Here is a 230,686-nt window from a genome sequence, read left to right as displayed (position 1 = left end):
AAGCTGATCCCCATACTTGCGGCGCCGATGGCGGCACTCAAGAGCAGGGTTTTCGGATATTTATTGTTGTTGAACATATCCAACCTCGTTCGTCTTGTTTTGGTTTGTGCGAAACGCGACTGCTGACTGCGTTCCGGTTTTCCCTGTATAGCGTTTTCGTCGCTATTCCTGAATGGGAACCGAACCGGCATGTTCGATTCCGATCATAAAACAAAAAATAGTTCGTTATAGAAACTTTTACAACTGTTTTTTGGCCAAATTCTGAAAGTTTTTTGCCGCCATCCCTGGCAAACGAAAATCCAGATCCTTACCCCCACCGCAATAACACAGCAAGCCAGGCTACTGAAACTGCCAGGGCCACCCAGAGCGTGATATCCGACACTGCGAGAAACGCCAGGTGAATGTACGCTGCCGACAACAGACCGATGAACAGCCTGTCCCCACGGGTGGTCGCGATCGGCAGGAAACCCTTTCGTTCGGTGCAGGGTGAAACAATTTCGTAAACGGTCATTACCATCAGTATTCCAGCAATTACCGCGAAGAAAATGGCAACGGTTGGTGTCCAGTTCATCCACGCAATCATGTTAATTCTCCTTATACCCGACCCAGTGCAAAGCCTTTGGCAATGTGGTTACGAACAAACCAGACCACCAGCACGCCAGGAATAATGGTCAGCACACCGGCTGCAGCCAGAACGCCCCAGTCGATACCACTGGCCCCGATCGTTCGCGTCATGATCGCGCCTATAGGTTGCGCGTCCACGGATGTCAGCGTTCTTGCCAACAGCAGCTCCACCCACGAGAACATGAAGGCGAAGAAGGCGGCCACACCAATCCCGGACCGGATCATCGGAAGAAAAATTTTCACGAAGAATTTCGGAAAGCTATAGCCATCAATATAGGCCATTTCATCGTACTCGCGCGGTACACCGGACATGAAACCTTCCAGTATCCACACCGCCAGCGGCACGTTGAACAGGCAGTGCGCAAGCGCCACGGCAATGTGCGTATCAAACAGCCCGATGGATGAATAGAGCTGGAAGAACGGCAGCAGGAATACTGCAGGCGGCGCCATACGGTTACTGAGCAACCAGAAGAACAGATGCTTGTCACCTACGAACTTGTAGCGGCTGAACGCATAAGCTGCGGGCAGCGCAACCAGCAACGTGATGGTCATGTTCATGGATACATAGATCATCGAGTTGATGTAACCCGAATACCAGCTGGAGTCCGTGAAGATCACCGCGTAGTTCTGCAACGTAAAGTCCTGGGGCCAGAAGGTAAGCCCCCCGAGAATTTCACGGTTGGTCTTGAACGACATGTTCAAAAGCCAGTAGATAGGGGTCAACAGGAGGATGATAAACAGTGTCATCCCGATGCCCTTGGAACGTGAATAGTTCATCACTCTCTCCTTATTTTTCTTTGTCGAGGTGAGTTATGGCGGTAAAGAACAGCCAGGACACCAGCAGCACGACCAGGAAGTAGATCAGCGAGAATGCAGCTGCACGGCCGATATCGAATTGGCCAATCGCCATGGTGGTCAGAGTCTGACTCAGGAAGGTGGTAGAACTGCCTGGCCCACCGCCGGTCAGCACGAAGGGCTCGGTGTAGATCATAAAGCTGTCCATGAACCGCAACAGGACGGCAATTACCAGGACACTCTTCAGACGCGGCAGTTGGATGTAGCGGAAAACCGCCCACCTGGATGCCCGGTCAATTTCCGCGGCCTGGTAGAAGGCCTCAGGAATTGCACGAAGGCCGGAATAGCACAGCAGCGCCACCAGTGGTGTCCAGTGCCATACGTCCATCAACAGCACTGTCAACCAGGCATCCACCGTGTCGCCGGTATAGTTGTAGTCAACACCCAGGCTGTTCAGTCCCCAGCCAAACAGTCCGATGTCACCCCGACCAAAGATCTGCCAGATAGTGCCCACGACGTTCCAGGGAATCAGAAGCGGGATGGCAAGCAGGATCAGGCACAGGGAGGCCTTGATACCGGACTTGGGCATCATCAGGGCAACGCTTATGCCCAGGGGTATCTGGATCGCAAGAACAGCTCCGGAAAACGCAAACTGTCTCAAAAGCGAGTCCTGCAAACGCTCATTACCAAGGATCTCTTTGAACCATTCAGTACCGACCCAGTAGCCCTGGCCGGGGCCAAAAATATCCTGGACGGAATAATTCACTACCGTCATCAGCGGTATGAGCGCGGAAAACGCCACCAGGATGAAGACTGGCAGTACGAGCCACCAGGCACGATTATTGGGAACCTTGTTCATTGGTCCTTCTCCTCTACCAGGAACTCGTCGACATAAAGCTTCAGCCATTTCTCGGGGAAACTGAGCTGGACATGGTTGCCAATTTCGAAATGCTGGTCCTCTGTCAGGCGAACTTTCAGGGTCTCGAAATCAAGCTTTATCGTCATGATCTTGTAGGTACCCAGATCTTCGACGTCCCTGACCTCGGCTTCAAAAGTGTCATCTGCGGAAACATCCGACGCCTGGATAAACTCCGGCCGGATACCAATCTTGATGTTGTTGGAGTGGACCCGTTGCAGCACCTCAACCTGTTGGGCGCTCAATGGTATAACCGTGCTGCCAAAACACACCCCACGGGGGCAGCGCTGCACCTCAATCAGGTTCATGCCGGGGCTGCCAATGAAGTAGCCCACAAACGTATGGTTCGGTTGCTCGAAGAGTTCCGTTGGCGTCCCGAACTGCACAATCTGCCCGCCGTACATCACCGCTATCTTGTCTGCGAACGTTGAGGCTTCCAGCTGATCGTGAGTGACATACACCATGGTGATGTCGAATTGCTCATGGATTTGCTTGAGCTTGCGCCGCAGCTTCCATTTGAGCTGGGGATCGATCACCGTCAACGGCTCGTCGAAGAGGATGGCGGAAACATCGCCACGTACCAGGCCACGCCCCATGGACACTTTCTGCTTCTGGTCGGCGGAAAGGTTCTTCGCCTTCTTATGCAGTTCACCTTCAATTTCCAGGATCTCGGCGATTTCGTGCACCTTGGCGTTGATCTGGGACGAAGGCACGCCGGTGTTCTTGAGGGGAAACGCGAGATTCTGGAACACCGTCATTGAGTCATAAATGACGGGAAACTGGAAAACCTGGGCAATGTTCCGGTCCCTGGGAGACAATTCATTGACCCGCTTGCCGTCGAACAGCACGTCGCCTTCAGAGGGTTGAAGCAGGCCCGATATGATATTCAGCATGGTGCTCTTGCCACAACCGGAAGGGCCCAGCAATGCATAGGCGCCGCCCTTTTCCCAGACATGGTCAAGGTGGCGAATGGCATAGTCATCGGGTCCGGAGGGGTTTTCACTGTAACTGTGAGCCAGGGACTTCAAATGAATTTCAGCCATCAGATCGACCCTCCTGTTAACTGCGACGGCGTGTGCACCAGGTTTTCGTCTTTGTCGAAGACAAACAGCTTGTCGATGGGCAGGTAGATCTTGATGGGGGCCTCAGTATGATACTGATGAACCCCCATCAACTGCATGACCATCTCGAAGTGCCGGTTACGAACGTGCATGAAGGTTTCGGAGCCGCTTATTTCACTCAGCTCCACTTCCATGGACATTTCCAGGTCGTCTTCACCGGTGGGGACCAGCCCAATGTGGCTGGGCCGTACACCAAACCAGTAATCACCCGGTTCAAGTCTTGCGAGTTCCTGGGTCAATGCATGATGTGAATACTCATCAAAGGTCACTTCCGTGTCGGTGACACGCCCCTTGATAAGATTCATGGGTGGCTCACTGAACAGTTGTGCTGCCAGGGTGTTCACCGGGTTGCGGTAAACCTCCATCACTGGCCCGGACTGGACAATCCGTCCTTCATTCAGCAGCGTTGTGACACCGCCAAGCGCCAACGCCTCGTTGGCTTCTGTGGTGGCATATACGGCGATGCACTGGCGCTCGCGGAACAGCTCCCGCAACTCTGCCCGCAGCTCTTCCCGCAACTTGTAGTCCAGGTTCACCAGGGGTTCGTCGAACAGAATGAGCGTGGCATCCTTTACCAAGGCGCGAGCCATCGCTGTCCGCTGCTGTTGACCGCCCGAGAGCTCCAGCGGATACCGTTTCAACAGCGGGTCGATCTGCAGCATGTTGGCAGTTTCCTTCACCCGCCGATCAATCTCGCTTTCCTTCATCTTGGCCAGACGCAGGGGCGAGGCGATATTTTCGTATACCGTCAGATTGGGATAATTGATGAACTGCTGATAGATCATCGAGACGTTGCGTTGCTGAACGCTCTGCCCGGTCACATCATTGCCGTTATAGATGAGACGCCCCTCGTCGGGCTTGTCGAGCCCGGCCATGATTCTCATAAGGGAAGTCTTCCCGGCAAGTGTGCGCCCGAGCAGGACGTTGAACGAACCAGCCTCAAACGTGATATTCGCGTCCCGGATGTAATCCACACCATCCACGACACGGGAGAGGTTCTCCAGTGTTAAGGACATAGGCCTTCCTTTGTTGTTGTTGTGGCAACATTACTCACCAATACCTCTGGGCACCGGCGAAAATTCGATTTCGAATACTCAAAGGCAATGAGCATACCAATATAGGTAAAAACCACAGACATACATTCAAGCCGTTGATTTATAAAGGCCTATATTTTTACGGAATTTCTTAAGGGAAAATTATAATGTTCGATATCAAACTTTTTGTTCAATTTGAACATTGACCTGAACAACGATTGCGCACATTATTGAACAGCCATATGAACAGAAGGACGCCACAGAAACTCTGCTGGGTGGCTATAAAAACAAAACGAAACTGTAGATTCACGGAGGATCCTGGTGAAGCGGCAACACGAACAACCCGAATACCGGGCCGTCATTGCAGACTCCTGGAACCGCTGTATCGGTTATGGACTTCATCACGATCATGAGCCGGAGCCCGCCAATCTCGAGGAGGCGGCCGTTTCGAGGCTTGAGAGGGAATACGCAGGATTGCTGAGTACCACGGAAACCGAAGTACTCCCCTATTACAACAACATCATGTCAAACAGCCGCTGCCTTATACTGCTCGCGGATTCGGGTGCACGGGTACTGAAAGGCTGGGGGGACCGTCGTATCACCGAAAGCCATCTGCGCCCCTATTTCTGTGCCGGCGCAAGCTGGCACGAACGCCACGCCGGCACCAACGCCATCGGCACCTCCATTGCCACCAGCTCTCCGATCCAGGTCCAGAGAAACGAACATTTTCTGAAACTGAACCGCAGTATCATTGGTTCTGCCGCTCCCATTTTTGATACTGACCGGACCCTGGTGGGCGTTCTCAGCGCCTTCAGTGACGCTTATCTGCCCCAGGCTCATACGCTGGGCATGGTCCGGCTTCTGTCCCAGTCTGTGGAGAACCGGCTTATTGTCAGGAAACTGGGGAGCGACCATTTCATTCTGACCCTCAACGCCACGGCCGATAATATCGATAGCCCCTGGTCTGGCCTGATCGCCTTTGATCAGACCGGGCGGATCATCGCTTCCAACCAGCGTGCCGATCAGCTTCTTGGTGCACCTTTGTCGGGCCGGAATCTGAGCTCACTGTTCATGGAGAGCAGGAATCTGATCCTGAATCACTCGGAAACCTCCTCCATCCAGTTGACCACCACCCACCGGGTTAGGCTGTCGGGGCTTCTCAAGCGGCCAGCCCAGGTGAACACATTACCGTCGAAACCGTCGGCCCGCCCTGTCGAACGCACCAGTAACAAGGGCCGGCAACAAACCAGCATATCGCTTGACGACGTAGAGCATGGTGAACCCGTGGTCCGTCGATGTGTCGATCAGGCCGGCAAGGTACTGGAGCGCGGTGTCCCGATCCTGATTTGCGGGGAAACAGGGGTGGGCAAGGAAGTACTGGTAAAAGCCCTGCACGGCAACAGTGGCAGGCATAACCAGCCGCTGGTCTCGGTGAATTGCGCAGCCATACCGCCGGAACTGGTGGAGTCGGAGCTGTTCGGTTATGAAGCGGGAGCCTTCACCGGGGCCCGCGCCCAGGGCTCACTCGGTCTTATCAGGAAAGCGGATAAAGGCATATTGTTTCTTGACGAGATTGGCGAAATGCCGCTGGCTGCTCAGTCCAGACTTCTGCGGGTATTGCAGGAGCGTGAAGTGACTCCTGTAGGGTCCACCGAACGCATCGCGGTTGACATATTGCTGGTCTCTGCAACCAACCGCCCCCTCTCTGATCGCGTCAACAGTGGCGAATTCAGGGCTGACCTTTATTACCGTATCAATGGCTTATGCGTGGAACTTCCCCCACTGCGGGAGCGCCTGGACAAACGCCAGCTGATCCACCGTATCTATCAGGAGCAGCGCGATGATAGCCAGTCGGAGACGCTGAACCCGGAAGTCATGGCCGCCCTGGAAAATCACCCCTGGCCCGGAAATATCCGCCAGCTGGTTAACATCCTTCGTGTCGCAGTCGCCATAGCCGACGGCGACGATGTCGAACTCTGGCACCTGCCAGAAGAGTTTGTTGCGGAATACGAGGCCCGGAAAACCTTCGCCCAGAAGGCGGTGTTCGATCCATCTTCCTTCAGCGAGGCCCCCCAGGCCAATGACAACTCCCAGACCGACACAATGAAACAGACTCTGGTGGTCTACCAGCAATGTATGGGAAACGTCTCCCGGGCAGCCCGGGAACTTGCCGTCAGCCGCAACACTTTATACAAGCGGCTGCGGGATCTGGGGGTTCGGTAGCCACTCTTTCTGCCGCAAACCGATTCGTCAGAGTTTGCTGATGGCCTTGATCCAGCCCTCATACAGACTGTCACGCTGTACCTTCGTCATGACCGGATCAAAGCTCCTGTCGCACCGCCACATGTCACTCAGATCCTCCAGGGATTTGTATACGCCGGCCTGCAGCCCGGCAAGGTAAGCGGCCCCGAGCGCCGTGGTCTCCACCAGTGCGGGTCGGTCGACCCGCGCTCCGAGAATATCCGCAAGGAACTGCAGCACCCAGTTATTGGCAACCATACCGCCATCCACGCGCAGGGTAATGGGCCTCAGTCCATCCTTTTCCATGGCCTTCTGCAGGTCCTTGGTCTGGTAACATACCGACTGCAGGCCGGCGGTAACGATTTCCTTGATGCCGGTATCCCTGGTCAACCCGAAAATGGCACCCCGGGCGTTGGGGTCCCAGTAGGGCGCACCCAGGCCGGTGAATGCCGGAACCAGGTAAACCCCGTGATCCACAGGCGTCCCCTCCGCCAGCGGCTCCGTTTCACAGGCATTCCTGATCAGTTGCAGGCCATCCCGCAGCCATTGAATGGCAGCCCCGGCGATAAAGATACTGCCCTCCAGCGCATAGGCCGGCTTGCCATTGAGTCGGTAGGCAACGGTGGTCAACAGCCGGTGCTCCGAGGTCAGGGCCTTGTCACCGGTATTCAGCATCAGGAAACATCCGGTGCCGTAGGTGCTTTTGGCCATACCCGTCTCAAAACAGGTCTGTCCGAACAATGCAGCTTGCTGATCACCGGCAATGCCCATCACCGAAGCCCCCTCAAGACGCCCATTACCCACGATCTGTCCGAAGTCCGCCGCTGAATCCATCACTTCGGGCAGCAGGGATTCCGGAACGCCGAAAAGATCCAGCAGTTCCTGGTCCCACTCCTGTTTATGGATATTGAACAGCATGGTGCGACTGGCATTGGTGGCATCGGTACGGTGAACCTTGCCACCGGTCAAGCGCCAGAGCAGGAAACTGTCGATAGTGCCAAATGCCAGCTCACCCTTATCGGCCCGCTGCCTGGCTCCGGGAACATTATCCAGTACCCAGCGGATTTTCGTGGCCGAAAAGTAGGGATCGATCAACAGTCCGGTCTTGTTGTTCACTGACGGTTCGAGACTCTGTTTCTTCAGTGATTCACACCAGTCAGCGGTTCTGCGATCCTGCCACACAATAGCCGGGTAAACCGCCTCACCGGTTGCACGATCCCATAGCACAGTGGTCTCTCTCTGGTTGGTGATTCCAACGGCGACCACTTCATTCGTTCCTGAACACCCCTTTTCCATGACGTCATCGCAGACTTCTCTGACGGTGCGCCATATATCTTCGGGGTCGTGCTCTACCCAACCGCTGGCCGGGAAATGCTGAGGAAATTCCTGCTGGCTGCTGGCGTGTATATTTCCATCCAGAGTGAAAAGAATCGCGCGGGAACTGGTGGTCCCCTGATCGATGGATAGAATGTACTGAGTCATATTTTTTGCCTCGGGTGTTCTTATTTTTTCGTATTTTTACTTTTTTGAAAACAAAAGCCAACCCTTTTCACCACCGAGAAATCGATCGAACTCTACAACTCCCTAAAAAGGCTGCACAAAGCCCAAAAACACTCTAGACTGAACACGGATATGAAATCGCTATTTCGTTCGTAACAGAAAAACCGGGCACCGGAGGGAGTTGAATGGCACAGCGACGCAGGCAGGATCTGATCATGGAGCTGATCCAGCAAAACGGCTTCGTGACTACAGAACAGCTGGTTGACCAGTTTAAAGTCACACCGCAGACCATTCGCCGGGATCTGAACGAGCTGGCCAGCCAGAAAAAACTCCGTCGCCACCATGGCGGTGCAGGCATTGACTCCAGCACCGTAAACACCGCATACCAGGCTCGCAAGATCATGGATCTGGAAGCGAAAGAGCGTATTGCCGAGGCTCTGGTGGAGATGATTCCGGACAACTCCTCCATGTTCATCAACATCGGTACCACCACAGAAACGATTGCCAAGGCTCTGCTGGAGAAGAACAACCTCCAGGTGGTGACCAACAACCTGCACGTAGCCTCCATACTTTCCGCAAAGGAAGACTTCCATATCATCATTGCCGGTGGCGAAGTCCGCAATCGTGATGGCGGCATTGTTGGTGAAGCCACCCGGGACTTTATCAATCAATTCAAGATGGACTTCGGCATCATAGGCATCAGCGGCATCCACACCGACGGTTCATTGCTTGACTTCGATTACCGTGAAGTTCGCGTTGCCCAGGCCATCATCGAAAATTCCGGCCAGGTATTACTGGCTGCCGACCATTCCAAGTTTGGCCGTAATGCCATGGTTCGCCTCGGCAGTATCGCCCAGGCAGATCACGTATTTACCGACGAACAGCCGCCGGTCGAGATCCGTCAGCTGCTTCGTGAGAACAACGTGGAACTCCACCTGGTCTGACCCTCCCGTCATAACCCCACCCACCGCCTGATGGTCATTCAGCGAGCACTCTCCTCATTCGCGCATGTTTTTTCGTTTTTTTTCTGTATTTTCCTTTACGAATATATTTTGCTTTCGCATAATATAAACATACGTTTCAGTAAAAACCGGAAAGAACGCCCGGAAGCGTACTTTCATTGGCGTCAGGAGATGGCACAAGATGACCGAGGAGAACAATAAATTTGACGTTGTCGTTGTTGGCGGCGGCGTTAACGGAACGGGGATCGCGATGGATGCGGCGGGCCGGGGTCTGAAAGTGTTGTTGTGCGAAATGAATGACCTCGCCTCGGCGACCTCGTCCAACAGCAGTAAGCTGATCCATGGCGGCCTGCGTTACCTGGAGCATTACGAGTTCCGGCTGGTACGTGAGGCTCTGGCAGAGCGGGAGTCGCTATTAAGAAACTCGCCTCATATCATGTGGCCCATGCGTTTCCGGTTACCTCACCGCCCTCACCTGCGCCCGGCCTGGATGATCCGAACGGGACTGTTCCTTTACGATCATCTTGCCAAAAGGGAAGTCCTGCCCGGATCACGGTCCATCAGGTTTGATGAGAAAGATCCGCTGAAGTCCGACATAACCAGGGGCTTTGAATATTCCGATGGCTGGGTGGACGACGCCAGGCTGGTTGTGCTGACCGCCAAGAAGGCCCAGGAGTGTGGCGCCACCATTCTGACCAGAACCAAATGCATCAATGCCGAACGTGGCGAGAACTCCTGGGATGTGTCACTTCAGGACATGAACGACGACAGCGTACACCATGTGTCTGCCAAGGTTATTGTCAACGCCTCCGGCCCCTGGGTAAGCCGCCTGTTCAGCGAAAGCCTGGCCATGAAAGCGCCAAAAAACATTCGCATGGTCAAGGGAAGCCACATCGTTGTCCCTCGGCTGAACCGGGAGACTGAGGCGTACATCCTGCAGAATGAGGACGAGCGCATTGTGTTCGTGATTCCATACGAAGACGAATTCTCGCTGGTGGGCACTACCGATGTGGATTACGAGGGCGATCCGAAGAAAGCAAAGATTTCACCGGAAGAAACCGAGTACCTGCTGGATATCGTCAACTCCCACTTCAAACGCCAGCTGACAGAGAACGATGTCGTCTGGTCGTATTCCGGCGTTCGCCCGCTAATGGATGACGAAGAAGGCGATGCGAAGAAAGCCTCCCGCGACTATTCCTTTGAAGTCAGCAAGGAAAAGGGTAAAGCGCCGGTGATTTCGGTATTTGGAGGCAAGATCACCACCTACCGCAAGCTGGCAGAAGCCGCTACCGACAAGTTGTGCCAGTTCTTTCCTCACGCCCAGGGGCCCTGGACCAAAAAGGGAATCCTTCCGGGCGGCGATTTTGAGAATCATGCCACCCTGGAAGCGCGCATGTCGGCCGATTATCCCTGGCTACCCGAGGCCATCAGCAGCCGTTATGTACGTACATACGGAACCAGGGCCTACGACATTCTGAACGATTCAAAATCCGTTCAGGATCTTGGCTACCGGTTTGCCGGTACCCTCTATGAACGGGAAGTGGAATATCTGATCAAGCACGAGTGGGCGATGACGTCGGAGGATATTCTCTGGCGCCGCACCAAGCAGGGGCTATACGCCACGAAAGAAGATGTTCGTGAGCTGGACAGGTACCTGTCGGCTCAGGCAACCCCGCAACCACAGACGGTTGCTCTCCACCACAGCGCCTGAATCACTCTCTCAGGCATTTGCTCCGGTCGGTTCTATCGCCCGGAGCTTTTTTATGGGTGTGACCTGAAATGCCTGTAGCTGGGCCAGGCTTCAGGGGCTGGTCACGGGGTGGGGGTACCTTTTCTTATGGGAAAAGAACTCGCTTCGCTCAGACACCTTTTCCCGTCAGAAAAGGTACCCCCACCCCATGCCCGGTCTGACTATGCGGGTTCGATAAAGGGAAGCCGAGATTCAATACAAAAAGCCGGTTGTCTTTCGACATCCGGCTTTTCGGGTGACGCCTTCCTCCCGTGGGGGAGGAAGGTATCAATGCCTCTTAGAAAGTAAGCTGTGAGCCTACGATGAAGGCATCGTATTCGCCCTGGCCACCTTCTGTGCCCAGAGTGGTGTACTCGGCCATCAGGGTCAGTGCATCCGTCGCAGCATAACGGGCAAAGATCATGGTGAGATCTGTGTCGTTATCGCTTGAGTTGATGTCATCCTCACCCTCACCATAGCTGGCACCCAGAGTGGTTCGGTTGATTTTGTAGGTGGTCTCGACGTACCACTGGCTGGCGTCTTCCTCATTCGGGTCCAGACGCGCAGCAAATACGCCGTTACCAGTACCTGACGTCACAGAGTAGTTGCCCCGGACATTCAGGTCACCCACCGATATGGAACCACCGAAATCGATGCCGGACATGGTGTAGTCGTCAAATGTTCCTGTTTTTGAATCCACGTCCTGGGTAAAGGCACTGGACCACAGGGAGAACATATCCGCAGAGTAGACCACGTTGCCCTCGATACGCGGGGTTGTGTACTCGGCATCAGCTACACCGTCAACCTTGGACGGACTGAACACACCCACTTTGAACTGCAAACCGCCCAGGTTGTTGGATGTATACATCACACGGGGCGTGAAGTTGGCGTAGAAGTAACCGTTACCGATGCGGCCGGCGGTTGCTGCTACCTGGTCCGGACCTCCAATCAGGCCAACGCCCAGGCCACTGCCGTTGTCGCCGATAGCCGGGACACCGAAGATACCGAACCCCTTACCGATGTTTACCTTGCCGAAGTCACCAGCAACCGCAATTTCGGACACCCGGCTACGGAAGTTCGCGTTGGCATCACCCGGAGCAATGTCGGCGTTCATCTGGAAATGGCCAGACACTTCGAGACCACTCTGGGTCGGGGCGTAGATGTTGGTTTGCAAGGTGGCAGGATTGAAGCCGGTGGTGATGGTAAAAGAATCCTCATCGGTCGGATCGTCGTAGTTGCCAAGCACAGCGAAGATCGGAATGTGACCATTAAAGCCCGCTCTCCAGCCGCTGTCCGACTCGAATGAAGTCTCAGCGGAAGCCGGCGCGGCGAATGCCCCGGCAACCATTGCAACACTCACGGCCAGCGCAGACAGCTTGAAGGACTTTGCGTTCGAACATTTGTTGTTTTCGATCATGATAGCTTCCTATTATTGTTTGAGACTCTGCGGCCCATCTTTTCTGACTCTCGTTGTCAGCCGGATTACGATTTTTATCAATGTGTTAAGTCGTTCCTCCGGTTCGACAGGCACTGTCGTCCCGAACATTCATTACGGCCAAAGGACCGTTTTCAGTTTTCGAGACACAACAAATTTAGCGCGAGAGAAAAAAAATAGAAAGTTTTAGAACATAAATTTTTCGATTAAGTTACAAAACAATTCCACCTATTTTAAGGAACAAATCCCAAGATACTGTATTACATGACATTATTGGCGTTACACGCCCGATCACAAATTTTCGTTGACGAACTACAAATCGAACATTAGGCTCGTTTATGTAGTTAAACAAACAAAAAAACGGGTGTCACATGAAGAATTGGCCGGTTGTCGCTGGAATTTTCTATCTGTTTTTCTTCAACGCTGTCAGTCACGGATCCGACACTTTCAATGCGCTGCCGGAAGCGCGCCAACAGGTAATCGAACGGTGGGTTTCAGAACATTTTCAGGCATCCACCCTGTCGCCCCGTGCGCAGGCCGATGAGCTCGCATGGTTCTCAAAGGCGGCTGAACCACTTGAAGGCCTGGAAATCTCTGTGTTGTCCGAGAACCTGGCCACCCACCGTTATGAATCCGACGTTCTCGCACGGGCGTTTTCAGAGATAACCGGCATCAAGGTTACCCATGATCTGAAGCCGGAAGGCGAGGTAATCCGTCAGGTCAACCTGCAACGGATCATGGCGGCAAAAGGCCGGTACGATGCCTTCGTCAATGATTCAGATCTGATTGGCACGCACTCCCGCACCGGCTGGGCGCTGGCCCTGAGTGATTACATGGAAGGAGCAGGCAAGGCTTTCACCCTTCCGACCCTGGACCTGGGTGACTTTATCGGACTCAGTTTCGTAACCGGGCCCGACGGCAAGATTTACCAACTTCCTGATCAGCAGTTCGCCAACCTTTACTGGTTCCGGTATGACTGGTTCCAGCGCCCCGAACTGCGTGCAAAATTCCTCGAACGCTACGGCTATGAGTTGGGCGTGCCACTGAACTGGTCTGCCTACGAAGACATTGCCGAGTTCTTTACAGTTCATGTGAAGGAAATTGATGGCGAACGCGTGTACGGGCACATGGATTATGGAAAACGTGATCCCTCGCTGGGATGGCGCTTCACCGATGCGTGGTTATCCATGGCGGGCGCAGGAGACCCAGGCCTGCCCAATGGCCTGCCGGTGGACGAATGGGGCATCCGGATGGAGGAATGCCACCCCGTGGGGTCCTCTGTTGAAAGAGGCGGAGCCACGAACGGGCCCGCGGCAGTCTACGCCCTGCAAAAGTACATAGACTGGCTCAAAAGCTATGCTCCGCCAGAAGCCCCAGGGATGAACTTCTCGGAAGCAGGGCCGGTACCAGCACAGGGGCAGATAGCGCAGCAGATCTTCTGGTACACCGCCTTTACGTCCGAGATGACCAAACCCGGGTTGCCCGTGGTTAACGAGGACGGCACCCCGAAATGGCGGATGGCCCCCTCCCCCTACGGCGCCTATTGGTCTGAGGGTATGAAGCTGGGCTACCAGGACGTAGGCGCCTGGACCATTCCGCGGGTGATGAGCGAACGCCGGCAAAAAGCCGCTTGGCTCTACGCCCAGTTCACAGTTTCCAAGTCCGTGTCGCTGCAGAAAACCCTGACAGGACTGACTCCCATTCGGGAATCCGATCTTGATTCACCGGAAATGCAGCAGAAAAGTGCCGAACTCGGCGGACTTGTGGAATTCTATCGCAGCCCAGCGCGGGAGGCCTGGACGCCGACGGGTGTAAACATAGCCGATTACCCCAAACTGGCCAAACTGTGGTGGCCGAACATTGCCGATGCCATGTCCGGGGAGCGTACTGCACAGCAAGCCATGGACAAGCTGGCCGAGAGCCAGGACAGAGCGATGGCCGTCATGGAGCGAAACTTTACCGTCAACGACTGCGCGCCCCGCATAGCTCCGGACAACGAGGCGAAAGGGCGCGACTGGTGGCTGGCGCAGCCCGGGGCCCCGAAACCAAAACTGCAAAACGAGAAACCACCTGGAAAGACCATCCGCTACGAAGACCTGCTCGCCCGGTGGGAGAAAGCCCGCTGAGCCATTCCGGGCGGTAACCCGGCTTACGGCCCGAGAATGTCCGCGACCCGTTGACGCAACTCCGGGATCACTTCTTCTTCAAACCAGGGGTTGCGACGTAACCATAGATTGTTTCGCGGGCTGGGGTGAGGCAGCGGCAGCAACTCCGGCCATTCCTCCCGCCAACGCTTTACCCGCTCGGTGACCGACGCTTTCCCCCCGGGCAGATGCCAGGCATGGGCGTACTGGCCGATAGCCAGGGTCAGCTCTATGTGCTCCAGCCGCTCCAGCAAGAGGTCTCGCCAGGCGGGCGCACATTCCGGTCGTGGCGGCATGTCACCGGATTTCCCGGTACCGGGATAACAGAACCCCATGGGCAAAATGGCCAGTTGCTCTTCGTCGTAGAAGGTTTCCCGGCTTATACCCATCCAGTTCCGCAGCCGATCACCACTGGGATCATTAAAAGGCAGGCCGGTCTCATGGACGCGGCGACCCGGCGCCTGCCCCACGACCAGAATGCGGGCAGCACGGGAAATCTGGATAACCGGTCGAGGCCCCAGGGGAAGTTGCGACTCGCATATCGTGCACTGGCGCACCTGCGCCACCAACTCCTCGAAAGGTAGCCGGGATTCAATACTGGTCATTTTTGCCACTCACTCCTGAAGAAAAAGCCATTGCATAAACAGAGGGCTACCGTAACCTTAAAGCCTGTTTTCCTCACCCACAAACAACACCCACAAATAAGCCATTCCAACTCTGGCGACAGGGAGTGCCCGACATGAATGTGAAATCAGAAATCGCGCCGAACCCCACCCTTAATGAATTCCGTAAAGTGGTGCGTAGCCGGCGCTCGGTCCGCAGGTTTACCGATGAAGCGGTGCCGGACTATGTGCTGGACGACTGCCTGGAACTGGCCATGCTGGCCCCCAACTCCAGCAATTTGCAGCCCTGGGAGTTTTTTGTGGTGAGCACACCGGACCTGAAAAACAGGCTGGCCGATGCCTGCCTGGGACAGAATGCCGCAAAAACCGCACCGGTGCTGATCGTGGTGATTGCCAGAACGGATACCTGGCGAGAACACTCGCGCATGGCACTGGAACAGTGGCCGGAAGAAAATCTGCCCGGGATAGTGCAGAAATACTATTCAAAAATTGCCCCACTCCATTACAACCAGGGCCCTTTCGGGCTATTCGGAGTCGCCAAAAAAGCGGCGGGATTGATTGTGGGGCTCACACGACCGGTGCCCAGAGGCCCCTACTCCCCCAATGAAATGAAAATCTGGGCCACCAAGTCTACCGCCTTGGCGGCGGAGAACCTGATGCTGGCACTCAGGGCCCACGGCTTCGATTCCTGCCCTATGGAAGGCTTCGATGAATGCCGGGTACGGCGGTTGCTGAAACTGCCGAAAAACGGCCTGGTAACCATGGTACTGGCAGCCGGAAAACGTTCTGAAAAAGGGGTTTATAACCGCCAGTACCGTTTCGATAAAGAGGAGCTGGTCCACTACCTGTAAGCCACCGCTGCCGTTCCCGCAAGAACAGCAACGGCGGTAGCAATCTATACTTCGGGGTTGGTCAGCGCTTCCGCTGCACCCAACAGCCCGGTATAGCCTTCCATCACAACAAAAACCGGGGTTGATTCAAGCAGTGGCCGCATCCGGCCCTTGTCTTCGAAGCCTTTCTGGAAGGAGCTTTCCAGAAAGAAATCGATAAATCGCGGGAGAATGCCTCCGCACAGGTAAACGCCGCCAGTGCCGCCGAGCGTTAACACCCCATTGCCGGCGACACGTCCGAGAATCTCGCAAAAATGCCGGAGGGTCAGACGAGCCAGAGGATCGGAGTTATCCAGTGCTGCGCCGGTTATTTTCTCCGGTGCATCCAGAGGCGCGGCCACGTCCTGTATCTCGGCATGGGCCTGGTAGAGGTTCAGCAGGCCCTGGCCGCAGAGAATCCGCTCGACAGATACGCGGCCAAACCTGGCCTTGAGAATCTGCAGCACAGCCATCTCGGTATCATCCGTGGGCGCAAAATCCACATGACCGCCCTCTGTCATCAGGGGAACCCAGCCATTCTGTAACGGGACCAGGCCCGAAACACCCAGGCCGGTTCCCGGGCCAATCACCAGTCTGGGCCGGCGGGCATTGCCCGGCCCTCCGCAAACATGAATCAGTTTTTCGGCGGCCACGTGGGGCACACCTAATGCCATGGCCGTGAAGTCATTGATAACCTTGAACGCCCTCCAGCCGAACTGACGACGCACTTCCTCACTGTCAAAACGCCAGTGGTTGTTGGTCATCCGCACCTGGGTGCCCGAAACCGGGGACGCTACAGCAAGGCAAACATCCTGTACTTCCCCGACCCCGGACCGCTGGAGGTAATCGGCAATGGCAGAATCGAGGTTGTCATAATTGCTGCAGGCCAGAACCTCAACGGCTTCTGGCGTGACTTCTCCGGTACGTACGAGGGCAAACCGGGCGTTGGTGCCCCCGATATCCCCTACCAGCGAGTAGTTGGTTGTCGTCATGCGTCATGATTCCAGAAAAAGCTGGCACCTTCTTCCGGGGTACTGGCGGCTTTACGCATCCACCCAAACAGTTCCCGGCCCAGGCCATGATGATAACTGCTCAGGTCGGCCTTTTCCGACTCCCGGGCGGTAAATTTATCCGCCGACACATCAATCTCCAGGGTACCTTTTACCGCGTCCAGGGTAATGACATCGCCAGTGTGTACCCGGGAGAGAGGGCCGCCATTGGCTGCCTCGGGATAAACATGAATGGCAGCGGGCACTTTGCCGGACGCGCCGGACATGCGGCCGTCAGTGACCAGGCCGACCTTGAAGCCACGGTCCTGCAGTACACCGAGATAGGGAGTCAGTTTGTGCAACTCCGGCATGCCATTGGCTTTCGGACCCTGGAAGCGGACCACAACAATACAATCTTTATCGAGATCACCAGCTTCGAAGGCTGCCTTGAGTTCGTTCTGATCATTGAAGACCACCGCCGGCGCCTTGACGGTACGGTGCTCCTCGGCAACAGCAGACACCTTGATAACACCCCGGCCAAGGTTGCCTTCCAGAACCCTGAGTCCGCCGTCAGGGGCGAAGGGCTCTTTCGCGGTGCTCAGCACGTCCGGCTTGGCACTTTTCTCCAGGGCGGGTTTCCAGACCAGTTTGTCACCCTCCATTTCGGGCATGCGGGCATACTGTTCCAGACCGTGACCGATTACCGTTTCAACATCGTTGTGCAGGAACCCGGCACTCAGCAGCTCCCGGATCAGGAAAGGCGTACCTCCGGCTTCGTGGAAGGCGTTTATATCTTCCTGACCGTTGGGGTAGATGCGGGTCATGGAGGGCACCACCGACGACAGTTCGGAATAGTCGTTCCAGTCGATGATAATGCCAGCGGCCCGGGCAATGGCGATCCAGTGAATGGTGTGGTTCGTGGAGCCACCGGTGACAAGCAGCGCCACCAGCGCGTTGACGATGCTTTTCTCATCTATCATGTCGCCCAGGCCGAGCGTACCGCCGTGAGGCTTGGAAAGCCGGATCACCTGTTCAGTGGCGGCACGGGTCAATTCGTCCCGCAACGGTGTACCCGGATTAACGAACGCCGCACCCGGCAGATGCAGGCCCATTACTTCTACCAGAAGCTGATTGCTGTTGGCGGTGCCATAGAAGGTGCAGGTACCCGGGCTGTGGTAAGACTTTGACTCTGCCTCAAGCAACTCGTCTCTGCCGATCTTGCCTTCAGCATACAACTGGCGGATGCGCTGTTTTTCCTTGTTGGGCAGCCCGGATGGCATCGGCCCCGCCGGTATCAGCATCGTTGGCAGGTAACCGAAACTCAGGGAACCGATCAGCAACCCGGGCACGATCTTGTCGCAGATACCCAGTAACACAGTGGCATCAAACATGTTGTGGCTGAGCGCAACGGACGTGCTCATGGCAATGGTGTCGCGGGAAAACAGACTCAATTCCATTCCCGGCTGCCCCTGGGTGACACCGTCACACATGGCCGGGGTGCCACCGGCAAACTGGGCGACCGAACCCATGCCGTGCGCAGCCTGACGGATCACATCCGGAAAGTCGTGATAAGGCTGATGGGCAGACAACATATCGTTGTATGCCGAGACGATGGCCACATTGGCCTTGTTCATCAGCTTCAGGGTGTCCTTGTCTGACTGGTTACAGGCGGCGAACCCGTGCGCCAGGTTACCGCAGGAAAGCGTGCTGCGCTGGGGCGATTGCGCCTTGAGCTCTGCCATCCGGCCCAGGTAATCCTCGCGAGTAGGACGACTGCGCTCGATGATACGCCGGGTAACCGCGTCTACGGTCGGGTGCATAGTGGGTCTCCTGAAATGTCTTTATTGGATTGCTTTTCTAATTCCCGTAAGTTTACTGTCTTTTTTTACCGCTTTCACCCGAAAATCATTCAATTCTCCAATTTTTGTTGTTATATTTACTACATCGCCAGCAGATATGAACAATAAACAACCAGATTTGGAGCCCGAACATGACTATTCGCATCGCAATTAACGGCTTCGGACGCATTGGCCGCAATGTTCTCCGCGCACTTTATGAAAACGACTACCGCAACCAGATGCAGGTTGTTGCCATCAACGATCTGGGCGATGCCGAAACCAATGCCCACCTGCTTAAATACGATAGCGTGCACGGTCGCTTCAATGGCATTGTCAGCCACGACGCCGAGTCTCTTTCTGTCAATGGCGATCGTATCGCCATTACCGCCCTCCGTAACCCGGAAGAGCTGCCCTGGAAAGACTACCATGTGGATGTAGTGTTCGAGTGCACCGGCCTGTTCACCTCCCGCGACAAGGCCGAAGGACACCTCAAGGCCGGCGCCAGGAAAGTGATCATCTCGGCGCCCTCCCCGGATGCCGACGCCATGGTCGTTTACGGGGTCAACGATGACATGCTGACGGCGGACCATCACATTATCTCCAACGCCTCATGCACCACCAATTGTCTGGCCCCGGTGGTTGAGGCGCTGCACAGGACAATTGGTATAGAGAGCGGCCTGATGACTACCATCCACTCTTACACCAATGACCAGAAGCTGAGCGACGTTTACCACTCTGACCTGTACCGCGCACGGTCCGCCACCCAATCCATGATTCCCACCAAGACCGGCGCAGCCGCCGCCATTGGCAAGGTGATACCGGAACTCGCCGGAAAACTTGACGGACTGGCGGTGCGGGTTCCTACTATTAACGTTTCCCTGGTGGATTTCGGTTTTATAGCCAGCCGCGACACCACGGTAGAAGAAATCAACGCAGCCGTCAGGGCCGCGGCCGAAAACAGCCCGGTACTGGGTTACAATTCGGAAAAACTGGTCAGCGTGGACTTCAACCATAACGCCCTGTCCAGCATTTTCGACGCCAATCACACACGGGCCATGGGCCGTCATGCAAAAGTCATGGCCTGGTACGATAATGAATGGGGCTTCTCCAACCGGATGCTCGATAATGCCGCCGCACTGATGGAAAAGGCGAGCCAGTAACACTGGCCGCCCACCAGGCATTCATCGGCAACCACCGGAAAGCTCCCCTGAAAAATAAAAGGAAACCGCAACCATGCTAAGGCGCACCAAGATCGTCGCCACCCTCGGCCCCGCCACCGACTCGCCGGAATCACTGTCGGCCATTATCGCCGCAGGCGTAGATGTAACCCGGCTGAACTTCTCTCACGGCAGCGCGGAAGATCACATGGAACGCGCCCGCCGGGTGCGGGAATGCGCCGCCGCCAATGGCCGTTTTGTGGCCCTGCTGGCCGACCTGCAAGGCCCCAAGCTGCGCATTGCACGCTTCTCCGAGAACAAGGTGACACTCAAGGCCGGCCAGCAGTTCGTCCTGGACGCTGCCATGGACAAAGAGGCCGGCAATGAGGAGCGGGTTGGCATTGATTACGAGCAGCTCATCGAGGACGTAAAACCGGGTGATATTCTGGTGCTGGACGATGGCCGCATCGAAATGGAAGTCGAAACCGTCAACGGCACCAGCATCTCTTCCCGCGTTCTTATCGGTGGCCCCCTATCCAACAACAAGGGCCTGAACAAGCGCGGCGGCGGCCTGTCTGCCGAAGCGCTGACCGAGAAAGACAAACAGGACATCAAAACCGCCGCCCGCCTTGGCGCAGACTACGTGGCCGTATCTTTCGTTCGCACCGCAGAAGACATGCATGTTGCCCGTCGCCTGCTCAGGGAAGCCGGCTCAGAGGCTCGCCTGGTTGCCAAGATCGAACGTGCAGAACTGGCCCATGACAACGCAGCACTGGATGCGGTTATCGATGCATCCGATGCAGTCATGGTGGCCAGGGGCGACCTGGCTGTGGAAATCGGCGACGCCGAACTGGTGGGTGTTCAGAAGCACATCATTAACCGCGCCCGCGCCCTCAATACGGTGGTCATTACCGCCACCCAGATGATGGAGTCCATGATCGAGAATCCTATGCCTACCCGGGCAGAGGTTTCGGACGTGGCGAATGCGGTAATGGACTACACGGACGCTGTCATGCTGTCTGCCGAAACAGCCGTTGGCGACTATCCGACGGAAGCGGTGGAGGCGATGGTGCGTATCTGTATCGGTGCGGAAAAGCAGCCTTCGATGCACCAGTCCAAGCACCGCATTCACGAAAGCATGGAGCATGTGGACGAGGCTATTGCCCTGTCGGCCATGTATGCCGCCAATCACCTGGAGGGTGTCACGTCGATCATCTGCATGTCGGAAACCGGCGCCACGCCCCTGCTGATGTCCCGTATCAAATCGAGCCTGCCGATTTTCACCTTCTCCCGCCATCATTCCACTCAACATCGGGTGACGCTGTTCCGTGGTGTACAGACAGTGCCGTTTGATTCAGCGGCGATTCCGCCGGAGCAGACGAACTCCCGCGCGGTGGCTGAACTGGTCCGGATGGGTGTAGTCAAGGAGGGTGACCTGGTTGTTATCACCAAAGGTGACTATGTGAATGCCCAGGGTGGGACGAACACCATGAAGATTGTTCGTGTTGGAGCGGATATTCGCTGACCTGTTAGCTTGGGAGCTTCGTCTTCGGTAGCCTGCTGGTTTGGTGACTGGAGACTGCGGGGCGGGGCTTCCCAAAAACGCTACAAGCACATCCATGTGCGCTTGGGCTCCGCCATCCATGGCTCCGCACATTTTGGGAAGCCCCGCCCCGCAGCCTCTGTTTTAACCAATCGGATATCGCCATATAGCACGGTTTTCGTAGGTCGGATTACGCTTCGCTAATCCGACCTACATTTATTGGTGACGCACCAAAGGCGTTATCACTGGGGTCAGAACAAGCGGTTGGTGGTAGGGTCGTTCGGGAATGTAATTGGCCATGGATGGCCAATTCCAAGCGCACATGGATGTGCTCGTAGCGTTTCCCGAACGACCCTACCACCAACCGCGAATGCCCCAATATCTCAGGCTACAGACCGAGAACAGAACTCACAGGTCAGCAAGACTCCCCCGAACAATCTCCGAAATCTGATCCCAGTCGCCGGCAGAAACTGCATCACCGGGCGTTAACCAGGTACCACCAACGGCTGAGACGTTATCGAGGGCCAAATAGTCCTTGGCAGTATTGCGTCGGATGCCGCCGGTCGGGCAAAAGGTGACGTCCGGGAAGGGGCCAGAGAAGGCCTTCAGGGCCGGGATGCCGCCGGAAACTTCAGCTGGGAAGAACTTGAATTCGCGATAGCCAAGGTTGTAGCCCACCATCAACTCGGAGATGGTCGAGATGCCCGGCAACAGAGGGGCTTCGGAGGTGACGCCGAATTCAAGGATGGCCTCGGTAACGCCCGGTGTGATCACGAACTGGGCGCCGGCGGCTTCTACCTGGCGGTACTGGGCTATGCTGGTTACCGTACCGGCACCCACCCAGGCGTCCGGGATGGCTTTTCTTACCTGTTCGATGGCTTTCACGCCATGAGGCGTGCGCAGGGTAATTTCCAGAACGCGAATACCGCCTTCAACCAATGCCCGACACAAAGGCAACGCCTGGTCTGGATGGTTGATGGTGATCACCGGAATCAGGGGGGAAGCGCTCAGCACCGAACGAACCCGCTCGCGGTGAAAGTCAGACAGTTGGTTCATAATCTTCTCCGGTAAAAACAATTCAATAGCCATCAGCGCTCAGGCGCTCCAGAAAATCTTTAGGCCGGGCCTGAGGACAGCGCGAATTGGCATCTCTCTTACTTGTTCGAGGTCACTGCAGGCCGTCTGCAAGGTTTTCAGCTTGTCATCGCCCTTCAGGTGCAACGCTGTAAAGCCGGCCTGGATCAATGCCCGCAATGTCAGCGTGATCCGCTCCTGAGGCTGGGAAGGTGGTGTCATCGGCGAAACGATGGCGGCCGAGTCGGTGTCCAGCGCCTCGTCCAGCTCAGGCGCATCCGGAAACAGCGAGGCGGTATGGCCGTCGTTGCCCATACCCAGAATCAGCACATCCAATGGTAGATGAAGGTCAGCAAGCGCCGCTTCCACCGCCGCCAGGCCTTCAGCCGGGGTTTTGCCGGGCTGCTTCAGAGGCATGTATCTGGCTTCAGAAGCGGGGCCCTGCAGCAGGTTCTCTCTCACCAGCCGGGTATTGCTGGCCTCGTTGTCTTCCGGTACCCAGCGTTCGTCCGCCAGCAGCACATCAATTCTTGCCCAGTCCAGGGGCTTCTCCCGCAACGCCTCGAAAAACGGCAAGGGCGTTGAGCCACCGGAAACCACAAGGCTGGCCCTTGGCGCAATCAACAGCCGCTCCGCAAGATGATTGGCAACCGCCTCCGCCAGAGCAACCGCGGCATTCTCGGGGGTATCGAAAAAATACGCGTCCACCGCTTCCGGCAGGTTCAGGTCATGCATCTTCATACCAGCTCCTCCCATCCCGGGTTATCATGGCGATCGAAGCTACCGGCCCCCAGGTTCCCGCAGCGTAACGCTTTGGCGGTATACCGCTGTCCTCCCAGTTGCGCATGATCTGGTCGACCCACTGCCAGGCGTGCTCAACTTCATCGCGGCGCACAAACAGGTACTGGTTGCCCTTCATCACCTCCCACAACAGACGCTCATAGGCGTCGGGGATGCGATCGGTCTCGAAGGTTTCCGAGAAGGTCAGCTCCAGCGGCCCCTGGCGCAGCCGCATACCCTTGTCCAGCCCCTGATCCTTGGTGAGGATTTGCAGAGACATACCTTCGTCAGGCTGCAAACGTATGATGAGCTTGTTGTTCGCAAGGTGTTTCTGGTCCGGGTCGAAGATGTAGTGCGGTGCGGGCTTGAAGTGGATAATAATCTGAGACAGCTTCTCCGGAAGTCGCTTGCCGGTACGGATATAGAACGGCACTCCGGACCAGCGCCAGTTATCAATTTCGGCTTTCAGGGCAACGAAGGTTTCGGTCTTGCTCCCCTTGATCGCTCCCTCTTCTTCCAGGTAACCCGGCACCGGCTTGCCACAACTGGTACCCGCGGTGTACTGGCCGCGCACCACGTGCGTATCCATCAGGTCCGGCGTTATCCGGCGCATGGCCTTCAGCACTTTCACCTTCTCGTTGCGGATACTGTCAGCAGAAAGGTCCGAAGGCGGATCCATGGCGATGAGGCATAACAGCTGCAGGAGGTGATTCTGGACCATGTCACGAACCTGACCTGCCTTGTCGAAATAGCCCCACCGGCCCTCGATACCCACACTCTCGGCCACTGAGATTTCCACATGGGAAATGTGGTTCTGGTCCCACTGGGAGGCGAACAGGTTATTGGCAAAACGCAGGGCAATCAGATTCTGTACCGTTTCCTTGCCCAGGTAATGATCAATACGGAACAGCTGGTTTTCGTTATAGACTTCACCAAGCTCGTCGTTGATAACCTTGGAAGATTCAAGGTCATGGCCGATAGGCTTTTCAACCACCACGCGCGTGTCCTGATCACAACAGCCGTTCTTCCGCAAATTACGGGCAATCACACCGTACATGGAGGGCGGCGTAGCCATATAGACAATCAGATTGCTGACCTCGGTGCTGCGCCAGTCATTCAGAGCGCTGTAGCCATCGGGGTTGGTAAAATCGAGGAACTGGTAGTCAACGCGCTGGAGAAATCTTTCCGCCACATCAGCATCGAACTCACTCTTCTTTACATGCTCACGGAGCTTATCAAGAAGGATTCCACGAACCTCCCCGGTGTCCGCCTTGTTTCTTGCGATGGCAAGAATCCGGCTGCCTTTGTGCAGCAGCCCGGCACGCTCAAGCTGGTACAGTGCAGGAAACAACTTGCGTTGCGCCAGGTCGCCCAGCGCTCCAAACATCATCAGGTCACAGCGGGTATTTATCGGGTCAGCCATCGGTTCCTTCTCTCTGTGTTTTCGTGCTGCACTGCTCAGCCAGCACGAATCGAGGCATCAATGTAGTAATTTTATGCAAATAATGACACCTGAAATGAAATTTTCCAAGGATATTTTCCAATTAATGATACTTTTACTACCACAAATTGCTACAAAACGCGCTATAATCAGCGCGGATTTTGACAAGAAAGCCGATAAATCAGGGAGTATTCTCAATGGCTGCCAATCAGGCGCAACGCGACGACAATCTGCTCGAAGATATCCAGTTGAGGCTGGACACTCTTAACAAATCCGAGCGCAAGGTTGCCGAGGCAATTCTTCGCGACCCCAGCGCCGCGACGCGATACAGCATTGCCGCACTGGCAAGGGCGGCTGACGTCAGCGAACCTACCGTCAACCGGTTCTGCCGTGGGTTTTCCGCCACCGGCTTCCCTGATTTCAAAATACGTCTTGCCCAGAGTATAGCCACTGGCACACCTTACATCGGCCAGAACGTAGAGCCTGATGACACGGTGGCAGAGTTTGCCGACAAAATCATGTTGACGACCATTGCCAGTCTCGACAAGGCACGGCAGGCACTTGACCCCAAAGCACTGTCTGCGGCCATCGATTACCTGATCCAGGCCAAGCAGATCAACTTCTTTGGCATGGGAGGCTCCGCTCCCGTCGCCATGGATGCCCAGCACAAGTTCTTCCGCTTTAACATCCCGGTGATGTCATACGACGATGCGCTGATGCAGCGGATGGTTGCCGCCGGCTGCAGCACCGGCGATGTCATCGTTCTTATTTCTTACACCGGCCGTACCCGGGAAACGGTAGAGATCGCCCAGCAGGCCAGGAACAATGGCGCCACGGTTATCGGAATAACCATGCCCGGATCACCGCTTGCCGAGGCCTGCACCGTGGTTATCGAAGTTACTGCGCCGGAGGACACCGAAGTCTACATGCCGATGTCATCACGCATCATTCACCTTACCGTGATCGATATTCTGGCCACAGGCGTCACACTCAAGCGTGGCGCAGACTTCCTGGGGCACCTGAAAAAAATCAAGGAAAGCCTGAAACCGACCCGGTTTCCGGTGTAGCTAATACGCCTGTTGGTTCCCGGAAGCCACTGATTTCCTGACTCCTCCCTCTACGCCCCTCCTCCCCCTGAAAACTCACCCCCCTTTTTCTTCAGGGCGGAGGATGTACTCATCTGCCGGTTACAGGACTATGAAATCCGGTTTCCCAATGTCCGATTGGCAGAAGCTGCAATCACGGGAACCGGAGACTTGAACCGGAACCAGCTGTCCCCTGACAGAATGCCCGGAACTCCGCTTCCCTGACATTCAAAAAAGACAAAAAGCACAGGACACTGATGATGCAGAACAATAAGCGCTATTTCCCGAATAAACTCCCGCTTGCTGCCGCAGTAGCAGCAGCTATCATGGCCACTCCGGCCATCGCCGTTGATTTTCATGGCTACTCCCGCGCTGGTGTGTCAACCAATGTTGGCAGTGGAGGCGAGCAAACCTGTTTTGGCAGCGGCGCTACCGGTCATTACGTTGGCCGCCTCGCTGATGAATGCGACACCTACGCAGAGCTGGGCCTGGGTGACGAGCTTTTCAGCCAGGACGGCAAGACCTTCCGCGTTGACTCCATGCTGGCCTACAGCGCTGACAACCAGGGCAACGACTATCAGGCCCTGAACGGCGCCAACAATATCAGCAACATCGATTTCGCCAACAACGAAGCCGACCGCAACAGTTCTGATCCCTACGGCGGTGGCGACATTGCTCTTCGTCAGCTCTACGTGTCTGCCAACAACGTGATCGAATCCCTCCCCGGCGCCACACTCTGGGCTGGCAAGCGTTTCTATAAGCGGAAGGATATCCATCAGCTTGACCTGTTCTACCTCAGCAACTCCGGCTACGGTGCGGGCATCGAAAACATTCAGGCTGGCCCGGGGCAGTTGTCTGTCGCCTACACCAACTCTGACACCAGCGATGGCGACGGTCTTGTCCAGAACAACAAGGTCGATGTGAGGTATGGCTTTCCGGTTGCAGGCGGTCACAATCTCGAGCTGATTGGTATCTATGCGATGGCCGACCTGACCGACGCCCAGGAAGATGCCGGCATCGAAGACGAAGATGGCTATTTCGTCATGGCAGAGATCTCATCCGGTGTGATGGGTGGCTTCAACAAGTTTGCCGTCCAGTACGGCGTGGACTCCATGGGCTTCAGCAATGCCGAGAATGGCACTGGCGGCCGGGTGGATAACGCCAACGTCGCGGGCTACTTCGAATCCAGCTGGCGTATCCTGAACCACGGCGTGATCAAGCTCGGTGGTGACTGGGAACTGGGCCACTCGGTGGTCTATGAGGAAGCCGAGTCACACGACCCGGCAGCCAAAGATGGCGAGCGCCTCAGCGTCGTGGCACGCCCGACCTATAACTGGTCGCCTGTAATGAGCACCGCTATTGAAGTGGGCTACAGTGACACGGATCGCCCCTGGTTTGACGAATCCCAGGATCTGGGCAAATTCGCAGTAGCTCAGCAGTGGCAGGCCGGGCCTGGTTACTGGGCGCGCCCGGTGATTCGAGCGTACGCCGCGACTTTCTTCGGTGACGAAGCGGAGAATGCCCGTGGTGGCGAAGGCATCGATGGCGACATTCAGATCGGTGCCCAGATCGAAGCCTGGTGGTAAGGCTCTAAACTCCACACACTCTCTCGTTGGACCTCTTTGGGCCGGCTCTCAAGCCGGCCCTTTTTTGTGGCTACTTTTCTGGCTACTTTTTTGGCTACCCCCTCTTTTCTACTCCCTTTCCGCCCCACGAACTACGCCTGCAAAAGTCTGCTGCCGAAGGATGTGCCCTGCCCGCGATCGCGCAACCATGAAACTGTGACGTTTCTGCGCTGGCCGTGCCAGTGAGCACGTTATCTTTCAAACAAAAACAATGGAAAAAGGATATCCGTTATGCCTGACCATAAACTGGTTGCAGGCGGCTGGGCCCTGGCGATTTCGCTGGCCCTGGTCGGTTGCAACTCTGGTAGCAGCAACTCCTCTTCGGATGCCGACGATTCCGGCGGCGATACAAACGCCTTGCTGGAGCCCGGCGAGAACGAAGCAATCCTCTACTATAAACGCCCGCAAGGTGATTACGACGGTTGGGGCCTCCACCTCTGGAATGACCCGGCCTCCGGGTGCGATGGCCTGGCGGAGGATGTGTCAACCGAATGGAGCGAGCCTCGCCCCCACGATGGTGTTAACGATACTTACGGCGCCTATTACATCATCCCCATGCGCGATGGCGGAGACTGCATGAACTTCATCATGCATAAGGGCGATGAAAAAGACCTGGGTGGGAACGACCACCGCTGGCACTTCGGAGCCCTGGGCAACCGTATATTTACGCTCAGCGGCAGCGAACTGCTGTCCTCCGAGCCGATCGAAGCCGAAGGCCTGACCATCGATGGCGCCAAAGCACACTGGCTGGATGCCAACACTCTGGTGTTCGCGGACACCGAAAATGCCGCGCGGGTGGAACTCCGCTACGATGCCAACGCGGGGATCACGGTTGATGAAGCGAACGACGCCCTCGCGGGCGGAAACTCTATCGAACTGAGTGCCACCACCCTGGCGCCGGAACTGAAAGAAGCATTTCCGCACCTGGCGAACTGGCCTGCCTATTCCGTGGCGACTGACGCGCAGACCCGGACAGAAGCTCTGCGTGGCCAGCTGGTCGCTGCCGCCTACAACAGTAATGACGAAGTGATCTCCGCTACCCGCCTGCAGATTCCCGGTGTGCTGGATGATCTTTATGCCTATGCCGGAACCCTGGGGGCCAGGGTGAATGGCGCCAGTACAGACTTCACCGTGTGGGCACCAACAGCGCAAACCATGCGCCTCCATGTATTCAATACAGACGGCACCATGGTCAGTGGGTATCCGGTCGATATGGCACGCGAAGGGGGTGTCTGGACGCATGCGGGTAACACCGCTGATGTCGACCGCAAGTACTATCAGTATGAAGTGACGGTTTACCATCCGCGCACCGATGCGATCGAAACCACCATGACGTCGGACCCGTACGCGCTCAGCCTCTCAAAAAATGGTGTGTACGCCCAGGTCGTCAACCTTGACGACAGCGACCTGAAACCCGTCGACTGGGACAGCCTGAGCACACCGCCCATGCACGCACCGGAAGACGTGGTGGTGTACGAAACCCATATCCGGGATTTCAGTGCCACCGATGAAACCGTACCGGTGGAAAAGCGTGGCAAGTACCGAGCGTTCACGGAAACCTTGAGCGATGGCATGGCTCACCTTAAGGCCATGGCCAATGCCGGGGTCACTCACCTCCACCTGCTGCCAGCGTTCGACATTGCCACCGTTAACGAGGACCCCGCGAACGTTGTAAACATAGACGCCGATTTCAGCAGACTTTGTGATCTGTCCGAGGAAGCGGCGGAAAACTATGCCAGCCATTGCAACAGCGGGAACACTATCCGAGCGGTACTGGCGTCGTTCGACCCCACCACTGGTGACGCCCAGGCGCTGTACGGGACGTTCCGTGGCCTGGACAGCTTCAACTGGGGTTACGACCCGGTCCATTACACAGTTCCGGAAGGCAGCTATGCCTCCGAAGCTGATGGTGTAGCCCGGCTTCTGGAGTTCCGCCAGATGGTTCAGGCGGCTACCAATATGGGCCTGAACGTGGTTCTGGACGTGGTTTACAACCACACCAATGCCTCTGGTCTTGCCGACAAGTCGGTTCTGGACAAGCTGGTGCCAGGCTACTATCACCGCCAGAACCCACAAACGGGCATGGTTGAGCAGTCTACCTGTTGCGAAAACACAGCATCCGAACACCGGATGATGGAAAAGCTCATGGTTGATTCGCTGGTGATCTGGGCGTCGCACTACAGCATCTCCGGTTTCCGCTTTGACCTGATGGGCCACCATATGCTACCCAACATGGAAAAAGCGCTGGAGGCAGTAAAGGCCGCTGACCCCGACACCTACTTCTATGGCGAAGCCTGGAACTTTGGCGAAGTAGCCAACAACGCCCGCGGAACCAATGCCATCCAGGCCAATATGGCGGGCTCCGGCATAGGCTCGTTCAACGACCGTCTGCGGGACGCCGTGCGCGGAGGAGGCCCTTTCGACGGCGGTGACGCCTTGAGGGCCAATCAGGGCTTCGCCAACGGCCTGTTCAACATTCCCAACGACCGCAACAGCGGCAGTGAAACCGAAAAGGAACGCCTGCTGCAAATCAGTGACTGGATCCGGATTGGCATCGCCGGCAGCCTGAGCGACTACGCCTTTGTGACTGCTGACGGCAACACCCGAACCGGAGCAGAGATCGACTACAACGGCCAGAACGCCGGCTATACCAGCGATCCCCAGGAAGTCGTCAACTACGTGTCCAAACACGACAACCAGACGCTCTGGGATAACAACCAGTACAAGGCGGATTTTGCCACCACGCGCCAGGAACGGGCCCAGATGCAGGTCGTTGGCCTCTCGGTGCCACTTCTCAGCCAGGGAGTTCCGTTCATCCACATGGGGTCGGAACTGCTGCGCTCCAAATCCATGGAACGGGACAGCTACGACTCCGGAGACTGGTTCAACGAAGTGGATTTCAGCTACCAGGACACCGCCTGGAACCGTGGCCTGCCCCGGCAGGACAAGGATGGCGCCAACTGGGAGCTGATTACCGAAATAATCGGCCAGTTTGAAGCCGGCCCTGGTGCCAGCGAAATCAACTACACCCGGGAGCAGGTCGAAAAACTACTGGCGGTTCGTAGCCAGAGCGAGCTGTTCCGGCTGCAGACAGCCGAAGATATCAGCCAGCGGCTGACCTTCCATAACACCGGGGCTGATCAGCTACCGGGGGTGATCCTTTTTAGCCTGGACGACGGCCCGGACAACGGACTGGCCGACCTGGACAGCGATGTCGACCAGATTGTGGTGGTCATCAACAGCGCAGGTTCAGAGCGATCCGTGGACACAAGCCTGAGTGACACCTTCACCGTCATCGCTGATACCTCGCCAACCCAGAGTGCAGCGGCCGCGGACGGTACCTTCACAGTACCCGGCCTGTCCGTCGCTGTGTTCAGCAGATAGTCGCGCTATTGCGACAACAAAGGAGAAAACCATGAACAAGAAACTCACAACCCTGGCAATGGCTTCAATACTGGCAATCACCGCTGGTTGCGCCACATCGGGTGGCCGGGATTACAGCGATTCGTTGTACCTGCGGGGCCAGTTTGCCTGGTGGGATGCCCTGCCGGAATACAAGGTAAAGCAGGTGGAGAGTGGCCTGTATCGAACGGAAGTCGAGCTCAAGGCTGACGGCCAGCCTTACGAATTCAAGTTCGGTGATGCCAACTGGTCATCCGGCACCAACTGCGGCTACCTTTCGGAGGAAGATAAAGAGGTGGAACTGAACAAACCGATGAAGGCCAACTGCTCCGCCGTGTTCGAAAATTTCCGCTTCACGCCCCCGGAGACAGCCACCTACGGGTTTTACTTTGACGTTCGTGGCGAAACACCGGAAATCTATATTGAAGAGGCAAACTGAAAAGCCCGGGGGTAACCCCGGGCCCGATTCAGCGTAATACCGAGGCACCCCTGACAGGGTGCCTTTTTGTTTACTGGCGCTCTACTTCCGCACTGTCACGGAGGTATTGCTGGTAGGCCTGATACTCTCGCTGGCCTTCCAATGAGGCCAGGAAATCACGGAGCTGGCCGAACTCATCCCCGTCGCGGTTTACATCCCCTTCATTGACGCTTTCAAGGGCAATAATTGCCACGCCATCGCCGTACATTACCGAACCGTACGCTACCTCGTCATCCCCGGGACGCTGGAGAGAAAATACACCGCCCATGACATCCCTGCTCACAACAGGATTGTTGCGCGGCTGATCATCATAGGACTGCCATTCCCCGATGCCGAATTCCCCAAGCTCCTTGCCGGACTCCAGCTCCGTTATAATGGTTTCGGCGCGCTGGCTCAGGGCTTCGCGGGTCTTCTGGCGTGTCAGTTCCGCACGGATCTGGTCCGACACTTCATCCAGGGGTTGCTGCTGGGCTTCATGGTACTGAGCCACTCTGGCAACCACAGACATATTATCACCCACATCAATCAGCTCCGTATTGAAGCCATCCTTCAGCACATCCTCCGAGAACAACTGACGAACAAGCCCCTCATGGTCAAACGGCGCTTCGCCACCTTCACGCGTGACACTGTCTTTCTCCCGCACTTCCAGACCAAGCTCCTGTGCCGGGCCTGCCAGATCGTCAGCTGCATAGGCCAGATCGGCAAGTTCCGTGCGAACCTCGGCAAATCGCCCTTCGGCCTTGCTGCGCGCAAGTTCTCTGCGAAGCTCATCCTCCAGCTCCTCCAGTGGAGGCACGTCGGCCTTCTGCACATCCAGCAATTTGATCAGGTGGATACCGAAGGTTGTTGAAACCGGCTCCGAGACTTCGCCTTTATCAAGCTGAAACAGGGTTTCCTCGAACGCTTCGTCGTAAACGCCTCTACCCGCAAAGCCCAGGTCGCCGCCTTCCTCTGCAGAAACGGTGTCTACAGAATACTCTTTAGCCAGTTCGGAAAAATCTTCGCCTTCGTCCAGCCGCTCCTGAATAGTCGCCATGGTTTCTTGAGCGTCTTCGCCATCCTCAATCAGAATGTGGGCCGCACGACGCTCTTCCCTGGCAAGATCTGATGAGCGCTCCTCGTAATATTCGCGAAGCTCGTCATCACCGACCTCAACCGTGTCAGCGAGCGCTTCCTGTGACAGGGCAATGTACCGGGCATCGACTCTTTCAGGCTGCTGGAACGCCTCCTGGTTATCCTGATAGTAGGCTTCGATCTCGGCCTCTGTAACTTCAACCTGGTCACTGACAACATCCTCAGAGAGCGTCACCAGCCGGAAATCGCGTGTCTGGTTCTGAATGCGCAGCAACTGGGCCACGTTCTCCCTGGCCGCCATACCACTCTGGGCGATGCCGGCACGAATCTGATTTACTACATACTGCTTGCGCATGGTGTCCCGGAACTCGCCGACGCCCATGCCCATATTTCTGACCGTCGCGACAAACCGGTCACGGTTGAACGAACCATCAACCTGAAACTGGGGCATCTGGGTGATCAGTGAATCGATGTCCTGATCCGACAATTCCAGGCCCTGGTTCTCGGCATCCTGGGTCATGACCTTTTCCTGGATCAGCGACTCCAGCACGTCACGACGGACCTGGTCTTCATCAAGCAGGGAGGGATCCGGATTATCCATTTCCGACAGACGTCGCTGGCTTTCGATCTGAACGACGCGCAGGTACTCCCGCTCGGTAATCTCATCGCCGTTGACCGTAGCAACCTCGGGCTCGCCGGAAAATCCGCCGACAATCGCGTCCATTCCCCAGATTGAGAGTGAAACAATCAGTAGGCCAATAATGATTTTGGCAATGGTGCCCTGGGCATTTTCCCGAATATCTTGAAGCATGTTTCTCCCGGATCCCTGATCAATGTCTTTAAGGGTCTCTTAACGTAAAAAGGCGCATTCATTCAGGAATGCGCCTTGAATTCATCGGAGCTGGCTGACTGCGGTATTGCCACCGGGCCAACCGCTCCGGCAACACCCTCGTTCCGGGCGCTGCCAAATGAAAGCTACCGTTATTTAACGGCGTCTTTCAGGGCCTTGCCTGCCTTGAACCCAGGCACTTTGGAGGCCGGGATCTTGATCTCGGCACCAGTTTGCGGGTTACGGCCAGTACGCGCGGCACGCTCTTTAACGGAGAAAGTACCAAAACCAATCAGCGTTACCTGATCGCCTTTTTTCAGGGCGCCGGTAATGGAGGTGGTCATGGCATCCAGAGCGCGGCCAGCGGCGGCTTTGGAGATATCTGCGGATTCTGCAATTGCATCGATCAGTTCGGACTTGTTCACACTAAACCCCTTCGATTTCAGGTTGAAGATGTTATAGGTTGGTTTGTTGTTTCCTGGATGTTCCCGACTATCGCATAAGCGGTCAGAGAATTCCATTCTTCACTATTTTTATTCCTTTCGGTTACTAACCGGTGTTCGGAATAGGCATTAACTGCGCGGGAGCCCTTGATATTGGCTGCTTCACGGCGAAACAGTTATACCAATGGGCTCTCTCGCATGTCAACAACAGGCCGCGTGTTTAATGTGTATTTATGCGCTCTGCCGCTTCACCATCGTCATCCCTGGGCGTGCCTGACGCCTTTTTCGACGATGAATCTTCGGTGAGAGGTTCAGGGGGATAAGCCAGCGCGATGTCCAGCACTTCGTCGATCCACTTGACCGGGCGAATCTCCAGGGATTCCTTGATATTATCCGGTATCTCTTTGAGATCACGGGCATTTTCATCAGGGATAATCACCGTTTTGATACCGCCTCGGTGGGCCGCCAATAGCTTTTCCTTGAGCCCTCCAATGGGCAGTACGCGCCCCCGAAGAGTGATCTCACCGGTCATCGCCACGTCGGCGCGAACCGGAATCTGGGTCAACGCAGAAACCAGTGCCGTGCACATGCCCACGCCGGCGCTGGGACCATCTTTTGGTGTTGCACCTTCCGGAACGTGCACGTGAAGATCGTGCTTTTCATGAAAATCATCACTGATACCCAGGCCGAGTGCCCGGCTCCTGACCACTGTCAAGGCGGCCTGAATGGACTCCTGCATGACATCACCCAGGGAGCCGGTCTTGATGACCCTGCCCTTGCCCTTGGTCAGTGCACATTCGAGTGTCAGCAGTTCACCGCCAACCTGGGTCCAGGCCAGACCGGTTACCTGCCCCACCTGGTTCTTTTCCTCGGCCAGACCATACTTGAACTTCTTCACACCCGAGTAGTCTTCGAGCAACTCCGGCGTGAGGACCACAGAGGACTTCTCACCGCTCTCTACATGATCACGCACCACCTTGCGGCAGAGTTTGGCAATCTCCCGCTCCAGGCCACGTACGCCTGCCTCACGGGTGTAGTAGCGAATCAGATCACGAAGCGTTTCCTGGGGGATTTCCAGTTCGTTCTTGCGCAGACCATTGGCCTTGATCTGTTTCGGTAACAGGTACTTGAGCGCAATATTGACCTTCTCGTCTTCGGTATACCCCGGAATACGGATGATTTCCATGCGGTCCAGCAGGGCCGGCGGAATGTCCATGGAGTTCGACGTACACACGAACATCACGTCCGAGAGATCGTAGTCCACCTCCAGGTAATGGTCGTTGAAGGTGTGATTCTGCTCCGGATCCAGTACCTCCAGAAGGGCAGATGCGGGGTCGCCACGATGATCCATACCCATCTTGTCGATTTCATCGAACAGGAACAGAGGGTTTTTCACGCCCACCTTGGACAGCTTCTGCAACAGTTTGCCTGGCAATGCCCCAATGTAGGTTTTGCGGTGGCCGCGAATTTCCGCTTCATCGCGTACGCCGCCAAGCGCCATGCGGGTGTACTTGCGGTTAGTGGCGCGGGCAATGGACTGCCCGAGGGAGGTTTTACCCACACCAGGCGGGCCCACCAGGCACAAGACAGGGCCCTTTACCTTTTTGACCCGGCTCTGGACCGCCAGATACTCGAGAATACGCTTTTTGACCTCATCCAGGCCGTAATGATCTTCGTCCAGAATTTCGCGGGCCTTTTCGATGTCGTGGCGAACACGGCTGCGCTTCTTCCAGGGAATGGCCAGCATCCAGTCAATATAGCCACGAACCACCGTCGCCTCAGCTGACATGGGGGACATCATCTTGAGCTTGTTAAGCTCCGCCTCGGTCTTCTTGCGGGCCTCCTCTGGCAGACCGGCTTCTTCCAGCTTCTGCTCAAGCTCTTCGAAATCGTTGTTGCCCTCGCCCAGGCTTCCCATTTCCTTCTGAATGGCTTTCATCTGCTCGTTGAGGTAATACTCTCGCTGGCTGCGCTCCATCTGTTTCTTGACGCGACCGCGAATGCGCTTCTCAACTTCGATGAGGTCGATTTCGCCATCGAGTTTGCCGAGTAGCAGATCCACGCGCTGGCGGATTTCGAGCGCTTCCAGCAGCTCCTGCTTCTCGGGAATCTTCAGTTCAAGGTGAGCCGCCATGGTATCGGCCAGGCGCTCAAGTTCGGTGATACCGGTGAGTGCATTGGATACTTCCGAGGGCACCTTCCTGGACAGTTTGACGTACTTCTCGAACTCGTCCATCAGGGTTTTGACCAGCACTTCCTCTTCCCGTGCCGGCAGGGAATCTTCGTCCATCAGCATGGCCTTACCGGCCAGGTATTCACCGTCGGCGATGTTGGTAATAGTTGCACGGGCATTGCCTTCCACCAGTACCTTTACGGTTCCATCCGGCAGCCGCAGCATTTGCAATACCGTAGCCACCGTACCCATGGCAAATACGTCATCGGGGCCAGGCTCATCCGTGGACGCATCTCGCTGGGCAACCAGCAGGATTTCCTTATTGCCCTCCATGGCCGCTTCCAACGCCTGTATGGACTTTTCACGGCCCACAAACAGCGGCACCACCATGTGCGGGAACACCACCACGTCTCTGAGCGGCAACAGCGGGTATTCTTGCACAGATTCTTCAGGTATCAGGGTCATAGAAAATCCTCTGACGATGTTTGTTTCAGCATATCACCCTTCATTGGGGCGACAGCAAAAATTGCAATCTTTTTACAGTTCCGATGCGGCGCCGGGCCATGTACTCGGGGCATAAAAAAAGGGCGTCGCCGCCCTTTTTTACACTAACAGCCCGGACGCTCAGTCCTCCGGCACTGCCTTGGCGTGGTCGCTGCTGTCATAGATTTTGAACGGCTCGGATTGCCCGTTTATCACGCTCTCGTCAATAACCACTTTGGAAACGTCATGCTCCGATGGAATCTGATACATCGTATCCAGCAGCGTGGCCTCCATGATGGAGCGCAAACCCCGCGCGCCGGTTTTCCGCGCCATTGCCTTGCGGGCAACAGCACGCAGTGCGTCTTCACGGAAGTCCAGCTCGACACCTTCCATATCAAACAGTTTCTGATACTGCTTGGTAAGGGCGTTTTTGGGCTCTGTCAGGATCTGGACAAGCGCTTCTTCATCCAGCTCCGTCAGAGTCGCCACAACCGGCAGGCGGCCGACGAATTCGGGGATCAGGCCGTACTTGACCAGATCTTCCGTTTCCACATCCTTGATGATGTCACCGGTGTTCTTGGTGTCGTCCGGGCTCTTGACCGTAGCCGAAAAACCGATGCTGCTGCGCTCGGAGCGCTCCTGGATCACCTTGTCCAGGCCCGCAAAGGCACCACCGCAAATGAACAGCATGTTGCCCGTATCCACCTGCAGGAACTCCTGCTGCGGATGCTTGCGACCACCCTGGGGGGGTACCGAAGCCACCGTGCCTTCAATCAGCTTGAGCAGCGCCTGCTGGACACCTTCACCGGATACATCCCGGGTAATCGACGGGTTGTCGGACTTGCGGGATATCTTGTCAATTTCATCGATATAGACAATACCGCGCTGGGCTTTATCCACATCGTAATCGCATTTCTGCAGCAGCTTCTGGATGATGTTCTCAACATCCTCACCCACGTAGCCCGCTTCCGTCAGCGTGGTAGCATCGGCAATGGTAAAGGGAACGTTGAGCATCCGCGCCAGCGTTTCAGCAAGCAGCGTCTTACCGCTACCGGTGGGGCCGATCAGCAGGATGTTACTCTTGCCAAGCTCCACTTCGGCCTTGCCTTCGCCGTAGCGCAAACGCTTGTAGTGGTTATACACGGCTACAGAAAGCACCACTTTGGCGCGGTCCTGGCCGATGACGTACTCGTTCAGCGTATCGCGGATTTCGGCGGGTGTCGGAAGACGATCGCTTGCCTCTTCCTGCGCATTCTCCTGGATTTCTTCCCGGATAATATCGTTGCACAGGTCGACGCACTCGTCGCAGATGAACACCGAGGGCCCTGCAATGAGCTTACGGACTTCATGCTGGCTCTTTCCACAAAACGAGCAGTACAGCAACTTGCCGTTATCGTCGCCTCTGCCGTTTCTTTCATCTGCCATTGAAATACCTCTGAGCTTGGTTTACCGGCGTAATTACCTAAATACGCCGGCAGGGAATGTTGCGATTACCATCAGTATTATTTATTCGGTACACGCTTATCAAGTATAGAATCGATCAGGCCATAGTCCTTCGCCTGCTGCGGGTCCATAAAATTATCGCGGTCCGTGTCCTTGGCGATGGTCTCCAGCTTCTGCCCGGTATGGTGGGCAAGGATGGAATTCAGGGTGTGACGTATCTTCAGAATCTCGCGGGTGTGGATCTCGATATCCGTTGCCTGGCCCTGATAGCCACCCAGCGGCTGGTGGATCATCACCCGGGAATTCGGAAGACAGGCCCGCTTTCCCTCAGCCCCGCCTGCCAACAGAAACGCACCCATGCTGGCGGCCTGGCCTACACAGAGTGTAGACACGTCCGGCTTGATAAATTGCATGGTGTCGTAGATGGACATACCGGCGGTGACAGAGCCGCCCGGGCTGTTGATGTACAGATGGATGTCCTTGTCAGGATTCTCGGATTCGAGGAACAGCAACTGGGCCACAATCAGATTGGCCATGTGATCCTCAACCGGGCCCACCAGAAAGATAACCCGTTCCTTGAGCAGACGGGAAAATATATCAAAAGAACGTTCGCCTCGTGCGGTCTGCTCGATAACGATTGGCACCAGGCCGGAATTGGTAACCATTGCGGGACCATCAATTGGTTTCTGCGTCATGATGCGCGTGAACTCCTTCTGGACAATGAAATGGCGTTCGTTTGCCACAGCTTTATATATCGCTACGCCTCGTACTGTTCGGTGCCTACTCTGCCAGCACCGGGCCAAGATGAAAACAGCCGGACGTGCCGGCTGTTTTCCCTGTCAGGCGTGCGGGGACCGTCAAAGCGCCCCCGTACTCTTTAGCCTTGCTGCTGCTGGCCAGCCTGAATGGCTTCTTCGTACTTGAGCTTCTTTTCCTTGACCTGGGCTTTATCCAGAACCAGATCAACCACCGCATCTTCAAGAACAGACGACTCGATCTGCTGCTTCTGTTCGGGATTGCCGTTGAAATGCGCAACAACCTCTTCCGGTTGTTCATACGTTGACGCAATTTCCTGGATCTTTTCATCCACTTTAGCAGGATCTGCTTTCAAGTCATTCTGTTTGACCACTTCCTGGAACAGCAGGCCGGTTTTCACGCGACGGCGGGCCTGCTCCTCAAAAATTTCCTTGGGCAGCTGCTGGAAGTCAACCTGGCCACCGAAACGCTGTACCGCGTCCTGGCGCAAACGGTCAATTTCCTGATCAACCAGGGCTGTAGGCACTTCAAGATCCGTGCTTTCCAGCAGCCCTTCAACAACGTCATTCTTGACCTTGTTGGAGATAGCCTGCTTGAGCTCACGCTCCATGTTTTTCTGAACTTCTTCGCGGAAAGCCGCTTCGTCTTCCGCGTCGATACCGAATTTCTTGAAAAACTCGGTATCCAGTTCAGGCAGCTGCGGCTCCTGAACCTCGTGAATCTTGATTTCGAACTTCGCCGGCTTGCCTGCGAGTTCTTCGTTCTGGTAATCCTCGGGGAAGGTTACCTCAATTTCCAGCTCTTCACCGGCTTTGCCACCGACTATGCCCTTCTCAAAGCCGGGAATCATCTGCCCTGAACCCAGAGTCAGCTTGTGGTTCTCAGCAGCGCCACCTTCGAACTCTTCACCGTCAACAAAACCCTTGAAATCAATCAGCACAACGTCCTTGTTCTTGGACTTGCGCTTGACAGATTTCATGGTGGCCTGCTGGCGACGCAGATTGTCGATCATGGTATCGACGTCTTTATCGGTTATCTCGGCCTTCGGCTTTTCAACAGAGATCTTGCTGAAATCCCCCAGCTCGACTTCCGGCAGTACTTCAAAAATCGCCACGAACTCGAGGTCTTTGCCCTCTTCCATGGTTTTCGGCTCGAACTTGGGCCAGCCCGCCGGGTTGATATCCTGCTCCTGAAGCGCCTTGATGTAGTTGTCACGCATGACTTCGCCCACGATTTCCTGGCGGACGCTGTCACCGAAACGACGCTTCACCACACTCATGGGCACCTTGCCCGGACGGAAACCGTTCATTTTTACTGTGCGTGCGGTTTCCTGCAGGCGTTTCTGGACCGCCTGGTCAATTTCCTGGGCGGGCACACCAATCGTCATCCGACGTTCGATGTTGGAGGTCGTTTCAACAGACACTTGCATGGAAGATCCTCAAATTACAGGTTCGGTATGTGAATGAAAATAAAACCAAAAATCCTGATCAGGGCGAATTCCCGGAAAAGGACGCAAATTTAAAAGCGGGTAGTTTATCACGGTTTGCCATGCCGAGAGAATCACCCGGTACAGGCTCTTTTGCGGGAACAGGTCACAGACAGCCAAGGGAAAGAAATCAGATAAGAATGGTGCGAGCGGAGAGACTCGAACTCTCACGGGTTGCCCCACTGGAACCTAAATCCAGCGCGTCTACCAGTTCCGCCACGCTCGCACACGATTTGTGAACTCACTCCTGCAAGAGCAAGGATAGAATTCAGCAACTGCGGAAATAAACCAGGAATCACTGAGGAGAAAATTGGGGTGGACGAAGGGGATCGAACCCTCGACCGCAGGAGTCACAATCCTGAGCTCTACCAACTGAGCTACGTCCACCACATCCAGACTACCGCCGGGACAACCCCAACAGGTATTCCAAACTAACTTTGCTGATTCGGTGTCTCCGGGACGGTTCAGACCGTCTGCGGTATGGCGCGCCCGGCAGGACTCGAACCTGCGACCACCGGCTTAGAAGGCCGATGCTCTATCCAGCTGAGCTACGGGCGCATATGACCGTTCGCCCACCTGACTGTCCAATGCCACTCCGGGCTAACCAGAAAGTGGTCGGGGTAGAGAGATTCGAACTCCCGACATCCTGCTCCCAAAGCAGGCGCGCTACCAGACTGCGCTATACCCCGTCTGAACTGAACAACAGATACCTCAGCAAAGTTGGCGCGCATATTACCGGCGCCGGGCCGGTCCGTCAACACGCATTTGGGCTTTTTCCTCGCCGATTGGCGGCAAGCCCCAAGCATGAGACAATGCGACGCCTTTATTTTCGCACAACCGACAAGACAAAGACATGAGCGCCAAACTGATTAACGGAAAAGAAATTGCCGCCACGGTTCGACAGCAGGTAGCGGCAGGAACAGAAGCCCGGAAACAACAGGGGCTTCGCCCCCCGGGACTGGCTGTTGTGCTGGTGGGCAACGACCCGGCCTCACACGTATACGTAGGCAACAAACGCAAGGCCTGCGATGAAGCCGGCATCATGTCGCTTTCCTATGACCTGCCGGAAGATACCTCACAGGAGGCGCTGGAGGCGCTGATTGACGAGCTTAACGAAAACCCGGATGTAGACGGCATACTGGTACAACTGCCGCTGCCCACCCATATGGACGCAGACCCCATTCTGCTGAAAATCCGGCCAGACAAGGATGTGGATGGCTTCCACCCATTCAATATTGGCCGCCTGATGCAGCGCAAACCCGCCCTGAGGCCCTGCACACCCGCCGGCGTCATCACCCTGCTGGACAGCATTGACACCCCTTACAAGGGCCAGCACGCCGTTATAGTGGGCGCTTCCAACATCGTCGGTCGACCCATGACCATGGAACTGCTGCTTAAAGGCGCCACTGTTACCGTGTGCCACCGTTTTACCGACAACCTGGAAAAGTTTGTCAGTGAAGCTGACATTCTGATCGCTGCCGTTGGCAAGCCGGGGCTGATCAAAGGTGAATGGGTCAAGCCAGGAGCAACCGTGATTGATGTCGGCATCAACCGGATGGACGATGGCAAGCTACGCGGGGATGTTGATTTCGCGGCTGCGTCAGAGCGGGCAGCCTATATTACGCCGGTTCCCGGCGGTGTGGGGCCGATGACGATTGCCACTTTGCTGCAGAATACGTTGTATGCGGCAAATGAGTTACACAAGAACTGAGCGAAAGCCGGGTTGTCGGATTCCTCTAAAAGCTCCACCCACAAAAAACCCCGCAAATGCGGGGTTTTTTGATGGCCGGGTGTTTACTGCCCGTACTTCTCTTTCGCCTTCAGGCGATAGGCGTGCAGAAGCGGCTCGGTGTAGCCGTTTGGCTGCTCGCGGCCCTTGAGCACCAGATCCATGGCGGCCTGGAAGGCGATGCTGCCATCGAACTCCGGCGCCATGTCACGGTAGGACGGGTCTTTGGCATTCTGGCGGTCTACAACCGCAGCCATGCGCTTCATGGTCTCCTGGATCTGCTCTTCGGTGCAGACGCCGTGATAGAGCCAATTGGCGAGAAGCTGAGAGGCAATGCGCAGCGTGGCCCGGTCTTCCATCAGGCCCACGTCATTGATGTCAGGCACCTTGGAACAGCCCACACCACTGTCGATCCAGCGCACCACATAACCGAGGATGCCCTGGGCGTTGTTGTCCAGCTCCTGCTGGATCTCTTCCGCCGACAGAGACTTGGGGTCGTCCATAACGGGAACCGTCAGAATATCGTCCAGGTTGGCGCGGGTGCGGCTTTCCAGCTCTTTCTGGATATCAGCAACGTTGACCTGGTGATAATGGGTGGCGTGCAGTGTGGCCGCCGTTGGGGAGGGCACCCAGGCAGTATTGGCACCCGCCTTCGGGTGGCCGATCTTGGCTTCGAGCATGCCGGCCATCAGGTCAGGCATGGCCCACATGCCCTTGCCGATCTGGGCAACACCACGGAAACCGGTTTCCAGGCCAATATCCACGTTCCACTGCTCGTATGCCTGGATCCACGCAGCCTGTTTCATCGGCCCCTTGCGGATAAACGGCCCCAGCTCCATGGAGGTATGGATTTCGTCGCCGGTGCGGTCGAGGAAGCCGGTGTTGATAAACACCGCGCGTTCTTTGGCAGCATGGATACAGGACTTGAGGTTTACCGTTGTGCGGCGCTCCTCATCCATAATGCCCACTTTCAGAGTGAACGCGGGCAGGCCAAGCGCGTCTTCCACACGGCCGAAGAACTCGTTGGTGAATGCCACTTCTTCCGGGCCATGCATCTTCGGCTTGACGATGTAAACCGAACCCTTGGTGCTGTTCTGCAGCTTCCCAGTGCCCTTCAGATCGTGAATCGCGATCAGTGACGTCAGCAGGCCATCCATCAGCCCCTCAGGCACTTCACTGCCGTCTTTCAGCAGGATGGCCGGGTTAGTCATCAGGTGGCCTACGTTGCGCACGAACATCAGGCTGCGGCCTTTCAATACCAATTCGCCACCCTCGGGGGTGGAATAGGTACGGTCTTCGTGCATCTTGCGGGTCATCTGCTGCCCGCCTTTCTCGAAGGTCTCCTCCAGGTCGCCCTTCATCAGGCCGAGCCAGTTGCGATAGGCCAGCGCCTTGTCGTCTGCATCAACGGCGGCAACGGAGTCTTCACAGTCCATGATGGTGGTCAGGGCCGACTCCATCAGCACGTCTTTGACGTGAGCACCGTCGTCCTTGCCAATCGGATGGCTGGCATCGATCTGGATTTCGAAATGCATGCCGTTCTTGACCAGCAACACGCCCGTGGGCGTATCCGCTGCACCGGTATAACCAACAAAACCGGACTCGTCTTTCAGGCCAGTGGATTCGCCATTCTGCAGCTTGACCACAAGCTTGCCACCCTCAACACGGTAATGCGCTGCGTCCTTGTGACTACCTGAAGCCAGTGGTGCAGAGCTGTCCAGAAGATTGCGGGCAAACTCGATAACCTTGGCGCCACGAACCGGATTGTAACCACGGCCCTTTTCGGCGCCGTCGTCCTCGGAAATCGCATCGGTGCCATAGAGAGCGTCGTAAAGGCTGCCCCAACGTGCGTTGGCGGCGTTCAGGGCGAAACGGGCGTTCATCACCGGAACCACGAGCTGGGGGCCAGCCATGGTGGCTACTTCCGGGTCAACGTTGGAGGTGGAAATTTTAAAATCACCCGGCTCGTCAACCAGGTAGCTGATGTCCTTCAGGAACGACTTGTACTCGGCCATGTCCAGCTTCTGGCCCTTGTGCTCACGATTCCAGGTGTCCATCTTTTCCTGGATGGCATCGCGCTTGGCGAGCAGCTCTTTGTTGCGGGGCGCCAGTTCGTGAACAATCTTGTCGAACTCGCCCCAGAACTTGTCAGCATCGACACCGGTGCCCGGAATCGCTTCATTGTTAACGAAATCGAACAGGTTCTTTGCGACCTGAAGGCCGCCGACTTGTACGCGTTCTGTCATCGTTGTTTGCCTCAGTGGGTTACTGTATTCCCTGCCCTTTCAGCGGGTTTTCCCGGAAGAGCCGTTATAATTCGAGGGCCGTATTGTACGGGAATTTCCCTACAACGTCATTCCCGCGCCTACAACCCGACCTTTGGTGGAGCTTATCCCCGGCGCCAACTGGTACCTTCACGGCTGTCGTCCAGAACGATGCCCTTGTGCGCCAGCTCGTCCCGGATACGGTCTGCCTCGGCGAAGTTCTTCTGCGTCCGCGCGTCGGCCCGGGCCTGGATCAGGGCCTCGATATCCTCTGCACTGAGCTCACTGCCGGTATCGGCCTGGAAGAAGGCTTCAGGGTCCTGTTGCAGCAAGCCGAGGATACCGCCGAGCCGTACCAGCACAGCAGCCTGTTCGTTGGCCTCCGCATCGCGACCTTCCCGGCGGTGCTGATTGATCTCATTGGCTACGGCGTGCAGCACAGCGATGGCACCAGCGGTATTGAAGTCGTCATCCATGGCCTCGGCGAAGCGCCTGTCATGCTCGGTTTCCGGCACGTCCTTGGCGGGCACCAGCCCCCGCAAGGCATGATACAACCTGGTAAGGGTGCGCCCCGCTTCCGCCAGATTATCTTCCGAGTAATCTACCTGACTGCGGTAATGGCTGGAAACCAGGAAGTAACGCACCACTTCCGGCGCATACTTTTCAAAGATCTCGCGAATGGTAAAGAAATTGCCCAGGGACTTGGACATCTTTTCCTTGTTTACCCGAATGGCACCCGCGTGCATCCAGGTGTTAACAAAGGTATGGCCGTTGGCGCACTCGGACTGGGCGATTTCGTTCTCATGGTGCGGAAACAGCAGGTCCGGCCCGCCACCGTGAATATCGAAGGTCTCCCCCAGGCACCGGTTCGACATGGCGGAACATTCGATGTGCCAGCCCGGGCGACCATCGCCCCAGGGCGAAGGCCAGCTTACCTCACCGGGTTTTGCCGCCTTCCACAGCACAAAGTCCGCCGGGCTGCGCTTGGCCTCCTGAACATCCACGCGGGCACCAGCCACCAGATCCTCAAGCTTTTTCTTGCTGAGCTTGCCGTAGTCCGGATATGACTCGACAGAAAAGTACACGTCACCGTTATCTGCAGCATAGGCATGGCCGCTGGTGACGAGCTTGTGGATCATGGCAACGATTTCGTTGATGTACTCGGTAGCGCATGGCTCTTCCGTTGGCGACAGAACACCAAGCTTGGCCTCGTCCTCGTGCATGGCCTTGATCATGCGCTTGGTGAGATCGCTATAAACTTCGCCGTTTTCATCGGCACGGCGCAGTATTTTATCGTCGATATCAGTAATGTTGCGCACATAGTGAACATCGTACCCCCTATGTCGCAAATACCGCGTAATCACATCAAATGCCACCAACACCCTCGCATGCCCCAGATGACAGTAGTCATAAACCGTCATGCCACACACGTACATGCGAACCTTCCTGGGTTCTATAGGTTTGAACTCTTCCTTCTGCTGACTAAGGGTGTTGTAGATTCTGATCACGCTGCGCTCGTTAATAGATTGAATGAATGTATCACCGAAATTCGACGGACCAGGCGGGCAGGGACGTATTCACGGCGTGTCCCGGCAGGCCCTGCCCGACTGGTCCCTGGTCCCTGCACCCCGGCCTGACCTTATTTACCCTTTGCCCAGGAATCCCGGAGGGTCACGGTACGGTTGAAGACCGGGCGGCCTGAAGCGGCTGTCAACTCTTCATCACAGAAGAAGTAGCCTTCCCGCTCGAACTGGTATGGTAGGTCTGTCCTGGGAGTAGCAAGGCTTTTTTCGACTCTTGCGCCCTTAAGAACGACCAGAGACTCCGGGTTGATAGATTCAACAAAATCTGTCTCTTTATCGCCGTCCGGGGACTCATTGTTGAATAGCCGGTCATACTGGTTAATGTCCGTCTCAACACTGTCAGAGGCCGACACCCAGTGAACCACACCGTTCGGTTTATAACCTTCGGGATTCACACCCAGAGTATTGGGGTCGTACTCGCACTTCAGCTCGACAATCTCGCCACTGTCATCGCGGATAACCTCGCGACAGGTCATTACATAACCACCGCGCAGGCGAACCGCCTGATTCGGCGCCAGGCGCTTCCACTTCCGTGGCGGCTCCTCAGCGAAGTCTTCCCGGTCGATATACAGGGTCTGGCTCCAGGTTACTTCCCGCTCGCCCATGTCCGGGTTCTGGGGATGAACTGGCAGTACCAAAGTTTCCGTTTTGTCTTCCGGATAGTTGGTCAGGGTCACCTTCAGCGGGCGCATGACGCACATGGCCCGGGGTGCCCGGGTGTTCAGGTCTTCGCGGATGGCGTGTTCCAGCATGCCCATATCAACGGTACCGCCGGCCTTGTTGACGCCGATCATGTCGCAGAAGATGCGGATGGATTCCGGGGTATAACCGCGGCGGCGCAGGCCCGAGATGGTGGGCATGCGCGGATCGTTCCAGCCATCCACGAACCCTTCATCCACCAGACGTTTGAGCTTGCGCTTGCTGGTAATGGTGTAGTTCAGGTTCAGCCGGGCGAATTCGATCTGGCGCGGCTGACAGGGAGCGGAGATATTTTCCAGCACCCAGTCATAAAGCGGGCGATGATCCTCGAATTCCAACGTGCACAGGGAGTGGGTAATCCCCTCCATGGCGTCGGAAATCGGATGGGTGAAATCGTACATCGGGTAGATGCACCACTTGTCGCCGGTCTGGTGGTGGTCAGCGTAGCGAATCCGATAAAGGATCGGGTCCCGCATATTGATATTCGGGGATGCCATGTCAATTTTGGCACGCAGTACCAGCTCGCCGTTCTGGTATTTGCCGGCGCGCATGTCCCGGAACAGCTGCAGGTTTTCTTCCACCGGACGATCACGGTACGGGCTGTTCTGGCCCGGCTCTTTCAGGGTGCCCCGGTATTCGGCCATCTGGTCGGCAGTAAGGGCGCACACATAGGCCTTGCCCTTTTCAATCAGCTCAACGGCAAAGTCGTAGATAGCATCAAAATAATCCGAGGCGTAACGCACCTCCCCTGCCCATTCGTAGCCCAGCCAGTGAACATCCTGCTTGATGGCGTCGATGTACTCCTGGGATTCCTTCTCCGGGTTGGTATCGTCAAACCGCAGAGTGCATACACCGTCAAACGTTTCGGCAATACCGAAGTTCAGGCAGATCGACTTGGCGTGACCGATGTGCAGGTATCCGTTGGGCTCCGGCGGAAACCGCGTGACCACCTTGCCTGTGTGCTCGCCTTTGGCAACTGCGTCTTCAATCAGGCTCTGGATGAAGTTATGGGCTTTCTTGGACTCGGCGCTCATACAATCTCAATCATAGGGTGTGGGTCTGAAACCGCGTATTATACTCACAAATCCTTGCCTAACTCATGCACGCATACAAACTCTTCAGTACAATACCCGCAACGTTGCTTTTTATACCCATTCGAACAGGAAAGCCTGATGATTCTGCTGAAAACTTCTCACGGTGATATCAAACTGGAACTGGATTACGAGAACGCCCCGGAGACCGCAAAAAACTTCGAACAGTACGTTCGCGACGGCTTCTACGACGGCCTGATTTTCCACCGGGTGATCAGTAACTTCATGATTCAGGGTGGTGGCTTCGAACCGGGAATGACGCCGCGCAAGACCCGCGAGCCTATCAAGAACGAGGCCAACAACGGTCTGAGCAACATGCAGGGCACGGTTGCCATGGCCCGCACCATGGACCCCCACTCCGCAACCGCGCAGTTCTTCATTAACGTCGAGAACAACGGTTTCCTCGACCATACGGCCGAAAACGCCGAAGGCTGGGGCTACTGTGTTTTCGGTAAGGTTGTGGACGGCATGGACACCGTCAACGCAATTCGCGCCGTGCGCACCACCCTACGCTCCGGCCACCAGGACGTTCCCGCTGAAGATGTGGTGATTGAAAAAGCCGACGTTGTAGAGGATGGAGGCGCAGCGTGACCACGCTGTTCATTTCTGATCTTCATCTCGAAGAGTCCCGGCCCGACATAACCAATGCGTTCCTGGCTTTCCTTGAGGAAAAGGCCCTGGGGATAGAGCAACTCTATATCCTCGGCGATTTTTTCGAGGCCTGGATTGGCGACGATGAGCGCACGCCATTACAGGAAAAGGTAGCGGAGGCCCTGCGCGAAGTGAGCGCTTCCGGTACGCAACTGTTCCTGATGCACGGAAACCGGGATTTCCTGATCGGCGAGGAATACTGCAGCCGAATTGGCGCCACCCTGCTCGACGATCCGACCGTGGTGGATTTGTACGGCACGCCCACCCTGCTGATGCACGGCGACAGCCTGTGCACCGCCGACGTGGAATACCAGAAGTTCCGGGCCAACATGCGCAACCCGCAATGGCAGCAGATGATCCTCCAGCGGCCTTTGGCGGAGCGTCAGCAGATGGCCCGCCAACTGCGTGAAATCAGTATGGCCAAGAACAAGGGCAAGGAAGAGTTCATCATGGACGTCACCCCTGATGAGGTGGTGAAGGAATTGGAAGCCCATAACGTGCAGCTTATCATCCACGGCCACACCCACCGCCCCGCAGTTCATGAGCTTGAAGCCAACGGTAAGCCTGCAGCACGTATCGTACTGGGGGACTGGGATGAGAACGTCTGGTGGCTGGAAGTCACTCCAGACCAACCCCCAACCCTTAAAAAGCACCGCCTATAAGCAAAGGGCTTCTGCCCCATAGCTGGAACTCGGCTATGGGGCGGGGTGCCTTTTCTGCCGGGAACAAAGGTGTCTGAGCGCAGCGAGTTCTTTTTCCCAGAAGAAAAGGCACCCCGCCCCATGGCCAGCCACCACCCCCAGCCCCGAGTTAATGCTGAAGAATCTGCTCCAGGAACTTCTGGGTTCTTGGCTCCCGGGGATTGCTGAAAAACTCCTGGGGTGGCGCTTGCTCCACGATCTCACCGCCATCCATAAAGATTACGCGGTCTGCCACAGTTTTCGCAAAGCCCATCTCGTGGGTAACGCAGATCATGGTCATGCCACTGCCTGCCAGTTCGATCATGACATCCAGCACTTCCTTGATCATTTCCGGGTCCAATGCCGAGGTGGGCTCATCAAACAGCATGATCTTCGGCTTCATACACAGCGCGCGCGCAATGGCCACCCGCTGTTGCTGACCACCGGATAACTGCCCGGGAAACTTGTTGGCCTGATCCGGAATCTTGACCCGGGTGAGATACTCCATGGCAGCCTCTTCCGCCTCTTTTCTCGGGGTCTTCCGGACCCAGATGGGCGAGAGACAGCAGTTCTCCAACACCGTCAGGTGCGGGAACAGGTTGAAGTGCTGGAACACCATCCCGACTTCACGGCGCACCGTATCTATATGGCGGATATCGTCGGTCAGCTCGATGTTATCGACAATGATCTTGCCTTTCTGGTGCTCCTCCAACCGGTTTATGCACCTTATAAACGTCGACTTTCCCGACCCGGAGGGACCACAGATAACAATGCGCTCGCCGTGGCGGACATCGAGGTTCAGATCCTTGAGTACGTGGAAATCTCCGTACCATTTGTTCATCCCCTCCACCCGTATGATGGCGGAGCTCTCGTCTTTCTGACTCGGAACAGAGTTCAGTGACTCTGGTGCCTGGGTTTGTTCAGTCATAGTGTTACCCATCAGGTCTTGTGACCGGTGTCTAGTTTACGTTCAAGATTCTGGCTATACCGGGAAATACCAAAGCAGAAGATCCAGAAACAGAAAGCCACAAACACGTAACCTTCTATCGCAACGCTCCGCCAGGCCGGGTCCGTAATCGTGGACTGCACGGTACCGAGAATGTCGAACAGGCCGATTATCAGTACCAGCGTGGTGTCCTTGAAAAGCGATATAAAGGTATTGACGATGCCCGGAATCACCATTTTGAGCGCCTGAGGCAGAATGATCAGCCCGGTTTTCTTCCAGTAGCCCAGCCCAAGGGCATCAGCCGCTTCATACTGCCCTCTCGGAATCGCCTGCAGGCCACCACGGATCACTTCCGCCATATAGGCAGACTGCCAGAGCGTGATGCCAATCAGCGCCCGCATCAGCTTTTCGAAGTTCACCCCGTCCGGTAGAAACAGCGGCAGCATTACTGAGGCCATGAACAGCACCGTAATCAACGGAACTGCTCGCCAGACTTCAATGAACACTACACAGATACCCCGGATAATCGGCATTTCTGAACGCCGCCCCAGCGCCAGCACTATGCCGATGGGCAGCGACGCGATGATCCCGATGTACGCCAGGATCAGAGTCAGCATCAGACCGCCCCATTTGCTGCTTTCCACAACTTCCAGGCCAAAATAGCCGCCGGGCACCAGAAAGTAGCCCACAACCGGCAGGCCGGTCAGACCGAACAGGCCAAACCATTTGCGGCCGGGAAAACCTTCTATGAACTGCGGAATAAAGGACAGGGCCAGCAGCCCGAACATCACATCCACTCGCCACTGGAGATCATCCGGGTAAAACCCGTAGATAAAGAAATTCAGTCGCTCACTGATAAAAAGCCAGCAGGCCCCAGTGCCCGTGCAATCACTCGGCTCGTCGCCCAGGAATGTGGCATCAAAAAACAGCCAGTTAAAAAGCGGCCCCACACTGGTCACCACCAGGTACCCGACCACCAGCGTGAGCAGGCTGTTGTACCAGCTCGAGAACAGGTTCTGGCGTATCCAGACGACGGGGCTGGTCGCAATTTTCGGTGGCTTCATCATTGGCTCAGTCATCATCGCTCCTTAATCGCCGCAGCCCTGTTATAGATGTTCATAAACAGGGAAATTGACAGACTGATGGTGAGATATACCGCCATGGTAATAGCGACCACTTCCACCGCCTGGCCGGTCTGGTTCAAGGTTGTACCCATGAACACAGCCACCAGATCGGGATATCCGATAGCCGTTGCCAGCGATGAGTTCTTTGCCAGGTTCAGGTATTGGCTCGTAAGCGGGGGAATAATGACCCGCATTGCCTGGGGAATAACCACCAGGCGCAACGTCAGGCTGTTAGGGATACCGAGTGCCTTGGCTGCCTCGGTCTGCCCTTTGCTGACGGACAGAATGCCGGATCTGACAATCTCGGCAATAAAACTGGCGGTGTAGAGGGATAACGCAATCCACAGGGCCGCCAGCTCAGGAATAATGGTGATGCCGCCACCGAAATTGAACCCTTTCAGTGCGGGTAAATCCCACTCCAGGGGCGCACCGGCCGCCAGGTAAGCCACCGCAGGCACAATCACCAGAATGGCGACTCCCACCTTGAAAGTGGGAAATATCCGGCCGGTAGCAAGCTGACGCTTCTTCGCCCAGGCGCGCAGGCCGAGGACCGCTACTATAGCTGCGAGGACAGCACCCCAGACCAGGCCAAAGCCCTCCTGGGTGATTGGCTCCGGCAGATAGAGCCCCCGATTATTCAGGAAAAAGCTGCCACCAACCTCGACGCTCTGGCGGGGTGAAGGCAGACTGCCGAGCACCGCGAAGTACCAGAAAAAGATCTGCAAAAGCAATGGGATATTTCGAATAACTTCGATGTACACGAGCGCGAGCTTGGCCACGAGCCAGTTACTGGACAGCCGTGCCACGCCAACAATAAAACCGATAATGGTGGCTGTTACAATGCCCATTGCCGAAACCAGCAATGTATTCATGAGGCCAACAACGAACGTGCGGCCGTACGTCATGGTGGAGTCATAAGGCACCAGCGACATGATAATGCCGAAGCCCGCTGTCTCTTTGAGGAACCCGAAGCCGGTACTTATGCCACGGCTTTCCATATTCGAGAGGGTGTTATCGATTAGTGTCCAGCCGCCCCAGAAAACAAGGGCAATGGCAATGAACTGAAAAAAGATGGAACGTATTCTGGGGTCGTACCAGGGCTTCGGCCCTGCCGGCCTTGAGTCAACAGTCTGTTTTGTCATGGAGTTTCCCGGAAAGCTGAACCGCGATGAAACAAATCACGAAAACAGCGGGCGGGCGGAGAACCCGCACCACCCGCTGTCCGCTTTCGGGTTTTAACGGAGCGGTGGCGCGTAAAGAATACCGCCTTCCGTCCACAACGCATTCAGGCCGCGATCCAGCCCAAGCGGAGTGTCCGGGCCGACATTGCGGTCATACATTTCACCGTAGTTACCCACCTGTTTGACCACTTTCTGACCGAAATCATCCGGCAGACCCAGTTTGGCGCCCATATCGCCGTCGGTGCCCAGCAAGCGCTGGATGTTGGGGTTGTCTGACTTCAGCATCTCTTCAACGTTGTCGCTGGTAATGCCCAGCTCTTCGGCGTTGATCTGGGCAAACAGCACCCATTTGACGATGTTGAACCACTGGTCGTCACCCTGACGGACCACGGGGCCCAAAGGCTCCTTGGAGATGGTATTCGGCAGGATCTCCGCGGAGCTTGGATCGTTCAGCTTGGAGCGCAGTGCTGCCAGTTGCGAACGGTCAGAGGTCAGCACGTCACAACGGCCTGCAGCAAAACCCTGGACCGTCTGCTCGGAGGTATCAAAAACAATCGGTTCGTATTCCATGCCTTCGGAGCGGAAATAATCGGACAGGTTCAACTCCGTAGTGGTGCCGGCCTGAATACAGATGGTCGCACCGTTCAGTTCGGTTGCATCTTTGACACCAAGCTCCTTGTTGATCAGAAAGCCCTGCCCGTCGTAATAATTGGTGCCGGTGAAGTTCAGGCCCAGAGACGCGTCACGGGTGAGCGTCCAGGTGGTGTTACGGGAGAGCACGTCGATCTCGCCCGACTGCAGAGCAGTCAAACGCTCTTTCGCAGTCAGCGGAGTAAATTCAACGGCTTGTGCATCACCGAAGACGGCGGCAGCGATGGCGCGGCAGGTATCAACATCGATACCTGTCCAGTTACCCTTATCGTCTGGCTGGGAAAAACCGGGGAGACCACTTGTCACACCGCACTGTAAATGTCCTTTTTCTTTAACGCTTTCAAGCGTTGTTGCCGCGGAAACGACCGAAGCAGAAAACAGGCCGCAAAGCATGACTGCGCCGACGGCAATCGACTTGGAATTATTCATTCTGAGTTCTCCGAAATTCCGTTGGTTAGAGGAGCATCTGGCTTTTAGCAATTTACAAGCCATGCAAACTAACCCATTGATTTATAGTATTTGTTTTTTCATGAGCATTTCTCAATAACACCAACAGGCCACAACACTGTGCGGTCAACGCTTCGATTCGGGGCACTGGGCCGCCAGAGACTCCTGAGCCGGCATTTCTGAACGCTCATGTATAAAATAGAAGCAGTTATGGAAATCGACCAGTTTTCCGGTGATTTTCTGCATCGGTGCCTTTTCAACCGCTTAGCCCGGCTCACGATAGGTATCGATCCTTGCCAGCCAGCCAGGCAGCCATCTCTCGCGCTCTATGGCTTTCGGGGCAAGCTCTGCCCGGCGAGTGAGCGTGTTTTTTGCCGCCACCCGAAATCTATGAAGAACGGAGCCATCTTTCTCAGGCATGGCGAGAAGCACCTGCAGCAACCCCCAGCCCTGGCCCTGGTAGGTTTCCTGTGCTGACAGCCCCTCACCCTTGAAATTGACGTAATCAATAACCGCGTACGCTCCGCCGGGAGTCGCTATCAGTTCCTGCAAATGCTCCCGAAGCTTGGCCTGACGGGGCTCCGGTGCGGCGGACACAACTGTCTCAAGCGCCTGTCGCGCACGCCGTACAATGAAATCCGCCTGTACACCGCGAGTGGCCCATAAAAACTCTCTCAGCGAAGCCACCCTTTCATCACGTTCTTCATTAGCCTCTGCATCGTCTTCGGCCTGCCTGAAGGCATTACGATCCGGCCATGGTGCGTCAAACGGTTCCAGCTCATTCAACCAACGGGGAAGTGTTACGGATTGCTCCCGCATGAAACCGACCAGTTCCGGAAAGCTCTCAACGAATTGCCCATCCACCTCAGCCGGATACCAGATAAAATGCCCGATCCCCAGGGATGGGAAGGCTTCTCCCTCATTCCAGTGGACCAGACAGGTTTTCCGGCCGGCACACTCATTAAGGAAAATCTGCTCACCAATCCAGGTCAGCTCATCGGGCGCGAGCTCGATGTCCAGATCCGGGGCTTCGCTGGTGTGCAGACACCCGGTCAGAAAGAGCACGAGCCCGATTAACAGCGATTCATATTTAACGTGCGACATTGCCAGCCTCCAGCCGGTGGGGATACCCTGTTTTACAGGAATGTTGCCCCGCACCAAAACATTGGCAGCCGGAACCCTTGGCAAGCATCGGAATTCACTATGACATTTTTCTCAGCGCTCACCTCACGGCACTTTGCGCAGACAGTGCTGTTAGCGCTTTGCTGGCTGCTGATCGTAAGGGCGAGCCACATACTACAGAGCGGTCTCTGGCCCAACCCCGTGGGCATGCTAGCGAGCGATCTTGCCGGTGCACTGGTTCTGGCCGTGTTATTAAGCATTACGGCAGGTGTCTTCAGAATGCTGCTGATCGTTCTGCTTGGCGTTGCCGCTTTTGTTGCCGGTATGCACCTTACCGTCCACGGCACGCTTTTCCAGTTAGCCCTGATCGGCAAAGGAGTGGATCCGACCTTTATTACCGGCAGCCTGATCAACAGGCATTCCTTGCTGCTGCCTGTCTACCTTCTGTTTGCCTGGCTATTGCACCGGCTGCATCGAGGGTGGGTGCCCACCCCCGTAGCTGACGGCAAGCGCCTGGTTGTATTCGCCACGCTGGTGGTTGCTGTCTATGGTGGCTCCGTTCAGAGTCTTACAACACCCACCAATAATCTTGTGGCCAGTTTCTTCTCACAGATTCCCGTTGCCCTTGTCAGCCCCTTTACATCTTCAGAAAGCTCGGAAAGTGAACAAGCGGAAAACGCCCAGGCAATGCCCGGCGACACCAACTTTTTTCATCAGCAGGTAGCCGCTCCCGACGTGGAGAACCCGCCCAACGTTTTGCTCATCATGATTGAAGGCTTGTCAGCAGGCTATTTCCCCACAGTGAGCGAGTATCACAACCTCGATCCCTCCGTGAGACTGAGCAGCCTTGAGGAGAACCTGACCCGACACGGGTTCCGCATTTACAGGAACGCGCTGAGTATGGAGCGCCAGACCGACCGCGGAACCTTTACCATCCTCTGCGGTGAGTATCCCGACTTCCGCAGGCAATCCAGAAAAATGGTCGACGTGGCCGAAGAACGGGCCAGCGCAGACTGCATGCCGTCAAGACTGCTCGAAAGTGGTTACACCACTGCGTACTGGCAGGCAGCCCCGCTGGACTATATGCAAAAAGGCGAGTTTATGCCGCGGGTTGGTTTCGAGGATGTGAGCGGAGCGGAAGTTTTCATCCGTGAAGGAGAAGAAGTGAATGGCTGGGGGCCGCCGGACCCAGTTTATTTTGACAGTATCGACAAACGCCTCCGCCGGCTTGACGCGACCTCGGCACCCTGGATGGTAACCCTGCTCAACGTAGGGACCCATCATCCGTTCAATACCGGCGAAGAAGAATCGGACGACGACTTTGACACCGAAGATCTTCAAGAGCTGGCTGACACCGAGCCACAGCAAGCCCGTCGAAAGGCCATGAAAACCATGGAAGAAGCCCTGAATCGTTTTCTGGATGGCCTCGCCTCAGACGGTCTTCTTGACGAGACCCTGGTGATTCTCACCTCTGACGAATCCGGGGGTTTTATCAGACAGGATCCGGAGGCCGTGCCCCTCAACAATAACGTCGGAATACTGGCCGTCAGACCGCCCAAGGAAGATTCCCTGGCCCGCTACGCCCCCGAGAACCAGATCGTCGCTCAGATAGACATACCCCCGACAATACTCGACATTACCGGGCTGGGGAGAAAAACCGGCAACATGATTGGCCGCAGCCTGCTGGTGCAGCAGCAGAACACCACGCGAGACCTGTTGCTCGCCGACACCTACACAGGGCTGAAATACTTCCTCCGGGAATCCGGCCAGTTGCTGAGTTGCAGTGAACTGATGACCAAATGCAACACATGGCAGTTCGATCCCAAACGACTGTTCGGCACTTTGAAACAGACGGATACCGACCCGTTTCTGACCTTTGAGGAACGTACCGCGCTGTTCAACAACGCCTCCTATATGCAACCTATTGAGAATCCATGAAGCGGAAACTTCAAACCGGGAGACCCTTACCTGAATGAAGATTCTTGCGCTGCACACTCTGGCGTTTCTGCACATACACCGTCGGAGCTTACTGACATTTTACCTGTTCTTTACTGGCCTGACCCTCGCGGCCCTGACCCCCCTGTTGTCCGGTGCAATGGCAGCCCTTCGGCCGATCACGGGGCAAGCTGCGATCAGTACCGGCGGCCTGGTGCAATTCATGGTTTCGCCCGGGGGCTTACTTTGGCTTGTCGCCACCGCTACCATCGCGACGCTTCTGGTGATTCTTCAGCAGGCCGGCATGACCTGGATAGCTGCTTCGAGTGGGCACAGAGAGTACCGGATCGCTGTGTCGGCGCTGTGGGCCCTCGCCCGTCACTTCAGAAAGCTTTCTGCACTGGCGGTGTTACAGGTTACAGGCCACCTTCTGGTCGCGATGCCGTTCCTCCTTACAGTGGTGCTCGCCTACCAGTTTCTTCTCTCCCCCCACGACCTCTACTACCTGAAACTGGAACGCCCACCAGTTGTATGGTGGTTCATGGGCATCTCCGCCGTTGCCGCGCTCGGTATCGCCGTCTGTAATGGCTGGCTTTACCTGAGATGGATACTCTCTGTTCCCCTGGTTCTGCTGGAGGGCCATGGCGCCAGGCTGGCGCTCAAGCTAAGCAACCATCATGTTCACGGCCAGCGTTTCCCCGCTACCGGTGCCCTACTCGCTGGCCTTGCAGGGCTGGTGATACTCCCGATTCTGGTCACTCTTGGGTTCCAGGGCATTGGCAGCTATCTGCTGCCCAGATTACCGGAGCAAATGGATCTGCTCATGCCCGTCACCCTGACCTTTGTGGCGCTTTATATTCTCTTCACCATAACGCTGGCCTTTGCAGGTATTGCCGCCTACAGCATGCTTATTTACAGCGTTTACCGCCAGGCAACCGGCCGCCACCCCCATGTATCCACAAAAGATTTGCCCAAACAGGCGGGCCCCCTGGCCTGGAGCGCTGAAGCCCTCGTCATCGTGCTGGCAATCACCCAGGCCTGGTTCGTTCTGCAGTCCTTCGAACAACAGGACGAAGTTTCCATAACTGCCCACAGGGGCAGTGCTTTCAAGGCACCTGAAAACACGTTGACTGCCATTGAGCAAGCCATTACAGACGGGGCGGACTACATTGAGATTGACGTTCGTATGACGGCCGACGGCGTGCCCGTGCTCTGGCATGATGCGGATATGAGGCGAGTATTCGGCCTGGGTGGCAAAATCTCTGATATTACTCTGCAAGAGGCCCGCGAGCGGGATGCCGGGTCGTGGTTTGGCGCCCGCTTCAGTAATGAACGTATTGCCACACTGGAGGAAGTTATCGCCACGACCCGTGGCAGGGCCGGTTTGTACGTTGATATAAAACCTGACCCCGACACCCCCGGGCTGACACGGGAAGTGATTCGTCTGCTGGAAAAGATGGAGGCCATTGAAGGCACCGTGATTGCGGCGGCTGAGTGGTCCGTCCTGGCCGAAGTACGGCAACTGGCCCCTGAACTGAAAACCACGCTGCTGGCTCAATTCATTGTCGGTCCGCTTTGGGAACAGAGCTTCGACATTCTGGGCCTGCGCCAGAACAGGGTGACGCCTGCGACCGTTGCCCAAACCCGCCAGTCCGGCAAGGAACTGCATGTGTGGACTGTAAACAATCCCGCTGCCATGTCCCGCTTTATAGACATGGGGGTGGACAATATCATTACCGACCGGCCAGATATGCTGGCCGAGCTCCTTGAGCGCCGCGAAAAACTCACTGACGCCGAGGTGCTGGTGATCAAGCTGCGCAACTGGCTACGGTAACCGCTGATTACCTGAAGGAACTCGTCTAATCTTGAACGTGACTTTACCATCTACCGCAAGGAGCGCGCCGACGTGAACCGCCCAAGCCCAAGCTCATGCCGCTGGTTCCGCTCACTCTTTCTGAAATGGGCAATAGTACTGGTCTGTGCCGCCGCGCCTGCCTACGCCGAACAGCCCAGCGAAGGTGGCGGTGAGAAGACTGAAAAGGAAGGCGCCGAGACGGCTGACAAAGAAGAAAAAGAGGAGCCCGAAGAAGCAAGGCCCGCTGTCCAGCCCGAACTGGAAGCAGAGGCGGAAGCGCCCCCACAGATCCAGCTTCCCGACACCGAGACCGCGGATATCCGGCAACAGATACAAGCTCTGAGAACCTCTCTCGACCAACGCCTGGGGGCGGTTGAGTCTACCCGAAGCCGGCTCACCTACGCAGAATCGCTTCTCAACCGGCTCAACGACGAATACGAGAGTTTTGAACTCCGGCTGGAAAAAGCCGGCCTCAACCTGACCGGTGACTACGCGAACCTGCTCAAGCAGCGACTTGAACGCCTGAAGCGTCAAGGCATCGCGAGTGACCTGATTGTGGACATCGAAGACCAGCTATCGACAGCACGGGAGGAGCAGCTTCGACTGGAGGAGTTTGAAGCCATTATCGACCCGGGCGACGATGCCCGCGACCAACTAAGGAGCCAGCGAGCCAGCCTGATTCGCCAGTTGCACAAGACGGTTACCGAACACATCCAGGTTCTGAACGACTACTACAGTACGGTATCGGCCCTCAAGGATCGCGTAGAGGCCTATCAGATTCTGTTGCACCAGCGCCTGTTCTGGCTGCCCAGCGCGCCGGTGGTGGGAGCGACCACCCTGACTGAACTGGTGAACGCAGTCACCTGGTTTGCCGGGCAGTTACGGGTTGACCCGCTCAGCGATGCCATTAATAAATCGGTCAAGGAGCGCGGTGGCCGCACAGTGATTCTCGTTGCCCTTCTGGCGTTGCTGCTGATCAAGCGGCGAACCATCAAGCGTAATCTGGACGTCAATGGCCAGTACGTTGGCAATGTTGGCCATGACCGTATTGAATTTACTCTGTATGCGTTTGCCAACAGCGTGTTACTGGCCTTGCCCGGCGTGCTGGTGTTTGCCGTCGGGGCGCTTTTGCTGATGGAAGGCAACGATTTTTACGCCGCGCTCTCAAAGGGCCTGGCCACGGCGGCCCTTGTCACCCTCCTGCTGGCCTTCATCAAGAACGTAGCACGCCGCGGCGGGCTGGGAGACGCCCATTTCCACTGGCATATCGACTCGCTACGCGCCATTCGGCGGGAACTCCCGTTCCTTCTTGCGGTGATCATTCCTATCACCGTTATATTGCCAACCACTGCCACACCCGGCGGCTCCGAATTTGAAGGCAGCCTGGGACGTCTGCTTTTTACCGCGGTATCCATAGCCCTGTCAGTGTTCGCGCAGCGTATTATGAGCGCAGTCCGGTCCGACCGGCCCGAGAACAGGTTCCTGCTGGCCCTGCATGTACTGGCGGTTGCAACACCTCTGTTACTGGTGGTGGCATCACTGGTCGGGTACCACTACACGGCCCTGGAACTGGAACGAAACCTGTTCATCAGCATATGCTGGATAGCCTTCAACGCTATGGTGTTCTATGTAGGGCTGCGGGCACTTTCGGTCAGGGAGCGTCGTCTGACCCTAGAGCGGTTGCGGGAGCACCGAGAGGCAGAACGGAAAGTCGCCGACACCAAGGAAGCGGCGGAGTCCTCGGGCGAAGGGGTGCCCCAAACCCTGGATATGCCGGAAATGGACCTCAAGGATATCAGTCAGCAAAGCACTGCACTTTTGCGCATCCTGGTTTCCGCGCTGGTCATTTCCGGCCTCTGGCTGTTCTGGGCCGGCCTGATACCGGCCCTTCAGCTGTTCGATAACATCACACTCTGGACCATCGCTACCGATCTTGAAGGCGGTGATCCATTACCCATTACCCTCGGTGACCTGCTGCTAGCGCTGTTGGTCGGCGTGGGAACTGTGCTCGCTGTCAAAAACCTGCCCGGCACCCTGGAAGTCATGGTGCTCAGCCGGATGAAGCTTGAGCCCGGAACCGGCTATGCCATCACCACGCTCACCACCTATACCCTGGTGTTAATTGGCGTGGTGGTCTTCCTTGGGGTGATCGGGGTGCAATGGTCCAAACTGCAGTGGCTGGTAGCCGCACTCGGGGTGGGCCTGGGGTTTGGTCTGCAGGAGATCGTCGCTAACTTTGTGTCCGGCATCATCCTGCTGTTTGAGCGCCCGATCCGCGTCGGAGATACCGTCACCATCGGAGGCATTACGGGTACGGTGTCGCGGATTCGCATTCGTGCAACAACACTGGTTGACTGGGACCGCAAGGAACAGATCATTCCCAACAAAACCTTCGTAACCCAGGATCTCACGAACTGGACACTCTCCGACTCAATCACGCGTGTAATACTGCACGTCGGCGTTGCCTACGGCTCTGATGTCGACCGGGTTCAGGACCTGCTGACCGAGGTAGCACAAAACAACGAGCGGGTGGTGGATGACCCTGCGGCGGCAGTATTCTGCGTCGGCCTCGGCGAGAGCCGCATTGAATTTGAGCTGCGGGTATTTGTGAATGACCCCCTGGACATCATGCCTCTGTCCCACGAGATTCATGCCGCCACCACTCGAGCCCTGCATGAAGCCGGTATCAAGATCCCCTTCCCCCAGCACGACGTCTATGTACGAACAATCGCTTAACAAGTGCGGCTCTCAGGGTTCCCGCAGCCGGTATCCAACGCCGGTAACGGTCTCAATACGGGAGGCGTGGGCCCCCAGCTTCCGCCTCAGGGTTCTTACAACCGCGTCAACCACGTTGCTGCCGCCTTCGTAGCTCGTCCCCCATACATCGCGCAGCAACTCACTACGGGATACTGCCTTACCCCTACGGGCTACCAGGTAGCGCATGACGCCGAACTCCAGCGGCGTCAGGGCCACCCTGCGCTCATCGAGCACCAGTTCCCTGGCGTCCACATCCAACAACCCATGCTCTCGTTCCACGCCAAGCTCTGCTGCAGCAAGATCGGCCAACCAGCCGTCCACCGACGCCGGGCCAAAGTCGAGCACTGCGGAGTGGTAAACCCGCCCGTCCATCACCACAGCTCGATCCGCCAGTACTTCAAACCCCAAACGCCGGGCCACGGCTCCATAGGCCTCAAGATTCGTAATCGTCAGGTAAACACGGCGGAGCCTTGGCCTGAGCTCCATATAGGCCCGCTTGAGGTCGAGCCAGACTGCGGCCTGTACATCACCTGGAGAATCGCCGTCATCAACACTCAGCCATCGGCGGCAAAACAGCGCAATCGCCTCCCGTGGCATGGGCTGCCGTTTCAGGTGTAAGTACCATTGCTCCGTAATGGGATCATCGAGCAGCCAGCCCGGCTCCACCTCGTCTGATCGAAACTTGCAGTAAAAGCCTACAACGGGCCCTTCACAGGTACGGACCACTGAAAACAGCCGCGGTAAACGACGCCACCACGTCAGAATTGTCCCAGAGGCTTCAGCACCTTCACGGGCATGAAGAATATCAGTCAGGGCCGCTTCATCCACTGCCCTCGCGGTTTCCACGGAGAGCCCAACGGGCGAGCCACTGGGGAAAAAAGCTTCCCGAACCACCGGATTCTCGATCAGGAACAGTACATCTGCGGTATAACGCCAGAGGTCACCATCCCCTGCGAAACCGGCCTCGCGAGTCAGTTGTCGCCAGGCACTGCGCCGGTATGTGAGGTAGCGTTCAGGGTCACTCGCATGAAGGGAGCGTGCAATCGCCTCCCGCACCGCCTCATGAATCATCAGGCCATCACTGGTGGCATCGACAAAGGGCAAGCGGCGCAGTCGGTCCAACGCCTCCCGGGGAGGCAGATCTGGGAACAGGGCCTGCAACAATGAGATAGTGACACGGCGGACAACCGCGGAACCTTCAAGCACCCGTGTGGTGACCGTATCGTTCACATCGTCAAGGAAGAGGAGCGTCAGCTCATCCAGGGCGTGCTGTATGGGTGTACCGGCAGGCCACTGCTCAGGCGTTGCGTCCCCCATGGCCGCTGCTGCCAGTTTCAACGCCAACGGATGGCCGTGGGTAGAGCGGGCAATGAGCGCCTCTTGCTCCGGACTGACCCCCAGGCTCCGCAAAAGCTCCCCTGCTTCGTTTTCGCTCAGGGAAGACACCGGCACTGCGCGCATCAACTGTCCCCATCCAGGGCTGGAATACCAGGCGCCGGCCGGTGGCTCGCGCCCAACAAGCACAACCCTGACATTCTCCGGAAGCATCGGGATGAATACCTGCCTCAGCCATGTATCCAGCAGCCGGAAAACCTCAAAGGTATCGAAAGCCAATACAACCACGCCGCCAAGACGTCCCAGACAACCAACAACGGTCTCCATCTCCTGCGCCGGCCCGCCTGTTGCCTCCCCCAAGGCTCGCAGCACGCCCTGCTCCGTCGGCTCTATATGGCGACAGTCAAGCAGGATAACCTTGGCTCCCTCAGCCCGGGCAACGCTGGCAAACCTGGTCAGCAGGGTAGATTTACCAATGCCGGCGATCCCGTGAACGTGCACTATTCGGGGCCCCTGCGGTTCCAGCATCTTACCCAGAATTGCCAATTCGGCAATGCGACCCACAAACGTCTGCTGTGCATGGGCTATCAGCAAGTCGGACATCCTTTGTGGCATGGCAGCCTCCTGCGGCTACATTCTCACAAAATTCTCATTTCCTCATCACGTCAAATCACGCATTCAGAGCTATAACTGACAATAGCAGTAATACCAGATAAACCCGCAACCACGAAGGGAGCAGAGACATGACCACTGAATGGAAAATGCAGGGAGAATACCTAGAAAGCTGCACGTGCAAGGGCGCCTGCCCGTGCGTCTACCAGGAGTCACCGACGGAAGGCGACTGTACCGCCATGGTGGGGTGGCACATCGCGAACGGCCACTATGGAGAGGTCCCGTTAGATGACCTGAACATCGCGGTGGTACTGAATTCCCCGGGACTCATGGCCGATGGTAACTGGAAGGCAATTCTGTACCTTGACGAGCGAGCCGACGAGCAGCAGCAGGAGGCGCTGGGCAATGTGTTCAGCGGCAAGGCGGGTGGCCACCCGGAACTGCTGGCATCGATGATTGGCGAAGTGCTCGCGGTAGAAAGGCAACCTATTGGCTTCGTGGTCGAAAGAGGTCTTCGACATCTCACCATAGGTGCCTCCGATGAAACCAGGGTCAACGCCATTGAAGGGCAGAATGGCCGGGATGTGACAATCAGCAATCATCCGTTTGCCGTGGCGCCGGGTCATTCGCTGGTGGTGGCCAAGTCCCGGTCCCTGCGGCATCAGAATCACGGCTTGCAAGTGGATCTGACCGAAAGATCAGCGCTCTACTCAGCATTCGAATACGCCGGGCCCTAGCCCCGGAGGTAAACCTTATGGAACTGACAATGGCGAAAATGCATTCACTGGAGCGGGCGCTGATTGGCGCCGCTCTGGTAGCAGTGTCGGCGTTGGCATGGGCGCATCTCCTCCTGGGAACGTCGTCCGACATCACGGCCATGCCGATGTCAGGGGCCGGCGCGGGAGAATGGAATCTGAACCTGCTCAATACTGCCCTCATCATGTGGGGAGTCATGATGGTTGCCATGATGCTCCCCGGGGCCACCCCAATGATCATGACCTATCTGAAAATCCACCAGCGCCGAACAGCCTCGCACAAAGCCATAGCTCCCACCTGGGTGTTCCTGGCCGGGTATCTTGCGGTCTGGACTGCCTTTGGGGCTGCTGCTGCACTGGTTCAGTGGGCGTTGCACCACAATGTTCTGCTTAGCTCGGCCATGGGAAACGTTGGGCCGCTGGCTGGCGCTGCGTTACTTATGTTGGCCGGGATATTCCAGTTCAGTCACCTTAAGCAAGCCTGTCTCGGAAAGTGCCAGTCGCCAGTGGGCTTTCTGCTGACGGAATGGCGAGAAGGCCTCTCCGGAGCGTTTATCATGGGCATTCGACATGGCGCGTTCTGTGCCGGTTGTTGCTGGGCGTTGATGCTGTTGATGTTTGTCGGTGGCGTAATGAGCCTTGCATGGATGAGTGGGCTGGCAGTGTATTTTCTGGCGGAGAAGCTGATGCCCCGGCCGCGACTGCTCAGCCACATTGCGGGTACCGCTCTGATAGTCGCTGGCGTTCTGGTGATAGCAGCGTCAGGGTTTCATTGAAGGCCCGAATAGCCGGGCCTTCTGCCGGCAAGCCGATACAGAACTGCGAGAAGCCCCCGAAGCAAGGCAATTGCGGGCCACAGCAGCCAGCTAAGTAAGTACAGGGCCGGCACAAGAATAACCAACCAGCCTGCGATCTGAATAGCCACCGGAGATACACCAAGCACGCCTGCCACTTCGGCAAAAAAATCGTTGATCAGACCGGGATGAGTGACAACCAGGTACCCGGCCCCAAGAATAACCGGCCATTTCGCATATCGGGCACTGCGAAGAATCAACCGTCCGCTGCCAGTAATGCGGGCGGCCAATGCCGCTGATCGGGTTGAAAGCCTGGCTCCCTGGGTGGCCTTGGCCGCCGTACGACCAGCACGAAGCACTTTCACCGCGCTGGCGAACACCAACACATCCACCGATGCCCAACCGATATCGCTGGCAGTAATTTCCTCCCCGGTGCGGTAATTTGCTTCCAGCTGCCTTACTCCACTGGTAAAAAACTGGCTGATACCTTCCGTAACCCGTTCAGTCTGGACCCACTGGGTCTGCCCAGTTGCGTCCACCACAAACTGCCCGAGAAAGTCATGCCCTTCGTTGTGTATAAAGTTCACCGCATACCAGCCACGTTCTTCCGGGGAAAGAGGGGCGGCTTCTTCCAGGTGAGCCGGCTCCCTCCCTCGCAACTCGCTAATGTATGCCTTGGCACGCTCGTACTGACGGGCGGCCTCGTTCATCCACTCAATGGAGCTGATCGGTTGACTGATAAAATAATGGATGGGGGGGAGAGCACTTTCGCCGTAGGTGCGTAACACTTCCCGGAACTCTGGCTCGGAGGCGTAAAGCGGCAGAATGGTGCGAGCCATGTCGGGAAAGGAAAGCAGCGCAGCCTGGGCTTTCAGCAGTACCAGTGGGTCGTCGCCCAGGTCCAGTATTGCCGCCTGTACCTCCACGGGTTCGTTTCTGATCTCGTCAAAACCGGGCAATGCCTCCCGGGCCTGGATCGATATAAGCCTCTGCTCAACGGGAACCGGCCGGGATGCATAACTGGCAAGTGCGGCTATCATCAACGCCACACCCATAACCACCATGGCTTTTTTCAAACACCCACCTCTGGCTTATTGGCTTCAACCTATACTGCCTGAGGATGTGTCGATTGCCAAAATGTCAAAGGACTATTGATTGTCCTTTACGTGCGAGCGCGCCGTGTCACCGTTCAATGCTCCGTGTTGATTATGCAAAATTGATCTCGCCTCCCCTTCTGACTCCCACCCGGCCGCCACCTTTAATGCATCAATATCCAGTAGTTCAATTCCCTGGCTACGAATACGAATCCAGCCAGCTTCCTTGAACTGTCGGAGTACGCGGTTTACGTGAACGATACTTAAACCCAGCGCGTCTGCAATAAGAACCTGGGGAATACCGACAAGATTCGATAAACCTGTGAGGCTTTTGGGAGAGCAACAGGCTGACAGGGCGTCGGCTCCGGCATGGTGGAGCAGCTTTGTCGAAGGAGGGAGCCGTTGATTAATATCCAGCAAAAAGTGGGCTACGCGTTTATTGGCACTGTGGCGCGCCACCTCCACCAGGCGTTCTGTCAGGATGGCCTGTTCCCGGAACAGGAGCTCCATAAACAGTCTTGACAGTCTGGCCGTACGGGAACACTTCTCAGTAATTTCAGCTTTGTCATAAGCGAGGATTACAGCATCAGAAAGTGTTGTAAGGCCACTAACATGAGCCTCCAGGGGAAGTTCACTCAGAGCAATGACCTCACCTGGAAAATAAAGATCCATGACCTGCCGGCTTCCATCCTCCAGGTGCCGGTGATTGAAACAGATTCCCTCTTTCATCAGCAGGAAATAGTTTGCGGGTTCCTCTTCACGGAAAACGACGGAATCTTTTTCAAAGTGTAAGCGTTGAGGTTTTATTTCCGCCAGCAGAAGGCGTTCATCCTCTGATAACTGAGAAACATCGTAACTATCTTTAGTAAGGGCCTTGATCAGCTCCTCAGCCATGCGACCTACCTCCATAGGAGTGACACAACTTGACGACGAATGTGTACAGATTTTCTGGATGGAACCAAAGTCCGTTGTCCATCGTTCTACTTGGTTAACCTATGTAACAATAGACTACCTCACTAAAAAGATCACCAACTACATGATATTAATGAAGTTTAAGTGATGCTTCATGGCAATAAAGTTACACCGTAATTACATGTTATTACAGATCTTTTGAAAAAATACATCACCAAAATTGACATATTATTTTCGCGCATTACAAAAGCTTACTTGATGAGGCAACCTGCAGATAACCAGAAAAAATTACCGCTGCAATTGTAAAAATGGGCACAAGTACCTTTGCCGGGCATCGCCCATCTTCCCTACGCGCTACCTGAGACCCTGAAACCGCTTGCCGAGTTACGCCTCTAGGGCCCGGTAGCAGCACCCGGCCCGCTTCAGCAATTACTACCTCTTCATATTCCTCGAGCTGGCCTGTTCTTCGCTTGCTCTCAAGGTGTGGTAATAGCCCGAATGCGCCGGCGATGTAATCCAATCGAATTCGAGAGGATGAACAGGGGATATCGGACGGTCGGCGCGCAGGATGAACCGATTCAACTAAGGAGGAATGATCATGGGTGAACCCGATAAGAATGCCATCGAGGCCTGTATCGCAGCTTGCTATCGGTGTGCTGCCGCATGTGATTACTGCTCCGTAGCATGTCTGAAAGAGGACAACGTAGCGCATATGGCGCGGTGCATTCAGCTGGATATGGACTGCGCTGAGGCATGCCGCTTCACAGCGGGAGCGATGGCAAGGCGTAGTGAATGCGCCACAACCATTGCGCAGATGTGTGCGGCCATCTGCAAAGCCTGTGGAGATGAGTGCAGCAAGCATGACCACGAGCACTGCCAGGAGTGTGCCCGTTTGTGCCTGGAGTGTGCCGATATCTGCAAGGAACTGGCGGCATGATCCGCAGCCCCGCCGGCTTGGCGGGGCATTGACAATGCCAGAGTATCAAACAAGGAAATGGGAGAGCCGAGAATGAATCAGACACTTAACGCCGATTCGATCATCAAGAAGCTGACCGACGTTGTCGAACTGGACTACGATGCCGTTGCTGCCTATCAGGAAGCCATTGACCGGCTTGATGACGGTAGCGCCAAGGCCAAGCTGCAGGAGTTCCTGAGAGATCACGAACGCCACATCAGTGATCTGAGTGAGGTTATCCGCAAAGAGGGTGGAACCCCACCGGACAGCGGTGACTTCAAGAAGGTGCTTACAAAAGGCAAGGTCCAGTTGGCAGACCTTGCCGGAGACGACGCCATCCTGAAGGCGATGAAAACCAACGAAGACCAGACGAACAGCAAGTATGAAAGCATGGTCGAAGAGGACTTCCCGAGCCATATCCACACGCTGCTCAAGCGTGGGCTTGAAGACGAGCGGCGCCATCGTGCGTGGATAGAAACCACCCTCAAGCAGGGTGCGTGAAGGCGGCAGCTAATCAAGGAATAAAGGAGCCGAGGAAATGAGAACCCGTATTCACAAAGCAAGCCTGTTTACTGCCTCCCTCGCTCTCGCAACAGCTCCGCACGTGGGCCATGCCAATGAGTCGATAGAAGTCGAGATGCATCAGGTCAGCCCAGAGGGGGTGGGTAGGTCCATCGGCTCCATTACGGTGAAAGAACACCAGTATGGCGCACTACTGATACCCGAGCTTAAGGGCCTGGAGCCCGGCCTGCATGGATTTCATCTTCATCAGAACCCGGATTGTGAGCCAGCCGAAAAAGATGGGAAACCGACAGCGGCAGCGGCGGCCGGGGGTCACTACGACCCGCAAGAATCCGGAGAGCATGCAGGCCCTCTGGAAACTGACGGGCACCTCGGAGACCTTCCCGCACTTTATGTCAGTGAGCAAGGCGAAGCCAACCAACCGGAGCTGGCGCCGCGGCTGTCTTTCGACGACTTCGATGGCAGGGCCCTGGTGATCCACAAAGGTGGAGACAACTACTCTGATAACCCGGAACCTCTCGGAGGAGGAGGCAGCCGCGTTGCTTGCGGCGTTGTCCGGTTTGAATGAGGGGCTGCGGTTTCCCGCCCTGCTCTTCTGAATGGAGGACAAGGTTATGTACTTTGTGAACCCCTTGAGAACCTGGCTGGGGGCAAGCCTGTTGCCTGCCGTGATCCTGTTCACGCCGACCATGGTGAGTGGTTACGGCGAACGTACGGACATGAATAGCCCGACCGAAGAGACCGGGCAGAAAGCGTTGACCGTAGAGATGAAATCCACCTCCGCGGATCAGCAGGATCAGCAAGAAGTGATCGGAACGGTGCGCATAAGCCAGCGAGCAACTGGCGTGGTCATTGAGCCAGCCCTGAAGGGACTTGAACCGGGACTCCACGGATTTCATATCCATGAAGGGGACAGCTGCGAGTCGGGTCGGACGGAGGACACCGATACCGCAAGCCCTTCCCGTGAACCTGCAAAAGAGGCGGGGGAGCACTGGGACCCCGGTTTCAAAGGCAATCACGCCGGCCCCTGGGAGCAAGGTCACACGGGCGACCTTCCCAACCTGTACGTGGATCCTGACGGTAAGGCGATCACGCCAGTCTATGCACCCCGGGTTTCCAGTAACGATTTTGAGAACAGAGCGTTGGTGCTTCATGCCCGCCGGGACAGCTATTCAGACGAAGAGGACTCTGCAGGTGGAAGTGGCGATGCCATTGCCTGTGGGGTGCTGGACCCCGGATAACGCTTATGCCAGACAAACTGGCCAGTTACCGCAAAAAGCGAAACTTCAAACGTACCGCAGAACCCTCCGGTGCCGAGGTGAAAGGGACTGGCGAGTATCGCTATGTCATGCACAAACACGCCGCAAGTCACGACCATTTTGATCTTCGCCTCGAGTACGATGGCGTCTTCCGTAGCTGGGCAGTACCGAAAGGTCCGAGCTTGAAGCCAGGGGAAAAAAAGCTGGCAATCGAGGTAGAGGATCATCCCCTTGACTACGGGGATTTTGAAGGCGTCATTCCGCAGAAGGAATATGGCGGCGGAACCGTCATGTTATGGGACCGGGGTTCGTGGCAGCCGAGGGAGAAGCCCCGGGCCGACCGTCTCGATTTCGAGCTTCAGGGGGAGAAGCTCAGCGGCCACTGGACACTGGTTCGCATTCGGGACAGAAAAAAGACCGGGGGCAAATCCAAAAAGCAATGGCTCTTGATCAAGCGCTCTGATGATCACCAGGTGCCGGATTCCGCCGTACCCTCCGCACCCTCCGCATCTGATCAAAGCGTGAAAACCGGCCGCACCATGGACCAGATTGCAGAGGGGGCCTCTCCGAAGTTTTCCGAGCCTGAATTCGCTGCCGGAGTTACGCACAGTCGGCCTGACCAATTACCTGGGCAACCTCCCGTGCAACTGGCAACACTCAGGGACGCACCTCCTGAGGGCGATCAGTGGCTCCATGAGCTCAAGTTTGACGGCTACCGTCTGTTGGCCCGGTTGAGCAACGGCAGGGTCACTCTGCTCACTCGCAATGGCAAGGACTGGACCCGACGATTTCCCGAGATTCGCGATGCCCTGCAGGCCCTGCCCGCAAAAAATGCTCTTATCGACGGCGAGGTAGTGGTTCCGCAACCCGACGGGTCCACCAGTTTTCGCAAACTTCAGGAGTATCTGGGCCGCAAAAAGATACCGCGGGGCCAGATCGCCTACCAGATATTCGACCTGCTATTTCTGAATGATCACAGCCTGCTCAAAACTCCCCTGCTCGAGCGAAAAAACGCACTTTTAAAGTTACTCCGCTCAGTGGACGGAACCTTGATTCGCTACTCGGATCACGTTCAGGGTCAAGGTGCTGGATTTTTCAAAGAAGTCTGTGAACTGGGCCTGGAAGGCATGGTTTCCAAGCAGATCGAGGCAGGTTACCGAGACGGCCGGCAAAGTAGCTGGATAAAAACCAAGTGTACTCACCAGGATGAGTTCGTGGTTGGCGGCTTCACTGCGGGATCAGGCAAGCGACAAGGCTTCGGTTCGCTATTGCTGGGCACCTATGACAGGGGCCGGCTGGTCTATGCCGGGCGAGTCGGGTCGGGCTTCAGCAGCCGACAGCTAACTGCTCTGTTCAAGTCGCTGAAAAACATTGAGATCGAATCCCAGCCGTTCGCAGAGCGGCCGCCAGAGGCGGATGACGCCCGCTGGGTGAGGCCAGAGATGGTGGTCGATGTGGCGTTTACGGACAAAACCGCCAGTGGCGTGCTGCGACATCCGGTATTCCGGGGCCTGCGAGAAGACAAATCTGCGAGAGAGGTGCAAATGAGCCAGGATAGCGGCAAACCCGGAAAATCATCCGGAAATACGGTGGCTAACGTGGCCATTACCCACCCGGACAGGCCCCTCTACCCCGAGCAGGGGATAACCAAGGCTGATGTTGCCCGACATTACGAAGCATTAGCGCCATGGATTCTTCCACACCTGAAGGAGCGCCCGCTGTCTCTGCTCCGTTGTCCGGAGGGCCTGAAGGGCGAGTGTTTTTTCCAGAAGCATCCCGACACAAACTTTGCCAAGGAGGTCCCTCGCGTGGCCATTCCCGAAAAGCAGGGAGGCACATCGGATTATGTCTATATAGGCTCAGCGACGGATCTGGTTTGGCTGGTCCAGTTTGGGGTACTCGAATTTCACCCATGGGGGTGTCGGATCGATGATCTGGAACGCCCCGATACCCTCGTTTTCGATCTGGACCCTGGCCCGGGCCTCCCATGGAGGGTAATCGCGAAGACGGCAAAAAGTCTTCGTGAGCGGCTGACGACCCTGGGCCTGAACAGCTTTCTTCAGGCGACGGGCGGCAAAGGGCTCCACCTTATTGTCCCCGTCAAACCGGAGCTGGACTGGGGACAGGCAAAAGCGCTTGCCCAGGCCATTTCCAGGGCTCATGCCAGTGATGACCCCGGGAACCTGACCACCAACATGTCAAAAACAAAGCGCAAGGGAAAAGTATTTATCGACTATCTGCGCAATAGCCGCGGCAGTACCAGTATTGCCCGCTATTCGACCAGGGCGAACGAAGGCGCCACCGTAGCAACACCTCTGCGGTGGGATGAACTCAGCGCCAATGCGACGGCAAACCGATATACGATTAACAATGTGCGCCGTCGCCTCAGTGCCCTCAAGGCAGATCCCTGGGAGGGCTACGAGGAGGCGCGGCGGCCGATCACACGCAAAATGCTGAAACAGCTCAAGCTGGAGTAAAAACCATGACCTTTTCGACAGACCAACCCGGTAGCGATCGCCAATGGTGGCTCAGCGAAGGCTCCGAAGTGTGCTCCGTTTGTGAAGCCTTCGTTCACCCGGAAATGCATGGATACTGCCTGCTGTGCGATCAGACGATGTGCTATCTGTGTAGTGGGGAGCCCGGAGAATCCGGTTCAGGCGTGTGTCCAAACTGTGCGCGAGAGTCGCAGTCGAAGGAGCAGGCCTGATGGGCGCTCGAGCTATCTGGAAAGGCACCCTCAGCTTCGAGGGCATCAAGATACCGGTAAAACTCTACTCTGCTGTCGAGGACCGGAACGTTCGGTTTCGGCTGCTGCACAGAAAAGACAGCCAGCCCGTGCGCCAGACGCTCCTGAACCCGGAATCAGGCGAGACGGTGCCCTTCAAGGAGATACAGCGTGTCTATGAGACGGACGAAGGGGCACGGGTGCTGATTGGTTCGGACGAACTGGAGGCCATGCAACCTGCAAAATCCCGCGATATCGAAGTGCTGCACTTCCTGCCATATGCGGCTATTGATCATCGGTGGTACGACCGGCCCTATTATCTGGGCCCGGACGATTCCGATGAGGCTTACACAGCGCTTGCCGAAGCACTCAAAGATTCACAACGGGAGGGGCTGGCACGTTGGGTCATGCGGAATAAGGAATACTACGGGGCACTGAGACTTTATCAGGGCTATCCCATGTTGATGTCGCTTCGCTATGAGGCGCAGGTTGTCTCTACCGAGGAACTGACCGCCCCGGAAGGCAAACCACTGGACAAAAAGGAACTGAGCATGGCCCGCCAGCTGATAGGCATGCTGGAGTCCAGTTTCGAACCTGAAGAGTACCAGGATGACTACAGGGACAAGGTACTGGATTTGATTGCACGGAAGCAGAAAGGCGGCAGCGTCAAAAGCCCGGCTATCAAGCGCAAAAAACCCTCGGCTGATGTCGCCAAAGCGCTAGAAGCCAGCCTGAAGGGGTTTAAAAAGGAGGACAAAAATGGCGGCACAAAAAAACAAAGCCAAAAGCAAACGCGCAAATGAACAGGATGAAGACCAGAACGTTGCCGGGCCCCGCCCATTCTGGTCGGGAGTTATCGCCTTCGGGCTGGTCAGTCTTCCAGTCAGTCTGTTTCCCGCTAACCGGGGCAAGCCGATATCACTCAATATGACAGACAGTGAGGGCCATCCGCTACGTCGCCAGTATTTCTGCGAGAAAGAAAACCGGCGGCTTGAAAAGGATGAGATCGTACGGGGCTACCCTATCGACGAGAATCGCTTCGTGATCATCGAAGATGAAGAACTGGAAGCCCTGGCACCGGAGAAAACCCGAGAGATTGACCTCACCCGTTTCGTGCCCAAGACCGAAGTAAACCCGGTCTTCTTCGAAAGGGGCTATTTCCTGGCACCGGACACCAGCTCGACCAAGGCTTACCGCCTCCTGGCCAGAAGCATGGAAGAGGAAGAGCGAATAGGCATTGCAACGTTCGTGATGCGCGACAAAGAATACATTATTGCCATTATGTCTGAGCGGGGCATCCTGCGAGCCGAAACACTTCGCTTCCACGATGAGATCCGCTCGCCCCGACAGGCGTCACTTCCTGAGCTTGGCAAAGCCAGCAGCCGACTGGTCCGGTCCATTAAACAGGCGGTCAAGAAGCGCTCGGTAGAGACATTTGACCCTCAGCTCCTGAAGGATCAGCAGGTGGAGAAATTACAGGAGCTGGTGAGGAAAAAGCTGGCTGCGGGCAAGGACCTGATAGAGCAACCCGATATGCCGGAGCAGGAGGACAGTAATGTGGTAGATCTCATCCAGGTGCTTAAGGATCGTCTGAAGGGCAAACAACAGGCTCAACCAGAAAATGACCAGAAAGCGGCATCAGGAAACCTCAATCGCGACGAACTCTATGCCGAGGCTCAGAAAAAAGGGATTTCCGGTCGAAGTAAAATGAACAAGGACGAGTTGATCGCAGCGTTACAAAATACCGGGTAAGTGTGTCCCCGGGCGCGCAGGCCCGGGTATATCTGATTAACGCGGATCAATGGAGCCCTCTCCAGCGGACTGATAATCACGTAGCCGGTTGTAGAGGGTTTTCATACTGACCCCAAGAATATTGGCGGCCCTCTCTTTCCTTCCTTTGCACTCTTCCAGGGTTGCAAAAATCAGATCCTTCTCCACATCAGCGATAGAAGAGCCAACACTGATTTTTAAGCACGGGCCTTTCGCGGTATCTCTTTGTTCCAAAGGGTTCATAATTTCATCGGGAATCTGTGCCGGTCCAATAACGGAATCCGACATGATGAAAGCGCGCTGAAGGACATTCTTCAATTCGCGAAGATTCCCGGGCCAGGTGTATGTCTCAAGCTCCGCCAGCGCCTTCTCAGACAGGCGTTTCCGAGTACCTTCCTGTTCGTTCATGTCAGACAGAAAGTGCTCTGCCAGCAGTTTGATGTCTCCCGCCCTCTCTCGCAACGGAGGCAACAGGATGGGGAATACCTGAAGCCGATAAAGTAGGTCAGAGCGAAAGCGCCCTTCTTTCACTTCCGTGTCCGGGCACCGGTTGGTAGCGGCTATCACGCGAATATCCGTTGAAAACTCCCGATCACTTCCAACCCGGGTAAACCGGTGGGTTTCGAGCACCCGCAACAGCTTTACCTGCAGTTCAATTGGCATTTCGGTAACTTCGTCCAGGAAAAGTGTACCGCCGTCTGCCCTTTCAAATACCCCGCGGTGTTCTTTTACCGCCCCGGTGAAGCTGCCTTTTTCGTGACCAAACAGCTCACTTTCAATCAGCTGGGGAGATATGGCACCACAATTCACCGGTACAAACGGCTCATTGCGCCGTTCGCTCAACTGATGGATGGCCTGAGCAACAATTTCTTTACCGGTTCCGCTTTCGCCACGAAGAAAGACTGTGGCGGAAGTGGGCGCTACGCGTGTTACTTCATCAGCGACCCGATGCATTTTGCTGGTGGGACTGAAGAGCATTCCAAGCTCACCTTCAAAATGCACGTTGTTGTCGCCCGTCTTGTGCTCTTTGATGTTTCTATCGGCTTTAGCAATTCCCAACGCCTCGAAGAGTCGCCCGCCGCTCACCGGACGGGCAAGATACTCTGCGGCGCCCTGGCTTAGGCATTGCCGGGGCACTTTTTCAGGATTGCCGGGCCCTATCACGATAACCTTCGCCCCGCAGTCAACCGCCGCCTTGATTATCTGCAAAAGCCCTACCGCCTCCTGATCAAGATACAACAGAACCAGCGACGGCCGCCCGGCTTCGATAGTCCGATGGGCGTCACCTATCACCTCCGTATAGGTCGTTCTGAAAGGCTGTTCTCCCAGCAACTCTGGCAGCTGCCGTCCGTCCTCGCCATAACTGACAATCAATAAATGATCAGAGTTTCCCTGAGTTAACGGCGAAAGCCTGGTCGCATCGATAAGTGCCATACAGAGCTCCTTGCTCACGATCCCATAACCAACACTAACGATATTAGGTTCGCCCCCATCAGAATCAAACAACAAATATTAATATCAAAACGACAAGGTTTTAATTCGTTCTAATCCCCCAAACAAACAACTCTATTCAATTGTTTTATATACGTATTTTAAATAATTACAATATGTTATTATTTTACGTACATAAAAAGCGCACATATATGTATGCTTACTTCAGATACGCAAATAACGCACTACTTACAAAATTCTGTTTATTTTATTAACACAGGATAATGCGAGAGGCTTTAATTCATGTTTGCTATTTTTTTGGTGAACGCGCCCACCCACCCCCAACAACTGCCATTTCCACCACCTCTACACGGGAAAATTTACCGGGCGCACGGAAACATTTACTCCATTTTGACTTAGGGGGGACAAGGGCACGGAGCGATAGCTGTTCGCCAACCCCAGAAATACACAGTTTCTGAAAGTCTGGCATAGCCATTGCTCAGTAAATTTCTTGCCGGGGCGCCCTCCCGGCACATTGCATAGAGCGTCGATTTTGGGCAAGGGCTTCGCCCTGCCCCTTTTTTAACCCTCTTTCAGCAGAAGACCTGGATTGGGACTGTAGAGCACTCCTGGCTCCGCCAGGAAGGCATGGAGTCAGGAGCATTCTGTTCGAGGCTCAGGATTTATCCTTCACCCATTTGTCGCCCTTTTTGTGATATTCCTCTTTCACTGCCGCCCACGCCACTTTGTGGGCAGTTTCCTCCCTGCCTGCATCGCCACGCCTGTCCTCCGGCTTGCGGTACTCGTCCCAGGCCGAATTAAACGCTTTCAGGTAAATTTCCTGAGCATGGGAGGGTAGATTGTTGCGTACGTTATCGGGTAAGTCGGACTTACTGTCGTATGGCATCTGCTCAATCCTCCAGAAATAGTGTTTACGGGCCGACCGAACACACTGCGGGGCTGGCTATGAGAGGGCCAGCACTTCCACCAACTTGCCGCAGAACGCGTCCAGATCATCAGGTTTGCGGCTGGTAATCAGCCCGTCCTCGTAATGCACGATTTCATCAACCCAGCGACCGCCCGCGTTGTTGATATCCGTTTGCAGACTGGGGAAGGCGGTCAGGCTCTTCCCCCTTACCACGTCCGCCTCTACCAGTAGCCAGGCCCCATGGCAGATAGCTGCTACCGGCTTGCCATCTTTCACAAACCGTGCAGCCATCGCGACCGCCTCCTTATCGAGCCGCAGCGCATCGGGATTGGCCACGCCACCTGGCAATACAAGGGCGTCGAAATCCTCTACTGCAACCTCGGAGACGGTTTTGTCCACCTTGAAACTGTCAGCTTTCTCAAGGTGGTTGTACCCGTCGATACTGCCAGACTTAATGGAAATCAGTTCAACGCTTGCACCCGCCGCTGCAAGTTCCTCCCAGGGGCGAGTGAGCTCGATCTGCTCCACACCGTCCGTTGCCAACATGGCCACGGTTTTGCCATCAAGCGGTTCCGCCATAGCTTTTCTCCCCTATCCACCATCCTGTTGATATCAGGACTCAGTAATCATAATGGCCTTGGTATTCACAAACTCGTGCATGCCAAAGCCGCCGTGCTCTCGCCCATAGCCGCTCTCCTTCACACCGCCAAATGGAAGGTTGGGTTTAGCCAGGTTGTAACCGTTAATATTCACCATACCGGTATCAAACCTGTCCCGGGCCAGGCGTATGGCTTTATCTTCATCTGCAGAAAATATGCCACCTCCTAAACCATAGGGAGAATCGTTCGCCACCCGAATGGCTTCCTCCTCATCCCTGACCTTGATCAGTGCCGCCACCGGGCCGAATAATTCATCGTCGTAGGCCGGCTGGCCTGGCGCGACATTTTCCAGCACCGTGGGAGGGTAGAAGAACCCCTTGCCGGCAGGAATTTTCCCGCCCGTCAGACAGGTAGCCCCGGCTTTGACAGACTCAAGCACCTGGTTGTGCAGATCATCCCTGAGATCCCCTCTTGCCATCGGCCCCAGATCAGTCGCCTTATCTGCCGGGTCTCCCATCGAGAGCTTTTCCATCTGTTCCACGTAGGCGTCGCGAAACTCGTCATAGACAGACTCTTCCACGATAAAACGCTTTGCCGCGACACATGTCTGGCCTGCGTTATACACCCTGCCCTGGACACCAACCTTGACGGTCTTGCTGATGTCCGCATCCGCAAGTACCAGGTAGGCATCATTACTACCCAGTTCCAGAACCGACTTTTTAAGCGCTCGGGCGGCCTGTTGCGCCACAATACGGCCGGCTCCGGGGCTGCCAGTCAACGTAACGCCTCGTACCCGTTTGTGGTTGATTACCGCTTCAGACACGTCATGATCGATCAGCAGACTGCGAAAAGCATTGGAGGGCAAGCCAGCGTCCTGGTACAGCTTTTCAACTTCAAGCGCCATACCCCACACATTGGCGGCATGCTTCAACAGAACGGTATTACCAGCCATCAGGTTTGCAGCGCTATAGCGGATTACCTGATACAACGGAAAGTTCCAGGGCTGTATACCGTATATGACACCCTGGGACTGGTAGGTGACCAGGGCACGCCCTCCTTCTAACTCACGGGTTTCATCGGCCAACAGCCCGGGGCCCTCTGTGGCGGTGTATTCACAAATAGCCGCACACAGTTCACACTCCTGCCTGCCCTGTTCAAGCGTCTTGCCCATCTCTGCGGTCATCAGCTTCGCGTACTGCTCCATGCGGTCACGAATCAGCGAAGCAACCTTTCGCAACAGCTCCGCGCGCTCTTCCAGCGAGACCTCACGCCAACTTAGATACGCAAGATGGGCCTGCTCGATAACAGCTTCAGCCTCATCGTTGGACATCAGTTCGTAGGTTCTGAGAACCTCTTCCGAGGTGGGATTAACAGTCTGGTGCGAATTTGCCATTGCAATACCTCCTTTACGGGGAGCCGGCAGACAACTGCACACTCGAGCCGACACCAGAAATTGGAACTGCCATTCGAATGTAGCACGCCCACCCAACCCGAAAAGAGAAGGTTACAGAACCGTATAACGCAGGGACCACCGGGCAAGGCGTCCTGCTACCGTTCTGTATCGACAGCTCCTTGAGAAATGCCGGGTACAACGACGATGACAACCTCATAAATACGCCAGTCCGAATCGGTGAGAGAATCCATCGCTTCCGCTACCCACTGTGGCAGGACTTCTCCTGCCGTTGGCACTACGAACGCTTCGCCACTGAACACATGGCCTTCTTCCCGAAGCCGCACTGCTGCCTCTGCCACCCAGGCCATAGCCCGTAGCTTCTCTTCCAGATCCTCCTCCAACTGCTCTGGTTCACTTTTGGAGGTAAACCGTGGGCGGCGGTCCAGCAAATCACCTACCGCCTCTTTTACATTTTTTACACCATCCTTGCTGACGTCGAGCCCAATGACAGCACCTGCAGCTGCATCCGCCCACCAGAAGCCCAGTCCGACCCCGAGTATCCCCACGATACCTGCAACGCCTGTCATCCAGTCGGCCTTACTCATTTTTGCGTCAACAAAGACCGTTTTCTCGTGGACTTTTTTTGCGGCCGGTTCTTGCAAATGACCAAAAATAACAGGCGGAATAATGCTGTAGGTCAGACCAGCCACCATTAACCAGCCCATCCAGAAGGTGTAACCGAAAAGGTCAACGGAACCAATGCTGGGATGTTCCGCTTTGATGAGCTTCATTCCGGAGTCAACCAGGAGGTACCCCCCGAGCAGTGCCAGAATGACAGCCGAGCACAGGAACGCGATGTTAGTAACCCGGTGATAACCATAGGGGAAGTCCGAGTCAGGGTCGCGCTTTCGAACTTTCATTGCGATAAGAAAAGCGATCGGCGGCAGTAAGGTAAGCATGTCCTCTAACCAGGCCGCTTTCATGGCCTGGCTGCCACCCAGCACGAGGAACAACACAAACACAATGGATAACCGGAACCCCAGATTCCACCACTCCAGGCGAATAAGGTAGTTGAGGTCCGACTGCTTCTCCGACGGAAGGGCGTAAGGTGCTCTTATCTTCATAACTGAGCCTCCAGTTGTTGGAGGCGCTGCTCAACCCCGGTGAGGCTGTTCAGGTGTTTTTGAACAACCATCATCCAGGCGTTTTCGCCTTTTGGTAAAAGTACGACGTGCTTGTCCGTCGTCAGCTTGAAGGGGCCCGGGTTATAGCCATGGGCTCTCAGCCACCAGCCAGGGCCGGCGAACGCTCCGGCAGGTCGCTCAGACTCAGCACGTTTTTCAGGCACAGCGCCCTTATCCGCCAACGGTTTTGCCAGGTGATTGATAGCCGGTACCCCCACGGTAAGGCCTTCAAGCGAATCGGGAACCGTCTGGCCTTCGGCAAAGCCGACGGTAGACCTGACTTTCACATACGGTTTGGTGGGGGCGGCCGCCTTACTGACCCATTTGTTCTGGGTAATACCGCCGATGATGAGGTCGAGTTGCAGTTGTTCCAACGCCCTCAGAAGCTGGCTTTCTGCGCCCCAGTGCCATCGAACTTCGGCATTTAGCTGGTCGGCGAGACCACGAATGATCTCCGGCTCAAGGCCTTCCGCGCCATCGTTAGTGCGAACAACCCAGGGCGGATTCTCTGTTACACCGACCTCAAGCACGCCGCTACGGACCTTGTCAGTTGTACCCTCAACGTCCTGCGGATAGCGACAGCCATGAAGCAGGCTGACACAAAACAGCAGAAATAGAGTGAACAAGATAAGAACCTTGCTCGACCACATAGACAACTTCCCCCGGTTGGCCATTCTTCTTCCAGCTACTGCGCCTTATTCGGATTACTTCACAGTGAGTTGGCGACCCCAGCTCTTGATGCGTGGCCGTCGGATCGATAGAACCGACGTTGACAAATCAGCGCCGGGCCCGGCCATTCGGAATTAGGCACAGCAATATACGTGCCCCGGACAAATGCGGCCCCAGCCAGCGAGTATGCTCCTACTCTCGAATTGAAAACGGGCAAGCACCGGCAACTTTTACTCGCCCCGGGTAAATTTTTCCGGAAGACGCAGGCATCGGAGGCAAAAATACCGACTCTGGACCAGGCGCGAACATTGCAGGGATTACAGTGCCAGCGGGAAGCGGGAATTTAAGGAGATACAAATGCAACTACCGTCAACGACCACACGAGTCGAGCGGCATACCTCTGAGTCTGCCAATGAGCGGATTCGTGAGCAACTAGTACGATCTCGTATGGGTGTTCAGAGAAATAGACCACGTTCCCGAAACAGGACAATATCTTCTCGGTCTCCCATTACTGGCCGACCAGCTCCGTGAAGGTCCCGAGTTGCATGGATACCCGTATAACGCAGCAACCCTCTGAATTCCGTACCTCGTTCGAAACCTGGAAAACATTGCCATAATTTAAGCTTGACCGGTGATTTATAGCGCCTTTTACTGAGTTTTTAAGGTGCCCCTTTAAAGCAGTAACGGGAAGTCACCGTTTTCAACACAGAATTTCCGGAAGTTCTGGCCCCTGCGCGGGGATAATCATTGAACAAGGAGTCCGTGATGTCTGTATCCCAATCCGCCACGCTCTGCCCCGATGAAACGGCGCTGGCCTCCGAACCTTCCCGGGTTTACCTGCAGGAGTACAGGAAGGTCCGTGACGTGACAGAAGAGATATGTCGTCCCCTCGCGACCGAAGATTACGTGGTTCAGACCATGGATGATGTGAGCCCGCCCAAGTGGCATCTGGCACACGTCACGTGGTTTTTCGAAGCGTTTGTTCTGAAACCGTTTGCCAAAGGGTACAAATGCTTTCACCCAGCCTATGATCACCTTTTCAATTCGTACTACGAAACCCACAGCACGCCCTACCCCAGACCTGCCCGGGGCTTGCTTTCCCGCCCCACGGTCGAGGACATCTATAGTTACCGCCACCACGTGGACTCGGCCATGGCGCACCTTCTTTCATCATCCCGAATGCTGGAAACGGGTAAAGATCAAAGCGAGATACTCCAGCGATTGAGGTTGGGCCTACACCATGAACAGCAGCACCAGGAACTGTTGCTGATGGACATCAAGCATATTTTCGGCATGAACCCGCTGGCCCCGGTATACCGCAGCGACCTCGCCCCCGCGGAGTATCTCGACGCCGACCCACTCGACTGGTTCAGCTACACCGACGGGTTGAGAACGGTGGGCCATGATCCGGCTTCTTCCGCATTCGCATTTGATAACGAAAACCCGCAACACCGGGAATACGTGGCCCCTTTCTGGCTTGCCAGTCGGCCGGTCAGCAACCGGGAATTCATGGACTTCATGGATGACGGAGGTTACGAACGCCCCGAGCTCTGGTTATCCGACGGCTGGAATCTTGTCAGGCAAGCTGGCTGGAAAGCTCCGCTTTATTGGGAAGAGTCCGACGAGGGTTGGTACTACCGGACTCTATCCGGCCGGCAACGGGTAAATCCCGGCGCTCCCGTGTGCCACGTCAGTTTTTACGAAGCCGATGCCTATGCCACATGGGCGGGCGCCCGGCTTCCAACGGAAGCTGAGTGGGAAGTGGCGGCCCAGTCTGTTCCCATCGGCGGAAATTTCCAGGAAAAACACAGATTTCAACCCGCGCCGGAACACACCGTTGCGGACCATCCATCACAGATGTTCGGGGATGTCTGGGAATGGACAGGCAGCGCTTACCGGCCCTATCCCGGGTTCAAGGCGCTGCCGGGAAGCCTCGGCGAGTACAACGGCAAGTTCATGTCCGGGCAGATGGTATTACGGGGCGGTTGCTGCGCGACCCCTGAATCCCATATTCGCCCGACCTACCGCAACTTTTTTCCACCCCATGCCCGCTGGGCATTTTCCGGATTTCGTTTGGCCAAGGAGGACTGAATATGACGACCGCCGTACGCTTTTACGACCATCAGCCTGCAACATCCAGCTCCCTTACCATGCGCGAGGAAGTACTGGCGGGCCTGCGGGCTCCGCAAAAATACTGCTCGCCAAAATACTTTTACGACCAGCGGGGCTCCGAGTTGTTCGAGCAGATATGCCAGCAGCCCGAGTACTACCTGACGCGTTCGGAAGAGGCCATTCTGGCAACGGCTATGGATGAAATTGAGGAACTGGCCGGAAAAAATGCCACGCTGGTTGAAATCGGCAGTGGCGCAAGCCGGAAAGTTCGCCTGTTGCTGGAGCACATGGAGATAAGCAGCTACCTGGGCATCGATATTTCACGGGACTTTCTTCTCGAGAGTACAGCAAAGCTGGCGGCCGATTACCCCTGGCTTGAAGTTCACGCTGCCTGCGCAGACTTCTGCCAACGTATAACATTGCCGGAAGGGCTGACCGAAGGCCCTCTGGTAGGCTTTTTCCCGGGCTCCAGTATTGGCAATTTTTCTCCCACCGAGGCCGAAGATTTTCTCGCAGGCCTGCATGCCACTCTGCCGGAGGGAAGCGGCTTGCTGATCGGCGTGGACCTGATCAAGGACACAGCCACGCTGGAGGCTGCCTACAATGATGCGGCCGGGATAACGGCTGAATTTAATCTTAACCTGCTCAGGCATCTGGAAAGGGAGCTGGGGGCCTATCTGGACCCGGAACGCTTCGTTCATCGTGCAGTCTTCAACAGCGAGCACCACCGCATTGAGATGCATCTGGTCAGCACCATGGCCCAGGTAATAACGGTGGCCGGTGAAACTTTCCGCTTCCAGGAAGGCGAGAGCCTGCACACCGAAAATTCCTACAAGTATTCCATTGACGGATTTCAGGCCCTGGCGCGACGCTGTGGTTTCGTCAGCCGTGCGTTCTGGACCGATCGCGGTGAGAACTTCAGCGTGCATTACCTTGAGCGCAGGGGCTGACCGCCCGCAATAGATCACTTCAGAGGGAGATGAAGCGATGACTGCAGATCAGGTCGGTTTTGCCCTGTTGGTGCTTGCCGTACTGCTTGCCGCTGGCAAGTGGCTACGAATGCATTGGCGCCCGGCCCAGAAACTCTTCCTGCCTGCGTCCATACTGGCCGGCGCGGTTGGCCTGATTCTGGGGCCCGGTGTGCTCGGCGCCCTGTCCAGAACACTTTTCGGGCCAGAGACCCCCCTGGCTGAAGGTGCAATACCAGAATCCATACTGAGCCTGTGGAGCGACCTTCCGGGACTGCTGATCAATGTAGTTTTCGCCACCCTGCTGATGGGTGTCCCTCTGCCCCGATGGAAACGGATCTGGCACCTCGCGGGCCCCCAACTGGCTTTCGGGGTGACCCTTGGTGCCGGGCAGTACGTTATCGGGATCCTGATTGCCGCCCTGATTCTGGCACCGTTCTTCGGTCTGCCACTGATGGCAGGTGCCCTGATCGAAATCGGGTTCGAAGGCGGCCATGGAACGGCTGCGGGCCTTCAGGAGGTGTTTGAGGACCTGGATTTTCCTGAAGGCGCGGACCTTGCAGTTGGAATGGCCACCGTGGGTATCATGTCGGGGATAATCGTCGGCATAATCCTTGTCAACTGGGGCGTCCGCAATGGCAAGAGCGCTGTCCTCGACAAGGATGTCGGAGAGATCCCCCTCAGCCAACAACGCGGACTGGTTCACAAGGATGACCGGCCCGTGGCAACGGGTGAGATGACGGTGCGTGCAGAGTCCATTGAGCCCCTCACCCTGCACTTTTCACTCATCGCCATGGCCATTCTGATCGGGCTTGGTATCTACGAAGCGCTGGCGTGGATTGAGGCTCAGACCTGGGGACGTGGAGAAGACGGAATTGAACTGCTGGGCGCTATGCCCCTGTTCCCTCTCGCAATGATCGGCGGCCTGATCGTGCAGCAGGTGTTTTCACGCATCGACCGAAACGAGCTCCTGGACCGCGAGACAATGCTCCGTATTCAGGGTTTTGCCCTTGATGTGTTGATTGCAGCGGCCATTGCCAGTCTTTCACTCACCGTTATAGCTTCGAATCTCATCCCCTTTCTGGTGCTTGGTGCTGCTGGCATAGCGTGGAATGTTTGCCTGTTCCTCTGGCTGGCCCCCCGGGTAATCCCGGACTACTGGTTTGAACGCGGCATTGGTGACTTCGGCCAGTCCATGGGCGTAACCGCAACCGGGCTCATCCTGATGAAGATTGCAGACCCCAACGCCAGAACACCGGCCTACGAAGCGTTTGGCTACAAGCAACTGGCGTTCGAACCCTTTTTCGGTGGCGGCCTGATCACCGGAATTTCCCTGCCTGTTATCTACAACTTTGGCCCATGGCCCTTGTTTGGAGTCATGCTGGCACTGGTCGCGGTAGGGATGGGATCCGGGCTGCTGTATTTCGGCCGGCCAAGCAACCGGTAACAGCACGACAGGAGGCTCCAGAGCGTATGAGCAGGTCCTACCTGAGAGAAACCGTCGCCCCCTGCCGAAGGGGAAGAACCGCTGGAGCTGGTATGGCCCGGGAACTGCTGTGGATATTTTCTGCTGTCGGCACTGGCTGGAACCTGGCCGATTAAAACCATAACAACAGGAGCCAAAACATGATCTTATGGACGATTCTTTTTATCCTTCTCGGGCTCAGTATGTTAGTGGGCGGCATCCAGCTCGTCCTTCTGGGGGGCAGTTGGTATTATCTGCTGGCTGGGGCCACCATGGTGGTTGTTGCAGTGCTTATCAGGCCCCGGCGCCCGGCCGCACAACTGCTCTACGCTTTATTCCTTTTATTAACCTCTATATGGGCTTTCTGGGAAGCGGGGTTTGACTGGTGGCCCCTGGCCTCACGCCTTGGCGTGCTACTGTTACTGGCCATACCGCTTTTGTTTCCCGGCTCCGGTAATCCGCGCTGGGGAGCCGGCACCCTGGCGGTGGTCTGGGTTGGCGTCGGCCTGTTTACGGTGGCAAGCATTTTTTATGATGCTCACCGGATTAGAGGCGAACTCCCCACTGAATCAGCCATCACCAACCCACGCCTGGGAGAGGTCCCCGAGGGAGACTGGCTGAGTTATGGCAGGAGTAACCTTGGCCAGCGCTACTCACCTCTTGAGCAGATCACGCCCGGAAATGTCGATCAGCTGGAGCTGGCCTGGGAATATCAAACGGGCGACCGTAAAGGCCCCGACGATGTTGTCGAAACAACCTATGAGGCAACACCGCTCAAGGTGGGTAATACACTGTACCTTTGTACGCCGCACAACTGGCTGGTCGCTCTTGATGCAGACACAGGCGAAGAACGCTGGGTTTACGAGGCCCGGGTTCCCCCGGAGAGCCAGCGCCAGCATCAGACGTGTCGGGGGGTATCCTACCTTCCTCCAGAGCAGGACGATCTGTCAGTGGTTGAAACGGTAAACGCTCCCGCTGAAAGCCAGGACAGTGTTGAATGTGACGCGCAACTCTTTCTCCCCACCTCCGATGCGAGGCTGCTGGCACTGGATCCCTCAACCGGGGCCCGTTGCAGTAACTTTGCGGACGACGGCGAGTTGGACCTGATGCACAACATGCCACACCGCCAGGACGGCTTTTACTACTCTACCTCGCCCCCGGTTGTTGCAAATGGCGTTGTGGTAGTAGCCGGAGCGGTTAATGACAACTACGACATCAATTCACCCTCGGGCGTTATTCGGGCCTATGAGGTTAAAACGGGGGAACTTGTCTGGAACTGGGACCCCGCCAACCCGGAACAGACACAGCCCATCAACGAGGAGGAAACCTACTCGACCAGTTCACCTAACAGTTGGGCGGTGGCCAGTGCCGATGAAGAGCTCGGAATGGTGTATTTCCCCATGGGCAACCGAACGCCCGACCAGCTGGGAATGTACCGTACGCCCGAAGAAGAAACCTATTCTTCGTCAGTAGTTGCGCTTAGCCTGGAAACCGGCGAAGTGCAGTGGGTCCAGCAGTTTGTTCACCACGATCTGTGGGACATGGATACGCCCGCCCAACCCAGCCTGGTGGACATACAAACGGAGGACGGCATCAAACCTGGCCTGGTGGTGCCCACGAAACAGGGCGATGTCTACGTACTGAACCGGCAGAATGGCGACCCCCTGATTCCCATCACCGAGAAAGAGGCGCCCCAGGGAACCGTTAAAGGGGACTATGCGGCACCCACCCAACCGGTCTCCGGCCTGAGTTTCCGCCCACCGAAACTCAAGGAATCGGATATGTGGGGGGCCAGCCCCATCGACCAGATGCTCTGCCGGATTGAATTCCAGTCGTTGCGGTATGAAGGTCAATACACCCCACCCTCGGTCCAGGGCAGCATCGTGTACCCTGGTAATTTCGGAGTGTTCAACTGGGGAGGCATTGCGGTGGACCCTGAACGACAGGTGATGTTCGGCATGCCACTCTATATGGCGTTTACGTCCCGTCTGGTTGCCAAGGATGAAGAAGTACAAGAGGAAGCCACCAACAGCGGGGAGCAGGGGCTGAATGAAAACGCCGGGGCCTCCTACGCAGTGGAGCTGCAGCCACTGATGTCGGTTCTCGACATACCCTGCCAGCGCCCTCCCTGGGGCTATGTTGCAGGTGCGGATCTGCGCACAGGGGAAATCGCGTGGAAACATAAAAACGGCACAATAGAGGACATGGCCCCGATCCCGATTCCGCTAAAGCTCGGGGTTCCCGGCATTGGCGGCCCAGTCATAACCCGGGGCGGTGTGGTCTTTCTGGCGGCAACGGTAGACAACTATTTGCGCGCCTACAATCTGACAGACGGCGAGGAACTCTGGCGGGCACGACTGCCGGCAGGCGGTCAAGCCACGCCAATGACCTACCTCAATAGTAAAGGTGAGCAAATGGTCGTTCAGGTTGCCGGCGGGCATGGGTCCATTGGCACGAAAATAGGTGACTACGTACTCGCGTATAAGCTCAAGTAGGTCTGTCGGCTCAGAGAATCCAGCTCACAGAGCGTAACCCGGCGAATTGCGACCTCTTCGCCGCGCTTCCAACTTCGATGCAAACGGCGAAAAGCTGCGGAGCGCATCAGAATATGAAATTTTTTCCGGTAAAAAAGGGAGTGAAATGCAAAACTGACACTCAAGCATAAGCTCCTCTATGGCCTCTGACCGTCCTGGCAGGAGGAGCTTTCGGCGCCCGAACAGCGTCATAGTGCCGCTCCGAGGCGTGTTGGCCCGACCCGAGCCGGATGGTAGCGCCGCGTTGGCATGACGGTTGCTGCTACGTATAGTGCCGGTGGATTCTCCGGCGTACGACCCTACTCTATATAGTTGGAGGCCAACCATGATCAAAACAGCACTTTTTTCCACCGTCATCTGCGGCGCCCTGATAGCCTCACCTGTAATGGCAGCAGGCACCTCGAGCAGTGCGCAGGACAGCCCGCAAACCACTGGTCAGCAGCGTTCCGAGCCGAGCAACGCTGGTACTGAAGCCCCCAACCAGCGGTCCACAACGTCCGGAGAAATCACCTCTGGCAATTCACCCAAAGGCCTCAGTTTCGATGAGCTGGACCGCAATGGCGACGGCAAACTGGATGAAGATGAACTGAACCGTTATGGCAGCACTGCTGCAGGCAATGCGCAAAGTCGCGATACTGATCAGGGCGAGCAAATGCTCGAACGGTACGATAGCGACAATGATGGCGCGCTTACCGAAGAGGAACTAAAAAGCGGTAACAAATCACGTACGGGCATGGACCCTGACAAAGCCGAAATGTAGCAATCCTCTCTGGCAGGCGTTAACTACTAGCGCCTGCCAGGGCTTCGCGTTCAACCACCGACCAGTCCCACCCCTCTGCACGGATCAGATTGTGCAAACGAAGCCGCCGGTCTTTCAATTCGAGGAAAGCCTCTTCCTGATTATCTACAACCGGCAGAAACTTCGCCTTGAGTAAACCAACAGCAGGTATTGGAGGTGCCTCCAGCCGGGCCGCAGTATGTTTTCTTTCGACTCTGTAAAGGTATTGGGATATAACCTCGCGAATATTCTGAACGGCAAACGAATGCCATTGATAGTTGGGCTGTAAACCTTGTGTCAAAAGGCTAAGCGCTTCGTCCAGTCGGCCCAGCTGAACACCGAGTGAAAACCGCAGGTGCCTTGAATAGAACAGGTCAAGCAGGGGGTAAGCCAGACGCTGCTCAGAACACTCGATCAGGTCTGCGGAAACCTGTTCGAGTGCATTTTCAAAGCCCTGGCTCTTTCTGGTGTCCCACGCTCTCAACACCATTTCCTGCGGGCAACTGCCCAGTAGTGAAATCGAAAACGCCAGTTTTCTTCGTGTCACAGCCCCCTGCACCAGGGGTACGGCATAAGTGATAAGCAGTGTGACCAGCACCAGGCCGTTAAAAGCCGCAAGCGCGGTCAAAATGCGGGTAGCCTCCAATTGAGGTTTGAAATCGCCCACACCCAATGTGGACAATGTAAAACCGACGAAGTAAACACGCTCCGCAAAGTTGGCGGGTGCTTCACTTTGCGCATTCACAATCCCTGCGGGGAAGGCAGAGAACACGAGTAACCATCCACCCCACAAGCACAAAAGCCAAACGCCTCCGATGGCAACAATGGCTGAGGGTCCCGCGACAGCCAACAGAGGCCTACTTCCGGAAAGGGCATAAACCTGTGCGGAGGCAAACCTGACCCCGGCTGTCACCAGCCGGGTAATTGGTCCGCTACCTTGTGTTGTAAGAGTGGTCCACGCCACATCTACCATTACAATCAGTAAAACAGTCGTTCCGAATAGCAGTTGCAACTGAGAACTCATTCAGCCTTCCCTCCCTGAAAAGCGTAACCGGCAAACGTTTCTACCCATTTTTCTGGAGCCACTGCCTTATTTTGCGTTTATACCGCCAAGAGGTTTTTCGCTGGGTATCAATCGTGGCAGCTACCACCGCCGGAGTCTTTTCGTCATCTAGCTTCAGGTTGAATTTCCTGACAGCTCCAAAGGGGTAATCGTCAGAGCCATAAATACACACGACGTGGAATTCCATTGATCCAAGCTCAACCTTCGGATCAACCGGCCGGCCATTTTCGAGCTCAATGCCTGCGTGGGCGGCAGCCCGCTCGAGAATAATACGGAAAGATAACAACTCCAGGCACTTTCCCGAATCCAGTGGGCCCTGTCGCGTCCTCGAACCGAGAGGACTGGAGTCGTCATTCATTGCCTTTTCTTCACAATCCGTCACAGGCACCAGAACCGGATCTTTCGAGTTATCCAGGTAGACCAGAATGAAGTAGATAAAAATCGCTTCCTGGCTCATGTTGCAGATAAGACACGGTGAATCCAGCCCCTCTTCACCAACACCTTTGTTGATCAATATCCTGGGGCGGGTTTGTCGGCTGTAGCCGCTGTAAAGCAATTGCGCATAGAACAACCAGACCAGTAGCGTTCCGATACTCGTAGCCGGAGCTATCCACTCCTTGTTAGAACTGAGCCATTCAAGCATTTACGCCTTCCTCACAGAGTCGTAACAGGTGCGTTACAGGTGACCCTTTTTTAGCCTCCTGCTCATTAACACAGGTTAAATGCACAACTGTTCTGCTCTGTTCTAATGAGTTCCTGATGCTACCGACCCGCTATTGTCACGCAAAGGAGGAGGCGGCGATGACTGATCACGCCAGTGAGGATCCGCGCTACCGTTATCCCCGACCGGATTTCGAGGAACAACCACAACCCGTCCCGGGCCGGGAGCGTGAAATGACTCCCCGACCCGACCATGGGGAAGAGTCGTACGTAGGACACAACCGGCTGAAAGGAAAAGTAGCGTTAGTAACGGGCGGCGATAGTGGCATAGGTCGCGCCATCGCCCTGGCCTATGCACGCGAAGGCGCAGATGTTGCCTTTACCTACCTGAGTGAAGACGTTGATGCCCGCACCACCGAGCAGCTGATATTGAATGCTGGCCGGGATGCGCTGCCGCTGAAGCTGGACCAGAGTTCCCGTGAGGCTTGCGACGGCGTTGTGGATGTCTGTATCAAACAATTTGGGCGCCTGGACATCCTCGTCAACAACGCCGCTTTCCAGAAAAGCTACAACCACCTGGAAGACATAACGGACGATGAGCTGCACTACACGTTCAGTACCAACATTGAGGCGTTCTTCTACTTCTGCCGCGCCGCCCTCAGGCATATTCCCCCCGGCGGCAGCATCATCAACACCACCTCAATTCAGGCCTTCGCTCCCAGCATTCACCTCGCCCCGTACGCAGCGACCAAGGCGGCAATTGCCAACTTTACGCTGTCGCTGGCGGCAGAAGGCATCAAACGAGGCGTGAGAGTCAACGGCGTTGCACCCGGCCCGGTCTGGACGCCCCTGATACCGGCAACCATACCAGAAGATAAGGTTCCGCAGTTTGGAGCAAACACGCTACTGGGCCGCCCGGCCCAGCCTGCAGAACTTGCCCCCACGTATGTTTTTCTCGCCTCGCCCGAAGCGAGCTATGTGGTTGGTGAAATTTATGGAGTCACTGGCGGAAGGATGCATATCTGAGCCGCCCACACGCAGTTTTCCCTGAAAGGAACCAAGGAGAGAGCGAATGTCCAACTCAAAAGATACCAAAACCGACCCTGTTGGCAATGGCGGCGAAACCCACCAACAGGCCAAAGGAACGAGCGACACCCTGACCACTCAGCAAGGCGTTCCTGTTAGTGACGACCAGAACTCGCTGCGCGGAGGTAGCCGCGGGCCGACCTTGTTGGAAGATCACGTCATGCGGGAAAAGGTCTTCCACTTCGATCACGAGCGGATTCCGGAGCGTGTAGTCCATGCCCGAGGGTTTGGCGCCCACGGGTATTTTGAAAACTATGAATGTTTGTCTGATATTACCGAAGCCGATTTATTTCAACGCCCCGGCGAACAGGTACCGGCGTTCGTCCGGTTCTCCACCGTGGCTGGCAACAAAGGCTCGGGCGATCTGGCTCGTGATGTTCGGGGCTTTGCCGTGAAACTTTATACAAAAGAAGGCAACTGGGACCTTGTGGGTAACAATATACCGGTCTTCTTTATCCAGGACGCGATGAAATTTCCGGATCTGGTCCATGCGGCCAAACAGGAGCCGGACCGGGGTTTCCCCCAGGCTCAAACCGCACACGACAACTTCTGGGATTTCGTCACACTAATGCCCGAAAGCATGCACATGTTGATGTGGGCAATGTCAGACCGTGCCATTCCCCGATCCTTCCGCTTTATGGAGGGATTTGGTGTCCACAGCTTCCGATTTGTAAATCACGAGGGCGAATCCAAATTCGTCAAGTTCCACTGGAAGCCGAAACTGGGGCTGCAGTCTGTGGTCTGGAACGAGGCGCTAAAAATCAACGGCGCCGACCCTGACTTTCATCGGCGGGACATGTGGACGGCTATACAAAACGGCGACTATCCCGAATGGGAGCTCGGAGTCCAGATATTCGATGAAGCGTTTGCCGAGCAGTTCGAGTTTGATGTGCTTGATCCTACCAAGATCATCCCGGAAGAAGAGATTCCGGTTAAACCCATCGGAAAGCTGGTTCTCAATCGCGTGGTCGACAATTTCTTTGCCGAGACAGAGCAAGTCGCGTTCTGTACCCAGAACATTGTTCCCGGCATCGATTTTTCCAACGACCCCCTGCTTCAGGGCCGTAACTTTTCCTACCTCGACACGCAGATCAAGCGTCTTGGCGGACCCAACTTTACCCATATTCCGGTCAACGCCCCCAAATGCCCCATGCGCCATTTCCAACAGGACGGCCATATGGCAATGAGCAACCCCACAGGGCGGGCTAACTATGAGCCCAACAGCTGGGGCGAGGAAGGAGGTCCGCGGGAGAACCCGGACTCGGGTTTCCGGAGCTATCAGGATGAAGTTCAGGGACCGAAACAGCGGGTCCGTTCAGAAACCTTCTCTGACCACTACAGTCAGGCTCGCCAGTTTTATATCAGCCAGACCGGCATTGAACAGGAGCATATTGCGGATGCCTTCGTATTCGAGCTAAGCAAGGTGGAGCGGGAAGATATTCGCGCCCGGATGGTAAGCCACCTTTTAAATATTGACGACGACCTCGCCTCCACCGTCGCAAAGGGCCTCGGCCTTGCAGAGATGCCTACGCGCGCGCAAGCAGCGATGCCTACACGGGAAGACCTGCCCGCCTCGCCAAAACTGAGCATTCTGCGCAATGGGCCAGACAGTTTCAGAGGGCGCAGAATCGGCGTACTGGTGACCGAAGCTGCCAACGCCGACATGTTCGCCGCTCTGAAGCAGGCTGTCGCTGACGAAGGCGCAACCCTGGCAGTAGTTGCACCCACGATTGGCGGAGTGAAAGCCAGTGATGGAACCCATATTCCAGCGGATGAGAAAATAGATGGTGGGCCCTCAGTACTTTTCGATGCTGTAGTGCTGATAACGGCGGACGAAGGCATGGAAAAGCTGGCCCAGCACGGCCCTGCCCGTGATTTCGTTAATGATGCCTTCGCCCACTGCAAGTTTATCGGGTACACCAAAGAGGCATTACCGCTGTTCAAATCTGCCGGGCTGGATAACAAGTTGGACGGGGGCTGCATGCCACTCGATAAGTCGAGTGATGCAGCTGATTTCCTGCACTCCTGCAAGCAATTGCGCTACTGGAAGCGACAGGAGGACGTGGACAAGGTCTAGCAAGGCAACTGGCGGATGGCATCGAGATGGTCAGAACCGGCCATCCGCCAGCTCAAACGCAAGGAGGCAGGACCAGCCCCGGAACCGCGAGAGCAAGCGAGGCAAAGGCTGAAACCAGGTAAACGGCCGCCGCAGTTTTACTGATAAACACCTTGAGCCGGTCATCCTTCTGGAGCTTCGGGTCGGACGACGCGTGCATACACCGATAGGCACACCACAATAAATAACCACCCACTAGCAGAGCAATGGCCACGATCGCTCCGTTAATCCAGGTGCCGGCCTGTTCTTCTGAAGCAGGTGGAGCAATGGCGCACCCCACCGAGAGCCCACCGTAAAGAAACACAAACCACGCCGCCCAGATAACCAGCCCCAGAACCAGGTGGATGGGATGAAACGGTGAGAACTTCATCCGACACTCCAGGCATTGGGTAGCAGCAGAAAAGCCAGCAAACTCAGCCAGTAGACACCCAGGGTATAGAACCAGAACGGCTGGATAACGATTGGTTCATAGGGCAACCGGGCTGCCGTATAGCCCAGCCTTACCCGTACCGCCTGCAACAGGGTAAATATGACCGCCAGACCACTGTGGAGCAGCAGGTAAAACAATATCACCGTGAGCACAGCATCGTGTGCTCGTTCCGTAGGAGCCAGCGGCGCGGACATTAACTGCCCCGCAAGCAGTGCCCAGTGCCCCGCGCCCAGGGCAGCCACCAGCCACATTCCTGGCCCGAGATGTGTCGCACGCCTTCTGCGAAGTCCCCGCACCAGGACCCAAAAAACCCCTACGGCAGCGGTGAGCAGCAGCCCGCTAAAGATCATCGGCACCAGTTGTATCGGGGAGTGGTCAGGAAGGGTCCACTCCGGTGCCGCTGTCCACAAGTAAAACCAGCCGAACAGGAGCGACACGAAAAAGGTACCATCAGCCATCAGGCTCACTACCATCCCCCACAGCCCCGGGCCATTACAGGTCCGGGAATGCAGCGGCGGCGCACCGGGTTCGTTGTCATCCGTCGGGGCGGCACGGGGATGGGCGCCATTCTCCCAGCTCCAGCGGAGAGACAGTACCAGCGCCATGACCGTAAACACCACAGCCAGCAAATAGGCTTTCACAAGCAGGCTGATACACAGCACTGCCAAAGCTAACGCGGTCATTAACGGAAGCCACGAGTTCGTAGGCAGGTGAACGACTTCCCGTACCTTTCCTGTGGTCGCATCTGACCCGTAAATATCACGGCGCAGAGCCTGAACGTCGGCCAGTCCGTGCTCCCCTGCTGCGATACTTTCAACAAGCTCGGGCGCATTCCACATGGGATGGCGGGTGCTTATCTCGGGGAGACTGGAGAAATTGTAGGTATTCACCGGCATTGGAATCGCCCATTCAAGGGTATCTGCGCCCCAGGGATTCTGCTCGGCCCGCTGCCCAAATCGAAAATGCAGCACAATATCAACAATGACGACCGCTACACCGATCGCCATGATAAAGCCGCCAATGGACGAAACCAGGTTCAACCATTCCCATCCCAGACCTGCCTCATAGGTGTATATCCGTCGTGGCATGCCCAGCAGGCCAGTCAGGTGCATCAACAGGAAGGTAAGATTGAAACCGCCAAAAAACAGCCAGAACCCCCAGCGTCCCAGAGAGTCCGAGGGCATGCGGCCAGAAACGTGAGGCAACCAGTAATAGAGCCCGGCTACGAGAGGAAACAGCATCCCGCCCACCAGCACGTAGTGCATATGGGCCACCACGAAATGGGTATCGTGCACCTGCCAGTTGAAGGGAGCCAGAGCCAGCATGACCCCAGTCAGCCCCCCGCAGACAAAGACCACGAGGAAACCGAGAATCCAGAGCATCGGCAAACGGAAAACCACCTTGCCGTACCACAAGGTCGCCAGCCAGGCAAAAATCTGTATGCCTGTGGGAATCGCCACAAGCATACTGGCCACGGAGAAAAATGCCTGGGCCAGATGAGGGATGCCGACCGTAAACATATGGTGGACCCACAGGCCGAAACTGATAAACCCCATAGTGATGATGCTGAGGACTATCCAGCGGTATCCAACCAGAGGGTGGCGAGCGAAGACCGGAATCAACGTTGATACGATTCCTGCAGCAGGGAGAAAAATAATGTACACCTCGGGGTGGCCGAACAGCCAGAACAGGTGCTGCCACAGCAGCGGATCGCCGCCCCCGGCGGTGGCAAAAAATACAAAACCCGCAGCCCGTTCCAACTCGAGAAGCACACTGCCCAGGATAAGTGGTGGAAAGCCAAAAACGATCATCAGCGCCATAGCGAGAATGTACCAGCAGAAAATCGGCATCCTGTTCAGTGACATTCCATTGGCTCTGGTTCGCAGGATGGACACCACAAGTTCAACCCCGGCGGAGATCGCAGATATTTCCACAAAGGTGATACCAAGAAGCCAGAAGTCTGACCCCGGGCCCGGGGAATAGGTAGCACTGCTAAGCGGTGTATACATGAACCAGCCCGCGTCCGGAGCCACCTCAAGGACAAGGCTGGAAAGAACGATCAGGCCACCAAACAGATAGCAGAAATAACCGAGGGCGCTGAGACGGGGAAAAACGAGGTCTCTGGTCCCGATCATTTTGGGAATAAGGTACATCGCCAGGCCTTCAAGTACCGGGATCGCGAACAGAAACATCATCACGGTACCGTGCATGGTGAACAGCTGGTTGTATAAAGCGCTTTCGATAATGTCCTGCTCAGGTAAGGCCAGCTGCGTTCGTATCAGCATGGCCAGCAGGCCACCGACCAGGAAAAACACCAGCCCCGTGGCTATGAAACGCAAGCCGACCGTTGTGTGATTAACGGCAGCAAGCGCGCCCCACCCCGGAAGATTGCCCCACACGTGCGCCAGGCGCTGTTCCCGCTCGTGATTACGCTGCTGGATACGTTCACTCATCCCGACCCTCCTGCTCGGTCCATTGCTGATACCCGGAAGCATCATGGGCGGTAACAGTAAATGCCATATGAGCATGTTCCCGGCCACAGAACTCGGCACATTGCCCCCGGTAGGTACCGGCTTCATCAGCGTGGAGCCTCAGTATGTTGGTGTGGCCGGGAATGGCATCCAGCTTGCCTCCCAATCGGGGAACCCAGAATGAATGGATGACATCCGCACTGGTCAGGTGGAGATCCACAGGTTTGCCTGCGGGAATATGCACTTCGTTCTTCAGGCTGATGTCCGAATCCGGATAGTTGACCTCCCACCACCACTGATGAGCGGTAACCTCGATCTTCAGAACCTTAGCGTCTGCCGCTTCCTGCGGTAACATGCCCTGCCCTGCCGGGAGACCAAAAGCCAGAACAACCGCAATGGTGGATACCGGTAGTACCAGCCCGCCCCAGATAATCCACCGGCTCTGACCCTTGCGAATATGCGCATCGGGGGCGTTACCCGGAGTACGCTTGAGGGCAAAAAGCCATAGCGCCACCACGACCACCAGTACCGCGGTAAACCAACCGAACATCCCCCACCACAACCACGCTGACGCCTGCGCATTTGGCCCGGCGGGTGCCAAAACCGAAAGCTCTCCGCCGCAACCTGAAAGCAGAACGGGGATGCCAAGGCCCGCCATCGCTGCTACGCTTCTGATGTCACCACGCCGGCTCCTCGTATGGTTGGAGCGTCGCTCAGGAGGATAGCCATGGAGAAGGAACATATCGTCAGCCGCATGTCGATCCTGGGGCACCCCATACACCCCATGCTGATTCATTTTCCGGTCGCGGCACTGCTTGGCCTTATTGCCACCGATATCGCATTTGTCATGACTGGCGATGTTTTCTGGGCGCGTGCAGGCTGGTGGCTGGCCGGAATAGGAATGGCAGGGGGGTGGCTCTCCGGATCGGTGGGTTTGCTGGACCTGATCATTGTTTCCCAGATACGTCGCCTGGTTGTTGCCTGGTGCCACGCCTTGATCGCGGTGATGCTGCTCTCCCTGGCCACACTCAACTGGTTTCTTCGGCTGGATGCGCCCGCGGAACTGATTCAGCCCTGGGGCCTTTACCTTTCGCTGCTTACCGGCTTGCTGATTACTGTCACAAGCCTTCTCGGCGGTGAACTGGTTTACGATCATGCCGTTGGTGTTTCCCCCGATAAAATGGCAAAGCGCAGACACAGGGCCAGGAACCATCCGTAGAAAGGTCGCCGGCTGCCAGCTCATGGCAGGTTCTCAAACGCTGGTTTGGCCAGTACCATCCATAAAATGGCTGCCGTCAGCAAGCAGGTAACCAACCCCGAAGCCAGGCACCAAAGCCGCACAGATTTGCCGCCGCTCCCTTCGGCTCGCACTACCAGAAGCCCCAGCAGTATGTGGTTTACGACCAACGCCACTACCAGTGTGAGTTTGACAATCAGCCATGGGCCGAGGGAGTGATTCAGGACAAACACCAGGGTGCCCGCGATAATGGCAGCAAGTGCAAAAGGGGTTACAGCGTGGGTGAAAATTAGGCGGGGTAGCTTCGGCGCCCCCGTTAGCCCGCCAGCGGCGGTGCTTTCTCGCAGTTGGCTCCCGGCGACCAGGGCCGGGAGATAGACCAGCCCGGCTACCCAGAAAACCAGGGCAATAATGTGGAGAACCAGCAACCACTCCATTTAGGCCCCACACTCCTTATGCCGGCATTTAAAGAATGGATCACATCGTTATCCTGCCATCAAGTATAGGCGCTTCAACGGCGTCCTCCATTACCAAAAACTCATCCAGCAATGCTTCCAGGTCTTCGGTATGGCGAGGCTTGGGTCTGCAAGCATTCATGCCCGCAGAGACGCACTGTTGACAATAGCTCCACTCACGGTTGCTGGTTATCCCAACGATCGGTGTCCCGGCAGGCAGAAGATGTTGTCGGCGAATATGTCGGGTTGCCTCTATCCCGTCCATGTAAGGCATATCGCCATCCATAAGAACCATATCCCAGGGTTTATCCGCTACCGCCAGCAAGGCTTCGAGTCCATCGCATACCCCGACCGGGCGAACTCCCAGGCTGAAAAGTTTCTTGCACAACACCATCCGGACACATGAGTCGTCGTCAACAACCAGTACACGCGGTGGTTTACGAAACATAGACTTAAGCAACCGGGGTTTGCGTCGCGGCCTGGGTTGCTGCCGTGGTTTCTCCTCCGCAATACTGGCCGGGGTTTCTCCACTTATCAGCATTTTCACCCAGCTTCTAAGTGCCAGGACCAGAAGCACCAGCGAAAGAAAAATACTGACGGGTACGTGGTACGGAAGCCAGCCATTGAAAACCCCTAAATCAAAGCTGGAGAACAACATCCATACCACAACCGTAAGGCTGGAAACCGCGGCAATGCTTTTGTAAGCAGCCGCATCAGGCCGACGTATAAGCTGATTGAACGTAGGTGGCGAAACATCAGGTATCTTGATTTTCATAGTCCGTTACTCAATCTTCTACCTCTGAAGGAGTAACCACGCTACCAACGTTTTTATTACCGGGCCTTAACATAGGTTTATATTGCCGCGACGTGTCGCCCTCCTACCCTGTATCTCTCAGGCACACACCTGACCGTTCATTACTCATGTGGAACCAATGGAGTGGTCCGCTGCCGGGCAGCCAGACGTTCCGGCCTGGGCTCAGTACGGCCAAACGGTCGCACAAGCCGATTGCTGACGGCGTTATAGACGAAGAATAAATTCGCCCGTGGCCATGGAGACATATTCCTGTTCGATGCGTGCAGCGTGTTGCACTCAAACAATAATAACGACCCAGCTGGGCCCGTAGGGGCCTGTATCCCGTTCTTGTTGGCGAGGCTTGCCACTGCCTCTCTCGACGGCAGACCTACCGACTGTTTCTTGAGGGACTGCTCCCAGTTTCGTTCTGGTGTAGAACCGGCACAGGGTATGAAAGAGTTTTGAGACCCGGGAATCAGCATCAGCGGGCCGTTGTACGGATTGTTATCGGTAAGCATTATGGAAGCACTGACTGCCCGCATTTCAGGCATGCCATCTTCACTGTGCCAGGTTTCAAAATCGGAGTGCCATTCGAATCCGTTTCCAGAGAACCCCGCCTTGCTGTTGATGCGGGATTGATGGATATACACATCGTCCCCCAATAACTGACTCACCATGCCGAGCAACAATTTATCTCGGGTCAACCTGTCGAACGCAGGAGAGAGCTCATGCATCGAAAATACCGAGCGTATTTTTTCCCGGTTCGTATCCATGATTACTTCTTCCCGGTCACAGAAGTCCCGATCTTTCGCCATCTCGTCCAGTTCGCCGAAAAACGAAGAAACCACCTCCTGGGGAAAGAAGCTGTCAAGCCACAAAAAACCGTCTCGCTCGTACTGGTCTACCTGGGCTCGGCCCAAGGGGCCTTTTTCCCTCTCTCTGCCGTGACTGTGAACGACTGGCTCAATACGAGAGAACATCTCTCCGGCATTTTCCTCTCTGGTTCGGTAGTAGTCGGTGCGATCCAACATATACAGACTCCATGTCCTGATTTATTCAATGAGTTCGGCGCTGACGCTAACACCGGGATAATTCGCGCTCACATAACATAGGTTGTGTTATTACACAGAGCACGGGTGCAGTATCTCGAGGATTACCAAAGCGATAGGGGGAACCATGGGATCGAGTTGCATCGTAAAACACTTCCAGCACTACGCGACATTGTCGGTGGCAGAGCAGGAGTTGTTGGACTCGCTGGAAAAGAGCCCGAAGGAGTACTCAAAGAACACCCAACTGTGGAGCCAGGGGGACCCTTCCGAGGCATTCTATTCCGTAAAAAAGGGCTGGGCCTACTCCTTCAGAGACATGGAGGACGGTTCACGGCAGGTGCTTGATGTCTACGTTCCGGGTGATATCATCGGTCTTCGCGATTTTGGTTTCCAGAAGCGAGTATCGGGGCTGAGATTGCTTACCAACAGCGTGCTGTGCGCCTTCCCGAAACCACGACTGACGGAAGTCTTCGCTGAATCCTTGCTGCTCTGTAACATCTTTTTCATGATTGCTTCGCGGGACCAGGCGATTCTGGTCGAACGTCTGGTCAACCTTGGGCGCAGAACAGCGCGGGAAAAAGTCGCACATTTTCTTGTAGAAATGGCGCGACGACTGGAGAGAACCAATGTCAAGGTCGCCAATCACCTACACCTGCCACTTACCCAGACCTTGCTCGCAGACGCACTGGGCCTGAGCGTGGTGCATGTGAACCGAACCTTTCATGAGTTGAAGGAAGAGAAACTGGTCGACGCACCAAACTCAGGCATTATGCTGCTGGATATTGAAGGGCTAAGAAAGGTCGCATGCTTCGACCCTTCCTACCTGGAGGAAGACCTGGACGGTGTTCTGAAACACACTGCCACGTAGCGTTTCCGTCAGCTATTTATGAGGAGGGGCCCCGCCCCTCCGTGTAAAGGCGGAATCAGGCGCGGATCAGTTTTTGCCAGCCTTTATCCGGTTCAAACCGTTTGCCATAGTGATCCTCCAGATCCCGCAACTGAGAGTGAATTTTCTCAGCTCCGCGGTGGTGAATGTACCTGAAAGGCCCGCCGCGGAACGGCGCGAAGCCGGTGCCAAAAATCATCGCTGCATCGGCAACGTTTTCGCTCTCCACAACATTCTGGTTCAGGCAAGCGACACAGGCATTGAGCATGGGCAGAATCAACCGGTCGAGGGTATTTTCGGGGGCATCGTCGGCCTTCTGGCTTTTACGGGGCTCCCCTTTTTTCCAGGTATAAAGCCCTCGCCCCGTTTTCTTGCCCAGGTCTCCCCTGTCGACCAATTCCGTAAGCCAATCTGGTGACTCCGGAAGGGTGGAATCAAGGCGCTCCCTCAACATGTCCGCAACCCCCACACAGATATCCAGCCCTACCTGATCTGCCAGTTCAACAGGCCCCATGGGCATGCCAAAATCTTCGGCAACCCTGTCAATGCTCTCTGCCGGAACACCTTCATCAAGCATCAATATGGCTTCCATCAGGTAGGGCGTCAGAGCGCGGTTTACGAGAAACCCGGGTGCGTCGCTCACCGGAACAGGTAGTCGTTCAATCTGGCCGGTGAACCCGCGCGCCCGTGCATAGTTCTCTTCGGCCAACTTTTCGTGCGTGACCACTTCCACCAGTGGCATGACCGCCACCGGGTTAAAGAAGTGCAGTCCTACCAGACGTTCGGGTACTTTTACACTTCGAGCAAGCTCGTTCAGAGGTATGCTGGAGGTATTGGTAGCCAGAATCGCACCCGGCTTCATCCGTGACTCTACCTCCTCATAGACTTTACGTTTGATATCAACATCCTCTGGAACGGCCTCAATAATGAGGTCGCTTTTGTAGGCGCCGTCATTGGCAAAGTCGGGCACCAGGCGATCCAGAGCTTCTCGTGTTTCGGCTGAGGAATAATGTTTTCGCTCACATAACTCCGACAGTTTTTTAATGGCACCTGAAATTTTATCCGGATCCTGGTCAAACAAGGTGACCGTATGGCCCTTCAGTGCGCTCCAGCCAGCAATATCCCCGCCCATTTCGCCAGCGCCGACCACATGGACATGGCAGATGTCCTGAGCGTCAGCATCGCTCAGGCCTTTCAACTTTTCTCTGAGGAAGAACACACGCATCAGATTCTGCGCCGTCTCCGTTTGCAGAAGGCGGGCAAAAGACTCCATTTCTGCCTCGGCCATCGTTGAAGTATCGCCGCCATGGTTTTCCCACAGGTCAATGAGGGCGCCCGGTGCAGGATAGTGCTCAGGTGGCGCCTTTTTTGCACTCTCAGCCCGCATCTGGCGGGCTTCAAGCTGCCGGGCGGGCCCGCTCATCATCACCTGATCCTTCAGGCCGTGATGGTGTTTGTTCAGATCGCCGGCAATAGCTGCCTCAATGGCAGCCAGCACATGACGCTCCTCTACAACATCATCAACAAGTCCAAGTTTTTTTGCTTTCTGATGGACGACAGGTTTTCCGGTAAGCATCAGTTTCATCGCTTCCACCGGATTGATAAGCCGGGGCAACCGTACGGTCCCCCCCAGTCCCGGGTGCAGGCCCAGCTGGATTTCCGGAAAGCCGAATCTCGCGCCGGGTATTGCCAGTCGATAGCTGCAACTTAACGCCAGCTCCAGACCGCCGCCAAGGCACTGGCCGTGAATTACCGCGATCCGGGGACAGGACAGAGCTTCGAAGCTATCCACAATGTCGTGGGCCTCGGCCAGTTTCGACAACACTTCCGATTCCGTCGTGACGTCACGAAACTCGCTGATGTCTGCCCCCATACAGAAACTGGTCTTCTTTGCCGACCTGAGGACCACTGCCCGGGGGGCCTGTTCCCTGATATTCCGGACAAGCTCCTCCAGTTCTCCAAGTACTTCGGACGAGAGCACATTGGCTGAGGTCCCCTGCTGGTCAAACACCAGCCACGCAATGTCGTGCTCATCGCGACTGAGGCGCCAATGATTGAGCCGGGTGACAGAGAGTGCCTGCTCGTCATCAGGACCAAGATATCGGGCGCGACTATTGAGGTGTTCAAGTATGTCTTCGGTCATGGTCGCCTCCTGGCTGGAAAGCTAGATGGTTTCGATCAGCATGGCGCCGGACTGGCCGCCACCGATGCATTCGGTGGCGACCCCCTTTCTCAGCCCCTCTCTGGACAACGCCTTCATCAGATGCAGAACTATACGGTTACCGCTCGCTCCAACAGGGTGCCCCAGGGCAACTGCACCACCGTCGATATTCAGCTTGCGCATATCCAGTTGGCCCACCGGCTGTTCCCGGCCAAGCGCAATGCGACAGAACGCTGCGTCGTCCCAGGCGGCGACACAGGCCAGCACCTGCGCGGCAAAAGCCTCGTTTATTTCCCACAGGTCCACGTCGTGTAAATCGATCTGATGCCGACTGAGCAACGCGGTTGAGCTTAGTACCGGCCCCAACCCCATAATGCTCGGGTTCAGTGCGGACCACTCACTGTCGACAATGACTGCCTGGGGTTCAAGTCCATAACGCTCTACTGCTTCCTCAGAGGCCAGAATCAACCAGGAGGCGCCATCGGTGACCTGTGAACTGTTACCCGGAGTAACCTGTCCATAAGGCGGCTCGAATGCCGGTTTCAATTTCGCGAGGGATTCCGGTGAGGTGTCAGGGCGCACTCCGTCATCCTTGCTGAACAATCTTCCATCCGGCGAAACCGCAGGGACAATTTCGTCAGACAACCACCCCTGCTCTGCTGCGCGAGCCAGACGCTGATGGCTGCTGGCCGCGTATTCGTCGGCTCGCCTGCGGGAGATACTGAACTGATGCGCCAGCAGTTCCGCGGTCTGTCCCATGCTCATGCCCACAATCGGATCTGTCAGACCTTGAGCAAGGCTGATTTCTGGTTTGAAGTCCTTGGGATTGAGCCGGCTTATCTGCTGGGCATAATCCTGAACGGAAGACGCCTTGTTCAGTCCCGACAGCCATTGCACCGCCGCATCTGGCAACATCATCGGGGCGCGGCTGAGCGCTTCGGTTCCGCCCGCCAGAATAAGCTCGCCCCGACCGTCCCGGATGTACCGGAACGCCGTGTCAACAGACTGCATGCCTGACCCACAGTTAATCTGTACAGTGAACGCTGGCATCGCATCCCCCATTCCCATTCGTAGGGCCGCAATACGGGCAGGGTTCATCTCCGACGGGACAACATTGACGCACCCCAGGATAACCTGATCATAAGCTTCCGGCGGAACGGGGTGGCGCATCACTAATGGCCTGCCGCATTGCACTGCAAGGTCGACGGGCGAGAAAGGCCCCGGTTCTCCTCTTGCCTTCAGAAAGGGCGTTCGCGCACCGTCAACGAGGTAGACTGGCCTGGGTCTGGAGCTCTCCGGGGCGGCGCGTTCGTGGCTTGCACTTTGCGGATCGACCATGGCTGCTCCTTGTTCACTGGTGGAAGCGGGTTAGCTTCCAATACATAAGCAACCGGCACGCCAGTGTTGTTCAATCGGCTCAGGAACAGCCTCTTAGCTTCGCGGTCTTCCTTTCCAGGGTTATTCCGAAGTGTGGGTATCGGAAAAATTTGCAGAGAAATCGAAAATTTTTCTTTCTCCATCACATGTTGGATCTGTAATCAGCCCTTCATCAAAAAAACACCTTCTGAGGCGCAGAACTTAACCTGTGATAATTCGTCTTTTCCGCAGGCGGGCGCAAGATAGAGGCGCGTACGTTCACATTGAACCTGCTTGAAGGAGCTAAGCCATGACGCGTGCATCCGAAAAATTTTCCCGTACCTTGTCCAAGAACAGCGGCGCAGCAGGCGGTAGTCTTATCGCACTCGCTTCGCGCAAAGGAGGGCTGTTTGGAGCATTGCTTGGGCTCGGGGGAGCCTTCCTGTTATTCAAAGCGGTCCAGAATGGTCGCTCACAGCCAAAACGGTTACCCTCCGCGCACGGCGCCAGTCGGGATGTCCACCTGAGCAGCTCTGTGGTGGTCGATCGCCCTGCAAGCGACGTTTACGAGTTCTGGCGGGACTTTTCGAACCTTCCGCGGATTATGAACTTTCTTGAGCAGGTGACCCCGCGCGAAGGTAATATCAGCCACTGGGTAGCCCGCCTTCCCGCTGGACCCTCGCTGGAGTGGGACTCCGAGGTGATCGAGGATATACCCGACCGCCGCCTTAGCTGGCGCTCGCTGGAAGGCTCCGAGATCAACACCTGGGGATCCGTTGTCTTTGAGCCAAAAGCAGACGGCGCAGGTACAGAGGTTTCCGTAACCCTCAACTTCAACCCTCCGGGTAACTCCGCCGGCAATGCCGCAGCACACTTCCTGAAAGGCCTTGAGTCATCGGTGCTTTCTAAAAATATGCGCAATCTCAAAGCCCACATGGAAGCGGGAGCAATACCGATTGGGGGAAGATAGGAGTTGTGGAGAAGCTGGGCCTTCCGCTTATAGAAGGCCCGGCTGATTTACTGCTCCACGAATGCCCTTTCGATCACATAGTGGCCGAGGTTGCCGTGGCGCGCTTCCTTGAAGCCCATGTTGTTGAGGATGGAGCAGGTGTCTTTCAGCATGCTCGGGCTGCCGCAAACCATGAAGCGGTCGTTCTCAAGATCAAACTCGGGCAACCCCAGATCTTTGGTGAGCTTGCCATTTTCCATGGCGTCGGTCAGGCGCCCCGTATTACGGAATTCCTCACGGGTAACCGTGGGGTAGTAGAGCAATTTGCCCTCAACCATTTCGCCAAAGAATTCGTTGTTCGGCAGCTCTTCAATCTCATCCTGGTAAGCCAGTTCAGACTTGTAACGAACGCCGTGGGTAACGATCACCTTGTCAAAGGCCTCGTAAACCTCTGGGTCTTTGATAATGCTGATGAACGGCGCCAGGCCGGTGCCCGTGCTGATCAACCAGAGGTTCTTGCCTGGCAGCAGGTTGTCCATGATCAGGGTGCCGGTCGGCTTGCGGCTCACCATGATCTCATCGCCAACCTGAATTTTCTGCAACCGTGAAGTCAGCGGGCCGTCCTGCACCTTGATGGAGAAGAACTCCAGCTCCTCTTCATAGTTAGCGCTGGCAATGCTGTAAGCGCGCATCAGCGGTTTGCCATCGGTTTCCAGGCCGATCATGGTGAAATGACCATTCTTGAACCGGAATCCGGGATCACGGGTGGTCGTAAAGCTGAAGAGTGTGTCGTTCCAGTGACGAACACTTGTTACACGCTCTTTGTTCAGGTTGCTCATGGTATCGCCCGTTTGTTAGCCATTGGCAAATGGATGAAAATGATTGTGTAAATAATAACCCACAGGTAACCTATCGACAAAATGGGATATTTTCATAACCTTATTCGGATTTATCGATTATGAAGTTCAGTTTCCGTCAGCTCGAGGTGTTCCTGGCCGCGGCGCACTTCCAGAACATCACCCGGGCCGCCGATTCACTGGCCATGTCCCAGTCTGCAGCCAGCAGCGCTCTGAAGGAACTGGAAAACCAGTTCAATATCCAGCTCTTCGACCGGGTGGGCAAACGTCTTCAACTCAACGAGCTGGGACGCCTGTACCGCCCGAAAGTTGAAGCCCTGCTGGCCCAGGCCGGCGAACTGGAACAGGCCTTCAGTAAGCATACTGAGGTTGGTGCCCTCAAAGTGGGCGCTACCCTCACTATCGGTAACTATCTGGCCGTCGGCGTTATGGCCCAATACATGAATACCCCTACGCATCCGAAAGTGTCCCTGGAAGTAGCCAATACCCGCACTATTGCGAAACGGGTCAGTGACTTCGAGCTGGACATCGGGCTGATTGAGGGTGAACTTCAATCCTCGGAACTGGAGGTCATTCCCTGGAGGGGCGACGAGCTGGTTGTCTTCTGCTCTCCTGATCACCCTCTCGCCGCGAAGGAAAGGCTGTCAGACCCGGATCTTCGATCCGCCACCTGGGTCATGCGGGAGCAGGGTTCCGGCACCCGACAGACGTTCGAGCGGGGACTGCACGGCTTGCTGCCGGATCTGGACATTCTGCTCGAACTTGAACATACAGAAGCCATCAAACGGGCCGTGGAAGCCAATCTCGGTATTGGCTGCCTGTCCAGGGTGTGCCTGGCAGATGCGTTTCGTCGGGGCAGTCTGGTACCGTTGAAAGTCCCGGAAGAAAGGAAATTCGACCGCACCTTCTACTTTATCCTGCACAAGCAGAAATACCGGAGCGCTGGCATCGACCGCTGGATCGATCTTTGTGAACAGCTTCAGGACCCGCCCTTACCGGACGAACGTGGACTGCTGTATGGCAGAAAAACCACCTGATTGCGTCCTTTCTCCTTGGCCCGATAAAGCGCCTCATCAGCACGCTTGAGCAGGCAGGCAGCGCCATCTGAACGAAAGTGATCAATACTGGAAACCCCAACACTGATGGTGACGCAGGCACCCTTGCCCACGTCAGCATTGGGGATCGCCAGCCCCTGGACCGCAACGCGCAGCTTTACTCCCAGAAAGCGGGCGCCTTCCTCATCGGTGCCGGGCAATATCAGCGCGAATTCCTCACCTCCGTAGCGTGTCACCAGATCCGAGGGCCGGGAGATAACGCTCCGCAGAGCCGTGGCGATCTGCTGCAGACATCTGTCGCCACCGTCGTGACCATAGCGATCGTTGAAGCGTTTGAAATGATCCACATCGCACATGATCACCGACAACACGCCCGGATGGCGGGAGAGCCGCGCCCATTCGCGCTCAAGCGTTTCATCAAGGCCGCGTCGGTTGGCGAGGCCGGTTAATGGATCGGTGGTGCTCAGTGTCTCAAGGTGGCGATTGTTAATCGTCAACTCGTTCTCGGCCTGATCGATACTCTTCCGGAACAGATAGAGAAAGACACCAGACAGTGTCAACACACCAGCAACACTGCCTCCATACATGATGTCGATCCACGGCGACGGCACCGGGGCGGGAACGGAGCCCTGTGGAAACAGGAAATGAGCAGCCACATAAAGTGAGCCGAAAACGGTCATGATGGCGCTGTATAGCCACACCGGCAGGTGCTGGAAAAGGAACACCAGTATAGCGGCAAGGGTGAAATAGAACAGGTGAACACCGGCCCCGGCACTGATGAAAAAAGTCACAACAAACAACTGGCTGCAGGCGTTAACCAGTAAGAGGTTTCGGGCTGTGTTGTACCAGCCTCTGTGGTTGAGCACTAAAACCAGCAGGTAGGTGGCAATGAACAGGAGGTTTGCGAGGAAAACGCCGCGATAAAGAGCAAAATCGTAGAAAAAATAAAAGAACTGGTAAGGGATGGTGGCAGCGGCCCCAAATAACCCCACCTGGTTACAGAGTTCTATCTGGCGACGCAAGCTGACGGGTTTGCCAGCCACACCACCCGACCAGAGCCGTCTTACAACGGACAACATCGGCCAAACTCCGTTGCGGCATGGATAGAAAGCATAATGTGGAAATGCGCCTGTGTTTTGTTGAGGACAGGCTTTAAAGATAGATCAGACGGGGCCGCTATGAAACCGGAATTGCGTGTCCGGCAATTCGATCAGTTGCCGTTCCAGGTCCAGGAAAGTTTCAATACGATCATCCACCCGGCCCTTGGCCGCCTGCTCCGCCAGCTTCAGGTAATCCCGGTAGTGCCGCGCCTCTGACTTCAGCAACCCGGTGTAAAAGTCCGCCAGTTCGGCGTCAAGATGTGGTGCCAGGGCGGCAAAACGCTCACAGGAGCGGGCTTCAATAATCGCCCCGACGATCAGGACATCCACCAGCCGGCCCGGGTCTTCTGCCCTCACTTCTTTGCGCAGGCCAGCAGCATAACGTGCCGGGGTCAGGTGATCATAGCGCACGCCACGTTTGCCCATAATCGCCAGCACCTGCTCGAAATGCCGGAGTTCCTCCCTGGCCAGGCGCGACATTTTGTTGAGCAGGTCAGTATTGTCCACGTAGCGATACATGAGGCTGAGAGCCGTTGAGGCTGCTTTTTTCTCACAGTGGGCGTGGTCGACCAGCATCAGGTCCTGGTTTGCCAGGGCGTTCTCAATCCAGCGCCGGGGGGTTCTGCAGGGCAGGAAGTCGTGGATGGCATTCAGTGCGTCGGTCATGGTTCACAGCAGGTCAGCTAATCGGGGCGGGAATTATACACGACATAACAGATGCCTCCGACCTCTGTCCATCTTAACTTCGTAAGGGGTTTCCTATAGAATGCAGCGCCAACTTAACGCCTTTTCGCCATAAAACTCCCGCCAGGCAAAGACGCCCACGGCGCGGGACATTCCAACTGATGAGGGTCCATATCGTGTTAGAAGCCTACCGTGAACACGTTGCAGAACGCGAAGCTCTGGGTATTCCCCCCAAGCCTCTGAATGCCGAGCAGACCGCCGCACTGGTCGAGCTCCTGAAAAATCCCCCGGCCGGTGAAGAAGAAACTCTCGTTTACCTGCTGGAAAACCGCATTCCGCCGGGCGTGGACGAAGCGGCCTATGTAAAAGCTGCCTTCCTGTCTGCGATTGTTAAAGGTGAAGCGACTTCTCCGCTGATCGACAAGAAGAAGGCCGTCCAACTGCTTGGTATGATGCAGGGTGGCTACAACATCGCCACTCTGGTTGATCTTCTGGACGACAGCGAACTGGCCGAACTGGCCGGCGAAGAGCTCAAGCACACACTGCTGATGTTTGATGCCTTCAACGACGTTAAAGAAAAAATGGACGCTGGCAACGCCATCGCCAAGGCAGTGGTTGAATCCTGGGCCAATGCCGAGTGGTTCACCAACAAGAAGAAGGTTCCCGAAAGCACCAAAATGGTGGTGTTCAAGGTAACCGGCGAAACCAACACCGACGACCTGTCCCCTGCGCCGGATGCCTGGTCCCGCCCGGATATCCCGCTGCACGCCCGCGCCGCCTATAAAATGGAACGCGACGGCCTGAAGCCGGAAGAGCCCGGCGTAACCGGCCCCATGAGCCAGATCGACGAAATCAAGTCCAAGGGCCTGCCCGTTGCTTTCGTGGGCGACGTAGTCGGTACCGGTTCTTCACGTAAGTCCGCCACCAACTCCGTGCTGTGGTTCTTCGGTGACGACATCCCGGGCGTACCGAACAAGCGTGCCGGCGGTGTCTGTATCGGTAACAAGGTTGCCCCGATCTTCTTCAACACCATGGAAGATGCCGGCGCCCTGGTATTCGAAGCACCGGTCGACGATATGAACATGGGGGACGTGATCGAAATCCGCCCCTACGACGGCAAGATCCTGAACGAAGCCGGAGAAACCATCTCCGAGTTCAACTTCAAGTCCGACGTGATCCTTGACGAAGTCCAGGCCGGCGGCCGTATCCCGCTGATCATCGGCCGTGGCCTGACCAACAAGGCCCGCACCGCCCTGGGCATGGGTGCCACTGACATTTTCCGTCTGCCGAATGACCCGGAAGAAGGCACCAAGGGCTTCACCCTGGGCCAGAAGATGGTCGGCAAGGCCTGCGGCCTGGAAGAGGGCAAAGGCGTTCGCCCCGGCACCTACTGCGAGCCGCACATGACTACCGTCGGTTCCCAGGACACCACTGGTCCGATGACCCGTGACGAGCTGAAGGACCTGGCGTGCCTGGGCTTCCAGGCCGACCTGGTAATGCAGTCGTTCTGTCACACTGCCGCTTATCCGAAGCCGGTAGACGTGGAAATGCAGCACACCATGCCGGACTTCATCCGCACCCGTGGTGGTGTTTCCCTGCGCCCGGGCGACGGCATCATCCACTCCTGGCTGAACCGTATGCTTCTGCCAGACACCGTGGGCACAGGTGGTGACTCCCACACCCGTTTCCCCATGGGCATCTCCTTCCCGGCCGGTTCCGGCCTGGTGGCCTTCGCTGCTGCCACCGGCGTTATGCCGCTGGATATGCCGGAATCCGTTCTGGTTCGCTTCAAGGGCGAAATGCAGCCGGGCATCACCCTGCGTGACCTGGTACACGCCATCCCGCTGTACGGCATCAAGCAAGGCATGCTGACCGTTGAGAAGAAAGGCAAGATCAACGAGTTCTCCGGTCGCATCCTGGAAATCGAGGGCCTTGAGCACCTGACCGTTGAGCAGGCGTTCGAGCTGTCTGACGCTTCCGCCGAGCGCTCCGCAGCCGGTTGTACCATCAACCTGTCTGAAGAGTCCGTGGCCGAGTACCTGCGTTCCAACATCACCATGCTGCGCTGGATGATTGCTGAAGGTTACGGCGACCCACGCACCCTCGAGCGTCGCGCCCAGCAGATGGAAGAGTGGATTGCTGATCCGAAGCTGATGCGTGCCGACAAGGACGCCGAGTATGCCCACGTGGTTGAAATCGACCTGGCTGAAATCAAAGAGCCCATCGTGTGCTGCCCGAACGACCCGGACGATGCCCGTACCCTGTCCGAAGTGGCTGGCGACAAGGTTGACGAGGTGTTCATCGGTTCCTGCATGACCAACATCGGTCACTTCCGTGCCGCGGGTAAGCTGCTGGCACAGAACAAGGAGCCCCTGAAGACCCGTCTGTGGATGTCTCCTCCCACCAAGATGGATCAGGCCCAGTTGATGGAAGAAGGCTACTTCAACATCTACGGCACTGCCGGTGTACGCACCGAGATGCCGGGCTGCTCCCTGTGCATGGGTAACCAGGCTCGCGTGGCCGCAAAGAGCACGGTGCTGTCCACGTCCACCCGTAACTTCCCCAACCGCCTGGGCGATGGTGCCAACGTGTACCTGACCTCCGCGGAACTGGCGGCCGTGGGTGCGGTGCTGGGCAAGCTCCCCTCTGCCGAGGAGTACATGGAGTATGCCAAGGACCTGAACAGCATGTCGAAAGAGATCTACAAGTATCTCAACTTCGACCAGATGGAGAATTACACCAGCAAGGCATCTGAAGCGAACGTTGCTTAAGATCTGACCTTCTTGCCTTCAAGGTAGAAAGGTAGCTCCATGAAAACGCCAGCCTTCGGGCTGGCGTTTTTTATGCTTGTTCAGTCCCCTGGAATTGGATCGCTACCAGATTAATATCCCTGGTACCTTGGCGGGGTGACCCCTTGATTCGCATGCTCCGGAAACTCGTCATGCATACTCAGCGGGGCACAGTTTTTTCGCGCCCCAAGGAACTCTGGCCGCTCCGTCTCCGTTGCAAACGGCTTGCGCAACTTGTTCTCTACGCTGTTATAGACGAAAAACAGGTTCGAACGGGGCCAGGGCGACATATTTTTATTCGACGCATGCAAGGTATTGCACTCAAACAGCATCAGCGAACCCGCCGGGCCTTTCGGCGCCTGGATGCCGCCGCGTCTCGCGAGCATAGCCAGTGCGTCCCGATCGGGGACCCCAAGCCGTTGGGCCTTCAGCGAGTCCTTCCAGTTCAGATCGGGCGTCTCCCCGACGCAGGGAACAAAAAAATGGTGAGAGCCGGGAATTAACATCAAAGGGCCGTTGAACTCGGTGTTGTCCGTCAACATGAGGGACGCACTTACCGCTCGCATACGCGGCATGCCATCTTCACTGTGCCAGGTCTCAAAATCCGAGTGCCAGTCGAACCCGCTACCCTCGAAACCAAACTTGTCATTGATCCGTGACTGATGAATGTACACCTCGCTCCCGAGCAATTGGCGTACCATTCCCAAAATTCGCGGGTCACGGGTGAGCCGCTGAAAATGATCGGAAAGCTCATGCATTCCGAACACCGACCGGATCTCCCCCGTGTTGGGGTCATTGATGATCTGCTCCGACTCCATCAGTTTTTCATCTTTCGCCATCTCCTTCAGTTCATCGAAGAAGGGGGTCATACGCTCCTGGTTGAAGAAACCCTCAAACCAAAGAAAGCCGTCACGCTCATAGCGGGAAAGCGCGACCTCATCCAGAGGCCCTTCCCAGCGGTGCTGGTTGCGAGAGTGGACGACCGGGTCGGTGCGAATAAACGGATCGCGTTTTTTCTTGAGACGCGTAGGAAAAAGGTCTGTGTTCTGTGCCATTTTCACTAACCTCCATTGTCTGCGTGGCAGCCAGGATGCAGGCCATTTCGAACAAAGCGGCGTGGGGACTTCCTGTTCCGCAAAACCCTCCCACATATTCTTGCGATGGCCACTTGGCTATTCAGCTGTACGATTCAGGCAACTTGCACGAACAAGTCCGTACCTGATATTTGCATCTCTGTCAGAGGTTCGCAACATGTTACTTTTGAAGACCCATTCGTGCGCGGGCCGGCCACGAGCAGGCAGCCATAGACCAGCCGCCGGCTTTTTGAGTGCCTAAAAAAAGGGGCTCCGAAAAGGAGCCCCAGTTTTACTCATTGCATGATTCGTGCTCTTGTCTACCGGGTAATGTGCTGGTACTCACCAGCATCTTCCGTAGCAAGGCTCACTACCATGATGGCGACCCAGGCAACGATAAAGCCAGGAATGATCTCGTACACCCCGGGTCCACCCATGAACTCGCCATTCCAGCCCAGGGAGATCCAGATGATAACGGTAGCGGCACCGGCAACCATGCCTGCAATGGCGCCAGCGCCATTGGTGCGAGGCCACATCAGCGACAGTATAATCAGCGGGCCAAATGCGGCACCAAACCCTGCCCAGGCGTTACTGACCAGGGCCAGAACCTGAGAGTTCGGGTCGGAGGCGATAACAGCAGCTACCAGACCAACCAGTACTACACAGACACGGCCGACATTGACGCATTCCTTGTCGTTGGCTTCTTTACGCAGGAACAGACGATAGAAATCCTCCGTCAGGGACGAGGACGACACCAGAAGCTGACTGGAGATGGTGCTCATAACCGCGGCCAGCAGGGCTGCGTAGAGGAAGCCCGTGATCAGCGGATGGAACAGCAGATCCGACAGGATGATGAAGATGGTTTCAGGATCCTGGATATCCATGCCATTGCGAATGGCGTAGGCACGGCCGAACACACCAAGAGAGACAGCACCGATCAGGGAAATAAGCATCCAGCTCATACCGATGTTACGGGCAATTGGCACGTCTTTCAGCGTACGGATCGCCATGAAGCGCACGATGATGTGAGGCTGGCCAAAATAACCCAGACCCCAGGTCACCGCAGAGAGCCAGCCTATGATGGTTAGCCCTTCTGTCCACGACAGTAGTGTCGGGTCAACTTCATTCAGCGTTTGTGAAGCCTGGGCAAAGCCGCCGCCCCCTTCGCCGAAGAGCACAACCAGTGGCATGATGACCAGTGCCAGCATCATGATGCAGCCCTGTACAAAGTCCGTCATGCTTACCGCCAGGAACCCGCCAACGACCGTATACGCCAGCACGACACCCAGCGTGATGACGATACCGACTGCGTAGTCACTCAGGCCACCGAAGTTGAAAATTCCGGAAAATGCGCTTTCAAACAGCTTACCGCCGGCCACCAGTCCGGATGCTGTATAAACCGCAAAGAAAATGACGATAACGATGGCAGAGACGGTACGCAGAGAAAGCGCCTGCGTCGGGAACCGGTTAGCGAGAAAGGACGGAATCGTAATGGCGTTCCCGTAGTGAACCGTCTGCTCACGAAGCCGTGGCGCTACCAGCGTCCAGTTAAAGAACGCGCCCACCAGCAGACCGATACCGATCCAGGCCGAACCCAGGCCTGATGCGAACAGCGCCCCGGGCAGACCCAGAAGCAGCCAGCCACTCATGTCCGAAGCCCCGGCCGAAAGCGCCGCCACCTTTGGACTGAGTGCTCGCCCACCCAACATGTAATCCTCGGATGAAGACGTAGCTCTGCGCATTGCATAAACGCCGATGGCGATCATGAGCGCAAAATAAAGAAATAGACTTATCCAAACACCAATAGCCATGAAACTCCTCCAGTTCAATTGGACAGATCTGACTCCGTCCGGTTGGCGCGCTTACCGCCTTCAAGCCGATAGTCGCACCCTTTGTTTTTTTTAACGCTCTTTATTGCCCAAGTGATGAGGCGCTACTGCTTATAGCGCCAGCCTCCGCATCGCAATGCTTACCTCCTTATCCTTCATCAGTTTCTGTTCCGCCCTGCTTTAGGAGCATAGCGCCGTTTACACCTTTTCAATTCCAAGGGACAGCAACGAGGCATTACCGCCCACGGCCGTCGTGTTGATCGTACGGGTTCTCTCGGTGGCGAATCGCAGCAGGTAATGCGGGCCACCCGCTTTCGGACCGGTCCCCGACAAGCCCCGCCCACCAAAGGGTTGCACACCCACCACCGCTCCGATCTGGTTTCGGTTAACGTAGGTATTGCCCACTTTCACACGCTGTTCGATATACGCAGCGGTGGATTCACTGCGGCTGTGAATACCCAGCGTAAGGCCGTACCCGGCGGCGTTGATGTCATCGATAACGTCATCCAGTTTCTCTGCAGTGTAGCGGACAACATGAACAATCGGCCCGAAATGTTCGTTTTTCAGCTCATTTATCCCCGAGATCCCGTACGCAGAGGGCGACACAAAGTACCCGGACTGACAGGAATCAGACAGGGGCGTACTGGCAATAAATCGGGCGCCTTTATCCAGCTCGGCCAGATGGGACCGCAGGCTCGCCTGTGACTCATCGTCAATCACCGGCCCGACATCGGTACTGTGCAATTCCGGGTTACCAACCGTCAGTTCCTGCATTGCGCCCGCCAGCAAAGTTTCGATTCGCTCGGCTACATCCTTCTGGATATAGAGCACGCGCAATGCCGAGCAACGCTGGCCTGCACTGGCAAAGGCCGACTGGATCACATCCCTGACCACCTGCTCCGGTAACGCGCTGCTATCCACAATCATCGCATTCTGACCTCCTGTCTCCGCGATCAGAGGCACGATGGCCCCTTCGCGCTCTGCAAGGGCACGATTGAGAATATGCGCTACCTGTGTAGAACCGGTGAAGGCCACGCCGGCAATTCTGGGGTCCGGGGTCAGTTTGCCGCCAATTGTTGCACCATCACCGGGTAAAAGTTGAATCACTTCAGGCGGGAATCCGGCTTCGAGCATCAGCTCGAAAGCGCGCCCAGCCACCAGGCTCGTCTGTTCCGCTGGTTTGGCAATCACTGTATTGCCAGCAACCAGGGCTGCCATCATCTGGCCGGTAAAAATGGCCAGCGGGAAATTCCACGGGCTGATACAGAGAAACACCCCGCGTCCTTCCATATAGAGTTCGTTGCTCTCTCCCGTGGGCCCGGGCAACGCCATGGCATCACCGAACCGGGCCCTGCCCTGGATAGCGTAATAGCGGCAGAAATCAACGGCTTCGCGAACTTCATCAATGCCATCCTGCATGGTTTTACCAGCTTCACGGCAACAGATCGCCATAAGCTCTTCCATGTGGGCTTCCAGCAGGTCCGCGTATTTCTCGAGACACCGGGCCCGGTCCTCCACCGGGCGATCCCGCCATCCGGGAAAGCCTGCGGCGGCGGTTTCAAGTGCTTCAGCCACGTGAGCCTCAGTACTCCAGTAAACGTGCCCCACGGGGCACGTAGTATCGTAGGGAGCGGTAATTTCCATGGGGCTTCCCTCCCGCCGTTTTTCCCCGCCGATCACCGGCGCCGCCTCCCAGCCCGATTCTGACCACTGGGCCAGATGGTTCAGCAGCGGATCGAGATCGGATGCAACGTGGATATTCAGGCCCCGGGAATTACGACGCTCGTCACCGTAAATACGGGTTGGCGCCGGAATCCGGTCATTGGGAAGCGAATCATATTTCTGGAGTTCGTGGACCGGGTTCTGAACCAGATCCTCAATGGGTGTCGCGGCATCCACAAGGCGATGAACGAACGAAGAATTAGCGCCATTTTCGAGCAGCCGGCGAACCAGATACGGCAACAGATCCTTGTGGGCGCCAACCGGTGCGTATATACGCACGGGAATATCGCTCTGCTCAAGGATACTGTTGTATAGCGCGTCTCCCATACCATGGAGGCGCTGGAACTCGATCTGGCGCTGCTTATTCCTGGCCATCGCCAGCACTGCGGCAACAGTGTGGGCATTATGGCTGGCCAATTGGGGATACAACGCCCCACCTGTATAGTCGCTTAGGAGGAACCGAAGGCAAGCCAGGTAAGAGGTATCCGTAGCTTCCTTGCGGGTAAATACCGGGTAGCTTTCCAGCCCCAGTTGCTGGCAGATCTTGATTTCCGTATCCCAGTAGGCTCCTTTGACCAGCCGCACAGGAATCTCGTCACCCTGTTCCCTGGCCAGCTTCGTGAGCCAGCACAGGACCGGCAACGCTCGTTTCGAGTAGGCCTGGATAACCACCCCGAAACCGCCCCACCCTCTGACGACCGGAGAACTGAATACTTTCTCAAACAGCTTGAGCGAAAGTTCCAGACGATCCATTTCCTCGGCATCAATGGTGATCGACACCTTATTCTCACGTGCGACTGTCAGAAGCTCCGTCAGTGTGGCGTAGAGTTCCTGCAACACACGCTCTTCCTGGGACACCTCATAACGGGGGTGGAGCGCGGAGAGCTTGATGGAAATCGAGGGGGGCGGAGCCTTGCTGGCGGGATAGGTATCGTTTCCGACGGAGCGAATGGCATCCATATAATCCTTCAGGTAGCGGGCGGCGTCATCGCCGGTCATCGCCGCTTCGCCCAGCATATCGAAGGAGTAGGTGTAGCCAAGATCCCGATATTCCCCGGCGTTCTTGAGGGCTTCGTCGATATCCCGGCCCAGCACGAACTGCTTCCCCATAATGGCCATGGCCTGATACATGGCACTGCGAATAACCGGTTCACCGCTACGTTTGACAAGACGTCGCCAGATGCTGGAAGGCGAACCGTCCAGACGCTTATCCATTTTGACCACGCGCCCTGTAAGCAGCAGCCCCCAGGTCGAAGCGTTGACGAGGGTGGACTCGCTGCGGCCAACGTGTTTTTTCCAGTCTGCGTCGGACAGCTTGTCCTGGATCAGTGCATCAGCCGTGTATTTATCGGGGATACGCATCAATGCTTCGGCCAGGCACATCAGCAGGATACCTTCCTGCGTGTCCAGGCTGTACTCCTGAAGCAGCGCATCAATCATATGGACGGAATCGTCCTGATCCCTGACTTTTCTGATCAGACGGGTCGCCGTCTCGGTGATGTCACGATGCTCTGCAGCATCGCTCTGGGCAAGGGGGATCAGTTCATTCAGGTAGCGGGCCTCATCGACGGCGTAGTTGGCGATAATTCCCTGCCAGAAAAAGGATTTCGGCTGCTCCTGAAATGCAGGCTCCAGAACCCTGCTTGCATTGAACATGTTAGCGCCTCGTCGATGGCACCGGCGGCCAGCCGAATACCCGAATTTATTATTCTGTTGGGGTCAGACAACACGCATAAATTTACCCAGCGCCCTGACGATGACCAGCTACCTTCATAAGTTAGTATTACTACGGATCACAAGCTTACAAAATCCTACGATTTTTTTGTAAATTCATCCGGAAATGGGCGTTTTTTAGCAAATCAGGCGACTTTGCCATCAATTCGTAGGCGGGAGGGTGTTGTGCCCTTGTGTTTTCGGAGGGCATTGGTGAGAGCGCTCTGGGAAGAGAATCCTGTCCGGTAGCTGACTTCTGCCACCGACAGGGGAGTCATTGTCAGTAACTGCACAGCCTGGTCGAGGCGGGTCTGTAGCAGGAACTGGTGTGGCGTAACGCCCACCACCTCCCGGAACATTTCATGAAAGCGGCTGACACTGAGGCACGCAACGCCAGCAAGATCGTTGACGGTTATCTTGCGCTGGATATTCTCCATAATATAGCGGCGGATGGTATCGGGGCTTATGGCGTGGCGATTCTGACGCACTTCCCGGCCTTCATTCAGGCGTTCAGCCATGCAGTGCAGAATGCTGGCACCCATATGGTGCTTCATGCCTTCATTGTCCGGCGAGCGATCAAACTCTCCGGCGACAAACTGCACCAGTCCCTGTAATTTGCTGTCGAGCACCAGCGTCCGCGGCCGTTCGAACAACGGGGCCAAGGTTTCATATTCGGTGTGAGCCGGGCTATTGAGGGCCGGCATATAGGGGTCAAGATTGATGACCAGAACGTGATTCTGCAGGTCGCCACAGTAATCATGCCTGGCTTCGGTAGGCACCAGGCATGCACGCCAGGTGTCCAGGTGGGAACCGGTTCCGTCGATGCTGAGATCAGCCTCCCCCCGCACCCCCACAACAATCTGATGGTGTTCGTGGCGGTGGTGATGAGAAGCCGTTGGAAGCTTGAGCAAGCGTGCGTTCAACATACCCGCGACCCGGAGATTGATTGAGAATGTTACTCAATTAAAGCAGAACATCGCGCTACATGCACGGTCAGGCCCGCTGCACCAGGCTCTGGATCAGACTGGCCACGTCCCCACTGACTGCCTCCAGGGGCTGTGCCGCATCCACTATGTGGTACCGACCAGGATCCTCGGTAGCGCGTTTGAGATAGGTCTGGCGTATACGCTCGAAGAAGGCAACGGCTTCCTGCTCGAATCGGTCCAGCTCACCTCTGTCCCGGGCGCGGGTCATGCCGGTTTCTACCGGTGCATCGAGCAGAATTATCTGGTCCGGACGAAAGTCTCCCTGCACCAGACTTTCCAGCTGGGCAATACGCTCAGCGGGTACACCCCGGCCACCGCCCTGGTAGGCAAAGGTAGCGTCGGTGAAGCGGTCGCACAGGACCCAGCGCCCAGACTTCAGTTCCGGAAGTATGCGGGTATGGAGATGCTGTGCTCGGGCAGCGAACATCAGCAACAACTCAGTCATGTCGTTGACCGGCTCTTCCCGGGGTGCCAGCAGAAGCTCACGAATGGCTTCTGCCATCGGTGTACCGCCAGGCTCCCGGGTCACAATATAGTCAATACCAAGTTTTTTCAGGGTATTCGCAGCAGTCGCAAGCTGGGTGGACTTCCCAACACCTTCGGTACCCTCAAAAGTAATAAACTGCCCTCGGCTGGCCATCAGTCGCTCTCCTCCGCCTCCGGGTCAGGGACCGGCACAGGGGCGGGAGAAGAACGGTAGTCAGCGCGACGGTTGAGCTGGAACTCACGCACTGCCTTCTGGTGTTCCTGCAAAGTCCGGGAAAACTTGTGGGTACCATCACCGCGCGCCACAAAATACAGCGCATCACCGTCGGCAGGGTTCAAAGCGGCATGAATAGCCTCCTGCCCGGGCAATGCAATCGGTGTTGGCGGCAAGCCATCAATGCGGTAAGTGTTGTAATCAGTGCGGGTTTGCAAGTCGCGACGGGTAATCCGGCCCTGATACTTGTCCCCCATGCCGTAGATGACCGTAGGATCGGTCTGCAGTCTCATTCCCTTCTCCAGACGGCGGACAAATACACCGGCCACCTCTTCTCTCTCATGGACGGCACCCGTTTCCCGCTCCACGATGGAAGCCATGATCAGGGCTTCGTAAGGTGAATCATAGGGGACGTTGTCAGCTCTGGCCTCCCACTCGTTCGCAAGCACCCCTTCCATTCTCTCAAAGGCACGCCGCAAAAGATCCAGGTCAGAATCGGTGCTGGTAAACAGATAGGTATCCGGGAAAAAGCGCCCTTCAGGGTGCTCCCCTTCAGCGCCCATAGCTTCCATGATCTGCGCGTCAGTCCAGTCCGTGGTTCGCTTCTCAAGCCGTTCGCTGGCTGCCAGAGCCTGGCGCATATCCCGGAAGGTCCAGCCCTCTATGAACTGGATCTGCCATTGCTTGGTCGCGCCTGCCACCATCATGGAGGTCATCTCCAGAGCGCTCATGCCAGGCGTAAACTCATACTCCCCGGCCTTGAGACGGGTCTGCTCAGGATAGAGCCGGCCATGGACCCTCAGCCACAGACTGTCCCCCGTTAGGCCTTCAGCCTCCAGCTTACGGGCAACCTGGCCGTAACCACTCCCGGAAGGGACAGTGAACAGAACCGGCTCATCGAGCGTGACTGGCTGTTCAAGGGTCTGAAGACCCTGCCATACCCAGAGACCAGTGCCGGCAACTGCCAGCACAACGACGCAAAACAGACTTATGAGTAACTTCTTGAGCAAGCGTTTTATTCCAAAGTTTTCAAAGGGTCGCAGATTGTCTCAAGCCCGCCATCCACTGGCAAATCAACGTCTCCCATTTTGCGAACCGGAACTATGCCGACAACGCTGTTGACCAGATACAATCCCCGGAAACCGGATGACGAAAGCAGCGAGGGCGGCACATTCTGCTCACAAACTTCCTGTCCGTCTGTGCGAAGACAATCGATAAGATATCTTCGCATCACGCCGGCTACAGCAAGACTCTGCACAGGCGGGGTGATCCATTGATTCCCGTGCCTTACAAAGAGGTTTGTCCGGGTACCCTCAACAAGGTTCCCTGCCCCATCCCTCATAAGCAGCTCGAACTCCTTCCCTGTAAACTCGCGGCTTGCCAGTACCTGCTCAAGCCGGTTGAGGGTCTTGATACCGGCCAGCCGGGGATTCACAGTCAAGGGGAACTGCGCCACATCCGCGACCACTCCGCGGCTGTCTGGAGGCGATGGCATGGGCGAGACGGACACGATCAGACTGGGCTGGCAGCTCTCCGGCAATCGGTACCCCCGCCCTCCCTGGCCGCGGGTCAGAATGAGCTTGAGCACCCAGTCACTGCCATCAAAGACGGCTTCGTGATCAATCCCGGCCTGCGCTATCGCCGCATCCAGGTCGCTTCGCTGTACCGGTATGTCCAGCCGGGCTGCATCTGCCACCATCCGGTCCAGATGAAGTTCACGTAAAACCGCCCTCTGTCCGGACATGCGGATGGTTTCGAACAGGCCGTCACCATAGGCTAACCCGCGATCAGCTATGGAAACCTCATTGTTCTCACCCCGGATAACGTCCAGCACAGCCCTGCTCAGTCTTCGTAGCGCTGGAAAATCAGGGTACCGTTGGTACCGCCAAACCCGAAGGAATTCGACAGGGCAACCCGGACGTCAGCCTTGCGGCTCTTCCCGGCCACGAAGTCGAGATCGCAACCCTCATCCGGGTCATCCAGGTTGATAGTGGGAGGGAGGACACCGTCGCGAATCGCCAGCACTGAGAAAATGGCCTCCACGGCGCCCGCTGCACCGAGCAGATGGCCTGTCATGGACTTGGTACTGCTGACCGCCAGTTTGTAAGCGTGTTCCGCGAATACCGACTTTACTGCAGCGACCTCGGCGACATCCCCCACCTGGGTGGAAGTACCATGGGCGTTGATATAGTCGACCGCGGCTGGTTCCAGCCCTGCATCACGAATCGCATTCTTCATCGAACGGGCGGCACCCTCGCCACCTTCTGGCGGGGAGGTAATATGAAAAGCGTCGTCACTCATACCGAAGCCGACCACTTCTCCGTGAATGGTTGCTCCCCGGCGTTTGGCGTGCTCAAGCTCTTCAAGCACCACTACTCCGGCCCCATCGCTGAGTACAAATCCATCCCTCCCAGCGTCCCAGGGCCGGCTTGCCTTCTCTGGCTCGTCATTGCGGGTGGATAACGCCCTGGCTGCTGAAAACGCGGCAATGGAACTGCGAGTCGTCGCCATTTCCGAACCACCTGCCAGCATCACGTCCGCATCGCCGTAAGCGATGGTGCGGGCTGCATAACCAATATTATGGGTACCGGTGGTACAGGCAGTCACAATGGCAATGTTGGGCCCCTGGTAACCAAACCGAATGGCGACATTACCGGAGATCATATTGATAACGGACGCCGGTACGAAGAAAGGTGACACCTTTCTGGGCCCCGACTTCTCCATGGTAATGACTGTTTTTTCGATGTATTCAAGACCGCCGATACCGGAGCCTATGGCAACCCCCACCCTTTCTTTGTCGAGGTCAGCATAGTCTTCCAGCCCGCTGGCATTGACTGCCTGCTGGGCCGCAATGAGACCATAATGAATAAATGGGTCGAGCTTCCTGGCATCCTTGGTGGAAAGGTAGGATTCCATATCCAGATTTCTGATACCGCCGCCGATCCGTGTGTTGTATCCCGTGGTATCGAACCGATCGATTTCGGTGATGCCACTGCGCCCTGCCTGGATACCCTCCCAGGACGAATCCACGTCGTTACCCAGCGGCGACAGCATTCCCATGCCTGTTATCACAACACGTCGTTTAGCCATATCCCCTTCACCTGAGGTTTTTCAGTATTGGTAGAATAAATGCCGGCCAATAAAAAAGCCGCCCATTGTAGTATCACATGGACGGCTTCTTGCCTGGCGCAAAAAACGTGCTGAGTATCAGGTGTGCGCGACGATATAGTCGATCGCGTCCTGAACACTCGCCAGCTTTTCCGCTTCCTCGTCCGGAATTTCGGTCTCGAACTCTTCCTCGAGTGCCATGACCAGCTCAACGGTGTCCAGTGAGTCAGCGCCAAGGTCCTCTACAAAAGAAGATGTGTTCTGAACTTCGGACTCTTTAACGCCCAACTGCTCACAAACGATCTTCTTAACGCGCTCTTCAACTGTACTCATAATGTCCTCACTTTTGTGTCAACCAAGCAACTTAAGTGCTGCCAGTTTAGTTTAAACCATACCTGCAGACAAGCAGGGGTTCCATTCAAACATGTTGTGCAACAAGGGTTTGCGCACATGCCCCCGCAGGGACTATCCCATGTACATACCGCCATTGACGTGAATCGTTTCGCCCGTCACGTAACCGGCGGCCTCCGAAGCCAGGAAGGCAACTACCGCTGCCACTTCTTCAGGCTCACCCAGACGACCGGCAGGTATGACTTCCATCATAGCCTCGCGTTGCTTGTCGTCCAGTTTTCGGGTCATATCCGTGTCAATAAATCCCGGGGCAACACAGTTGGCAGTGATCCCCCGGTTCGACATTTCTTTGGCCAGGCTACGGGTAAAACCTTCCACGCCGGCCTTGGCAGCACAGTAATTGGCCTGACCGGGGTTACCCATTCCAGCTACAACAGAACTGATATTGATAACACGACCCCATCTGGCTTTTGCCATGCCTCGCAATACAGCCTTGCTGGTTCGGTAGACGCTCGACAGATTGGTTTCGATCACGGACGACCAGTCGTCATCCTTCAGACGCATTAACAGGTTATCACGGGTGATCCCTGCGTTGTTGACCAGGATCACCGGGGCACCGGCTTTTTCACTCACTTCTTTCAGCCCGGCGTCAATGCTGGCAGGGTCTGCGACGTTCATTACGATACCGAAACCCTTTGCACCCGCTGCTTTGATATCGGCCGAAATAGACTCTGCGCCCGCCTCACTCGTAGCTGTGCCGACGACTGTTGCGCCCTGTTCAGCCAGCGCCCTGGCGACGGCTTTACCGATACCGCGCGTTGCACCGGTTACCAGTGCGGTTTTGCCTTCAAGAGACATGCAATGCTCCTATCCTTTTTGTCCGAACGCTTCTAACGCTTTCGCCAGGGCATCCGGCTCCTCGACTCCATAGACCGACAGGTCACGATCGATCCGCTTTGCCAGACCGGCAAGTACCTTGCCGGCGCCGCACTCTACCGCGATCCCGACATCGTTCGCTACCAGTTCGCGGATTGTGTCTGTCCACAACACTGGAGAGTATAGCTGTTTGACCAGATTACTCTTCAGCGCCTCGCTATCCTGGGCAACAGACGCGGTGACATTCTGAACGACTGGAATGACAGCGTCGTTAAAACTGACTTCATCGAGAGCTGTTGCCAGCTCCTCGGCCGCACCTTTCATCAATGCACAGTGGGACGGCACGCTCACCGGCAACGGCATGGCCTTACGGGCGCCGCGAGCTTTGCAGGCGTCAATGGCACGCTCCACTGCAGCAGCGGAGCCGGCAATCACGACCTGGCCCGGCGCATTGAAATTCACCGCCGCAACCACGTCCCCATTGGCAGCCTCTGCACAGGCGGCGACGACATCGTCATCTTCCAGGCCGAGAATCGCTGCCATCTTGCCTTCGCCAGCCGGCACCGCAGTCTGCATCAGTTCACCGCGCAGACGTACCAGCTTGATGGCATCGAAGAAATTCAGGCTCTCGGCGGCCACCAGGGCGCTGTATTCTCCAAGGCTGTGTCCGGCCAGGTAATCAGGTGCCTTGCCCCCCGCCACGAACCACTGGCGCCAAAGCGCAACACTGGCTGTCAGCAGGGCCGGCTGTGTCACCGTCGTCTGGTTGAGATCCTCTGCCGGACCATGCTGACACAGGTGCCAAAGGTCGTACCCCAGCAAGTCAGAGGCTTCAGAAAAGGTTTTTTCTATGATCGGCCAGCTCTCGGCTGCTGTCGCCAGCATGCCTACAGACTGCGATCCTTGTCCGGGAAAAATAAAAGCTGATTTCATAGCGCGAATCTTACCGTTAATGAAGGGTTACGGGAGATTAGCCAATAGTACAACCCCGGGGCCGGTACAGCCAATCTGGCAAAAATGGGAAGAGACTTTAGTCTCAGAAGTCTGTTCCGGGAGGGAATATCAGAACATCAGGTCATCAAGACGTTCATTGATACGGCTCGGCACTTCGAGCTCCACTTCGCGCACGGCCTGGCGAATCGCCGCCAGCATGGCGCGCTCATTCGCATTGCCATGGCTTTTGATGACCACGCCCTGTAGCCCGAGAAGGCTGGCGCCATTGTGTCGCGACGGATCCATCAACCTGAGAAGACGCCCTATCATGGGCCGCGCCAACAGGCCAACAAACCTGCCGTAGAGGGTTTTGGTGAACGCCTGTTCCAGCAACTCAATCAGCAGGCCGGCCACGCCTTCACCGGTTTTCAGGGCAATATTGCCCACAAAGCCGTCGCAAACCACCACATCAGCCACGTCCCTGAATAGGTCACTGCCTTCAATGTAGCCGATGTAGTTAATGGTGTCGCACTGAGCCAGCATATGCGAGGCAAGCCGTACCTGCTCGTTCCCCTTGATCTCTTCTTCGCCGACATTGAGCAGGGCCACTCGGGGCTCAGGCTGATTACAGATAGCAGACGCCATCAGCGAACCCATCAGAGCATACTGATAAAGATTCTCCGCCGTGGAGTCCACATTGGCCCCCAGGTCAAGGACATGGCAACGGCCACGGAGAGAAGGGATCAGCTTGGCAATCGCTGGCCGCTCGATACCCGGGTACATACGGATGACAGATCGCCCGAACGCCATGAGAGCACCGGTATTGCCGGCACTGACACAGCCCTGGGCAGAGCCGTCCCGAACCAGGCCCAAGGCAACCGCCATGGAGGAATTGCGTTTATGCCGAAGCGCATGGGAGGGCCGCTCGTTCATACGCACAACATCGGCAGCCTCGACAATGCTGATTCGAGGGTGCCCTTCAAGCAGCAAAGCCTCGAGCTCGCTCCGGATTCCAACCAGAACAAGGCTCAAGGCTTCGTTTTCTTTTACCGCATCCAGTGCAGCGGAGACCACCACAGCAGCCCCGCGATCACCACTCATGGCGTCAATAGCGATGGTGACCGGTTTCACCGTTCCTCCATCTGGCACTGGCGGGTGGATGCTTGCGACGATTTACTCGTCGCTAGCCTCAATTACCTGTTTGCCACGGTAAAAACCGTCTGGAGATACGTGGTGACGACGATGCACTTCACCAGTGGTGGCATCAGTAGACAGAGCAGCGGTGCTCAGGGCGTCATGTGAACGACGCATACCGCGCTTTGAGCGGGTCTTTCGGTTTTTCTGTACAGCCATGATTATGCTCCTGACCTGATAAACGTGTGTTCGTGAAATTCGCGCCGGTTTTCCGTTAAAAGCGGCGCCTGATTAATGCTTCTTCGTTTTAAGATCCGCCAGCACGCTGAACGGATTGTCTTCAGACTTTTTTACCGGCTCGTCACCGGAATCATCCGGCTCAAAGGCTTCCAGCTCCTCCCTGGCGGGACACTCATCGCGCTCGTGAAGCGGGAACGGAGGCAGAACCAGCAGCAGCTCATCTTCGGTCATGGACCATAAATTCGCGCTGAAATCGTCCGTCAGAAACGGCTCAAGCTCTTTGGGTAACTGCTGCGCCTGCGCATCGCTGGTTACCAGCCCCAGAACAAAGCTGGAAACCAACGTTTTCTGCATGGGCCCCATGCAGCGCTGACACTCCAGAATAACCGGCGCTTCAAGCTCGCCCGTCACCATGCGCCGGCGTTCACTGTCCATGGAAAATGACAGCTGCACACGGCACACAGCCCCGTCCTCAAATCCGTAAACGGAATCACCAAAGCGCGACAATGCCTTGAGAGGAATTTCTCCCTCCAACACAATGTTTTGCTCTGCCAAACGGTAAGGATCGACAGTTTTGGGCAGCTCGGCGCTTGAGGCATTTGACATAGGCGCGCAATTTTAGGGGCCCGGCGCGCTGCTGTCAAAGACTTCATGCGTATTTGGACAGGGGTTCCGGCGGGGATAGGTGTATTCTACGATAATAACATCGCTACCGGGCCAGCCCGGCACTACACCACCCTTTGACCAAGGAAGCCCATGAACCCGCGTCCATTGCTGCTCGCCTCCTCATCGCCCTACCGGCGGGACCTGCTAAAAAGACTCGGCCTGCCGTTCCAGTCGGCGTCACCGGAAATCGACGAATCGCCCGTGGACCACGAAACAGCGGAACATCTGGCTACACGGCTGGCAAGGAGCAAGGCCGAAGCGCTTGCAACTGCCTGGCCAGACCACTGGATCATCGGCTCGGACCAGGTTGCCTGTCTGGAGGATGGCACCCTGCTGAACAAGCCTGGCAACCATGAGCGCGCCGAAGAGCAACTTCATCAAAGCAGTGGCAAGCGGGTTTCCTTCATGACAGGTTTGGCGCTGCTGGACGCAAGTTCAGGGGAATTACAGACTCACTGCGAGCGCTTCCATGCCCACTTCCGATCACTCTCCCCGGAAGAGATCGAGAATTACCTGCACACGGAACGACCCTATGACTGTGCAGGCAGCTTCAAGGTGGAAGGGCTGGGTATTGCGCTGTTCAGCCAACTGGAGGGCAGAGACCCCAACAGCCTGGTGGGACTGCCATTGATCGCGCTGACCGGAATGTTGCGGCAATGGGGGCTGAATCCGCTGCTCCAGCCCCCGGGTGCGTCATCGAAGCTCGAGCCGTGACTCGGTAACGTAGCGGGCAATGCCACTACCCACTGACACTCCCAACTGGTCCACAATATCCTGGAGTGGCGACCTCCGGCGACTGTAATCCACTATGTCTTCCTGGCCGACAACCTGCCTGGCCACGTGGGAAGAGCTGCCGAGGCCATCAATCAACCCCAGTTCAAGTGCCTGCTCACCACTCCAGATCAACCCTGAGAACAGGCGCTCATCGTCTGCCAGGCGATCACCACGCCCCTTGCGCACGCTTTCGATGAACTGGCCGTGGGTGGTTTCCAGCACCTTCACCCAGAACCGGACCTCTTCCTCCTCCTCCGGTGAGAAGGGGTCAAGAAATGCCTTGTTCTCGCCTGCGGTGTAAAGGCGGCGGTCAACGCCGATTTTTTCCATTACTTCGGTAAACCCGAAGCCACCGGCAACCACCCCGATGGACCCAACCAGACTGGCTTTATCTGCGTAGATTTCATCCGCGGCTGCCGCGATATAATAGGCACCCGACGCACCTATGTCGGAAATGACGGCGTAGACTTTCTTGTCCGGGTATTCGTCTCGCAGGCGAACGATCTCATCATAAATGTACCCCGATTGCACCGGGCTGCCGCCCGGACTGTTAATCCGCAGGATAACCGCCACAGAGTTCTCAGCCTCAAAGGCGCTGCGCAGAGCACCAACAATATTGTCCGCACTGGCCAGTTCATCCGCAGCAATGGTGCCGTCAACCTCAACAAGCGCCGTGTGCTCACCCTTGGCGGCAGACTCCAGGGCCCCACCAAAAGGGAACTGGATCATCAACAGCAATGCAAAAAGGTATCCGAACGTCAGCAGCTTAAAGAAAATCCCCCAGCGCCGGCTCCTCCTCTGTTCCGATTGAAGAGACATCACCAGTTTTTCAATCAGCTTCCAGTCGCGGGCCGATTCCGGTGGCAGGGCCGGCGACTTGCGACTGCCCGACAACTTGCGCTCACCGCTCTCCGGCTCGCTGCCCCAGCCCGGATTCTTGTCTGATTCCCAATCGCTCATTACTGCATCCTGTTGCTGTTTATGGTTCAGAGACCAAGTACATCCCGCAGATCCTTCACAGAATCAACGATCGCGTGCGGGGAATAATGCCCCAGCACATCTCTCTTGTGCACACCCCACTCCACACCAATGGACGGCATGCCGATGCGCTGCGCCATATCAAGATCGTAGCGGGTATCACCGATCATCACTGCCTGAGACGGTTCAATGCCGTAGAACCGGATAATTTCTGCCAGCATGGCCGGGTCCGGCTTGGAGCGGGTTTCATCGGCGCAGCGGGTGATGTCGAAATGCGAGCCAAGGCCACTAGAAACAAGCGCGCCTTCAAGACCGCGACGACTCTTGCCAGTGGCAACCGAACACCCACGCCCACCAACGCGAAGGTCGGCCAGCACCTCCGCCATTCCCTCAAAGACATTCTGTGGGGTGGTGACTTTGGCGAAGAAATAGCGGGCATAGCGTTCACGGATGATGTTCATTTCTTCGCGACTGATACCTGGATACAGTTTCTCCAGCGCCTCGATCATACCCAGACCGATAATATCGCGATAGGCTTCGCGCTCGAGTTCCGGGTAACCCAGCTCCGTGGCTGCCTGGTGAAGACTGCCAGCAATGTGCTCGACAGAATCCACCAGAGTTCCGTCCCAGTCAAAAATTACGACCTTTACGTCCATTATTACTATCCTGCTTTGATCATGCTGCATTTACCCGGCAGCACTACAGTTATTCGGATGCCTTCCGACGGGCGCTCAGCCTGGCGATGGTATCGGCGAACGCCCGATCATAGGGCGCCTCCAGATGAACCGCTTCACCGGTTGAAGGCAGTGTGAAATCCAGCGCCCTGGCATGCAGCATCAAGCGCTGGCCACCAGCGGAACGGAATGCCCGAAGACTGACATCATCCATATACTTGTCATCCCCGGCAATCGGATGACCTGCCCAGGCACTGTGAACCCGAATCTGATGGGTCCGCCCCGTTACAGGCGAGGCCTCCACCAGACTGTACCCGCTGTAGCATTCCAGGCACCGGAACAACGTGAGTGACTCCTTGCCCACACTGTCTACCCGCACACGGCGCTCGCCGGAGGTCAGCTCGAACCGCAACAGGGGCTCCTCAACCCTTTTGACCGAGGGCGACCAGTCACCGGCAACCAGGGCATGGTACCTCTTACGAATCCGCTTATGGCGCAACTCATCCTGAAGGTATCGCAGCGCCGAGCGCTTCTTCGCCACCATCACCAGGCCGGATGTATCCCTGTCCAGACGATGCACCAATTCCAGAAACCTGGACTGGGGCCTTGCCGCCCTCAGCACCTCGATAAGGCCGAAATCCAGGCCGCTGCCCCCGTGGACGGCAATACCGGATGGCTTGTTCACCACCAGCATCTCATCGTTCTCGAAAATGACCGCGTCCTGCATCACCCCCTGAACACGAGAGCCGGGCACCACCTGCTCAGGCTTTTCCTTCCGGGTTACAGGGGGGATCCGCACTTCGTCGCCGGTGTTGAGGCGGGTATCCGGCCTGACCCGCCCCTTGTTCACCCGCACCTCTCCTTTACGGATAATGCGATAGATAATGCTGCGTGGCACATCACGGATCTGCGCCATCAGGTAATTGTCCACCCGCTGGCCCGCGTTGTCCTCATCCACCACAACTTTTCTCACACCCTGCCTGACCTCTGCGCTCCGGGGGCCGTGCGGCTGACTGTTCCGCCCCTCCCTGGCCGGTCCGGGAGAGGGAGAAGAACGTTTCTGCCTGGGAGATCTGGACATGTTTACCTTACCGCCGAAAAGCCTGCGGGATTGAAGGGTATGACAAATACTGTTATATTCCGGCGTGCTTCACCGTTTGTCTACGGCCTGGCCAGTATGTCAGAAGCCGGAGCGGCAGAAGTATACCGACACTATTTGAGAGTTTGAACGCCGAAAGCCCAATCATTACCGGGCACGGCGACCGAATCCTCCCGGGTTGAAACGGAAGAAGCCGCGAAAGGCAACTGACCGGACGCCGGGAGAACATGAAACCGTACGGAAAACCGTCGGGCGACATCGCGAAGAATCTTTACCAGCACGCAGGGCCGGGCCGTCCAGCATACGAATACGACGTGAGACCCAGGCACCCGCGTGAACCTGAAAACGGATAACATGCGTCAACAGACATTAACCCAAAACGACACCTCCCTGCCTTCGGGCAGTCGAACTGTCGGCGGTGGCCTCGGAACCCCGGGAAGACTTCCCGCAGGGGTCTGATTCGTCTGGCCGCCGGCTTGCTCCCGAACTACGGGGCCCGCGGCACGCAAGTTCTGCTTCGCTGATGGCAATCCCCAGGTTTTCTGTCCAAACCAAACGACAGGAACCACTTCTTTCCATGAAAAGAATGCTGATCAATGCAACTCACCCTGAAGAGTTGCGCGTAGCTCTGGTTGACGGCCAGCGTCTGTTCGATCTCGACATCGAATCCAGCTCCCGCGAGCAAAAAAAAGCCAACATCTATAAAGGCCGCATTACCCGCGTAGAGCCCAGCCTGGAAGCCGCTTTTGTGGACTTCGGCGCAGACCGCCACGGATTCCTTCCTCTCAAAGAAATCTCCAAGGAGTATTTCAAGAAATCACCGGGCCAGATTGAAGGCAAGATCAACATCAAGGATGTTGTTGCCGAAGGCCAGGAAGTCATCATCCAGGTCGACAAGGAAGAACGTGGCAACAAGGGCGCAGCCCTGACCACCTTCATTTCCCTCGCCGGCCGTTATCTGGTGCTTATGCCCAACAACCCTCGGGCTGGCGGCATTTCCCGTCGTATTGAAGGTGACGAGCGGGCACAGCTGAAAGACGCCATGAGCGCTGTCCAGGTACCCAAGTCCATGGGCATTATCGTGCGTACGGCCGGCATCGGCCGCACCACGGAAGAACTCCAGTGGGACCTCGACTACCTTGTTCAGTTCTGGGAAGCCATTACCCAGGCCGCCGGCGAGCGTAAGGCGCCCTTCCTGATCCATCAGGAAAGCAACGTTATCATCCGCGCCGTACGTGACTATCTCCGCCAGGACATCGGCGAGGTATTGATTGACTCCAGCACGGTCTACGAGGACGTACTGAACTTTGTCCGTGCCGTAATGCCCTCTTTCGAGAACAAGATCAAGCTGTACAAGGACGAAATCCCCCTGTTCAGCCGCTATCAGATCGAAGGACAGATCGAGACCGCCTTCCAGCGGGAAGTGAAGCTGCCCTCTGGCGGCTCGATCGTTATCGATCCCACCGAAGCACTGGTGTCCATCGACATCAACTCCTCGCGGGCCACCAAGGGTCACGACATTGAGGAAACCGCTTTTCAGACCAATCTGGAGGCGGCAGAAGAGATTGCCCGTCAGCTCCGCCTGCGGGACATGGGCGGCCTGATTGTCATCGACTTCATCGACATGACCCCGGCCAAGCACCAGCGGGAAGTCGAACAGAAAATGCGTGAGGCTCTGGAAATTGATCGCGCGCGGGTCCAGGTCGGCAAGATTTCCCGCTTTGGCCTGCTGGAGATGTCGCGGCAACGACTGCGCCCGTCACTCGGCGAAACCCGTAGCGAAGTCTGCCCTCGCTGTGAAGGCCAGGGCACAATCCGGGGCATCGAATCCCTTGCTTTGAGCATCATGCGCCTGATCTACGAGGAGTCTTCCAAGGAGAAGACCGGCCAGGTTCGTGCCGTTGTTCCTGTCGCAGTCGCCACCTTCCTGCTCAATGAAAAGCGCAAGCAGCTGGCAGATATTGAAACTCGCCAGGAAGTAGAAGTGGTAGTGGTGCCAGCACCCCACATGGAAACACCGCACTTCGAAATCCTGCGCATGCGTGACGACGAAGCCGGTGTGGAGCATGTATCCAGCTACCAGGTGGCCCAGGAGTACAGCGAAAGGGAAGAAGAGATCTTCGAAGCCCCTGCTGCACAGCCTCCGGTGCGCGAACAGGCTGCCGTGAAAGCGATCCGCCCGGCCGCACCAGCTCCCGCTCCGACTCCGGCGTCAACTCCGGAAAAAGCAGCGGAAGCGACCTCTGCCGAACAGACGGAAGGCCTGTTCCGCAAACTCGGCCGCAAGATTGCGGACTTTTTCAGTGGCGAAGAAGTCATTGGTGAACCGCCAGTGAAGCGCCCGCAGACCAGCCGCCCCACTGGCGAAGAGCGCCGCACTCAGGACCGGCAGGATCGTCGTAAGTCCAGGGTAGCCAGGGATGATAACCGCTCAGGTAACCGCAGTGGCGCCGATCGCCGCCAGGCCGGCGGGAATCGTGGGGACAGTGCCCGTAACGACGATAATCGCAACCGTAATCGCGGCGCCAACCGCACTCGCGGTGAAGACCAGAGCCGAGGTGGGCAGTCGCAACAGGGCGGCGCCGAGAAGTCAGCCGACAGCCGCCGGGACAGCAGTCGCAAGGACGGCCAGTCCCAGGGCCGCGGCCAAGGTCGCAACAGACCCCAGGGCCGCGACCAGAAGGACACCCGGGAGCAGAAAGACAAGCCGGAGCTGCAGGAAAGCAACTCCCAAACGTCGCCTGCTGCCGATAACAAGCCCGGCTCCGATGAAAAACGTCGCAAGCCCAGGCGCAATCGTAATCGCGACGGCTCACCTGCGGAAACACCGGTTTCCACACCAACGGATCGCAAGACTGCCCGTAGCGAAAAGCACCAGAAAGATACCCAACCGGAAGACCAGCTGGAAAAACCACCGGTAGCGCAACCGGCGGTAAAGCCAGAGGTTGCGGCTTCCAACGCGTCGGACGACAAGCCAGCGGAGAAACCCGCTGAAACGCCGCCGGAAAGCCAGGGCGACAAGACGGTTGACGCTACAGTTACTTCGGAAGCACCACAGAAGCAACCCGAGTCCGAGCCTTCAGACGCAGTGGAAGCTGCTCAGCCTGAAGCAGCCGCTGATGAAACACCGGCAACAGACCAGCCGGCCAGCGAAGAAAAGCCGAAACGCCCTGCCCGTCCGCGCAGGTCCTCCGCCAGAAAGCCAGCGGCGAAGAAGGCTGCCGAAGCTGCAGAGACAACGGCAGAGACACCATCCGAGCCTTCACCAGAGAAAGCGCCTGCGAAGTCGACCTCAGACACCGTAGCAGCAGAATCTGACGTCAACGCGACACCCGAGCAACCGGCGGATACCCGGTCGGATGCCAGCGCCAAGAACGCTGAGGATACAGCCGAGACGACAGCCACCGCCGCGGCACCTGAAAAGGCAGAACCTGAAAAGGCAGAGCAGCCTGCAGCGCCGGCCCCCTTGGAGGAAGCGCCTGCAATAGATGACACCAGTAAAACGGAAGACAGGCCGGAGCCAGCCAAAGAGGCTAGCCCCGAGCCGGCAACCGAACAGGTGGACCAGCAGGAAAAGCCTGCCGAGACGGCCCAGGAACCAACAGCAGAGCCAGAAAAGCCAACCGAACAGGTAGAGGTGCCGGTAACCCCGGGCCGAGCCTACAATGATCCGAGGGAAGTCCGTAAACGTCAGCGGGCAGCCGAAGAGGCCAAAAAGGCCGGGAGTAACTGACGAATGCTATCAGATTCGGACATTGAAGCACTGGAAGACATCCTGTTCGCAGAGCCCTGGGGTGACGAGGCCGTAGATTTCTTCGGTTTGCACGGGGTGGTCTGCGCCAGTGTTGTAGGCCCGACATCGCTCAGCACCGAGGACATATTCAGGCTGGCTACGGGCACCGAAAAGGCGCCAGAAGGCGAGATACCTGAGACGTTCCGCAACGCCGTCGAACAACTTGGCAAGGATATGGCCCATTCTCTGGATATGGGCCAGCCGCTGGAATTGCCGGAGCCTGAAGATGGTGACCCGATGAACGCACTGGAAAACTGGTGCGCAGGCTTTGTGGACACGTTCCTCGAAAATGAGGATGCCTGGCTGGAAGCGGGAGAGGAAGAAACTGCAGACCTGCTGGTGCCAATGCTGACACTGTCTGGCCTTTTCGAGGACGAAGATTTCCAGAATGTCCGCAACAGCCCGAAGCTGTCACGGGACATGGCGGATGCGATCCCGGACTCGCTGACCGACCTTTACCTGTTGTTCCACGCCCCGGATTAAACCGTGGCGGGAACTCCCACAGGTTGTCTGAAGTAATGCCAGACGGGCTCTAGCCCTTCTGGCATTTTCATTATGGAACCCAGCTCACACCAGGGGGCTCCGGGAAAGTGGAAATCGCTCCCCTGGGAAGCCAGGAGATTCTCGCGGCGGCATAGCTCGGCCAGAAAACCAAGATCGCCACTGGACTGGCCCGAAGTGGACACCTCAATTGCCCAGCCTCCAGCCTGGCGAAAATCGCCGGTCAAGGCCCGTAACTTTGTCGCGGTCAGTTTGTATTTCCTTGGGTGAGCCAGGACGGCAATCCCGCCTGCACCGGTAATCCATTGCACGACCTCCTCCAGCGAGGGCCAGAAACCTTTCACGTCCCCTGCCTTACCCGTACCCAGGTAACGCTTGAACGCCTGCGCGGAATCCTTGACGACCCCTTCCTCCACCAGCACTCTGGCAAAATGCGGACGGCCCGGCACATCACCGCCCGCTTTGAAGGTGGCCTTCTCCACCATGTCCTCGATTTTCAGCTTGGCCAGTTTCTCGGCAATCGTACGGGCGCGGCGCCAGCGGTTTTCATTCTGGTGTTCCAGAGCGGCATTGAGGTTGTGGTCGGAGGTATCAAAATCCAGCCCCACAATATGTATGGTGTGGCTTCTCCAGACGCAGGAAAGCTCCGTACCCGCAACCAGATTAACCCCCACCGCCTGGGCCGCCATGCTCGCCTCGTGCAGGCCCGAGATAGTATCGTGATCCGTCAGCGCGAGGTGGGTTACACCTTTCTCGCTGGCCCTGCGAACAAGCTCTTCCGGCGGCAGAGCGCCGTCCGAGGCCGTGCTGTGGCAGTGCAGATCAATGCAGAACTCAGCTTCTTGCGTTATAGTCACATCGATTCCGATTTCAGAGTTATTTCGATGGGCCAGTGTATCAGTCAGGCACGGCCCCATGTCAGCAAATATCCGGAGAACGCCATGTATTACGCCATTATCAGCGAGGACGTTGAAGACAGCCTGTCACTGAGATCTTCCGCCCGCCCTGACCATATTGCTCGGCTCAATGCCCTGAAGGACGAAGGGCGACTTCTGGTTGCCGGGCCTCACCCTGCGCTCGATACCCCGGAACCCGGTGACGCAGGGTTTACCGGCAGCCTGGTCATTGCCGAATTTGATTCCCTGGAGTCTGCCCAGGCCTGGGCTGATGCCGATCCTTACGTGGCAGCAGGCGTTTACCAGCGAGTCACCGTCAAACCGTTCAAGGCGGTGCTGCCATGATTCGCCTCCGTTTACCGGTATCGTGCTCCATGAGCTTTTTGTAATGAACGCTACCTTGTTTGGCCCGGTATCTGTGACAAAATTGCGCCTCAAATTGCTGTTTCAGGGAACAAGACCAGTGACGCCTTTACGTCTTTTTATCTGCTTTATTGTGTTGATGGCCGCCGCTGCCTCAGCCCAGGCAAAAACCGTCTACGTGGACGATACCCTTTTTGCCCCGATCCGTAGTGGCGAAGGCACCCAATACCGCATTCTTCATTCCGGCGTTCGTAGCGGCACTGCCCTTGAACTTCTCGAAACATCCGACTCCGGCTATAGCCGCGTAAGAACGCCAGATGGCATAGAAGGCTGGATAGTAACCCGCTATATCACCGAGACCCCGATTGCCAGGCAGCGCCTGGACCAGGCCAACCGTCAGCTTGAGCAGGCCCGCAACGAACTGGGCGAGGTCAAGGCGCAGCTCGAAAAGGTAACCAGCGAACGGAACGAGCTCAGAAACTCAGAAGACACACTGCAGTCCAGAGCTGGCCGACTTAGCGAAGAGCTTAAAAACATCAAGGAAGTCGCTTCGGACTCAATCAACCTTAATCGTCGAAACGGTGAACTCCGCGAGGAAAACCAGAAACTTCGCAATGAACTGGAGGTGCTCACTGCGGAAAAGGAAAGACTGGAAGCGAAAGAAGAGTCCGACTTCATGCTGCTCGGTGCTGGCCTGGTTCTGCTGGGTGTGATTCTGGCGCTGGTCATTCCGCTCCTGAAGCCAACCCGAAAAACCGATAACTGGGCATAATCTCTGGCCGCGGGCATACCGGCGCCCCCATGTGCATACTTTGACGCCCGGGCCCATAGTCATTATAAAGAATAAAACAACAGCCGTGAGGTGCGCCGAATGTCGGAGTTCATGAGGGACTATTCAGAAAAACGTGATTTCCATCGTATGACGATAAACTCGGAAATCGAACTCACTGACCGTAACGGCGTGACCTTTCCGGCTATTTGCAAGGATTTGAGTGGCACCGGAATGCAGCTCTTCGTTGAAAGAGCCCTCGCCGAAGGAGACGAGATTCATACCTTGCAGCCGTCCAACAGCGAGCAGTTTCCACCGTTCGAGACGGTTTGTCGCGTACTGCGTTGTGAGCCCGAGGGTGAGGGATTTGTGCTGGGAGTAGAGATTGTGAAGGTAAAGCACTGACCGGAACTGTCAGCCTGGCTGGCCCGGCAGCCTCAGAAGACCACCACCGGGCACATTGAATTCACTGCATCAATCGGTCTTGAGCGGTTTTTCGGATACCACAATACCGTTGTTGTCAGCGTAGACATAGTGTCCAGGGTGGAACGTCACGCCACCAAACGTCACCGGCACATTAAGGTCACCAACACCGCGCTTTTCGGTTTTACGCGGATGCGTACCCAGCGCCTGAACACCAAGAGCCGTCTTGCCGATCACGTCCACATCGCGGATGCAGCCGTAAATGATCAGCCCGGCCCATCCATTATCGGCCGCCTTTTCCGCCAGCATATCGCCCAGCAGTGCAGCACGCTTTGAGCCACCACCATCTACAACCATCACCCGGCCATTGCCCGGAAGCGCGACCTGCTCCTTGACGATAGAGTTATCCTCAAAGCACTTGACCGTCACAATCTCTCCGCCGAAGGCATCTCGGGCGCCGAAGTTGCGAAAGCCCGGCTCCACCACAAGAACTTCAGGGTAATCATCACACAGGTCAGGGGTTACGATCGGCACGCTTACGCTCTCCTTTTCTCGAAATGGTCAGTCGATTTTCTCATCGGCGAGGAAGAACCAGGTATCCAGGACCGAGTCCGGATTCAGGGACACAGAATCGATACCCTGATCCATCAGCCACTTTGCAAGATCCGGATGGTCGGATGGCCCCTGCCCGCAGATGCCGATGTATTTGTCGGCCTTTTTGCAGGCCTGGATAGCGCTGGCCAGTAACGCCTTGACGGCATCGTTCCGTTCGTCAAACAGGTGCGCGATGATACCCGAATCCCGGTCCAGACCCAGGGTCAGCTGAGTCAGATCGTTCGAACCGATGGAAAATCCGTCAAAGTGCTCCAGGAACTGATCGGCCAGCAAGGCATTGGCAGGCAGCTCGCACATCATGATGACTCTCAAGCCGTTCTCACCACGCTTGAGCCCATTCTCGGCCAGCAGATTCACCACCTGTTCCGCCTCGCCCACTGTGCGCACAAACGGCACCATCACTTCAACGTTGGTGAAGCCCATCTCGTTACGAACTTTTTTCAGGGCCCGACATTCAAGCTCGAAGCAGTCGCGGAAGGTTTCAGAGATATAGCGAGAAGCACCGCGGAAGCCCAGCATGGGGTTTTCTTCGTCCGGCTCGTACAAGGTGCCGCCGATGAGGTTGGCATACTCGTTGGATTTGAAGTCCGACAGGCGGACAATCACTTTCTTGGGGGCAAAAGCCGCTGCCAGGGTTGAAATACCTTCAACCAGCTTGTCGACGTAAAAATCCACCGGTGAGCTGTACCCGGAAATGCGCTTTTCCACGGTCTGGCGAATGTCACGGGGGAGGCCGTCGTAGTTCAGCAGCGCCTTGGGATGCACGCCGATCATACGGTTGATAATGAATTCCAGGCGCGCCAGCCCGACGCCCTCGTTGGGCAGAGCCTGGAAGTCGAATGCCCGGTCCGGGTTGCCCACGTTCATCATGATCTTGAACGGAATATTGGGCATGGAATCGACAGTGTTCTCTTTGAGCTCAAAATCAAGGCTGCCTTCGTAGATCAGGCCGGTATCGCCTTCGGCACAGGATACGGTCACTTCCTGCTCGTCTTTCAGCACTTCGGTGGCGTCGCCACAACCGACAACTGCCGGTATGCCCAGCTCCCGGGCAATAATGGCAGCGTGACAGGTGCGCCCTCCCCGGTCCGTGACAATAGCGGACGCCCGTTTCATGACCGGCTCCCAATCCGGATCGGTCATATCGGTCACCAACACATCGCCGGCCTGGACCCGGTCCATTTCCTTGATGCTGGTGATGATCTTGACGGGGCCACTGCCGATCTTGTGACCGATACTGCGGCCTTCTACCAGGACGGTGCCGGTCTCGTTCAGCAGATACCGCTCCATCACATTGGCGGAGGCACGGCTCTTGACGGTTTCCGGTCGGGCCTGAACGATGTAGATAAGATCGTCGTCACCATCCTTCGCCCATTCGATATCCATCGGGCGCTGGTAATGCTTTTCGATGATCATCGCCTGTTTGGCCAGCTCTTCCACTTCCGCGTCGGTAATACAGAAGCGGTTACGATCCTCCTGCTCCACCTTTACGGTTTCCACAAACTGCTCTGCGGCCGGGTCTGTGTGATAAACCATCTTGATGGCTTTGCTGCCCAGGTTACGACGCAGAACTGCCGGACGGCCGGCCTCCAGGGTCGGCTTGTGAACGTAGAATTCGTCCGGGTTGACCGCTCCCTGTACCACCGTCTCCCCAAGGCCGTAGGAGCCAGTGATAAACACGACATCCCGGAAGCCGGATTCGGTATCCAGGGTGAACATCACACCACTGGCTGCGGTTTCACTGCGGACCATCTTCTGGATGCCCGCAGACAGGGCCACCTGTTTGTGATCGAAACCATGGTGAACGCGATAGGATATGGCGCGGTCATTGAACAGTGAGGCAAAAACTTCCTTGACCGACGTACGGACCTGCTCCAGCCCCACCACGTTGAGAAAGGTTTCCTGCTGGCCGGCAAAAGAGGCGTCGGGCAGGTCTTCGGCTGTGGCAGAAGAGCGTACTGCGACCGCCATCGTGTCGTTATCGCCCCGCAGCTTCGCGTAGGCGTCTTCCAGCGGCTTTTCCAGTGCCTCGGGGAATGGCGTGTCGAGGATCCACTGGCGGATCTGGGCTCCGACTCTTGCAAGCTCATTGACGTCATTGATGTCCAACGCTTCAAGAGTATTGTCGATCTTTTCCCGCAGGCCATCTTTTGCGAGGAATTCCCGATAAGCATGAGCCGTGGTGGCAAAGCCGCCCGGCACGGTAACACCTGCATTGGCGAGATTACTGATCATTTCACCGAGAGAGGCGTTCTTTCCCCCGACCCGGTCAACGTCTGACATTCCCAGGTGATCAAACCAGATAATGTAATCTTCCAAAGCGTGTCTCCCTTGATTCGTTGAAGCAAAGAGCGAAACCGGAGCGGTGGAGGTCCCTCACATGACCGGGACCCTGCAATTCCTGCATTCTCCACTGCGGGCTCTCGAACTTGGCGTGTATGATACTGTAACCTGTGGCAATTACCTAGGGAACCCGCCAAATACGGAGCCGGACTACAACACCATGAAAAGAACCGCTTTCTTTATATCCGATGGTACTGGCCTGACTGCGGAGGCTCTCGGCCACAGCCTGCTGGCGCAATTCGAGAAAATCGATTTCGAGCGCATTACCGTGCCATACATCGATAATACTGACAAAGCCCGGGAAATGGCCTCGCGCATCAACAAGGCAGCGGAAATAGACGGCACACGGCCGCTGGTATTCGACACAATCGTAAACAGCGATATCCGGGATCTCATCTCCGGGGCCAATGGCTTCATGGTGGATATTTTCGGTACTTTCCTTAACCCGCTTGAGCAGGAACTTCGGTCGTCATCGTCGTATACCGTCGGCAAGTCCCACGCCATTAACAACGAAGGCACCTACGAGCGCCGGATCAAGGCCGTCAACTTCGCGCTGGATAACGACGACGGGGCACGCACCCGCCACTACGACGAAGCCGACCTGATTCTGGTCGGCGCTTCCCGCAGCGGCAAGACCCCCACCTGCCTTTATCTGGCCCTTCAATACGGGGTCAAAGCCGCCAACTACCCCATTACCGAAGAGGATCTGGAAGACCAGAAAATGCCGGCTGCGCTCCGCAGCCACAAAGAAAAGATCTTCGGGCTGACCATCGAACCCGAGCGTCTGGCCACGATCCGCAATGAGCGCAAACCGAATTCCCGGTACTCGTCCATGAAGCAGTGCATGCATGAAATCGAGGAAATAGAGCTGATGTACCGCAGGGAACGGATCCCCTACCTCAACACGACAGCCTACTCTGTGGAGGAAATCGCCACCCGTATAATGGTGAGCACCGGGCTCAAGCGCAACCGTTAGGCCAGGCAGCAAAAAGGCCGGCGCGCCCTCTGACAGCAAGGGTTCGCCGACCTTTTACCTTTGCGGTCGGATTACAGCTCCTGGATCTCCAGCCCGAGTTTTCTGGCTGTGTCCCGGTTTTCGAAGCTCGTGACCACCGCCACACTGGCAGTCTCCGGCGTCAGCCACTCTTTCGCCACCCGCTTCATGTCGTCCAGGGTCACAGCCAACACACGTTCCCGGAAGCGGGCACGCTGCTCCGGCGTGCGGCCGAACAACCGGTTATGGAACGCGTGACGGGCCGCTCCGGCGGGAGAACGCGGACGGTCCAGCTGGCCGATTATGCCAAGTATGGACTCCTCCAGCTCCTGGGGATCATGCTGTTCCTGCTGCAACCACTCCAGGGCCTTATCGAAATCCTCAAGCGTTTCACCCAGCCGGGGATCCCGGTAGGAGAAAAACCGGAAGGTACCGTTGACGCTGTCCTGACCGGCACCACCACCGTAAGCACCACCCTTTTCACGAATGGCCCGGTGCAGGTAGCCATTGCGCAGGAAGCCACCCAAGACAGTCAACGCCGCTGCATCAGGATGATCAATGGCAACGGTGCTGTATGCCTTGGCGCAGAAATTCACCTGGGTTGAAGTAAGCCACGCTTCACGGGTCTGATAGCTGACCGGCGCCAGCTTCCAGGACTCCCCGGCTTCAGCATTGGTCTCGCCCCAGATCGATTTCAGCTCGGTGAGCATGGAGGCAAGCTGCTCTTCCTCCCCAATCAGCAGAAACTCACGGGATTGCTGCCGGATACGTTCGTGAAGCGAGGAAAGACGTTCACACAGATGGTCAAGTTCCGCCGGGGTATCGAGCGCCTTGTCCAGGGCCTTCACGCCGCGAACCGCCTCCAGGCCGCCCAGACGGAATGACAGCCAGGCCCCGGTGCTGATGCCCTGGGAAGCAGCGCCCATGGCAAGGGCATGACCACTACCGGTCACACCCTGCTCTCTGCGAGCGCGGATCTGGGCGACCAGTTCGCGGACACGCTCTTTTTCGTCAAACCGGGCACCGTCGAACACGTCTTTAAGCAGGCAGGTCAGCGCCTCGCGGTTTCTCGCCAGTGCCTTACCATTAAAGACGATGTAGCCAGACAGATCCTGCACATCGTCTATCCGCCCCTTGGCGGAGAAAGAAGCACTGATGCCGCCGGATTCGGCAGAAATGCGATCCTGCATCTGCAGGTAATCCAGCTCACCACAGCCCACTTCCGGGATCAGCGTGGTGTAGTAAGGCAATAACAGCAGCTCATCTTCAGACAGGTTCGGCACCGGTACGACCACCTGTTCGTAGACCAGCCCGTTTGTACCCCGCGCATAAATGGTTGCCGACATGTCGCCGGCAAACCGGGCTTCGGGTTCCGGCAACTGCAGTGGCACGTCGGTCAGGTCGACTTTGGGCAGGATAGAATCGTCATCCTTGCGAGTCTGGCGCTCTTCGAGGGCCCGGGCACGGTCGATTATCTGCTGAACCTCGTCATCAGTCAGAGCGGCCTTGCGACGAGCCAGAGCCTCGCGAATTGTGGCCTGACGGCGGCTTTCCAGCTTGTCGTCAGGACGCAGGGTCAGCGTTACCCGGTGGGGGTTTTCCAGCAGTTTGCTGCGAATAAGGCCAGGGACATATTGAGGATCCCGGATCTTCTCGCGCATGTCCGCCAGCACGGGCTCAAGGTCCAGCAGCTCAACGGGGTCGCCGCCATGAACCATCGGCGAAATGGCGGTCATAATCAGTTGCAGACCATAGGGGAAGCTGTCCCCGGCGATCTCGCGCTGATGAAGCTCCAGCTGATGCAGTATAGCCTCCAAGCGGTCCTGGCTGACTCCCTCTTCCACTACCTTTGCGAGCGTCTGTTCAATCAGCTGCTCCAGCTCGCCCTGTTTTTCTGGCTCGCTGCCCTCAATCCCACACACGAAGGTCATCTCACGATTGGAGTCCTCAAGGCCGCACATGGGCGACGGAGAATGCCCGATATCCGTGGTCTCCAGGGCCCTCATCAGCGGGGAAGCGCTGTTTTCCAGCAACACACTCGCCAGCAGCTGACCTTCCAGGTTTTCCTGCAGGTCAAAACTGTGCCCCAGCAACCAGCCCATGACGATGTGGGTCTTGTGGGCAGTTTCCTCCCCTTCACTGACCGCGTAACTCTGGTCGACACGGAGCGGTGAAAACATGCGCTTTTCGTCACGAACCGGCAGTTCCACATCCAGACGATCAAAACGCTTGAGCGCAAGCTCTTCAAAGCGTTCGTGATGCTCATAAGCCGGAATATCGCCGTAGGTGGCAAAAATCGCATTACTGGGATGGTAGTGGTGCCGATAGAAGCGCAGCAGGTCGTCGTAACTCAGGTCCACAATATGATCCGGCTCGCCGCCACTGTTGTAGTGGTAGGTGGTGGTCGGGAACAGGTGGCTGGACAGGTTTTGCCATAACTGGGAAGTAGGCGCACTCATGGCACCTTTCATCTCGTTGTACACCACGCCACGGTAGACCAGATCCGTGGTCGGATCTTCGGGCTTGTCAAACTCCAGACGGTGGCCTTCCTGGGCGAAATCCAGCGGATCAAGTGAAGAGAAAAATACCGAATCCAGATACACGGTCAGAAGGTTATCAAAATCTTTCCGGTTCATGCTGGCAAAGGGGTATGCCGTCCAGTCGCTGCTGGTAAACGCATTCATGAACGTGTTCAGGGAGCGGCGAATCATCATGAAAAACGGGTCCCGCACGGGAAAACGTTCGCTCCCACAAAGGGCAGTATGCTCCAGAATGTGAGCCACGCCGCTGGAATCCATCGGGAAGGTTCGCAACGCCACAAAAAACACATTCTCGTCGTTGTCTGCTGCCAGGTGAAGGTGACGGGCACCGGTTTTACGATGACGGTACTCTTCAACGGTCACGTTCAACGTGTTGATGCGGTGACTGCGTAGCATTTCAAACGCGGGATGGACTGTGTTCTCGATCACTGCCGCCATTAAAACTATCCTGTCTTTAACCAAATGGGGATTGTAGGGTAACACGTACTTTCTATTATCATGCACTAACCCGAAGCCACAAGGCAGCATCCGATTCCATGACCACTGAAACCCAGGGCAACCAGACTCCAGTCACTTCCGGCACCGGCCACAGGGCCACTTCCAAGGGCAGGAATATCCACGCCCCGGAAGTCGCTGCCTACTGGGCAGAACGGCGCCGGTACCTGGAACGCATACGTCGGGTTCCCGAGATCAGGCAGCGGTTCTGGCGCGCCATCGGTATATACCTGTTACGCCGGGTACTGTGGTCCTTCGGGTTCTTTCCGGTATTCCTGGCTTTCTGGATACCGTTTGTGCTTTCCAGCTTCAACCCGGTGGTTATGGCATCAGACCTGATCCCGCTGCTTGAAAGTTTTGTCAGCGCCAACCCGGAAGTTCAGGCCACTACCATAAGTACGCTGGCAATCGCCTGGGGATCTGTCGGATTCTTCTTTCTGGTGTTCGATTTCGTGCTGACCCCCTTCAAATCCCCCTATCAGTATGAGGCAGATGTGTACATGCGTTCCTGGGAGCAGCTCAACCATGATCAGCTTCCGGAGAAAGTGTGATTTGTCCTGCATTCTCGTTAACTTCAGTGAGTTTGTGTTACATAAGATTGCCCCGACTGGGTAAGATAAGGCTGTGTAATCCCTGACACAGGTTGAACAATGACAAAGAATCGGTCGGGGCATCGGCAGTAACACAAGAATGCAGCATTGAGAGGTTTCTCATGGTCGACTTCAGACCGCTACTGTTCGTCAACGCGCTGGCCCTGATGCTTCTGGTGACGGCTGGCTTCGCATCAGTGCGCAACGACCTTTCCCTGGGTACGGATGAAATAGCCAGCGAGCCGGAAGCCGAAGAAACCATTGCCACCATTACCACCGCTACCCCCGAACCAGCGTCCGACGAACTTTACCGGGAAGACACCACCACCGAAGCTGTTACTGTTGAAACTCCGGAACTGCCACTGGCAGACAGCGCACTGGCCGCTTCCGGCGAAGCTTCTGATAATGAGATCGACGGATCCGACACGGAGCTGTCACGCAGCCGCATTACCGGCGAACCTTTCTTTATTCCGGAACTACCCGAAGACCCCGAGATGCTGGCGGTCGCGGAGCCAGCATCGGCAATGCCGGAAACCCGCACTGATGCCCCTCAGCAGCAACCTGAAGAACCTCGCCCCACCACCGGCCTTCTGGTGCTGCGCTCAAACGTGGTCGGGGATGAAGTCACGATCAACGGCAAGCAATACGGCGCCACGCGACTGGATCTGGAACTGGAACCGGGCGAATACGAGGTGGTCATCAGCAAGGAGGGCCACAAGCCCTGGCAGCGGACAGTAGCGCTTTCTGCTGGCAACGAGAAGACACTGGTCGGCCAACTCGAGGCCTACACCCGCGTTGATTACCGCGACGGCACCTGGATAGGCGGCGTTAAAACCGGGGACGGCACCTATGAAGACGCCGACGGTCTGCGTTACGAAGGGCACTTTGTGGATGGTGAATTTGATGGCAAAGGCACCGCCTGGTATCCGGACGGCAGTCGCTATAAAGGTGACTGGCAAGAGGGACAGCGACATGGCGAAGGGACATGGCGGGATGCGGACGATACCCGGTATACCGGACAGTTCCGCCACGACCGCTTTAATGGTCAGGGCACGCTGACTCTGGCCAACGACGACATTCTGACGGGACAATGGTCCGACGGGCAGCTGAACGGGCATGGCTCGCTCACAACATCGGATGGCATGCTCTACGTAGGCGGATTCCGGAACGACGAATTCCATGGTGAAGGCACCCTCACCTATCCTGACGGGCGCCATTACGAAGGCGAGTTTTCCAATGGAGAATTCCATGGCGAGGGCAAGGAAGTGTTTGCCGATGGCAAGAAATACGAAGGCGAGTACATCGAAGGCTCATTCCATGGCAAGGGGCTGCTGCGCAATCCCAACGGCAGCTCGATCGAGGCAACCTTCCGCTATGGCGAGCCCTACGGACAGGTGCGCCTGACAACGGCAGCCGGGGAGGTATTCACCGCCCGGACCAAGGAACCCGGTGTTTGTTATCGGGAGAAAAGCTATCGGGCAACCCAGTGCCCGAACCTGGAAGGCTGGTGAGCATCAGCCCGGTAATGAACACACATGCAGTAAAGGTTGAGGTTGTGACATGGCGATCAAGAATGCACTCCTGGTAGATGACTCGAAAGTGGCTCGATTTGCCCTGAGCAAACTGCTGGAAGGCCGGGACATGGAAGTGAACATGGCCGGCTCGGCAGAGGAGGCGCTGGACTTCCTTAACTCCAACAAACGCCCGGACGTGATCTTCATGGATCATCTGATGCCCGGCATGAATGGCGTTGAAGCCACCAAAGCCATAAAGGGGAACCCTGAAACTGCCGCCATCCCCATCATCATGTGCACCTCGAAGAAGTCCCAGTCGTTCATGGAGGAAGCTCGCAATTTCGGTGTCTACAACATTCTCACCAAGCCACCTCACACCGAGGGCCTCAGCCTGGTTCTCGAACAGCTTGACAGCGATGTGACCGAAGGCACTCTGCCCGAACCGCCGGAACTCGACGCCACTGCCGACGTTAAGGAGGATGACCCACTGGACATCCCCGCTGATGCCTCCCTGGAAATGGCGCCGCAAACAGACGATGAGCCACAGGCCAATGGCCATGGTCCCCAGGTGGTTCCGCTGACCAGCGACCTGATCGAGCAGATCGCCCGCTCCGCGGTGAAAACCCATATCAATAACCGCCTGCACGAGTTGTTGAGCTCGCTGTTCGATGAACAGTTTGATCACCTCAAGCGGGCGCTGGAAGAGTCTGGCAAAAAACAGGAAGCCGCTGTTGAGGAACGCCTGACCGCTGTCAGTGAAATGATAGAGCGTCGCACGCGCAACCTTCGTGATGACGTGGCCGCGGAGGTGAACCTGAACCTTGCCCGTGAGCTGGCTGAACTGCGCAAGGACCTGTCTCATAACACTGGCTTTACCAGCGATCACATGGCAGAGCTGAAAGACCACATCACAAGCGTGCAGACGATCGATACCGAGTTCTGGCAAACGCTGCAATCCGAAGCCATACAGCAGGCCCACGAGATCTCCCGCGAGACCGCTGAGGATATCGCCCAGCGCACTATCGATCTGTTCGTATCCCAGCAGCGTTCGGCAACGTCGCGCATCTATACCATGGGTCTGGCTGCCAGTCTGGGCATTTTTGCAGTGGGCATCGCCTGGCTATCAGGGCTGTTCGCTTAACTGACGGCTGATACGGCGCCAGTCTCCGGGGGTATCCACATCCGAACCGGCGCCGTCCATAGCAATCCTGGTAGCGCCGTTTCTCGCAAGGATGCCGGCTGCGCCTCTGTCTCCCTCCAGCGTCATTACCTGTGACCACAAGCGCCGGGGGAGGTAGGCTGGCGCCCCCGGTTTGCCACCCATGTCTGCAGCAAAGGGGTGAGAGGGATTATGTCTGGCCGCCTGCGCCAGGGCCATCAGCGCTTCCGATTCAATCAGGGGCTGATCCAGCAACACCACAAACACCCCTTTGGCCTGAGGCGCGATACGCCCCAGCCCTGCCTTCAGCGAGGCTGACAGCCCCTCGCGCCAGTCCCGGGCATAGACCCATGCGGATGGCTGAAGGCGACAACGATAACGAACCAGCGGATACCACCCGCCTGCTACGACAGTAACCGGACCTCCAAGCTGCCTGGCCTGGCCAATGGCGTGATCCAGTAGAGTACCCGAATTCAGCGGCAACAGGGCCTTTGCACGGCCCATCCGCCGGGAAGCGCCGGCCGCCAGCACCAGTACGGGGAAAGCCTCGTGGCGATCTGCTCTGGTCTCTTCCATTATCACCTGCTCCGTTGTTTTCGCCACGCACCTTACGCAAAGCTGCTAGCGCTGGCGGATTTTTGCTAGAATCCGCTCATCAATCAACCTCATCTTTCCAGGCTCCTCCGATGAACCACCTTTTCGTAGACAATCTGACGGTTATCGACTTCGCCTACCTGGACGCTGCACGCGGGCTGGTGGGAGAAAGTTGGATCGTAGATGTGGTTCTGGGTGGCGAGCTGGATGACCAGGGTATGGTATTTGATTTCAGCAACGTCAAACGCACCATCAAACGGGTGATTGATGAGCGTGTTGATCACCGTCTGGTGATTCCCCGGGGCTATGGCGGGCTCGAATGGAACGAAGATGACCCGCACGGCTTTGTCTGGCACCTGAAAGATGGCACTCATATTATTCACCGGGCCCCGGACGAGGCCGTGGTCTGGCTGTCATCTGATCGCGTAGTGCCTTCGGCCGTTGCTGCCCTGCTGGAGAGTGAGCTGCGGGCGGTACTTCCGGCCAATGTGACCGACGTTGAGATCACGCTGCGTGAAGACATCATTGAAGGTGCCTACTACCATTATGTTCACGGCCTGAAGAAACACTTGGGTAACTGCCAGCGCATTGCCCATGGCCATCGCTCTCCCATCCGTATTGACTGTAACGGCTATCGGAACCGGGAGCTTGAGAATCGCTGGGCAAAGCTGTGGCAGGATATCTATGTCGGGTCCGAGGAGGACGTGACGCAACGCTGGGTGGCCGAGGACGGCACAGCGTATGTGGCCTTCGAGTACGAGGCGAATCAGGGAGAGTTTGCCCTCACACTCCCCGAGAGCCGGGTTTACATGCTGGACTCGGACACCACAGTGGAACTCATTGCGGCGCACATTGCCGAGCAGCTTAAATCCGAGTTTCCGGAGGATGTTATCCGGGTCAAGGCTTACGAAGGGGTTGGTAAAGGCGCTATCGCTTCGCGCTGAGTTTCTTCTGCAGGTCCTGCCCCCGTCCATGGAGGCAGGATGATACTTAAACCAGATTGTACAGGAACACCACGGCTATACCCGCCGGCGTCACGTACCGAAGCGTAAACATAAAGGCTCTGAACGCCCTGCCCTCCAGACCAATATCCGATGGCAGACCTTCCCGCTTCATCGCCCAGCCCGCAAACAGGGCAATAGCCAGCCCGCCCAAAGGCATCATCAGGTTCGATACCAGAAAATCAAGCAGATCGAACACGGTCTTGCCTTCAAAGATCGCAATAAAGCCCAGTGGATGCAGGTCTTCCCAGACGTTGAAGGACAGCACTGTGCCGATGCCAATCAACCAGATTGCCAATCCTCCACCCAGAGCGCTTTTCGCCCTGTTCACACCTTTACGCTCTTCCAGCCACTCAACGACGGGTTCCAGCATGGAAATCGCGGAGGTAATGGCAGCCACCAGCAGCAGCGCAAAGAAAATGGTTCCGAACAGCGCCCCGCCGCTCATCTGACCGAACGCCAGCGGCAGGGTCACGAAAATCAGGCCTGGCCCTGCGCCGGGCTCGAGACCATTGGCAAACACCAGCGGAAAGATGGCGAGCCCGGCGAGCAGTGCGACACTGGTATCAAGAACGGCGATGGTCATTGCGGTTCTGGCAATGTTGACACTCTTTGGCAGGTACGACCCATAGGCCATGAGCACACCGATGCCGATACTGAGAGTAAATGCTGCGTGCCCCAGAGCCGTCAGGACGCCTGCGGTAGTCAGCTTGCTGAAATCCGGTGAGAACATGAAAGACACAGCCCGGCCGAAGCTGCCACTGTTCATGGCGTAGATAACCATGGCAATCAACAGGACAAACAACAGCGGCATCAGCATGTTCACCGCTTTTTCCAGGCCGGAACGGATACCGCGGCCAACGATGAAAACGACAATCCCCATGAAAACGGAATGCCAGAGCAACAACTCCCAGGGGTTCGCAAGCAGGCCCCCGAACTGACCGCCAATAGCCTCTGCGTCTGCACCCGCAAACATTCCGGCAGCCGCTTTTCCAATGTACACAAGGGCCCAGCCCCCGATCACGGCATAAAATGACAAAACCAGAAACGACGCGATTACGCCGTTCCAGCCGATGACTCTCCATCCTCTGGCGGTACCCTCACTCGTGGTCAGGGTTCGCATCGTGGCCACAGGGCTCTGGCCGCCCCGGCGGCCAATCATGGTTTCGGCGATCAGAACAGGTACGCCAATCAGGAAAATACAGGCCAGGTAAACCAGGACGAAAGCGCCACCGCCGTTTTCGCCCGTGATATAGGGAAACTTCCAGATGTTACCGAGGCCGACCGCCGAACCTGCGGCGGCCAGGATAAAGGCCAGCCTTGATGACCAGAGGTTGTTGGCCTGCTGGTGTGGTTGGGTACTCTCACTCATTCTTATCTCCGGTTAATTGTTTTTGTCGGATTGATGTTCCGGGGCTGTTACTTCGGGGCTGCTGTTTACTGAATAAGGACCTCGCGTATCGAGGCCGCCACTTGTGGCAGAACCTGGTCGTTGAGCCCCGCCACATTGAGGCGACTGCTATCGAGCATATAGATTCCATGCTCCTTGCGTAGCTGGCCCACCTGCTCCGGGCTGACGCCCAGGAACGAGAACATGCCCCGCTGACGGGCGATAAAACTGAAATCGCCAACCGACGCCAGGGCGTCCGCAAAAGCGTGACGCAGGTGCAGGATGCGCTCGCACATCCCGTTCAGCTCCTTCTGCCACGCGGACCGCAATCCGTCATCGCCCAGTATGGTCTCCACGATCGCGGCGCCGTGGGCCGGCGGCATGGAGTAATGGGACCGGATAACGCTCAGCAGTTGGCTGGTTGCGGCCGCGTTTACGGTTGCCGTTGCCGAAATCAGGGCCAGGGCCCCGGTGCGCTCCCGGTACAGACCAAAGTTCTTGGAGCACGAGGCGGCGATGAGCATTTCCGGCACTTCTCCAGCCAGGTGGCGCAGGCCTGCCGCATCGGCATCCAGCCCTTCGCCAAGGCCCTGGTAGGCCATATCCACGAAGGGCAACAGGCCCTTGCGCTGGATCAGGCCGGTGACATCCTGCCATTGCGCGAGACTCAGGTCGGCACCCGAGGGGTTGTGGCAGCACCCGTGCAATAACACCACATCCCCAGGATCTGCCTGCTCGAGAGCCTCCAGCATGGCGCCGAAGTCTACCTGCAGCGTCTTCGGATTGAGGTACGGATATTCGCGAATAGTCAGGCCGGCGCCACCCAGTAGAGGGAGGTGATTGGCCCAGGTGGGCGTACTCACCCAGACCTTTATATCCGGCTTGCACAGGCGCAGGAACTCGGCCGCCATACGCAGCGCGCCGCACCCACCAGGAGTCTGGATAACGGAGGCCCGGCGGTACCGGAGCAGCGGGCTGTTGCTTCCCAGGATAAGCTCCGCCATCGCGCTGTTGAAGCCGGCGGAACCGGCCGGCCCCACGTAGCTTTTAGTCGTTTCGCCAGCAAGCAGGCGCCTCTCGGCGTCATGCACAGCAGCCATAATGGGGGTATTACCGGCGTCATCCTTGTAAACGCCAATACCCAGATCGACCTTGTCGGGCCGGGGGTCGTCCCGGAATGTTTGCATCAGTTGCAGGATCGGGTCTGGCGGCAGAGGTCTCAGGGCTTCAAACATGATTCACTCCCTCTTCTGCCGCTTGAGTACGGATAAGAGTCGGATGCCCCGTCTCCAGCGCTCTGATCAACTGACACCGTTTTTCCTCGATGTTTTCAGCAGCCTGCTCGCGTACCGGTCCAAAGCCCCTTACGTCCGCTGGCAGTTCCGCCAATTGCAGGAAGGTTTCATAGTTGCTGGCATTCAGTTCCCCGCAAATACGGGACACCAGGCTCTGGTAGTCCCGCAACATGGCTCGATCCAGCTTACGATCGGCAGAGTAACGGAACGGGTCCACCGGGGTTCCGCGCAAGCCGCGGAGTTTTGCCAGCATCCGGAAGGCCCGGAACATCCACGGGCCGAAGCGCCGCTTTTTCGGACGCCCCTGCGCATCGGTTTCGCCATTCAGCAGCGGCGGGGCCAGGTGAAAGTGGACCTTGAAGTCCCCTTCGAAGGTGTTCCTCACTTCTTTCATGAAGTCGGTTTCCGCAAACAGGCGGGCCACTTCGTACTCGTCCTTGTAGGCCATGAAGCGATAAAGCTGCTGAGCCACGGCTCGAGTCAGGAGCAGGTTGGTCTGCCCCAGTGTTTCCTCCGCCGTCCGAACTTCGGCAACACTTTTCCTATACTGATCGGCCCAGCGCTGGTTCTGATAGTTGACCAGGTGCCCGTGACGGGTCTCGATCAATTCCTCCAGGGTCGGTTCCTGGCTGATGAGCCCCACCTTCGCGGTACCAGTGTCCAGCAGGTCCGTTATCGCCTGCAGATCAACAGCTGCTACCCGGCCCCAACCAAAGGCTTCCTTGTTGCGGTCGACCGCCACACCATTCAATTCGATGGCTTTTATAAGCGCGGCTTCCGACAGCGGTAGCAGTCCTTTCTGCCAGGCAAAGCCCAGCATCATTACGTTGGAAAAAACGGTATCTCCCATCAGCCTGTCGGCGATGCCGTTGGCGTCGAGCTGATCGAAATGGTCCGGACCCACCGCATCCCGGAGCAGGTCCAGGCGCTTGTCTGCCTTCATGTCGGCGTCGCGATAGAGCACATAGTCGGCAGTGGGCAGTTCCGCTTCGTTGGCAACAATCCGGGTGTGATTCGGTCTGATTACACCAAGGGCTTTCTGAGATGAAGCCACGACCAGGTCACAGGCGATAACCGCGTCTGCCTGGCCATTACTGACCCGCACCTGATGCAGTTTGTCGGGGGATGGTGCCATGCGCACGTAGCTCAATACCGTTCCACCTTTCTGGGCGAAGCCCATAAAATCCAGCACCGAAGCACCCCGGGATTCCAGGTGCGCAGCCATCGTAATCAGCTGACCCACAGTCACCACGCCTGTGCCGCCGACGCCGCCAACGAGGAGATCGTAGGAACCTGTCATTTCAGGACATTCCGGAGCCGGCACATCGGCCAGTTTGGACGCCAACACAGAACCGGTATCCATGCCCCGGGACTTGCGTAGTTGCCCGCCTTCAATCGTGACAAAGCTGGGACAGAAACCATTGATACACGAATAGTCCTTGTTGCAGGAAGACTGGTCGATCTTGCGCTTACGGCCGAGTTCGGTTTTGCGAGGCACAACCGAGAGGCAGTTGGACTGCACCGAGCAATCGCCACAACCTTCGCACACATGATGGTTGATAAAGGCCCTCTTGGCCGGATCCGGGAACTGGTTGCGCTTGCGCCGCCGGCGTTTTTCAGCCGCACAGGTCTGGTCGTAGATCAGCACGGTGCAACCCGGAATGTCGCGAAGTTCGCGCTGAACTGCATCCAGTTCGGAGCGGTCGTGAAAGGTGACGTCCTTCGGGAACTGGTCTTTATGGCCGTCGTACTTTTCCGGCTCATCACTGAGCACAACCACACGGCGAACACCCTCAGACGCCACTTGCTGGGCAATCATCGGGACGGTGATCTGACCATCCACCGGCTGGCCTCCGGTCATGGCAACGGCGTCGTTAAACAGGATTTTGTAGGTGATGTTGATCCCGGCCGCTACGGCCTGCCGGATCGCCATGGAACCTGAGTGAAAGTAGGTGCCCTCCCCCAGATTCTGGAATACGTGTGGATTGCCGGTATACCGGCTTTTACCGATCCAGTTGACCCCTTCACCGCCCATCTGGATCAGCGATTCCGTGTTCCGCCCCATCCATGAGGCCATGAAATGGCAGCCAATACCGGCCAGGGCTTTACTGCCATCGGGCACCTTGGTGGAGGTATTGTGAGGGCAACCAGAGCAGAAGTACGGCAGTCGCTTCACACCGCCGGGATCCCGGGCCGTGGTCATGGCGGTAATTTCAGCCATGCGCTCGCTGTAATCCACAAAGAAGAAACGGCCCAGGCGTGCAGCCAGATAGCCAGCAACCAGTTTCGGGCTCAGTTCCCCAACATAGGGAATCAGCGGGCGGCCCAGCTCGTCCTGTTTGCCGGTAATCAGCACTTCACCGGGACGATCCGGCTCGGACATATATTCTTTGATCTGGCTTTCGATAATGCCCCGCTTTTCTTCGATCACCAGCACCTCTTCCTTGCCGTGAACGAAATTGAGAATGCCGCGACGCTCAAGGGGCCAGACCATACCGACTTTGTAGATATCCAGCCCCATGTCCCGGGCTTTACTCTCATCAATGCCCAGCAGATCAAGCGCTTCAAGCAGATCCAGATGGCCCTTGCCGGTGGTCACGATGCCGAATCGGGCAGCCGGGTTACTGAACAGGCAGCGGTCAATCGGGTTGGCCCTGGCAAAAGCCTGAACGGCAGCCAGCTTGTGCTCGATGCGGGTTTCCAGTTGGGGGCCGGGCAGGTCCGGCCACCGGTAATGAAGGCCGCTTTCCGGTGCCGTAAAGTCATCCGGTGTAACAAACTCCGGTTCCGGTGGCAGCTCCACCGACGCCGCGCTTTCGACGGTCTCGGAGATAGCCTTGAAGCCGACCCAGCAACCGCTAAAGCGGGACAAAGCGTAGCCCCAGAGGCCGAATTCCAGATACTCGGCAATGTTAGCGGGGTTGATGGTGGGCATGAAAAAGCTCATGAACGCTACATCAGACTGGTGAGGCATGGAGGACGACACGCAACCATGGTCATCCCCAGCAACCACCAGCACACCGCCATGGGGGGATGAACCATAGGTGGTGCCGTGCTTGAGGGCGTCCCCGGCGCGATCTACCCCCGGGCCTTTGCCGTACCAGAGGCCGAACACACCATCCACCTGTCGAGCGTCGTCGGTTTCTACCTGCTGGGTCCCCAGCATGATGGTGGCAGCAAGATCCTCATTAATGGCCGGCACGAAATCAATGCGGTTCTTATCAAGCAGGGGTTGGGCCTGCCATAGAGCCTGGTCATAGGCGCCCAGCGGGGAACCTCGATAACCACTGACCAGGCCCGCCGTATTCAGACCCTGCTTGCGATCCAGAGCTGCCTGCATCAAAGGTACGCGGACCAGAGCCTGTGTTCCGGTCAGGAAAACCCGCCCTGATTTCCGCAGATAGCGGTCTTCAAGTTTGTAGTCGTCGAGCTGTGGGGTATCGGCGGACATGGCGCCCTCCTTTTGTCGGTTTTATAACCAAAATTCTAGAGGGAAGTCCGCAAAAGGTGCTTGCTTATTGAGTGAACGTATTCGGCGTTTGCGAAAGATTGTTTGATAAATGACAATACAAAGAAAGATTCTTTGATAGAAATCAGGTGTTACCAAATGAAACACGTAGATCTGGACAAATTGGACCGCCGAATCCTCTCGTTGCTCCAGCAGGAAGGACGCATCAGCAACCAGTTACTGGCGGAACAGGTGGGGTTATCGCCTGCCGCTTGCTGGCGACGGGTCCGGACGCTTGAGGAAAACGGAATCATTCAGGGGTACAGTGCAAGAGTGAATCCCGAGAAAATCGGCCAGGGGCTGTGTGTGCTGCTCAACCTGTCGTTACAACGACACAGCATCGACAGCACCGAAGAAATTGAGCAGCAGGTCAGCAGTTACCCGGAGGTACTCCAGTGTTTTGCGGTTACGGGGAACGCCGATTTCGTATTGCGGGTCATCGTTCCTGATATGGCCAGCTACGACCGCTTCCTGAACGAGAAGATTTTCACCTTGCACGGTATCTCGCAGGTGAATTCAAACTTTGCTTTGCGGGAAATAAAGAACACCGAGACTATCCCGGTGGAAGGGCTGGACCAGGGAGGAATCGACGCCCCAAAAACAACAAACCCCCGCCCATAGGGCGAGGGTCTGTTATCAATAAAAACCGCCCAAAGGCGGTTCTTACTGCTGGCTTACCGGTGGACTAAACCGTTAAGCCGTATTGGCGTCCCCTAGGGGGTTCGAACCCCTGTTGCCGCCGTGAAAGGGCGGAGTCCTAGGCCACTAGACGAAGGGGACTAGAAATTGGTGGAGCCAAGCGGGATCGAACCGCTGACCTCAACACTGCCAGTGTTGCGCTCTCCCAGCTGAGCTATGGCCCCTCAACGGCTGCGTATATTAAGGATCGGCCCTTGGGGCGTCAACCTTTTTTCCAACGTTTTTTCAGTTTCGTGAATATCGCTGCTGCAGCCGTTTACTAATTCACCAGTCTGGTCACTCAGGGAGCAGGGCTGCGAACTCCTTCTCCACCCGCTTGGTCTCCTTCTTGGAGAAGCCGCCCATTACCTCAAGGGCATGGCGCAGACGGGACCGGGTCATGTCCGGGCCAAGGATGGCCATGGAGTCCATTACAGACCAGGAGTTAGGTGTACCCGCAACAGCCACAAAGATGGCGAACATGAAGTCACCCATTTTGAGGTCCATAGCCTTGGCCAGGGCCTTGATGTCAGCGAAGATGTTGTCCTTGCTCCAGTGTCGCTGCGCTTCCAGTTTCCATAGGGTGAACTGGAGTACCCGCTTGACCTGGGCTTCGTCGAGCTTGTTATGGTTGAAGTCTTCCGGCCCGAGGTTGAGCATGCCGGAGAACATGAACGAGGCCATGGGAGCCACGTCGCTGAACACTTCCGCCCTGCCCTTTATATGTGGCACCAGATCCCGAAGTGCCTGTTCGTTGAACCACCAGTTGCGCATGCGCTCAATGAACTGGTCGTCGTTGAGTTCGTCACGAACCCACTGGCCGTTGAGCCAGCGCAGTTTTTCAACATCAAAAACCGGGCCACCCAGAGACACGCGCTGAATGTCAAAGTTCTCGATCATTTCCTCCAGGGTGAACTTTTCCCGCTCGTCGGGCATGGACCACCCCATGCGACCGAGGTAATTGGTCACCGCCTCCGGCAGAAAGCCCATGCGCTCGTAGAAGTTGATGCTGGTGGGATTCTTGCGCTTGGACAACTTGCTCTTGTCCGGGTTGCGCAACAATGGCAAGTGGCATAGCACCGGCATCTCCCAACCAAAATACTCATACAGCAGTTTGTGCTTGGGCGCGGAATTGATCCACTCTTCACCTCTCAACACGTGAGTAATATCCATCAGATGGTCGTCCACCACGTTGGCGAGGTGATACGTAGGCATGCCGTCGGATTTCAGCAGGATCTGGCTGTCCACCTGGGACCAGTCGATTTCGATGGTGCCCCGCAGCATATCCTCAATCTCGCAGACTCCGTTTTCCGGCACTTTCATGCGAATCACATACGGATCGCCCGCATCCAGGCGGCGCTTGACCTCTTCCTCCGGCAGTTCCAGGTCGCCCTTGATGCCCGGGTTCAGGCCCTGGGCCTTGCGTTCTTCACGGATGGCATCCAGCTCTTCCGGCGTGCGGAAACAGTAAAAAGCATGGCCTTTGGTGACCAGATCCAACGCGTACTGCCGATACGAGTCTTTACGTTCTGACTGTCTGTAGGGGCCATGAGGGCCGCCCACATCCGGCCCCTCATCCCACTCGAGCCCCAACCAGCGCAGGGCCTGCAGAATGTCCTGCTCCGACTCTTCGGTGCTGCGAACCTGATCCGTATCTTCAATCCGCAGAATAAACTGGCCGCCGTGTTGCCTGGCAAAACACAGGTTAAACAGCGCCACGAAGGCGGTACCAACGTGGGGATCACCGGTGGGCGACGGGGCGATTCGGGTACGTACGGTCATGAAAGCGTCCTGAAGGTTACTGCCTGATAAAGGCTGTGCGTTAAAAGCCCCGCATTATAGCGGCCACCGCCGGATTTCGCATGGGCGAGCGACAATCCATTTTATCTGGGCGCCATCTTGTTATATTATAACGTATCATTAATAGTTAAGGCCTCACCCCTTATGACCGTTAAACGCTTTACGGGCGCCACCGTACTCGGCTTCGCCATACTGCTCGGATCCGCCAGCGCCGTGGCGGCAACCCAGGTTGTCACTACCCTCAAACCTATCGAACTGCTGGTAAAGGCTGTCGCGGCAGATGATGTGGAAATCACAACACTGGTCCAACCTGGCGCCAGCCCCCATAACTACACGATGAAGCCTTCTCAGCGCCGGGCACTGGAGAATGCTGACGCCATCTTCTGGGTGGGCCCGGAGCTGGAAACCTTTCTCACACGACTGCTCAGCGGCAATGAATTTCGGGACCGCACCTACTCGCTGATGCACGGCGAAGATGTACCCGAGATTGAAGCGGAAGATGATCACGGCGGGCATCATGATGACCACGCCGAGCACGGCCATGATCACGGCGACGGTGAAGACCCGCATATCTGGCTGGACCCGGCCCTGGCGCTGAACATGGCCAGGGATATTCACAAGGTGCTGTCACAGCAGGACGGAGCGGACGTAACTGCGCTTGATGCCAATCTTGAAAGATTTGAGCAATCCCTGTCTGCCGCCGAGACTGATATCACCGCAAGGCTGAAACCATTGGCAGAGGTAGACCTCTTCACCTATCACGACGCATTCACCCGGTTCGCCGAACATTACGGTCTGAAAGTGGAAGGCATTCTGACCCTGAATCCCGAATTGTCTCCGGGCGCCAGGCATATTGCAGAGGTGCAGCAAAAGCTGCAGGAGGCCAACCAACCCTGCCTGCTGACAGAACCCCAGTTCAATCGCCAGTGGTGGCGCTCGATCACCGAAGGCCTGGACATCACCTTCAGCACCTGGGATCCACTGGCCACGGACATCGAACCCGATCGCGATGGATACATCGCCTTTCAGCAAAGCCTGGCGGGTGCTGTTCTCGAGTGCCTACCAGAGAACGCCGAGTAATAGTGGAATGGTCACCATGGCCAGCAATGTCTGGCCACTGATGATTCCCGCCATCAGTGGCGCATCGCCACCCAACTGGCGCGCAAGGATGTATGACGAGGTGGCCGTAGGCAAGGCCGCGAGCAGTATGACCACCTGTACCATCAAGCCTTCCATCCCCAATAGCAGTGCCAGCGCGGCTGTCAGTAACGGGCACACCGCCAGTTTGACGGTCGACGAGACCAGGAACGGCAGTGACGCACCACGCAGCGCTTTCAACTGCAGGCCGGCGCCAACCGTCATCAGGCCAAGTGGCAGGGCCAGGTCGCTCAAGGGCTCCAGGATGCCGGCCACCAGGGGGTGGAACCCTATCCGGAAATAACTCCAGATCATTCCGACCACCGAACCAATAATCAACGGGTTGGAGACAATAGCCTTGAGCACCGGCTTCAGCCTGACTGGCTCGCGACCGGCAACCAGAGAAAACATCAGAATGCACAGCAGATTGAGTAATGGAACTTTTACCGCCACGGCAATGGCAATAAGAGACAGGCCTTCATCCCCGAGCAACATACCGGCTGCCGCCAGGGCTACATAGGAGTTAAAGCGGATGCCGCCCTGGAACACGGACGAGAACACCGGCCCGGGCCAGCGCCAGAACCACTGAAGAGCTGCCAGCAACAGCGTCATGGTCACCAGCATGGCAACGATCAGGATCAGTATGTCGCCATAGGCTGACGGCGAGACCCTCGCCTGGCCGAGCTTGAAAATCAGCATGGCCGGGAAAAGCACGTAGTAGGTGAAGCGCTCTGCCTGGGCCCAAAAATCGCCCCCCGGGAAATGCCAGCGCCGGAACAGGTAGCCCAACAGTATCAACACAAACACAGGCGTGAGCGCCTGCACCATTACCGGCATTGAAATTTACTCTCTGGTGAGGTTTTCCCGCATCAACTGCGCGGTACTCGACGAGAGCTTACTGTAGACTTCCAGCAACGCCGAAATCAACTCACCCCCGCTACCTCCCAACCCGTCATCAACCTGCTTTCTGGCTTCACCCAGGGAAGCGCCCTGCTCGACGGCTTTCACAGTCATGGCCATCCTGCGATCCGACTCCAGAATATGAAAAGCCAGCCAGCGAGCAAGAAAATCAAACAGGTCGGACATTATCTGGCCCCTGGGCTGGTCGCTGCTGCGAAACGTCTGGATCTGGGCGAAGAACATCTGGTGTGAGTCGTGGTGATTGCGGGCAATCTCAGCACCACCAAGGGCTGCTTTCCAGATGCGCTCCTCGGCGGTAAAGTGATAGTGGGCATACGACAGTAATTCGTTGAGGATCTGATCACACCGGTCCCGGGGAACGTCAGACACTGCATGCCAGACCAGCCGGTTAACGATTTTCACAAGCGTTTGGTGCTGCTCATCAATCTCCTCAATGCCAACCTCAAAATGCCGGCTCCACGGAAAAAATTCCAATGACGCCAATGCATCGCCAGAATTGGACATGACTGACCCCCTGAACATGAAGCTGCCTTGCGTTCTCCCAACCTAGCGGATTCAGCAGTTCAGTTCGTTGTCATAAGTCATTTCCGGCTTCATGTACAGAGGGTCAGTCCCCGCCCTCCGTGACCGGGCCAGAGCCTGGCGTTTTCAGACGGATCCCCAACTGCGCCAGCCGCTCACTCGGTTTGCCGTTCATAACGCCTTTCAGCTCTTCCCTGGCTTCCTCTATCGACAAACCCTTGTCCTGTAAAAGCACCAGCATTTTCCCGAACACTTCCCTACGCCTGTTGCCTTTCTCCGATGTATCCCGACGATCCTCAAAAAAATCCAGCAGCGTGGAGCCACACTCGCAATTCCTGAAAACCTCCACGATAGTGGAGTCATCATCATCCAGGCTTTCCTTGAGGCCACTTTTGCCCGGTATCGCCTGAGAGCGTGTCAGAAACTCCTCAGGCGAATGGTAGAGCCGGCCACAGTTGCTGCACTTCTTGGGAAAAGCAGAGTCGGACAGCGCCTGAAGACCTTCAAAGAGCGCCTTGTTTTCCGGTTCCATCATCAGTCCCCTCAGTGATTGACATGCTGACTAATGTTTCTCCCGAAGCCGCTTCATAACCGCTCGTGTCACTCTGGTCGGCGCTGTACGGGTAATGGGCCAGAGCGCCCGGAACTGCAACGAAAGTGGACGGTGCAGCTGTGGTTTACGCAGCTGTTCCCACACCGCGGAGGCAACCGTTTCGGGGGTCAGGTTGATCCCCATGTTGTCGAACAGTGCCGAGCGCCCTTCGTTGGACTGGACCATGCCGGTATTCACGAACGGCGGCATCAAATCCCCTACTTTTATATCATATGGTTCCCATTCGATATCCAGCGCCTCGGTAAGCGCGCGCACCGCGTGCTTGCTGGCGGAGTAGGAGGCGAAATCCGGGACGCCATAGGACGCCGACGCGGAGCTCATGTTGATCACCTGCGCACCAGGTGTTGCCTTGAGGTACGGAAATGCCCCGTGAAGGACGTTCATCAGGCCAATCACGTTCACCTCCACAACGCGGCGATGGTCGGCGGTGCTGATCTCATCAAAGGGGCCCACCTTCAGAATACCGGCATTGTTATGCAGCACTCTCAGCCTGCCTCCGGTGTGCCCGGCAAACTGCTCCAGCGCCTGTGTCACTGATTGAGCGTCGGTAACGTCCGCGACATGGATGCTGCACCTGTGTGCACCGAGTTCATCGCGCAGGGTGTCCAGCGCCTCCGCGTTCCTGTCTGCGGCGCCGACAAACCAGCCTTTCCCAGCAAAGAGCCTGGCGGTAGCCCGGCCGATTCCGGCGCCGGCGCCGGTTATAAAAATGCAATCGTTCATGACAAGTCCTGTGTTTCGCAAAAGCCTTACGGCCAGGCGCTCAGATTTCCTGATAGAATAGCAGCTCTTTTCAATGGCTCCGTTGACCTTGGCGACAAATCACAGATTCAGATTAGGCAGTTAATGATCACCAGCAGCACGGCAGCAATGCCCGAACAGACAGTGGTAAAACCGGCAGCCTCTCACTCAGGATTGTCACGAAGATTCTGCGTGGCCCCGATGATGGACTGGAACGACGGATTCGTAAGCGCCGAATATTCGGACTCTTTTTGAACCACGCTAACTTCCGGAAGGACTATTGTCGCACCGCTAAGCCAATTTCTACTCACTCCCTGCAGGCCTGTATTCATACCAACCTCCCAATCGCATCGAAGCTCTGAGCGATTTCTGGAAAAAGCTGACATGTGACCAGTGAGACAACGACTGCCGCCAGACTTCGTCGACCGAGACAATCGTACAAAACTGGATAGATCACTCCGAATACTGCAAGGGAGTTTTGCTCCTCTGGCGCTGCGGTCAAAAACACCCCCAATAATCCCAGAAACACTAGACTGCTTATTTTAACCCACCTAAGCCAAGCAATCTTTACAGCTGCCTTTCCATTCAAGATACCTTGTAGTTTTTTCATTTTGAATTTTCCTCTTTGATGACTGTCGATCAATCATTTCACAAATCCGAATTCTTCCAAGCCCGTGGACGGGTATGAATAACGGACTGAAAGACGTCCATTCTCAAGAACCCAGTCCGAGCGTTAAGCTTCCAGTCAGCATCGGGATATAGAGTCAATTTGGAGGATTCTTAAAATCCATTACTCTGGGGAAAACACCGAGAGGGAGAGCAGTATGATGAACATGATGGCTGGCTTGATTGGATTTGGAGGTTTTTTTATTGCCTTGGTATTAATTGGCGTCCTTGGCTATTGGAAAGCGGATGACCTAGAAGCTTGGGCCAAAAAGCATCTCTCGCGGAGCGAAAACAACCATGGCTGAAGATCACTCAAACTCGATCTTGTTTAACGACCTTCAGGTTTATCTAAATTGCGCAGCAATCGCGATGTTTGTTTTGACCTCAGTCACTCTCCTCGCAGTCTACGGCCCGTATTCACAGATAGACACTGAAGCCATCCAAGGCGTAGGTGGTAAGTCGGGGTTTATGTTTGTAGCCCCGCTGGTTGGGGCATTAGTGGTCAGCGGTATTCAGATCACATCCAATCGCTCTCGCCAGAGTATGCCCACTGTCGTGGAAATGGTGTTATTCAGTACATTACACTTGATTGCGTTTCTCGCCTCCTATCTGACGGTAACCGTTTTTCAGCCCCTGACGGATTCTATGGCCGTTTTGATGATCGCCTCTATATTCGGCCTTGTTCTGCCAGCGGCCAGTTTCATTCACATTAGAAGAAAGCATAGTCACTTCCTCACTAGATCAGCCAAAATGGGAAACAACGATCCTAAATAGCAGCCGACTCAGTGCTGTTTGAGCCTGCCCTTCCAACGTTCTCGCAGGCCAGCCGCATATTGTCGCTAGCTCGCTCAGGCGTCACAAATAGATTAGCGAACAACCCCCAGCGATGACACCCAAGACATTTGGGGAGCCCTGAATCGGAAGCCGCCCTAATTTTATATCGTAAAAAACATGAACACCCGTCTTGCCCAGCATTCGCGGAGGCCTTGCCCCGATGTTCTGGAGATAGGCCACTTGCCATCCCGAAGGGTGTTGTCCTGATGTGTGCCTTTTCTCTGTTCAGTCTGCGTGAGTCACATGGATGATTTTCAGCCGCAGCTGGTTCTTGCCGGCCACTGACCAATCAATGCGGTCGCCTACCCGAAGCCCCAGGAGAGCGGCACCGGCTGGAGCCAGGACGGACACACACTCCTCGCCTGACTCTCGCGGGCTCGGGTAAACAAGCCTCATCGTGTAATCCGCGCCGTTACTCTCATTCTTAAAATGGACCAGGGAATTCATGGTCACGGTGCCGGAGGGCAGATTCCCGGCATCAACCAGAGTTGCTCTATCAAGCTCGAACGCAAGCGCTTCGGCTGCTTCACTGCCATGTGGCTGCTTCTCCAACATGGCGGATAAACGATCAAAATCCTGGTCTAAGACATAAATAGCTGGACGTTCAGACATACCGACTCCTTCAGGCCCGGAAGGCAAGGTTCAGTTAGGGGATGTGTCAGAGGTCTCGCCGAATTCGACGAGTGTTTCGACGAGTTCAGCGAAAGGAATGGCGAATAAGGCAAAGCCCGGCAACCAGAAATGGCGCCGCGGATGAAACGGAATGGATGAAGTAAAAACCGGTTTTCATTTCAAATCTCAGGACTTTAAAAAAAATTAGCAAGATACGTTAGCTCAGTTGACAAAGAAAAGAAACAATCAAAACGCCTGGTTTCCGCGCCGGCCGAGAAACTCCCGAAGCGGTCTTAACCTGCAGTTCTGGTCATTCCCAGCGGGTCTGCGAATAGCTGAACACCGGCAACGACAGATGCCAGCGAATGGCCGCCATACGTAGAAGCGGTCCGAGGCTGAATGCCGCCAGGAGAGTGACGTTCTCGCCCACACCCTGGCGAAGCAAGGTCAGATAAAGAAAGGCGACCACCAGTGAAACGCTGGCGTACAGTTCATGGCGCAGCACCTGTGGTGTGCGGTTGCACATGATATCCCGGATGATACCGCCAAAAATGCCGGTGGTGATTCCGGCCATCACTACGACCACAGTGTCATAGCCCAGTTCAAGCGCGACATTACAACCAATAACCGTGAACGCCACCAGGCCAATGGCATCCAGTACCAGAAACAGCTGATGCAGGTGCCGCATGAATCGGGCAATCACGATCGTTACCAGGCCTCCGGTGATGGTCATGTAGATATAGCGGGGGTGCTGGGTCCAGTTGACTGGAAAGTTGCCCAGAAGAATGTCCCGGACCGTTCCGCCTCCGAGGGCGGTAAAAAACGCGATTACAGCGACACCAAAAATATCCATGTTCCTTCGCCCCGCGGCGAGGGCGCCCGACATGGCTTCGGCGGTAATGGCAATCATATAGATAGAGATCAGCACACAGGACTCCTGAGTTTCTGTGGCCTCTCCCCCTGTCCCTGATACCTGAGAGTTTACAGAGCCCGGCTCTGCTTGCCCCTTCGGTGGACTGCATCGGCAGTCGCTCTCCAGACGGCTTTGAATGGTGCCTCGCAGTACCTGTGCCTGAGCGTTTATGGGAGTTTGCGCCTTCGGCGGGGCCAGTGCGCCCTTTATCCTGCTTTCTAGAGCAAACATTCCTGCATGGATTCACGAACCAGCCTGCAACGGCTTTCGACCGCTATTTAAGGACACCCATGAAACTACAGACCATCATCTGCAGCACCCGCCCCGGCCGGATCGACCCTTCCATTGCCCAGTGATTCAATGCTCTGGCCAATGAACAGGGGACATTTTCAAGCGATCTGGTGGACCTGGCCGAGTTCAATCTTCCGGTATACGATGAGGCCAACCACCCGCGTATGCAGAAGTACAAGCACGAGCACACCAAAGCCTAGTCAGCGAGCGTCAACGAGGCGGATGCCTACGTATTCGTCATCCCCGAGTACAATTTCTGCCCACCGCCATCGTTCACGAACGCGTTGAACTATGTTTACAACGAGTGGAACTACAAGCCTTGCGGCTTCGTCAGCTACGGCGGTGTTTCCGGTGGCCTGCGTTCCGCCCAGGTCGCCAAGCAACTGGTCACCACGCTGAAAATAATGCCGATGGTGGAAGGTGTAATGGTGCAGATGCCATGGGAAAGTCTCGATGACCAGCGCCGCTTTCTCGCTGGCGAACAGCACACTGGTTCCGCCAACGCCATGCTGACGGAAATGGCCAAGTGGTCGGAAGCACTGAGAGTCCTTCGCTAAACCAGCCAGCAAACGCGTGCCCGACTATCCCTGTCGGGCACGCCTGATCATCGGTTTACCATCCCGAACCGATGCCAGAACCGGCAACTGTCCCAACAGCACCTCGTACGGCGACCGCCCCTGCAGCACAACACAACGGGCCGGCAGCCCCTGCTCAATGCCATACTCTTCGAGATCCAGAGCGGCGGCACCGTTATCTGTTATCAACTCCAGGCATCGGTCAATCCAGTCCATGCCCAGCATGTGGCAGGCGTGCAGGCCCACATCCAGCGTCCGCAGCATGTTGCCGTTACCCAGAGGATACCAGGGGTCGCGAATGGAATCCTGGCCGAACGCCACTTTCAGGCCGGCATCCAGCAGTTCCGGCACGCGGGTCAGGCCACGGCGTTTCGGGTACCCATCGAATCGGCCCTGCAGGTGCAGGCTTTCTGTGGGCATGGACAGGAAACGCAGGCCGGATTTCTGCAACAACCGGAACAGCCGGCTGCAGTAATGGTCGTTGTACGAACCCATGGCACAGGTATGGCTTGCGGTGACCCGGGAGCCATAGTCCAGCCGGAGTGCTTCGGCAGCCAGAACCTCCAGGAAGCGGGACTCGGGATCGTCAATCTCGTCGCAGTGCACGTCCACCAGAAGGTCGTGCTTGTGGGCCAGCATCATCAGCCACTGGACCGACTCAACGCCGTAATCCCGGGTGAATTCGAAATGGGGAATGCCACCGACAACATCCGCCCCCAGACGTACCGCTTCTTCCATGAGCTCCTTACCCTGCGGAAAGGACCAGAGGCCTTCCTGAGGAAACGCCACAATCTGGAGATCCACGGTTTCCGCCATGCGCTCACGTACCTCAAGCATGGCCTTCAGGCCCGTCAGTTTGGGATCAGTTACATCCACATGGGTGCGGACATGCTGAATACCGTTATCAGCAAACAGTTTCAGGGTCTGCTCGGCCCGGCTGACCACATCCTCTCGCGTCAGACTAGCTTTGCGCTCTGACCAGCACTCGATACCCTCAAACAGGGTACCGCTCTGATTCCAGCGCGGCTCGCCGGCGGTCATGGCCGCGTCCAGATGGATGTGCGGCTCCACAAACGGCGGAACGACCAGGTTGCCGACGGCATCCAGCTGGTTTTCCGCTGCCGCTTCCGCTGCATTCTGGGCAGTAATGGCGCTGAACCGGCCTTCGGCAATGGTCAGCCGGTACAAACCCTCGCGGCCCTGCAATCGGGCGTTGACGATGGCATTCAGACTTTCACTCATAACATCTCCTTACGGGTGCTCACTAACCATGATCATGGAAGGCGCCGGTTAACACCGCCAATAAAACATCCCCGACTGTTTCCCGAGTATCCTTGCTGTGATGTGCGTATCGCTGGGCTTGCTGGCCAGACCATAGCAGACATGCAAAGGCAGCAAGTGCTCTTCCCGGGGGTGACAGAACCGGGCGTGGGGCGCCCGTTCCCAATGAGCCAGACGCTCCGCCCGCTCCGACTCCGACAGGGAGGTATCGCAACAGGTCTGCTCCAGCCAGTTCTCAAAGGCCTGATTGCGTAACTGGATGTCCGGCGTCTGTTCCGCAAAGAATGCTCGCATGTTGTGAAACGAGAAACCGGAGCCAATCACCAGCAGGTTGTCGTAATCCAGAGCCTGCAGGGCCTGACCAATCGCCAGGTGCGTGCTGGCATCCAGACTGTTGACCAGCGAGAGCTGAACGCAGGGAATATCCGCCGCCGGGTACATCAGCTTGAGCGGCACAAACAGGCCGTGATCAAAGCCCCTTTGGTCATCCAGGCGCGCCGGGATACCGGCTTGACCCAGCACCTGGTATACCTGACGCGCTAGCTCCGGTTCCGCGGGACAGGGATACTCGATCTTGTAGGCCTCCGGTGGGAAGCCAGAGTAATCATAGTTGAGCGAAGGGTTGGCACCAGAGGTTATGGTCGGTACCGACGCCTCCCAGTGCGCGCTGATCACCAGTATCGCGGAGGGTTTGCGAAGGTTACCGGCAATCTCCGTTAGCCGCGCCACCATTTCACGGTGCCCCGGGTCCCCCAGCAGTGGCATTGGCCCGCCCCCGTGGGAGATAAACAGCACATCGGTTGCAGTGTTCATGGCATTTGTTCCTCTGTTCAGAGTTCGCCCGGCCCCGCCGGGACAATACCACTCGGGTTCAGCGCCTTGATGGAGTAATAACCGGCCTTGATGTGATCAAGGTTGACGGTATTGGCAATACCATCAAGCGCCAGTATCCGGTGCATATAGTCGTGCAGGCGCGGCATGACGCTCAGGGTATTGCGGTTGCACTTGAACAGGCCATGATAGGCTGCATCAAAGCGCACCAGGGTCACGAACAGACGAATATCGGTTTCGGTCAGTTGATCACCGAACAGATAGTGACGTCCATCCGCCAGCCGCGACTCCATGTCGTCCAGGGCAGCAAACACCTTGGCATAGGCCTCATCGTAGGCGGCCTGACTCGAGGCAAAGCCGGCCTGGTACACCCCATTGTTCAGATCGGTATAAAGACAGCCGTTAAGGCTGTTGATTTCGCCTGCCAGTGCCGCCGGGTATAGGTCCGGCCCCATATCCACAATCTCTTTGAAGGCCGTGTTCAGCATCCGGAGAATATCCGCCGACTCGTTATTGACGATGGTGCCAGTGTGTTTGTCCCACAGTACCGGCACCGTGGCGCGGCCGGAAATATCCGGATCCGCCCGGGTGTACAGCTCATGCATGTAGCGGGCACCGTTGAGCGTATCTTCCTGCGCGCCGGGGTAGCCGCCGAACTGCCAGCCCTGGTCGGTCAGACGGGGGTTGACGACGGTCACTCCGATCACATCCTTGAGCCCTTTCAACTCGCGAGCCATCAGGGCTCTCGATGCCCAGGGGCAGATGTAGGCCACGTACAGGTGATAACGTCCCGATTCGGCCTTGAAACCGCCCACCCCGGTGGGTCCCGGCTGTCCATCCGGCGTGATCCAGTTGCGAAAGGGCGAGGTCTGGCGAATAAACCGTCCTTCCTCGTCTTTCGCCTGTACCGGTTGCCAGTTTTCCTTCCAGATCCCGTTTACCAGCATGGTTCAGCCCTCATTGTGCAACAGGTTATCCACGGCAAACCGGCCTGCACCCTGAATCGCCAGTGCGACGGAAACGACAAACAGCGTGAGGGCATACTCGTAGCCATTATTGGACATGAACAGCCCGTTACCGATATGCACCGCGAAGATGGCCACCAGCATGGTGAAAGCTGCAACCACGGCCGCAGGTCGTGTCAGCAGGCCAAGCACCAGTGCCAGACCGCCAAAGAACTCGGCCCCACCTGCCAGCAACGCCATCAGGTAACCGGGCTCCAGTCCAATACTGGCCAGCCACTGCCCGGTGCCTTCCAGCCCGTAGCCGCCGAACCAGCCGAAGAGCTTCTGTGCACCATGGGCGGCCAGGATCAGCCCGACAGGTACCCGCAGAATCAGGGCGGCAAAGCCGCCAGTGGATTGGAACAAAGCCTGTGTAAATTGAGAGCTCATGATAGTCACCTCGAATGTTTCACTTGTGGGTTTACCCCGAAGCCCGCGCCTCAGGTGATGGGCCCACTGTACTATCACCAATCGAGTGGACTAAGATGGCCAATGTTGTTTTATTATCAACATATCGTTGACTATTAGCCCATATAGAGGACCACCCAATGGACCGTATCGATGCCATGCGCGCCTTTGTGACGGTGGTGAACGACGGCACATTTACCCACGCTGCGGATCGCCTGGGCATGTCGCCCCAACTGGTCAGCAAATACGTTTCCCAACTGGAACAACACCTGGGAGTGCGCCTGCTCAACCGCACCACCCGCAGGATCCACCTGACGGAGGCGGGAACCCGCTATCACCAGCGCGCCCAGCAGGTACTCAATGACATCGACGATATGGAGAATCACCTCGACGATCTACAAACCCGGGCCCAGGGCCTGCTGCGTATCAGCGCCCCCGTCTCTTTTGCCATTCGCCACATGGCACCCCTGCTGAGTGAATTCCAGCAGGCCCACCCCGCCGTGGGCATCGACCTGCAACTGAATGATCGCAAGGTGGACATCGTGGAAGAGGGATTCGATATCGCTCTCCGGATCGGTCACCTGAGAAGTTCCTCGCTGATCGCCAAGCGACTCGCCCCGGTACGACTAGCTCTGTGCGCATCACCGGCCTACCTGCAACAACATGGCACACCGGAACGCCCTGAAGATCTCAGCAACCATCACTACCTGCGATACAGTTACATGGATACGGATGCGGAACATCCGGTGCAGAAATGGCTAAAGGATGGTATTGGCAATTCCACCAGGGAGATGATCAGCAACAACGGCGATGTGTTGACAGAAGCGGCGATTGCCGGGGCCGGAATCGCCCTTCAGCCTACCTTCATCGCAGGCGCTGCAATCAAGGAAGGAAAGTTGAAGATTATCCTGCCGGAACACGAACCGGAGCCCATGGCACTCTATGCGGTGTACGCCCACCGACAACTGCTGGCGAGCAAGGTTCGCAGCTTTATCGACTTCATCGACGGCTTTTTTGGTGAACCTCCCTACTGGGACAGGTTTGAATAGCAAGCGCTGGTACGCACCCCATTGCATTGATGCCGGCCCCTCTACGAACTCATCCGGGATTTCACTCAACGCTGTGTAGCAACAGAGCGTGAACTGTCTCAGTATAGGGAGCCTCAACCCCCAGACGCTCGCAGCGCCGCAATACCGCCCCGGCAATACTGTCCAGCTCCAGCGGCCGCCCCTTTTCTTTATCCACCAGCATGGATGTCTTGATGGCGTTGAAGTTGCTGATCAGCTCGAACATTTCTTCCAGATCCTCCGGGCCGAGATTAACGCCGTCGGCTTTCGAGGCTTCCACGGTTTCCGCCATCATGCCGTGCACGATTTTGCGGAATTTCGGGTGGTGAGTAAGGGTTTTTGTATCCAGGCCGGTTACCGCAGACAGAGGGTTTACGCCATTGTTGATAACCAGTTTGCGCCAGAGCTCATAGCGAATGTTTTCAGACAGTCTTGTGGGGATTCCCGCTGCATTAAACTCAGAAGCCAGCCGCTGTAAAAGTTCCGTCCGGGCATCGTCTGCGGCGGCTGACATCGGCCATCCACCCATGACAACCTGGGCAGCGCCTTCAGCCTCAATCACACCGGGCTCTGCAATATGGCCGCCAATCCGCACAGCCAACCCCCCGATGACCCGTTTATCCCCCACGGCCTGAGCAAGCAGTGGCTCGTTGTCCACACCGTTCTGGAGGGAAAGAACGTTCACCTGCCCCCTCCGGAGCCACGAACCCAATTCTTCCAGGACCGCACCGGTTACTGTGGATTTCAGGGCAATGACAATGACGTCGAAATCATCAGGCAGGTAACCTGTAATAAGAGTCTGATGATCAAGAGCCTCGGCACGCAGGTTAATGGTTTCACCTTCGTATCGAACCGTCAGACCTTTCTCTCGGATTGCCTTCAGGTGTTCACCACGGGCGGTCAAAACTACCTTGTGACCCGCTTGCAACAGCCGGGCGGCGTAATAACCTCCTACGCCTCCGGCGCCTACCATCAGCAGTCTGAGCATTTACAGAACCCTTTATGTTTCGCTTACGGACATTGCCGGGAGTTTAATGCATCCAGCCGTACCCGGCGAGGGACTCACTGTCCTCATCCAGCGAGAACCCGAACAGGCGCTGGGGAACTTTCATACCGCCAAGGCTGAACGCGGTGTTCAACACGCACAGGGTTGGATCGGCTACAGGAACACTGCGACCAGAGTTTGCAGCGCCTTTAGCAATACTTACCCCGGACATCGCCTTGACCCATCGCTGCTCATCCTCCCATTGCTGAATCAGTTTGCGGATGTAGACATCATGGGGCTGGTGGTGGCTGGCAGCACTGTCATCGGATTCCATCCGGTCCAGGCATATCAGCAACACACCCTGATCCCTTAAGGTTTCAAGGCACAGGCCAATGTCACGATACCGCTCGCTGGTCATCCCTGTATTGAGTCGCAGCTCGATCACCTCCTCGGGCAACAACTGAGTCATGCTTTCAGCCAGCATTTTCAGTTCCGGCCCCTGTGGGCCACTGATCGACACTTCAAAGCCGCGGTGCTGCATGAGCGATTGCAGGCGCCGGGCCAGCATTCCCTTGCCACACTGGCGAAAAATCTCGGGATGCCCGGCACCTGAGTCGGAGGTGATAAACGCGACGCTGTCTACCCGGAGATCCTCTTGGATCAGCCGGCGCAGGCTGGACTGCCCCCTGGGCCCGGTTAGCGCCTGGGTTTCACAGGACAGATACAACACCGGCAATTTGGTCACGTTGCTACCGCCCCAGTTTTTTCGCAGATTGGCCACCAATACCGAAATGCTGTTTCGGCATTTCAGTAATTACCACCCGGATGCGCTCCATGGGTGCATCCAGAGAGCGGGACATGGCCTCGCTCACTTCCTGGATAAGGGTTTCCTTCTGCTCGTCCGTTCTGCCTTCAATAATGTAAAGCTGAGCAATAGGCATAGCGCCTCCTTATCAAACGAATCGTCCGGAAACGGTGCCCAGGCCCTGGTAACGAACGGTGATGTTGTCACCGGGCTCCACAGCGATGGCAGCGGTAATGCCACCGGTCATGATGAAGGTGCCGGCGGGAATATGCTCGCCCCGCTCCGCCAGCAGGTTGGCCAGCATGGCAACACTGGAGGCCGGATGGCCCAACACCGCAGCACCGGCACCCACGTCCACCACTTCACCATTCTTCTCAACCACGACACCCAGGGTTTTCAGATCCACATCGGCCACATCCGCCATCTGGCCACCGGTGATAAAGCGGGTGGATGAGGCATTGTCAGCAACGACGCTGACCAGATCGAACTTGAAGTTCTCGTAGCGGGAATCAATGATTTCCACGGCGGGAATCACGAAATCCGTCGCCGCCAGCACCTGGCCAATATGACAGCCCGGGCCTTTCAGGGGCGCCTTGGTCACAAAGGCAATTTCGGCCTCGATTTTCGGATGGATCAGCTCTTTGGTGTTCACCACGCCACCGTCAGGCACGCTGAAATAATCCGCGAGGAAACCGTAGATCGGCGTTTCCACACCCATCTGAGCCATCTTGGCCCAGGAGGTGAGGCCCATTTTCATGCCGACGATCTTGTTGCCCCGCTCTTCCTTGCGGCGACGGATTTCCCACTGCACGTCGTAGGCATCCTCGAAGGTCATGTCCGGGTAATCGTTGGTGACCTTGGTGATGTCGTGGGCCTGCAATTCGGCGTTTTCCACGTGTTCGGCCAGGGCCAGAACCTGTTCGCGATTCAATGTCTTGCTCATGCGTTCTGCTCCTTTTGCGCCGCCAGCAGATCCAGCGCCACATCCACGATCATGTCTTCCTGGCCACCCACCATGCGGCGTTTGCCCAGCTCCACCAGAATGTCCACGGTCTTCAGGCCGTACTTCTGCGCCGCCACTTCGGAATGGCGCAGGAAGCTGGAGTAGACACCGGCATAGCCCAGGGCCAGGGTTTCACGGTCTACCCGGACCGGGCGGTCCTGCAGCGGACGCACGATGTCGTCAGCGGCGTCCATCAGGGCGTAGACGTCAGTGCCATGCTCCCAGCCCATCTTGTCAAAGGCGGCCACGCACACTTCCAGCGGCGCGTTGCCGGCACCGGCACCCATGCCGGCGAGGCTGGCATCGACGCGGTCACAGCCCTCTTCCACCGCGACGATGGAGTTGGCCACACCCAGGGCCAGGTTGTGGTGGGCATGAATGCCGGTTTCGGTTTCCGGCTTCAGAACATCCTTCAGCGCCCGAAAGCGGTCGCGGATGTCGTTCATGTTCATGGCACCGCCGGAGTCGACCACGTACAGGCAGGTAGCGCCGTAGTCTTCCATCAGCTTGGCCTGCTCCGCCAGACCCTGCGGGGTCTGCATGTGGCTCATCATCAGAAAGCCCACGGTGTCCATGCCGAGCTTTCTTGCATGCTCGATGTGCTGCCTCGAGACATCCGCCTCGGTGCAGTGGGTGGCCACTCTTACGATGCGGGCGCCGGCATTGTAGGCGTTGTCCAGGTCATGGACGGTGCCGATGCCGGGCAGCAGCAGGGTGGCAATTTTGGCGTGTTCGATCACTTCGGAGACCGCCTCGATCCACTCCAGGTCGGTGTGGGCGCCGAAGCCGTAGTTGAAGCTGGAACCCTGCAGGCCGTCGCCGTGGGCGACTTCGATGGAATCGACTTTGGCTTTATCCAGTGCCCGTGCGATGTCCTGCACGTTCTTGATGGAGTACTGGTGGCGGATGGCATGGCTGCCGTCCCGCAGGGTCACGTCGGAGATGTAGAGTTTCTTGCCGGGATTGAATGTCATGGGAATATCCTCCTCAGTTGACCAGCGATTCGGCGATGCGCTCGGCGGTGCCGAGAGCCGCAGAGGTCATGATGTCCAAGTTGCCGGCGTAGGCCGGCAGGTAATGGGCGGCGCCTTCCACTTCCAGGAAGATGGAGGTCTTCAGGCCGCTGAAGCGGCCCAGGCCCGGGACGTTCATGGGCTGGTCTTCCGGGATCACGTCAAACTGCACTTTCTGCTTGAGGCGATAGCCGGGCACGTAGCTGTTGACAGCCTTGACCATTTCCTCCACCGAGGCTTCCACTTCCGCCTGGTCGGCGGCGTCGGACAGCACGTAGACGGTGTCCCGCATCAGCAGGGGTGGCTCGGCCGGATTGAGGATGATGATGGCCTTGCCCTTCTGGGCGCCGCCCACCACTTCGATGGCCTTGGAGGTGGTTTCGGTGAACTCGTCGATGTTGGCGCGGGTACCGGGGCCGGCGGACTTCGACGAAATCGAGGCAACGATTTCGGCGTAGTGGGCCTTGGCCACCCGGGACACGGCCGCCACCATCGGAATCGTCGCCTGGCCACCGCAAGTGACCATGTTGACGTTGCCCTCAGAGAGGTTCTGTTCCAGGTTCACCACCGGCACGCAGTAGGGGCCGATGGCCGCCGGGGTCATGTCGATGATCTTGATGTTTTCCTTATGGCCCCGCAGGAACACTTCGTTGTGCATGTGGGCCCTGGCGGAGGTGGCATCGAACACGATGTCGATGTCGGCGAACTCCGGCATTTTCACCAGGCCGTCCACACCCTCGTGCGTGGTAGCCACGCCCATGCGGGCGGCACGGGCCAGGCCGTCGGATTCGGGATCGATGCCCACCATGGCGCCCATTTCAATGTTCTGGCCATTGCGCAGGATCTTGATCATCAGGTCGGTGCCAATGTTGCCCGAGCCGATGATGGCTGCTTTGATTTTCTTGCTCATAACCTGTTCCTCATCATTCTTGCCGGTCAGGCAAAGCGCACCGAAGCGCTGCCAATGCCACCGATATCAACCCGCATGTAATCGCCGGCCTTGACCGGCTCCAGCGGTACCAGCGAGCCGGACAGAATCACTTCCCCGGCTTTCAGGGAGATGCCGAATTCGCCCAGGGTGTTAGCCAGCCAGGTGACACAGTTCACCGGCGAACCAAGCGCTGCCGCGCCAGCGCCGGCACTGAGTACACTGCCGTTTTTCTCCACCACCATGCCGCAGGTCACCAGGTCCACCTTGCGGGGGGAGACTGCCTGGTCGCCCAGCACAAACAGGCCGCAGGAGGCGTTGTCGGCAATGGTGTCCTGAATGGCGATCTTCCAGTCACGGATGCGGGAGTCGACAATCTCGAAGCAGGGCATCACGCATTCGGTCGCTGCCAGCACGTCGGCGTTGGTGACGCCCGGGCCGGTCAGGTCTTTTTTCAGGATGAAGGCAATTTCGCCTTCGGCCCGGGGCGCAATCAGCCGGTCGCTGATGGGCATGACTTCGCCGCTGTTGAACACCATGTCATCGGTGAGATAACCGAAATCCGGCTGGTGTACATTGAGCATGTTCTGGACGGCCTTGCTGGTCACACCGATCTTCTTGCCGATGATCGATGCTCCGGCCGCGAGACGGCGCTCAAGCATGCGCAGGGAAATGTGGTAGGCATCGTCGATGCTGATGTCCTCGCCACGGCTGGTCAGCGGTTCCACCGCCTCCCGGCTCAACATGGCCTGGTACAGCTCATCGCCCAGTGCCTGAATTCGTGTCTGTTCCATTACTCTGCTCCTTCCGCCGCTTGATCGGCCTCGTTCAGAAAATCGTTGACCAGCCGGGCAAAGCGGTCGGCGTGTTCGATCTGTGTCCAGTGACCGCACCGGCCGAACACGTGCAACTGGGCCCGGTCGATCAGCTCCGCCAGCTTCAGGGACGCTTCCAGCGGAATCACTTCGTCTTCACGGCCATGGATGATCAGGGTCTCGTGGGTCAGTGCCCGGATGTCGTCTTCGTTGCTGGCCAGGCTATCGACCCAGCGCTGACGCGGTGCGGGAAACATGGCCGCGAAGGACTCCTGGAAACCGGGGCGAATGCTGGCCTGATACCGCATTTCTGCCAGCTCTTCGGTCAACAGGCCCTTGTTGAAGGCAAACACGTCCATCAACCGGCGCATGGCGTCCAGTGAAGGCTCGTAACCCCAGACTTCATCCAGGCCCTGGGTGATCGGAAATCTCACGCCCGCCGACCCCATCAGCACCAGCCGGCGAACCCGCTGCGGGTATTCGATGGCCAGCGCCAGCGCCAGTCCGCCACCGAAGGAATTACCCACCAGGTCCACCTGCTCCAGCCCCAGTTCGTCCAGAACACCAACGGCATGCTTCACCCAGCGCTCCCGGTTGTAGATCTGGTCTTCGGGACGTTCGCTGTAACCGAACCCGAGCATGTCCGGGGCGACCACGCGGCGGTGTTTCGCCAGTTCCGGAATCACCAGGCGCCAGTTGGCCCAGGCAGTCACACCGGGGCCGGAACCGTGAATCATCATCAGCGGGAATCCGCCTTCACCCTGGTCATGCAGATTGGTCCGGTAGCCGGCTGCGGTAATCTCGCGCCCGATTTCCGGGCTTTCGACAGTGGCGTTCATGGCTACCTCACAATTTCACGCAGATGTTTTTCATTTCGGTGTAGAACTCCAGGGAGTGCACACCGCCCTCGCGGCCAATGCCGGATTGCTTGCTGCCACCGAAGGGCGTGCGCAGATCCCGCAGGAACCAGCTGTTGACCCAGATGATGCCGGCCTCGATCTGCCCGGCAACACGGTGGGCACGGGTGATGTTCTCGCTCCAGATGGCCGAGGCCAGGCCGTAGGGAAGACTGTTGGCCAGCTCGATGGCTTCTTCTTCAGTATCGAACGGGCACAGGTGGACACAGGGGCCAAAGATCTCATCGGTAATCACCGCGGAATCCTCCGACAACCCGGTCCAGATGGTGGGTTCCACCCAGGCTCCGCCGGCCAGCTCTTCCGGCATATCGGGAACACCGCCACCGGTAACCACAGTGGCACCGTCATCCACGGCTTTCTGGTAATAGGAAAGGACTTTTTCACGATGCTTGAGGCTCACCAGTGGCCCCAGGTTGGCTTCGGCATCATCCGGCGGACCAATTTTCAGGCCTTCCGCCGCTTCTTTCAGACGGCCAACAAACTCGTCAAAGATGGAGCGTTCTACATACACCCGCTCTGTGCCCAGGCAGACCTGGCCACAGTTGGCGAAAGCCGAACGCATGGTGCCCTCGATGGCCTTGTCCATGTCACAGTCGGCGAACACCAGGCCGGCATTCTTGCCGCCCAGCTCCAGGGAGATATCCCGGATACCCTTGGCAGCGGCCTTCATGATGACTTCACCGGTACCGGTTTCGCCGGTGAAAGTGAAGCCATCCACCAGCGGATGCTCGGTGAGGAAGGCGCCGGCGGAATCTCCGCCGAAACCGTGAACCACATTGAACACGCCGTCCGGCACGCCGGCTTCTTTCATCACTTCACCCAGCAGTGCGGTGGTGGTGGGGGTTTCTTCCGACGGCTTGACCACCACGGTGTTGCCGCAGGCCAGGGCCGGCCCTACCTTCCAGGTCATCAGCAGCAGTGGCAGGTTCCAGGGGCTGATTACACCGATCACGCCCTTGGGCCGGCGAACGGCATAGTTCAGGGCGCCGGTGCCGTCCGGCGTGGGCATTTCAAAGGATTCGGTGGGAACGTTCTTGATCATGTCCGCGAACACCTTGAAGTTGGCCGCACCCCGGGGAATGTCGATATGGCTCGCCATGGACTTCGGCTTGCCGGTATCGAGGCATTCCGCTTCCAGGAACTCGTCAAACCGGGCATTGATGCCGTCAGCCACCTTGTGCAGGATGCTGGTGCGTTCGTCCAGTGTCATCCTGCCCCAGGGGCCACGCAGGGCAGCTTTTGCTGCCTTGACCGCGGCGTCCACCTCTTCCCGGCCGGCTTCGTGAACCTTGCTGATCACCTTGCCGTTGGCCGGGTTGACGTTGTCGAACAGCTTGCCGTTGGCGGAGCCAACATACTGCCCGTTGATGTAGTGCTTGATGTCTTTCATTGCTGCCTAATCCTATTCTCAATGGCCCTGTTGAACTGGTAAAAGTCAGGTCAATACCGTCAGGAACCGTTCGTTCAGTACCCTGTCGTGGTAGAAGATGGCCTTGCCCAGTTGCTCCGCCTGCCAGGTCACCGGCTTGTGGTCCGGGTAGGTGTAGTCGCCACCGCAGAACACTTCGTTGCGGTTTCCGGACGGGTCGAAGAAGTAGATGGTCTTGCCATGGGTCAGGCCATGGCGGGTCGGGCCGATATCGATGGAGGTATCGGTCATGGAGATCAGGTCCGCCGCGCGCAGTACGTCTTCCCAGGTCTCCAGGTAGAAGGAGGCATGGTGGAACTTGCCTGGCTCCTCATGGTGAATGAACGCGATATCGTGCTCTTTCATGGACACGGTCAGGAACTGGGCAATGCGGGTGCCGTCTCCGTCCAGAACCTGCTCGGCCAGATGGAAGCCCAGTACGTTGACAAAGATGTCGTAGGTCGCGGCCAGTTCGGGACCATAGAACAGACAGTGGTCGAACCGGACGGCTTTCATGCCGCTCAGGTTGCGGGGCCAGGCTTCCGGATTAACGTTTTCCACGCCCCATTTGCCGGTGTACAGCTTGTCGGCGTAGAGCTCGAAGGTGTGTCCGGAGGGCACCTGGAAACGGACCCGGCGGCCGCAGTCTTTCAGTTCACCCTCGGCAACCTGCTCCACAGCCACACCGAAATCCACCAGGTCTTTCTCAAGCTGGACCAGTGACTCTTCATCGACAACCTTGAAGCCCATGAAGTCACAGCCCGGCTCGTCGGCCTCCCGCAGAACCACGGAAAACTTGTCCACTTCGGTCCAGGCTTTCAGGTAGACCCGGCCCTGGTCATCACGGTCGGTTTCAATCAGACCCATAAGGTCTGTGTAGTGTTTGACGGCTTCTTCCAGATCGAGAACACGGATCTGAACGTGGCCGGGACGCATTACACCTTTTTTCATGACAGTTACCTCATCGATTTTGTTGTTGTCTGCTGCTTCGCCGGCTCCGCGGGTTCACGGGGACGGCATTCAATGGTCAGGTCGCTCAGCGGATATATGCGGCAGGCCAGTACGTCGCCACATGCCCGGGATTCCGGTGGTACATGCACCTTGCTCATCTTTCCGCATTCGTAGTCACCGCTGAGCACGGTGATCTTGCAGAAACCGCAACCTCCGCCGCGGCAACCTACCGGAACGCATTTCAGGCCCTGTTGCTCCATGGCCTTGAGAACACTCTGGCCCGGTTCGCAGCGAAACTGATTGCCGCTGCATTGTTCGGTTATCTCGAAGGCGTTGATCATCACTCAGATCCTTTCCTGTTTTCCGGTCAGATCTTCTTGAACAGAGCCGAGCGCTGGGTTTCCTCGGCGCCATCCGCCGCGGTCAGGAACTTCTCCATGAAGATGTCCCGCTCGAACAGCCGGCCACGCATCAGCGCCGTAATAGCCGCATCAATCATCGGTGGCGGCCCGCACAGGTATGCCTTGTGCTCGGAGAAACGGCCACCGAAGTGCTCCTTGGCAGCCTCGTGCACATAACCCCGGAAACCCTGCCAGTCGCCGTCTTCATCCGCCTGGCTCAGGGCCGGCACATAGGTGAAGTTGTCGTTGTCACGGGCAAGACCCTCGAACAGCTCGTGGTTGTAGAGCTCCGCGAGGTTGCGGGCGCCCTGGAACAGGGTGATCTGGCGATCATCGCCCTGCTCCAGCAGGTCCAGAATCATGGATTGCGGGCTGGAGAGCCCGGAACCGCCGGCAATGAAGATCAGGTTGCCCGGCTGTGAACTGCGCACGAAGAACTGGCCGTATGGACCGGACAGGTTCAGCTCCTCACCCACTTTCAGTTCCTGGTGGATGTAGGTGGTTGCAGCTCCGCCTTCGACCAGACGGACATGGAGCTCCACCTCATCGGGCTTGCTGGGCGGATTGGCCAGGGAGAACGCGCGGGCGCCATCAACACCGGGAAGCTCGATATTGATGTATTGGCCGGCCTGGAAGGTCATCGGGCGATCCAGTTTCAGATGGATGCCCTTGATGGTGGGCGACAGATCAACAATCTCGCTGACGGTCGCGGCGTAGTCCTCCACCGGGTAGCCTTCGAAATCCGGGTCGACATCAATATCGGCTTCAATAGTGACGTCGCTTTCAACGGTCGCGCAGCAGGCCAGTACCTTGCCCTCATCCCGCTCCACATCCATCAGGGCAAAGGGTGAGGCATCGCCGATTTCCACATCCCCTTCAAGAACCTGAACCTTGCAGGTGGCACAGGTGCCATGGCCACAGGCGAAGGGAAGCCAGACGCCCTGGCGCAGGGCAGCCGCAAGAATGGTCTGGCCATCCTCGACATCGATCTGCTCGCCAATGGGCTCGATAGTAACGGTGTGAGTCATAGCGCTACCCTCAGAATCCGGCACCGGCAAGGCCATCAAGGCCCGGCGTGGTGACCGTCAGCATGCTCTTGTGATCAATGCCGTTGTCTTTGAGACTGGCATCGGGAGCCGGCGTAAAGGGCTCGTCGTTCAGCAACCACTCTCCGCCCAGGAAATCAGCCTTCGCGGCTTCCGGGTGGGACGCCGTGGCCGGTTTCAGAACCTCGTCAACCAGGGCCCTGAAAGTCATGTCCGGTTGCACCAGCAGGGCGAACGGAGAGCAGAACATCAGATGGTTCGGCCAGAGCACATACAGCAACTGCATGCCATGGAAGTTTTCCACCTTGTCTTTGGGTTCAAACTTGTAGTCGTATAAAGCGTTAACACTCATGATGATCACCTTATTGTTTTGCGGGTGAATCGCCCGGTGTCAGGTAACACCGGGCAACCTCAAGATCAGGCTGCGTCCTGCTCGGACTTTTCAGCCTTGCTGTCAAACGACTTACCCTTGATGGACAGCCAGTGCTTGTGGTCCGGAGAGCCGATGTACTCGAAATTGTCCACGCCCACTTCTATGTGGTAGTACTTCTGCACCACGGTCTCCACGTCACCACCTTCACAGTTGCCCTGGTAGATCTGATGCACCGGCAACCACGCCTGGATGTACTTCTCGGGCTCGTGCTTGAAGATGTCGCAGCAGGCTTCCGAGCAGAAGTGGTAACGCTCGCCTTCGTACTTCATCTGGCGGTGGCTGAGCCTGGTGGGCTCACCCATTTCGGTGAACAGCGTCGGCACCTGACACACCTGACACAGCTGCGGCAGGGTGTTGTTGTAGAAGCGGCGGCCTTCAGCATGCTCCTTGGCCCAGTACTCGTAGCGGGGGCGATAGTACTTGTCGAAAGTGTCCGGATACTTCTCGGACATCCAGTCCATCTCTTCCTTGCCGGGGATCCAGGTATGGAAGTTGGTGGCCTGGCTGTACTGGTAGAAGGTGCTCCACAGCTGGTGGCTGAGGTGATGCTTGGCATCGTTGGCCACGTCCTGGTACTTCGGCGGGCGAATGCCGTAACGCTCCAGGTCCTTGAACAGGGCACCACCGTTCTGCTCGTAGTACACTTCCCAGGCTTCTGACCAGGACATCACCTTGTTCGGCAGCATGTAGTCCATCATCATGCTCACCAGGCTCAGCAGGCGGAAACCGCGCCAGAACCACTTGTCGATCCAGCGCTGGACGATGGGCACGTTATCTTCGTGCTGCTCGAGGATGAACTTGATCACCTCGAGGCCCAGGGTCATGTGCCTTGCTTCGTCTGACTGGGCGGAGAAGCCGAAGGTCACCGTGGCCATATCGCCGTTGTAGGCGGCCCCGGACATGAAGGGCACGAACAGCAGGTTGGTCAGCACGTACTCGAACGAGAACGAGATCGCCGTCAGGAACTCGAACGGGCCGGCGGTGCGGGCATCGTCGAAGAACGACTTGGGTACTGACAGGAACCACACCCGGTCGTGCATGTGCGCGGCATCGTGCAGACCGTTGAAGTGCTTGTTGTAGTGGCTCATGGCGTGCTGCTGGGTCTGGGAATGACGCAGCTCGTCTATGGCCTGCATCTGGCAGGCAACACGCGCCCCGGCACCACTGAACTGGCGACCCACTTTCGAGTAACCCTGGAAAGCCGCATGCTCAAGGGGAGACACACCGGTGAGGAACAGTTTCAGCGCGTTCACGTAGCGGGCGTCTGAAATGTTCTGGTGGCCGTTGTTCTGGGCAAAGGCATCGAAAATGGCGTACAGCTTCTTCTCTTTCTCCGCCTGGTACTTCCAGTAGGCATCCATGGTCAGACGGAACGGATCTTCCCACTGGGACCAGTCGGTAATCTTGATGCCCTCGAAGTCCTCGTCCGGAAAAATGTCTTTCTTTTTCTGGTAGGTTGGCTCCCAGGCCATGTCCCGGGTGAGGTACTGGTACTTGTCTTTGAGATTCAGCTTCTTATTTTTGCTAACCATAATCTTTCTCCTGATTACTTCCATTCAAGAATGAAGTGATCATCGTCTTCATCCACGTTGCCGCCGATGCTGATGACATTTATAAGCATTTCCTGAACATCCCAGTCTCTCCCCAGCTTTTCCTCCATGGTTTCCCGGTTGATCACCAGCCGTTTTTCGGCCTGGATGCGGATCATTGCCGGCTGGTGCTGCAATTCGGCGTCCGGGTTGTCTTCCATCACCGCTTCGGCGAGATAGCGGGAATCGTCGTTGTCCTGGAATGCGATAAATACAAGCTGACTCATGCTGAGACTCCCTGGCTCTGCAGTCCGAATTTCTTCAGGCGGGTAGAAAGTTCCGCCCGGGCTTCATCAAGTGCTTCAACACCAACGGAGGCCTCTGCCAGTGGCTTGAGGGCGTTGTAGGCTTGCGGCTCCCAGTGATCGGTCCACTTCTGGAGCATTTCGAGGTTGGCATCGCTCTCACCGGCGACGGCCTTGATCATGGCGTTGGTCCAGCGCAGGGATTCCTTGTACCAGTCGCGCATGAACTCGGTGAGCATGGAGACATCCTCGGCGCCCTGGCTTTCGAACCAGGCATCCATCTTGTGGTAAACCAGGTTGTACATCAGGCCGTCTATCAGAATGTTCTGAACCAGTGTCAGCTCGAACCAGTCATCCACCACCAGCGTGTCTTCCACCAGTTTGCGCATGGGCTGCCATAGCTCATCATCCATCCAGTAACCCTTGGACTCGTCCAGTGCGGCACCGGTACTGCCATCAATCATCAGGGCAATGCGCGACAGGTACTGGCCAATGCCCAGGCGGTCCATGCCGGTATAGATGTGCATCTGCGATACGGTGGTGGCGGTGGCTTCGCCGGCGATCTTGGCATTATTCATGTTGGCGCCCAGCTCGACGTGACGCAGGGGCACCAGCAGGCGCAGCAGTTGCTTCTGGGTTTCTTCCGGCAGCCGGGTCAGCAGGTTGCGCTTGTCGCAGAAGCTGAAACTGGTCTCTGCGGCTTCCTGCATTTTTGCCCGGTTGCCCACGTAGGCGCCGTAGTAGAACTGGCGTGGGTCAGAGACCGCGTACCAGTCCGCCATGCGAATGGCGGTACGCCGATCGTCGTTGAGTTCGTACCGGGAGTCCCACTGGGGGCGGTAATGGAAGTTGGTTTTGGCTTCCAGGTCGTAGCTGGCTTCCTGGTAACGAGTGGCCGGCTTGTCGCCAAAACGACGGGCAATGTGCCCATAGGTCTGGCGGATGGGTTCTACCGAGTTGGTTTTGATTTCAATGCTCATATCAACATACCGTCTTGTTGTTGTGAGTGGATAATCCAATGGAGATAATTAACGGTGGCCTTTCTCACCAAAGCGCCACTTGACCATGTCCGCATCGATTTCGCGGATCATCTCGGAATCCATGTGAATCACTTTGTTGTGTTCGCAGAAAATCCTGAAGGCCTCCCAGGGAAGCACGAGCTCGACAAACAGTTCGGGGTGACCGATGGCAAAGTCGAACTCCACGAACCTGTCTTCAGGCCCACTACGCACCCGGATGTACCGGGGCATTTCGTCGAAACTGTTCACTGGTTCAGTCATTGTTGGCACCGTTGAGTTTGTTGTCGGTTACCAGGGGAAGAGCAACGGCTGTGCCAAGCCTTGAAACCACCCACTCACAAACTCTACATCCCGCTGTTTTTGTTGATTAATTCAAAGCCAGTGTAAGATTGACGTTAGCGTAAAGAGCCTGTGGGCTGGAGACCGATGACCTGGATTTTTTACTATTTGATCAACTGGAAAATGCGGTCTGAGCAAATGCTGATATCCCATTTGCCCGGGGGAACAAGGCAGACGTTTGATCATTTGATTGATTTCGGACAAGGATCGGGTGTTAGATGTATATAGAGGTATCAAGTCGATGCCATCGCACCGGGCAAAGTTGCCTGATGCCCCCTACAACAACAAACGGGGCTACCGAAGTATGGCCAACACCTATAAGCCACAGCTTAAGTATGTTGATTTTCAGGATCTTACGGAGCAGATCCGGTTCCAAAGCACGGAGGGTAAAATCTGGTTTGGCGAGCAACGCATGCTGCTCATGCAGGTCAGCGCCATGGCGGCTTTTCGCCGGGAAATGGTCAATACCATGGGTATCGAGCGCGCGAAGGGCTTTTTTTTGCGGCTTGGTTACCAGTCCGGACTGAAGGATGCAGAGCTCGCCCGTAAACTTCGGCCCCAGTGCAGCGAACTGGACATCTTTCTCGCCGGCCCGCAACTTCATTCCCTCAAGGGTATGGTCAAAGCGGTTCCCACCGAAATCGATCTTGACCATGAGACTGGCGCCTTCTATTGCGAGCTGGAGTGGATAGATTCCTTTGAAGTGGACATCTGCCAGACCGAGCTGGGGCAGATGGAGGAGCCTGCCTGCTGGTCACTGCTGGGTTACGCCTGCGCCTACACGTCATCTTTTATGGGCCGTGAAATCATCTTCCGTGAGGTCAGCTGCCGTGGTTGTGGCGATGACAAGTGCATGATTGTTGGCAAACCGGCAGAAGAATGGGATGACATGAAAGAGTTCACCCAGTACTTCAAGGCCGACCCCATTATCGAAGAACTGTACGACCTTCAGAGCCAGGTCAGCTCCCTGCGCAGCAGCCTTGAGAAACAGCAGGGGCAGTACTACGGCATCGGCCAGTCGGCCTCCTACAACAAAGTCTGCAAGATGATCGACAAGGCGGCCATGGGTAAGGTGTCGGTACTCCTGCTGGGGGAAACCGGCGTGGGCAAAGAAGTGATTGCCCGCAGCGTCCATCTGCGTAGCGAACGCGCCGAACAGCCCTTTATAGCGGTCAATTGTGCTGCCATCCCTCCGGATCTGATTGAGGCCGAACTGTTCGGCGTTGAAAAAGGTGCCTACACCGGTGCCAACCAGTCCCGGCCCGGCCGGTTTGAGCGGGCCAATACCGGTACCATTTTTCTCGACGAGGTGGTGGAACTGACACCCCGCGCCCAGGCAACCCTGCTGCGAGTGCTGCAGGAAGGGGAGCTGGAGAGGGTTGGTGACCACCGCACGCGATCGGTGAACGTGAGGGTCATCGCAGCCACCAACGAAAGCCTGGAGAAGGCAGTGGAAGAAGGGCGTTTCCGCTCCGACCTTTTTTACCGGCTCAACGTGTTTCCGGTGAAAATCCCGCCACTGAGGGAACGACTGGAAGACCTGCCACTGCTTGTGGAGCACTTCCTGGGCAAGTTCCATTCAGAATACAACAAGCGCACCCTGGGCCTGTCCGACAAGGCCATGGAGCTGTGTATGCACTATCACTGGCCCGGCAATATCCGTGAGCTGGAGAATGTAATTGAGCGTGGCGTCATCCTTACCGACAACAATGAGTCCATCAGCCGGGAATCGCTTTTTGCAGGTATACCCGAGCCGGAACCGAAAGAACCCCAGGGTGTTGTCGACAGCCAGGGCCAACTGGTTGAACAGGGCAGTAGGGCAGCCGCCGGTGATTGGGCCAGCCAGATACTGGGCCATGGCATCAGCCTCGACGACGTTGAGGAAACCCTGATGCGCAGGGCCATGGAGGAAGCCAGCCAGAATGTCTCCGGTGCAGCCCGCATACTTGGCCTGACTCGCCCTGCCCTGGCCTACAGGCTGAAGAAATCGGGGATTCTGGCAGAAAGCTGACTGTATCAACTGGCTGCTGCAAAACCTTCCGCTGACAGGGACGTCTTCTACCTATTCACAACCGCTTTACGAAATCAGCAAGTCTCCTTCCCGATTAATCATTTGATAAAAATCAAACGCCCTTATCCCCACCAGAATCCTGGCCCCCTCTGCAGAAAAATACGTTTTTATTATTTTTTTCAGTAACTTAAAAAACACTTCCAGGGCATGGCATAAGCGTTGCTATTTCACCGTAAGTCGCTTTATCCACAAAAACAAAGACGGTGACATACAATGCGAAACGCCCCTCTGTGCTCATGGCGCACCGCCGGCAAGGCCGTATCATTGGCAGGACTGTCTTCGCTCCTGCTGACAGGCTGCGAAGCACCGCTGAACCTGGAAGCGGTTCGGGAACAGTCCCAACAGACTGTCAAACGAACCGACTTCTACCAGGCCATGGCCCGCAACGACGAGGTTATTGTTCTTTCCGGCAATAACGGTGTCGTTCTGGTCAGCGCCGACAACGGTAAGACCTGGCGCCGCCAGAATCCCACCCAGGACAGTTTCCTTGCCCTGGACGTGTGTCCGGACGACAGTTTTATTGCGCTGACCTTCAGCAACGAGATCTGGCACGGCGATACCCGGGCCGAGAACTGGACGTCACACACACTACCCAGCCAGGAACAAATGATGACGGCCGCCTGTGCCCCCGATGGCAGTTGGTGGGCGGCGGGTGCCTTCACCACCATCCAGGGCAGTACCGACCAGGGCCAGACCTGGAGCGAAACAACCCTCAACGAAGACGCCATTCTCAACAACCTGCAGTTCGTGGATTCCGGCAAGGCCTTTGCCACTGGCGAATATGGCCTGGTACTGACCACTGAGGATGGGGGTGAAAACTGGGACTACGCCGGCTACCTGCCAGACGAATTCTATGCCCATGCCAGCCATTTCCGGTCCGCTGAGGAAGGCTGGGTTGGTGGCCTGAACGGCTTCATCTACCACACCACCGATGGCGGTGAGAGCTGGGAGAAGACCCCTACCGGAATCAACGCCCCGATATTCGGTTTTGTTCCCGGCCCAACCGGGCTCTATGCCCTCGCGGACAACGCCACTGTGCTGCAGCAGTCCGGGCAGTCCTGGCGGAAGATCTCCACCTCTGACCAGCCCCTGTATCTGCGCAGTGGACTGATGCTTCCGAACCACCAATTGCTCGCTGCAGGTGGTCGTGGCCTTCTGCTGAACCTTGAAATTCCCGTGGCCTTCTCGGCCGGCACTGACTGAGGAGCTCTATCATGCCCGGACTGCATCGTTTTACCCATCTTCTGCACTTGCTGGAGCTGTGGATATTCAGCAATCCACGCAAGGTGCTGGCGGTTATCGCCATTCTCACACTGGCCTTTGCCCTGCGCATTCCCGGCCTGAAGATCTATACCGACTTTGCCGACCTCCTGCCGCAACAACACCCCTACATTGAGCTGCACAACAGCATCAAGGACAGTTTCGGGGGTGCCAACGTACTGGTGGTAGGTGTCGAGTTTGAAGACGGAGACATTTTCACCAACGAGAAGCTCGCGAAGATCGACCGGATAACCCAGGCGGTAGACAACCTGCCGGGGGTCAACCACAACCTCGTGTCCAGCGTGACGCACCGCAACTCCCGCAAGATCTGGCTGACGGAAGTCGGCAGTATCAATTCCGAGCCCTATTACGACTCCACATCCGGTGAGTATTCCCAAGAGGCCCTGCAGGCCATGCGGGACGATGTGTCCGCCAACCCGCGGGTATACGGCCCCCTGGTGTCACCCGACATGAAGATGGCCCTGGTCAAGGCACAGCTTATCGAAGGCCAGTTGGATTATGAAAAGACCTTTGCCCAGCTGCAGCAGTTGCGGGCCGAGGAAGAGCAGACTGGTGTGAACATCTATGCCACCGGTCAGCCGGTGCTGGTGGGCTGGGCCTACACCTACATGGAGCAGATCCTCCAGATCTTCATCTTCACCGTCGTCACCATGCTGGCACTGCTGATCTTCCATTTCCGTAAGGCCTACGGCGTGCTGATCCCACTGGGCGGCGTGCTAGTGTCCACCATCTGGGGCCTCGGGATTATCAGCCTGCTTGGTTACAACCTGGACCCTCTAGGGCTGGTCATCCCCTTCCTGATTGCCGCCCGGGCCATGAGTCATGGCGTGCAGCTGGTGGAACGCTACTACGCCGAAACCCAGGAGCGCGGCAGTGGCCCGGAGGCAGCCAAGGCCACCTTTGACAGTCTGTTCCGCCCTGGCTCCCTGGGCGTGGTTTCCGATGCCATTGGCCTGTCACTGATTGCCATCGGTTCCATCCCCCTGAATACGCACCTGGGCATCTACGCTTCCCTGTGGGCCATTACCGTGGTGTTCACGGTACTGATCGGCGTCCCTCTGCTGCTGTCGATTCTACCGACCCCCAAAAACCCGGAAATCCGCGAGACGGTTCTGCGCCATATTGGCGCCAGCTGTTCCCGCACCGTTGCCCGACCCGGCGCTGCAAAAGTCGTGCTGGGTGTAGCGGCCCTCGCCATGCTGGCTGGCGTGCTGGCCTCCTCCAATGTGCAGATCGGCGATTCGGAACCCGGATCCCCAATCCTGTACCCGGACCATGACTACAACGTTTCATCCAGGGTGGTGAACGAGCGCTTCCCCGGCTCGGAGGAGCTCTACATCGTCGCCGAAACCGAAGAAAACGGTGGTCTCAAGCGGCCAGAGGTGTTGACAGCCCTGTCGGACCTGCAGTCCCACATGCTGCAGGATCCGGAAGTGGGCGGCAGCAAGGGCCTGCCGGACCTGGTGAAGCAGGTTAACCGCCTGATGCATAACGATGACCCGCGCTGGTACCAGATCCCCCACGATGCCGGCTACGTGGGCGGCCTGATGTTCACCTATATGGCGTCCAGCCCGATCCCCGGGGCGCTGGATGAATTCAACGATACCGACGACCGCATTGCCAATCTGGTGTTCTATTACAAGGACCGCCAGGGCGAAACCATTCGCCGGGCTATTCACATGGCCAAGGAATGGATTGCGGAAAACGGCGACAGTGTGGAAGGCCTGACCATTCGTCTGGCCGGCGGCACCCTGGGTGTGGCCGCGGCGATGAACGAATCCGCCTTTGAAACCAACGTGATTGTCCTGCCGTTGGTGTTCCTGCTGATCTTCATTTTCGTGATGCTGTTCTACACCTCCCTCCATGCCGGGCTGATGATGCTGCTGGCCATGCTGTTTGCCACCACCCTCACCTACGCCTACATGGGGCTCAACCGCCTGAGCATCGACATCAACACCGTGCCGGTGATTGCCGTGGGCATTGGTGTGGGCATTGACTACTCCATCTACATGATGGACCGCATCCGGGAGGAAATGGCCCGGTTCGGGAACCTTCGGGATGCCGTACGACGCGCGATCTCCACCACCGGCATGGCCATCAGCTTCACGGCCCTGACGTTAATGGCGGGCATCATCATGTGGGTCATCTTCTCCGACCTGCGCTTCCAGTCCGACGCAGCGCTGCTGCTGTGCGTGATGATCGTGATCAACGGCATGGCGGCGATGCTGCTGGTGCCCTCCTGGGTGCTGGTATTCAAGCCCCGCTTTGTCACCGATGTCTACGCCGACGAGGACGGCATTCTCCACGCCGACCGTCACCCACACACACCATCTCCGTCGTCCGGTTCCTCGCAGGAGCAGGATGACGGTTTCGTGCCGGGAGAGCCGTACCGGGTCTGAGCCCGGTACCAAACTCCACCAAACCTGTAAGAGGATCTGCCATGCAAACAAAAATAAAAGGCCTGCGATTCTGGTGCTATACCCTAGCGGGTAGTGCCAGCCTGGCGCTGTTACCGATGACCGACGCCGTAGCGGCAGGGGACACCCGCGTTAACGGCTATGTCGAGAACGCTACTTACGGGCGGGAGGGCGTAGGGCTTTCCAAGTTCCGAAACACACTGCAGATGGAGCTGGAAAGAAACGCCGGAGATATCGGCATCTTCAACAATGTGCGATTCAACGGAACCCTCCGGGGCAGTTACGACGGCGTCTACGACCTCAACGACGACGAATATGGACGTAACGCGGGCGGGCCGGTGCAGTTGCAGGGGCTGCAGGGCGACGTCCCCCATGGTGGCGGGATAGCACCCACTCCATTCTTTGGCTTTGATACAACCCAGAACCCCAACGACGGCATGGTTGTGCTAGGCGAGCATCTGCACGATCAGGACAACGGTGTCGCCTTTGGTGTTCCGGTTCGTCCCTGCGACAAGGATGACCGGGGCTGTATTCAGGGGTACCTGGACAAGGACTCTGATGAGTTACGGTTTCAGGAATTCAACGACCGTGCAGACTTCATCCGCGAGCTGTATGCGGATTTTGATATCAACTTCGATAACGGCAACATTCTGAGCACCCGCCTGGGTAAGCAACAGGTGATCTGGGGCAGAACCGACCTGTTCCGGGTCCTGGACGTGATCAATCCGGTGGACTACTCGCGCAACAACATCTACGACGAACTGGAAGACATCCGGATTCCCATGTGGATCCTGCGCACAGACTACCGTATGGGCCCCACCGAGGTATTTGATGGCCTGGCCTTTGACGACCTGAACTTCCAGGTGGTCTGGAACTTCGACAAGTTCCGCCCCCATGACATCGGCCAGTGCGGACAGCCAAACGTCATCCTCGATGCCGGTTGTTTCTTCCGCGGCATGAACAACCTCTGGGAAAACGGCGGGACCGTAGCCAATTTCGCAGGTGCCACTCCGGATGGTGGTTTCGCCACCGACTTCGGGCCCGGGCAGATTGGTATTCGTGAGGCCCACATGCCCAGCTGGAGCCTTTCCAACACCCAGTTGGGCCTGAAAATGGAAGGTGTCTATGGCGATCTGGGCTTCTCGCTGAACGCGCTCACTTACCGCTCCCAGTTACCGTCACTCAGGGGTGGAATCCCCGCGCAGAACGCGTTCGACGGCACAACGGATGTCTATCCCAGCCTGATTGCTTTCGATATCCACTTCCCCCGCGTCAATCTGGTGGGTGGTTCCGTGGATTACTACTCCCAGGGCATCGACACCGTGTTCCGGGTTGAAACCGCGTACACCTCCGGTGAGGAATTCGCCAACACGCTGCGCAAGGACCTCTACTCCGAGTCCGATGTGCTCCGGTATGTGGTCGGTGCGGACAAGAACATCTTTATCCCGGCCCTGAACGAAAGCCAGGCCTTCCTGTTCTCCGGCCAGATCTTCGGCCAGCACATTCTGGATCATGAGCGCGAACAGAGAACCTATGGCGAAGCCGGCATCCCCGACTGGGAGCATAACTGGACCGCCACCTTGCTGATTCAGGGCTTCTACATGAACGGCCGTCTGACCCCGAAAATCATCACCGCTCACGACTTCCGCGCTCAGGCCACAGCCATTGCTCCCTCTGTGGACTGGCTGGTCAGTGACAATTTCAAGCTGACCCTGGGCGGTAATTTCAAGGTGGGTGACGGAGCGCGCGAGTTCGATGACTGCCGCTCCTGCAATCCCTGGGACCCGTTCACACAGACACCAGGCGTGGTCAATCACCAGCCGGGTGAGTCTGCAGGTCTTTCAGGTTATGAGCCCCTCGGCCGCTTCCAGTCCGGACCGATCGGCATGGCCCAGAAAGAAGACGAAATTCAGCTGACTGCACGTTACAGCTTCTGACAGAGAGGAATAACCATGAAAACAAGATACCCGAAATCCGTATTCAGCAGTCTGGTTATGGGCCTGACGGCGGGGATATTCTCCGCCAGCGCTTTCGCCAGTGACGAGGTGATCAATGAGTCGTTTCACCCTTACAACGATGAGACCCCAAGCCACGAAGGCCTCAGTGCCGGCATGACCATCGACCAGTCCAATGTGGACCAGTTCCGGGACATCGTCGACCCTGCCTTCCTCAACTTCATTGAAAAAGGCTGGACCTCGATAACCGTGGGTGAAACCACCTCGTTCGACCTTCATCCGGCCTATGTGGAAGCTACGCGCCAATCGCTGGGGAATGTGTCCCTGGGTGAGCAGGTTGGTGAAATCAACGGCTGGCAGGCCGGCCGTCCATTCCCGCAGGAGCCGGATGCGGACGACCCGCGCGCCGGGGAAAAACTGGCCTGGAACTACAAGTACGGCTACAACTGGGGTGACAGCGCCGCCATTGCCCCCTTTTACTGGAAGTATCGTGATATGGATTCCGGCAAAGTGGAGCGGACCATCAAGTTCAACTTCCACTTCCTGAACTACAAGGGCCGCGTGATCCAGGAGCCGACGCCGGAGATCACACCCAACCCCTCGGATCTGTTCCGCGCCATCTACCTCCAGGTGCTGGACCCGGCGGATGTCCGCAACACCCAGTTGCTGATCCACCGTGCAGCCGACGACCTCAAGCGGGACAACTCCTGGCTTTACCTGGGCTTCCAGCGCCGCGTGCGTCGCCTGGCCACCGGCCAGGTGACCGATGCCTTCCTGGGATCAGACCTGATGATCGAGGACTTCGAGGGTTACAACGGCCGCATCTCCGACATGAACTGGACCTACAAGGGCACCCGCTACATGCTGATGCCGTTCTACAACCACAACGAGATGAACCTGGACACCGAAACCCACCAGGATGACGACGGCTATCAGGTTATCGCCTTCAGTGGTCAGGGCGGATGCTTCCCGGATATTACCTGGCAGCTGCGCAAGGTCTATGAGGTTGAGTCCGTACCGGTCGATGAGAGCCATCCGCTTTCCCGCCGGGTTCACTATATGGACGCCCAGACCTTCACCATTCCGCGCACCGTGTCCTATGACCGCAAAGGCAGCCTGTGGAAGACCTTTACCATCGGCCAGGCACACCCTGACCATCACCTGCCCAAGAACAAGGGAACAGGTGTATCCATCGATGACAGCTTCAGCATGATCGACGTGCAGGCAAGCCACTGCACCACCGGCCAGTTCAAAGGCCAGGTCGATCCTGAAATGTCCCGCCCCAGCATGTTCAACGTACAGCATCTCCGCGCAACCGGCAGTTAAAGCTGGTGCTACCCCTTTGGGCCCGCCTTTGCGGGCCCTTTTTTGTTCAAAGCCAGTTATGCTGATTGACTGTAGAAAAGGAATGCCGACATGAATGAATCACTGGATCAGCCCCTGACCGTTGTAGTCTCCAGGCGTGTCAAAAAAGGCGAAGAAGCAGCCTTCGAACAACTGAGCAGCCAGATGACCGAGCGGGCAGCCAATTTCCCCGGCTATCTGGGAGCTACGCTGTTCCGACCGTCCTCGCCGGATGACCCGGAATACCGCATCGTATTCAGGTTCCGGGACCGGGAAACCCTGACCGCATGGGAAGAATCCGGAGAGAGATCGGAACTGCTGGAACAGATCGAAAACCTGCTGGTACAGCCCAGCGAGCGGGCAGTCACCTCCGGCATTGTCACCTGGTTTACCCTGCCCGGCCAGAACCCGGTGACACCACCCCCGAAATGGAAGATGACCATCGTCAGCTGGCTGGCCCTGTATCCTGCAGTGACCCTGGTGTTTGTCCTGTTCGGCGACCTGCTGGCACAGGTGCCCCTGCTGCTCAGGACCATGATTGTCACCATTGTGGTCATGCTGCTGATGAGCTATGTGTTGATGCCGCGAATGACCCGGTGGTTTTCGTTCTGGCTGTTCCCCAAACGCAAAGCGCAAAGCCGCTGATCTGACCGCTCTAGAGATGGCTCATCAGGGCACGGATTCGACGGTTGTCGGGGAAACGCTTCAGCAGTGATTCGGTGGTCTGCCGTGCCTTTTCCCTCTCCCCCAATTGATACAGGGCAACTGCGTAACGATACCCGAACAGCCACTGGCCAGGTTCAAGCCGTGCAGCCTGCTCAAGGTTCTCCAGGGCGGCAGGGTAGTCTTTCAACTTGAGGTTGATCAGCCCCCGGAGATGAATCAGCCTGGCGTCATCCGGTGATGCTGACAAGGTCTCGTCAATCACCCGGACAGCTTCGCGATTGCGGCCACCCGAGCGGAGAATATCCGTCAAATGGACGGCCGCCGGCACATAACCCCGATCTTTCTCCAGTGCGACCCCCAGTTCCTGTTCTGCCTTGTAGACCATGTCGTTGGCCAGCAGGTAACGGGCATTGAGTACACGACCTGAGGGCAGATCCGACTGCAGTTCCAGAAAGTGCTCATAGTCCTCACGAGCGCGTTCCCAGGCGTCGGAGTCCAGCTTTACGCCCAGCCTGACCAGTGTCTCGAATGCGGCAATGCGTACGGCAAGTTTGGGGTCATCAAGGCCCGGCTCAGCCAGCTTACGGATCGAATCGGCAGCGCCGTGGCGCAACACCCGGAAGCCACTTTCACGCACCACGGCGTGCTCGCTGTTCAGCAACCGCTCCACTACCGCTAACCGGCTTCCAGCCAGTGCCTCACCCCTTTGCTCCAGCAGCGTTGCCCGGCGCAGGGCCGGCTTGCCATCATCCACCAGGTAATCCGCCACCGCATCCAGATCCCTCTGCTGGATATGATGCCAGGTGTCTGGCTTGTAGAGCCCGGGCGCCCAATCTTCCACCACATCAACAGACCAGTTTCGATCCCGATCGGTGTGGCAGCTCAGACACACATCCGGGCTGCCGCTGTCTTTCGAGACATCCGGCCTGGGTATCATGAAACTATGTTCGCGCCGGTCGTCTATTTTCATGAAGGTACTTTCCGGCATGTGACAGTTCACGCACTGTGCCCCTTCACTGTCTTCAGGATGGTGATGGTGCTCCGGGGTATCGAAATCGCCAGCATTGTGGCACTGGGCACACACCGCGTTGCCTTCGGCCCTGAGCTCGCCACTGTGGGGATTGTGACAGTCACTGCAGACAACGCCGGCCTGGAACATCTTGCTCTGCTCGAAGGAACCCAGCACGAACACTTCCTCACGTACCCGGCCGTCGGAGTAATACAGTGGCTGCTCCAGCCGGCTGAGACTGAACTGGTCATGCACCTGGCCGCCGCCAGTGTCCGTCAGGCTGGTTCTCAATGAATGGCAACGGCCGCAAGTAGGCACCTGGGCCTCACTGGAGGGCGTCCCCTTGTGTCTGGGCGGGCGGTCCGCCTCACTGACCTGCCACATTCCCATGGCGGCCAGCTCCACGCCCGCGCCGTAGGACCTATCCTGCTTTGCCGCCTCGGCATGCCGGGTTGCCGTCTCGTGGCAGGCAGTGCAACTGACGGCGATGTGATCCCAGCCGGTTTTGTAGGCGTCGGTTTGTGGATCGAAATTCCGTTCCAGGCCGGTGGAATGGCAGTCGGCACACTGGTTGTTCCAGTTCTGATAGATGCCGGTCCAGTGCATGGCATCGCCGGGATGGTTCTGTCCCGGCTCGTCCAGACGGAACCACCGTTGCCCGCCGGCTGACGCATCGCGGGTATCCCAGGCAATGTTGAACGCCTGCAGCCGGCCGTCGCCGATATCAATCAGGTATTGCTGCAATGGATAGACACCGAAGGTATAGCGAACGGTCCATTGCTCTGGTTCTCCGTTCTCGGTGGTCTGGATGATGTAGTCGCCATCCTCCCGGCTGAACCTGGCCTTCAATACGTCATCGCTGTAGGTGGTGCCGGAGAAATCACCCAACACCTGCTCCGGGCGGGCTGGCGCCATGGCGGATGCATGCTGTGACTGCTTCCATTGTGCCACTTCCCCGGCATGGCAGCCCGCGCAGTCTTCCGGTTCCGCCGCCGCAATGCCACCGACAAGCACCAGCACCAGGAGCGCTACGACATACCGGAGAGGATTGATCATATCGTGAAGTTCCCCATTGCGAGCGGTTGATTTTTATCAGTTCGTTAACCAGCCGGGCCTTCAGGAGCCAGTGAAAAAGCTTGCTTCCGTTTCTCTAGCAAGGCGCAGCCCAACTTTCAGGCGAATGGCCTGTCACTTGCTTGTAACAAGTGTAGTAGTTGAAAATCCCGACACTGAGCAGACAAAAACAAAGACACTGCCATGACCAAGAACGACGTACCTTTTTCCCATAACATCGGGGTTCAGTCTTCCGATTTCGAGGAAGCCCGTTGCTTTATCAACTCCCGTATCGATGACCGGGAGGTAACCCCCCTTTCCGCCAGTGGAAAGGCCGAGAATCTTTTGACCTGGCAACCCCTGGGCAACACGCTGCTCTTCGGTGCCACATGGTCCGAAAAGGTCCATATCCAGTCGGATGCCCAGACAACCTTTCACGCCATACTGGTATTATCCGGCAGCATCTTTTGCAACACCCTGAGACAGGACATTGCCGCAAAGAGCGTACTGCTGATAGCGCCCGGAAAGCTGGCAGACCTGGTGTGGGAAAAGTCTGCCAGGGCGGTGGTGATCAGTCTGTCCAGGCAGGCACTGATTGACCATCTTGGCATAACCAGTCTGGAGCTGTTGCGCGACACCAGCATCATTGTGCCGGGCGATCATCAGGATGCGCGCCTGCTCAGGAATGGCATCGAGTGCCTTGCGCAGCAGCATCAGATCTGCGGTGGAGCCATCTGCCCCTCCATACAGAAACAGTGGGAAAGTCTTTTGCTGGCCCAGTTCTCGAATCAGCTCCACCGGCCGGGGATGGAAAACCCCACCATTCTGCCGGGCCGCATACGGCTTGCCTGTGAGTGGATACTGACCAACATCAGGGAACCCATGTCAGTGTGTGACCTCCTTCGGGTTACCGGCGCAAGCAGGCGTTCCCTTGAGTCAGGATTCCGTACCTACCTGAATACCACTCCTGCGAAATTCATTCTGTGCCACAAACTCAAAGGCGTGCGTGACACTCTTCGTTCTGATCCGGATATCAGTATTGGGGATGCTGCATTTTCATATGGCTTCAACCACTTGAGCCACTTTACACAGCAATACCAGGACGCCTTTGGCGAGTTGCCGTCAGACACAGTCCGGCAGTGTCGGGAGGCGCGCTTTATTGTTCCCAAAAAGGCCCGGTCCCGGGCGGAGTAATACCGCCACGAGCCGGGCAAACGCTTTCATGTTCAGAACGTCAGATTGAAGCCCACCGCATAATTACTCGGCTGTACATCATACTGGCCTGTTTCGGCCCATACCTTTACGTGTGGGGTCAGGCGCTGCTCCACCTTGAGGGTGTACACATTCTCGTCAGCGGCATCGAAATCATGGTCCTTTTCCTTGTAACCCAGTGCGATCCCCGCGCCATTGTCCGTCACATAATTGGCGGACACACCGTATGAGTCAAAGTCGGCCTTGCCATCCGGTGCCAGCGGATACGGCGAGTTCCGATTGTTCTCCCACACAGCGCCGAGGGTCAGTCCACCAATGTCATAACTGGCGCCTGCCGCGGATATCAGGTAGTCATCCGTAGCGAATGGCGGCAACTGTTCCTGCATCAGCATCGTCGTGCCAACCGCCAGACTCAGGTTCTCAGCCTTATGAACCATCCGAACGGCCCGGCCATCCACGTTCTGGTCGTTGCTGTCGTTGAGGGTGATGGCAGCGAAGACCAGTTTCGTTTTCAGAAACCAGGGCGTGTGGTACGCGAGTGTGCCGGAAGTCCTGTCCGGCTGGGCGAATATGCCATCTGGATGCAAATCCGCATGGGGTTCGTTGTATTCATAGTGGTTGATAGGGCCGTAGATATCTGACCACTGGCCACTGGTTCCCCTGGGGGCGACAACGAACAGGCCATACTTTGTCGGTAGCCAGAACTTGGCCTCCTTAACGTGGACGTCGGCTTCACCGTCGCGTCCGGTGGATGGATCGTCGGCACTGTTGGCGGCCGCTGCCAAATCCACTTCAACGGCATAATGCAGATTCAGCCCTTCCTCAATTACAGCCTTACCCTGCAATCCCAACTCCAGCTCAAAGGCTTCGGCTTCCGCATCCTGGCTTTCGATTTTCAGGGCACCGGCACTCAGGAATCCGTAGACATCCGGCTTTTCAAGCTCCACCGCGAGGGTGGGGGTTGCGACTGCTGCGGATACCGCAGCAGTCAGAATGGTTCTGATAAACTTCATGGTATTTCCCCTGTGGATCAGTTGAGACCGGGTTACTCGACGCACTTGCCGTACAGGCAGGTGGTGAAGCTATAACCCACTTTCCTCATGTCGTTCGGGTCAGCAGGGTAGACACCGTTGCGATCAACATACCGGTCCCACTCGGCGACCATTTCTTCCAGCTTTTCCGGTTCTTTGGCGGCCAGATCGGTGGTTTCAGTGGGGTCTTCAGCCAGATTGAACAGTTGCCAGGTGCCCGGGCCGTATGGGTTCTCCAGCAAACGGATTTTCCAGTCACCCTTGCGTACTGCAGAGCGGCCGTACAGCTCCCAACCGACAACGCGGTTTTCTTCAGCCTTGCCGTTTAGACCAGGGATCATGGATACACCCTGGATCTCGAAAATATCCCGGCCGTTGTAGGGGCTTTGCGGTTGCTCAATACCGGCCAGTTCCAGGAAGGTCGGCATCACGTCCATCACGTGGAAAAACTCGTGATTGATGTCACCTCCGGCCTCCCGAGGCAGGCTGAGAATGGCAGGCACCAGCAAACCACCCTGGGACGGAAATCCCTTCCACATGGGATAGGGCGCTGCACTAACCTGGCCCCACTGGGCGCCATACCAGATGTAGGAATCAGGGCGGCCAATGTTGTCGTAACTGTTGTCGTATTCGGAGGCAATCCATTCCTCGTTCTTCGGCAGAACTTCCGGGCTGTTACCGTCGGCGCCGTTATCCGATATGAACAGGATCACGGTATTGTCCAGCTCGCCTTTCTCTTCCAGGTGAGCCATGACACGACCGATGTTGTGGTCCATGTTGTCCACCATGGCCGCATACACTTCCATCTTGCGGGCTTCGATCTTGCGTTGTTCGTCCGTCAGCTCGTCCCAGGAAGGCAGCTCATCAAACGGCACATTGGCGGCCAGTTCATGACCCACAAGTCCCATTTCTTTCATCTTGCCCATGCGTTGCTGGCGAATGGCCTCGTAGCCCTCGTCGTACCGGCCTTCGTACTTGTTGATGTATGACTCCGGCGCCTGCAGTGGCCAGTGCGGGGCAGTAAAGGCGAGAAAGCTGAAGAAAGGCTTGTCCCCGGCAGCGTCGATGTAATCGATCACCTTGTCGGCATAGAAGTCAGAGGAAAAGAAACCTTTGGGTACTTCAACCTGTTTGCCGTCTTCCAGATAGATGGCTTTCGGATCGACACCAATAATGGCCCTGCCATCGTCGAAATGGCTGGCGCCACCCTGCACCAACACCCAGGAATGATCGAACCCGCGCGCGGCCGGGCTGAGTTCTTCGGTGCGGCCAAGGTGCCACTTGCCGGCAATGGAGGTGCTGTAACCGTTATCCCGGAGCACTTCGGGGAGGGTCGCAACAAGATCGTTCAGATAGCCTTCATAACCGGGTTTGCCCTTTTGCTCAGCAGTGAGCAACTCAGCCATATTGCCAATGCCGGCCTGGTGGTTGTCGGCTCCGGACAGCAACATGGAACGGGTTGGCGAACAGGTGGGTGCGGTATGGAAATTGGTCATGCGGATGCCTTCATCCGCCAACGAGTCCAGGCTCGGGGTTTCGATTTCCCCGCCGTAGGCGCCGATGTCGGAGTAGCCCAGATCATCGGCCACAATCAGAAGGAAGTTGGGTTTTTCGGCGTTATCGGCGGCAGCCATCATTGAAGCTGTCATCAGCCCCAGCGCCAGACCCAACCGACAAAGTAGCGCATTGTTTTTGTACATGTCATGCCCTCAGTCAGTTTGTTGTTGTGCCACGTTTTGTGGTCAACGCCATTCTGCTGAGGGCATGGTTATAGGGGTTATCCCGTATGCGCAGGGATTGTAGGATTTGCGCAACTAAATACGGATCACACTTCTTTCTGTTGCCAGTAAAACATCCCCGATCTTTTCCCGAGAACGGTTGCCGATAGGTGAGCATTGCTGGACTTGTTCGCAAGTCCATAACAGACATGCAAAGGCAGCAAGTGCTCTTCCCGGGGGTGACAGAACCGGGCGTGGGGCGCTCGCTCCCAATCTACCAGGCGCTTCGCCCGCTCCGACTCCGGCAAATTAGTATCGCCACAGGTCTGTTCCAACCATTCCTCGAAGGCTTGGTTGCGAGCCTGGATGTCCGGCGTCTGCTTCGAAAAGAAGGCCCTCATATTATGAAATAAAAAGCCGGAGCCAATCACCAGCAGGTTGTCATAGTCCAGCGCCTGCAAAGCACGGCCAATCGCCAGGTGGGTGCCGGCATCCAGACTGCTCACAAGGGAGAGCTGAATACACGGAATATCCGCATCCGGATACATCAATTTAAGGGGCACGAACAGGCCATGATCAAAGCCCCTCTGCTCATCAAGGCGCACCGGGATTCCAGCCTGATCCAGTGCCTGATAGACCTGTTGTGCCAACGCCGGCTCACCCGGGCAAGGATATTCGATTTCATAGGCCTCCGGAGGAAAACCATAGTAATCATAGATAAGCGGAGGCTTGGCGCCGGCGGTAATCGTCGGTACCGACTCCTCCCAGTGAGCGCTGATCACCAGTATTGCGGAGGGTTTGCCTAACTTGGTGGCAAGTTCCGTTAACCGGGTCACCATTTCGCGGTGTCCCGGGTCGCCCAGAAGCGGCATTGGCCCGCCGCCATGGGAAATAAACAGCACATCGGTATCTGTATTCATAGCGTTTGTGGCTCCGCTCAGAGCTCGCCTGGCCCAGTCGGGACTATCCCGCTCCGGTTCAAAGCCTTGATGGAGTAGTACCCGACCTTGATGTGCTCAAGATTTAAGGTATTGGCAATACCGTCAAACCGCACCAGGGTTACGAAGATGCGTATACCCCCGGCCCGACACTATGGAGGGGAGTGTGTCCGGACATCAAAAATTGGTCAGTTAGCATGCAATCATGGCCGGAACTAGCCGGCCATGATTGCAACTCGCCCCAGTCTGCGAGACTTGCTGGGCACCTATGAATAGCCCGAGCAAGAATCCTCAGATTCTCGCTATTGATTATTCCAGACACTTTCCAAAAGAACACGTCTTCATACTATAACCAATTCGTCCAAACGCTCCAGGTTCTGCGACAATAACCCCATTTTCCTCAACATACCTGTCCCACTCTTCCAGCATCTCCGCCAACTTATCCTTATTCGTAGATGCCAAATTCATAGATTCAGTTGGGTCGTTTGCAAGATTATAAAGCTCCCACTCACCCGTGCCGTAGGGATTTTCTAAGAGCCTAATTTTCCAATCCCCTTTTCGAACCGCTGCTCGCCCGAGAAATTCCCAGCCGATAACTCTTTCTCTTCTTTGTTTTCCTTCAATAGATTTGAGCATTGAAACGCCCTGAATCTGCAAATGTTCACCATTATTTACGGGATTTTCAATATTTGCCAAGCTCAAAAACGTTGGCATAATATCCTTCACATGAAGGAAGTCATCATTTATTGATCCCTTCTCAGTTACACCAAGAATTTTTATAATAGCAGGCGCTAATAAACCGCCTTGGGACGTGAAGGACTTCCACATTGGAAACGGTGTACTGCTAACCTGAGCCCATTGAGGACTTTGCCAAATATAAGAGTTAGGATGCCCCATATTCTCATAACTGTTATTGTATTCATTCTCTATCCAAGCCTTATTGGTCGGAAGAAGCGATGGATCATTCCCTTCCGCGCCATTGTCTGACATAAAAACAATAACAGTATTATCCAGATTTCCAGATGCTTCGAGATGGGACATCAAACGTCCTATATTATGATCCATATTATCAACCATAGCGGAATATATTTCCATCTTCTTGGCTTCCACTCTTCTTTCCTCATCCGAAAGATCGCTCCAACCTGGAAGTCCTTCAATCGTAGAGTTATTAGGCCCAACCGCTCCATCTACGATGCCAAGATCAACCATTCGGCCATGTCTCTCCTTCTGAATGGCCTCATAGCCTTCATCATAGCGTCCTTTATATTTTTCAATATAATCAACCGGCGCTTGCAAAGGCCAATGCGGGGCAGTGAATGAGACAAATGCAAAAAAAGGATTATCAGCGTCACTTTCCTCAAGATATTGAATCATCCTATCGACATAAAAATCCGAGGAAAAGAAACCTTCTGGCAATTCAACTTCTTTCCCGTTATCGCGGTATATCGCCTTAGGATCAGCGCCAATTATTGCTCTCTGATCATCGAAGTGGCTGGCGCCACCCTGCATTAATGCAAAAGACTTATCGAAACCGCGCCCTGCAGGACTGATTTCTGCGCTGCGGCCAAGGTGCCATTTACCGACCATAAATGTTTCATAACCGTTCTCTTTTAAAACTTCTGGCAATGAAATTGTAGAAAAATTCAGATATCCTTCGTAGCCAGGCTGCCCTTTTTGATCTTCAGTTAGCACCTCCTTCATATTTCCAAGCCCAACCAAGTGATTATCTATACCGGTAAAAAGCATAGCTCTCGTTGGCGAACATGTTGGAGCAGTATGAAAGTCGGTCAATCTAACCCCCGAATCCGCTAATGAGTCCAAGCTTGGTGTTTCAATCTCCCCCCCAAATCGTCCAATATCTGAATATCCCAGATCATCAGCGACAATTATAATAAAGTTCGGTCTGTTTTTTGCTTCAGCCAAACTTGAAACAGGAGCTATAATAAGTAAAATAAAAATAAGGCAAAAATGCAATTTGTATTTATTTTCAACTAAATCTAACATATTAACCCCTTATCGTTTTTTGTAATTTGAAAATCATATTGATGGTGTTCGGTCGTCATAGAGCTTGAACACCACGTAATCCAAGACGGTTTCATCAGTCTCACGCAGAACAATGGAATGATGGTCATGCCATGCCAGTATTTTCAGTGGATTTTTCGCTTAGACTCATCAGACATAACCCCAATAATGCTCATTCGGTCTACGTAGTGCTTCCTAGCAGCGGCCACATAAGGACTTGCATGCCAAGTTCTCCCACTTTAATCCACCTCTAGGTGCCATGTTTCGCCTTTTTTGTGAATTATGATTGATCGATTCTGATATGAAGGAGAACCTGAAATCATTCCCTCAACCTTCTACCATCTTCATTAATCTCGATTGTATAAAAATCAGAACCCAGCCAGTAGCACGAGAAGAATTATTTCTAAAGCTAAACAGTAATTTTTAAAAGCCAAGATTGAGATTAAGATGTCAGAACAATACCGTCTAATACCATTTTTAAACACACTCATTACTTTTTAGGTATGCACTGACGACTTCTACCAACGCTACCAATCAGAATCAAAATGGTAGGGTTCGGCAAAAGAAAGAAAAAAGCTTATCCGGGAACTGAGGCGCCTGTGACATAACTTGCATTGCCGAGCGCCATGATCATCCGTGATGCATAAAAGGTATAGGGGAAGCAGTCCGAAAGTATTGGAGGGAATATAGAGGCTTTTTTAAGATTGATCTGAGTAAAAAAGGAAAAATTATTCATAAATTGCGTTCGCGAACTAGGCGCAACATTCACTCATTTTGCGACTGCAAAAATTCGACACAAAAACAAGAGGTATTAGCGATGTTGATTTCAATCGAAGCAGGTGGTTTTCCCGACTCCAGACCTGCATGTTACAGTGAGCGGCGAGCTCTATCGCACGTCAAAAAGTCTAACGGTAGAAATCTTCTGCTTGCCAGTTTATTCTCTGCTGCTTCGGGTCTTGCCCACGCCGATATTCCATCTTTGCCAGGAGCATACTTCCCCTTTCCAGAAGAAACAAAGGTAGGGTTACTTCACCTACAATATGGAGAAGCCGACGAAGCCTATAACGGCGGAGAAAAAGTCGCTGATGACCTGGATATTTCACTGAAGCAGGCGGTGTTTCGTTATCTACATTATGAAGAGTGGAACGGAATGCCAGTTTTAGTTGAGGGTGGGATTCCAATTGCCAAACAGGAGAACGGGCGAGCAGGTGACTCTTGGTCTGGTTTAGGCGATGTCTTCTTTGGCGGTGTGCTCTGGCCCTACTCAGATCGTGCTCTCGGGCGGTTTGCCGGCATCGGTCTGCGTGCTTCAGCACCAACCGGTGATCACAAAGGCGAGGGTTTTGTGGCCAGTAACGATCGCTGGGCTTATAACCTTCAAGGCGCATATATTCATCGCTTGGGTGAGAGCAAATTGTCCGCCGAAGGTGTGGCTGAATACGAGCTCTACTCTGACACTGACAAAGCTGGTATCGAGACCGACCCACTGTATCAGGTATACGCGAGCCTGCGTTACGACATCTCTCGGAAGCTCAGCCTGTCAATGCAGTACAAACATAAATGGGGTGCCGAACAGCAGCTAGCTGGCAACGATCTGCATGACGGGTTCGATAACAGCGCTTTCAGTCTGATTGCCGCAGGCTTTGTTGCACCCCGGGTTCATATTCTTGGCCATATCCAGCAGGATCTAGATGTTGAGCAGGGCCCAAAGCTTACCTTCGCCCAAGTACGCTTGGGTTATCTGTTCTGATTCACAATGGATGGAACTTAAGATGAAACTGCAGATTACGTTTGCTAGCTGGAGCCCGCGGGAGGAATAGAGGCCAAAAAACTCCATGCTCTGTTCGGCAACAATTAGTAAGACCGGTTAACGACATTTTTTGGCCGACCGGACAACGTAGTTGAAGCCGAACAGAGTTTCCGCATTGTCGTTACAAATATGAATCCTACATACATGGAAACAAAGGGGAGAGGGGGATTCCGAGCTAATCTCTTTTATCGCACTCTGTTCACCACTCAGCGCTGCAGGAACGCTTGGAATACATACAACTATTGGTTGACGAGCTCTTTCGGATATTTCTGATGATGCATCAGAAAAAGATCTCAGACATTTCTTGCAAAGTCCCTCTAACTTTAATGGGATAGCATTGGTAGAAAAATATTCGCGAACCCAATACAGCACATCGGACCGTATCTGTAATACAGCGGCCTGAGAGGGCTTTGTGTTTGAGAAATCAGAAAGAAAGTTTATTCGCACCGCTGTTTAAAAGACCGATGGCAGCGGCTCATGGGCTGCCACACTAACATGCAGCTTTTACCCATGCTCCTGACCATAATCAAGGTTATGCTTGCTTGCCCTTGCGCTGTATGGGTTTGTTGATTTTACCAACTACCTTCAACGACAAATCACTCTTCGGCGTGATGCAGCACGCCAGCACTTGCCTGTCGGCAATCGCATCGTTATCAATGTGGGCTTTGCTCATAGGACGTGCTATGTAATCACCCTCAATCACTTCGACTTTACAAACGCCACAACCTCCACCGCGACAACCAACCTGAATGCCTTTTTTTCCTGAGCCAATCATACAATCCAATACGCTCTGGCCGGGATGGCATGCGAAATCAAGCTCCAACTCATCCAGATGCACCCAATACTGCATATCGAGCCCCCCCTTTCTTATCGTTGTACCCGGCTTCCGAAACAGGCCGCCCTAGAGGGCACCTGTTCCGATGCTGTTCCTCAGGTCATTACGTTCAAAAAGCTTTCTCTGGGAATGTTGTCCTGAGAAAATTGCGCAGGTCCCATCTGTGAGGTATCCCATGTCAGGGTTGGGGTATCGGGATAATGCACATAACCTCCAGAAAAAACCTCGTTGCGGTTTCCGGACGGGTCAAAGAAATAGATCGTATTCCCCCTCGTAACGCCGTGGCGATTGGGGCCAACATCGACAGGAATCCGGTACTTTCCAATCATGTCTGCTGCATAAATGACGTCCGTGGCAGACTCAAGAAGGAAGGAAACGTGATGGAACCGCCCCGCTTCCGGCTGAAAAACGAAAGCCACGTCGTGAGGTTTGGTGGAACATGTCAGGAACAGTGCAAGGGAATCCCGACTTTCCTCATCTTCTATCCGCTCGCTAAGGTCAAAGTCAAACACCTCCCTGAACAACCGAGCACTTTCATCAATATTCGGCCCTCCCAGGAGACAGTGATCCAGGCGGTTGATCCGAAATCCTCTAATGACGCCCTCATCGGGCATAACGCCAGGGTTGCGGGTACCCAGGGTATTGCCGATCTGTTCCTTCTCGGCAAAAAGCTGCATACGATGGCCGGACGGAAGAATAAACTCCAGGCGACGGCCGCTCTTCGGATAAACTCCAGCATCCACCCGCGACACTTCTAGCCCGAATGCCTGAATTTTTGGTTCGAGATCGGTCAGGGTCTGGTCGTCATAAACCTTGAATGCCACGTAATCCAGACCCGCTTCGTCGGCTTCCCGCAGAACAATGGAGTGGTGATCGTGCTCATCCCAGGCTTTGCAGTATATTTTCTGCTCAGCATCATCAGACATCACCTCAATGAGTCCCATACGGTCCACGTAATGTTTTCTGGCATCGGCCAGATCGAGAACCCGTATACTAATTTCTCCCAGTCTTAAAACACCTCTGAGTGCCATGCTTCACCTCTTGTTCTTGTCAGGGTAAGTAGATCGGTAGCGTAAAAGTGGAGGGCCAGACATCAGGCACTCAACCCGCCACCGCCTTCAATAGTCCACGTTCTTTCGCCATGGTCATGGCGGTATCATCAATCATGTCTTCCTGACCACCGATCATCTTCTTGCGGCCAAGTTCGACAAGAATGTCTCTCGCGGGAACCCCGTAGCGCTTGGCAGCACGTTTGGCTGGCAACAAAAACGTTGAATACACGCCGGCATAGCCCAGTGCCAGGGATTCCCGATCAACCCGGACGATGTGATCCATCATCGGTACGATGATTTCCTCGGCTACATCTGTCAGTTTGAAGACGTCAACGCCCGTTTCGATACCCATGCGTTCGCAGACAGCTGCAAACACCTCCAGCGGTGTGTTCCCCGCACCAGCTCCCAGGCCGGCCACCGATCCGTCGATTCGTGTTGCCCCGGCGTCAATGGCGGCAATGGAGTTAGCGATACCAAGTCCAAGGTTGTGGTGACCGTGAAAGCCGATTTCAGTCTCGGGTTTGAGTACATCCCGGAGTGCCTGCACACGTGCCTTGACGTCTGCCGGCAGCATATATCCGGCTGAATCAGTGATGTAAACGGTATGGGCGCCGTAGCTCTCCATCAGTTTGCCCTGTTCTGCCAGGCCCTTTGGATCATTCAGATGGGCCATCATCAGAAATCCGGTCGAATCCATTCCCAGCTCTCTGGCGCAGGCAATATGCTGGGGAGATGTGTCAGCCTCGGTACAGTGGGTTGCAACGTGTACACTGCGAGCACCAGCGTCATAAGCTGATCGCAGTTCGTCCATTGTGCCCAGCCCCGGAATCAATAGTACCGACACTTTCGCCTGCTTCATTCTGGAGGAGACAGCACTGATATACTCCTCATTGCTGGCCAGGGCGAAGCCATGCTGAAGCGAGTTTCCGCCGAGCCCGGCACCGTGGGTTACCTGAAGGTAGGGCATGCCTGCGTCATCCATCGCAGTCGCGATTTCAACCATCTGATCCACAGAAATCTGCTCACGCTTGGCATGCATTCCGTCACGAAGGCACATGTCGTGCAGGATTACTTTCCGGCCCCTGAGATCGCCGGTAATCATTGAGTCAGTCATTACGCCACCTCCACGGGTTGAGGATTGAATGTGCCAGCCAGTATTTCCTGGGCAAACATTTCTGCGGTTCGTGTAGCTGCCGCAGTCATGATGTCGAGGTTGCCGGCGTATTTGGGTAGGTAGTCCCCCAGCCCTTCCACTTCCATGAAGACCGTGACTCGTTTGCCATCAAAGTCCGGGCCGTTTACCAGCCGATAACCCGGAACATATTTCTGCACTTCCTTGATCATCGCCAACACAGATTCGGTGATCTTTGCCTGATCCGGTTCGTCATCGGTAATGCATGAGATGGTATTGCGCATGATCATTGGTGGATCTGCCGGGTTGATTACCGCCAGAGCCTTACCCCGGCGCGCACCGCCCACTTTGGTGAGTGCTCCAGACGTGGTGTAGGTAAATTCATCCAGATTCGCCCGTGTTCCGGCGCCAATCGAACGGGAGGCCAGTGTCGCAACGATCTCTGCATAATCCACCGCTTGAACCCTGGAAACTGCGCTTACCAGGGGAATGGTTGCCTGTCCCGCACATGAAATCATATTGACGTTCATTTCGTACTTGTCGGTGTGCTCTTTGAGATTGACGGGGGGCACACATAGTGGGCCGATCGCCGCAGGTGTGAGGTCAATCATCAGCACTCCAAGAGCGTTCAGCTTTCTGCTGTTATCCGCATGGACATAAGCGCTGGTTGCATCAAAAGCGATTTGTATGCCGTCATCCTTAACGTGGGGGAGCAGGCCGTCCACACCATCAGCGGTGGTTTTCAGCCCCATCTCTGCAGCTTTTTTAAGCCCTTCGGATTCAGGGTCGATGCCCACCATCCACACCGGCTCGAGGTACTCGCTGCGCTGAATCTTGTAAATCAGGTCTGTGCCGATGTTTCCCGAGCCAATCAGGGCGCATTTAATCTTCTTCATTGCTCAGTCCTCCGCCTTTTTCATTTCAGCCAGGTTTGGATCTTTGGCTTTCAGTGCCGGCGCCACACCTGCTACGTAAAACTCAGCCCCACGATGCTCAGTAATCAGGATTCGAACAGCTTCGGCCCGAACCCCGAGGCTTGAGGTCACTGCATCAGTAATCGCTTTGGCTGCACTGGATTTCTGTTCCGGGGTGCGCCCCTCCATCAGATGCATTTCGATAATGGGCATAGCTTGCTCCTGTTGTTGTGTTATTCCCCGAAACGGACCGAGACACTCCCCAGCCCTTGGTATCGTGCGATAACATGGTCACCTGGTTTGACTGCAACAGCTTCGGTAATACCACCGCTCATCACGAAACTTCCAGCGGGAAGCGTTTCACCCAGGTCGTGTAAAATCTTGACCAACATCGCCACGGCTTCAGCCGGGTGCCCAAGTACTGCCGCGGAAGCGCCCATTCCCACAATCTCGCCATTCTTTTCCATAACAACACCCAGGGTGCGCAGGTCCAGTTCCTTTGGATGGCGCGCTCGCCCACCTCCGACAAAACGGGCCGAAGAACCGTTATCGGCAATCACACTCTCCAGATCGAATTTGAAGCCCGAGAACCGGGAATCGATGATTTCAATCGCTGGCAGTACGTAGTCTGTGGCGTCCAGCACATCCTGAGCGGTGACATCCGGGCCAGCCAGATCCTTGTTTGTGACGAAGGCAACCTCACATTCCACCCGCGGATGCACCAGGTCGGAGGTAGACACCACGGAGTTCTCCGGCCTTGCCATCCTGTCGGTCAGAAATCCGATGGATGGCACGTCAACGCCCATCTGCTTCATCTTGGCTTTTGAAGTAAGGCCGGCTTTCCAGCCAACCAGGGTGTGGCCCTGCTCGATGAAACGACGGCGCAGTTCACTCTGAACGGCATAGCCATCGTCGATGGTCATGCCTGGATACTCATTGGTGAGTTTGGGAATGGAGTACGCTCTGGTTTGTGCGCCCTCTACCCGCTCGCATAGGCGAACAATTTCCTCACGATTCAGCGTAACGCTCATACCGCGCTCCTCCCTGCAAATCGAACCGAACAACTACCGACGCCGCCTACACTGCAAACCAGCTCGTCGCCATCAGCTATTGGAACCAGATTTGACTGGGAGCCAGAAAGAATCACCTCACCTGCTTTGAAAGGAATGCCCAGCTCGCCGAGTGTGTTTGCGAGCCAGGCCACGGCATTAGCCGGAGACCCCTGGACTGCAGCACCGACACCGGTGGAGAACAGTTCGCCGTTTTTTTCCAGAACCATTCCCGCCATCGTGATGTCCACATCACGCGGGTCTGCCTTGGCGGAGCCGATCACGTAAACCCCGCAGGAAGCGTTATCTGCCACGGTATCCTGAATCTGAATTTTCCAGTCACGTATGCGGGAGTCGACGATCTCGAAACAAGGTGAGACATAATCTGTGGCACGTATGACATCCATTGCCGTGATGCCAGGCCCCTTGAGGTCTTCCTTCAATACAAATGCCAGTTCAGCCTCAGCTTTCGGCTGAATCAAACCGCTCAAATCGATGACATCACCTTCCTGATAGACCATGTCGGAGGTTAGCTGGCCGAAATCGGGCTGAAACACGCCCAGATAATCCTGAACGGGTTTGCTGGTCACGCCGATTTTCTTGCCAACAATCTTTTCTCCTGCCTCTACCCGCCTTTTAACAAAGCGCAGCTGAATCCGATACGCATCATCCAGGGTGATTTCCGGCTCCCGCTCTGTGAAAGGCGTAAGTGTTTTGCGTTCCAGAAATGCCTGGTACAGCTCATCGCCGTACTGGCTGATCTTGTTCTCGTCCATAAAGGCCTCACATCTTGATGCAGACATTTCGCATCTCGGTATAGAATTCAAGTGAATGCACGCCGCCCTCGCGGCCAATACCCGACTGCTTGGCACCACCGAAGGCTGTGCGCAGATCCCGCAGGAACCAGCTATTCACCCAGGTAATACCAACCTCAACCCTTGCGGCAACGCGGTGGGCGCGAGTCAGATTTTCTGTCCAGATCGTTGTTGAAAGGCCGTAATCGGACGCGTTGGCCAGATCAATAACTTCGGCTTCCGAATCGAACGGCCGGATATGGCAGCAGGGGCCAAAAATTTCTTCCTGAATAATGGCGGAGGATTCCGGGAGGTCAGTCCAGATGGTGGGCTGAATCCAAGCACCTTCGGCCAGTTCAGCCGGCATGTCAGGAATTCCTCCACCGGTTACGATTGTGGCGCCATCGTCCTTTGCTTTCTGGTAGTAAGAGAGCACTTTCCCCCGATGTTCCTGGCTTATCAGAGGGCCGTAATTCACACCTTCATCGGTTGGACGGCCAAGATTGACGCTTTCTACCTTGTCTTTAAGAGCTGCAACAAACTTTTCGAAAATCGGACGCTCGACATAGACCCGCTCAGTACCCAGACACACCTGGCCAGTGTTGAGGAATGCAGAGCGGAAAATACCGTCAACGGCCTTGTCAAAATCACAATCGGCGAACACAATGCCCGCATTCTTGCCGCCCATTTCAAACGAGACATCCCGGATGCCGTCAGATGCAGCCTTCATGATCGTCGAACCGGTTCTGGTCTCACCGGTAAAGGTGATTGCGTCCACATCGTTATGGCGGGTAACGAATTCACCAGCGGAGTCCGGGCCGAAGCCATTCACCACGTTGTATACACCCTTGGGCATCCCGACCTTGTTCATTACTTCACCCAGCAAGGTTGCCGTCAAAGGCGTCTCCTCGGAGGGTTTGACCACAACCGTGTTACCGCAAGCCAATGCTGGACCGACTTTCCATGTCATCAACAGGAATGGAGCATTCCATGGCGCGATAACGCCAATAACCCCTTTCGGTACCCGAATGCCGTAATTGAGCGCGCCTTTTCCGTCCGGCGTGTCCATATGGAAGGATTCTGTGGGGACATTCTTGATGATATCGGCGAACACTTTAAAGTTAGCCGCCCCCCGCGGAATAAAGGCGTGGGTCATGACATGGCGGGGTTGCCCCGTATCTGCCATTTCCGCAGAGACAAAGTCATCAAACCGTCGGGTGATTTCATCGGCAACTCCGTAAAGCAGATCAACACGCTCGTTGGTACTGATCTGGCCCCACTCTCCACTCAGGGCATTTTTCGCGGCCGCCACAGCCTGATCGACTTCCGCCTGCCCGGCCTCAGCAATACTGGCGATCACCTGGTTGTCGACCGGAGAGCGCTTTTCAAAACGCCTGCCGGAACCGGAGGCGATGAATTCACCGTTTATGAAGTTATCTATCTGACGCATGGTGTTTCCTGCAAAATTCTATTTCAGATGGCTTTGTCCTCGGGAGCATTAGAGCCGCTCTCATTAACCTTCTTCGAGTCTATGAATGATCGAAGATACCGTCTAATACCATTTATCGAGCAGTTCGTTACCTTTTAAGTATGAAAACAAGCCCCTCTGCCTTTCTGTTGAAGTAGAGGGGTGTGCTTCAGCTCACAACGGTCAGGAAGGTTTCGTGTAGTTTGCGCTGAGGGTAATCCAACCCCTGTCCAAAGTTATCGAACGTCCAGGTCAACGGCTCATAGTCAGGGTATGGTTGGTATCCACCCATGAAGGTTTCAAAACGGTTACCCGATGGATCCCACGCATAGATGGTGCATCCACGGGTCACGCCGTGGCGGGTCGGACCGATGTCTACAGGCACTGAGTGCATAGACATGATATCGCCGGCTCTCAGGACCTTCTCCCAGCTTTCCATCAGGAAGGAGCAATGGTGAAGTTTGCCTGGCTCGGGATACTCGGCGAACGCAATGTCGTGAACCTTATGGGAACAGGAAAGCCAGATGGCAGCCTCACTGTCACCATCTTCGGCAAGCACTCGCTCTACCAGATAGAAGCCAAGTACTTCGGTGAAAATTTTCTTCACTTCTCCGATGTTCGGTCCATACAGAAGTGTGTGGTCAAGTCTCAACGGCGCGATGCCCCGCTCTGAGTCCGCACACCAAGGCCCAGGATTGACCATAGGAATGCCATTCCCGACTGCCGTTTTTTCGGCATACAGCTCCAGTTCATGGCCGGAAGGCAGTGTAAATCTGACACGTTCACCGGTTTCAAGAAGGTCGCCTGCCGGTATGCGGCGGGTCGGAACCCCATAATCATTGAGATTTTTCTCAAGCTCATCCAGCGTTCTGTTATCCAGAACCTTGAAGCCGAAGAAATCGAGACCCGACTGATCAGACTCCCTCAAAATGTAACTGTTGTGATCCCGCTCATCCCAGCACTTGAAATACACGCGCCCCTGAGCATCACGTCCTGTTTCAACAAGACCCAACACGTCCCTGTAGAAAGCCACAGCCTTATCAAGCTCCAACACCCGCACCTGTGCATGCCCTGGGCGTAGCACCCCTGTCATGGCCATAATTGACACCTCTCATTTGTTGTTGTCTTTGTCATCAGATTGATTTGAACAATGGACTTCTTACTTGCTGCGCGTCTGCCGCCGAGATGAACTTCTCCGTGTAGATATCACGCTCATACAACCTGCCCTGCATGAGCGTCGAGATACACGAATCGATCATGCGGGGCGGGCCACACAGATAGGCCTTGTGGCCGCTGAAATCATTTTCGAAGTGCGCTCTGGCTGCATCATGGACGTAACCGCGAAAGCCGTCCCACTCGGAACCCTCGGGCTCATCAGACAGAGCGGGAACATAGGTGAAATTTTTATGCCGGCTGGCTAACTCCCGGAACTCCTCATGGTAATAGAGCTCTTGCCGGCTGCGCTGCCCATATATGAGGGTTATGGGTAAATCAAAACCTTCGGAAAGCAGGTCCAGAATCATGGATCTCGGGCTAGAAAGGCCGGAGCCACCCGCCATAAAAATCACGGGCACGTTGGCGGATTTCTTGACGAAAAACCGACCGTATGGGCCACTTAAATTTAATGTGTCACCAATTTGCAGGCTCTCGTGGATATAGGTAGTGCCCTGCCCGCCCAAAACAATTCTGACATTCAGTTCGATCTCGCCAGCGTCAATCGGAGGATTGGCGATAGAGAATGCCCGGTGACCTATCTCCTCAGGTAGGTCAAGATTAATATACTGGCCTGCCTGAAACTCAACACTGGCACCGTTTTCCGGGCGCAGCCATATACCCTTGATAGTGGGAGTGAGTTCTTCGATTCGGGTGACCTCGCAACGGTAATCTCTGACCGGGAGATTCATGGAATCGGGGTCTTCCTCTATCTCCGCCTCAATAACAAGGTCGCCTTCGGCGGTCGCACAACACGCAAGGCACTTCTGTTCATCTCTTTCAAAGTCCATCAGGGCGAAATCGGAAACCTCACCATGTTCCACTTCACCATCAAGAATCTGTACCTTACAGGTCGCGCATAAACCATGGCAGCACGCATGGGGCAGATAGATCCCGGCTCGCAACGCGGCATCCAGAATAGTTTGTCCGTCTTCGATGTCCACGGTCTGACCCAGAGGCTCGATTGTCAGTTCGTAACTCATTCCTGCCTCCCCATCATCCGCAGACCGTATTCAAACCCGGAGTCTGAAAACGCAAGTGCGCTTTATGATTGATGCCGTTGTCGGCCAATGAAGCCTCCCAGTCGGGTTTCCAGGCCTCATTACCCTTCAACCAGACCACCTTGTCCCATTCGACCAAGGCGGCATCGGGATCGGCTTCGATAAGCGCAACCAAATTCTGCTCAACCATATCCCGGAAGCAGGTTTCCGGCGGTAGGCACAGCAGGAAGGAGGCAGCAAACAGCAAATGCTGGTCCCAGCTGACGTAAATCAGCTGTTTGCCATTGAAGTTTTCCACCCGATCACGGGGAACACCAATATATTCTTTGCGAGAAACAACGGTCATGTTTATCTCCTTGTTCTTGTTTTCAGGGCCGGCAGCGGGCTTGGAGATCCGTCGCTGCCGGCCCATCAGGGTCAATTTGAAGTAGCCATCTCACGCCACTTTTCGAAACTTGTCTGATCATGCGATCCCTGGTAGTCACCGTTATCTTCACCGTCTACCAGGCTTACCCATTTCATCCAGGCTTCGAGATCGCCATTAATTGGCTCCTGGAACAGCTGAGGCATCGGCAGCCAGGCTTGCACATACTTCTCAGGTTCTTCCTGGAAAATATCCCGACAATGATCGGAGCAGAAGTGATAGTGCTCACCCTTGTACTCGGTCTCCCGATGACACAGCGTGGTTGGATCGCCTGGCTCAGTGAAAACGCAAGGCAGTTGACAGGTTTGGCAATTTTTCGCGAGACCATAGTTTTTGAACGGTGTGCCATTCGCCTCCAGCTTCTTGATGTGCTCCCACCTGGGCCGATAGTACTTGTCGAAAGTGTTCGGATACTTCTTCGACAGCCAGTCCATGTCGTTGTCACTGGGGATCCAGCTGTGGAAAGCCGTACCAAAGTTCCACTGATACAGTGCCAGCATGAACTGGTGTGACATGTGGTCAACGGCCTCAGCCGCGTCGCCCCAGCCTTTAGGGGGGCGGATACCGTAACGGGCCAGGTCATTAAACAGCGCGTTGCCATTTTCTTCCCCGTAGATATCCCACGCCTCACGCCAGGACATCACGCGCTTAGGCAGCATGTAATCCATCATGGTGCTGACCAGGCCGAGCACCCGGAAGCCGCGCCAGAACCACTTATCGATCCACTTCTGCACGATAGGAACATTGTCCGGATCCTGTTCCAGCATAAACTTGATGCACTCCAGCCCCAGAGTCATATGTCTGGCCTCGTCGGACTGAGCGGAGAAACCGAAGGTCACCGTCGACATATCCCCGTTGTAGGCTGCGCCTGACATGAACGGAACAAACAGCAGATTGGTCAGCACGTACTCGAACGAGAAGCCGATGGCGATCATGAACTCGAAAGGGCCAGAGGCCATGGCATCGTCGAAGAATGAGCGGGGAACCGAGGTGTACCAGATGCGGTCCCGTTGATCCGCAAATCCATGAAACCCGTTGTAGAACTTGTTGTAGTTCGACATGGCATGTATCTGGGTCTGGGCATGCCGGATCTCGTCAATTGCCTGCATCTGACACGCAACTTGCGGCCCCACTCCCGGAAACTCCCGTCCTGTGCGCGCAAATCCTTTATGCGCGGCATATTCGCCAGGACTGATTGCCTGCAGGAAAATCTTGAGGGCGGACAGATATCGGGCATCCGTCAGCTTCAGGTGGCCATTGTTCTGCGCAAAGGCGTCGATAATTGCGTAGAACTTTCGTTCCTTCTCAGCCTGATATTTCCAGTAGGCATCCATGGTCAGGCGGAAGGGGTCTTCCCACTTGCTCCAGTCATGAACCTTGATGCCCTCATAGGTGGCATAGGGAAACAGGTCCTCCTTCTTCTGATAGGAGGGTTCCCAGGCTAGGTCCCGGGTGAGGTAACTGTACTTTTCTTTGAGGGAGAGCTTTTTCTTGTTTACTGGGGTATCCATGATCTACTCCTCGGCGTCATTTCCAGCTCAGGGTAAAAGTGTCTTCGTCTTCGCTCAGATGGCCTGACATGGTGATCAGGTTGACCTGCAGTTCCTGAAGGTCGTATTCCCGGCCCATCTGTTCCTCAATCGTTTCACGACGGATGACCAGTTCATCCGGGGCATCAATCTTGACCATCGCAGGCTCCTGGTAAACGGTAGCGGCGGGGTTGTCCAGCTCGATGGCTTCAATGATCGGACGGGTTTCTTCGTTCGTCTGGAATGCAATAAACACGGTGGACATAGCCACTCCTTAAAGTTGAATACCGGTCTTGGCGATGCGGGCACGGAAAGCTTCAAGTTCTTCTGAAACCATTTCGTCAACACGCTCATCAAGGACGGAATTGACGATCGGGAGAATCGCGGACACAGCCCGGTCACTCCAGTGGTTGATCCACTCAGCGAGAACCTTGGCGTTCTCGTCAGATTCAGCAGCAGTCACCTTCAAAACGCCGTTGGTCCATTTCTTCGACTCGGTGAACCAGTTGGTCATAAACTGAGTCAGCATGGCCACAGCCTGCCCACCCTGAGACGCAAGATAGGTATCCACAAGGCGTTCATAGACAACCGGATAGAGCAGACCGTCCAGTACCACGTTTTGTGCCACGAATACTTCGAACGGATCGCGGATAGCCATAGTGTCTTCCACCAGGCGTCGGAGCGCCTGCCAGGCACTGTCATTGAGCCAGGCATCTTTGGCCTGCTCGAGAGCTTCAACGCCCCCCAGTAGCAGACCGATACGAGAGAGGTATTGAGATATGCCCAGATTGTCCATTGCGTGGTACATGCAGGGCTGGGTGAAGACCACTCCATAGCCATAACCACAGGCCAGCGTGTTGTTCTGGTTGGCGCCCCAGGCGGCGTGGCGCAACGGTACAAGAAGCTTGAGCGACTTTTCGACTATGTCCTCGGGCAACATATCCTGAAGCCCCCTCGCTTCAACAAATGCGAAGTTAGCTTCCACATTTTCCTGTTGACGGGCCCGGGCAAGCGTGTAGGTGCTGTAATAGAACTGCCTGGGGTCTTTGAGGTCATACCAGTCCTTCATCCGAATACGCGACAGGTTGGGATCGTAAAGTTCCTGATCCGGATCCCATGTCGGACGGTAATGAAGATTTTCCGCAGCCTGAATATCGTAACTCCCCTCCTGATAACGGGAGGCAGGCTTATTACCGAAACGCCGGGCGAGGTGATCGAAAGTCTTTCTGACGGGCTCGATACTTACGGTTCTCACATCAATCTGCATTTGTTTTTATCCTCTTTCCTGAATGTTCGATTGGTGCCTACGGCGAATTACTTGAATCGTTTACGTGTTGCGTCCCGGAGGTTCCAGGCGAAATCCGCCATCCGGTCCTCTGGTGCAACATTTTCCGGGGGTCCCATTGGCTGAACGTTATTCACGGTGCAGAATTCCTCGAAGGACGGGCGCGACAGAATCATTTCCACGAAGAGTTCAGGCTCACCTAACGCAAAGTCGAATTCCACGAACCCGTCAGAGCGTTCGCCCGTGACACGGACATACCGTCGATTGGTGTCCAGAGGAGCCGGCGTGATATCAGTCGGGTAATTGGTTTCGGTCATGTTTTCACCTCAACGGCTGGCTCTTTCGCCAGGATTGCTGGTGACATCATGGCCCCGTCAAACAGGGGCAGATTTCTCGATGTCATTTTGTTTTTGTTCAGTCACTTTGGTGCCAGATAAAAGCTCCAATTTGGACGGCCAGAAACTGATAACCGTCAACCCTTCTAAAGCACCCGACGTGCCAACTACTTAATTATCTGTTTTTTAAGACATTATTTTTTCTAACCCATGGAAATAAACGTTCTTGCCTTACAATTTCGAACGCCTTTTAGGGTTGCCTTACAAATTTGAACACTTTATCCGAGGTTCTGAATCGACTGCTTTGCCACGACCGGGAGTATTCGGAGCTACTATCGAAAAACTAAAGAAAGGTGTATTCAGGAATACGCAAAGCACCCGGAAAGCCTGGAGAAGGTACCTAGATTGGGGAGGGGGATTCGGGGTGGGGATTCCTGTGTCCGGTCCTGAACAACGCTCAGGATATATCAATGAATCACAAGCGCCTGACACATCCCTAAATGAAAAGTATCAACTCTCTGAGGAGTTTTCTGTGCTGGATTTTAACCGATAAGCTAACTGCCTTCTGGAGACACCTAGCAACTTTGCTGCGTGAGTGAGATTCCCACCGGCTTTCTGCACCGCCATATCCATAAGTACCAGTTCGTGGCGGCCAAGATCGAATTTGCCCTCCAGAAGCATCTCAGCCAAGCGCGCCTCTCGTTCAGAAGCCTGGCTACTGACAATACCCTCTTTCCCAACCGCCACCTCGTCATGCTTGCCCAGTCCGGAAAGAAACACATGCTCAAGCTCTATAAAACCTCCCTCAGGCGCCAGTAGCACACCGCGTTCGATCAGATTTTCCAGCTCACGAACGTTGCCCGGCCAGTCGTATTCCATTAACCCATGGGCTGCCTTGTCAGATAAGCCTTTAATCGTTTTCGAGTAAGCAGGGGCATGTTTCGCAATCATGGCTTCTGCCAGCAAGGGAATGTCCGATTTCCTATCTCTCAACGGGGGGATAATGACCGGGTAGGTCGACAGGCGATAATACAGATCGGCTCTGAACTTTCCCGAAGCAATGGCTTCCTGAAGGTTCACGTTGGTTGCAGCAACCAACCTGACATTGACCTTGATGGTTTTGTCGTCGCCTAATCGTTCCACTTCGCCGGATTGCAGAACCCGCAATAACTTAACCTGGGCAGAGGGAGAAAGGTCACCAATCTCGTCAAGAAACAGAGTACCACCGTCCGCACGCTCAAATCGGCCGCGGCGAGACTCCTCTGCTCCGGTAAACGCCCCTTTTCTTACCCCAAACAACTCCGACTCAATCAAGTCGTGGGGAATAGCGGAGCAGTTGACCGCAACAAAAGGCTCATCGGCACGACTACTGTGCTTGTGAAGCCAATGGGCAAAAACTTCCTTCCCGACCCCTGTTTCGCCAAGAAGGAGCACGTTTATGGGGCTATCCGCGGCACGCTCAAGAAGGTTGAAGGCGTTTCTGAACGCCTGAGACTCACCCACCAGATCGCCCCTTCCAGTCCGTTGTCCTAGGCTCTCGCGTAGAGAGGATACTTCCTCTCGCAGCTCCCGGATCTCGCGATCGATATTGTCCGGCTTGAACAGTTTTATATAGTCTTCGTCATCCCATTCCTCCGCGGGTTTCCCCACGATGGAGCACTTATCGTCTCCACAGCATAAACACTGTTCTTCACGAAAAACGACGAACCGGTTGAAGTACCGGGTAACGTAACCTGAGGCATATCCTGCCAGGCTCCAGCACGCCGCGTAATCATCTATACCAAAATTCTGGATGTGAGATTCAGCCTCCCAGGACCCCTGCCAATCGACGGTTCCAAAGAAAAATCCTTTTTCCCAGTCAATTTCAGCCTCGGTAATGGTCGCTTTCACAAGTCCTTCAAAGGCGTGGAGTTCTGGGCCTATCCGGAACACGTCGTAAGGTTCGCCAGAGCCTATGAGTTTTCTTGCGAGATCTGCATCTCTCTGGCCGGACTCGAAACCCATTCGCAGTAGCACACCTTTTGCCCGCTGGACACCCAGGGACTGGATCAACTCCTTTCGGAGGGCTCCGAATGCACTTGCATGCAGCATCAGCATCCGGTTCTCGTCCAGCCAGATGCTTCCCTCGTCTATATTGAACCGCAAACGGGAACGGAGATTGAACTGTTCAATGAGTTTCTGCTCAGACATGGCTGCCCTTTATTTGAAGCATCCATCCTCGCCAGGGTTTCTCACAAAATCACTAACGGGATCGGCTCTTGTTGTTGATGCAGGTACCGATTCCCTTCGGCATATCCTTTCAGAATCTATACCCTTCCCACTAAGTTGTCACCGCCTGTTGATTTGGTACCAACAGGAAGCGGGCAAGTGCAGGCAGGAGAACCAGTGCACCCACCATGTTCCATATGAACATGAAGGCCAGCAACAAACCCATGTCTGCCTGGAATTTGATGGGGGAAAACACCCACGTCATGACCGCAACGCCAAGGGTGATACCGGTCAGAATAACAACTTTGCCAGTGAACAGCAGCGCACCGTAATAAGCCTCTGAGAGCGATTCCCCTGCCTTGAGCCGGGCCAGGGTGACCGAGAGCACATATAATGCGTAATCAACGCCAATACCCACCCCCAGTGCTATCACAGGCAAGGTAGCCACCTTTATGCCAATATCCAGCCACACCATGAGGGCCTGGCACAAAACCGAAGTGATCATTAGCGGAACCACTGCACACACGACTGCGCGCCAGGAGCGGAAGGTCACCAGAGCCAGCAGGATAACCGCCGCATAGACCAGTACCAGCATCTGTATATTGGCTTTTTCCACCACGATATTGGTAGCCGCTTCAATTCCCGCATTCCCCGCTGCATTCAGGAACTGGATTTTGTCCGAACTGTATTTATCCGAGAACTCTTCGGTGGTCTCCACCACACTGCTCAAGGTATCGGCCTTGTGATCCTTGAGGTAGGCAAATACCGTCAGCAAATCACAATCCTGGTTAAACATTTCCCTGGGCGCACGGGTAACGATGGCGTTCAGCATTCCCTGGGACTTCGGAATGCCCCACCATTTCATGCTGCCCTCGTTCATCCCGACGTTGGCGACCTTTGCAAGTCCGGCAAGCGATTGTGTCGACTCCACTCCAGGTAACTGTTTCAACCTACGCTCAAGGGCATCGACTACCCGTAGCGTATCGTGATGGGCGCAGGCATATTGCTCAGTTCTGACCATGACCACATAGACATCACTGCTGGCAGCGTAATTTGAAACCATGAACTGATTATCAAGATTGTATTGTGAGTCAGCGCGAAGTTCCGGAGCTCCGGTATCGGTATCGCCAATTTTCACGTTAGAACCGACGACCAGACCAACACCCCCGAGCAATGCAAAGGCCAGAATGGTGAATCCCGCCACCCTTTTTTCGGTAAAGCGATCCAAAAACGCCCACACCGGGTGTTTCGTGTGATTAACATCCTCCTGGTTGGCGATATCTGCCTGAACACTTCTGGCGGCAGCTTTGGCATTTACGCCGGTATAGGACAGCAGAATCGGTAAAAGAATCAGGTTGGTGAAGATCAGGGCAGCAACACCAATACTCGCTGTGATGGCAAGATCCTGTATAACGGGAATGTCGATGACCATCAGCACAGCAAAGCCAATAGCATCTGACACAAGTGCCGTAAGTCCTGCTATAAAGAGCCGCCGGAAGGTATGTCGTGCAGCAACGAGCCTATGGGTTCCACGACCAATGTCCTGCATGATGCCGTTCATTTTCTGTGCGCCATGGCTCATGCCAATGGCAAAAACCAGGAATGGCACCAGTATTGAATAGGGGTCAAGCCCGTAGCCGAGTAGGCTCAACATACCGAGCAACCAAACAACGGCTATCATCGAACAGGCAACAACCAGTGATGTGCTGCGTAAACATCGCGTGTAAGCGAACAGTACTAGCGCGCAAATGGCAATGGTGAGCGCCAGGAAGAGCAAAACCTGCTGCATACCATTGATAAGGTCGCCAACGACCTTGGCAAACCCTGTGATGTAGATCTCAACCTGGTCAGATTCGTATTTCGCCCTGAGTTGATCCAGGCGTTGCCCGAACTCATGATAATCAATCTTATCGCCAGTGGCCGAATTGGTTTCCTGCAAGGGCACGAAAATAACAGTTGATCGATAATCTTCTGCCACCAGCTGGCCTATTTCTCCAGAACGATCAACGTTCTGTCGAACCTGGATCAGGCTTTCCGGAGCCCCGTCGTAGTCGTCAGGAATGACTGGCCCGCCGTCCAGCCCGCCTTCTGTAACCCCTGACCAACGAACGGCTGGTGCCCAAAGATGCTTCATATAGGGACGGTCGACGCCTGGAAGGAGAAATATATCTTCACTGAGCTGGCGCAGGGTCTCAAGGTATTGGGCGTCGAAAATGGTACCCTCTTTCGCCTCTACCGCTATTCGCAATGAGTTCTCGATACCTGCCAGTTCACTCTGGTTTTCCAGGTAATTCACGATAAAGGGATGACTCGTCGGGATCATCTTCTCGAACGCAGCACTCATCGACAGATCCTGGGCTTTGTAGCCCAGGAACAGAGTAATCAATAGGCAAAGCGCCACCACAATCAGCCGATTATTGAAGAGCGATCTCTCGATAAGGTTTCCAGATCGCGAATCGAAGTCTTCAAGCCGGTAAATTGCATCGTTGTAATAGCTGTCTGCTTTCATATTCATGGGTTCACTTGAACTCCGCATCATCAAGGTCCACGATCTTGAGGCCTCTCGCCGTAGCCACGACCAGCTGGCCATTCGAATTCACAAGCAGGTCGGTAATGGCTGCTTCCGAAGCCTGCGTGAGCTCTTTAATATCTCCGTTCACTCCAGACTTAACGAACAGGCGACCACTTACATCGCCAAGTACGATTCCCCGAGGTGTACTAACGCTGGCACTAAATGATGCATTTGAGCCGGTATCCAGTGCGGTCCAGTCTCCTTCTCTTCCTTCCCAGACATTTCCACGAAGCCCGTAAAGAAGGTATTGATCAGCGCTCAGTGCCATACCCCCGAAAAATGTCCCCTGATACGGCATCTCGACAGATCGGTAGCGCCCGGTATTTCCTTGCTCAGCAGAGACCAGGCCCCTTTCTCCGACAATCAGACCTCCGGTGTCGGTGGAAGGGATGTATTGATACAAGTGGTAAGCTTCAGGGTTGGCAGTATGCGAGAAAGCAGATTCCCAGCTCTTGCCACCATCACTGCTGCGAAGTGCAATACCATAGGCACCCATTAGCCAACCCTCTCCGTCCTCAGAAAAATGGATATCCAGAATCGGCTCATCACCAGTTAGAAAGCTGGCGTTTCGGCGGATAATATCCGCATTTGGATAACTGTCGGATAACGTGCGGACCGCATCGTTGATTGTTTCAACAATATCTTCCCCGGCCATAACCCTGACCCAATCCTCTCCACCATCCTCTGTTTTCAATATCACTCCGGAATGGCCGACAGCCCACCCTTCACTTTCTGACACGAATTCAACATCGGTGAGAGTTACACTTACCGGTACGCCCGGCGATTGGCGCCAACTTTGCCCCTGGTCGTCAGAAAGCAAGACAACGCCCTGCTCGCCAACAGAGATCAATCTGTTTCCGGCGTTGGTTACGGCCAGTTGAACCGTGTGGTTCGCGTTCACCATTATTGGTGCCGGTAACTCCGTGAGCTCGGGCAGGACCTCCCTGGCTGACAGGGATTGCACATACAAAGGCGCAATCAACATCGCTAGGCAAACCACATTTGCCCCCAATACATCGGGTTTAAACTTTCTCATCGTTCCACCATCTGTCTGAACCTTTTCCCAGCCGTGACGTTTCCGGAGGCGCTTGGTCGGGCGCCTCCGGCGACCTGTGTCAGCGCATGGCTTCAGCGGCAACGGCGTCACCAGTAAAGTAGGTCTCTGGCTTGGTGGGAACGACTTCCAGGTATTCACCCTGCATGGCCTGAATAATGCTCATGCTGTTTGCCTGAAGATTGAATACCATGGTGGTCTTCAACAAAGTCGCGGGAATTTCCGGCACCACAAAGGGCGTGGTCATGGATGCACGCCACAGATTTCCTTCAGAGTCGTATCCATCGACGAGGGCAATCAACCAGGTGTCTTCATCAAGGAAATAGGTTCTTTTGGGCACGGCATGGCGCTTTCCGTCACGGACAGTGGCTTCAACCTCCCAAACGCGATGCAGCTCCCAGCGCACCTCCTCCGGGTTTGCGTGATAATCCATATAGGCGTCGTCAATACTGGCACCGATAAAGCCATTATTGTTGTAGGGGATCAGCATTTCTTTCTTACCAACAAGTTTCCAGTCGAAGCGGTCAAGGGCGCCAAAGAAACCCTGAACCTCATCGAAGTAATTGGCTCCCGAAGCCACAAAGTCGGGTGTATCGTAAGAAACGGTCGGTGCCTGACGAACCCGCCTTTGACCCAGAAGATACTGCCAGGCCTGACGTGGTTGATCAGAATCAACGCTATCTCTGATAACCAGGGACTCACCTGCCTTGAATGGAGGCGCAAGTGTATTGAATCGGAACATTGCATACTCACCACTCCAGCTTTCAGGTGTGACACCCTCGTAAAACTGGGGATACTGGAAAGCAATCTCGTTCTGCGTGGCGAGGGTGTGTGATCCATCGGAGTTACCCACAATATTCTTGAAAGTATATTCAATCGAAGGTGCTTCGGTCCTCATCAAAAAATTCCACATGACTTCAACACCTGACTGTGGAATAGGGAAAGGCGTTCCGCCGGCACACCCCTCAATGGAATATCCACCTTCTGTCGTCTCACAACGGGTCGCATTGGCCAAGGCGTTCTCGTAAATGGATTGGGGATGAGCACCGGTACGATGGGTTGGATAGACATTCAGGTAAAACGTGTCCGGATACTTTTTGAGTAGCGCCTTGACCCCTTCGGACAACAGATCCTCGTATTCAGTCATGTTTTCCCTGGTGACCTTGTAGAGAGGTTTTTCATCCTCGAAAAGCTCGGTGGGAACGTCACCCATATGGTTCCCCGGAAGTTTTTCGGTAATCCCACCCGTCCATTCGGGTATCGTTCCATCCGCGTTGCCTGATTTTTCGGCGCCGACCGGGGTCAGTTCATTCTTAAGAGATTGGGCTTGCTCTGAAGACACCGCCGAATAGACATTGGTTGCTCCCAAAGCCAGGGTTGTTGCAATGACCGCAAAAATACTGTTTTTATTCATGACAAACTCCTGTTACACACTCGTGCGATAAGCTTCAGAACGTGCGTTGAACGGTAAGAGAAATGAAATCCCGGTCTCCATGGAAGTTCTTGTAGGAGAGCTCCGGAGCCGCAGTGTCATACTTGATGATGGAGCCAGAAGAACCGTAGTAATGGGTATAGTTGAGCCCCGCCTGCCAGGTACGCTGATAGTCTGCGGTAACCCCAAGGCTCAGGTTGCCCCCGCGCTCTGAGGGGAACAGAGCGCCATTGACGGATGAACGACCATCAACTCCGTAACTGGCACCGATTGGTGTTTTAAGGTCCAACCCGGGGGCAACCTGGAAATACTCCGGCGTGAACAGAAACTGCATCGCTGTTGCGTCACGGGTCGCAGAAGGATCCAACTGATCTCCATTTTCAGAGATGCTCAGCCGGCGATTGAATGCCACCTCGGCCAGGAGCGTCGCACCATCCCAGAACAACCCCTCGTTGAAGACGTTCACTGCAGAAAGGTTTGCGTGGAAAGTCCGGCCCACTGGATAAGCCGCATTGTCTTCATTATCTGCAGCGGTGTTCCCGGGAAGGATCACTGTATTCCCTGATGCCACCAGAGGCATGTCGTCCCTGAAGGATACTTCCGCCGATACGTTCATATCGCCAATCAGAGTGCTCGCACTTGCTCCGACCATCTTGATGTCTTCGGCATAGGTGAGCAGGTAGTCACCAATGCTTCCTGGCTGAACGTTTACGCCAGGGCGAACGTAGAACTGGGGCATTTTGTCGTGATATTGAGCTGCGTAAAGTCCAAAATCGTATTCGCCTGCCTTGAACTTGACCTGGGCACCAAACTGGCCGTTATCACTAGCGTCCTGGTCGTCTCCCCGGAAAACGGACTGCCCCGGACCGAGAATGATTGTTTCACCACCGTCGTCGATAAAGTCCGCGAAGCTGAAGTAACTGCCGGATGCAGGCAGCCTTGTTTCGCGCCACTCAAGCTGATAATAGGCGCCGAAGGACAGATTCTGATTCAACTGCAGTTGCGCCGAGATCTGGTTTACCGGACGAAGGATTTCCTGGAACCGCGAATTGGGAACAGAAAGTGCCTTCACGAGATCCAGAGATGTCTGTGCGGCGGCCACACCGTTGGAGCCAAAAAACAGACTTTCACCATAAAGCTGGGTAAACCGACCAGCCTTGGCGTTAATGCTCTGACGACCCAGGTGGAAGTTGCCAAATACAAACGCATCAAGAAGCTCAGCATCCCGACCATGAAGCTCTTCCGTGTCTTCAGTAAACTCATCGGTGTCAGCAGAGCGGGGGTTATAAAGAGCCCCACCAAGGGCACCCGGATTGTCATGGGAAGTGTTGTAAACAGAGTCGTACCAGGCAGCCCCGCTCAGACGAAAACCATATTTCCTCTTATAGGTGAAATTGAGTTCGCTGAGCACATCCAGTCGGTTTGATATCAGGCCTTTGTCGAAGTTGAGATCACCGTCATTGGTGTTTGCCTGAACGCCAATGCTGTTATCGGCAACGCTTGCGTCCTGGTCCTCAACCCGCCATGCGGCGCTGTACTTGAGAGTATTTGCCCAGCTCATCCGAATATCGCGGTTGCCGGTATCAATAGTCATCGCACTCGCTCCGTTGCAAAGAGCGAGACCTGCAATGGCCACTGAAAACGTCAGGTTGCGGTTTTTGTAGCGCAGCCTGGAAACTGGCGGCTTGTTATTACCGATCATAGATTTCTCCTCTGGGTAGGGAGTCTTTGTTTTTGTTCGGCGCGTTTTAAGGCGCCACTTTCCCAAAGGTATGCCTCTATCTAATTACCTTCCAATACTATCTGATAGCCCAATCAATACCTTTTACGTATCGACAATCATCACGAAAAAACCGAAGCGAACAGTCAGTGTTTGCCTCGGTCAAGAATGGATTAAAGCATGATGCAATCAGCTTAAGCCAAGGGTTCTACCTTATAGCAGACTCCTGACGGCAGCCTGAGCGCATTCAATATCCTGCGCCTCACTGCCACCAGAAACACCAATGCCTCCAACCACACGGTTCTCCCATACAAGCGGAATACCGCCTCCAATCAAGGTAAAGCTGTCATTGGCGAGGAGCCCTTCCCTTACCCGCGGTTGTTCCTGACTCAGCATTTCTTCAAGTTTTATGGTTTCCACCCCCATTCCGGCCGCACAGCGTGCTTTTCGAGCTGAAAGATCTGTAGACACGATGAATGAACTAGACATCTTCACGAATCCCAGCATAGTACCGGACCGATCAACAACCGAGACTGAGGCCTTGAACCCCAGTTCCTTAGCCTTATCCATCGCTGCACTCATAAGGCGCATAACCGCGTAATCAGTTAAGGAGAAGTCTTTTTCGAGAATTGCATGCTCTGGTCGAGTAACCATCCAAATCAACCTGCTTGATGTCTAAAAAAAGAATCATCCGTGATCCAATGAACATCCTGTTTCAGTGCGGACAACAACATTTACTGCGCCTTCCTCTGCGCAATCTCGGCTCCTCTTACGTCACTGGCAAAACGCCCACCAATGCACCAGTCTTCAGGTTCCACCCGGATGCAATGTCCCCGAATCATCGGGGTTTCTACATCAAGCGTTGCACTGATGAGTTCTGTAAATTCCCTCGCGATTAGCTGTCTTTGGGACAGAGACCGGCCTTCAAGCACAATAAATTCGAAAAAAACCGAGCTTGGTCCCGGCGCAGCACCTCCGGTGGCGACCATTCCGTTATCGTGGGGGACATAGAAAGCCCTGACCCGGTCAACGGGACACTCCAGTATCCTCGCGTAAATCTTCGACGCCTTTACCAGAAAATTCGTGACAACGTCTTCCGGATGCCGTTGCCCAGCACTATGAAATCTTACAATTGGCATAACAGTTTCCATTCTCCGGTTTACGGTAGCCCGCGGCGACGACCGGAATCCAACATCATAGTCGAGCCGGTCATAGCGTCTGCATGGTCATCCAGCAACATTGACACCGCCCAGGCAACTTGCTCCGGGGTTGTAAAAGCACCAATGGAGGATTCTGCCTGCATCTGTTTCAGCACGTCTTCGGTTGAAATGCCCTCTCTTTCCGCTCTTGTCGTCGCAACTTTTCGTAGGCGATCCGTGATGGCTGGGCCAGGTGCGATAACGTGGGCGGTGATACCGCGGGGGCCCAACCCCAGGCTCAATTGACGCGTTGCGTTCACCAAGGCAGCATTCGCGACGCCGGCAGAAGCGGCATACGCGGTTGGTTCAAAGCCATAATGACCACCGATGGCTATGATTCTGGAACCTCGAGTCATATGTTGCTCTGCGGCGCGAACCACCCGCAGCAGCCCCCCCACTTTAATATTGACTGCCTCGTTCAACACCGTGATATCTGCGTCCAGAATTCCCCCAGCAACACCAACACCCGGGCCATGCACAATAGCCTTCACATTTCCCGTAATGGAACTTGAAATTTCTTCGATAGCGTCGTCAGAAGAAATATCTGTGCAACAGATATGCATGCCTTGCAGATTTTCCGCCATACGCTCAAGCGGGGCACGATTTCTGCCAACAGCGATCACATCCAGCCCGCAGTCCAGCATCTTTTTACATATAAATTGTCCGAAAGCTCCCGTTGCTCCGATCACAATGGCAATAGACCGACAGCTGGACAATCCTCTACTATCCGGTGACCGTCCACTTGTACCTTGCGCCATACAGACCTCGACATAGCTATCGATATACGGGAGCGTTTTCGCTCAGCGTGATTGACAACAGTCTAGGAACTGATGAATATACCGTCTAATACTCTTTGAAAGATCGGTTGATACCTTTTTTGAATGACCTGTCGGACGGAATGTTATGGATCTCAGAAAGCTACGCTATTTCCTGACGGTAGCAGACGAAAAAAATCTTGGGCGAGCAGCGGCCTTGCTGCACATCTCCCAGCCTCCACTCACGCGGCAGATTCATCAACTGGAAGACGAGCTGGGTGTCCAACTATTCAACCGCACTCCCAAGGGTATGGAGCTTACGGAAGCAGGATATCTCCTGGCCAAGGAATCCAGGAATATATTCGCACTTGTTCAACAGGCTTCAGAGAAAACGCAAAGGGCAAGCCAGGGCAGACTGGGAAGGCTGGACGTAGCGGTTTTTGGTTCAGGAGTACTGGATACAATTCCCCGACTTCTTCTTAAGTTCAAAAGTGACTATCCAGAAGTCAAAGTGGTCCTTCACACAATGGAAAAAGAGGAACAAATCCAGGCGCTACGACAACACAGAATTTCCCTTGGCTTTAACAGGATGCTGAAACCGCTACCTGATATCACGAGTGAGTTGGTCAATCGGGAAAGCTTATTATTGGCGGTGAATGCGAATAGCCCTCTTGCCACCCAACCCGTTATCAAGTTCAAGGAGCTTGCCAATCACCCAATGGTCCTTTTTGCATCGAGCGGCAGGCCCAATTTTGTCGATAAGGTAATGTCACTCTGCTATTCAGCCGGTTTTACTCCCGAGATTACCCAGGAGGTTGGTGACGTTGTGACCGGTGTAGCTCTCGTAGCCAGTGGATTTGGCGTCTGTCTGGTTTCAAAGTCTGGTTCGACATTGTCCCTGCCGGGGGTCGTTTACCGGGAAATCGAGGACATGCCTAAAGATGCAACAATTGACTTGTCCTGTGTTTACAGAACAGGAGACAACTCGAAACTTCTTGCATCATTTCTGAGTTGCCTTCAGGAGTTCAAGGAACTTAATGCAGACACAAATACAACCACACCGTAATTTCGCATATCCCGATACACAGTGTCCGCTACTGCGAGCCAACTGCGTTTCGTAATACGACCGGTTCATAAGAACAACACAGTTAAGGGAAGCTTTTTTCAAAACCAAAATCCGGACGGCCTTAAACTACAGAACACTGAATGACCACATTCCGATCACCATGACTAAGGGAGACGAGACATACTGCGCACAAGCGTGTCGCAAACGACACTCTAGCGACACGCATAAGACGTAGTTGGTGCAATTCGATGAATTCGCCCTGCGTTCCGACCACCAATGTCGTCGCATTCACGTCGTTAACGCGTCGCATGCGACGCATAAATATTTATTTTTCATTCGGTTGCAATTTATTTCGGCTTAATCTAACGTAATAAGAGTTCCCCGAAGCGGGAAATAGACCGGTAGCTGGCCGGGCCTATGGGCAACGCAGCAATCAATAAAACGTCTGACTCCAAGTCGTTCGTTCCTATCAAAAAGAGGCCGAGCCTCTACCCCCAAAACGAGTTCCATTTTCCTCGTTCTACCAAAATCTCTACACAGAGACGCTTTTTGATGTTTTACAAAACTCATTAAGCAGCAACGAGTTAGCGATCGAATTCCGAGAATTAATCGGACGAAAAAGGACGAAAATATTTTCGTCCATGCCTTCCCTCGTTAACTCAAGGGCCAGCTTTCGCAGCAAAAGCATCTGCGCTTCAAGACGATTCGCAGTGGCGCCTGAGCTCACATATCCACGCTGATATGTTGGCATGCGTACCCCCGCCAAGCGCTACTCACGCCCGACAACTCAGATCTTGCTGTTACTACGAAACTGACCGGCTGGTTTTTCCGCAATAAATCAAACACTTAACAGGACGCTCAGGCGGACAGGGGAGTCAGTTTCGTTTCGTTCTCACTACTTGGAAAGCTGGAGGATTTTTATGAAACCCATTACCGAAAAGCACAAAGCGCGCTTAGTCGCTGCAGCCAGCGATGCTCTCGAACTATTAGTCCGAGATGGTGCCATGTCGTTTTCGACGAAAGCGACCCTACTAGAACGTTGGGCAGTGTTCTGTGATCACCTGATAGAGAACACTAATATATCGGTACCTTCGGCAATCACACGCAAGTGCGTTATTGATTTCGGCTGCGGCCTCGAGGGTCGTTATTCCGCAGCCTACGCACAAAATCTTGTAAGCAGCGTCAACTCCGTAATGAAGGCCCTCACTTTCGGAAAATGGGACAGCATTAGCCCCACGATCGATTGCGACCTGCCAAAGCGAACTCATGTCCGTACTGAACCTCCCTCAGGTCTAAACGAAAGCGAATTCTTCGGCGCTGTAAGCAGCCTTGAACTCAATGGTCTTTCTCGAGGAGCAATAATTGCCTTGGCCTGTCGGTCGCTTGGCCTCAGGTGCAAAGAAGCTGCATTGCTGAATTATAAAGAAGCAGAAATCGAAGCGAAGCAGACGGGCTACATCACCGTTCAATATGGAACCAAGGGGGGACGAGCACGGAAAGTCAAAATCAGCTCTGAAGACGAACAGCTTGCTGTTTTGGTGCGCGGTTCAGCAGCCCAAGGAGATCACTTTTCCCTCGTTCCGGCAGAACAAAGCTGGAAGGAGTTCAGGGATAGCGAAATACACCAAACCAGAACTGCTTTAAAGAAAGCAGGAATAGCGCGCATCCATGACCTTAGAGCGGGTTACGCATGCATTCGTTATAAGCAGCTAACTGGCTACGAGGCTCCAATACTGGGAGGACATGCACCATCGGCAGTTGATAGTGATGACCTGCCCCCAATCACTAAACCGCTCACTGCTTAGTAATGTCGGTTAATTTCGACCCTTTGCCGGTAGTCCGGTAGCCAGCGGCGAACTCCAGTGGTGTCTGGTAACCCAATGCTGAATGGGGCC

196 protein-coding genes, 6 tRNA genes, 1 pseudogene and 2 riboswitches (1 of these 205 cut by a window edge) are annotated in these 230,686 nt (G+C 56.0%); of the genes and pseudogenes, 66 read left to right on the top strand and 137 right to left on the bottom strand.

The window, feature by feature from the left end; all coding sequences use genetic code 11:
* From FO268_RS09035 to FO268_RS09010, 6 genes are all read right to left on the bottom strand, one after another.
* A protein-coding gene (locus FO268_RS09035; protein ID WP_150992149.1) for an ABC transporter substrate-binding protein crosses the window boundary here: on the bottom strand, positions 1–77 show its 5' portion. 1,672 nt of this gene lie to the left of the window's left edge; only the first 77 of its 1,749 coding nucleotides appear in the window; it begins with the start codon at positions 75–77; its stop codon lies beyond the left edge, outside the window.
* Between the two features lie 230 nt (positions 78–307).
* Positions 308–583: a DUF2160 domain-containing protein gene (locus FO268_RS09030; RefSeq protein WP_150992147.1), complete on the bottom strand. Its 276-nt coding sequence runs from the start codon at positions 581–583 to the stop codon at positions 308–310.
* A gap of 11 nt (positions 584–594) precedes the next feature.
* Positions 595–1,401 carry a carbohydrate ABC transporter permease gene (locus tag FO268_RS09025; protein ID WP_150992145.1) on the bottom strand — a complete coding sequence of 269 codons (807 nt, stop codon included), beginning with the start codon at positions 1,399–1,401 and terminating at the stop codon, positions 595–597.
* A 10-nt stretch (positions 1,402–1,411) separates the two neighbouring features.
* Complete coding sequence (locus tag FO268_RS09020) at positions 1,412–2,278, bottom strand: carbohydrate ABC transporter permease (RefSeq protein WP_150992143.1); 867 nt, start codon at positions 2,276–2,278, stop codon at positions 1,412–1,414.
* Positions 2,275–3,378: an ABC transporter ATP-binding protein gene (locus FO268_RS09015; RefSeq protein ID WP_150992141.1), complete on the bottom strand. Its 1,104-nt coding sequence runs from the start codon at positions 3,376–3,378 to the stop codon at positions 2,275–2,277. Before FO268_RS09015 ends, FO268_RS09020 begins: the two co-directional genes overlap by 4 nt.
* Entirely contained in the window at positions 3,378–4,472 is a 1,095-nt protein-coding gene (locus FO268_RS09010; protein WP_150992137.1) for an ABC transporter ATP-binding protein, read from the bottom strand. The genes FO268_RS09015 and FO268_RS09010 overlap by 1 nt, the downstream gene beginning before the upstream one ends.
* A gap of 339 nt (positions 4,473–4,811) precedes the next feature.
* Between FO268_RS09010 and FO268_RS09005 the strand changes: the two genes are divergently transcribed.
* On the top strand, positions 4,812–6,713 hold the full coding sequence (locus tag FO268_RS09005) for a sigma-54-dependent Fis family transcriptional regulator (RefSeq protein ID WP_150992135.1): 1,902 nt from the start codon (positions 4,812–4,814) through the stop codon (positions 6,711–6,713).
* 27 nt (positions 6,714–6,740) lie between these two features.
* On the opposite strand, the gene glpK is transcribed toward FO268_RS09005, so the two are convergent.
* Complete coding sequence (gene glpK / locus FO268_RS09000) at positions 6,741–8,213, bottom strand: glycerol kinase GlpK (RefSeq protein ID WP_150992132.1); 1,473 nt, start codon at positions 8,211–8,213, stop codon at positions 6,741–6,743.
* 203 nt (positions 8,214–8,416) lie between these two features.
* Between glpK and FO268_RS08995 the strand changes: the two genes are divergently transcribed.
* A complete protein-coding gene (locus tag FO268_RS08995; RefSeq protein WP_150992130.1) occupies positions 8,417–9,175 on the top strand; it encodes a DeoR/GlpR family transcriptional regulator in 759 nt (252 codons plus the stop codon).
* 199 nt (positions 9,176–9,374) lie between these two features.
* Entirely contained in the window at positions 9,375–10,904 is a 1,530-nt protein-coding gene (glpD, locus tag FO268_RS08990; RefSeq protein WP_150992128.1) for a glycerol-3-phosphate dehydrogenase, read from the top strand.
* Positions 10,905–11,220: 316 nt separating this feature from the next.
* On the opposite strand, the gene FO268_RS08985 is transcribed toward glpD, so the two are convergent.
* Positions 11,221–12,339 (bottom strand): porin, encoded by a 1,119-nt coding sequence (locus FO268_RS08985; protein WP_150992126.1) that lies wholly within the window; start codon positions 12,337–12,339, stop codon positions 11,221–11,223.
* Between the two features lie 389 nt (positions 12,340–12,728).
* Here FO268_RS08985 and FO268_RS08980 point away from each other — a divergent pair, with 389 nt between their 5' ends.
* Positions 12,729–14,483 (top strand): ABC transporter substrate-binding protein, encoded by a 1,755-nt coding sequence (locus FO268_RS08980; RefSeq protein WP_202336581.1) that lies wholly within the window; start codon positions 12,729–12,731, stop codon positions 14,481–14,483.
* Between the two features lie 23 nt (positions 14,484–14,506).
* Here FO268_RS08980 and FO268_RS08975 read toward each other — a convergent pair whose 3' ends face one another.
* Positions 14,507–15,106 (bottom strand): uracil-DNA glycosylase family protein, encoded by a 600-nt coding sequence (locus tag FO268_RS08975; protein ID WP_150992124.1) that lies wholly within the window; start codon positions 15,104–15,106, stop codon positions 14,507–14,509.
* Between the two features lie 134 nt (positions 15,107–15,240).
* On the opposite strand from FO268_RS08975, the gene FO268_RS08970 reads away from it, so the two are divergent.
* Positions 15,241–15,975: a nitroreductase family protein gene (locus tag FO268_RS08970; protein WP_150992122.1), complete on the top strand. Its 735-nt coding sequence runs from the start codon at positions 15,241–15,243 to the stop codon at positions 15,973–15,975.
* A 44-nt stretch (positions 15,976–16,019) separates the two neighbouring features.
* Here the strand turns inward: FO268_RS08970 and FO268_RS08965 are convergent, their stop codons facing one another.
* Together FO268_RS08965 and edd are read right to left on the bottom strand one after the other, a co-directional pair.
* Complete coding sequence (locus FO268_RS08965; protein ID WP_150992120.1) at positions 16,020–16,985, bottom strand: glucokinase; 966 nt, start codon at positions 16,983–16,985, stop codon at positions 16,020–16,022.
* The gene (gene edd / locus FO268_RS08960; RefSeq protein ID WP_150992119.1) at positions 16,982–18,802 is read right to left on the bottom strand and encodes a phosphogluconate dehydratase; all 1,821 of its coding nucleotides are present in this window, start codon (positions 18,800–18,802) and stop codon (positions 16,982–16,984) included. Before edd ends, FO268_RS08965 begins: the two co-directional genes overlap by 4 nt.
* A 170-nt stretch (positions 18,803–18,972) precedes the next feature.
* Between edd and gap the strand changes: the two genes are divergently transcribed.
* Both gap and pyk read left to right on the top strand, forming a co-directional pair.
* Entirely contained in the window at positions 18,973–19,980 is a 1,008-nt protein-coding gene (gap, locus tag FO268_RS08955; RefSeq protein WP_150992118.1) for a type I glyceraldehyde-3-phosphate dehydrogenase, read from the top strand.
* A 73-nt stretch (positions 19,981–20,053) separates the two neighbouring features.
* Complete coding sequence (gene pyk / locus FO268_RS08950) at positions 20,054–21,502, top strand: pyruvate kinase (protein ID WP_150992116.1); 1,449 nt, start codon at positions 20,054–20,056, stop codon at positions 21,500–21,502.
* A gap of 426 nt (positions 21,503–21,928) precedes the next feature.
* On the opposite strand, the gene FO268_RS08945 is transcribed toward pyk, so the two are convergent.
* From FO268_RS08945 to zwf, 3 genes are read right to left on the bottom strand one after another with little or no spacing between them, the layout of a single operon-like run.
* On the bottom strand, positions 21,929–22,576 hold the full coding sequence (locus FO268_RS08945) for a bifunctional 4-hydroxy-2-oxoglutarate aldolase/2-dehydro-3-deoxy-phosphogluconate aldolase (protein ID WP_150992114.1): 648 nt from the start codon (positions 22,574–22,576) through the stop codon (positions 21,929–21,931).
* A 39-nt stretch (positions 22,577–22,615) separates the two neighbouring features.
* Positions 22,616–23,329, bottom strand: coding sequence for a 6-phosphogluconolactonase (gene pgl, locus FO268_RS08940; RefSeq protein ID WP_150993290.1), 714 nt, complete (start codon positions 23,327–23,329; stop codon positions 22,616–22,618).
* Positions 23,322–24,797 (bottom strand): glucose-6-phosphate dehydrogenase, encoded by a 1,476-nt coding sequence (zwf, locus tag FO268_RS08935; protein ID WP_150992112.1) that lies wholly within the window; start codon positions 24,795–24,797, stop codon positions 23,322–23,324. The genes pgl and zwf overlap by 8 nt, the downstream gene beginning before the upstream one ends.
* A 215-nt stretch (positions 24,798–25,012) precedes the next feature.
* On the opposite strand from zwf, the gene FO268_RS08930 reads away from it, so the two are divergent.
* The 4 genes from FO268_RS08930 (at position 25,013) to FO268_RS08915 (ending at position 31,366) form a co-directional block, all read left to right on the top strand.
* The gene (locus tag FO268_RS08930) at positions 25,013–25,882 is read left to right on the top strand and encodes a MurR/RpiR family transcriptional regulator (protein ID WP_150992110.1); all 870 of its coding nucleotides are present in this window, start codon (positions 25,013–25,015) and stop codon (positions 25,880–25,882) included.
* Between the two features lie 275 nt (positions 25,883–26,157).
* A complete protein-coding gene (locus FO268_RS08925; RefSeq protein WP_225316560.1) occupies positions 26,158–27,486 on the top strand; it encodes a carbohydrate porin in 1,329 nt (442 codons plus the stop codon).
* A gap of 270 nt (positions 27,487–27,756) precedes the next feature.
* Positions 27,757–30,909, top strand: coding sequence for a pullulanase-type alpha-1,6-glucosidase (pulA, locus tag FO268_RS08920; RefSeq protein ID WP_150992108.1), 3,153 nt, complete (start codon positions 27,757–27,759; stop codon positions 30,907–30,909).
* Positions 30,910–30,940: 31 nt separating this feature from the next.
* Positions 30,941–31,366: a hypothetical protein gene (locus FO268_RS08915; protein ID WP_150992106.1), complete on the top strand. Its 426-nt coding sequence runs from the start codon at positions 30,941–30,943 to the stop codon at positions 31,364–31,366.
* Between the two features lie 70 nt (positions 31,367–31,436).
* On the opposite strand, the gene FO268_RS08910 is transcribed toward FO268_RS08915, so the two are convergent.
* The 10 genes from FO268_RS08910 to FO268_RS08865 all read right to left on the bottom strand — a co-directional run bounded on the left by FO268_RS08910 (position 31,437) and on the right by FO268_RS08865 (position 40,781).
* A complete protein-coding gene (locus tag FO268_RS08910; RefSeq protein ID WP_150992104.1) occupies positions 31,437–33,290 on the bottom strand; it encodes a SurA N-terminal domain-containing protein in 1,854 nt (617 codons plus the stop codon).
* 170 nt (positions 33,291–33,460) lie between these two features.
* Complete coding sequence (locus FO268_RS08905) at positions 33,461–33,733, bottom strand: HU family DNA-binding protein (protein ID WP_027832426.1); 273 nt, start codon at positions 33,731–33,733, stop codon at positions 33,461–33,463.
* A gap of 238 nt (positions 33,734–33,971) precedes the next feature.
* Positions 33,972–36,389, bottom strand: coding sequence for an endopeptidase La (gene lon, locus FO268_RS08900; protein WP_150992102.1), 2,418 nt, complete (start codon positions 36,387–36,389; stop codon positions 33,972–33,974).
* Positions 36,390–36,548: 159 nt separating this feature from the next.
* Positions 36,549–37,832 carry an ATP-dependent Clp protease ATP-binding subunit ClpX gene (clpX, locus tag FO268_RS08895; protein ID WP_150992100.1) on the bottom strand — a complete coding sequence of 428 codons (1,284 nt, stop codon included), beginning with the start codon at positions 37,830–37,832 and terminating at the stop codon, positions 36,549–36,551.
* A 77-nt stretch (positions 37,833–37,909) separates the two neighbouring features.
* Entirely contained in the window at positions 37,910–38,545 is a 636-nt protein-coding gene (gene clpP, locus FO268_RS08890) for an ATP-dependent Clp endopeptidase proteolytic subunit ClpP (RefSeq protein WP_150992098.1), read from the bottom strand.
* A gap of 182 nt (positions 38,546–38,727) precedes the next feature.
* Positions 38,728–40,035: a trigger factor gene (gene tig, locus FO268_RS08885; RefSeq protein WP_150992096.1), complete on the bottom strand. Its 1,308-nt coding sequence runs from the start codon at positions 40,033–40,035 to the stop codon at positions 38,728–38,730.
* Positions 40,036–40,233: 198 nt separating this feature from the next.
* A tRNA-Leu gene (locus tag FO268_RS08880) sits at positions 40,234–40,318 on the bottom strand.
* Between the two features lie 85 nt (positions 40,319–40,403).
* A tRNA-His gene (locus FO268_RS08875) sits at positions 40,404–40,479 on the bottom strand.
* Between the two features lie 94 nt (positions 40,480–40,573).
* Positions 40,574–40,650, bottom strand: a tRNA-Arg gene (locus FO268_RS08870).
* A gap of 54 nt (positions 40,651–40,704) precedes the next feature.
* Positions 40,705–40,781, bottom strand: a tRNA-Pro gene (locus FO268_RS08865).
* 164 nt (positions 40,782–40,945) lie between these two features.
* Between FO268_RS08865 and folD the strand changes: the two genes are divergently transcribed.
* Positions 40,946–41,803 (top strand): bifunctional methylenetetrahydrofolate dehydrogenase/methenyltetrahydrofolate cyclohydrolase FolD, encoded by an 858-nt coding sequence (gene folD / locus FO268_RS08860; RefSeq protein ID WP_150992095.1) that lies wholly within the window; start codon positions 40,946–40,948, stop codon positions 41,801–41,803.
* Positions 41,804–41,886: 83 nt separating this feature from the next.
* Here the strand turns inward: folD and FO268_RS08855 are convergent, their stop codons facing one another.
* The 3 genes from FO268_RS08855 to FO268_RS08845 form a co-directional block, all read right to left on the bottom strand.
* The gene (locus FO268_RS08855) at positions 41,887–44,067 is read right to left on the bottom strand and encodes a malate synthase G (protein ID WP_150992093.1); all 2,181 of its coding nucleotides are present in this window, start codon (positions 44,065–44,067) and stop codon (positions 41,887–41,889) included.
* Between the two features lie 143 nt (positions 44,068–44,210).
* A complete protein-coding gene (gene cysS, locus FO268_RS08850) occupies positions 44,211–45,593 on the bottom strand; it encodes a cysteine--tRNA ligase (RefSeq protein ID WP_150992091.1) in 1,383 nt (460 codons plus the stop codon).
* A gap of 131 nt (positions 45,594–45,724) precedes the next feature.
* Positions 45,725–47,401, bottom strand: a complete 1,677-nt coding sequence (locus FO268_RS08845; RefSeq protein WP_150992089.1) for a glutamine--tRNA ligase/YqeY domain fusion protein — start codon at positions 47,399–47,401, stop codon at positions 45,725–45,727.
* Between the two features lie 138 nt (positions 47,402–47,539).
* Here FO268_RS08845 and FO268_RS08840 point away from each other — a divergent pair, with 138 nt between their 5' ends.
* A complete protein-coding gene (locus tag FO268_RS08840; protein ID WP_150992087.1) occupies positions 47,540–48,049 on the top strand; it encodes a peptidylprolyl isomerase in 510 nt (169 codons plus the stop codon).
* Entirely contained in the window at positions 48,046–48,771 is a 726-nt protein-coding gene (locus FO268_RS08835) for a UDP-2,3-diacylglucosamine diphosphatase (RefSeq protein ID WP_150992085.1), read from the top strand. The genes FO268_RS08840 and FO268_RS08835 overlap by 4 nt, the downstream gene beginning before the upstream one ends.
* 148 nt (positions 48,772–48,919) lie before the next feature.
* Here FO268_RS08835 and FO268_RS08830 read toward each other — a convergent pair whose 3' ends face one another.
* The 5 genes from FO268_RS08830 to FO268_RS08810 form a co-directional block, all read right to left on the bottom strand.
* Positions 48,920–49,630 carry an amino acid ABC transporter ATP-binding protein gene (locus FO268_RS08830; protein WP_202336619.1) on the bottom strand — a complete coding sequence of 237 codons (711 nt, stop codon included), beginning with the start codon at positions 49,628–49,630 and terminating at the stop codon, positions 48,920–48,922.
* Between the two features lie 98 nt (positions 49,631–49,728).
* Positions 49,729–50,814, bottom strand: a complete 1,086-nt coding sequence (locus tag FO268_RS08825; protein ID WP_150992083.1) for an amino acid ABC transporter permease — start codon at positions 50,812–50,814, stop codon at positions 49,729–49,731.
* The gene (locus FO268_RS08820; protein WP_150992081.1) at positions 50,814–52,001 is read right to left on the bottom strand and encodes an amino acid ABC transporter permease; all 1,188 of its coding nucleotides are present in this window, start codon (positions 51,999–52,001) and stop codon (positions 50,814–50,816) included. Before FO268_RS08820 ends, FO268_RS08825 begins: the two co-directional genes overlap by 1 nt.
* Before the next feature lie 93 nt (positions 52,002–52,094).
* Positions 52,095–53,120: an amino acid ABC transporter substrate-binding protein gene (locus FO268_RS08815; RefSeq protein ID WP_150992079.1), complete on the bottom strand. Its 1,026-nt coding sequence runs from the start codon at positions 53,118–53,120 to the stop codon at positions 52,095–52,097.
* Between the two features lie 282 nt (positions 53,121–53,402).
* The gene (locus FO268_RS08810; RefSeq protein ID WP_150992077.1) at positions 53,403–54,242 is read right to left on the bottom strand and encodes a hypothetical protein; all 840 of its coding nucleotides are present in this window, start codon (positions 54,240–54,242) and stop codon (positions 53,403–53,405) included.
* Between the two features lie 99 nt (positions 54,243–54,341).
* Between FO268_RS08810 and FO268_RS08805 the strand changes: the two genes are divergently transcribed.
* From FO268_RS08805 to FO268_RS08795, 3 genes are all read left to right on the top strand, one after another.
* Positions 54,342–56,198: an LTA synthase family protein gene (locus FO268_RS08805; RefSeq protein ID WP_150992075.1), complete on the top strand. Its 1,857-nt coding sequence runs from the start codon at positions 54,342–54,344 to the stop codon at positions 56,196–56,198.
* Between the two features lie 34 nt (positions 56,199–56,232).
* On the top strand, positions 56,233–58,029 hold the full coding sequence (locus tag FO268_RS08800) for a glycerophosphodiester phosphodiesterase family protein (RefSeq protein WP_150992073.1): 1,797 nt from the start codon (positions 56,233–56,235) through the stop codon (positions 58,027–58,029).
* Between the two features lie 72 nt (positions 58,030–58,101).
* Positions 58,102–60,786, top strand: coding sequence for a mechanosensitive ion channel domain-containing protein (locus FO268_RS08795; RefSeq protein ID WP_225316558.1), 2,685 nt, complete (start codon positions 58,102–58,104; stop codon positions 60,784–60,786).
* Positions 60,787–60,798: 12 nt separating this feature from the next.
* Here FO268_RS08795 and FO268_RS08790 read toward each other — a convergent pair whose 3' ends face one another.
* Entirely contained in the window at positions 60,799–62,757 is a 1,959-nt protein-coding gene (locus FO268_RS08790) for a winged helix-turn-helix domain-containing protein (protein ID WP_150992071.1), read from the bottom strand.
* A gap of 128 nt (positions 62,758–62,885) precedes the next feature.
* Between FO268_RS08790 and FO268_RS08785 the strand changes: the two genes are divergently transcribed.
* A complete protein-coding gene (locus tag FO268_RS08785; RefSeq protein WP_150992069.1) occupies positions 62,886–63,491 on the top strand; it encodes a DUF1326 domain-containing protein in 606 nt (201 codons plus the stop codon).
* Positions 63,492–63,508: 17 nt separating this feature from the next.
* Positions 63,509–64,285, top strand: a complete 777-nt coding sequence (locus FO268_RS08780) for a DUF2182 domain-containing protein (protein WP_150992067.1) — start codon at positions 63,509–63,511, stop codon at positions 64,283–64,285.
* Here FO268_RS08780 and FO268_RS08775 read toward each other — a convergent pair.
* Together FO268_RS08775 and FO268_RS08770 are read right to left on the bottom strand one after the other, a co-directional pair.
* Positions 64,279–65,379 (bottom strand): hypothetical protein, encoded by a 1,101-nt coding sequence (locus tag FO268_RS08775; protein ID WP_225316557.1) that lies wholly within the window; start codon positions 65,377–65,379, stop codon positions 64,279–64,281. The two genes, FO268_RS08780 and FO268_RS08775, sit on opposite strands and share 7 nt — an antisense overlap.
* 72 nt (positions 65,380–65,451) lie before the next feature.
* Positions 65,452–66,291: a Crp/Fnr family transcriptional regulator gene (locus FO268_RS08770; protein WP_191966929.1), complete on the bottom strand. Its 840-nt coding sequence runs from the start codon at positions 66,289–66,291 to the stop codon at positions 65,452–65,454.
* Between the two features lie 616 nt (positions 66,292–66,907).
* On the opposite strand from FO268_RS08770, the gene FO268_RS08765 reads away from it, so the two are divergent.
* The 7 genes from FO268_RS08765 (at position 66,908) to ku (FO268_RS08735) (ending at position 73,522) form a co-directional block, all read left to right on the top strand.
* Complete coding sequence (locus FO268_RS08765) at positions 66,908–67,246, top strand: four-helix bundle copper-binding protein (RefSeq protein WP_150992063.1); 339 nt, start codon at positions 66,908–66,910, stop codon at positions 67,244–67,246.
* A gap of 72 nt (positions 67,247–67,318) precedes the next feature.
* Positions 67,319–67,765 carry a DUF2383 domain-containing protein gene (locus tag FO268_RS08760; RefSeq protein WP_150992061.1) on the top strand — a complete coding sequence of 149 codons (447 nt, stop codon included), beginning with the start codon at positions 67,319–67,321 and terminating at the stop codon, positions 67,763–67,765.
* 37 nt (positions 67,766–67,802) lie between these two features.
* Entirely contained in the window at positions 67,803–68,354 is a 552-nt protein-coding gene (gene sodC, locus FO268_RS08755) for a superoxide dismutase family protein (protein ID WP_150992059.1), read from the top strand.
* A 46-nt stretch (positions 68,355–68,400) separates the two neighbouring features.
* On the top strand, positions 68,401–69,027 hold the full coding sequence (locus FO268_RS08750; RefSeq protein ID WP_191966928.1) for a superoxide dismutase family protein: 627 nt from the start codon (positions 68,401–68,403) through the stop codon (positions 69,025–69,027).
* Positions 69,028–69,032: 5 nt separating this feature from the next.
* Positions 69,033–71,522 (top strand): DNA ligase D, encoded by a 2,490-nt coding sequence (gene ligD, locus FO268_RS08745; RefSeq protein WP_150992055.1) that lies wholly within the window; start codon positions 69,033–69,035, stop codon positions 71,520–71,522.
* A gap of 229 nt (positions 71,523–71,751) precedes the next feature.
* Positions 71,752–72,573 (top strand): non-homologous end joining protein Ku, encoded by an 822-nt coding sequence (gene ku, locus FO268_RS08740; RefSeq protein WP_150992053.1) that lies wholly within the window; start codon positions 71,752–71,754, stop codon positions 72,571–72,573.
* On the top strand, positions 72,530–73,522 hold the full coding sequence (gene ku, locus FO268_RS08735; protein WP_150992051.1) for a non-homologous end joining protein Ku: 993 nt from the start codon (positions 72,530–72,532) through the stop codon (positions 73,520–73,522). Before ku (FO268_RS08740) ends, ku (FO268_RS08735) begins: the two co-directional genes overlap by 44 nt.
* 36 nt (positions 73,523–73,558) lie before the next feature.
* On the opposite strand, the gene FO268_RS08730 is transcribed toward ku (FO268_RS08735), so the two are convergent.
* From FO268_RS08730 to FO268_RS08705, 6 genes are all read right to left on the bottom strand, one after another.
* Positions 73,559–74,974: a sigma-54-dependent transcriptional regulator gene (locus FO268_RS08730; RefSeq protein ID WP_202336580.1), complete on the bottom strand. Its 1,416-nt coding sequence runs from the start codon at positions 74,972–74,974 to the stop codon at positions 73,559–73,561.
* Between the two features lie 673 nt (positions 74,975–75,647).
* Complete coding sequence (gene chaB / locus FO268_RS08725) at positions 75,648–75,878, bottom strand: putative cation transport regulator ChaB (RefSeq protein WP_150992050.1); 231 nt, start codon at positions 75,876–75,878, stop codon at positions 75,648–75,650.
* Between the two features lie 57 nt (positions 75,879–75,935).
* Positions 75,936–76,478, bottom strand: coding sequence for a type 1 glutamine amidotransferase domain-containing protein (locus FO268_RS08720; protein ID WP_150992048.1), 543 nt, complete (start codon positions 76,476–76,478; stop codon positions 75,936–75,938).
* Positions 76,479–76,511: 33 nt separating this feature from the next.
* A complete protein-coding gene (locus tag FO268_RS08715; RefSeq protein ID WP_150992046.1) occupies positions 76,512–77,891 on the bottom strand; it encodes an NAD-dependent succinate-semialdehyde dehydrogenase in 1,380 nt (459 codons plus the stop codon).
* 155 nt (positions 77,892–78,046) lie between these two features.
* The gene (locus FO268_RS08710) at positions 78,047–79,015 is read right to left on the bottom strand and encodes a cation diffusion facilitator family transporter (RefSeq protein ID WP_150992044.1); all 969 of its coding nucleotides are present in this window, start codon (positions 79,013–79,015) and stop codon (positions 78,047–78,049) included.
* Positions 79,012–79,701, bottom strand: a complete 690-nt coding sequence (locus FO268_RS08705; protein ID WP_202336579.1) for a transporter substrate-binding domain-containing protein — start codon at positions 79,699–79,701, stop codon at positions 79,012–79,014. Before FO268_RS08705 ends, FO268_RS08710 begins: the two co-directional genes overlap by 4 nt.
* Before the next feature lie 808 nt (positions 79,702–80,509).
* Between FO268_RS08705 and egtB the strand changes: the two genes are divergently transcribed.
* From egtB to FO268_RS08680, 6 genes are all read left to right on the top strand, one after another.
* Entirely contained in the window at positions 80,510–81,835 is a 1,326-nt protein-coding gene (egtB, locus tag FO268_RS08700; protein WP_150992040.1) for an ergothioneine biosynthesis protein EgtB, read from the top strand.
* Between the two features lie 2 nt (positions 81,836–81,837).
* Positions 81,838–82,806, top strand: a complete 969-nt coding sequence (egtD, locus tag FO268_RS08695) for an L-histidine N(alpha)-methyltransferase (RefSeq protein ID WP_150992038.1) — start codon at positions 81,838–81,840, stop codon at positions 82,804–82,806.
* A gap of 37 nt (positions 82,807–82,843) precedes the next feature.
* Entirely contained in the window at positions 82,844–84,271 is a 1,428-nt protein-coding gene (locus tag FO268_RS08690; protein ID WP_150992036.1) for a sodium/glutamate symporter, read from the top strand.
* 26 nt (positions 84,272–84,297) lie between these two features.
* The gene (locus tag FO268_RS23210) at positions 84,298–84,426 is read left to right on the top strand and encodes a hypothetical protein (RefSeq protein WP_263645063.1); all 129 of its coding nucleotides are present in this window, start codon (positions 84,298–84,300) and stop codon (positions 84,424–84,426) included.
* A 24-nt stretch (positions 84,427–84,450) separates the two neighbouring features.
* Complete coding sequence (locus tag FO268_RS08685; protein ID WP_150992034.1) at positions 84,451–86,784, top strand: membrane-bound PQQ-dependent dehydrogenase, glucose/quinate/shikimate family; 2,334 nt, start codon at positions 84,451–84,453, stop codon at positions 86,782–86,784.
* Positions 86,785–87,148: 364 nt separating this feature from the next.
* Complete coding sequence (locus tag FO268_RS08680; RefSeq protein ID WP_150993279.1) at positions 87,149–87,583, top strand: EF-hand domain-containing protein; 435 nt, start codon at positions 87,149–87,151, stop codon at positions 87,581–87,583.
* 19 nt (positions 87,584–87,602) lie between these two features.
* On the opposite strand, the gene FO268_RS08675 is transcribed toward FO268_RS08680, so the two are convergent.
* Positions 87,603–88,574, bottom strand: a complete 972-nt coding sequence (locus FO268_RS08675; RefSeq protein WP_225316644.1) for a potassium channel family protein — start codon at positions 88,572–88,574, stop codon at positions 87,603–87,605.
* Positions 88,575–88,665: 91 nt separating this feature from the next.
* On the bottom strand, positions 88,666–89,307 hold the full coding sequence (locus tag FO268_RS08670) for a hypothetical protein (protein ID WP_150992030.1): 642 nt from the start codon (positions 89,305–89,307) through the stop codon (positions 88,666–88,668).
* A gap of 158 nt (positions 89,308–89,465) precedes the next feature.
* Between FO268_RS08670 and FO268_RS08665 the strand changes: the two genes are divergently transcribed.
* On the top strand, positions 89,466–90,350 hold the full coding sequence (locus FO268_RS08665) for an SDR family oxidoreductase (protein WP_150992028.1): 885 nt from the start codon (positions 89,466–89,468) through the stop codon (positions 90,348–90,350).
* 46 nt (positions 90,351–90,396) lie between these two features.
* Positions 90,397–92,487 carry a catalase gene (locus tag FO268_RS08660; RefSeq protein ID WP_150992026.1) on the top strand — a complete coding sequence of 697 codons (2,091 nt, stop codon included), beginning with the start codon at positions 90,397–90,399 and terminating at the stop codon, positions 92,485–92,487.
* A gap of 52 nt (positions 92,488–92,539) precedes the next feature.
* Here FO268_RS08660 and FO268_RS08655 read toward each other — a convergent pair whose 3' ends face one another.
* Genes FO268_RS08655 through coxB form a run of 3 tightly spaced genes read right to left on the bottom strand, consistent with a single transcriptional unit; the run spans position 92,540 to position 95,977 of the window.
* The gene (locus FO268_RS08655) at positions 92,540–92,896 is read right to left on the bottom strand and encodes a hypothetical protein (protein ID WP_150992024.1); all 357 of its coding nucleotides are present in this window, start codon (positions 92,894–92,896) and stop codon (positions 92,540–92,542) included.
* Positions 92,893–95,409, bottom strand: coding sequence for a cytochrome c oxidase subunit I (gene ctaD, locus FO268_RS08650; protein WP_150992022.1), 2,517 nt, complete (start codon positions 95,407–95,409; stop codon positions 92,893–92,895). Before ctaD ends, FO268_RS08655 begins: the two co-directional genes overlap by 4 nt.
* Positions 95,402–95,977 carry a cytochrome c oxidase subunit II gene (gene coxB / locus FO268_RS08645; protein ID WP_225316556.1) on the bottom strand — a complete coding sequence of 192 codons (576 nt, stop codon included), beginning with the start codon at positions 95,975–95,977 and terminating at the stop codon, positions 95,402–95,404. The genes ctaD and coxB overlap by 8 nt, the downstream gene beginning before the upstream one ends.
* 171 nt (positions 95,978–96,148) lie before the next feature.
* On the opposite strand from coxB, the gene FO268_RS08640 reads away from it, so the two are divergent.
* Positions 96,149–96,646, top strand: coding sequence for a DUF2231 domain-containing protein (locus FO268_RS08640; RefSeq protein ID WP_191966950.1), 498 nt, complete (start codon positions 96,149–96,151; stop codon positions 96,644–96,646).
* A gap of 20 nt (positions 96,647–96,666) precedes the next feature.
* On the opposite strand, the gene FO268_RS08635 is transcribed toward FO268_RS08640, so the two are convergent.
* From FO268_RS08635 to thpD (FO268_RS08625), 3 genes are all read right to left on the bottom strand, one after another.
* A complete protein-coding gene (locus FO268_RS08635; RefSeq protein WP_150992018.1) occupies positions 96,667–97,101 on the bottom strand; it encodes a CopD family protein in 435 nt (144 codons plus the stop codon).
* Between the two features lie 40 nt (positions 97,102–97,141).
* Complete coding sequence (locus FO268_RS08630) at positions 97,142–97,894, bottom strand: response regulator (RefSeq protein WP_150992016.1); 753 nt, start codon at positions 97,892–97,894, stop codon at positions 97,142–97,144.
* 140 nt (positions 97,895–98,034) lie between these two features.
* Positions 98,035–98,943 carry an ectoine hydroxylase gene (thpD, locus tag FO268_RS08625; RefSeq protein ID WP_150992014.1) on the bottom strand — a complete coding sequence of 303 codons (909 nt, stop codon included), beginning with the start codon at positions 98,941–98,943 and terminating at the stop codon, positions 98,035–98,037.
* A 145-nt stretch (positions 98,944–99,088) separates the two neighbouring features.
* Between thpD (FO268_RS08625) and FO268_RS08620 the strand changes: the two genes are divergently transcribed.
* The gene (locus FO268_RS08620; protein WP_150992012.1) at positions 99,089–99,829 is read left to right on the top strand and encodes a Crp/Fnr family transcriptional regulator; all 741 of its coding nucleotides are present in this window, start codon (positions 99,089–99,091) and stop codon (positions 99,827–99,829) included.
* Between the two features lie 55 nt (positions 99,830–99,884).
* Here FO268_RS08620 and FO268_RS08615 read toward each other — a convergent pair whose 3' ends face one another.
* Both FO268_RS08615 and FO268_RS08610 read right to left on the bottom strand, forming a co-directional pair.
* Complete coding sequence (locus tag FO268_RS08615; protein ID WP_150992010.1) at positions 99,885–101,990, bottom strand: 3-hydroxyacyl-CoA dehydrogenase NAD-binding domain-containing protein; 2,106 nt, start codon at positions 101,988–101,990, stop codon at positions 99,885–99,887.
* A 21-nt stretch (positions 101,991–102,011) separates the two neighbouring features.
* On the bottom strand, positions 102,012–103,346 hold the full coding sequence (locus FO268_RS08610) for an acetyl-CoA C-acetyltransferase (RefSeq protein WP_150992008.1): 1,335 nt from the start codon (positions 103,344–103,346) through the stop codon (positions 102,012–102,014).
* Between the two features lie 328 nt (positions 103,347–103,674).
* Here FO268_RS08610 and FO268_RS08605 point away from each other — a divergent pair, with 328 nt between their 5' ends.
* Positions 103,675–104,334 carry an SRPBCC family protein gene (locus FO268_RS08605; protein WP_150992006.1) on the top strand — a complete coding sequence of 220 codons (660 nt, stop codon included), beginning with the start codon at positions 103,675–103,677 and terminating at the stop codon, positions 104,332–104,334.
* A gap of 47 nt (positions 104,335–104,381) precedes the next feature.
* Here FO268_RS08605 and FO268_RS08600 read toward each other — a convergent pair whose 3' ends face one another.
* A complete protein-coding gene (locus FO268_RS08600; RefSeq protein WP_150992004.1) occupies positions 104,382–105,152 on the bottom strand; it encodes a ferredoxin--NADP reductase in 771 nt (256 codons plus the stop codon).
* A gap of 119 nt (positions 105,153–105,271) precedes the next feature.
* On the opposite strand from FO268_RS08600, the gene FO268_RS08595 reads away from it, so the two are divergent.
* On the top strand, positions 105,272–106,207 hold the full coding sequence (locus FO268_RS08595) for a LysR family transcriptional regulator (protein ID WP_150992002.1): 936 nt from the start codon (positions 105,272–105,274) through the stop codon (positions 106,205–106,207).
* Here FO268_RS08595 and FO268_RS08590 read toward each other — a convergent pair.
* Positions 106,150–107,304 carry a GGDEF domain-containing protein gene (locus FO268_RS08590; RefSeq protein WP_150992000.1) on the bottom strand — a complete coding sequence of 385 codons (1,155 nt, stop codon included), beginning with the start codon at positions 107,302–107,304 and terminating at the stop codon, positions 106,150–106,152. The two genes, FO268_RS08595 and FO268_RS08590, sit on opposite strands and share 58 nt — an antisense overlap.
* 84 nt (positions 107,305–107,388) lie before the next feature.
* On the bottom strand, positions 107,389–107,991 hold the full coding sequence (miaE, locus tag FO268_RS08585; RefSeq protein WP_150991998.1) for a tRNA-(ms[2]io[6]A)-hydroxylase: 603 nt from the start codon (positions 107,989–107,991) through the stop codon (positions 107,389–107,391).
* A gap of 194 nt (positions 107,992–108,185) precedes the next feature.
* On the opposite strand from miaE, the gene FO268_RS08580 reads away from it, so the two are divergent.
* On the top strand, positions 108,186–110,780 hold the full coding sequence (locus FO268_RS08580) for a bifunctional aconitate hydratase 2/2-methylisocitrate dehydratase (RefSeq protein WP_150991996.1): 2,595 nt from the start codon (positions 108,186–108,188) through the stop codon (positions 110,778–110,780).
* A 110-nt stretch (positions 110,781–110,890) separates the two neighbouring features.
* On the opposite strand, the gene thpD (FO268_RS08575) is transcribed toward FO268_RS08580, so the two are convergent.
* From thpD (FO268_RS08575) to FO268_RS08510, 14 genes are all read right to left on the bottom strand, one after another.
* Positions 110,891–111,853, bottom strand: a complete 963-nt coding sequence (gene thpD, locus FO268_RS08575) for an ectoine hydroxylase (protein ID WP_150991994.1) — start codon at positions 111,851–111,853, stop codon at positions 110,891–110,893.
* A 338-nt stretch (positions 111,854–112,191) separates the two neighbouring features.
* Positions 112,192–113,682 (bottom strand): sodium/proline symporter PutP, encoded by a 1,491-nt coding sequence (putP, locus tag FO268_RS08570; protein ID WP_150991992.1) that lies wholly within the window; start codon positions 113,680–113,682, stop codon positions 112,192–112,194.
* Between the two features lie 216 nt (positions 113,683–113,898).
* A complete protein-coding gene (putA, locus tag FO268_RS08565) occupies positions 113,899–117,078 on the bottom strand; it encodes a bifunctional proline dehydrogenase/L-glutamate gamma-semialdehyde dehydrogenase PutA (RefSeq protein WP_150991990.1) in 3,180 nt (1,059 codons plus the stop codon).
* Between the two features lie 203 nt (positions 117,079–117,281).
* On the bottom strand, positions 117,282–118,061 hold the full coding sequence (locus FO268_RS08560) for an AraC family transcriptional regulator (RefSeq protein WP_150991989.1): 780 nt from the start codon (positions 118,059–118,061) through the stop codon (positions 117,282–117,284).
* A 67-nt stretch (positions 118,062–118,128) separates the two neighbouring features.
* Positions 118,129–118,761 carry a dTMP kinase gene (gene tmk, locus FO268_RS08555; RefSeq protein ID WP_150991987.1) on the bottom strand — a complete coding sequence of 211 codons (633 nt, stop codon included), beginning with the start codon at positions 118,759–118,761 and terminating at the stop codon, positions 118,129–118,131.
* Positions 118,761–119,831 carry an endolytic transglycosylase MltG gene (gene mltG / locus FO268_RS08550; protein WP_150991985.1) on the bottom strand — a complete coding sequence of 357 codons (1,071 nt, stop codon included), beginning with the start codon at positions 119,829–119,831 and terminating at the stop codon, positions 118,761–118,763. The genes tmk and mltG overlap by 1 nt, the downstream gene beginning before the upstream one ends.
* Positions 119,832–119,836: 5 nt before the next feature.
* The gene (gene pabC, locus FO268_RS08545) at positions 119,837–120,655 is read right to left on the bottom strand and encodes an aminodeoxychorismate lyase (RefSeq protein WP_150991983.1); all 819 of its coding nucleotides are present in this window, start codon (positions 120,653–120,655) and stop codon (positions 119,837–119,839) included.
* Between the two features lie 8 nt (positions 120,656–120,663).
* The gene (gene fabF, locus FO268_RS08540; RefSeq protein ID WP_150991981.1) at positions 120,664–121,911 is read right to left on the bottom strand and encodes a beta-ketoacyl-ACP synthase II; all 1,248 of its coding nucleotides are present in this window, start codon (positions 121,909–121,911) and stop codon (positions 120,664–120,666) included.
* Positions 121,912–122,028: 117 nt separating this feature from the next.
* Positions 122,029–122,262: an acyl carrier protein gene (acpP, locus tag FO268_RS08535; protein ID WP_007154069.1), complete on the bottom strand. Its 234-nt coding sequence runs from the start codon at positions 122,260–122,262 to the stop codon at positions 122,029–122,031.
* 132 nt (positions 122,263–122,394) lie between these two features.
* Positions 122,395–123,138, bottom strand: coding sequence for a 3-oxoacyl-ACP reductase FabG (gene fabG / locus FO268_RS08530; RefSeq protein WP_150991979.1), 744 nt, complete (start codon positions 123,136–123,138; stop codon positions 122,395–122,397).
* A gap of 9 nt (positions 123,139–123,147) precedes the next feature.
* A complete protein-coding gene (fabD, locus tag FO268_RS08525; RefSeq protein ID WP_150991977.1) occupies positions 123,148–124,089 on the bottom strand; it encodes an ACP S-malonyltransferase in 942 nt (313 codons plus the stop codon).
* A gap of 129 nt (positions 124,090–124,218) precedes the next feature.
* Positions 124,219–125,220, bottom strand: coding sequence for a phosphate acyltransferase PlsX (gene plsX / locus FO268_RS08520; RefSeq protein WP_263645062.1), 1,002 nt, complete (start codon positions 125,218–125,220; stop codon positions 124,219–124,221).
* Positions 125,221–125,262: 42 nt separating this feature from the next.
* A complete protein-coding gene (rpmF, locus tag FO268_RS08515) occupies positions 125,263–125,442 on the bottom strand; it encodes a 50S ribosomal protein L32 (protein WP_150991973.1) in 180 nt (59 codons plus the stop codon).
* A gap of 72 nt (positions 125,443–125,514) precedes the next feature.
* Complete coding sequence (locus tag FO268_RS08510; protein WP_150991971.1) at positions 125,515–126,069, bottom strand: YceD family protein; 555 nt, start codon at positions 126,067–126,069, stop codon at positions 125,515–125,517.
* Between the two features lie 150 nt (positions 126,070–126,219).
* Here FO268_RS08510 and FO268_RS08505 point away from each other — a divergent pair, with 150 nt between their 5' ends.
* A complete protein-coding gene (locus FO268_RS08505) occupies positions 126,220–126,843 on the top strand; it encodes a Maf family protein (protein WP_150991969.1) in 624 nt (207 codons plus the stop codon).
* On the opposite strand, the gene FO268_RS08500 is transcribed toward FO268_RS08505, so the two are convergent.
* From FO268_RS08500 to rluC, 3 genes are read right to left on the bottom strand one after another with little or no spacing between them, the layout of a single operon-like run.
* Complete coding sequence (locus FO268_RS08500) at positions 126,823–127,863, bottom strand: S49 family peptidase (RefSeq protein ID WP_150991967.1); 1,041 nt, start codon at positions 127,861–127,863, stop codon at positions 126,823–126,825. The two genes, FO268_RS08505 and FO268_RS08500, sit on opposite strands and share 21 nt — an antisense overlap.
* A gap of 26 nt (positions 127,864–127,889) precedes the next feature.
* Complete coding sequence (locus FO268_RS08495) at positions 127,890–128,537, bottom strand: HAD family hydrolase (RefSeq protein ID WP_150991965.1); 648 nt, start codon at positions 128,535–128,537, stop codon at positions 127,890–127,892.
* A gap of 49 nt (positions 128,538–128,586) precedes the next feature.
* A complete protein-coding gene (rluC, locus tag FO268_RS08490; protein ID WP_225316555.1) occupies positions 128,587–129,528 on the bottom strand; it encodes a 23S rRNA pseudouridine(955/2504/2580) synthase RluC in 942 nt (313 codons plus the stop codon).
* Positions 129,529–130,231: 703 nt separating this feature from the next.
* On the opposite strand from rluC, the gene rne reads away from it, so the two are divergent.
* Together rne and FO268_RS08480 are read left to right on the top strand one after the other, a co-directional pair.
* Positions 130,232–133,387 (top strand): ribonuclease E, encoded by a 3,156-nt coding sequence (gene rne, locus FO268_RS08485; RefSeq protein ID WP_150991961.1) that lies wholly within the window; start codon positions 130,232–130,234, stop codon positions 133,385–133,387.
* Between the two features lie 3 nt (positions 133,388–133,390).
* Entirely contained in the window at positions 133,391–133,930 is a 540-nt protein-coding gene (locus tag FO268_RS08480; protein ID WP_150991959.1) for a YecA/YgfB family protein, read from the top strand.
* On the opposite strand, the gene FO268_RS08475 is transcribed toward FO268_RS08480, so the two are convergent.
* Positions 133,927–134,805: a PHP domain-containing protein gene (locus tag FO268_RS08475; protein ID WP_150991957.1), complete on the bottom strand. Its 879-nt coding sequence runs from the start codon at positions 134,803–134,805 to the stop codon at positions 133,927–133,929. The two genes, FO268_RS08480 and FO268_RS08475, sit on opposite strands and share 4 nt — an antisense overlap.
* An 84-nt stretch (positions 134,806–134,889) precedes the next feature.
* Here FO268_RS08475 and FO268_RS08470 point away from each other — a divergent pair, with 84 nt between their 5' ends.
* The 3 genes from FO268_RS08470 to FO268_RS08460 all read left to right on the top strand — a co-directional run bounded on the left by FO268_RS08470 (position 134,890) and on the right by FO268_RS08460 (position 136,381).
* On the top strand, positions 134,890–135,189 hold the full coding sequence (locus FO268_RS08470; RefSeq protein ID WP_150993275.1) for a YciI family protein: 300 nt from the start codon (positions 134,890–134,892) through the stop codon (positions 135,187–135,189).
* A gap of 118 nt (positions 135,190–135,307) precedes the next feature.
* A complete protein-coding gene (locus tag FO268_RS08465) occupies positions 135,308–135,979 on the top strand; it encodes a TIGR04211 family SH3 domain-containing protein (protein ID WP_150991956.1) in 672 nt (223 codons plus the stop codon).
* A 99-nt stretch (positions 135,980–136,078) separates the two neighbouring features.
* Complete coding sequence (locus tag FO268_RS08460) at positions 136,079–136,381, top strand: PilZ domain-containing protein (protein WP_225316554.1); 303 nt, start codon at positions 136,079–136,081, stop codon at positions 136,379–136,381.
* A gap of 69 nt (positions 136,382–136,450) precedes the next feature.
* Here FO268_RS08460 and rraA read toward each other — a convergent pair whose 3' ends face one another.
* Both rraA and ppsA read right to left on the bottom strand, forming a co-directional pair.
* Complete coding sequence (gene rraA, locus FO268_RS08455; protein ID WP_150991954.1) at positions 136,451–136,933, bottom strand: ribonuclease E activity regulator RraA; 483 nt, start codon at positions 136,931–136,933, stop codon at positions 136,451–136,453.
* Positions 136,934–136,960: 27 nt separating this feature from the next.
* Positions 136,961–139,297, bottom strand: coding sequence for a phosphoenolpyruvate synthase (gene ppsA / locus FO268_RS08450; protein WP_404802918.1), 2,337 nt, complete (start codon positions 139,295–139,297; stop codon positions 136,961–136,963).
* A gap of 220 nt (positions 139,298–139,517) precedes the next feature.
* On the opposite strand from ppsA, the gene ppsR reads away from it, so the two are divergent.
* Positions 139,518–140,333, top strand: a complete 816-nt coding sequence (gene ppsR, locus FO268_RS08445) for a posphoenolpyruvate synthetase regulatory kinase/phosphorylase PpsR (RefSeq protein ID WP_150991951.1) — start codon at positions 139,518–139,520, stop codon at positions 140,331–140,333.
* 71 nt (positions 140,334–140,404) lie between these two features.
* Here the strand turns inward: ppsR and FO268_RS08440 are convergent, their stop codons facing one another.
* Complete coding sequence (locus FO268_RS08440) at positions 140,405–143,329, bottom strand: insulinase family protein (protein ID WP_150991949.1); 2,925 nt, start codon at positions 143,327–143,329, stop codon at positions 140,405–140,407.
* A 98-nt stretch (positions 143,330–143,427) separates the two neighbouring features.
* Between FO268_RS08440 and FO268_RS08435 the strand changes: the two genes are divergently transcribed.
* From FO268_RS08435 to FO268_RS08425, 3 genes are all read left to right on the top strand, one after another.
* The gene (locus FO268_RS08435) at positions 143,428–143,937 is read left to right on the top strand and encodes a hypothetical protein (protein ID WP_225316553.1); all 510 of its coding nucleotides are present in this window, start codon (positions 143,428–143,430) and stop codon (positions 143,935–143,937) included.
* Positions 143,938–144,098: 161 nt separating this feature from the next.
* Positions 144,099–145,487, top strand: coding sequence for an MORN repeat-containing protein (locus tag FO268_RS08430; protein ID WP_150991947.1), 1,389 nt, complete (start codon positions 144,099–144,101; stop codon positions 145,485–145,487).
* A 49-nt stretch (positions 145,488–145,536) separates the two neighbouring features.
* Complete coding sequence (locus FO268_RS08425) at positions 145,537–146,631, top strand: response regulator (protein WP_150991945.1); 1,095 nt, start codon at positions 145,537–145,539, stop codon at positions 146,629–146,631.
* Here the strand turns inward: FO268_RS08425 and FO268_RS08420 are convergent.
* Positions 146,614–147,225: a nucleotidyltransferase family protein gene (locus tag FO268_RS08420; RefSeq protein ID WP_150991943.1), complete on the bottom strand. Its 612-nt coding sequence runs from the start codon at positions 147,223–147,225 to the stop codon at positions 146,614–146,616. The genes FO268_RS08425 and FO268_RS08420 overlap by 18 nt on opposite strands.
* A gap of 110 nt (positions 147,226–147,335) precedes the next feature.
* Between FO268_RS08420 and FO268_RS08415 the strand changes: the two genes are divergently transcribed.
* Positions 147,336–148,187 carry a 6-pyruvoyl trahydropterin synthase family protein gene (locus tag FO268_RS08415; RefSeq protein ID WP_150991941.1) on the top strand — a complete coding sequence of 284 codons (852 nt, stop codon included), beginning with the start codon at positions 147,336–147,338 and terminating at the stop codon, positions 148,185–148,187.
* Between the two features lie 46 nt (positions 148,188–148,233).
* Here FO268_RS08415 and FO268_RS08410 read toward each other — a convergent pair whose 3' ends face one another.
* The 3 genes from FO268_RS08410 to FO268_RS08400 all read right to left on the bottom strand — a co-directional run bounded on the left by FO268_RS08410 (position 148,234) and on the right by FO268_RS08400 (position 154,380).
* Entirely contained in the window at positions 148,234–149,616 is a 1,383-nt protein-coding gene (locus FO268_RS08410) for a sodium-dependent transporter (RefSeq protein ID WP_150991939.1), read from the bottom strand.
* Between the two features lie 65 nt (positions 149,617–149,681).
* The gene (locus FO268_RS08405; protein WP_150991937.1) at positions 149,682–150,869 is read right to left on the bottom strand and encodes an amino acid aminotransferase; all 1,188 of its coding nucleotides are present in this window, start codon (positions 150,867–150,869) and stop codon (positions 149,682–149,684) included.
* The gene (locus tag FO268_RS08400) at positions 150,862–154,380 is read right to left on the bottom strand and encodes an indolepyruvate ferredoxin oxidoreductase family protein (protein ID WP_150991935.1); all 3,519 of its coding nucleotides are present in this window, start codon (positions 154,378–154,380) and stop codon (positions 150,862–150,864) included. Before FO268_RS08400 ends, FO268_RS08405 begins: the two co-directional genes overlap by 8 nt.
* 156 nt (positions 154,381–154,536) lie before the next feature.
* Between FO268_RS08400 and FO268_RS08395 the strand changes: the two genes are divergently transcribed.
* On the top strand, positions 154,537–155,058 hold the full coding sequence (locus FO268_RS08395) for an Lrp/AsnC family transcriptional regulator (RefSeq protein ID WP_150991933.1): 522 nt from the start codon (positions 154,537–154,539) through the stop codon (positions 155,056–155,058).
* 83 nt (positions 155,059–155,141) lie between these two features.
* Here FO268_RS08395 and FO268_RS08390 read toward each other — a convergent pair.
* The 3 genes from FO268_RS08390 to gltX all read right to left on the bottom strand — a co-directional run bounded on the left by FO268_RS08390 (position 155,142) and on the right by gltX (position 156,897).
* Positions 155,142–155,217, bottom strand: a tRNA-Glu gene (locus tag FO268_RS08390).
* 7 nt (positions 155,218–155,224) lie between these two features.
* A tRNA-Ala gene (locus FO268_RS08385) sits at positions 155,225–155,300 on the bottom strand.
* Between the two features lie 112 nt (positions 155,301–155,412).
* Positions 155,413–156,897: a glutamate--tRNA ligase gene (gltX, locus tag FO268_RS08380; protein WP_150991931.1), complete on the bottom strand. Its 1,485-nt coding sequence runs from the start codon at positions 156,895–156,897 to the stop codon at positions 155,413–155,415.
* Between the two features lie 162 nt (positions 156,898–157,059).
* Between gltX and FO268_RS08375 the strand changes: the two genes are divergently transcribed.
* Positions 157,060–157,995: a zinc ABC transporter substrate-binding protein gene (locus FO268_RS08375; RefSeq protein WP_150991929.1), complete on the top strand. Its 936-nt coding sequence runs from the start codon at positions 157,060–157,062 to the stop codon at positions 157,993–157,995.
* Here the strand turns inward: FO268_RS08375 and FO268_RS08370 are convergent.
* From FO268_RS08370 to FO268_RS08350, 5 genes are all read right to left on the bottom strand, one after another.
* On the bottom strand, positions 157,975–158,889 hold the full coding sequence (locus FO268_RS08370; protein WP_150991927.1) for an AEC family transporter: 915 nt from the start codon (positions 158,887–158,889) through the stop codon (positions 157,975–157,977). The two genes, FO268_RS08375 and FO268_RS08370, sit on opposite strands and share 21 nt — an antisense overlap.
* A gap of 6 nt (positions 158,890–158,895) precedes the next feature.
* Positions 158,896–159,477, bottom strand: coding sequence for a bacteriohemerythrin (locus FO268_RS08365; protein WP_191966925.1), 582 nt, complete (start codon positions 159,475–159,477; stop codon positions 158,896–158,898).
* Between the two features lie 103 nt (positions 159,478–159,580).
* Positions 159,581–160,030: an oxidoreductase gene (locus tag FO268_RS08360; protein ID WP_150991923.1), complete on the bottom strand. Its 450-nt coding sequence runs from the start codon at positions 160,028–160,030 to the stop codon at positions 159,581–159,583.
* Positions 160,031–160,057: 27 nt separating this feature from the next.
* Positions 160,058–160,831: an SDR family oxidoreductase gene (locus tag FO268_RS08355; RefSeq protein ID WP_150991921.1), complete on the bottom strand. Its 774-nt coding sequence runs from the start codon at positions 160,829–160,831 to the stop codon at positions 160,058–160,060.
* Positions 160,832–161,177: 346 nt separating this feature from the next.
* Positions 161,178–161,459, bottom strand: a complete 282-nt coding sequence (locus tag FO268_RS08350; protein WP_150991919.1) for a hypothetical protein — start codon at positions 161,457–161,459, stop codon at positions 161,178–161,180.
* A 214-nt stretch (positions 161,460–161,673) separates the two neighbouring features.
* On the opposite strand from FO268_RS08350, the gene FO268_RS22825 reads away from it, so the two are divergent.
* A complete protein-coding gene (locus FO268_RS22825) occupies positions 161,674–161,820 on the top strand; it encodes a hypothetical protein (protein WP_191966924.1) in 147 nt (48 codons plus the stop codon).
* Entirely contained in the window at positions 161,813–162,289 is a 477-nt protein-coding gene (locus tag FO268_RS08345) for a hypothetical protein (protein ID WP_150991917.1), read from the top strand. The genes FO268_RS22825 and FO268_RS08345 overlap by 8 nt, the downstream gene beginning before the upstream one ends.
* 285 nt (positions 162,290–162,574) lie before the next feature.
* On the opposite strand, the gene rnk is transcribed toward FO268_RS08345, so the two are convergent.
* Together rnk and FO268_RS08335 are read right to left on the bottom strand one after the other, a co-directional pair.
* Positions 162,575–162,961, bottom strand: a complete 387-nt coding sequence (rnk, locus tag FO268_RS08340; RefSeq protein ID WP_150991915.1) for a nucleoside diphosphate kinase regulator — start codon at positions 162,959–162,961, stop codon at positions 162,575–162,577.
* Positions 162,962–163,271: 310 nt separating this feature from the next.
* On the bottom strand, positions 163,272–163,889 hold the full coding sequence (locus FO268_RS08335; RefSeq protein WP_150991913.1) for a trimeric intracellular cation channel family protein: 618 nt from the start codon (positions 163,887–163,889) through the stop codon (positions 163,272–163,274).
* Positions 163,890–163,911: 22 nt separating this feature from the next.
* Positions 163,912–164,010, bottom strand: a riboswitch (glycine riboswitch).
* A 1-nt stretch (position 164,011) separates the two neighbouring features.
* A riboswitch (glycine riboswitch) is annotated at positions 164,012–164,098 on the bottom strand.
* Positions 164,099–164,380: 282 nt separating this feature from the next.
* Here FO268_RS08335 and FO268_RS22960 point away from each other — a divergent pair.
* Positions 164,381–164,722 (top strand): annotated as a pseudogene (locus FO268_RS22960) (NADPH-dependent FMN reductase); the annotation flags it as partial.
* A 24-nt stretch (positions 164,723–164,746) separates the two neighbouring features.
* Here the strand turns inward: FO268_RS22960 and codA are convergent.
* From codA to FO268_RS08310, 4 genes are read right to left on the bottom strand one after another with little or no spacing between them, the layout of a single operon-like run.
* Entirely contained in the window at positions 164,747–165,982 is a 1,236-nt protein-coding gene (gene codA, locus FO268_RS08325) for a cytosine deaminase (protein ID WP_150991911.1), read from the bottom strand.
* A 48-nt stretch (positions 165,983–166,030) separates the two neighbouring features.
* Positions 166,031–166,834 carry a DODA-type extradiol aromatic ring-opening family dioxygenase gene (locus tag FO268_RS08320; RefSeq protein WP_150991909.1) on the bottom strand — a complete coding sequence of 268 codons (804 nt, stop codon included), beginning with the start codon at positions 166,832–166,834 and terminating at the stop codon, positions 166,031–166,033.
* A gap of 17 nt (positions 166,835–166,851) precedes the next feature.
* Entirely contained in the window at positions 166,852–167,799 is a 948-nt protein-coding gene (locus FO268_RS08315; RefSeq protein ID WP_150991907.1) for a glutathione S-transferase family protein, read from the bottom strand.
* A gap of 3 nt (positions 167,800–167,802) precedes the next feature.
* Complete coding sequence (locus FO268_RS08310) at positions 167,803–168,246, bottom strand: DoxX family protein (RefSeq protein ID WP_150991905.1); 444 nt, start codon at positions 168,244–168,246, stop codon at positions 167,803–167,805.
* A gap of 158 nt (positions 168,247–168,404) precedes the next feature.
* Between FO268_RS08310 and FO268_RS08305 the strand changes: the two genes are divergently transcribed.
* Positions 168,405–169,313, top strand: coding sequence for a LysR family transcriptional regulator (locus FO268_RS08305; protein ID WP_150991903.1), 909 nt, complete (start codon positions 168,405–168,407; stop codon positions 169,311–169,313).
* A 61-nt stretch (positions 169,314–169,374) separates the two neighbouring features.
* On the opposite strand, the gene FO268_RS08300 is transcribed toward FO268_RS08305, so the two are convergent.
* From FO268_RS08300 to FO268_RS08220, 17 genes are all read right to left on the bottom strand, one after another.
* Positions 169,375–170,319 (bottom strand): ketopantoate reductase family protein, encoded by a 945-nt coding sequence (locus FO268_RS08300; RefSeq protein WP_225316552.1) that lies wholly within the window; start codon positions 170,317–170,319, stop codon positions 169,375–169,377.
* A 43-nt stretch (positions 170,320–170,362) separates the two neighbouring features.
* Positions 170,363–171,061 (bottom strand): class III extradiol ring-cleavage dioxygenase family protein, encoded by a 699-nt coding sequence (locus tag FO268_RS08295; RefSeq protein WP_150991901.1) that lies wholly within the window; start codon positions 171,059–171,061, stop codon positions 170,363–170,365.
* Between the two features lie 4 nt (positions 171,062–171,065).
* Entirely contained in the window at positions 171,066–171,257 is a 192-nt protein-coding gene (locus FO268_RS08290) for a 2-hydroxymuconate tautomerase (protein WP_150991899.1), read from the bottom strand.
* Between the two features lie 12 nt (positions 171,258–171,269).
* A complete protein-coding gene (dmpH, locus tag FO268_RS08285) occupies positions 171,270–172,064 on the bottom strand; it encodes a 2-oxo-3-hexenedioate decarboxylase (protein WP_150991897.1) in 795 nt (264 codons plus the stop codon).
* The gene (gene dmpG / locus FO268_RS08280) at positions 172,061–173,098 is read right to left on the bottom strand and encodes a 4-hydroxy-2-oxovalerate aldolase (RefSeq protein WP_126813379.1); all 1,038 of its coding nucleotides are present in this window, start codon (positions 173,096–173,098) and stop codon (positions 172,061–172,063) included. The genes dmpH (FO268_RS08285) and dmpG (FO268_RS08280) overlap by 4 nt, the downstream gene beginning before the upstream one ends.
* A gap of 13 nt (positions 173,099–173,111) precedes the next feature.
* Entirely contained in the window at positions 173,112–174,047 is a 936-nt protein-coding gene (locus FO268_RS08275; protein WP_150991895.1) for an acetaldehyde dehydrogenase (acetylating), read from the bottom strand.
* Positions 174,048–174,073: 26 nt separating this feature from the next.
* Positions 174,074–174,859 carry a 2-oxopent-4-enoate hydratase gene (dmpE, locus tag FO268_RS08270; protein WP_150991893.1) on the bottom strand — a complete coding sequence of 262 codons (786 nt, stop codon included), beginning with the start codon at positions 174,857–174,859 and terminating at the stop codon, positions 174,074–174,076.
* Complete coding sequence (locus FO268_RS08265) at positions 174,859–175,719, bottom strand: alpha/beta fold hydrolase (RefSeq protein WP_150991891.1); 861 nt, start codon at positions 175,717–175,719, stop codon at positions 174,859–174,861. The genes dmpE (FO268_RS08270) and FO268_RS08265 overlap by 1 nt, the downstream gene beginning before the upstream one ends.
* Positions 175,720–175,726: 7 nt before the next feature.
* Complete coding sequence (locus FO268_RS08260; RefSeq protein WP_150991889.1) at positions 175,727–177,187, bottom strand: 2-hydroxymuconic semialdehyde dehydrogenase; 1,461 nt, start codon at positions 177,185–177,187, stop codon at positions 175,727–175,729.
* Positions 177,188–177,232: 45 nt separating this feature from the next.
* Positions 177,233–178,156: a catechol 2,3-dioxygenase gene (locus tag FO268_RS08255; protein WP_150991888.1), complete on the bottom strand. Its 924-nt coding sequence runs from the start codon at positions 178,154–178,156 to the stop codon at positions 177,233–177,235.
* A gap of 5 nt (positions 178,157–178,161) precedes the next feature.
* Complete coding sequence (locus tag FO268_RS08250; protein WP_150993267.1) at positions 178,162–178,497, bottom strand: 2Fe-2S iron-sulfur cluster-binding protein; 336 nt, start codon at positions 178,495–178,497, stop codon at positions 178,162–178,164.
* Positions 178,498–178,523: 26 nt separating this feature from the next.
* Complete coding sequence (locus FO268_RS08245) at positions 178,524–179,585, bottom strand: NADH:ubiquinone reductase (Na(+)-transporting) subunit F (RefSeq protein WP_150991886.1); 1,062 nt, start codon at positions 179,583–179,585, stop codon at positions 178,524–178,526.
* Between the two features lie 10 nt (positions 179,586–179,595).
* Positions 179,596–179,955, bottom strand: a complete 360-nt coding sequence (locus FO268_RS08240; protein ID WP_150991884.1) for a phenol hydroxylase subunit P4 — start codon at positions 179,953–179,955, stop codon at positions 179,596–179,598.
* 65 nt (positions 179,956–180,020) lie between these two features.
* A complete protein-coding gene (locus tag FO268_RS08235) occupies positions 180,021–181,568 on the bottom strand; it encodes an aromatic/alkene/methane monooxygenase hydroxylase/oxygenase subunit alpha (RefSeq protein ID WP_150991882.1) in 1,548 nt (515 codons plus the stop codon).
* 14 nt (positions 181,569–181,582) lie between these two features.
* Positions 181,583–181,852, bottom strand: a complete 270-nt coding sequence (locus tag FO268_RS08230; RefSeq protein ID WP_150991880.1) for an MmoB/DmpM family protein — start codon at positions 181,850–181,852, stop codon at positions 181,583–181,585.
* The gene (locus FO268_RS08225; protein WP_150991879.1) at positions 181,849–182,850 is read right to left on the bottom strand and encodes an aromatic/alkene monooxygenase hydroxylase subunit beta; all 1,002 of its coding nucleotides are present in this window, start codon (positions 182,848–182,850) and stop codon (positions 181,849–181,851) included. Before FO268_RS08225 ends, FO268_RS08230 begins: the two co-directional genes overlap by 4 nt.
* A gap of 48 nt (positions 182,851–182,898) precedes the next feature.
* The gene (locus FO268_RS08220; protein WP_150991877.1) at positions 182,899–183,150 is read right to left on the bottom strand and encodes a phenol hydroxylase subunit; all 252 of its coding nucleotides are present in this window, start codon (positions 183,148–183,150) and stop codon (positions 182,899–182,901) included.
* A 382-nt stretch (positions 183,151–183,532) separates the two neighbouring features.
* Here FO268_RS08220 and FO268_RS08215 point away from each other — a divergent pair, with 382 nt between their 5' ends.
* From FO268_RS08215 to FO268_RS08190, 6 genes are all read left to right on the top strand, one after another.
* Positions 183,533–185,239, top strand: a complete 1,707-nt coding sequence (locus tag FO268_RS08215; RefSeq protein ID WP_150993265.1) for a sigma-54-dependent Fis family transcriptional regulator — start codon at positions 183,533–183,535, stop codon at positions 185,237–185,239.
* A 273-nt stretch (positions 185,240–185,512) separates the two neighbouring features.
* On the top strand, positions 185,513–186,502 hold the full coding sequence (locus FO268_RS08210; protein WP_150991875.1) for a WD40/YVTN/BNR-like repeat-containing protein: 990 nt from the start codon (positions 185,513–185,515) through the stop codon (positions 186,500–186,502).
* Positions 186,503–186,513: 11 nt separating this feature from the next.
* Positions 186,514–188,979, top strand: coding sequence for an efflux RND transporter permease subunit (locus FO268_RS08205; protein ID WP_225316550.1), 2,466 nt, complete (start codon positions 186,514–186,516; stop codon positions 188,977–188,979).
* Between the two features lie 41 nt (positions 188,980–189,020).
* Complete coding sequence (locus FO268_RS08200; protein ID WP_150991873.1) at positions 189,021–190,934, top strand: DUF1302 family protein; 1,914 nt, start codon at positions 189,021–189,023, stop codon at positions 190,932–190,934.
* Positions 190,935–190,949: 15 nt separating this feature from the next.
* Entirely contained in the window at positions 190,950–192,278 is a 1,329-nt protein-coding gene (locus tag FO268_RS08195) for a DUF1329 domain-containing protein (RefSeq protein ID WP_150991871.1), read from the top strand.
* A 90-nt stretch (positions 192,279–192,368) separates the two neighbouring features.
* A complete protein-coding gene (locus tag FO268_RS08190; protein WP_150991869.1) occupies positions 192,369–192,941 on the top strand; it encodes an antibiotic biosynthesis monooxygenase in 573 nt (190 codons plus the stop codon).
* 10 nt (positions 192,942–192,951) lie between these two features.
* Here FO268_RS08190 and FO268_RS08185 read toward each other — a convergent pair whose 3' ends face one another.
* Complete coding sequence (locus tag FO268_RS08185) at positions 192,952–195,027, bottom strand: tetratricopeptide repeat protein (protein WP_150991867.1); 2,076 nt, start codon at positions 195,025–195,027, stop codon at positions 192,952–192,954.
* 201 nt (positions 195,028–195,228) lie between these two features.
* Between FO268_RS08185 and FO268_RS08180 the strand changes: the two genes are divergently transcribed.
* Entirely contained in the window at positions 195,229–196,218 is a 990-nt protein-coding gene (locus FO268_RS08180; protein WP_150991865.1) for an AraC family transcriptional regulator, read from the top strand.
* Between the two features lie 32 nt (positions 196,219–196,250).
* Here FO268_RS08180 and FO268_RS08175 read toward each other — a convergent pair whose 3' ends face one another.
* The 4 genes from FO268_RS08175 to FO268_RS08155 form a co-directional block, all read right to left on the bottom strand.
* Complete coding sequence (locus FO268_RS08175; protein ID WP_150991863.1) at positions 196,251–197,249, bottom strand: porin; 999 nt, start codon at positions 197,247–197,249, stop codon at positions 196,251–196,253.
* 32 nt (positions 197,250–197,281) lie between these two features.
* Positions 197,282–198,967 (bottom strand): arylsulfatase, encoded by a 1,686-nt coding sequence (locus FO268_RS08170; RefSeq protein ID WP_225316549.1) that lies wholly within the window; start codon positions 198,965–198,967, stop codon positions 197,282–197,284.
* Between the two features lie 125 nt (positions 198,968–199,092).
* Positions 199,093–199,905 (bottom strand): DODA-type extradiol aromatic ring-opening family dioxygenase, encoded by an 813-nt coding sequence (locus FO268_RS08165; RefSeq protein WP_150991861.1) that lies wholly within the window; start codon positions 199,903–199,905, stop codon positions 199,093–199,095.
* A 327-nt stretch (positions 199,906–200,232) separates the two neighbouring features.
* A complete protein-coding gene (locus FO268_RS08155; protein ID WP_150991859.1) occupies positions 200,233–201,927 on the bottom strand; it encodes an arylsulfatase in 1,695 nt (564 codons plus the stop codon).
* 835 nt (positions 201,928–202,762) lie between these two features.
* Here FO268_RS08155 and FO268_RS08150 point away from each other — a divergent pair.
* A complete protein-coding gene (locus FO268_RS08150; RefSeq protein WP_150991858.1) occupies positions 202,763–203,695 on the top strand; it encodes a transporter in 933 nt (310 codons plus the stop codon).
* A 592-nt stretch (positions 203,696–204,287) separates the two neighbouring features.
* On the opposite strand, the gene FO268_RS08145 is transcribed toward FO268_RS08150, so the two are convergent.
* The 22 genes from FO268_RS08145 to FO268_RS08040 all read right to left on the bottom strand — a co-directional run bounded on the left by FO268_RS08145 (position 204,288) and on the right by FO268_RS08040 (position 227,659).
* Complete coding sequence (locus FO268_RS08145) at positions 204,288–204,605, bottom strand: 2Fe-2S iron-sulfur cluster-binding protein (protein ID WP_150991855.1); 318 nt, start codon at positions 204,603–204,605, stop codon at positions 204,288–204,290.
* An 80-nt stretch (positions 204,606–204,685) separates the two neighbouring features.
* Positions 204,686–205,621 carry a catechol 2,3-dioxygenase gene (locus FO268_RS08140; RefSeq protein WP_150991853.1) on the bottom strand — a complete coding sequence of 312 codons (936 nt, stop codon included), beginning with the start codon at positions 205,619–205,621 and terminating at the stop codon, positions 204,686–204,688.
* Positions 205,622–205,691: 70 nt separating this feature from the next.
* Positions 205,692–206,756 carry a 4-hydroxy-2-oxovalerate aldolase gene (gene dmpG, locus FO268_RS08135; RefSeq protein WP_225316548.1) on the bottom strand — a complete coding sequence of 355 codons (1,065 nt, stop codon included), beginning with the start codon at positions 206,754–206,756 and terminating at the stop codon, positions 205,692–205,694.
* Positions 206,756–207,670: an acetaldehyde dehydrogenase (acetylating) gene (locus FO268_RS08130; protein ID WP_150991851.1), complete on the bottom strand. Its 915-nt coding sequence runs from the start codon at positions 207,668–207,670 to the stop codon at positions 206,756–206,758. Before FO268_RS08130 ends, dmpG (FO268_RS08135) begins: the two co-directional genes overlap by 1 nt.
* A 3-nt stretch (positions 207,671–207,673) precedes the next feature.
* The gene (locus tag FO268_RS08125) at positions 207,674–207,901 is read right to left on the bottom strand and encodes a tautomerase family protein (RefSeq protein ID WP_150991849.1); all 228 of its coding nucleotides are present in this window, start codon (positions 207,899–207,901) and stop codon (positions 207,674–207,676) included.
* Between the two features lie 20 nt (positions 207,902–207,921).
* Positions 207,922–208,719: a 2-oxo-3-hexenedioate decarboxylase gene (dmpH, locus tag FO268_RS08120; RefSeq protein ID WP_150991847.1), complete on the bottom strand. Its 798-nt coding sequence runs from the start codon at positions 208,717–208,719 to the stop codon at positions 207,922–207,924.
* Entirely contained in the window at positions 208,716–209,513 is a 798-nt protein-coding gene (gene dmpE, locus FO268_RS08115) for a 2-oxopent-4-enoate hydratase (protein ID WP_150993259.1), read from the bottom strand. Before dmpE (FO268_RS08115) ends, dmpH (FO268_RS08120) begins: the two co-directional genes overlap by 4 nt.
* 7 nt (positions 209,514–209,520) lie before the next feature.
* Positions 209,521–210,981, bottom strand: a complete 1,461-nt coding sequence (locus FO268_RS08110; protein ID WP_150991845.1) for a 2-hydroxymuconic semialdehyde dehydrogenase — start codon at positions 210,979–210,981, stop codon at positions 209,521–209,523.
* A gap of 187 nt (positions 210,982–211,168) precedes the next feature.
* Complete coding sequence (locus FO268_RS08105) at positions 211,169–212,098, bottom strand: catechol 2,3-dioxygenase (RefSeq protein ID WP_150991843.1); 930 nt, start codon at positions 212,096–212,098, stop codon at positions 211,169–211,171.
* A gap of 34 nt (positions 212,099–212,132) precedes the next feature.
* The gene (locus FO268_RS08100; protein ID WP_150991841.1) at positions 212,133–213,194 is read right to left on the bottom strand and encodes an NADH:ubiquinone reductase (Na(+)-transporting) subunit F; all 1,062 of its coding nucleotides are present in this window, start codon (positions 213,192–213,194) and stop codon (positions 212,133–212,135) included.
* A gap of 13 nt (positions 213,195–213,207) precedes the next feature.
* A complete protein-coding gene (locus tag FO268_RS08095) occupies positions 213,208–213,624 on the bottom strand; it encodes a phenol hydroxylase subunit P4 (RefSeq protein WP_225316638.1) in 417 nt (138 codons plus the stop codon).
* 5 nt (positions 213,625–213,629) lie between these two features.
* On the bottom strand, positions 213,630–215,147 hold the full coding sequence (locus tag FO268_RS08090; protein WP_150991839.1) for a YHS domain-containing protein: 1,518 nt from the start codon (positions 215,145–215,147) through the stop codon (positions 213,630–213,632).
* Between the two features lie 16 nt (positions 215,148–215,163).
* Positions 215,164–215,430 carry an MmoB/DmpM family protein gene (locus FO268_RS08085; RefSeq protein WP_150991838.1) on the bottom strand — a complete coding sequence of 89 codons (267 nt, stop codon included), beginning with the start codon at positions 215,428–215,430 and terminating at the stop codon, positions 215,164–215,166.
* Positions 215,431–215,439: 9 nt separating this feature from the next.
* A complete protein-coding gene (locus tag FO268_RS08080; RefSeq protein WP_150991836.1) occupies positions 215,440–216,432 on the bottom strand; it encodes an aromatic/alkene monooxygenase hydroxylase subunit beta in 993 nt (330 codons plus the stop codon).
* Positions 216,433–216,479: 47 nt separating this feature from the next.
* On the bottom strand, positions 216,480–216,767 hold the full coding sequence (locus FO268_RS08075) for a phenol hydroxylase subunit (protein ID WP_191966923.1): 288 nt from the start codon (positions 216,765–216,767) through the stop codon (positions 216,480–216,482).
* A 528-nt stretch (positions 216,768–217,295) separates the two neighbouring features.
* Entirely contained in the window at positions 217,296–218,975 is a 1,680-nt protein-coding gene (locus FO268_RS08070; RefSeq protein WP_150991835.1) for a sigma-54-dependent Fis family transcriptional regulator, read from the bottom strand.
* Positions 218,976–219,105: 130 nt separating this feature from the next.
* A complete protein-coding gene (locus FO268_RS08065; RefSeq protein WP_150991833.1) occupies positions 219,106–221,508 on the bottom strand; it encodes an efflux RND transporter permease subunit in 2,403 nt (800 codons plus the stop codon).
* 4 nt (positions 221,509–221,512) lie between these two features.
* Positions 221,513–222,601 carry a WD40/YVTN/BNR-like repeat-containing protein gene (locus tag FO268_RS08060; RefSeq protein ID WP_150991831.1) on the bottom strand — a complete coding sequence of 363 codons (1,089 nt, stop codon included), beginning with the start codon at positions 222,599–222,601 and terminating at the stop codon, positions 221,513–221,515.
* Positions 222,602–222,680: 79 nt separating this feature from the next.
* Positions 222,681–224,033 carry a DUF1329 domain-containing protein gene (locus tag FO268_RS08055; protein WP_150991829.1) on the bottom strand — a complete coding sequence of 451 codons (1,353 nt, stop codon included), beginning with the start codon at positions 224,031–224,033 and terminating at the stop codon, positions 222,681–222,683.
* Between the two features lie 34 nt (positions 224,034–224,067).
* Positions 224,068–225,753 carry a DUF1302 domain-containing protein gene (locus FO268_RS08050; protein ID WP_150991826.1) on the bottom strand — a complete coding sequence of 562 codons (1,686 nt, stop codon included), beginning with the start codon at positions 225,751–225,753 and terminating at the stop codon, positions 224,068–224,070.
* A gap of 231 nt (positions 225,754–225,984) precedes the next feature.
* Complete coding sequence (locus FO268_RS08045) at positions 225,985–226,425, bottom strand: GlcG/HbpS family heme-binding protein (RefSeq protein ID WP_150991823.1); 441 nt, start codon at positions 226,423–226,425, stop codon at positions 225,985–225,987.
* A gap of 505 nt (positions 226,426–226,930) precedes the next feature.
* On the bottom strand, positions 226,931–227,659 hold the full coding sequence (locus tag FO268_RS08040) for an SDR family NAD(P)-dependent oxidoreductase (RefSeq protein WP_263645061.1): 729 nt from the start codon (positions 227,657–227,659) through the stop codon (positions 226,931–226,933).
* A gap of 214 nt (positions 227,660–227,873) precedes the next feature.
* On the opposite strand from FO268_RS08040, the gene FO268_RS08035 reads away from it, so the two are divergent.
* Both FO268_RS08035 and FO268_RS08030 read left to right on the top strand, forming a co-directional pair.
* Positions 227,874–228,791: a LysR substrate-binding domain-containing protein gene (locus FO268_RS08035; protein ID WP_150991817.1), complete on the top strand. Its 918-nt coding sequence runs from the start codon at positions 227,874–227,876 to the stop codon at positions 228,789–228,791.
* 920 nt (positions 228,792–229,711) lie between these two features.
* On the top strand, positions 229,712–230,596 hold the full coding sequence (locus FO268_RS08030; protein ID WP_150991815.1) for an integrase domain-containing protein: 885 nt from the start codon (positions 229,712–229,714) through the stop codon (positions 230,594–230,596).
* Positions 230,597–230,686 lie beyond the last annotated feature (90 nt).

This window comes from Marinobacter denitrificans (assembly GCF_008795955.1).
GTDB lineage: Bacteria > Pseudomonadota > Gammaproteobacteria > Pseudomonadales > Oleiphilaceae > Marinobacter > Marinobacter denitrificans.
The sequence above is the reverse complement of the archived record's forward strand: the minus strand, read 5'-3'. Positions and strand labels throughout refer to the sequence as shown.

Bases quoted from the DNA above. Each gene is read 5' to 3' on its own strand.
- FO268_RS09030 (WP_150992147.1), bottom strand. From the start codon at position 583: ATGATTGCGTGGATGAACTGGACACCAACCGTTGCCATTTTCTTCGCG.
- FO268_RS09025 (WP_150992145.1), bottom strand. From the start codon at position 1,401: ATGAACTATTCACGTTCCAAGGGCATCGGGATGACACTGTTTATCATC.
- FO268_RS09020 (WP_150992143.1), bottom strand. From the start codon at position 2,278: ATGAACAAGGTTCCCAATAATCGTGCCTGGTGGCTCGTACTGCCAGTC.
- FO268_RS09015 (WP_150992141.1), bottom strand. From the start codon at position 3,378: ATGGCTGAAATTCATTTGAAGTCCCTGGCTCACAGTTACAGTGAAAAC.
- FO268_RS09010 (WP_150992137.1), bottom strand. From the start codon at position 4,472: ATGTCCTTAACACTGGAGAACCTCTCCCGTGTCGTGGATGGTGTGGAT.
- glpK (WP_150992132.1), bottom strand. From the start codon at position 8,213: ATGACTCAGTACATTCTATCCATCGATCAGGGGACCACCAGTTCCCGC.
- FO268_RS08995 (WP_150992130.1), top strand. From the start codon at position 8,417: ATGGCACAGCGACGCAGGCAGGATCTGATCATGGAGCTGATCCAGCAA.
- glpD (WP_150992128.1), top strand. From the start codon at position 9,375: ATGACCGAGGAGAACAATAAATTTGACGTTGTCGTTGTTGGCGGCGGC.
- FO268_RS08985 (WP_150992126.1), bottom strand. From the start codon at position 12,339: ATGATCGAAAACAACAAATGTTCGAACGCAAAGTCCTTCAAGCTGTCT.
- FO268_RS08980 (WP_202336581.1), top strand. From the start codon at position 12,729: ATGAAGAATTGGCCGGTTGTCGCTGGAATTTTCTATCTGTTTTTCTTC.
- FO268_RS08975 (WP_150992124.1), bottom strand. From the start codon at position 15,106: ATGACCAGTATTGAATCCCGGCTACCTTTCGAGGAGTTGGTGGCGCAG.
- FO268_RS08970 (WP_150992122.1), top strand. From the start codon at position 15,241: ATGAATGTGAAATCAGAAATCGCGCCGAACCCCACCCTTAATGAATTC.
- FO268_RS08965 (WP_150992120.1), bottom strand. From the start codon at position 16,985: ATGACGACAACCAACTACTCGCTGGTAGGGGATATCGGGGGCACCAAC.
- edd (WP_150992119.1), bottom strand. From the start codon at position 18,802: ATGCACCCGACCGTAGACGCGGTTACCCGGCGTATCATCGAGCGCAGT.
- gap (WP_150992118.1), top strand. From the start codon at position 18,973: ATGACTATTCGCATCGCAATTAACGGCTTCGGACGCATTGGCCGCAAT.
- pyk (WP_150992116.1), top strand. From the start codon at position 20,054: ATGCTAAGGCGCACCAAGATCGTCGCCACCCTCGGCCCCGCCACCGAC.
- FO268_RS08945 (WP_150992114.1), bottom strand. From the start codon at position 22,576: ATGAACCAACTGTCTGACTTTCACCGCGAGCGGGTTCGTTCGGTGCTG.
- pgl (WP_150993290.1), bottom strand. From the start codon at position 23,329: ATGCATGACCTGAACCTGCCGGAAGCGGTGGACGCGTATTTTTTCGAT.
- zwf (WP_150992112.1), bottom strand. From the start codon at position 24,797: ATGGCTGACCCGATAAATACCCGCTGTGACCTGATGATGTTTGGAGCG.
- FO268_RS08930 (WP_150992110.1), top strand. From the start codon at position 25,013: ATGGCTGCCAATCAGGCGCAACGCGACGACAATCTGCTCGAAGATATC.
- FO268_RS08925 (WP_225316560.1), top strand. From the start codon at position 26,158: ATGATGCAGAACAATAAGCGCTATTTCCCGAATAAACTCCCGCTTGCT.
- pulA (WP_150992108.1), top strand. From the start codon at position 27,757: ATGCCTGACCATAAACTGGTTGCAGGCGGCTGGGCCCTGGCGATTTCG.
- FO268_RS08915 (WP_150992106.1), top strand. From the start codon at position 30,941: ATGAACAAGAAACTCACAACCCTGGCAATGGCTTCAATACTGGCAATC.
- FO268_RS08910 (WP_150992104.1), bottom strand. From the start codon at position 33,290: ATGCTTCAAGATATTCGGGAAAATGCCCAGGGCACCATTGCCAAAATC.
- lon (WP_150992102.1), bottom strand. From the start codon at position 36,389: ATGACCCTGATACCTGAAGAATCTGTGCAAGAATACCCGCTGTTGCCG.
- clpX (WP_150992100.1), bottom strand. From the start codon at position 37,832: ATGGCAGATGAAAGAAACGGCAGAGGCGACGATAACGGCAAGTTGCTG.
- clpP (WP_150992098.1), bottom strand. From the start codon at position 38,545: ATGACGCAGAAACCAATTGATGGTCCCGCAATGGTTACCAATTCCGGC.
- tig (WP_150992096.1), bottom strand. From the start codon at position 40,035: ATGCAAGTGTCTGTTGAAACGACCTCCAACATCGAACGTCGGATGACG.
- folD (WP_150992095.1), top strand. From the start codon at position 40,946: ATGAGCGCCAAACTGATTAACGGAAAAGAAATTGCCGCCACGGTTCGA.
- FO268_RS08855 (WP_150992093.1), bottom strand. From the start codon at position 44,067: ATGACAGAACGCGTACAAGTCGGCGGCCTTCAGGTCGCAAAGAACCTG.
- FO268_RS08845 (WP_150992089.1), bottom strand. From the start codon at position 47,401: ATGAGCGCCGAGTCCAAGAAAGCCCATAACTTCATCCAGAGCCTGATT.
- FO268_RS08840 (WP_150992087.1), top strand. From the start codon at position 47,540: ATGATTCTGCTGAAAACTTCTCACGGTGATATCAAACTGGAACTGGAT.
- FO268_RS08830 (WP_202336619.1), bottom strand. From the start codon at position 49,630: ATGAACAAATGGTACGGAGATTTCCACGTACTCAAGGATCTGAACCTC.
- FO268_RS08825 (WP_150992083.1), bottom strand. From the start codon at position 50,814: ATGACTGAGCCAATGATGAAGCCACCGAAAATTGCGACCAGCCCCGTC.
- FO268_RS08820 (WP_150992081.1), bottom strand. From the start codon at position 52,001: ATGACAAAACAGACTGTTGACTCAAGGCCGGCAGGGCCGAAGCCCTGG.
- FO268_RS08815 (WP_150992079.1), bottom strand. From the start codon at position 53,120: ATGAATAATTCCAAGTCGATTGCCGTCGGCGCAGTCATGCTTTGCGGC.
- FO268_RS08810 (WP_150992077.1), bottom strand. From the start codon at position 54,242: ATGTCGCACGTTAAATATGAATCGCTGTTAATCGGGCTCGTGCTCTTT.
- FO268_RS08805 (WP_150992075.1), top strand. From the start codon at position 54,342: ATGACATTTTTCTCAGCGCTCACCTCACGGCACTTTGCGCAGACAGTG.
- FO268_RS08800 (WP_150992073.1), top strand. From the start codon at position 56,233: ATGAAGATTCTTGCGCTGCACACTCTGGCGTTTCTGCACATACACCGT.
- FO268_RS08790 (WP_150992071.1), bottom strand. From the start codon at position 62,757: ATGCCACAAAGGATGTCCGACTTGCTGATAGCCCATGCACAGCAGACG.
- FO268_RS08785 (WP_150992069.1), top strand. From the start codon at position 62,886: ATGACCACTGAATGGAAAATGCAGGGAGAATACCTAGAAAGCTGCACG.
- FO268_RS08780 (WP_150992067.1), top strand. From the start codon at position 63,509: ATGGAACTGACAATGGCGAAAATGCATTCACTGGAGCGGGCGCTGATT.
- FO268_RS08770 (WP_191966929.1), bottom strand. From the start codon at position 66,291: ATGGCTGAGGAGCTGATCAAGGCCCTTACTAAAGATAGTTACGATGTT.
- FO268_RS08765 (WP_150992063.1), top strand. From the start codon at position 66,908: ATGGGTGAACCCGATAAGAATGCCATCGAGGCCTGTATCGCAGCTTGC.
- FO268_RS08760 (WP_150992061.1), top strand. From the start codon at position 67,319: ATGAATCAGACACTTAACGCCGATTCGATCATCAAGAAGCTGACCGAC.
- sodC (WP_150992059.1), top strand. From the start codon at position 67,803: ATGAGAACCCGTATTCACAAAGCAAGCCTGTTTACTGCCTCCCTCGCT.
- FO268_RS08750 (WP_191966928.1), top strand. From the start codon at position 68,401: ATGTACTTTGTGAACCCCTTGAGAACCTGGCTGGGGGCAAGCCTGTTG.
- ligD (WP_150992055.1), top strand. From the start codon at position 69,033: ATGCCAGACAAACTGGCCAGTTACCGCAAAAAGCGAAACTTCAAACGT.
- ku (WP_150992053.1), top strand. From the start codon at position 71,752: ATGGGCGCTCGAGCTATCTGGAAAGGCACCCTCAGCTTCGAGGGCATC.
- ku (WP_150992051.1), top strand. From the start codon at position 72,530: ATGGCGGCACAAAAAAACAAAGCCAAAAGCAAACGCGCAAATGAACAG.
- FO268_RS08730 (WP_202336580.1), bottom strand. From the start codon at position 74,974: ATGGCACTTATCGATGCGACCAGGCTTTCGCCGTTAACTCAGGGAAAC.
- chaB (WP_150992050.1), bottom strand. From the start codon at position 75,878: ATGCCATACGACAGTAAGTCCGACTTACCCGATAACGTACGCAACAAT.
- FO268_RS08720 (WP_150992048.1), bottom strand. From the start codon at position 76,478: ATGGCGGAACCGCTTGATGGCAAAACCGTGGCCATGTTGGCAACGGAC.
- FO268_RS08715 (WP_150992046.1), bottom strand. From the start codon at position 77,891: ATGGCAAATTCGCACCAGACTGTTAATCCCACCTCGGAAGAGGTTCTC.
- FO268_RS08710 (WP_150992044.1), bottom strand. From the start codon at position 79,015: ATGAAGATAAGAGCACCTTACGCCCTTCCGTCGGAGAAGCAGTCGGAC.
- egtB (WP_150992040.1), top strand. From the start codon at position 80,510: ATGTCTGTATCCCAATCCGCCACGCTCTGCCCCGATGAAACGGCGCTG.
- egtD (WP_150992038.1), top strand. From the start codon at position 81,838: ATGACGACCGCCGTACGCTTTTACGACCATCAGCCTGCAACATCCAGC.
- FO268_RS08690 (WP_150992036.1), top strand. From the start codon at position 82,844: ATGACTGCAGATCAGGTCGGTTTTGCCCTGTTGGTGCTTGCCGTACTG.
- FO268_RS23210 (WP_263645063.1), top strand. From the start codon at position 84,298: ATGAGCAGGTCCTACCTGAGAGAAACCGTCGCCCCCTGCCGAAGGGGA.
- FO268_RS08685 (WP_150992034.1), top strand. From the start codon at position 84,451: ATGATCTTATGGACGATTCTTTTTATCCTTCTCGGGCTCAGTATGTTA.
- FO268_RS08680 (WP_150993279.1), top strand. From the start codon at position 87,149: ATGATCAAAACAGCACTTTTTTCCACCGTCATCTGCGGCGCCCTGATA.
- FO268_RS08675 (WP_225316644.1), bottom strand. From the start codon at position 88,574: ATGGTAGATGTGGCGTGGACCACTCTTACAACACAAGGTAGCGGACCA.
- FO268_RS08670 (WP_150992030.1), bottom strand. From the start codon at position 89,307: ATGCTTGAATGGCTCAGTTCTAACAAGGAGTGGATAGCTCCGGCTACG.
- FO268_RS08665 (WP_150992028.1), top strand. From the start codon at position 89,466: ATGACTGATCACGCCAGTGAGGATCCGCGCTACCGTTATCCCCGACCG.
- FO268_RS08660 (WP_150992026.1), top strand. From the start codon at position 90,397: ATGTCCAACTCAAAAGATACCAAAACCGACCCTGTTGGCAATGGCGGC.
- FO268_RS08655 (WP_150992024.1), bottom strand. From the start codon at position 92,896: ATGAAGTTCTCACCGTTTCATCCCATCCACCTGGTTCTGGGGCTGGTT.
- ctaD (WP_150992022.1), bottom strand. From the start codon at position 95,409: ATGAGTGAACGTATCCAGCAGCGTAATCACGAGCGGGAACAGCGCCTG.
- coxB (WP_225316556.1), bottom strand. From the start codon at position 95,977: ATGTTCGGTTGGTTTACCGCGGTACTGGTGGTCGTGGTGGCGCTATGG.
- FO268_RS08635 (WP_150992018.1), bottom strand. From the start codon at position 97,101: ATGGAGTGGTTGCTGGTTCTCCACATTATTGCCCTGGTTTTCTGGGTA.
- FO268_RS08630 (WP_150992016.1), bottom strand. From the start codon at position 97,894: ATGAAAATCAAGATACCTGATGTTTCGCCACCTACGTTCAATCAGCTT.
- thpD (WP_150992014.1), bottom strand. From the start codon at position 98,943: ATGTTGGATCGCACCGACTACTACCGAACCAGAGAGGAAAATGCCGGA.
- FO268_RS08620 (WP_150992012.1), top strand. From the start codon at position 99,089: ATGGGATCGAGTTGCATCGTAAAACACTTCCAGCACTACGCGACATTG.
- FO268_RS08615 (WP_150992010.1), bottom strand. From the start codon at position 101,990: ATGACCGAAGACATACTTGAACACCTCAATAGTCGCGCCCGATATCTT.
- FO268_RS08610 (WP_150992008.1), bottom strand. From the start codon at position 103,346: ATGGTCGATCCGCAAAGTGCAAGCCACGAACGCGCCGCCCCGGAGAGC.
- FO268_RS08605 (WP_150992006.1), top strand. From the start codon at position 103,675: ATGACGCGTGCATCCGAAAAATTTTCCCGTACCTTGTCCAAGAACAGC.
- FO268_RS08600 (WP_150992004.1), bottom strand. From the start codon at position 105,152: ATGAGCAACCTGAACAAAGAGCGTGTAACAAGTGTTCGTCACTGGAAC.
- FO268_RS08595 (WP_150992002.1), top strand. From the start codon at position 105,272: ATGAAGTTCAGTTTCCGTCAGCTCGAGGTGTTCCTGGCCGCGGCGCAC.
- FO268_RS08590 (WP_150992000.1), bottom strand. From the start codon at position 107,304: ATGTTGTCCGTTGTAAGACGGCTCTGGTCGGGTGGTGTGGCTGGCAAA.
- miaE (WP_150991998.1), bottom strand. From the start codon at position 107,991: ATGACCGACGCACTGAATGCCATCCACGACTTCCTGCCCTGCAGAACC.
- thpD (WP_150991994.1), bottom strand. From the start codon at position 111,853: ATGGCACAGAACACAGACCTTTTTCCTACGCGTCTCAAGAAAAAACGC.
- putP (WP_150991992.1), bottom strand. From the start codon at position 113,682: ATGGCTATTGGTGTTTGGATAAGTCTATTTCTTTATTTTGCGCTCATG.
- putA (WP_150991990.1), bottom strand. From the start codon at position 117,078: ATGTTCAATGCAAGCAGGGTTCTGGAGCCTGCATTTCAGGAGCAGCCG.
- FO268_RS08560 (WP_150991989.1), bottom strand. From the start codon at position 118,061: ATGTTGAACGCACGCTTGCTCAAGCTTCCAACGGCTTCTCATCACCAC.
- tmk (WP_150991987.1), bottom strand. From the start codon at position 118,761: ATGGCCAGCCGAGGGCAGTTTATTACTTTTGAGGGTACCGAAGGTGTT.
- fabF (WP_150991981.1), bottom strand. From the start codon at position 121,911: ATGGCTAAACGACGTGTTGTGATAACAGGCATGGGAATGCTGTCGCCG.
- acpP (WP_007154069.1), bottom strand. From the start codon at position 122,262: ATGAGTACAGTTGAAGAGCGCGTTAAGAAGATCGTTTGTGAGCAGTTG.
- fabG (WP_150991979.1), bottom strand. From the start codon at position 123,138: ATGTCTCTTGAAGGCAAAACCGCACTGGTAACCGGTGCAACGCGCGGT.
- fabD (WP_150991977.1), bottom strand. From the start codon at position 124,089: ATGAAATCAGCTTTTATTTTTCCCGGACAAGGATCGCAGTCTGTAGGC.
- rpmF (WP_150991973.1), bottom strand. From the start codon at position 125,442: ATGGCTGTACAGAAAAACCGAAAGACCCGCTCAAAGCGCGGTATGCGT.
- FO268_RS08510 (WP_150991971.1), bottom strand. From the start codon at position 126,069: ATGTCAAATGCCTCAAGCGCCGAGCTGCCCAAAACTGTCGATCCTTAC.
- FO268_RS08505 (WP_150991969.1), top strand. From the start codon at position 126,220: ATGAACCCGCGTCCATTGCTGCTCGCCTCCTCATCGCCCTACCGGCGG.
- FO268_RS08500 (WP_150991967.1), bottom strand. From the start codon at position 127,863: ATGAGCGATTGGGAATCAGACAAGAATCCGGGCTGGGGCAGCGAGCCG.
- FO268_RS08495 (WP_150991965.1), bottom strand. From the start codon at position 128,537: ATGGACGTAAAGGTCGTAATTTTTGACTGGGACGGAACTCTGGTGGAT.
- rne (WP_150991961.1), top strand. From the start codon at position 130,232: ATGAAAAGAATGCTGATCAATGCAACTCACCCTGAAGAGTTGCGCGTA.
- FO268_RS08480 (WP_150991959.1), top strand. From the start codon at position 133,391: ATGCTATCAGATTCGGACATTGAAGCACTGGAAGACATCCTGTTCGCA.
- FO268_RS08470 (WP_150993275.1), top strand. From the start codon at position 134,890: ATGTATTACGCCATTATCAGCGAGGACGTTGAAGACAGCCTGTCACTG.
- FO268_RS08460 (WP_225316554.1), top strand. From the start codon at position 136,079: ATGTCGGAGTTCATGAGGGACTATTCAGAAAAACGTGATTTCCATCGT.
- ppsA (WP_404802918.1), bottom strand. From the start codon at position 139,297: ATGTCAGACGTTGACCGGGTCGGGGGAAAGAACGCCTCTCTCGGTGAA.
- ppsR (WP_150991951.1), top strand. From the start codon at position 139,518: ATGAAAAGAACCGCTTTCTTTATATCCGATGGTACTGGCCTGACTGCG.
- FO268_RS08440 (WP_150991949.1), bottom strand. From the start codon at position 143,329: ATGGCGGCAGTGATCGAGAACACAGTCCATCCCGCGTTTGAAATGCTA.
- FO268_RS08435 (WP_225316553.1), top strand. From the start codon at position 143,428: ATGACCACTGAAACCCAGGGCAACCAGACTCCAGTCACTTCCGGCACC.
- FO268_RS08430 (WP_150991947.1), top strand. From the start codon at position 144,099: ATGGTCGACTTCAGACCGCTACTGTTCGTCAACGCGCTGGCCCTGATG.
- FO268_RS08425 (WP_150991945.1), top strand. From the start codon at position 145,537: ATGGCGATCAAGAATGCACTCCTGGTAGATGACTCGAAAGTGGCTCGA.
- FO268_RS08420 (WP_150991943.1), bottom strand. From the start codon at position 147,225: ATGGAAGAGACCAGAGCAGATCGCCACGAGGCTTTCCCCGTACTGGTG.
- FO268_RS08415 (WP_150991941.1), top strand. From the start codon at position 147,336: ATGAACCACCTTTTCGTAGACAATCTGACGGTTATCGACTTCGCCTAC.
- FO268_RS08410 (WP_150991939.1), bottom strand. From the start codon at position 149,616: ATGAGTGAGAGTACCCAACCACACCAGCAGGCCAACAACCTCTGGTCA.
- FO268_RS08405 (WP_150991937.1), bottom strand. From the start codon at position 150,869: ATGTTTGAAGCCCTGAGACCTCTGCCGCCAGACCCGATCCTGCAACTG.
- FO268_RS08400 (WP_150991935.1), bottom strand. From the start codon at position 154,380: ATGTCCGCCGATACCCCACAGCTCGACGACTACAAACTTGAAGACCGC.
- FO268_RS08395 (WP_150991933.1), top strand. From the start codon at position 154,537: ATGAAACACGTAGATCTGGACAAATTGGACCGCCGAATCCTCTCGTTG.
- gltX (WP_150991931.1), bottom strand. From the start codon at position 156,897: ATGACCGTACGTACCCGAATCGCCCCGTCGCCCACCGGTGATCCCCAC.
- FO268_RS08375 (WP_150991929.1), top strand. From the start codon at position 157,060: ATGACCGTTAAACGCTTTACGGGCGCCACCGTACTCGGCTTCGCCATA.
- FO268_RS08370 (WP_150991927.1), bottom strand. From the start codon at position 158,889: ATGCCGGTAATGGTGCAGGCGCTCACGCCTGTGTTTGTGTTGATACTG.
- FO268_RS08365 (WP_191966925.1), bottom strand. From the start codon at position 159,477: ATGTCCAATTCTGGCGATGCATTGGCGTCATTGGAATTTTTTCCGTGG.
- FO268_RS08360 (WP_150991923.1), bottom strand. From the start codon at position 160,030: ATGATGGAACCGGAAAACAAGGCGCTCTTTGAAGGTCTTCAGGCGCTG.
- FO268_RS08355 (WP_150991921.1), bottom strand. From the start codon at position 160,831: ATGAACGATTGCATTTTTATAACCGGCGCCGGCGCCGGAATCGGCCGG.
- FO268_RS08350 (WP_150991919.1), bottom strand. From the start codon at position 161,459: ATGAAAAAACTACAAGGTATCTTGAATGGAAAGGCAGCTGTAAAGATT.
- FO268_RS22825 (WP_191966924.1), top strand. From the start codon at position 161,674: ATGATGAACATGATGGCTGGCTTGATTGGATTTGGAGGTTTTTTTATT.
- FO268_RS08345 (WP_150991917.1), top strand. From the start codon at position 161,813: ATGGCTGAAGATCACTCAAACTCGATCTTGTTTAACGACCTTCAGGTT.
- rnk (WP_150991915.1), bottom strand. From the start codon at position 162,961: ATGTCTGAACGTCCAGCTATTTATGTCTTAGACCAGGATTTTGATCGT.
- codA (WP_150991911.1), bottom strand. From the start codon at position 165,982: ATGAGTGAAAGTCTGAATGCCATCGTCAACGCCCGATTGCAGGGCCGC.
- FO268_RS08320 (WP_150991909.1), bottom strand. From the start codon at position 166,834: ATGAACACTGCAACCGATGTGCTGTTTATCTCCCACGGGGGCGGGCCA.
- FO268_RS08315 (WP_150991907.1), bottom strand. From the start codon at position 167,799: ATGCTGGTAAACGGGATCTGGAAGGAAAACTGGCAACCGGTACAGGCG.
- FO268_RS08310 (WP_150991905.1), bottom strand. From the start codon at position 168,246: ATGAGCTCTCAATTTACACAGGCTTTGTTCCAATCCACTGGCGGCTTT.
- FO268_RS08305 (WP_150991903.1), top strand. From the start codon at position 168,405: ATGGACCGTATCGATGCCATGCGCGCCTTTGTGACGGTGGTGAACGAC.
- FO268_RS08300 (WP_225316552.1), bottom strand. From the start codon at position 170,319: ATGCTCAGACTGCTGATGGTAGGCGCCGGAGGCGTAGGAGGTTATTAC.
- FO268_RS08290 (WP_150991899.1), bottom strand. From the start codon at position 171,257: ATGCCTATTGCTCAGCTTTACATTATTGAAGGCAGAACGGACGAGCAG.
- dmpH (WP_150991897.1), bottom strand. From the start codon at position 172,064: ATGAGCAAGACATTGAATCGCGAACAGGTTCTGGCCCTGGCCGAACAC.
- dmpG (WP_126813379.1), bottom strand. From the start codon at position 173,098: ATGACATTCAATCCCGGCAAGAAACTCTACATCTCCGACGTGACCCTG.
- FO268_RS08275 (WP_150991895.1), bottom strand. From the start codon at position 174,047: ATGAGCAAGAAAATCAAAGCAGCCATCATCGGCTCGGGCAACATTGGC.
- dmpE (WP_150991893.1), bottom strand. From the start codon at position 174,859: ATGGAACAGACACGAATTCAGGCACTGGGCGATGAGCTGTACCAGGCC.
- FO268_RS08265 (WP_150991891.1), bottom strand. From the start codon at position 175,719: ATGAACGCCACTGTCGAAAGCCCGGAAATCGGGCGCGAGATTACCGCA.
- FO268_RS08260 (WP_150991889.1), bottom strand. From the start codon at position 177,187: ATGAAAGACATCAAGCACTACATCAACGGGCAGTATGTTGGCTCCGCC.
- FO268_RS08255 (WP_150991888.1), bottom strand. From the start codon at position 178,156: ATGAAAAAAGGTGTAATGCGTCCCGGCCACGTTCAGATCCGTGTTCTC.
- FO268_RS08250 (WP_150993267.1), bottom strand. From the start codon at position 178,497: ATGATCAACGCCTTCGAGATAACCGAACAATGCAGCGGCAATCAGTTT.
- FO268_RS08245 (WP_150991886.1), bottom strand. From the start codon at position 179,585: ATGACTCACACCGTTACTATCGAGCCCATTGGCGAGCAGATCGATGTC.
- FO268_RS08240 (WP_150991884.1), bottom strand. From the start codon at position 179,955: ATGAGTGTTAACGCTTTATACGACTACAAGTTTGAACCCAAAGACAAG.
- FO268_RS08235 (WP_150991882.1), bottom strand. From the start codon at position 181,568: ATGGTTAGCAAAAATAAGAAGCTGAATCTCAAAGACAAGTACCAGTAC.
- FO268_RS08230 (WP_150991880.1), bottom strand. From the start codon at position 181,852: ATGAGTCAGCTTGTATTTATCGCATTCCAGGACAACGACGATTCCCGC.
- FO268_RS08225 (WP_150991879.1), bottom strand. From the start codon at position 182,850: ATGAGCATTGAAATCAAAACCAACTCGGTAGAACCCATCCGCCAGACC.
- FO268_RS08220 (WP_150991877.1), bottom strand. From the start codon at position 183,150: ATGACTGAACCAGTGAACAGTTTCGACGAAATGCCCCGGTACATCCGG.
- FO268_RS08215 (WP_150993265.1), top strand. From the start codon at position 183,533: ATGGCCAACACCTATAAGCCACAGCTTAAGTATGTTGATTTTCAGGAT.
- FO268_RS08210 (WP_150991875.1), top strand. From the start codon at position 185,513: ATGCGAAACGCCCCTCTGTGCTCATGGCGCACCGCCGGCAAGGCCGTA.
- FO268_RS08205 (WP_225316550.1), top strand. From the start codon at position 186,514: ATGCCCGGACTGCATCGTTTTACCCATCTTCTGCACTTGCTGGAGCTG.
- FO268_RS08200 (WP_150991873.1), top strand. From the start codon at position 189,021: ATGCAAACAAAAATAAAAGGCCTGCGATTCTGGTGCTATACCCTAGCG.
- FO268_RS08195 (WP_150991871.1), top strand. From the start codon at position 190,950: ATGAAAACAAGATACCCGAAATCCGTATTCAGCAGTCTGGTTATGGGC.
- FO268_RS08190 (WP_150991869.1), top strand. From the start codon at position 192,369: ATGAATGAATCACTGGATCAGCCCCTGACCGTTGTAGTCTCCAGGCGT.
- FO268_RS08185 (WP_150991867.1), bottom strand. From the start codon at position 195,027: ATGATCAATCCTCTCCGGTATGTCGTAGCGCTCCTGGTGCTGGTGCTT.
- FO268_RS08180 (WP_150991865.1), top strand. From the start codon at position 195,229: ATGACCAAGAACGACGTACCTTTTTCCCATAACATCGGGGTTCAGTCT.
- FO268_RS08175 (WP_150991863.1), bottom strand. From the start codon at position 197,249: ATGAAGTTTATCAGAACCATTCTGACTGCTGCGGTATCCGCAGCAGTC.
- FO268_RS08170 (WP_225316549.1), bottom strand. From the start codon at position 198,967: ATGTACAAAAACAATGCGCTACTTTGTCGGTTGGGTCTGGCGCTGGGG.
- FO268_RS08165 (WP_150991861.1), bottom strand. From the start codon at position 199,905: ATGAATACAGATACCGATGTGCTGTTTATTTCCCATGGCGGCGGGCCA.
- FO268_RS08155 (WP_150991859.1), bottom strand. From the start codon at position 201,927: ATGTTAGATTTAGTTGAAAATAAATACAAATTGCATTTTTGCCTTATT.
- FO268_RS08150 (WP_150991858.1), top strand. From the start codon at position 202,763: ATGTTGATTTCAATCGAAGCAGGTGGTTTTCCCGACTCCAGACCTGCA.
- FO268_RS08145 (WP_150991855.1), bottom strand. From the start codon at position 204,605: ATGCAGTATTGGGTGCATCTGGATGAGTTGGAGCTTGATTTCGCATGC.
- FO268_RS08140 (WP_150991853.1), bottom strand. From the start codon at position 205,621: ATGGCACTCAGAGGTGTTTTAAGACTGGGAGAAATTAGTATACGGGTT.
- dmpG (WP_225316548.1), bottom strand. From the start codon at position 206,756: ATGACTGACTCAATGATTACCGGCGATCTCAGGGGCCGGAAAGTAATC.
- FO268_RS08130 (WP_150991851.1), bottom strand. From the start codon at position 207,670: ATGAAGAAGATTAAATGCGCCCTGATTGGCTCGGGAAACATCGGCACA.
- FO268_RS08125 (WP_150991849.1), bottom strand. From the start codon at position 207,901: ATGCCCATTATCGAAATGCATCTGATGGAGGGGCGCACCCCGGAACAG.
- dmpH (WP_150991847.1), bottom strand. From the start codon at position 208,719: ATGAGCGTTACGCTGAATCGTGAGGAAATTGTTCGCCTATGCGAGCGG.
- dmpE (WP_150993259.1), bottom strand. From the start codon at position 209,513: ATGGACGAGAACAAGATCAGCCAGTACGGCGATGAGCTGTACCAGGCA.
- FO268_RS08110 (WP_150991845.1), bottom strand. From the start codon at position 210,981: ATGCGTCAGATAGATAACTTCATAAACGGTGAATTCATCGCCTCCGGT.
- FO268_RS08105 (WP_150991843.1), bottom strand. From the start codon at position 212,098: ATGGCCATGACAGGGGTGCTACGCCCAGGGCATGCACAGGTGCGGGTG.
- FO268_RS08100 (WP_150991841.1), bottom strand. From the start codon at position 213,194: ATGAGTTACGAACTGACAATCGAGCCTCTGGGTCAGACCGTGGACATC.
- FO268_RS08095 (WP_225316638.1), bottom strand. From the start codon at position 213,624: ATGGGCCGGCAGCGACGGATCTCCAAGCCCGCTGCCGGCCCTGAAAAC.
- FO268_RS08090 (WP_150991839.1), bottom strand. From the start codon at position 215,147: ATGGATACCCCAGTAAACAAGAAAAAGCTCTCCCTCAAAGAAAAGTAC.
- FO268_RS08085 (WP_150991838.1), bottom strand. From the start codon at position 215,430: ATGTCCACCGTGTTTATTGCATTCCAGACGAACGAAGAAACCCGTCCG.
- FO268_RS08080 (WP_150991836.1), bottom strand. From the start codon at position 216,432: ATGCAGATTGATGTGAGAACCGTAAGTATCGAGCCCGTCAGAAAGACT.
- FO268_RS08075 (WP_191966923.1), bottom strand. From the start codon at position 216,767: ATGACCGAAACCAATTACCCGACTGATATCACGCCGGCTCCTCTGGAC.
- FO268_RS08070 (WP_150991835.1), bottom strand. From the start codon at position 218,975: ATGTCTGAGCAGAAACTCATTGAACAGTTCAATCTCCGTTCCCGTTTG.
- FO268_RS08065 (WP_150991833.1), bottom strand. From the start codon at position 221,508: ATGAATATGAAAGCAGACAGCTATTACAACGATGCAATTTACCGGCTT.
- FO268_RS08060 (WP_150991831.1), bottom strand. From the start codon at position 222,601: ATGAGAAAGTTTAAACCCGATGTATTGGGGGCAAATGTGGTTTGCCTA.
- FO268_RS08055 (WP_150991829.1), bottom strand. From the start codon at position 224,033: ATGAATAAAAACAGTATTTTTGCGGTCATTGCAACAACCCTGGCTTTG.
- FO268_RS08050 (WP_150991826.1), bottom strand. From the start codon at position 225,753: ATGATCGGTAATAACAAGCCGCCAGTTTCCAGGCTGCGCTACAAAAAC.
- FO268_RS08045 (WP_150991823.1), bottom strand. From the start codon at position 226,425: ATGGTTACTCGACCAGAGCATGCAATTCTCGAAAAAGACTTCTCCTTA.
- FO268_RS08035 (WP_150991817.1), top strand. From the start codon at position 227,874: ATGGATCTCAGAAAGCTACGCTATTTCCTGACGGTAGCAGACGAAAAA.
- FO268_RS08030 (WP_150991815.1), top strand. From the start codon at position 229,712: ATGAAACCCATTACCGAAAAGCACAAAGCGCGCTTAGTCGCTGCAGCC.